The sequence below is a fragment of the Nocardia sp. NPDC057272 genome (assembly GCF_042668615.1).
Lineage (GTDB): Bacteria > Actinomycetota > Actinomycetes > Mycobacteriales > Mycobacteriaceae > Nocardia.
Genome location: NZ_JBHUYK010000005.1, coordinates 56,075 through 286,242 on the forward strand (window position 1 = coordinate 56,075; position 230,168 = coordinate 286,242).

The 230,168-nt window shown below is 68.5% G+C and carries 205 protein-coding genes, 1 pseudogene and 1 riboswitch (2 of these 207 running past the window's edge); of the genes and pseudogenes, 145 read left to right on the top strand and 61 right to left on the bottom strand.

The window, feature by feature from the left end:
• Window positions 1-216, bottom strand: partial view of a 2-phospho-L-lactate guanylyltransferase gene (gene cofC / locus ACFULV_RS09535; protein WP_378655023.1) — the beginning only. 456 nt of this gene lie to the left of the window's left edge; only the first 216 of its 672 coding nucleotides appear in the window; the start codon lies at window positions 214-216; the stop codon falls past the left edge of the window.
• A 31-nt stretch (window positions 217-247) separates the two neighbouring features.
• Between cofC and ACFULV_RS09540 the strand changes: the two genes are divergently transcribed.
• Both ACFULV_RS09540 and ACFULV_RS09545 read left to right on the top strand, forming a co-directional pair.
• Window positions 248-1,243, top strand: coding sequence for an NAD(P)H-dependent glycerol-3-phosphate dehydrogenase (locus ACFULV_RS09540; protein WP_378655026.1), 996 nt, complete (start codon window positions 248-250; stop codon window positions 1,241-1,243).
• A 44-nt stretch (window positions 1,244-1,287) separates the two neighbouring features.
• The gene (locus ACFULV_RS09545) at window positions 1,288-2,379 is read left to right on the top strand and encodes a D-alanine--D-alanine ligase family protein (protein WP_378626309.1); all 1,092 of its coding nucleotides are present in this window, start codon (window positions 1,288-1,290) and stop codon (window positions 2,377-2,379) included.
• A gap of 65 nt (window positions 2,380-2,444) precedes the next feature.
• On the opposite strand, the gene ACFULV_RS09550 is transcribed toward ACFULV_RS09545, so the two are convergent.
• Entirely contained in the window at window positions 2,445-3,182 is a 738-nt protein-coding gene (locus tag ACFULV_RS09550) for a DUF3515 domain-containing protein (protein ID WP_378655029.1), read from the bottom strand.
• Window positions 3,183-3,301: 119 nt separating this feature from the next.
• Here ACFULV_RS09550 and ACFULV_RS09555 point away from each other — a divergent pair, with 119 nt between their 5' ends.
• From ACFULV_RS09555 to ACFULV_RS09565, 3 genes are read left to right on the top strand one after another with little or no spacing between them, the layout of a single operon-like run.
• Window positions 3,302-4,306, top strand: coding sequence for a thiamine-phosphate kinase (locus ACFULV_RS09555; RefSeq protein WP_378655457.1), 1,005 nt, complete (start codon window positions 3,302-3,304; stop codon window positions 4,304-4,306).
• 11 nt (window positions 4,307-4,317) lie between these two features.
• A complete protein-coding gene (locus ACFULV_RS09560) occupies window positions 4,318-5,001 on the top strand; it encodes a uracil-DNA glycosylase (RefSeq protein ID WP_378626311.1) in 684 nt (227 codons plus the stop codon).
• Window positions 5,002-5,050: 49 nt separating this feature from the next.
• Complete coding sequence (locus ACFULV_RS09565) at window positions 5,051-5,302, top strand: hypothetical protein (RefSeq protein WP_266291645.1); 252 nt, start codon at window positions 5,051-5,053, stop codon at window positions 5,300-5,302.
• Window positions 5,303-5,502: 200 nt separating this feature from the next.
• On the opposite strand, the gene ACFULV_RS09570 is transcribed toward ACFULV_RS09565, so the two are convergent.
• The 3 genes from ACFULV_RS09570 to rpmB all read right to left on the bottom strand — a co-directional run bounded on the left by ACFULV_RS09570 (window position 5,503) and on the right by rpmB (window position 7,098).
• Entirely contained in the window at window positions 5,503-6,291 is a 789-nt protein-coding gene (locus ACFULV_RS09570) for an enoyl-CoA hydratase/isomerase family protein (protein ID WP_378626314.1), read from the bottom strand.
• 9 nt (window positions 6,292-6,300) lie between these two features.
• Window positions 6,301-6,807 (bottom strand): GNAT family N-acetyltransferase, encoded by a 507-nt coding sequence (locus ACFULV_RS09575; protein WP_378655032.1) that lies wholly within the window; start codon window positions 6,805-6,807, stop codon window positions 6,301-6,303.
• A 99-nt stretch (window positions 6,808-6,906) separates the two neighbouring features.
• The gene (rpmB, locus tag ACFULV_RS09580) at window positions 6,907-7,098 is read right to left on the bottom strand and encodes a 50S ribosomal protein L28 (protein WP_011210730.1); all 192 of its coding nucleotides are present in this window, start codon (window positions 7,096-7,098) and stop codon (window positions 6,907-6,909) included.
• Window positions 7,099-7,411: 313 nt separating this feature from the next.
• Between rpmB and ACFULV_RS09585 the strand changes: the two genes are divergently transcribed.
• Window positions 7,412-9,340 carry a DAK2 domain-containing protein gene (locus tag ACFULV_RS09585; RefSeq protein WP_378655035.1) on the top strand — a complete coding sequence of 643 codons (1,929 nt, stop codon included), beginning with the start codon at window positions 7,412-7,414 and terminating at the stop codon, window positions 9,338-9,340.
• Window positions 9,341-11,599 (top strand): ATP-dependent DNA helicase RecG, encoded by a 2,259-nt coding sequence (recG, locus tag ACFULV_RS09590; protein WP_378655038.1) that lies wholly within the window; start codon window positions 9,341-9,343, stop codon window positions 11,597-11,599.
• 13 nt (window positions 11,600-11,612) lie between these two features.
• On the opposite strand, the gene ACFULV_RS09595 is transcribed toward recG, so the two are convergent.
• Complete coding sequence (locus ACFULV_RS09595; protein WP_378655041.1) at window positions 11,613-13,037, bottom strand: short-chain fatty acyl-CoA regulator family protein; 1,425 nt, start codon at window positions 13,035-13,037, stop codon at window positions 11,613-11,615.
• 353 nt (window positions 13,038-13,390) lie between these two features.
• Here ACFULV_RS09595 and ACFULV_RS09600 point away from each other — a divergent pair, with 353 nt between their 5' ends.
• From ACFULV_RS09600 to ACFULV_RS09610, 3 genes are read left to right on the top strand one after another with little or no spacing between them, the layout of a single operon-like run.
• Window positions 13,391-14,914 carry an MmgE/PrpD family protein gene (locus ACFULV_RS09600; protein WP_378655460.1) on the top strand — a complete coding sequence of 508 codons (1,524 nt, stop codon included), beginning with the start codon at window positions 13,391-13,393 and terminating at the stop codon, window positions 14,912-14,914.
• On the top strand, window positions 14,914-15,828 hold the full coding sequence (gene prpB / locus ACFULV_RS09605; protein WP_378655043.1) for a methylisocitrate lyase: 915 nt from the start codon (window positions 14,914-14,916) through the stop codon (window positions 15,826-15,828). Before ACFULV_RS09600 ends, prpB begins: the two co-directional genes overlap by 1 nt.
• Before the next feature lie 4 nt (window positions 15,829-15,832).
• On the top strand, window positions 15,833-16,975 hold the full coding sequence (locus ACFULV_RS09610; RefSeq protein WP_378655045.1) for a bifunctional 2-methylcitrate synthase/citrate synthase: 1,143 nt from the start codon (window positions 15,833-15,835) through the stop codon (window positions 16,973-16,975).
• 85 nt (window positions 16,976-17,060) lie between these two features.
• Here ACFULV_RS09610 and metE read toward each other — a convergent pair whose 3' ends face one another.
• Window positions 17,061-19,331: a 5-methyltetrahydropteroyltriglutamate--homocysteine S-methyltransferase gene (gene metE / locus ACFULV_RS09615; protein ID WP_378655463.1), complete on the bottom strand. Its 2,271-nt coding sequence runs from the start codon at window positions 19,329-19,331 to the stop codon at window positions 17,061-17,063.
• A 135-nt stretch (window positions 19,332-19,466) separates the two neighbouring features.
• A riboswitch (cobalamin riboswitch) is annotated at window positions 19,467-19,664 on the bottom strand.
• Between the two features lie 290 nt (window positions 19,665-19,954).
• Between metE and ACFULV_RS09620 the strand changes: the two genes are divergently transcribed.
• From ACFULV_RS09620 to coaD, 3 genes are read left to right on the top strand one after another with little or no spacing between them, the layout of a single operon-like run.
• Window positions 19,955-23,353, top strand: coding sequence for a pyruvate carboxylase (locus ACFULV_RS09620; protein ID WP_378655048.1), 3,399 nt, complete (start codon window positions 19,955-19,957; stop codon window positions 23,351-23,353).
• Complete coding sequence (gene rsmD / locus ACFULV_RS09625) at window positions 23,350-23,913, top strand: 16S rRNA (guanine(966)-N(2))-methyltransferase RsmD (protein WP_378655050.1); 564 nt, start codon at window positions 23,350-23,352, stop codon at window positions 23,911-23,913. Before ACFULV_RS09620 ends, rsmD begins: the two co-directional genes overlap by 4 nt.
• 3 nt (window positions 23,914-23,916) lie before the next feature.
• Complete coding sequence (gene coaD / locus ACFULV_RS09630) at window positions 23,917-24,402, top strand: pantetheine-phosphate adenylyltransferase (RefSeq protein ID WP_056811926.1); 486 nt, start codon at window positions 23,917-23,919, stop codon at window positions 24,400-24,402.
• On the opposite strand, the gene ACFULV_RS09635 is transcribed toward coaD, so the two are convergent.
• A complete protein-coding gene (locus ACFULV_RS09635; protein WP_378626326.1) occupies window positions 24,399-24,944 on the bottom strand; it encodes a GtrA family protein in 546 nt (181 codons plus the stop codon). The two genes, coaD and ACFULV_RS09635, sit on opposite strands and share 4 nt — an antisense overlap.
• 252 nt (window positions 24,945-25,196) lie before the next feature.
• Between ACFULV_RS09635 and ACFULV_RS09640 the strand changes: the two genes are divergently transcribed.
• From ACFULV_RS09640 to ACFULV_RS09685, 10 genes are all read left to right on the top strand, one after another.
• The gene (locus ACFULV_RS09640) at window positions 25,197-25,970 is read left to right on the top strand and encodes a DivIVA domain-containing protein (protein WP_378655053.1); all 774 of its coding nucleotides are present in this window, start codon (window positions 25,197-25,199) and stop codon (window positions 25,968-25,970) included.
• A 98-nt stretch (window positions 25,971-26,068) separates the two neighbouring features.
• Window positions 26,069-26,674: a DUF177 domain-containing protein gene (locus tag ACFULV_RS09645; RefSeq protein WP_364401610.1), complete on the top strand. Its 606-nt coding sequence runs from the start codon at window positions 26,069-26,071 to the stop codon at window positions 26,672-26,674.
• 80 nt (window positions 26,675-26,754) lie between these two features.
• Window positions 26,755-26,937, top strand: coding sequence for a 50S ribosomal protein L32 (rpmF, locus tag ACFULV_RS09650; protein ID WP_040708879.1), 183 nt, complete (start codon window positions 26,755-26,757; stop codon window positions 26,935-26,937).
• A 24-nt stretch (window positions 26,938-26,961) separates the two neighbouring features.
• Window positions 26,962-27,693: a ribonuclease III gene (gene rnc / locus ACFULV_RS09655; RefSeq protein WP_378655056.1), complete on the top strand. Its 732-nt coding sequence runs from the start codon at window positions 26,962-26,964 to the stop codon at window positions 27,691-27,693.
• Between the two features lie 3 nt (window positions 27,694-27,696).
• The gene (mutM, locus tag ACFULV_RS09660) at window positions 27,697-28,557 is read left to right on the top strand and encodes a bifunctional DNA-formamidopyrimidine glycosylase/DNA-(apurinic or apyrimidinic site) lyase (RefSeq protein ID WP_378626331.1); all 861 of its coding nucleotides are present in this window, start codon (window positions 27,697-27,699) and stop codon (window positions 28,555-28,557) included.
• Window positions 28,558-28,621: 64 nt separating this feature from the next.
• Complete coding sequence (locus ACFULV_RS09665) at window positions 28,622-29,203, top strand: dihydrofolate reductase family protein (protein WP_378626333.1); 582 nt, start codon at window positions 28,622-28,624, stop codon at window positions 29,201-29,203.
• Between the two features lie 5 nt (window positions 29,204-29,208).
• A complete protein-coding gene (locus ACFULV_RS09670) occupies window positions 29,209-30,246 on the top strand; it encodes a PHP domain-containing protein (protein WP_378655059.1) in 1,038 nt (345 codons plus the stop codon).
• 93 nt (window positions 30,247-30,339) lie between these two features.
• On the top strand, window positions 30,340-31,848 hold the full coding sequence (locus tag ACFULV_RS09675) for a PstS family phosphate ABC transporter substrate-binding protein (RefSeq protein WP_378655061.1): 1,509 nt from the start codon (window positions 30,340-30,342) through the stop codon (window positions 31,846-31,848).
• A 285-nt stretch (window positions 31,849-32,133) separates the two neighbouring features.
• On the top strand, window positions 32,134-33,303 hold the full coding sequence (locus tag ACFULV_RS09680; RefSeq protein WP_378628243.1) for a glycosyltransferase family 4 protein: 1,170 nt from the start codon (window positions 32,134-32,136) through the stop codon (window positions 33,301-33,303).
• Window positions 33,300-35,444 carry a glycogen debranching N-terminal domain-containing protein gene (locus ACFULV_RS09685; RefSeq protein ID WP_378626337.1) on the top strand — a complete coding sequence of 715 codons (2,145 nt, stop codon included), beginning with the start codon at window positions 33,300-33,302 and terminating at the stop codon, window positions 35,442-35,444. The genes ACFULV_RS09680 and ACFULV_RS09685 overlap by 4 nt, the downstream gene beginning before the upstream one ends.
• 53 nt (window positions 35,445-35,497) lie before the next feature.
• Here the strand turns inward: ACFULV_RS09685 and ACFULV_RS09690 are convergent, their stop codons facing one another.
• The 4 genes from ACFULV_RS09690 to ACFULV_RS09705 all read right to left on the bottom strand — a co-directional run bounded on the left by ACFULV_RS09690 (window position 35,498) and on the right by ACFULV_RS09705 (window position 40,343).
• Window positions 35,498-36,367 carry a potassium-transporting ATPase subunit C gene (locus ACFULV_RS09690; RefSeq protein ID WP_378655064.1) on the bottom strand — a complete coding sequence of 290 codons (870 nt, stop codon included), beginning with the start codon at window positions 36,365-36,367 and terminating at the stop codon, window positions 35,498-35,500.
• 1 nt (window position 36,368) lies between these two features.
• On the bottom strand, window positions 36,369-38,504 hold the full coding sequence (gene kdpB, locus ACFULV_RS09695) for a potassium-transporting ATPase subunit KdpB (protein WP_378655066.1): 2,136 nt from the start codon (window positions 38,502-38,504) through the stop codon (window positions 36,369-36,371).
• Window position 38,505: 1 nt separating this feature from the next.
• A complete protein-coding gene (kdpA, locus tag ACFULV_RS09700; RefSeq protein WP_378655068.1) occupies window positions 38,506-40,176 on the bottom strand; it encodes a potassium-transporting ATPase subunit KdpA in 1,671 nt (556 codons plus the stop codon).
• Between the two features lie 83 nt (window positions 40,177-40,259).
• Window positions 40,260-40,343 (bottom strand): potassium-transporting ATPase, encoded by an 84-nt coding sequence (locus ACFULV_RS09705; protein WP_067449012.1) that lies wholly within the window; start codon window positions 40,341-40,343, stop codon window positions 40,260-40,262.
• 273 nt (window positions 40,344-40,616) lie between these two features.
• On the opposite strand from ACFULV_RS09705, the gene ACFULV_RS09710 reads away from it, so the two are divergent.
• The 10 genes from ACFULV_RS09710 (at window position 40,617) to smc (ending at window position 51,734) form a co-directional block, all read left to right on the top strand.
• The gene (locus ACFULV_RS09710; RefSeq protein ID WP_378626342.1) at window positions 40,617-40,781 is read left to right on the top strand and encodes a hypothetical protein; all 165 of its coding nucleotides are present in this window, start codon (window positions 40,617-40,619) and stop codon (window positions 40,779-40,781) included.
• On the top strand, window positions 40,778-43,300 hold the full coding sequence (locus ACFULV_RS09715; protein WP_378655071.1) for an ATP-binding protein: 2,523 nt from the start codon (window positions 40,778-40,780) through the stop codon (window positions 43,298-43,300). The genes ACFULV_RS09710 and ACFULV_RS09715 overlap by 4 nt, the downstream gene beginning before the upstream one ends.
• Before the next feature lie 121 nt (window positions 43,301-43,421).
• On the top strand, window positions 43,422-44,093 hold the full coding sequence (locus tag ACFULV_RS09720; protein ID WP_378628245.1) for a response regulator: 672 nt from the start codon (window positions 43,422-43,424) through the stop codon (window positions 44,091-44,093).
• A gap of 90 nt (window positions 44,094-44,183) precedes the next feature.
• Window positions 44,184-44,627, top strand: coding sequence for an OsmC family protein (locus tag ACFULV_RS09725; RefSeq protein WP_378626344.1), 444 nt, complete (start codon window positions 44,184-44,186; stop codon window positions 44,625-44,627).
• Window positions 44,624-44,959, top strand: a complete 336-nt coding sequence (locus tag ACFULV_RS09730) for an acylphosphatase (RefSeq protein WP_378626346.1) — start codon at window positions 44,624-44,626, stop codon at window positions 44,957-44,959. The genes ACFULV_RS09725 and ACFULV_RS09730 overlap by 4 nt, the downstream gene beginning before the upstream one ends.
• A 31-nt stretch (window positions 44,960-44,990) precedes the next feature.
• On the top strand, window positions 44,991-45,737 hold the full coding sequence (locus ACFULV_RS09735) for a hypothetical protein (protein WP_378655074.1): 747 nt from the start codon (window positions 44,991-44,993) through the stop codon (window positions 45,735-45,737).
• Window positions 45,738-46,901, top strand: coding sequence for a glutathionylspermidine synthase family protein (locus tag ACFULV_RS09740; protein ID WP_378655077.1), 1,164 nt, complete (start codon window positions 45,738-45,740; stop codon window positions 46,899-46,901).
• Between the two features lie 35 nt (window positions 46,902-46,936).
• The gene (locus ACFULV_RS09745) at window positions 46,937-47,392 is read left to right on the top strand and encodes a DUF350 domain-containing protein (protein WP_378626349.1); all 456 of its coding nucleotides are present in this window, start codon (window positions 46,937-46,939) and stop codon (window positions 47,390-47,392) included.
• Between the two features lie 87 nt (window positions 47,393-47,479).
• On the top strand, window positions 47,480-47,977 hold the full coding sequence (locus tag ACFULV_RS09750; RefSeq protein WP_378655080.1) for a DUF1707 domain-containing protein: 498 nt from the start codon (window positions 47,480-47,482) through the stop codon (window positions 47,975-47,977).
• Window positions 47,978-48,107: 130 nt separating this feature from the next.
• Window positions 48,108-51,734 carry a chromosome segregation protein SMC gene (gene smc, locus ACFULV_RS09755; RefSeq protein ID WP_378655083.1) on the top strand — a complete coding sequence of 1,209 codons (3,627 nt, stop codon included), beginning with the start codon at window positions 48,108-48,110 and terminating at the stop codon, window positions 51,732-51,734.
• 29 nt (window positions 51,735-51,763) lie between these two features.
• Here smc and ACFULV_RS09760 read toward each other — a convergent pair whose 3' ends face one another.
• Window positions 51,764-52,684, bottom strand: a complete 921-nt coding sequence (locus ACFULV_RS09760) for an NmrA family NAD(P)-binding protein (protein WP_378655086.1) — start codon at window positions 52,682-52,684, stop codon at window positions 51,764-51,766.
• Between the two features lie 123 nt (window positions 52,685-52,807).
• Between ACFULV_RS09760 and ACFULV_RS09765 the strand changes: the two genes are divergently transcribed.
• The gene (locus ACFULV_RS09765) at window positions 52,808-53,581 is read left to right on the top strand and encodes a TetR/AcrR family transcriptional regulator (protein ID WP_378655089.1); all 774 of its coding nucleotides are present in this window, start codon (window positions 52,808-52,810) and stop codon (window positions 53,579-53,581) included.
• Here the strand turns inward: ACFULV_RS09765 and ACFULV_RS09770 are convergent.
• Window positions 53,565-53,954 carry a DUF2237 family protein gene (locus ACFULV_RS09770; protein ID WP_019048221.1) on the bottom strand — a complete coding sequence of 130 codons (390 nt, stop codon included), beginning with the start codon at window positions 53,952-53,954 and terminating at the stop codon, window positions 53,565-53,567. The two genes, ACFULV_RS09765 and ACFULV_RS09770, sit on opposite strands and share 17 nt — an antisense overlap.
• Before the next feature lie 154 nt (window positions 53,955-54,108).
• Here ACFULV_RS09770 and ftsY point away from each other — a divergent pair, with 154 nt between their 5' ends.
• From ftsY to ffh, 6 genes are all read left to right on the top strand, one after another.
• Window positions 54,109-55,623, top strand: a complete 1,515-nt coding sequence (gene ftsY, locus ACFULV_RS09775) for a signal recognition particle-docking protein FtsY (protein WP_378655093.1) — start codon at window positions 54,109-54,111, stop codon at window positions 55,621-55,623.
• A 314-nt stretch (window positions 55,624-55,937) separates the two neighbouring features.
• Window positions 55,938-57,284 carry an ammonium transporter gene (locus tag ACFULV_RS09780; protein WP_378655096.1) on the top strand — a complete coding sequence of 449 codons (1,347 nt, stop codon included), beginning with the start codon at window positions 55,938-55,940 and terminating at the stop codon, window positions 57,282-57,284.
• Between the two features lie 5 nt (window positions 57,285-57,289).
• A complete protein-coding gene (locus ACFULV_RS09785) occupies window positions 57,290-57,628 on the top strand; it encodes a P-II family nitrogen regulator (protein ID WP_067449485.1) in 339 nt (112 codons plus the stop codon).
• Window positions 57,629-57,719: 91 nt separating this feature from the next.
• The gene (locus ACFULV_RS09790) at window positions 57,720-60,164 is read left to right on the top strand and encodes a [protein-PII] uridylyltransferase (RefSeq protein ID WP_378655099.1); all 2,445 of its coding nucleotides are present in this window, start codon (window positions 57,720-57,722) and stop codon (window positions 60,162-60,164) included.
• Window positions 60,165-60,296: 132 nt separating this feature from the next.
• Window positions 60,297-60,611: a hypothetical protein gene (locus ACFULV_RS09795; RefSeq protein ID WP_245914691.1), complete on the top strand. Its 315-nt coding sequence runs from the start codon at window positions 60,297-60,299 to the stop codon at window positions 60,609-60,611.
• Between the two features lie 80 nt (window positions 60,612-60,691).
• The gene (ffh, locus tag ACFULV_RS09800; RefSeq protein ID WP_378626362.1) at window positions 60,692-62,257 is read left to right on the top strand and encodes a signal recognition particle protein; all 1,566 of its coding nucleotides are present in this window, start codon (window positions 60,692-60,694) and stop codon (window positions 62,255-62,257) included.
• Window positions 62,258-62,360: 103 nt separating this feature from the next.
• On the opposite strand, the gene ACFULV_RS09805 is transcribed toward ffh, so the two are convergent.
• Window positions 62,361-63,152, bottom strand: a complete 792-nt coding sequence (locus tag ACFULV_RS09805) for a 3-oxo-5-alpha-steroid 4-dehydrogenase (protein ID WP_378626363.1) — start codon at window positions 63,150-63,152, stop codon at window positions 62,361-62,363.
• A 104-nt stretch (window positions 63,153-63,256) separates the two neighbouring features.
• Between ACFULV_RS09805 and ACFULV_RS09810 the strand changes: the two genes are divergently transcribed.
• The 7 genes from ACFULV_RS09810 to trmD all read left to right on the top strand — a co-directional run bounded on the left by ACFULV_RS09810 (window position 63,257) and on the right by trmD (window position 68,137).
• Window positions 63,257-64,075 (top strand): nuclear transport factor 2 family protein, encoded by an 819-nt coding sequence (locus ACFULV_RS09810; protein WP_378655102.1) that lies wholly within the window; start codon window positions 63,257-63,259, stop codon window positions 64,073-64,075.
• Window positions 64,076-64,199: 124 nt separating this feature from the next.
• Entirely contained in the window at window positions 64,200-65,294 is a 1,095-nt protein-coding gene (locus ACFULV_RS09815) for an amidohydrolase family protein (protein ID WP_378655104.1), read from the top strand.
• Between the two features lie 168 nt (window positions 65,295-65,462).
• Complete coding sequence (locus ACFULV_RS09820; RefSeq protein WP_378655105.1) at window positions 65,463-66,047, top strand: Uma2 family endonuclease; 585 nt, start codon at window positions 65,463-65,465, stop codon at window positions 66,045-66,047.
• Between the two features lie 204 nt (window positions 66,048-66,251).
• Window positions 66,252-66,689 carry a 30S ribosomal protein S16 gene (gene rpsP, locus ACFULV_RS09825; RefSeq protein ID WP_378626367.1) on the top strand — a complete coding sequence of 146 codons (438 nt, stop codon included), beginning with the start codon at window positions 66,252-66,254 and terminating at the stop codon, window positions 66,687-66,689.
• Window positions 66,689-66,931 carry an RNA-binding protein gene (locus ACFULV_RS09830; protein ID WP_056811833.1) on the top strand — a complete coding sequence of 81 codons (243 nt, stop codon included), beginning with the start codon at window positions 66,689-66,691 and terminating at the stop codon, window positions 66,929-66,931. Before rpsP ends, ACFULV_RS09830 begins: the two co-directional genes overlap by 1 nt.
• Window positions 66,932-67,456: a ribosome maturation factor RimM gene (rimM, locus tag ACFULV_RS09835; protein WP_378626368.1), complete on the top strand. Its 525-nt coding sequence runs from the start codon at window positions 66,932-66,934 to the stop codon at window positions 67,454-67,456.
• A 3-nt stretch (window positions 67,457-67,459) separates the two neighbouring features.
• Window positions 67,460-68,137 (top strand): tRNA (guanosine(37)-N1)-methyltransferase TrmD, encoded by a 678-nt coding sequence (gene trmD, locus ACFULV_RS09840; RefSeq protein ID WP_378626369.1) that lies wholly within the window; start codon window positions 67,460-67,462, stop codon window positions 68,135-68,137.
• Window position 68,138: 1 nt separating this feature from the next.
• On the opposite strand, the gene ACFULV_RS09845 is transcribed toward trmD, so the two are convergent.
• A complete protein-coding gene (locus tag ACFULV_RS09845) occupies window positions 68,139-68,507 on the bottom strand; it encodes a VOC family protein (protein WP_378626370.1) in 369 nt (122 codons plus the stop codon).
• 396 nt (window positions 68,508-68,903) lie between these two features.
• Window positions 68,904-69,749, bottom strand: a complete 846-nt coding sequence (locus ACFULV_RS09850; protein WP_378626371.1) for a LuxR C-terminal-related transcriptional regulator — start codon at window positions 69,747-69,749, stop codon at window positions 68,904-68,906.
• 96 nt (window positions 69,750-69,845) lie between these two features.
• Between ACFULV_RS09850 and ACFULV_RS09855 the strand changes: the two genes are divergently transcribed.
• The 16 genes from ACFULV_RS09855 to ACFULV_RS09930 all read left to right on the top strand — a co-directional run bounded on the left by ACFULV_RS09855 (window position 69,846) and on the right by ACFULV_RS09930 (window position 85,991).
• On the top strand, window positions 69,846-71,459 hold the full coding sequence (locus ACFULV_RS09855) for an AMP-binding protein (protein ID WP_378655107.1): 1,614 nt from the start codon (window positions 69,846-69,848) through the stop codon (window positions 71,457-71,459).
• Window positions 71,459-73,072: an AMP-binding protein gene (locus ACFULV_RS09860; protein WP_378655108.1), complete on the top strand. Its 1,614-nt coding sequence runs from the start codon at window positions 71,459-71,461 to the stop codon at window positions 73,070-73,072. The genes ACFULV_RS09855 and ACFULV_RS09860 overlap by 1 nt, the downstream gene beginning before the upstream one ends.
• 98 nt (window positions 73,073-73,170) lie before the next feature.
• Window positions 73,171-74,352 carry an alpha/beta hydrolase family protein gene (locus ACFULV_RS09865; protein WP_378655109.1) on the top strand — a complete coding sequence of 394 codons (1,182 nt, stop codon included), beginning with the start codon at window positions 73,171-73,173 and terminating at the stop codon, window positions 74,350-74,352.
• A gap of 47 nt (window positions 74,353-74,399) precedes the next feature.
• A complete protein-coding gene (locus ACFULV_RS09870; protein WP_378655110.1) occupies window positions 74,400-76,781 on the top strand; it encodes a Tex family protein in 2,382 nt (793 codons plus the stop codon).
• A gap of 28 nt (window positions 76,782-76,809) precedes the next feature.
• Entirely contained in the window at window positions 76,810-77,688 is an 879-nt protein-coding gene (locus ACFULV_RS09875; RefSeq protein WP_378626376.1) for a hypothetical protein, read from the top strand.
• Between the two features lie 156 nt (window positions 77,689-77,844).
• Window positions 77,845-78,186: a 50S ribosomal protein L19 gene (rplS, locus tag ACFULV_RS09880; protein WP_062986944.1), complete on the top strand. Its 342-nt coding sequence runs from the start codon at window positions 77,845-77,847 to the stop codon at window positions 78,184-78,186.
• An 86-nt stretch (window positions 78,187-78,272) separates the two neighbouring features.
• Entirely contained in the window at window positions 78,273-79,037 is a 765-nt protein-coding gene (lepB, locus tag ACFULV_RS09885; protein ID WP_378626377.1) for a signal peptidase I, read from the top strand.
• A 136-nt stretch (window positions 79,038-79,173) separates the two neighbouring features.
• Entirely contained in the window at window positions 79,174-79,878 is a 705-nt protein-coding gene (locus ACFULV_RS09890) for a ribonuclease HII (RefSeq protein WP_378655112.1), read from the top strand.
• Between the two features lie 46 nt (window positions 79,879-79,924).
• A complete protein-coding gene (locus ACFULV_RS09895) occupies window positions 79,925-80,230 on the top strand; it encodes a DUF2469 domain-containing protein (protein WP_011210678.1) in 306 nt (101 codons plus the stop codon).
• Window positions 80,231-80,320: 90 nt separating this feature from the next.
• On the top strand, window positions 80,321-80,677 hold the full coding sequence (locus ACFULV_RS09900; protein ID WP_378626379.1) for a YraN family protein: 357 nt from the start codon (window positions 80,321-80,323) through the stop codon (window positions 80,675-80,677).
• Entirely contained in the window at window positions 80,677-82,185 is a 1,509-nt protein-coding gene (locus ACFULV_RS09905) for a YifB family Mg chelatase-like AAA ATPase (RefSeq protein ID WP_378626380.1), read from the top strand. Before ACFULV_RS09900 ends, ACFULV_RS09905 begins: the two co-directional genes overlap by 1 nt.
• Window positions 82,182-83,363, top strand: a complete 1,182-nt coding sequence (dprA, locus tag ACFULV_RS09910; protein WP_378655114.1) for a DNA-processing protein DprA — start codon at window positions 82,182-82,184, stop codon at window positions 83,361-83,363. The genes ACFULV_RS09905 and dprA overlap by 4 nt, the downstream gene beginning before the upstream one ends.
• A 225-nt stretch (window positions 83,364-83,588) precedes the next feature.
• Window positions 83,589-84,512, top strand: a complete 924-nt coding sequence (locus ACFULV_RS09915) for a tyrosine recombinase XerC (RefSeq protein ID WP_378626382.1) — start codon at window positions 83,589-83,591, stop codon at window positions 84,510-84,512.
• 413 nt (window positions 84,513-84,925) lie between these two features.
• The gene (locus tag ACFULV_RS09920; protein ID WP_378626383.1) at window positions 84,926-85,291 is read left to right on the top strand and encodes a YidH family protein; all 366 of its coding nucleotides are present in this window, start codon (window positions 84,926-84,928) and stop codon (window positions 85,289-85,291) included.
• Window positions 85,288-85,587: a DUF202 domain-containing protein gene (locus tag ACFULV_RS09925; protein WP_378626384.1), complete on the top strand. Its 300-nt coding sequence runs from the start codon at window positions 85,288-85,290 to the stop codon at window positions 85,585-85,587. The genes ACFULV_RS09920 and ACFULV_RS09925 overlap by 4 nt, the downstream gene beginning before the upstream one ends.
• A gap of 62 nt (window positions 85,588-85,649) precedes the next feature.
• Window positions 85,650-85,991: a hypothetical protein gene (locus ACFULV_RS09930; RefSeq protein ID WP_378655116.1), complete on the top strand. Its 342-nt coding sequence runs from the start codon at window positions 85,650-85,652 to the stop codon at window positions 85,989-85,991.
• A 31-nt stretch (window positions 85,992-86,022) separates the two neighbouring features.
• On the opposite strand, the gene ACFULV_RS09935 is transcribed toward ACFULV_RS09930, so the two are convergent.
• The 3 genes from ACFULV_RS09935 to ACFULV_RS09945 form a co-directional block, all read right to left on the bottom strand.
• Entirely contained in the window at window positions 86,023-86,535 is a 513-nt protein-coding gene (locus tag ACFULV_RS09935) for a DUF1990 family protein (RefSeq protein WP_378655119.1), read from the bottom strand.
• Between the two features lie 61 nt (window positions 86,536-86,596).
• Entirely contained in the window at window positions 86,597-87,139 is a 543-nt protein-coding gene (locus ACFULV_RS09940; protein WP_378655121.1) for a M23 family metallopeptidase, read from the bottom strand.
• Window positions 87,140-87,242: 103 nt separating this feature from the next.
• A complete protein-coding gene (locus tag ACFULV_RS09945; RefSeq protein ID WP_378655124.1) occupies window positions 87,243-87,962 on the bottom strand; it encodes a hypothetical protein in 720 nt (239 codons plus the stop codon).
• Window positions 87,963-88,378: 416 nt separating this feature from the next.
• Between ACFULV_RS09945 and rpsB the strand changes: the two genes are divergently transcribed.
• The 5 genes from rpsB to ACFULV_RS09970 all read left to right on the top strand — a co-directional run bounded on the left by rpsB (window position 88,379) and on the right by ACFULV_RS09970 (window position 92,840).
• The gene (gene rpsB / locus ACFULV_RS09950; protein ID WP_062989975.1) at window positions 88,379-89,269 is read left to right on the top strand and encodes a 30S ribosomal protein S2; all 891 of its coding nucleotides are present in this window, start codon (window positions 88,379-88,381) and stop codon (window positions 89,267-89,269) included.
• A gap of 252 nt (window positions 89,270-89,521) precedes the next feature.
• Window positions 89,522-90,346, top strand: coding sequence for a translation elongation factor Ts (tsf, locus tag ACFULV_RS09955; protein ID WP_358105503.1), 825 nt, complete (start codon window positions 89,522-89,524; stop codon window positions 90,344-90,346).
• 168 nt (window positions 90,347-90,514) lie between these two features.
• Window positions 90,515-91,243: a UMP kinase gene (gene pyrH, locus ACFULV_RS09960; RefSeq protein ID WP_378655126.1), complete on the top strand. Its 729-nt coding sequence runs from the start codon at window positions 90,515-90,517 to the stop codon at window positions 91,241-91,243.
• Between the two features lie 49 nt (window positions 91,244-91,292).
• On the top strand, window positions 91,293-91,850 hold the full coding sequence (gene frr, locus ACFULV_RS09965) for a ribosome recycling factor (RefSeq protein WP_101468579.1): 558 nt from the start codon (window positions 91,293-91,295) through the stop codon (window positions 91,848-91,850).
• 111 nt (window positions 91,851-91,961) lie between these two features.
• Window positions 91,962-92,840, top strand: coding sequence for a phosphatidate cytidylyltransferase (locus ACFULV_RS09970; RefSeq protein ID WP_378628247.1), 879 nt, complete (start codon window positions 91,962-91,964; stop codon window positions 92,838-92,840).
• Between the two features lie 3 nt (window positions 92,841-92,843).
• On the opposite strand, the gene ACFULV_RS09975 is transcribed toward ACFULV_RS09970, so the two are convergent.
• Entirely contained in the window at window positions 92,844-93,221 is a 378-nt protein-coding gene (locus ACFULV_RS09975; RefSeq protein ID WP_378655129.1) for a lipopolysaccharide assembly LapA domain-containing protein, read from the bottom strand.
• A 101-nt stretch (window positions 93,222-93,322) separates the two neighbouring features.
• Between ACFULV_RS09975 and rlmN the strand changes: the two genes are divergently transcribed.
• On the top strand, window positions 93,323-94,432 hold the full coding sequence (rlmN, locus tag ACFULV_RS09980) for a 23S rRNA (adenine(2503)-C(2))-methyltransferase RlmN (protein WP_378626392.1): 1,110 nt from the start codon (window positions 93,323-93,325) through the stop codon (window positions 94,430-94,432).
• Window positions 94,433-94,476: 44 nt separating this feature from the next.
• On the opposite strand, the gene ACFULV_RS09985 is transcribed toward rlmN, so the two are convergent.
• Window positions 94,477-95,280, bottom strand: a complete 804-nt coding sequence (locus ACFULV_RS09985) for a transglutaminase family protein (RefSeq protein WP_378626393.1) — start codon at window positions 95,278-95,280, stop codon at window positions 94,477-94,479.
• A gap of 115 nt (window positions 95,281-95,395) precedes the next feature.
• Here ACFULV_RS09985 and ACFULV_RS09990 point away from each other — a divergent pair, with 115 nt between their 5' ends.
• From ACFULV_RS09990 to ACFULV_RS10005, 4 genes are all read left to right on the top strand, one after another.
• Complete coding sequence (locus ACFULV_RS09990; protein ID WP_378655132.1) at window positions 95,396-95,818, top strand: uL11 family ribosomal protein; 423 nt, start codon at window positions 95,396-95,398, stop codon at window positions 95,816-95,818.
• A 2-nt stretch (window positions 95,819-95,820) separates the two neighbouring features.
• The gene (locus tag ACFULV_RS09995) at window positions 95,821-96,453 is read left to right on the top strand and encodes a hypothetical protein (RefSeq protein ID WP_378655135.1); all 633 of its coding nucleotides are present in this window, start codon (window positions 95,821-95,823) and stop codon (window positions 96,451-96,453) included.
• Window positions 96,454-96,546: 93 nt separating this feature from the next.
• On the top strand, window positions 96,547-97,686 hold the full coding sequence (locus ACFULV_RS10000; protein WP_378626396.1) for a serine/threonine-protein kinase: 1,140 nt from the start codon (window positions 96,547-96,549) through the stop codon (window positions 97,684-97,686).
• A 43-nt stretch (window positions 97,687-97,729) separates the two neighbouring features.
• Window positions 97,730-98,692, top strand: a complete 963-nt coding sequence (locus tag ACFULV_RS10005; RefSeq protein WP_378655137.1) for a LysR family transcriptional regulator — start codon at window positions 97,730-97,732, stop codon at window positions 98,690-98,692.
• Between the two features lie 64 nt (window positions 98,693-98,756).
• On the opposite strand, the gene ACFULV_RS10010 is transcribed toward ACFULV_RS10005, so the two are convergent.
• Window positions 98,757-99,026, bottom strand: coding sequence for a DUF2631 domain-containing protein (locus ACFULV_RS10010; protein ID WP_378655140.1), 270 nt, complete (start codon window positions 99,024-99,026; stop codon window positions 98,757-98,759).
• Between the two features lie 95 nt (window positions 99,027-99,121).
• Here ACFULV_RS10010 and dxr point away from each other — a divergent pair, with 95 nt between their 5' ends.
• The 5 genes from dxr to ACFULV_RS10035 all read left to right on the top strand — a co-directional run bounded on the left by dxr (window position 99,122) and on the right by ACFULV_RS10035 (window position 105,717).
• Entirely contained in the window at window positions 99,122-100,315 is a 1,194-nt protein-coding gene (dxr, locus tag ACFULV_RS10015; RefSeq protein WP_378655142.1) for a 1-deoxy-D-xylulose-5-phosphate reductoisomerase, read from the top strand.
• 147 nt (window positions 100,316-100,462) lie between these two features.
• On the top strand, window positions 100,463-101,659 hold the full coding sequence (locus ACFULV_RS10020; RefSeq protein WP_378655144.1) for a M50 family metallopeptidase: 1,197 nt from the start codon (window positions 100,463-100,465) through the stop codon (window positions 101,657-101,659).
• A gap of 114 nt (window positions 101,660-101,773) precedes the next feature.
• The gene (ispG, locus tag ACFULV_RS10025) at window positions 101,774-102,928 is read left to right on the top strand and encodes a flavodoxin-dependent (E)-4-hydroxy-3-methylbut-2-enyl-diphosphate synthase (protein WP_378626402.1); all 1,155 of its coding nucleotides are present in this window, start codon (window positions 101,774-101,776) and stop codon (window positions 102,926-102,928) included.
• Window positions 102,929-103,015: 87 nt separating this feature from the next.
• The gene (locus tag ACFULV_RS10030) at window positions 103,016-103,870 is read left to right on the top strand and encodes a GNAT family N-acetyltransferase (protein WP_378628249.1); all 855 of its coding nucleotides are present in this window, start codon (window positions 103,016-103,018) and stop codon (window positions 103,868-103,870) included.
• Between the two features lie 56 nt (window positions 103,871-103,926).
• A complete protein-coding gene (locus ACFULV_RS10035; protein WP_378626403.1) occupies window positions 103,927-105,717 on the top strand; it encodes a penicillin-binding transpeptidase domain-containing protein in 1,791 nt (596 codons plus the stop codon).
• 52 nt (window positions 105,718-105,769) lie between these two features.
• Here the strand turns inward: ACFULV_RS10035 and ACFULV_RS10040 are convergent, their stop codons facing one another.
• On the bottom strand, window positions 105,770-105,973 hold the full coding sequence (locus tag ACFULV_RS10040; RefSeq protein ID WP_378626405.1) for a hypothetical protein: 204 nt from the start codon (window positions 105,971-105,973) through the stop codon (window positions 105,770-105,772).
• A 266-nt stretch (window positions 105,974-106,239) separates the two neighbouring features.
• Window positions 106,240-106,737 carry a peroxynitrite isomerase gene (locus tag ACFULV_RS10045; protein WP_378655147.1) on the bottom strand — a complete coding sequence of 166 codons (498 nt, stop codon included), beginning with the start codon at window positions 106,735-106,737 and terminating at the stop codon, window positions 106,240-106,242.
• Between the two features lie 115 nt (window positions 106,738-106,852).
• Between ACFULV_RS10045 and ACFULV_RS10050 the strand changes: the two genes are divergently transcribed.
• The 5 genes from ACFULV_RS10050 (at window position 106,853) to ACFULV_RS10070 (ending at window position 111,681) form a co-directional block, all read left to right on the top strand.
• The gene (locus ACFULV_RS10050) at window positions 106,853-108,199 is read left to right on the top strand and encodes a TIGR03118 family protein (protein ID WP_378655150.1); all 1,347 of its coding nucleotides are present in this window, start codon (window positions 106,853-106,855) and stop codon (window positions 108,197-108,199) included.
• A 256-nt stretch (window positions 108,200-108,455) separates the two neighbouring features.
• Complete coding sequence (locus ACFULV_RS10055) at window positions 108,456-108,899, top strand: hypothetical protein (protein WP_378655153.1); 444 nt, start codon at window positions 108,456-108,458, stop codon at window positions 108,897-108,899.
• 201 nt (window positions 108,900-109,100) lie between these two features.
• Window positions 109,101-110,009 carry a thioesterase domain-containing protein gene (locus ACFULV_RS10060; protein ID WP_378655156.1) on the top strand — a complete coding sequence of 303 codons (909 nt, stop codon included), beginning with the start codon at window positions 109,101-109,103 and terminating at the stop codon, window positions 110,007-110,009.
• On the top strand, window positions 110,003-110,875 hold the full coding sequence (locus tag ACFULV_RS10065; RefSeq protein ID WP_378655159.1) for an ABC transporter permease: 873 nt from the start codon (window positions 110,003-110,005) through the stop codon (window positions 110,873-110,875). Before ACFULV_RS10060 ends, ACFULV_RS10065 begins: the two co-directional genes overlap by 7 nt.
• Window positions 110,872-111,681 (top strand): ABC transporter permease, encoded by an 810-nt coding sequence (locus ACFULV_RS10070; RefSeq protein ID WP_378655162.1) that lies wholly within the window; start codon window positions 110,872-110,874, stop codon window positions 111,679-111,681. The genes ACFULV_RS10065 and ACFULV_RS10070 overlap by 4 nt, the downstream gene beginning before the upstream one ends.
• Here ACFULV_RS10070 and ACFULV_RS10075 read toward each other — a convergent pair.
• On the bottom strand, window positions 111,675-112,553 hold the full coding sequence (locus ACFULV_RS10075; protein WP_378655165.1) for a helix-turn-helix domain-containing protein: 879 nt from the start codon (window positions 112,551-112,553) through the stop codon (window positions 111,675-111,677). The two genes, ACFULV_RS10070 and ACFULV_RS10075, sit on opposite strands and share 7 nt — an antisense overlap.
• Window positions 112,554-112,951: 398 nt before the next feature.
• On the opposite strand from ACFULV_RS10075, the gene ACFULV_RS10080 reads away from it, so the two are divergent.
• Window positions 112,952-113,311: a DUF4254 domain-containing protein gene (locus ACFULV_RS10080; RefSeq protein ID WP_101468584.1), complete on the top strand. Its 360-nt coding sequence runs from the start codon at window positions 112,952-112,954 to the stop codon at window positions 113,309-113,311.
• A 3-nt stretch (window positions 113,312-113,314) separates the two neighbouring features.
• Here the strand turns inward: ACFULV_RS10080 and ACFULV_RS10085 are convergent, their stop codons facing one another.
• Window positions 113,315-114,037: a GntR family transcriptional regulator gene (locus ACFULV_RS10085; protein WP_378626415.1), complete on the bottom strand. Its 723-nt coding sequence runs from the start codon at window positions 114,035-114,037 to the stop codon at window positions 113,315-113,317.
• A 97-nt stretch (window positions 114,038-114,134) separates the two neighbouring features.
• Between ACFULV_RS10085 and ACFULV_RS10090 the strand changes: the two genes are divergently transcribed.
• The 6 genes from ACFULV_RS10090 to ACFULV_RS10115 all read left to right on the top strand — a co-directional run bounded on the left by ACFULV_RS10090 (window position 114,135) and on the right by ACFULV_RS10115 (window position 120,082).
• On the top strand, window positions 114,135-115,262 hold the full coding sequence (locus ACFULV_RS10090; protein ID WP_378655167.1) for a TIGR03364 family FAD-dependent oxidoreductase: 1,128 nt from the start codon (window positions 114,135-114,137) through the stop codon (window positions 115,260-115,262).
• 9 nt (window positions 115,263-115,271) lie between these two features.
• Entirely contained in the window at window positions 115,272-115,958 is a 687-nt protein-coding gene (locus tag ACFULV_RS10095) for a phosphonatase-like hydrolase (RefSeq protein ID WP_378655170.1), read from the top strand.
• A 109-nt stretch (window positions 115,959-116,067) separates the two neighbouring features.
• Window positions 116,068-117,114, top strand: coding sequence for a 2-aminoethylphosphonate ABC transporter substrate-binding protein (locus ACFULV_RS10100; protein ID WP_378655173.1), 1,047 nt, complete (start codon window positions 116,068-116,070; stop codon window positions 117,112-117,114).
• Between the two features lie 28 nt (window positions 117,115-117,142).
• Complete coding sequence (locus ACFULV_RS10105) at window positions 117,143-118,345, top strand: ABC transporter ATP-binding protein (protein ID WP_378655176.1); 1,203 nt, start codon at window positions 117,143-117,145, stop codon at window positions 118,343-118,345.
• 40 nt (window positions 118,346-118,385) lie between these two features.
• Complete coding sequence (locus tag ACFULV_RS10110; protein WP_378626421.1) at window positions 118,386-119,282, top strand: 2-aminoethylphosphonate ABC transporter permease subunit; 897 nt, start codon at window positions 118,386-118,388, stop codon at window positions 119,280-119,282.
• A 2-nt stretch (window positions 119,283-119,284) separates the two neighbouring features.
• Window positions 119,285-120,082 (top strand): ABC transporter permease, encoded by a 798-nt coding sequence (locus ACFULV_RS10115; protein WP_378655467.1) that lies wholly within the window; start codon window positions 119,285-119,287, stop codon window positions 120,080-120,082.
• Window positions 120,083-120,088: 6 nt separating this feature from the next.
• Here the strand turns inward: ACFULV_RS10115 and ACFULV_RS10120 are convergent, their stop codons facing one another.
• From ACFULV_RS10120 to ACFULV_RS10140, 5 genes are all read right to left on the bottom strand, one after another.
• Window positions 120,089-120,853: a glucose 1-dehydrogenase gene (locus tag ACFULV_RS10120; RefSeq protein ID WP_378655179.1), complete on the bottom strand. Its 765-nt coding sequence runs from the start codon at window positions 120,851-120,853 to the stop codon at window positions 120,089-120,091.
• 136 nt (window positions 120,854-120,989) lie between these two features.
• Window positions 120,990-121,832: a helix-turn-helix transcriptional regulator gene (locus ACFULV_RS10125; protein ID WP_378655182.1), complete on the bottom strand. Its 843-nt coding sequence runs from the start codon at window positions 121,830-121,832 to the stop codon at window positions 120,990-120,992.
• 54 nt (window positions 121,833-121,886) lie between these two features.
• Window positions 121,887-122,204 carry a hypothetical protein gene (locus tag ACFULV_RS10130; protein WP_378655185.1) on the bottom strand — a complete coding sequence of 106 codons (318 nt, stop codon included), beginning with the start codon at window positions 122,202-122,204 and terminating at the stop codon, window positions 121,887-121,889.
• 136 nt (window positions 122,205-122,340) lie between these two features.
• A complete protein-coding gene (locus ACFULV_RS10135) occupies window positions 122,341-122,739 on the bottom strand; it encodes a PPOX class F420-dependent oxidoreductase (RefSeq protein WP_378655188.1) in 399 nt (132 codons plus the stop codon).
• 27 nt (window positions 122,740-122,766) lie between these two features.
• Window positions 122,767-123,243, bottom strand: a complete 477-nt coding sequence (locus tag ACFULV_RS10140) for a DUF1772 domain-containing protein (protein ID WP_378626429.1) — start codon at window positions 123,241-123,243, stop codon at window positions 122,767-122,769.
• A gap of 143 nt (window positions 123,244-123,386) precedes the next feature.
• On the opposite strand from ACFULV_RS10140, the gene ACFULV_RS10145 reads away from it, so the two are divergent.
• Complete coding sequence (locus ACFULV_RS10145) at window positions 123,387-123,995, top strand: DUF4126 domain-containing protein (protein WP_378655191.1); 609 nt, start codon at window positions 123,387-123,389, stop codon at window positions 123,993-123,995.
• Window positions 123,996-124,002: 7 nt separating this feature from the next.
• Here ACFULV_RS10145 and ACFULV_RS10150 read toward each other — a convergent pair whose 3' ends face one another.
• Window positions 124,003-125,013, bottom strand: a complete 1,011-nt coding sequence (locus ACFULV_RS10150; RefSeq protein ID WP_378655194.1) for an LLM class flavin-dependent oxidoreductase — start codon at window positions 125,011-125,013, stop codon at window positions 124,003-124,005.
• 109 nt (window positions 125,014-125,122) lie between these two features.
• On the opposite strand from ACFULV_RS10150, the gene ACFULV_RS10155 reads away from it, so the two are divergent.
• From ACFULV_RS10155 to ACFULV_RS10170, 4 genes are all read left to right on the top strand, one after another.
• Window positions 125,123-125,599, top strand: coding sequence for a MarR family winged helix-turn-helix transcriptional regulator (locus ACFULV_RS10155; RefSeq protein WP_378655197.1), 477 nt, complete (start codon window positions 125,123-125,125; stop codon window positions 125,597-125,599).
• Window positions 125,600-125,671: 72 nt separating this feature from the next.
• Entirely contained in the window at window positions 125,672-127,102 is a 1,431-nt protein-coding gene (locus ACFULV_RS10160; protein ID WP_378655200.1) for a DHA2 family efflux MFS transporter permease subunit, read from the top strand.
• Between the two features lie 82 nt (window positions 127,103-127,184).
• Window positions 127,185-128,261 (top strand): class 1 fructose-bisphosphatase, encoded by a 1,077-nt coding sequence (locus ACFULV_RS10165; protein ID WP_378626436.1) that lies wholly within the window; start codon window positions 127,185-127,187, stop codon window positions 128,259-128,261.
• Between the two features lie 11 nt (window positions 128,262-128,272).
• Window positions 128,273-129,148 carry a phosphoribulokinase gene (locus ACFULV_RS10170; RefSeq protein WP_378626438.1) on the top strand — a complete coding sequence of 292 codons (876 nt, stop codon included), beginning with the start codon at window positions 128,273-128,275 and terminating at the stop codon, window positions 129,146-129,148.
• 19 nt (window positions 129,149-129,167) lie between these two features.
• Here the strand turns inward: ACFULV_RS10170 and ACFULV_RS10175 are convergent, their stop codons facing one another.
• The 3 genes from ACFULV_RS10175 to rpe are packed head-to-tail and all read right to left on the bottom strand — an operon-like array spanning window position 129,168 to window position 132,576.
• Entirely contained in the window at window positions 129,168-129,857 is a 690-nt protein-coding gene (locus tag ACFULV_RS10175) for an HAD family hydrolase (protein ID WP_378655203.1), read from the bottom strand.
• Window positions 129,854-131,851: a transketolase gene (tkt, locus tag ACFULV_RS10180; protein ID WP_378655206.1), complete on the bottom strand. Its 1,998-nt coding sequence runs from the start codon at window positions 131,849-131,851 to the stop codon at window positions 129,854-129,856. The genes ACFULV_RS10175 and tkt overlap by 4 nt, the downstream gene beginning before the upstream one ends.
• Window positions 131,851-132,576: a ribulose-phosphate 3-epimerase gene (gene rpe / locus ACFULV_RS10185; protein WP_378655209.1), complete on the bottom strand. Its 726-nt coding sequence runs from the start codon at window positions 132,574-132,576 to the stop codon at window positions 131,851-131,853. The genes tkt and rpe overlap by 1 nt, the downstream gene beginning before the upstream one ends.
• Before the next feature lie 105 nt (window positions 132,577-132,681).
• On the opposite strand from rpe, the gene ACFULV_RS10190 reads away from it, so the two are divergent.
• Window positions 132,682-133,350 (top strand): response regulator, encoded by a 669-nt coding sequence (locus ACFULV_RS10190; RefSeq protein WP_378626446.1) that lies wholly within the window; start codon window positions 132,682-132,684, stop codon window positions 133,348-133,350.
• Window positions 133,347-134,519 carry a GAF domain-containing sensor histidine kinase gene (locus ACFULV_RS10195; RefSeq protein WP_378626448.1) on the top strand — a complete coding sequence of 391 codons (1,173 nt, stop codon included), beginning with the start codon at window positions 133,347-133,349 and terminating at the stop codon, window positions 134,517-134,519. Before ACFULV_RS10190 ends, ACFULV_RS10195 begins: the two co-directional genes overlap by 4 nt.
• A gap of 99 nt (window positions 134,520-134,618) precedes the next feature.
• Here ACFULV_RS10195 and ACFULV_RS10200 read toward each other — a convergent pair whose 3' ends face one another.
• Both ACFULV_RS10200 and ACFULV_RS10205 read right to left on the bottom strand, forming a co-directional pair.
• Window positions 134,619-135,614 carry a class I fructose-bisphosphate aldolase gene (locus ACFULV_RS10200; RefSeq protein WP_378626450.1) on the bottom strand — a complete coding sequence of 332 codons (996 nt, stop codon included), beginning with the start codon at window positions 135,612-135,614 and terminating at the stop codon, window positions 134,619-134,621.
• A 36-nt stretch (window positions 135,615-135,650) separates the two neighbouring features.
• A complete protein-coding gene (locus ACFULV_RS10205) occupies window positions 135,651-136,562 on the bottom strand; it encodes a LysR family transcriptional regulator (RefSeq protein WP_378655212.1) in 912 nt (303 codons plus the stop codon).
• A 105-nt stretch (window positions 136,563-136,667) separates the two neighbouring features.
• Here ACFULV_RS10205 and ACFULV_RS10210 point away from each other — a divergent pair, with 105 nt between their 5' ends.
• From ACFULV_RS10210 to ACFULV_RS10245, 8 genes are all read left to right on the top strand, one after another.
• Window positions 136,668-138,131, top strand: a complete 1,464-nt coding sequence (locus ACFULV_RS10210; protein WP_378626454.1) for a form I ribulose bisphosphate carboxylase large subunit — start codon at window positions 136,668-136,670, stop codon at window positions 138,129-138,131.
• A 13-nt stretch (window positions 138,132-138,144) separates the two neighbouring features.
• Entirely contained in the window at window positions 138,145-138,570 is a 426-nt protein-coding gene (locus ACFULV_RS10215; RefSeq protein ID WP_378626456.1) for a ribulose bisphosphate carboxylase small subunit, read from the top strand.
• Window positions 138,571-138,574: 4 nt separating this feature from the next.
• Window positions 138,575-139,552 (top strand): AAA family ATPase, encoded by a 978-nt coding sequence (locus ACFULV_RS10220; protein WP_378655215.1) that lies wholly within the window; start codon window positions 138,575-138,577, stop codon window positions 139,550-139,552.
• Window positions 139,553-139,694: 142 nt separating this feature from the next.
• Window positions 139,695-142,004 carry an FdhF/YdeP family oxidoreductase gene (locus tag ACFULV_RS10225; RefSeq protein WP_378655218.1) on the top strand — a complete coding sequence of 770 codons (2,310 nt, stop codon included), beginning with the start codon at window positions 139,695-139,697 and terminating at the stop codon, window positions 142,002-142,004.
• A 13-nt stretch (window positions 142,005-142,017) separates the two neighbouring features.
• Window positions 142,018-142,881 carry a type I methionyl aminopeptidase gene (map, locus tag ACFULV_RS10230; protein ID WP_378626462.1) on the top strand — a complete coding sequence of 288 codons (864 nt, stop codon included), beginning with the start codon at window positions 142,018-142,020 and terminating at the stop codon, window positions 142,879-142,881.
• Between the two features lie 68 nt (window positions 142,882-142,949).
• The gene (locus ACFULV_RS10235) at window positions 142,950-144,521 is read left to right on the top strand and encodes a cobyric acid synthase (protein ID WP_378655221.1); all 1,572 of its coding nucleotides are present in this window, start codon (window positions 142,950-142,952) and stop codon (window positions 144,519-144,521) included.
• A 245-nt stretch (window positions 144,522-144,766) separates the two neighbouring features.
• Entirely contained in the window at window positions 144,767-146,374 is a 1,608-nt protein-coding gene (locus ACFULV_RS10240) for an AMP-binding protein (RefSeq protein ID WP_378655224.1), read from the top strand.
• 227 nt (window positions 146,375-146,601) lie between these two features.
• A complete protein-coding gene (locus tag ACFULV_RS10245) occupies window positions 146,602-147,165 on the top strand; it encodes an alpha/beta hydrolase (protein WP_378655227.1) in 564 nt (187 codons plus the stop codon).
• 72 nt (window positions 147,166-147,237) lie between these two features.
• Here the strand turns inward: ACFULV_RS10245 and ACFULV_RS10250 are convergent, their stop codons facing one another.
• Window positions 147,238-148,260, bottom strand: a complete 1,023-nt coding sequence (locus tag ACFULV_RS10250; protein WP_378655230.1) for an alpha/beta hydrolase — start codon at window positions 148,258-148,260, stop codon at window positions 147,238-147,240.
• 153 nt (window positions 148,261-148,413) lie between these two features.
• Between ACFULV_RS10250 and mqo the strand changes: the two genes are divergently transcribed.
• From mqo to ACFULV_RS10285, 7 genes are all read left to right on the top strand, one after another.
• On the top strand, window positions 148,414-150,024 hold the full coding sequence (mqo, locus tag ACFULV_RS10255) for a malate dehydrogenase (quinone) (RefSeq protein ID WP_378655232.1): 1,611 nt from the start codon (window positions 148,414-148,416) through the stop codon (window positions 150,022-150,024).
• Complete coding sequence (locus tag ACFULV_RS10260) at window positions 150,021-150,461, top strand: GNAT family N-acetyltransferase (RefSeq protein WP_378655235.1); 441 nt, start codon at window positions 150,021-150,023, stop codon at window positions 150,459-150,461. The genes mqo and ACFULV_RS10260 overlap by 4 nt, the downstream gene beginning before the upstream one ends.
• Window positions 150,462-150,681: 220 nt before the next feature.
• Window positions 150,682-152,772 carry a VWA domain-containing protein gene (locus ACFULV_RS10265; protein ID WP_378655469.1) on the top strand — a complete coding sequence of 697 codons (2,091 nt, stop codon included), beginning with the start codon at window positions 150,682-150,684 and terminating at the stop codon, window positions 152,770-152,772.
• Between the two features lie 211 nt (window positions 152,773-152,983).
• On the top strand, window positions 152,984-153,598 hold the full coding sequence (gene cobO / locus ACFULV_RS10270) for a cob(I)yrinic acid a,c-diamide adenosyltransferase (RefSeq protein ID WP_378626475.1): 615 nt from the start codon (window positions 152,984-152,986) through the stop codon (window positions 153,596-153,598).
• Window positions 153,599-153,641: 43 nt separating this feature from the next.
• Window positions 153,642-155,135, top strand: coding sequence for a cobyrinate a,c-diamide synthase (locus ACFULV_RS10275; RefSeq protein ID WP_378655238.1), 1,494 nt, complete (start codon window positions 153,642-153,644; stop codon window positions 155,133-155,135).
• Between the two features lie 25 nt (window positions 155,136-155,160).
• Window positions 155,161-155,592 carry a cobalamin biosynthesis protein gene (locus ACFULV_RS10280; protein ID WP_378655241.1) on the top strand — a complete coding sequence of 144 codons (432 nt, stop codon included), beginning with the start codon at window positions 155,161-155,163 and terminating at the stop codon, window positions 155,590-155,592.
• Between the two features lie 393 nt (window positions 155,593-155,985).
• Window positions 155,986-157,584 carry a TROVE domain-containing protein gene (locus tag ACFULV_RS10285; protein WP_378655243.1) on the top strand — a complete coding sequence of 533 codons (1,599 nt, stop codon included), beginning with the start codon at window positions 155,986-155,988 and terminating at the stop codon, window positions 157,582-157,584.
• Between the two features lie 64 nt (window positions 157,585-157,648).
• Here the strand turns inward: ACFULV_RS10285 and ACFULV_RS10290 are convergent, their stop codons facing one another.
• Window positions 157,649-158,740 (bottom strand): hypothetical protein, encoded by a 1,092-nt coding sequence (locus ACFULV_RS10290; RefSeq protein WP_378655246.1) that lies wholly within the window; start codon window positions 158,738-158,740, stop codon window positions 157,649-157,651.
• Between the two features lie 14 nt (window positions 158,741-158,754).
• Complete coding sequence (locus ACFULV_RS10295; protein WP_378655249.1) at window positions 158,755-159,879, bottom strand: phosphotransferase family protein; 1,125 nt, start codon at window positions 159,877-159,879, stop codon at window positions 158,755-158,757.
• 258 nt (window positions 159,880-160,137) lie between these two features.
• Here ACFULV_RS10295 and ACFULV_RS10300 point away from each other — a divergent pair, with 258 nt between their 5' ends.
• Window positions 160,138-161,430 carry a DoxX family protein gene (locus ACFULV_RS10300; protein WP_378655472.1) on the top strand — a complete coding sequence of 431 codons (1,293 nt, stop codon included), beginning with the start codon at window positions 160,138-160,140 and terminating at the stop codon, window positions 161,428-161,430.
• Between the two features lie 16 nt (window positions 161,431-161,446).
• Here the strand turns inward: ACFULV_RS10300 and ACFULV_RS10305 are convergent, their stop codons facing one another.
• On the bottom strand, window positions 161,447-162,406 hold the full coding sequence (locus tag ACFULV_RS10305) for an isopenicillin N synthase family dioxygenase (RefSeq protein ID WP_378626482.1): 960 nt from the start codon (window positions 162,404-162,406) through the stop codon (window positions 161,447-161,449).
• A complete protein-coding gene (locus ACFULV_RS10310) occupies window positions 162,403-162,870 on the bottom strand; it encodes a nucleoside deaminase (RefSeq protein WP_378655252.1) in 468 nt (155 codons plus the stop codon). Before ACFULV_RS10310 ends, ACFULV_RS10305 begins: the two co-directional genes overlap by 4 nt.
• Window positions 162,871-162,955: 85 nt before the next feature.
• Here ACFULV_RS10310 and ACFULV_RS10315 point away from each other — a divergent pair, with 85 nt between their 5' ends.
• Window positions 162,956-164,488, top strand: coding sequence for a PucR family transcriptional regulator (locus tag ACFULV_RS10315; RefSeq protein ID WP_378655255.1), 1,533 nt, complete (start codon window positions 162,956-162,958; stop codon window positions 164,486-164,488).
• Here the strand turns inward: ACFULV_RS10315 and ACFULV_RS10320 are convergent.
• Window positions 164,463-165,860, bottom strand: a complete 1,398-nt coding sequence (locus ACFULV_RS10320; RefSeq protein ID WP_378655258.1) for a purine-cytosine permease family protein — start codon at window positions 165,858-165,860, stop codon at window positions 164,463-164,465. The two genes, ACFULV_RS10315 and ACFULV_RS10320, sit on opposite strands and share 26 nt — an antisense overlap.
• A 148-nt stretch (window positions 165,861-166,008) precedes the next feature.
• Here ACFULV_RS10320 and cobA point away from each other — a divergent pair, with 148 nt between their 5' ends.
• Both cobA and ACFULV_RS10330 read left to right on the top strand, forming a co-directional pair.
• Complete coding sequence (cobA, locus tag ACFULV_RS10325; RefSeq protein WP_378655261.1) at window positions 166,009-167,250, top strand: uroporphyrinogen-III C-methyltransferase; 1,242 nt, start codon at window positions 166,009-166,011, stop codon at window positions 167,248-167,250.
• Window positions 167,251-167,328: 78 nt separating this feature from the next.
• The gene (locus ACFULV_RS10330; protein ID WP_378628251.1) at window positions 167,329-168,789 is read left to right on the top strand and encodes an MFS transporter; all 1,461 of its coding nucleotides are present in this window, start codon (window positions 167,329-167,331) and stop codon (window positions 168,787-168,789) included.
• Window positions 168,790-168,807: 18 nt separating this feature from the next.
• Here ACFULV_RS10330 and ACFULV_RS10335 read toward each other — a convergent pair whose 3' ends face one another.
• The gene (locus ACFULV_RS10335) at window positions 168,808-169,221 is read right to left on the bottom strand and encodes a PPOX class F420-dependent oxidoreductase (RefSeq protein ID WP_378655263.1); all 414 of its coding nucleotides are present in this window, start codon (window positions 169,219-169,221) and stop codon (window positions 168,808-168,810) included.
• Window positions 169,222-169,371: 150 nt separating this feature from the next.
• Here ACFULV_RS10335 and ACFULV_RS10340 point away from each other — a divergent pair, with 150 nt between their 5' ends.
• The gene (locus tag ACFULV_RS10340) at window positions 169,372-169,956 is read left to right on the top strand and encodes a DUF1345 domain-containing protein (protein ID WP_378655265.1); all 585 of its coding nucleotides are present in this window, start codon (window positions 169,372-169,374) and stop codon (window positions 169,954-169,956) included.
• Here ACFULV_RS10340 and ACFULV_RS10345 read toward each other — a convergent pair.
• On the bottom strand, window positions 169,946-171,292 hold the full coding sequence (locus tag ACFULV_RS10345; RefSeq protein WP_378655268.1) for an aspartate aminotransferase family protein: 1,347 nt from the start codon (window positions 171,290-171,292) through the stop codon (window positions 169,946-169,948). The two genes, ACFULV_RS10340 and ACFULV_RS10345, sit on opposite strands and share 11 nt — an antisense overlap.
• A 17-nt stretch (window positions 171,293-171,309) precedes the next feature.
• Window positions 171,310-172,800 carry a CoA-acylating methylmalonate-semialdehyde dehydrogenase gene (locus ACFULV_RS10350; protein WP_378655271.1) on the bottom strand — a complete coding sequence of 497 codons (1,491 nt, stop codon included), beginning with the start codon at window positions 172,798-172,800 and terminating at the stop codon, window positions 171,310-171,312.
• Window positions 172,801-172,908: 108 nt separating this feature from the next.
• Between ACFULV_RS10350 and ACFULV_RS10355 the strand changes: the two genes are divergently transcribed.
• Complete coding sequence (locus ACFULV_RS10355; RefSeq protein WP_378655273.1) at window positions 172,909-174,531, top strand: PucR family transcriptional regulator; 1,623 nt, start codon at window positions 172,909-172,911, stop codon at window positions 174,529-174,531.
• Window positions 174,532-174,541: 10 nt separating this feature from the next.
• Here the strand turns inward: ACFULV_RS10355 and ACFULV_RS10360 are convergent, their stop codons facing one another.
• Together ACFULV_RS10360 and ACFULV_RS10365 are read right to left on the bottom strand one after the other, a co-directional pair.
• Window positions 174,542-175,390 (bottom strand): SGNH/GDSL hydrolase family protein, encoded by an 849-nt coding sequence (locus ACFULV_RS10360; protein WP_378655275.1) that lies wholly within the window; start codon window positions 175,388-175,390, stop codon window positions 174,542-174,544.
• A 22-nt stretch (window positions 175,391-175,412) separates the two neighbouring features.
• A complete protein-coding gene (locus tag ACFULV_RS10365; protein WP_378655278.1) occupies window positions 175,413-176,057 on the bottom strand; it encodes a LysE family translocator in 645 nt (214 codons plus the stop codon).
• 76 nt (window positions 176,058-176,133) lie between these two features.
• Here ACFULV_RS10365 and ACFULV_RS10370 point away from each other — a divergent pair, with 76 nt between their 5' ends.
• Window positions 176,134-176,817 (top strand): NADPH-dependent F420 reductase, encoded by a 684-nt coding sequence (locus tag ACFULV_RS10370; RefSeq protein ID WP_378655474.1) that lies wholly within the window; start codon window positions 176,134-176,136, stop codon window positions 176,815-176,817.
• Between the two features lie 67 nt (window positions 176,818-176,884).
• Window positions 176,885-177,517, top strand: coding sequence for a metal-dependent phosphohydrolase (locus tag ACFULV_RS10375; protein ID WP_378655281.1), 633 nt, complete (start codon window positions 176,885-176,887; stop codon window positions 177,515-177,517).
• A gap of 3 nt (window positions 177,518-177,520) precedes the next feature.
• Here the strand turns inward: ACFULV_RS10375 and ACFULV_RS10380 are convergent, their stop codons facing one another.
• On the bottom strand, window positions 177,521-178,210 hold the full coding sequence (locus tag ACFULV_RS10380) for a type 1 glutamine amidotransferase domain-containing protein (protein ID WP_378655284.1): 690 nt from the start codon (window positions 178,208-178,210) through the stop codon (window positions 177,521-177,523).
• Between the two features lie 50 nt (window positions 178,211-178,260).
• On the opposite strand from ACFULV_RS10380, the gene ACFULV_RS10385 reads away from it, so the two are divergent.
• From ACFULV_RS10385 to ACFULV_RS10395, 3 genes are all read left to right on the top strand, one after another.
• The gene (locus ACFULV_RS10385) at window positions 178,261-179,205 is read left to right on the top strand and encodes a LysR family transcriptional regulator (RefSeq protein WP_378626500.1); all 945 of its coding nucleotides are present in this window, start codon (window positions 178,261-178,263) and stop codon (window positions 179,203-179,205) included.
• 76 nt (window positions 179,206-179,281) lie between these two features.
• Window positions 179,282-179,563, top strand: a complete 282-nt coding sequence (locus ACFULV_RS10390; protein ID WP_378655287.1) for an ArsR/SmtB family transcription factor — start codon at window positions 179,282-179,284, stop codon at window positions 179,561-179,563.
• A complete protein-coding gene (locus tag ACFULV_RS10395) occupies window positions 179,563-179,955 on the top strand; it encodes a VOC family protein (protein ID WP_378655476.1) in 393 nt (130 codons plus the stop codon). Before ACFULV_RS10390 ends, ACFULV_RS10395 begins: the two co-directional genes overlap by 1 nt.
• Here ACFULV_RS10395 and yaaA read toward each other — a convergent pair.
• The 5 genes from yaaA to ehuB all read right to left on the bottom strand — a co-directional run bounded on the left by yaaA (window position 179,945) and on the right by ehuB (window position 183,801).
• Complete coding sequence (yaaA, locus tag ACFULV_RS10400) at window positions 179,945-180,691, bottom strand: peroxide stress protein YaaA (protein WP_378655289.1); 747 nt, start codon at window positions 180,689-180,691, stop codon at window positions 179,945-179,947. The two genes, ACFULV_RS10395 and yaaA, sit on opposite strands and share 11 nt — an antisense overlap.
• Before the next feature lie 112 nt (window positions 180,692-180,803).
• Entirely contained in the window at window positions 180,804-181,559 is a 756-nt protein-coding gene (gene ehuA, locus ACFULV_RS10405; protein WP_378626505.1) for an ectoine/hydroxyectoine ABC transporter ATP-binding protein EhuA, read from the bottom strand.
• Between the two features lie 4 nt (window positions 181,560-181,563).
• On the bottom strand, window positions 181,564-182,211 hold the full coding sequence (gene ehuD / locus ACFULV_RS10410; protein ID WP_378655292.1) for an ectoine/hydroxyectoine ABC transporter permease subunit EhuD: 648 nt from the start codon (window positions 182,209-182,211) through the stop codon (window positions 181,564-181,566).
• Window positions 182,208-182,924 carry an ectoine/hydroxyectoine ABC transporter permease subunit EhuC gene (gene ehuC / locus ACFULV_RS10415; protein ID WP_378655295.1) on the bottom strand — a complete coding sequence of 239 codons (717 nt, stop codon included), beginning with the start codon at window positions 182,922-182,924 and terminating at the stop codon, window positions 182,208-182,210. Before ehuC ends, ehuD begins: the two co-directional genes overlap by 4 nt.
• Before the next feature lie 7 nt (window positions 182,925-182,931).
• Window positions 182,932-183,801 carry an ectoine/hydroxyectoine ABC transporter substrate-binding protein EhuB gene (gene ehuB, locus ACFULV_RS10420; RefSeq protein ID WP_378628257.1) on the bottom strand — a complete coding sequence of 290 codons (870 nt, stop codon included), beginning with the start codon at window positions 183,799-183,801 and terminating at the stop codon, window positions 182,932-182,934.
• A gap of 276 nt (window positions 183,802-184,077) precedes the next feature.
• On the opposite strand from ehuB, the gene ACFULV_RS10425 reads away from it, so the two are divergent.
• Together ACFULV_RS10425 and ACFULV_RS10430 are read left to right on the top strand one after the other, a co-directional pair.
• Window positions 184,078-185,826 (top strand): proline--tRNA ligase, encoded by a 1,749-nt coding sequence (locus ACFULV_RS10425; RefSeq protein WP_378655298.1) that lies wholly within the window; start codon window positions 184,078-184,080, stop codon window positions 185,824-185,826.
• Between the two features lie 267 nt (window positions 185,827-186,093).
• Window positions 186,094-187,845 carry an acyl-CoA dehydrogenase family protein gene (locus ACFULV_RS10430; protein WP_378655301.1) on the top strand — a complete coding sequence of 584 codons (1,752 nt, stop codon included), beginning with the start codon at window positions 186,094-186,096 and terminating at the stop codon, window positions 187,843-187,845.
• Between the two features lie 57 nt (window positions 187,846-187,902).
• On the opposite strand, the gene ACFULV_RS10435 is transcribed toward ACFULV_RS10430, so the two are convergent.
• Complete coding sequence (locus tag ACFULV_RS10435; protein WP_378626513.1) at window positions 187,903-188,334, bottom strand: ferritin-like domain-containing protein; 432 nt, start codon at window positions 188,332-188,334, stop codon at window positions 187,903-187,905.
• Window positions 188,331-189,038 (bottom strand): hypothetical protein, encoded by a 708-nt coding sequence (locus ACFULV_RS10440; RefSeq protein WP_378626514.1) that lies wholly within the window; start codon window positions 189,036-189,038, stop codon window positions 188,331-188,333. The genes ACFULV_RS10435 and ACFULV_RS10440 overlap by 4 nt, the downstream gene beginning before the upstream one ends.
• A gap of 231 nt (window positions 189,039-189,269) precedes the next feature.
• Here ACFULV_RS10440 and rimP point away from each other — a divergent pair, with 231 nt between their 5' ends.
• The 7 genes from rimP to ACFULV_RS10475 all read left to right on the top strand — a co-directional run bounded on the left by rimP (window position 189,270) and on the right by ACFULV_RS10475 (window position 196,398).
• Window positions 189,270-189,899, top strand: a complete 630-nt coding sequence (gene rimP, locus ACFULV_RS10445) for a ribosome maturation factor RimP (RefSeq protein ID WP_378626515.1) — start codon at window positions 189,270-189,272, stop codon at window positions 189,897-189,899.
• Window positions 189,896-190,924 (top strand): transcription termination factor NusA, encoded by a 1,029-nt coding sequence (nusA, locus tag ACFULV_RS10450; protein WP_378626517.1) that lies wholly within the window; start codon window positions 189,896-189,898, stop codon window positions 190,922-190,924. Before rimP ends, nusA begins: the two co-directional genes overlap by 4 nt.
• Window positions 190,925-190,993: 69 nt before the next feature.
• Entirely contained in the window at window positions 190,994-191,305 is a 312-nt protein-coding gene (locus ACFULV_RS10455; protein WP_101468594.1) for a YlxR family protein, read from the top strand.
• Window positions 191,306-191,413: 108 nt separating this feature from the next.
• Window positions 191,414-194,434: a translation initiation factor IF-2 gene (gene infB / locus ACFULV_RS10460; RefSeq protein ID WP_378655304.1), complete on the top strand. Its 3,021-nt coding sequence runs from the start codon at window positions 191,414-191,416 to the stop codon at window positions 194,432-194,434.
• Between the two features lie 92 nt (window positions 194,435-194,526).
• Window positions 194,527-194,820, top strand: coding sequence for a DUF503 domain-containing protein (locus tag ACFULV_RS10465; RefSeq protein ID WP_378628258.1), 294 nt, complete (start codon window positions 194,527-194,529; stop codon window positions 194,818-194,820).
• 13 nt (window positions 194,821-194,833) lie between these two features.
• Entirely contained in the window at window positions 194,834-195,280 is a 447-nt protein-coding gene (gene rbfA, locus ACFULV_RS10470; RefSeq protein ID WP_378655307.1) for a 30S ribosome-binding factor RbfA, read from the top strand.
• Between the two features lie 119 nt (window positions 195,281-195,399).
• The gene (locus tag ACFULV_RS10475; protein WP_378626521.1) at window positions 195,400-196,398 is read left to right on the top strand and encodes a bifunctional oligoribonuclease/PAP phosphatase NrnA; all 999 of its coding nucleotides are present in this window, start codon (window positions 195,400-195,402) and stop codon (window positions 196,396-196,398) included.
• Between the two features lies 1 nt (window position 196,399).
• Here ACFULV_RS10475 and ACFULV_RS10480 read toward each other — a convergent pair whose 3' ends face one another.
• The gene (locus tag ACFULV_RS10480; RefSeq protein ID WP_378655310.1) at window positions 196,400-197,566 is read right to left on the bottom strand and encodes an MFS transporter; all 1,167 of its coding nucleotides are present in this window, start codon (window positions 197,564-197,566) and stop codon (window positions 196,400-196,402) included.
• 349 nt (window positions 197,567-197,915) lie between these two features.
• On the opposite strand from ACFULV_RS10480, the gene ACFULV_RS10485 reads away from it, so the two are divergent.
• Together ACFULV_RS10485 and ACFULV_RS10490 are read left to right on the top strand one after the other, a co-directional pair.
• Window positions 197,916-199,256, top strand: coding sequence for an MATE family efflux transporter (locus ACFULV_RS10485; protein ID WP_378655313.1), 1,341 nt, complete (start codon window positions 197,916-197,918; stop codon window positions 199,254-199,256).
• A 168-nt stretch (window positions 199,257-199,424) separates the two neighbouring features.
• Window positions 199,425-200,570, top strand: a complete 1,146-nt coding sequence (locus tag ACFULV_RS10490; protein ID WP_378655315.1) for a lipase family protein — start codon at window positions 199,425-199,427, stop codon at window positions 200,568-200,570.
• 17 nt (window positions 200,571-200,587) lie between these two features.
• On the opposite strand, the gene ACFULV_RS10495 is transcribed toward ACFULV_RS10490, so the two are convergent.
• Window positions 200,588-200,896, bottom strand: a complete 309-nt coding sequence (locus ACFULV_RS10495; RefSeq protein WP_378626526.1) for a putative quinol monooxygenase — start codon at window positions 200,894-200,896, stop codon at window positions 200,588-200,590.
• An 89-nt stretch (window positions 200,897-200,985) separates the two neighbouring features.
• Here ACFULV_RS10495 and ACFULV_RS10500 point away from each other — a divergent pair, with 89 nt between their 5' ends.
• The 4 genes and pseudogenes from ACFULV_RS10500 to truB all read left to right on the top strand — a co-directional run bounded on the left by ACFULV_RS10500 (window position 200,986) and on the right by truB (window position 204,047).
• A complete protein-coding gene (locus ACFULV_RS10500) occupies window positions 200,986-201,288 on the top strand; it encodes an ArsR/SmtB family transcription factor (RefSeq protein ID WP_378626527.1) in 303 nt (100 codons plus the stop codon).
• Between the two features lie 57 nt (window positions 201,289-201,345).
• Window positions 201,346-201,999, top strand: a pseudogene (locus ACFULV_RS10505) (metallophosphoesterase family protein); the annotation flags it as partial.
• Between the two features lie 444 nt (window positions 202,000-202,443).
• Complete coding sequence (gene npt, locus ACFULV_RS10510; RefSeq protein ID WP_378626529.1) at window positions 202,444-203,115, top strand: 4'-phosphopantetheinyl transferase Npt; 672 nt, start codon at window positions 202,444-202,446, stop codon at window positions 203,113-203,115.
• Window positions 203,115-204,047, top strand: coding sequence for a tRNA pseudouridine(55) synthase TruB (gene truB, locus ACFULV_RS10515; protein WP_378655318.1), 933 nt, complete (start codon window positions 203,115-203,117; stop codon window positions 204,045-204,047). The genes npt and truB overlap by 1 nt, the downstream gene beginning before the upstream one ends.
• An 82-nt stretch (window positions 204,048-204,129) precedes the next feature.
• Here truB and ACFULV_RS10520 read toward each other — a convergent pair whose 3' ends face one another.
• Complete coding sequence (locus tag ACFULV_RS10520; RefSeq protein WP_378655321.1) at window positions 204,130-205,614, bottom strand: FAD/NAD(P)-binding protein; 1,485 nt, start codon at window positions 205,612-205,614, stop codon at window positions 204,130-204,132.
• Window positions 205,615-205,773: 159 nt separating this feature from the next.
• Between ACFULV_RS10520 and ACFULV_RS10525 the strand changes: the two genes are divergently transcribed.
• The 3 genes from ACFULV_RS10525 to ACFULV_RS10535 all read left to right on the top strand — a co-directional run bounded on the left by ACFULV_RS10525 (window position 205,774) and on the right by ACFULV_RS10535 (window position 208,362).
• Window positions 205,774-206,889: a LuxR C-terminal-related transcriptional regulator gene (locus ACFULV_RS10525; RefSeq protein ID WP_378655324.1), complete on the top strand. Its 1,116-nt coding sequence runs from the start codon at window positions 205,774-205,776 to the stop codon at window positions 206,887-206,889.
• A gap of 92 nt (window positions 206,890-206,981) precedes the next feature.
• On the top strand, window positions 206,982-207,404 hold the full coding sequence (locus ACFULV_RS10530; protein ID WP_378655327.1) for an EF-hand domain-containing protein: 423 nt from the start codon (window positions 206,982-206,984) through the stop codon (window positions 207,402-207,404).
• A 115-nt stretch (window positions 207,405-207,519) separates the two neighbouring features.
• On the top strand, window positions 207,520-208,362 hold the full coding sequence (locus ACFULV_RS10535; protein ID WP_378655330.1) for a hypothetical protein: 843 nt from the start codon (window positions 207,520-207,522) through the stop codon (window positions 208,360-208,362).
• A 19-nt stretch (window positions 208,363-208,381) separates the two neighbouring features.
• On the opposite strand, the gene ACFULV_RS10540 is transcribed toward ACFULV_RS10535, so the two are convergent.
• Window positions 208,382-209,143, bottom strand: a complete 762-nt coding sequence (locus tag ACFULV_RS10540; protein WP_378626537.1) for a metal-dependent transcriptional regulator — start codon at window positions 209,141-209,143, stop codon at window positions 208,382-208,384.
• A gap of 102 nt (window positions 209,144-209,245) precedes the next feature.
• On the opposite strand from ACFULV_RS10540, the gene ACFULV_RS10545 reads away from it, so the two are divergent.
• From ACFULV_RS10545 to ACFULV_RS10560, 4 genes are all read left to right on the top strand, one after another.
• On the top strand, window positions 209,246-210,214 hold the full coding sequence (locus ACFULV_RS10545) for a bifunctional riboflavin kinase/FAD synthetase (protein WP_378655333.1): 969 nt from the start codon (window positions 209,246-209,248) through the stop codon (window positions 210,212-210,214).
• 126 nt (window positions 210,215-210,340) lie between these two features.
• Window positions 210,341-210,610 carry a 30S ribosomal protein S15 gene (gene rpsO / locus ACFULV_RS10550; RefSeq protein ID WP_056811493.1) on the top strand — a complete coding sequence of 90 codons (270 nt, stop codon included), beginning with the start codon at window positions 210,341-210,343 and terminating at the stop codon, window positions 210,608-210,610.
• A 414-nt stretch (window positions 210,611-211,024) separates the two neighbouring features.
• Complete coding sequence (locus ACFULV_RS10555) at window positions 211,025-213,298, top strand: polyribonucleotide nucleotidyltransferase (RefSeq protein WP_378626541.1); 2,274 nt, start codon at window positions 211,025-211,027, stop codon at window positions 213,296-213,298.
• Window positions 213,299-213,891: 593 nt separating this feature from the next.
• Window positions 213,892-230,168 carry the 5' portion of a non-ribosomal peptide synthase/polyketide synthase gene (locus tag ACFULV_RS10560; RefSeq protein ID WP_378655336.1) on the top strand. It continues 6,832 nt past the right edge of the window, so 16,277 of the gene's 23,109 nt are visible here — the first part of the coding sequence; the start codon lies at window positions 213,892-213,894; the stop codon falls past the right edge of the window.

A 230,168-nucleotide genomic window follows, 5' to 3' on the forward strand; every position in this document is an offset into this window, starting at 1 on the left:
GTGCGCGCCGAGCTCGTGCGCGCGGGCGGCGACCAGCGGATCGGGAGTGACCACGGTCAGCGACAACAGCTCGGGCACCGCGGTGGCGGCAACGGCGGTGTCGGTGAACATGGCGAGCACGAGCTGGGCCCGCTGCTCGGTGCTCAGCACGTTCGCCAGCCTGCTCTTGGCCCGGCCGATGTGTTTGACCGCCATCACGGCGTGCACGGTGTGCATGGTTCCGATCCTTGCATGGCATATTGGGCTGATGACGAGGGCGGCGGTTATGGGTGCGGGGTCGTGGGGTACGGCGTTCGCGAAGGTGTTGGCCGAGGCGGGGACAGACGTGACGATCTGGGCCAGGCGGCCCGAGGTGGCGCAGGCGCTCGACACCGAGCACCGCAATCCGTTCTACCTGCCCGGCGTGCAGTTGCCGCCGGTGCGGGGGACCGATGACCATCGGGTCGCGCTGGACGGGGCGGATCTGGTGGTGCTGGCGGTGCCGTCGCAATCGTTGCGGGCGAATCTGGATCTGTGGAAGGGCGATATCGGGTCCGACGCCACGCTGTTGAGTCTGGCCAAGGGGATCGAGACCGGCACGCTGCTGCGGATGAGTCAGGTGATCGCGGAGGTCACCGGGGCCGAGCCGGGGCGCATCGCGGTGTTGTCGGGTCCGAATCTGGCGCACGAGATCGTCGAACGTCAGCCCGCGGCGACGGTGATCGCCTGCTCCGACACCGAGCGGGCCGGGGTCGCGCAGCGCGCGTGTGCCACCGGGTACTTCCGGCCGTACACCAATACCGATGTGATCGGCTGCGAGATCGGCGGTGCGTGCAAGAACGTCATCGCGCTCGCCTGCGGCATCGCGTCGGGAATGGGATTGGGCGACAACACGGTGGCCAGCCTGATCACGCGCGGGCTCGCCGAGGTGATCCGGCTCGGGGTGGCGCTGGGCGCGCAGCCGGTGACGCTGGCCGGGCTGGCGGGTGTCGGCGATCTGGTGGCTACCTGTACCTCGCCGCTGTCGCGCAACCGGTCCTTCGGGTACGCCCTCGGTGCGGGCGGCACGATGAGCGCCGCGCAGGAAGCGACCAATGGGCAGGTGGCCGAAGGTGTGAAGTCGTGCACATCGGTGCGGGCGCTGGCCGCCGAGCACGGGGTGGAGATGCCGCTGACCGACGCGGTGCACAGGGTGTGTCATGAGGGGCTATCGGTGAGCGAGGCGGTCGGCAGCCTGCTCGGCAGGCGGATCAAGCCCGAGTAAGGGCGATAGCGCCATGGCGGCGAGAACCTACTACGGTGACGTTCATGACGGAACGGATCAGGGTGGCTGTGGTGTTCGGCGGGCGCAGCAGCGAGCACGCCGTCTCGTGCGTGTCGGCGAGCAGTGTGCTGCGCAACCTCGATCCCACCCGCTACGAGGTGGTGCCGATCGGCATCACCCCGACCGGCGGCTGGGTACTGGCCGACGGGATCGGCGAGCTGGCGCTGAGCCACGGCGTGCAACCACAGGTCGACGCGTCGGGAACCGCCCTCACGCTCGCCGCTGACCCCGGCCGTTCCGGTGCGCTGGTCGCTCTCGACTCGAGCGACGTCCTCGGCAATGTCGATGTCGTGTTCCCGATCCTGCACGGGCCCTTCGGTGAGGACGGCACGTTGCAGGGCATGCTCGAGCTGGCCGGGATTCCCTATGTCGGCGCGGGCGTGCTGGCCAGCGCGGCGGGCATGGACAAGGAGTTCACCAAGAAATTGCTGGCCGCCGAGTCGTTGCCCGTCGGCGTGCAGGTCGTGCTGCGGCCGGGCACCGAGACCCTGTCCGAGGCCGACCGGGCCCGGATCGGCCTGCCCGCCTTCGTGAAGCCCGCGCGCGGCGGCTCCTCGATCGGCATCACCAAGATCACCGATTGGGCCGATCTCGCCGCGGCCATCGCCGCCGCCCGCGCGCACGACCCCAAGGTGATCATCGAAGCGGGCATCGTCGGACGCGAAGTCGAGTGTGGCGTACTGGAATTCGCCGACGGTGAGGTGCGCGGCAGCGTCGTCTCCGAGATTCGCATGCCCGATGCCGACGCGGCCGCGCCCGAGTTCTACGACTTCGCCACCAAATACCTCGACGACGTGTGCGAATTCGATGTGCCCGCCAAGCTCGACGACGACGTCGCCGACGAGATCCGGGAGCTGTCGGTGCGTGCGTTCCGCGCGCTGGACTGCCAGGGGCTGGCGCGGGTCGACTTCTTCGTCACCGAGAACGGCCCGGTGATCAACGAGATCAACACGATGCCCGGCTTCACGCCGATCTCGCAGTACCCGCGGATGTGGGAAGCGACCGGTATCGACTACCCGACGCTGGTGTCGACGCTGATCGAAACGGCGCTCGCGCGCGGAACCGGGCTGCGGTAGTTCTGCTCGGCCGCAGGGCTTCGGCGGGGTCGTGCACGAAAGCCCTACGGCGCCCGTCGATTAGCTCAGAGTTCGCCCGGAGTCGGTTCGCGGGCGGGCAGATTCGCGGTGATGATGTCGGACACGGTCTGGACCCCGCTGGTGCCGGAGCCGTCGGGGACGGTCAGTGCGATGTAGGTCTCGCGGTCGACGGCGAACCAGGTGCCGGTCTTGCCGACCTCGTCGCGGACCTGGAACCACTTCACGCCGTCGATCACCGTCAACGGTGACGCGCGGTTGAACTCGAGGGGGCGGTCGAGGCCGCAGCGCAGCGTGATGGGGTCGCCGCCGTCGGGGAGCTGCCAGGCGCGGGTGGCCGGCGGGGCGGGTTCGACGAGGGTCGACTTGGTGTAGTCGCCGAGCTCGGCGGGCAGGGCCGGGAGCAGTGTTTGACAGGCGGGGCCGTCGGCCGCGGGGGCCGGGACCGGGCCGAGGGCGAGGGGTTCGCGTTGGACCGGGGCGCGCAGGGCGATGAAGGCGGCGACCAGGACGGCGACGATCAAGACGACGGGCAGGGCGACCGCGGTGGCGATCAGCGCGGGGGAGTGGTGTGACTCGAAGTCGGCATCGTCGGAGTCCTCGTCGCCGGAATCCGAATCGTCCGCGGCGCTGTCTGTGTCGGCGGCGAGGCCGGGCTCGACGGCGGGTTCCGGGTGGGCGCCTTCGCCGGACGACGGTGAGCCGTCGGACGATGTCGCGTCGGCAGCGGCGGTGTCGTCGGGAGCGGTCGCCTCGTCGCGATCCTCCGGTGTCGAGTCCGCCATAGCTGTGTGGTCCTTCCGTTCGCTGGTTCGCCTGCACCGTCGGTGGTGCCCGATCGCCTCCGAAAGGGTACCGTCGGGGCGATTTCGTCGGTCAGCAGCACAGCGGGAAGGGGTCGGTCATCAGCGAGGACAGCCGTCCGCAGACGGTGCGTGAGCTGGGCGAGTTCGCCTTGATCGACCGGATCAACGCCGGTCGGGAGCAGGCCGCGCACGTGCTGCTCGGCCCCGGTGACGACGCCGCGCTGGTCGCGGCGCCCGATGGGCGGTTCGTGGTGAGCACCGACATGCTCGTCGAAGGCAGACACTTCCGCCTCGACTGGTCCTCGCCCGTCGACATCGGCCGCAAGGCGATCGCCCAGAACGCCGCCGATGTGGTGGCGATGGGCGCGCGGCCTACCGCGTTCGTGGTCGCGCTCGGCTGCCCGGCCGACACCCCCGTGTCCGTGGTCGAAGGGATCGCCGACGGAATGTGGATCGAGGCCGGCCGCGCCGGGGGTTCCATCGCGGGCGGCGACCTGGTGCGCAGCGATCAGCTGGTCGTCTCGGTGACCGCGTTCGGCGACCTCGGCGGACAGCCCGCCATCACCCGCTCGGGCGCGGTGGCCGGTGACATCGTCGCCGTGGCAGGCGAACTCGGCTGGTCCGGCGCCGGGCTGGCCGTGTTGACCGGCGACGCGGACCTCACCGATCCCGAGTTCACCTACGCCCTTGCGACACATCGTGTTCCGCAGCCGCCGTACGCGGCGGTGATCGACGCGTTCGGGGCGCACCCCCCGACCGCCCTCACCGATGTCTCCGACGGACTGCTCGCCGACCTCGGGCATCTCGCCGCCGCCTCGCACGTCGCGATCGACGTGCACAGCGCGGCACTGACCGACCCCGAACTGTCGGCCCTCGCGAAATTGCTCGATGCCGATGCCGCGCAATGGATTCTGGCCGGCGGTGAAGACCACGCCTTCGCCGGAACCTGGTCGGCCGAGGTGGCGCTCCCCGCGGGCTGGCGGCCGATCGGCATAGTAACCGCAGGCAGTGGCGTCACGGTCGACGGCGTGGCACCCACCGGCGGCACCGGCTGGGAATCGTTCCGTGGGGCGGACGCCACGCCCACCGGCGACGAACGATAGGTTGTGCGGTCATGGGTGCCAAACCACTGTCGGAGATCATCGATCCGGGCTGGGCCCGGGCACTGGAGCCGGTCACCGACCGCATCAGCGAAATGGGCGAGTTCCTCCGAGAAGAGAACGCGGCGGGCCGCGGCTATCTTCCCGAAGGGGAGAACGTGCTGCGCGCGTTCCAGCGCCCGTTCGACGCGGTGCGCGTGCTGATCGTCGGCCAGGATCCGTACCCGACACCGGGCCACGCGATGGGACTGAGTTTCTCTGTCACACCGCAGGTTTCGCCGGTTCCACGCAGCTTGTCCAACATCTTCGCCGAATACAGCAAGGACCTCGGCTTCGATACGCCGACCTGTGGAGACCTGAGCCCCTGGTCGGATCAGGGTGTGCTGCTGCTGAACCGGGTACTTACCGTCACCCCCGGCGCGCCCGCCTCGCACCGTGGCAAAGGCTGGGAAGCGGTCACCGAGCAGGCGATCCGGGCGCTGGTCGACCGCGACGAGCCGCTCGTGGCCGTGCTGTGGGGCAACGACGCCCGCTCACTGAAGCCCACACTCGTCGCCGCCGAGGTGCCCTACGTCGAATCGGCGCACCCCTCACCGCTTTCCGCCTCGCGCGGGTTCTTCGGTTCACGACCGTTCTCCCGGGTCAACGAACTGCTCGACGAACTCGGCGCCGACCCCGTCGACTGGCGGCTGCCCTGACCCGGGGCGTCGCCCGCACCAGAAGAGAATGATGAAGGAGCACAACCCGATGCACATCTCCACCGTTCGCGCTGCCCTCGCGACCGCCGCCGTCGCCGCCGCCATCACCGCGGGCGCGGGCTCGGCCACCGCCGCAGGCCTGCAGCTCGAGCCCTACAACGAGCAGGCCGCACCAGTGGCCACCACCCAGGTCGGCGAGGAATGGACCTCTACCGGCACCTCGACCATCTCCTCGGGCGTGAACGCGAAGGTGACCTGCCTGCTGCAGAACACCTTCAGCGCCCTCGGCGCTGCTTGCTAGAGCGGCTGGCGCCGCGGGGTTTTCGGCCCTGAGGGCCTCGCATCCGAAGGGCGATACTGCGCCTTCGGCGTACCGTCTCGCCCTTCGGATGCGAGGCGGCCGAAAACCCGTGGTGGCTGACATCCGGCGTGGCGTTGGTCGCGCCGGATCGTCAGTTCAGTCGCGGCAGTTGGTGACTTCTACGTCGGAGTTGGTGGCTTCTAGGTGAGGCCGACGTAGTTCGGCTTGCGCTTGCCTACGAAGGCGTCGACGCCTTCGCGGCCGGTGTCGCTGTTCGCGGCGGCCGAGATGCTGTCGCGTTCGGCGTCCAGCTGCTGGTCCAGAATCGCTGTGGGCGACTGGGCCAGCAGTTTTTTCATGGCCGAGTAGGTGGCGCGGGGGCCGTTGACGAAGGTCTGTGCCAGGCGGAGGGCTTCGGCGCGGATGTCGTCGTCGGCGACCGTGCGGCTCAGGATGCCGAGGCGGACGGCTTCGTCGGCGTCGAGGACGGCGTCGGTGAGCAGGATCTCGCTGGCGCGGCCCAGGCCGACGATGCGGGGGAGCAGCCAGGACATGCCGCCGTCGGGGGACAGGCCGATGCCGGGGTAGGCGGGGCGCAGTTTCGTCGAGGGCCCACCGATCGCGATGTCGGCGGCGCAGACCAGGCTCATGCCCGCACCCGCCGCCCAACCCTGCACCGCGGCGATCACGGGAACGGGGGCGGCCGCGAGCGCGCGGACGAACTCGTGGAGTTCGTCGGCCAGCTGGTGCAGATAGGCGCCGCGGTCATCGGCCCCGGCGAAATTGCGGACATTGCCGCCCGCGCAGAAGTTCGCGCCCGCGCCGGTGAGCAGGATCGCGCCGACCGAGGGGTCGAGGGCGCGCAGGGCCGCGGTGCCCGCGTTGATCAGGTCGAAATCCATCGAGGTGCCCGCGGCGGAGGTGGCGATGGTCAGCTGGAGCACGCCGTCGATGATCTCGGCGGCGGCGACCGGTTCGGTGGTACTCATGGCGTCACATTAACCCGGCTCGCGTCGCCACAATTGTTCGGGCAGCAGGGTGAACGGGTCGGTGCGGCGGTTGCCGGTGTCGGTGAAGCCGTGCCTGCGGTAGAAGGCGTGGGCACGCGGATAGTCGGCGAAGACCCAGAGGGTGCACGGCGATCCGGGGGCGGCCGCGTCGATCAGGGCGTCGGCGATGCCGGTGCCGTGCCAGGCGCTGCGGACGTAGAGCGCTTCGAGTTCGGCCTCGGTGGACGGGCACCGGTCCGCCGGTCGGCCGGGTACGGGGCGATCCCGCCCGGCGGCGAAACCGACCAGGCGGTCGCCGGCCAGCGCGACCGGCAATCGGTGGGTGCCCGCGGCACGACGACGTTCCCAATTGATCGCGGAGCGTTCGAGGTCGAAGCCGTCGAGGATGTGGCGGGGGACGAGCGCACCGTAGGCCTCACGCCAGCTGGCGATGTGGCACGCGGCGAGTTCGGTGACCCGGTTCGCCGTGAGCGGCGCGATCCGCCAGTCAGACACGGCGCGCTCGTCCGGCGGCGCGGGCCCGTTGCACGACAATGCCCCGGATCACCCACGAGGGGTGCCGGGGCATTGTCGGCAGAATGTACGGGCTGAAAATCAGCCGCGGACGACCTTGCCCGCCTTGAGGCAGGAGGTGCACACGTTCATCCGGCGGGTGTTGCCAGGGGCAACCTGCGCACGCACGGTCTGGATGTTCGGGTTCCAGCGACGGTTGGTGCGCCGGTGCGAGTGCGAGACCGACTTCCCGAAACCGGGGCCCTTGGCGCAGACGTCGCAAACGGCAGCCATGTCGCGAGCTCCTTCATGTCATAAGCGGACAGCGGCGCACGTATGCCCGCTGAACCGGAAACTGATGTCGTCAAATGCCTTGCCGACTGTCGTCGGCCAGCGCAGACCCACGTGGGCCGCACAAAGCAACCCTGCAAGACTAGCGGGCCGGGCCTCGAAGTTCCAAACCGGGTATCCCGGTCGACCTGCCGAGCACAGCCCGGCTGAGGGCCCGTCCGAGGTCAGCGTACCCCGGTCGGTAGCTGCCGCTAACCTGGCGTGCGTGCTCGGCGCGCGGGTACGCAGAACGGGGAGCGAGGTGGCGGTGGCGCACGTGCGGGAGTCTCTCGACGGCCCCGATCTGCTGGTCTGGGCCCGCGGTTGCCGCACCGACCTGGAGCTACGCCGCGCGGAGATCGACGCGCTCAACGTGTTCCCCATCGCCGACGCCGACACCGGGACCAACCTCCTCGCCACCATGCGAGCCGCGGTCGCGACGGCCGAGCGGGCCGTGCTCGACGCGGAGGACGCCACGTCCCACCTCGTCGCCCAGGCCTTGGCCCGCGGGGCCACCACGGGCGCGCGCGGAAACTCGGGCATCATCCTGTCGCAGGTCCTGCGCGGGATCGCGGAGGCCGTTGTCGCTGGTCCGTTGACCGGTGTGCGGCTGCAGGAGGCATTGCGGCGGTCGGCCGTGCTGGTGCGCACGGGACTGAGTGCCCCGGTCGAGGGCACGATCCTGACGGTTCTCGACCGCGCCGCCGCCGCGGCCGCCGAGGTCGCCGAACCCTCCCTGGAAGAGGTGGCCCGCGCCGCCGCCGAAGGTGCCGCGCGGGCACTGAGCCGGACTCCGACCCAGCTGGGCGTGCTGCGCGCGGCGGGAGTCGTCGACGCGGGGGCGCGCGGGCTGCTGGTGTTGCTGGACTGCCTCGTGACCGAAGTCTGTGGCGAGGCACCCGCGCGAGTCAGGTACACGCGGGGCGAGCGGGCGGACCAGGGGCCGCATCGGCGGCCGGACGACGGCAACGAGCAGGCAGTGACTCTGCCCGGCGGGTCCGGTGACATCGATCACGGACATGCGCGCGACGGCGCGGGGGAGGCCGATTCCGACGGCCGGGAGCGCCGGATACTCGACACCCGCGACGACCACGATCATCGTGATCGGGACGCTGATCCACACTTCGAGGTCATGTACGTGATCTCCGGCACCGACGAGACCGCCGCGGGTGGGCTGCGCGATCGACTCGCCGTTCTCGGTGATTCGGTGGTGGTGGTCGGCGACGGTGACAGCACCTGGTCGGCCCATGTGCACTGCCGCGACGCGGGGGCGGCGATCGAGGCCGGGCTCGCGGTGGGCACGGTGACGAGCATTCGGATCGAGAGTTTCGCGGTGACCGCGCCCCACAGCGGCCACCACGAGCACGGCACCGACTGGCTCGCCACTCAGCACGCGCGGGGCAGCAACAGCGCGCGCGACGCCTCCGCGCTGTGTGAGGCGGTTGCGAGTGGTACTGGCAATCGACTGTCTCGTCCGGTGGGCCGAGACGTCGTACCCGCCACCGGAGATGGCCGCGCCGTCGGCGACCCCACCGCCGGCGATGTCCTCGCGGACCGCGGCGTCCTGGCGGTGGTCGCCGGCGCTGCCGCCACGCGCCTGTTCGAAGACGCCGGCGCGGTGGTGTTGCGCGGGGATCGGCAGGTCGATACGAGCACTCTGCTGACCGCGATTCGGCGGATGCCACATCGTGAGGTGCTCGTGTTGCCCAACGGCGCCCTGCCCGCGCAGGAACTCGTCGCCGTCGGTGTGGCCGCCCGTGACGGGTCGCGTGATGTGTTGTTGCTGCCGAGCGCGTCGATGGTGCAGGGCCTCGCGGCGCTGGCGGTGCACGATCGCGGACGGATCGCGGTGGATGACGCGTTCGCGATGTCGGAGGCGGCGGCGACCATGCGGTGGGGTGCCCTGCGGGCTGCGCGGGTGCGGGCCCTGACGATGGTCGGAATGTGTTCTCCCGGTGACGGACTCGGGCTCGTCGGCCAGGATGTGGTGGTGATCGACCCCGATGTGGTCGGCGCGGGACGCATCCTGCTCGACCGGATGCTCGGTCTCGGTGGGGAATTGGTGACGCTGCTGATGGGCGCCGATACGGGGCCCGAGCTGGCGCAGGTGCTCGCCGATCATGTGACGGCCGGTTTCCCCGGCGTCGAGGTGGTCGTGTATTCCGGTGGACAGCAAGCGGATCTGGTGCAGATAGGGGTCGAGTAGATGGCGACGTTGAGTGACCGGCTCGACCATGTGCTGGGCGTCAAGGCGGCCGACCGGCTGACCGAGGCGTTCGACATGACCACCGTCGAGGATCTGTTGCGCCACTATCCGGTGCGCTACGCCACGCAGGGGCAGCCCCTCACCGAGGAGGAGCCGGAGGAGGGTGCGCACATCACCGTCATCGGTCGCATCACGAAAACCGAACTGCGCCCGATGAAGAACCGGCGCGGCTCCCTGTTGAAGGTGCAGCTCGACACCGGCGCCCAGCGTCCACTGGAAGCCACCTTCTTCAACGGCGACAAGGTGCGGTATCTGGTGAAAGAAGGTGTGCGAGCGATGATGTCGGGCACCGTGCACTGGTGGCGTCCCGACCGCTGGAACCTCTCGCACCCCGACTACCTGATCCTGCCCGACAAGGCCGAAGCCGGCGTGGAGGAACTCACCTCCGTGCGCGGTAGCGGCGCGCTGCGCGGGCTGGCGCAGAGCGCGAAAGGCGCGGGCGGAGTGGATGCCTCGTTCTTCGAGCGCGAATTCGTCCCCGTGTATCCGGCGACCGCGAAGGTCCAGAGCTGGGACCTGCTCGCCTGCATTCGCCAGGTACTCGACCAGCTCGGCCCCATCGACGACCCGCTGCCCGCCGACCTGCGCGAGGAGCGCCGACTGCTTCCGCTCTCGGAAGCGCTGCGCCTGATCCACCTCCCTGAGCACAAGCTCGATATCGAGAAGGCCAGGGACAGGCTTCGTTTCGATGAGGCGCTCGCCTTGCAGCTCGTGCTGGCCGAACGCCGCCACGAGGTGGAGGGCCGCACCGCCCCCGCCTGCCCGCCCTCGGCCGACGGCATCGCCGCCACCTTCGACGAGCGCTTGCCGTTCGAGCTCACCGAAGGCCAGCAGCAGGTGCTCGCGGAGATCTCCGAAGACCTCTCCCGCACCCGCCCGATGCACCGCCTGCTGCAGGGTGAGGTGGGTTCGGGCAAAACGATCGTGGCGCTGAACGCCATGCTCCAAGTCGTGGACTCGGGGCGTCAATGCGCCCTGCTCGCGCCGACCGAAGTCCTCGCCGCCCAGCATTATCGGTCGCTGCGGTCGATGCTCGGCGACCTCGGCAACGCCGGCGAACTCGGCGCCGCGGAGAACTCGACGAAGGTCGTGCTGCTCACCGGATCGATGTCGACGGCCGCGAAGAAGGCGGCCTTGCTGGACGCGATGACCGGCGAGGCGGGCATCGTCATCGGTACCCACGCGCTGATCCAGGATGCCGTCGAGTTCTACGACCTCGGCCTCGTGGTGGTCGACGAACAACACCGCTTCGGAGTCGAACAGCGAGACGCGTTGCGTGCCAAGGCGAAAGACGGCATCAGCCCGCACCTGCTGGTGATGACCGCGACCCCGATCCCGCGCACCATCGCGATGACGACACTCGGCGATCTCGAAACCTCCACGCTCACCCAGCTGCCCAAGGGCCGTTCACCGATCGTGTCGAAAGTTGTTCCGCGCAAACTGCACCCGGGCTGGGTGGATCGTGCCTGGGAGCGCATCGTCGAGGAGGTCGGCCAGGGCAGGCAGGCCTATGTCGTCTGTTCGCGCATCGGCGAGGATCCCGACGCGCCACCGGCCAAGGGGAAGAAGGCGGAGAAGGAAGGGCCGACCACCGCGGCCGCCGTGGAGATGTACGAGACGCTGAGCGCCGGCCCGCTCGCCGGTGTGCGCGTCGGCCTGCTGCACGGCAGGCTACCGTCCGACGAAAAAGACCACGTGATGCGCCAATTCAACGACGGCGCCATCGACGTGCTGGTCTGCACCACGGTCGTCGAGGTCGGTGTCGACGTGCCGAACGCGACCGTCATGGTGATCGTCGACGCCGACCGGTTCGGGGTGAGTCAGCTGCACCAGCTGCGCGGTCGCATCGGCCGAGGCAAGCATCCGGGCCTGTGCCTGCTGGTCACCGATGCCGCGCCGGGCGGGACCGCGATGGCGCGGCTGGAGGCGGTGGCGGCGACGACCGACGGCTTCGAACTCTCGGTGCTCGACCTGCGGCAGCGTCGCGAAGGTGACGTCCTCGGCTCGGCGCAGTCCGGTACCGCCCGGTCGTTGCGGTTGCTCTCGCTGCTCGACGACCTCGAGGTGATCACCGCCGCACAGGAACTCGCCCGCCAGGTCGTCGCCGAGGACCCGGGTCTGGTGAATCATCCGGGCTTGGCGGGCATGATGCACGCCGCCGTTGACGGCGAACGCATCGAATACCTCGCCAAGTCCTGACGCCCGCGCGGTGTCAGCGAGGTAGGCGCGGGTACGGCAGGTCTGTGCTGGTGTGTTCGGTCACCGACAGCGGCCGCCCGATCTGCGGGAACGCGCGTTGCGGGCACGACGGTCGCTCGCACACCTTGCACCCGGCCCCGATCGGCACCGCGACCTGCGGATCGTCCAACTGCAGCCCCTGTGAATACACCAGCCGGTCGGCGTATTCGATGTCGCAGCCGAGTCCGATGACGAAGTTCTTCGACGCCGCCCCGAATCCCTGCGCGGCGGCGGGGGTGGTGCGCGCGATCCACAGGTACCGGCGGCCGTCGGGCATCTCCGAGATCTGGGTGAGGATGCGTCCGGGGTGCGCGAACGCCTCGTGGGTGACCCACAGCGGGCAACTGCCGCCCACGCGGGAGAAGTGGAACGCGGTGGCGGACTGGCGTTTCGAGATATTGCCCGCCCGATCGGTGCGCACCAGGAAGAACGGCACGCCGCGCTGACCCTGCCGCTGCAGTGTGCTGAGCCGATGGCAGACCGTCTCGAAGCCGACTTCGAACCGCAGTGCGAGCAGGTCAACGTCGTAGCGCAATTCCTCGGCCGAGCGCAGGAACCGGCCATAGGGCAGGATCAGCGCGCCGGCGAAGTAGTTGGCCAGCCCGACCCTGGCCAGGGTGCGGGATTCGCCGGTGAGCGCCCGGGATTCGGCGAGCACGTTGTCGATCTCGCGGCCGTAGAGCAGCAGGCCCAGGGTGGTCGCGATCTGGAAGGCACGCTGCCCGGGGCGCAGTCGCCTGGCCAGGGTGAGGGTTCGGGTGTCGGGGTCGTAGTGGCGTTTCGGGATGGCCGGGTCGGCGCCGTCGCCGCGGACCAGCACCGTGACGCCTGCGCGTTCCTCGGCGATCCTGGCCAGCTGACGATCCAGCGAGCCGATGCTCAGACCGGATTCCTCGAACAGCTGCTCGGCGGCATGGTCGAGGGTCGAGATGTGGTTGCGGTGGTCGTAGAAGAAATCGCGTACGTCCTCGTACGGCATGGGGGTGCCCGGCGTGCCGGCCGGTGTGTCGACGCGTGAGGACAGCAGGTCGAGCTGGTCGGTCGCCGCGCGCAACCGCCGGTGCATCGCGATGACGATGCGCGCCACCTCGGGCAGCCGGGTCGCCAGTTCCTCGACCTCGGTGATCGGGGCAGTGTCGCCGCCGCCCGCGGCTTCCACCAGTACCTCGTGCAGGTCCGAGACCAGCCGCGCGTCGGAGTCGGCGGCGAAGAACTGCACGTCCAGGTCGAAGGTCGAGTTGAGCTTCAGCAGAACAGGAATGGTCAGCGGGCGCTGATCACGCTCGAGCTGATTGAGATAGCTGGGTGAGAGGTCCAGCGACTTCGCGAGCGCTGCCTGGGTCATCCGCCGTTCTTCGCGCAGCCTTCGTAGCCTGGCCCCCGCGTACATCTTCCGCACGTCGCAGATCCTAACGCGAGCTGTTCGCAATGTTTGCTCAAAGTGGCGAATGCCTCGGGAGAAGTCCAGTCCCGCAAGGGATTTTACCTGTGTCTACCCGTGCGTAACATGCGAAGTCACGGTCGGCGGCAGGTGCGACCTCGGGCTGCGGTGACCGAATTGCCGCCGAGGGCGCCCGCGCGTTCTCTGCGTGGTTGCCAGGAGAATCAACCATAGCGCTTCGGTATCACCGTTCCGGCGGTGATCGCCAATCTTCGCAATAGTTGCTGATCTTTCGCCCATCGCACGCAAAAATACGCTTGTTCAGCCCATATCCAGCGATAGATCCAGTGCGTAGCGTGCGAACCATGGCAATGAAAACCCATATCGTTCGCAGCGTCGGGGCCGCCGAGGACTTTCCGCGGTCACAGCATCTGGCCACGCTGATCGCCGAGGTGGCCACCGATCCGGTGGCGGTGACCGGCGAGGTCACCGACATGATCGTCAACCGCATCATCGACAACGCCGCGGTGGCCGCGGCGTCGGTCCTGCGCGGTCCGGTCCGCACCGCCCGCGCGCAGGCGTCGGCCCATCCACTGTCCGCCGCCTCGTCACGCCACGGCGCCACCGTCTTCGGACTGCCCGGCGCGCAGCGCGTTTCACCCGAGTGGGCGGCGTGGGCGAACGGGGTCGCGGTGCGCGAGCTCGACTTCCATGACACGTTCCTCGCGGCGGAGTACTCGCATCCGGGCGACAACATCGCGCCGATTCTGGCTGTCGCCCAGCACACGGGCCGGCCCGGCGCCGAGCTGATCCGCGGGCTCGCCACCGGCTATGAGATCCAGATCGACCTGGTGCGCGCGATCTGCCTGCACGAACACAAGATCGACCACGTCGCTCACCTCGGCCCGTCGGCCGCCGCGGGCATCGGCACGCTGCTCGGCCTCGATACCGAGACCATCTATCAGGCCGTCGGCCAAGCAGTGCACACCACGACCGCCACCCGGCAGTCCCGTAAGGGCGAGATCTCCAGCTGGAAGGCCTATGCCCCGGCGTTCGCCGGAAAGATGGCCGTCGAGGCGGTCGACCGGGCGATGCGTGGTGAAGGTGCGCCGGCGCCCATCTGGGAGGGTGCCGACGGCGTGATCGCCTGGTTGCTCGGCGGCACCGATGCCGAATACCAGGTGCCGCTGCCGACTCCGGGCACGGCCAAGCGCGCCATCCTCGACAGCTACACCAAGGAACACTCCGCCGAATACCAGAGCCAGGCCCCGATCGACCTCGCCCGCCGACTGCGCGAGCGGATCACCGACACCGCCCGCATCGCCTCGATCGTGCTGCACACCAGCCACCACACGCACTACGTGATCGGCACCGGATCCGGCGACCCGCAGAAGTTCGATCCGCACGCCAGCCGCGAGACCCTCGACCACTCGCTCCCCTATATCTTCGCGGTCGCCCTCCAGGACGGGACCTGGCATCACGAGCGCTCCTACGCGCCCGAGCGCGTCCAGCGACCCGACACGGTGGCGCTGTGGCGCAAGATCTCCACGGTCGAGGATCCTGAGTGGACGCGCCGCTATCACGCGACCGACCCGGCCGAGAAGGCCTTCGGCGCCCGTGCCGTGGTGACTCTCGACAACGGCGAGGTGATCGTCGACGAACTCGCGGTCGCCGACGCGCATCCACTGGGCGCGCGGCCGTTCGCGCGCGAGCAGTACGTCGAGAAGTTCCGCGTCCTCGCCGACGGTGTCGTGACGCCCGCCGAACAGGACCGTTTCCTCGATGCCGCCCAGCGCACACCGGAACTCGGCGCGGAGGAGCTCGATCAACTGAGCTTCACCGTCGACCCCGCGCTGTTCGACCGGCTGCCCACCGCACGGGAAGGACTGTTCTGATGACTGTTGCCGGATTGCTCGCCGCGCACACCACTGCCGCGCAGAAGCGCGCGAGTTTGCGCGCCGGGCTGGCCTCCGGGCGCCTGCAACGACTGCCGGGAGCGGTGAACCCGCTGGTGGCCAAGCTGATCCAGGAGATCGGATTCGACGGCGTCTACGTATCGGGCGCGGTGATCTCGGCCGAGCTGGCACTGCCCGATATCGGCCTGACCACGCTCACCGAGGTCGTCGAGCGTGGCCGCCAGATCGCCCGCGCCACCGATCTGCCCGTCCTCATCGACGCCGACACCGGCTTCGGTGAACCGATGAACGCCGCCCGCACCGTGGCCCTGCTGGAGGACGCGGGCCTGGCAGGTTGCCATCTGGAGGACCAGGTCAACCCGAAACGATGCGGCCATCTCGACGGCAAGGCAGTCGTCGACACCGCCGAGATGGTGCGCCGCATCCGGGCCGCCGTGGCGGTGCGCCGTGATCCTGACTTCGTGATCTGCGCCCGCACCGACGCGCGCGCGATCGAGGGTCTCGACGCGGCGATCGAGCGGGCGAGAGCCTACGTCGACGCGGGCGCGGACCTGATCTTCACCGAGGCGCTGGCCGAGGAGGCCGAGTTCGCGAAGTTCCGTGCCGCCGTTGATGTCCCGCTGCTCGCGAACATGACCGAATTCGGCAAGACGCCGTTGCTGAGCGCGCGGACACTGACCGACCTCGGCTACAACGCGGTGATCTACCCGGTCACCACGCTGCGCCTGGCGATGGGCGCGATCGAAGACGGTCTGCGCGAGATAGCCACGGCTGGAACGCAATCAGCACTACTGGACCGGATGCAGCACCGGTCTCGGCTCTACGAACTGCTCGGCTACCGGCACTACAACGCATTCGACTCCGGCATCTTCGACTTCACGGTGAGTGAGTGACGCCATGACCAGTGGACAGACAACGCAACCCGCCATCGCCAAGGGTTTGGCCGGGGTGGTGGTCGATACGACGAGCATCTCCAAGGTCGTCGCCGAGACCAACTCGCTGACCTACCGTGGCTACCCGGTACAGGACCTGGCCGCGCGCTGCGGTTTCGAGGAGGTCGCCTACCTGCTGTGGTACGGCGAACTCCCCGACGACGGTCAGCTGCAACTGCTCTGCCAGCGAGAACGGGCCCAGCGCCGGATCGATCGGTCGGTGCTCGCCCTGCTGGAGAAGATGCCGCAGACCTGCCACCCGATGGACGCCGTCCGCACGGTCGTGAGCTACCTCGGCACCGAGGACTCGGCCTCCGAGAGCACGAGTGAGCGCGAAAGGCTGGACTCCGCACTGCGATTGACCGCGCTGCTGCCGACGGTGATCGCGACGGCGATGCGCAGGCGCCGGGGGCTCGACCCGATCGCACCGCACTCCCAGCTCGGTTTCGCGGAGAATTTCCTGTACATGTGTTTCGGCGCGGTACCGGATCCGCGGATCGTGCGCGCGTTCGAGATCTCGCTGATCCTCTACGCCGAGCACGGTTTCAACGCCTCGACCTTCGCCGCTCGCGTGGTGACCTCCACCGGCTCGGACTCCTACAGCGCCATCACGGCGGCGATCGGCGCCCTGAAGGGGCGGCTGCACGGCGGCGCCAACGAGGCGGTGATGCACACGATGCTGGAGATCGCCGACCCCGCGCACGCGAAGGCGTGGATCGCCGAAACCCTCGACGCCAAGCGCAAGGTGATGGGCTTCGGGCATCGTGTGTACCGCAACGGCGATTCCAGGGTGCCGACGATGAAGGCGGCCCTCGACGAGGTCGCGGCGGTGACCGGGGGACAGCACTGGGTCCGCATGTACGACGAACTCGCCGCCGCGATGGCCGAGAAGACCGGCATAGCGCCGAATCTCGACTTTCCGGCAGGGCCCGCCTACTACCTGATGGGCTTCGACATCGAGATGTTCACGCCGATCTTCGTGATGAGCCGGATCACCGGCTGGACCGCGCACATCGCCGAGCAGTCGGCCGCCAACGCGCTGATCCGGCCGCTGTCGGAGTATCACGGCGTGGCACAGCGTGCGGTTCCGGTCGCCAGGGCGAGCTGAACCGAACCACTGCCCCGGACGGAAATCTCCGTCCGGGGCAGTGGTCTGTGTGCCGCTCACCGTCGCGGTGGTCAGCTCCCGTCGGTCAGCGCAGTGCCGCGGCGGCCGTCACCAGATTGCGCAGCGACGCCTCGACCTCCACCGGTCCGCGGGTCTTCAGGCCGCAGTCCGGATTCACCCAGAGCCGTTCGGCTGGAACGGCTTTCAGCGCCGCGGACAGGGAGATCGTGATCTCCTCGACCGACGGCACCCGCGGCGAGTGGATGTCGTAGACGCCAGGCCCGACACCGAGCGCGAAACCGGCCGCGTTCAGATCGTCGAGGACCTCCATGTGCGAGCGCGCCGCCTCGATCGAGGTGACATCGGCGTCCAGGCCCGCGATCGCCGAGATGACCTCGCCGAACTCCGAGTAGCACAGGTGCGTGTGCACCTGGGTGGTGTCGGCGACGCCCGCGGTGGCGAGACGGAACGAGTCCACCGACCACCGCAGGTAGGCAGGCTGTTCGGCCGCGCGCAGCGGCAGCAGCTCGCGCAGGGCGGGCTCGTCGACCTGGATGATCCGCGCGCCCTGGGCTTCCAGGTCGACGGTCTCGTCCCGGATGGCGAGCGCGACCTGGCGGGCCGAGTCATCCAGCGGCTGGTCGTCGCGGACGAACGACCACGCCAGAATGGTCACCGGGCCGGTGAGCATGCCCTTGACCGGCTTGGTGGTCAGCGACTGGGCGTACCCGATCCACGACAGCGTCATCGCCTCGGGCCGGGTGACATCGCCGAACAGGATCGGCGGACGCACGCAGCGGGTGCCGTAGGACTGCACCCAGCCCGCCTCGGTGACGGCGAAACCGTCGAGCAGTTCGGCGAAGTACTGCACCATGTCGTTGCGTTCGGGTTCACCGTGCACCAGCACGTCGAGACCGAGCTTCTCCTGCAGGGTGATCACGTCGGCGATCTCGGCCCGCATCCGCCGCACGTACTCGGCGTGGTCGATCTCGCCCTTGCGCAGCGCGGCACGGGCCAGCCGGATGGTCGAGGTCTGCGGGTAGGAGCCGATGGTGGTGGTCGGCAGCACCGGCAGGTCGAGGTGATCACGCTGCAGGGCGCGACGCTCGTCGGCGGGGGAGCGGGTCAGGTCGTTCTCGTCGAGCGCGGCCAGCCGGCCGCGGACCTCGTCGTTGTGCAGACGCGGATCGGTCCGGCGTGAGTCGGCGGCGGCGCGGGCCGCGGCCAGCTCGTCGGCGACGGCGTCGGCACCCGCGGTGAGGGCGGTGGCCAGGACGCGCACCTCGCCGACCTTCTCGGTGCCGAAGGCCAGCCACGAGCGCAGCCGTTCGTCCAGCCCGGTCTCCGGGGTCAGCGAATACGGCACGTGCAGCAGCGAGCACGAACTCGACACCGCCACCGCGTCGGCGCTGCCGAGCAGGTCGCCCAGGGTGCCGAGGGCGGCGTCGAGGTCGGCGCGCCAGATATTGCGGCCGTCGACCACACCCGCCACCACGAGCTTGCGGGACAGCGCGGGCAGTGCCGCGACCGCCGAGACGCCGGCGCCCGCCGTGAAATCGAGAGCGACACCCTCGATTTCGGTGTCGGCCAGCGCCGCCAGTGCGGCATCGGGGTGCCCGAAGTAGGTGGCGACCAGGATCGCGGGGCGGTTCTGCGCGGCCGACAACGCACTGTAGGTCTGGCCGACCAGAGCGAGCTCCGCCTCGGTCAGGTCGGTGACCAGCACCGGCTCATCGATCTGTACCCACTGCGCGCCCGCGTCCGCCAGCTGGGCCAGCAGGTCGAGGTACAGCGGCACGAGCTCGGGCAGCCGCTCCAGCGCGGCGCCGTCGACGGCCTTGGCGAGCTTCAGGAAGGTGATCGGACCGATCACCACCGGCCGTGCGGGGACCCCGAGCTCGATCGCCTCGTCGAGTTCGGTCAGCAGCTTGCCCGGGTGCAGGGAAAAGGTGGTGGCCGCGTCGATTTCGGGCACCAGGTAGTGGTAGTTGGTGTCGAACCACTTGGTCATCTCCAGCGGAGCGACCGCGTCGGTGCCGCGCGCGGCCGCGAAATAGCGGTCGAGCGGATCGGCGATTGCGGCGACCCGCGCCGGCAGTGCGCCCAGCAGCTCCGCGGTGTCGAGCATCTGGTCGTAGTAGGAGAAGGTGCCCACCGGCACCGAATCCAATCCGGCCGCGGCGAGTTCGGTGAGCTGGGCGCGACGGAGCTGACGGCCGACCGCGTGCAGATGCGCGGCATCGGCGCGGCCCGCCCAGTAGGACTCGGTGGCGCGCTTGAGTTCCCGGTTCGGGCCCACTCGCGGTAGACCGAGAACCGTTGCGGTGAACGGGGTGTGCGAAACAGTCACGGAGATTCTCCAGTGTCGTGCAGGGAGAGCCGCCGCCTTTCGCGGGCACACGCCACACAGCCGACAGAGTCGCGAGAAGATACGACAGGTCGGCATCGGTGGTCCGCGCGCCCGATCCACGAGGCGGTGGCCGCCGGATACGGCGTATCCGGCACAGTCGGCAGGTCTTCGGACTCGCGGGCACCGGTCGTGTGATCGACCGACCTACTGGCCGTCGCTTCCCAGGCGTGCAGCCCAGTGCTGATGACGGCGGTCGTTCCTGCTCACCGCTGCGGGACAGTCCCGGATTCTCACCGGGTTCCCTCTCACCCGATGCGGAACATGATCCGCACCCGGGTTTCGACGCCTGCGCGGGAGGTCGGGGCTCCGACTCTTCCACCGCGCACGCGAACCAGCTGCCCGCTCAGCATAGGCCCTCAGCGGGGCCACGGGTCACCGCCCCATCCCGAACACGGCCGTGACCTGCGGTTGCGCCCACGCCGTCCGTGCGCACCGCGCACCGCTGCGCACGGTGAGATGTGACGGCCCGATGAACGCAACTTCGCAGGTAGGCAGGTGTGCGGTGTGAAGATTGCTGCGAAGCCACCTTGCGTGTCCGGCCCCGGCTCGTGGCCGGGTACCGTAGGCCAATGTTCTCGAAAGTCTTGGTCGCAAATCGTGGTGAGATCGCTATCCGTGCCTTCCGCGCGGCCTACGAACTCGGCATCGGAACGGTCGCGGTGTTCCCGTACGAGGATCGCAATTCCGTGCATCGCCTGAAGGCGGCCGAGTCCTATCAGATCGGCGAAGAGGGTCATCCCGTTCGCGCGTATCTGTCGATCGAGGCCATCATCGACGCAGCGGTGGCCGCCGGCGCCGACGCGATCTACCCCGGCTACGGCTTCCTGTCGGAGAACCCCGACCTCGCCGCGGCCTGTGCCGCCGCGGGCATCACCTTCATCGGCCCCACCGCCGAGATCCTGGAGATGGCGGGCAACAAGGCCACGGCCATCGCGGCGGCGAAGGCGGCCGGACTGCCGACCCTGAAGTCCAGCGAGCCCTCGGCCGACATTGACGAATTGCTCACCGCCTCGGCCGAACTCGAATACCCGATCTTCGTCAAGGCCGTCGCCGGTGGCGGTGGTCGTGGTATGCGCCGGGTGGCCGCACCCGAGCAGCTGCGTGAGTCGATCGAAGCCGCGTCGCGCGAAGCGGAGTCGGCGTTCGGCGATCCGACGGTGTTCCTCGAGCAGGCGGTGGTGAACCCGCGCCACATCGAGGTGCAGATCCTGGCCGACCAGCACGGCAATGTCATGCACCTGTTCGAGCGGGACTGTTCGCTGCAGCGTCGCCACCAGAAGGTGATCGAGCTCGCGCCCGCCCCGAACCTGTCACCGGAACTGCGCGAGCGTATCTGCGCCGACGCGGTGGCCTTCGCCCGTCAGATCGGCTACATCAACGCGGGCACCGTGGAGTTCCTCCTGGACGAGCGCGGCAACCACGTGTTCATCGAGATGAACCCGCGCATCCAGGTGGAGCACACGGTCACCGAGGAGATCACCGACGTCGACCTGGTGCAGTCGCAGCTGCGCATCGCGGCGGGCGAATCCCTCGCCGACCTGGGGCTGAGCCAGGAGACGGTGCAGATTCGCGGCGCCGCCCTGCAGTGCCGCATCACCACCGAGGACCCGGCCAACGGCTTCCGCCCCGACACCGGCCGCATCACCGCCTACCGCACCCCCGGCGGCGCGGGCATCCGCCTCGACGGCGGCGCGAACCTCGGCGCCGAGATCGGCGCCTACTTCGACTCGATGCTGGTGAAGCTCACCTGCCGTGGTCGTGACCTGCCCGCCGCCGCCGCGCGTGCCCAACGCGCGCTGGCCGAATTCCGCATTCGCGGCGTGACGACCAACATCCCGTTCCTGCTGTCGGTGCTCGACGACCCCGATTTCCAGGCGGGCCGGGTGACCACCTCGTTCATCGACGAGCGTCCCGAACTGCTCACCTCGCGTGGGTCGGCCGACCGTGGCACCAAGATCCTGACCTATCTGGCCGACGTCACCGTCAACAAGCCCAACGGTGACCGCCCGACCACGGTGTACCCCTACGACAAGCTGCCCGCTGTCGACCTCACGCTGCCGCCGCCGGACGGTTCGCGCCAGCGTCTGCTCACTCTCGGACCGGACGGCTTCGCGAAGGCCCTGCGCGAGCAGAAGGCGCTCGGCGTCACCGACACGACCTTCCGTGACGCACACCAGTCGCTGCTGGCCACCCGTGTCCGCACCAACGGTCTGCTCGGTGTGGCGGGTCATGTCGCGCGGCTGACCCCCGAACTGCTCTCGATCGAAGCCTGGGGCGGCGCGACTTACGATGTGGCACTGCGGTTCCTGCACGAGGACCCCTGGGAGCGCCTGGCCGCGCTGCGCGAAGCCGTGCCGAACATCTGCTTGCAGATGCTGCTGCGCGGTCGCAACACCGTCGGCTACACGCCCTACCCCGAACAGGTCACGCGCGCTTTCGTGTCCGAGGCCGCCACCACCGGTATCGATATCTTCCGCATCTTCGACGCGCTCAACAACGTCGACCAGATGCGCCCGGCGATCGACGCGGTTCGCGAAACCGGTACCGCCATAGCCGAAGTGGCGCTCAGCTACACCGGCGACCTGCTCGACCCGAACGAATCGCTCTACACCCTCGACTACTACCTGAAGCTGGCCGAACAGATCGTCGACGCGGGCGCGCACGTCCTCGCGATCAAGGACATGGCCGGCCTGCTGCGCGCCCCCGCCGCCGCGAAACTCGTGACCGCACTGCGCAGTAACTTCGATCTGCCGGTGCACGTGCACACCCACGACACCCCCGGCGGCCAGCTGGCCACCTACCTGGCGGCCTGGCAGGCCGGGGCCGACGCGGTCGACGGCGCGTCCGCGGCCATGGCGGGCACCACCTCACAGCCCGCGCTGTCGGCGATCGTGGCCGCCACCGCGCACACCGATCGCGACACCGGTCTGAACCTGCAGAACGTGTGCGATCTCGAGCCGTACTGGGAGGCGTTGCGCAAGGTCTACGCGCCGTTCGAGTCGGGTCTGCCCGCGCCGACCGGTCGTGTGTACACCCATGAGATCCCGGGTGGTCAGCTGTCGAACCTGCGTCAGCAGGCGATCGCGCTCGGCCTCGGTGACCGGTTCGAAGAGGTCGAGGCCAAGTACGCGGCCGCCGACCGGCTGCTGGGTCGCCTGATCAAGGTGACTCCGTCGTCGAAGGTCGTCGGTGACCTCGCGCTCGCCCTGGTCGGCACCGGTGTCGACATCGAGGACTTCGCCGCCGATCCGGGCCGCTACGACATCCCCGATTCGGTGATCGGCTTCCTGCGCGGCGAGCTCGGGACCCCGGCCGGTGGCTGGCCGGAGCCGTTCCGCAGCAAGGCGCTGGCCGGGCGTAACGAGCCCAAGCCCGAGACCCCGCTGAGCCCGGCGGATCAGAAGGCCCTCGACGGCTCGTCCGCCGAGCGTCGCGCCACGCTGAACCGGCTGCTGTTCCCCGGCCCGACCGCCGAGTTCAACGCCCACCGTGAGAAGTACGGCGACACCACCGGGCTGTCGGAGAACCAGTTCTTCTACGGCCTGCGCCGCGGCGAAGAGCACCGCGTGCAGCTGGAGAAGGGCGTCACCCTGCTCATCGGCCTCGAGGCGATCTCCGAGCCCGACGAGAAGGGCATGCGCACGGTGATGTGCATCATGAACGGGCAGTTGCGCCCGGTCGCGGTGCGTGACCGGTCCGTCGCGTCCGAGGTGCCCGCGGCGGAGAAGGCGGACAAGAACAACGCGGGCCACATCGCGGCACCGTTCGCCGGTGTGGTCACCCTGGCGGTGTCCGAGGGCGACGAGATCCACGCCGGCGACACGGTCGGCACCATCGAGGCGATGAAGATGGAAGCGGCCATCACCGCGCCGCGCGGTGGCGTGGTGGGCCGGATCGCGACCACCAAGGTGGCCCAGGTCGAGGGCGGCGACCTGCTGGTGGAACTGGTCGCACGCGAGTCGGAATGACACGCATCGTCGCGGGTGTGGCGGGCGGGCGGCGCTTGAAGGTGCCGCCCGCCGGTACCCGGCCCACCTCCGATCGGGTGCGTGAAGCGCTGTTCAGCGCGATCGACGCCCGCCTCGATCTGGACGGGACGCTGGTCCTGGACCTGTACGCGGGCTCGGGGGCGCTGGGATTGGAAGCGCTGTCGCGCGGGGCGCAGCGGGCGCTGCTCGTCGAGTCCGATCGCAAGGCGGGCGAGGTGGTGCGCGCCAATATCGCCGAGCTCGGTCTGCCCGGTGCCGAACTGCGGCTCGGCAGCGTGTCCTCGGTGCTGAAGCAGGCCGCGCCGAGGGCCTACGACGTGGTGTTCTCGGATCCGCCCTACGACGTGAGCACCGAGGATGTGATCGCCGACCTCGCCGCGCTCGCGAACAACGGCTGGCTCGCGCCGGAAGCGCTGGTGGTGGTGGAACGGTCGAGTCGCTCACCCGAGATCACCTGGCCCGCAGGCTATGTGGCGTTGAAGACACGCAAATACGGGGAGACCAGAGTCGAGCTGGCCGAATTCGGTGCTAGCGTCTGAGGTATGGCTGCAGCACTGTGCCCCGGCTCCTTCGACCCGGTCACCAACGGTCACCTCGACGTGTTCGCTCGCGCGGCCGCCCAGTTCGACGAGGTGATCGTCACCGTCAACGTGAACCCCAAGAAGCAGGGCATGTTCACCGTCGAGGAGCGCATGGAACTGCTGCGCGAATCCGTCGCCCACCTGCCGAATGTGCGCGTCGCCTCCTGGCAGGGCCTCACGGTGGACTTCGCCAAGCAGGAGGGGATCAGCGCGATCGTCAAGGGCCTGCGTGACGCGGGCGACTTCGGCTACGAGCTCCAGATGGCCCAGATGAACCACAAACTGGCCGGCGTGGACACCTTCTTCATCGCCACCAACCCGTCGCTGAGCTTCCTGTCCAGCTCGCTGGTCAAGGAAGTGGCGGCCTACGGCGGCGACGTGAGCGACATGCTCCCGCCCGCTGTCCACAAGCGTCTGCTGGACCGCCTGGCCGAGCGCAAGGGCTAGGAAGTCGCGGGCAGGCGGAACAGTCCACGCAGGGCGAGGAATCGCATGCCGCCGACCGCGGCGGTGATGGCCAGGACCGTCAGTGCCTGCGTGATGTCACCCAGTCCGGGTGCCCAGAAATCCAGTCCGGCCAAACACGCGGTGGTGATCGCGAGTCCGATCAACGCGATCCCGCCACCTTCCCACTGCGCCGTGAACCAGGTGACCCGGTCGGTGGCGTGGAACGTGAGCTGACGGTGGAATTCGTTGGCGATGACCGTGCTGACCACCGATCCGGCCACATTGGCGATCAGCGGGCCGATGCCGTGCATCGCGAAGAACAGCAGCACATAGGCGATGTTGCTCGAGCCGCCGACGAGGGCGAAGCGGAAGAGCTGGGGAAGCGCGCGATCGCCGCGCAGGTACGTGAGCGCACCCTCGAACTGCGGGCGCAGCGCGGGTGCGACTTCACTCGGCGTCACCACGGGGAACGGACCGGTCCAGGGAGTGAACATGCCCGCGACGTGCGACACCGGACTCCTAGGAGTTTCCAGGAGGGTCATGTTCGACTCCGATCCCAAATGAACAGACGTCGAGGAGTACAACAGCGAATAAGTTGCGGTGCTTCCCGGCGGACGGCGTTGTCGTGCTTACCGATGGTAGCCGAAGTGGAGGGCTGCACTCCACTTGATATCTGTGCGATCTTGGACACTGTCGCGACACACCGCGACGACATTCGGCACAGCCGCCCCGGACGGGCACACTGGGCGTCGGCGGTAGTGGTTTCGCCGTGAGTCCGCAGGAGGGTAGTGAGCATGTATCGCGTATTCGAAGCACTCGACGAACTGGTCGCCATCGTCGAAGAGGCGCGTGGCATCCCGCCGACCCGCAGTTGCATCGTGCCGCGCGGCGATGTCCTCGAGCTGCTCGACGACGTCCGCGACGCGCTGCCCGGTGAACTCGACGACGCCCAGGACGTGCTCGATCACCGCGACAAGATTGTCGGCGACGCCCGCAGCGGTGCCGAAACGACGGTCACCACGGCTAACGAGCAGGCACGCACCACCATCGAGAAGGCGCGCGCCGAGGCCGATCGCATCCTCGCCGACGCCAAGGACCACGCCGACCGGATGGTCGCCGAGGCCACCGCCCACGCCGACCGCCTGGTGACGTCGGCCCAGGCCGAGGCCGATCAGGTCGTCGCCGACGGCAACGCCGAGTACGACGAGCTCACCGCTCGCGCCCAGATCGACGCCGACCGGGCCATCGAAGCGGGTAAGGCCTCCTACGAGCGTTCGGTCGCCGACGGGAAGGCCGAGCAGGCCCGCCTCGTCGCGCAGACCGAGGTCGTACGGGTCGCGCACGCCGAATCCGCCCGTCTGATCGACGAGGCCCAGGCCGAGTCCGATCGGGTGCGCACCGAATGCGACGACTACGTCGACGAGCAGATGGCCGATTTCGGCAACAGGCTCGCATCCATGGAAGAGACGCTCAACACCACCCGGCGCTCGATCACCCGCGGCCGCCAGCAGATGCGCGGCGCACCGGCCGCCGAATACCCGGAATACGCTGCCGAGCACCGGCGCTGACCTGTCCTGGCGCCCAGCGCGCGTTTTGAGTTCCGGCGGGGTCCTGCCGTACTGTGGAGTGGTTGCCCATTATCCCCTCGACGGTAAGTGAGTCCGTGATGTCCGCCGGTTCCGGTTCGTCCGCGCGTCCACGCAAGACCAGTGGTCCTGTGTCGGAGGCGGGCTTTGTGCTGGATGTCCGCAATCTCGGCCGTCGGCCGGGAACCATGCGGGAGCTGCGTCGCACGGTCACCGACCATGAGCGGCTGGGTCTCGACCTGATCGCCATCCCGGCCGATGCCGAGGTGGAACTCGATCTGCAATTGCAGGCGGTCTCGGAGGGTGTGCTGGTCACCGGCACGGCGTCCGGGCCGACGGCCGGGGAGTGCTCGCGCTGCCTCGAACCGTTCGAGGACCAGGTGGAGATTCGTCTGACGGAGTTGTTCGCGTATCCGGACAGCACCACCGAGCAGACGACCGAGGATGCCGAGGTCTACCGCATGGAAGACGACCTCGTCGACCTCGAGCCGGTGATCCTCGACGCCATCGGGCTGGAGCTTCCGCTGCAGCCGCTGTGCTCGCCGGACTGCGCGGGCCTGTGCCCCGAGTGCGGTGTGCGGATGGCGATTGCGGGTCCTGATCATGGGCATGAGATACTGGACCCTCGCTGGGCGAAGTTGGCGAATTTTGCCACTGACGAGCCCGGTACCGGCGACCCCGCCTGAGGGTTCCACCACCAAGACCAAACCGCTGCCGCGGCATCTGATGCCGGTGTAGTCAGCGAAAACCAAGAGGAGAAGTAGCCGTGGCTGTTCCCAAGCGTCGGATGTCGCGTTCCAACACCCGGTCGCGGCGCAGCCAGTGGAAGGCCACCGCGCCGACCCTGGTCACCTGCCCGAACCGCGCGTGTGGTGAGAAGACCCTCCCGCACATCGCGTGCCCGTCCTGCGGCACCTACAAGGGCCGCCAGGTCACCTCTGCAGTCTGATCGTTGTAGATCATTCCTAGCAACGTGACAGCCAGTAAAGACAATGTAGGCGCGGCGGATCACGCCAGCCTTCTCACCGCCCTCGGTGTCGACGTACGACCGGAGCTTCTGCGCCTAGCGCTGACGCACCGGTCGTACGCGTACGAGAACGGCGGTTTGCCGACCAACGAGCGCCTGGAATTCCTCGGCGACTCGGTACTCGGCCTCAGCATCACCGAGCGCCTGTATACCGAGCATCCGGAGAAGTCCGAGGGTGAACTCGCGAAACTGCGCGCCAGCGTGGTGAACATGCACGCGCTCGCCGAGGTGGCGCGTGGTCTCGGCGACGGCGGACTCGGCCAGTATCTGTTGCTCGGTAAGGGCGAAGAGCTCACCGGCGGCCGCGACAAGCCGAGCATCCTCGCCGACGGCATGGAGTCGTTGCTCGGTGCGGTGCACCTCGAGCACGGCATCGAAACCGCGCGCGGTGTGGTGCTGCGGCTGTTCGCCGATCTGCTCGAGCGCGGCCCCCGCATGGGCGCCGGCCTCGACTGGAAGACCAGCCTGCAGGAGCTCACCGCCGAACGTGGTCTCGGTGTGCCCGCCTACGAGATCACCTCCACCGGACCGGACCACAACAAGGAGTTCACCGCCACCACGGTGATCGCCGGTCATCCGTACGGTTCGGGCATCGGCCGGTCCAAGAAAGAAGCCGAGCAGAAGGCTGCCGGTACGGCCTACAAGGCGTTGACCGCCGAATCCACAGACAACACCTGACCCGTGCCCGAACTGCCCGAGGTCGAGGTTGTCCGGCGTGGTCTCGCCGATCACGCCGTCGGCCGGGCGATCGATACCGTCACCGTCACCCACCCGCGGGCCGTGCGCAGGCACGCCGCGGGTGGTGCTGATCTGGCGGCCAGGCTCACCGGGTTGCGGATCGACTCCGCGCAGCGCCGCGGGAAATATCTCTGGCTCACCTTCGACGAGCCCGATACCGCACTGGTCGTGCATCTGGGCATGAGCGGTCAGATGCTGGTGCAGCCCGCCGACGCTCCCGTCGAGAAGCACGCGCACATCCGGGCCGTGCTCGGTGACGGCGCCGAATTGCGCTTCGTCGATCAGCGTACGTTCGGCGGCTGGGCGCTGGCCGACCTCGTCGAGGTGAACGGGACCGTGGTGCCCGACTCCGTGGCCCATATCGCCCGCGATCCGCTCGACCCACTGTTCGATCGCGAGGCCGTGGTCGCGGCCATCCGCGCCAAGAACACCGAGATCAAACGAGTGCTGCTCGACCAGACGGTCATCTCGGGCATCGGCAATATCTACGCCGACGAAGCACTGTGGCGGGCCGGATTGCACGGCACCCGCGTCGCCGCCGAACTAACCCGCCCGGTCGTGCGTACCCTGCTCGACGGGGTCAGCGCGGTCATGACCGAAGCGCTGGCCGTCGGTGGCACCTCCTTCGACGCCCTGTACGTGAATGTGAACGGCGAATCCGGCTATTTCTCCCGGTCACTGGCCGCTTACGGGCGCGAGGACGAACCGTGCGATCGGTGTGCGACGCTGCTGGTGCGGGAACAGTTCATGAATCGGTCGTCGTTTTCCTGTCCGAAGTGTCAACGGAAGCCGCGCCGCCGCTGATCCGGGCACGCTAACGTTTCCTCTGACAGGTCGTGACAGACCGGGTCCGTGCAGGGAGGACGTTATGCGCAAGCTGACCTATTTCGTGGCATCGACAATCGACGGTTTCATCGCCGCCGAGGACGGAACGCTGGACTTCTTCCCGGTAGGCGGTGATCACGGGCCCGCGATCATCTCGCAATACCCGGAAACCCTGCCCACCAAGGTGCGCGAGGCGCGCGGGATCGCGGCGGGCAACATCTACTTCGACACCGTGATCATGGGCCGCAAGACCCACGACTTCGGGGTACGCACCGGCACCGCCAGCCCATACGAGCACCTGCGCCAGTACGTGGTGTCCACGACGCTGCCCGAATCGCCCGCGCCCGGGGTGGAATTGATCGCCGAGGATCCGGTCGCCGCGGTGCGTGAGCTCAAACGCGAAGACGGACTGGGGATCTGGCTCTGCGGTGGCGGTGAACTGGCACAGGCGCTGCTGCCCGAGATCGACCAGGTGTTCCTGAAGCTGCACCCGGTGGTCCTCGGCACCGGCAGGCCGCTGTTCGGCGGCGGGGCGAAACTGCCCGCGCCGGAGAAGTTCCGGGTGATCACCAGCCGGGTGTACGCCGACGGCGTCGCGTTCCTCAAGTACGGCCGGATCAAGTAGCCGCGATGACATCGGCGGCGAGTCCGGGTCCGGTGGCGGCACTGCGCGAGGTCGGGTTCTGGCTCGAACGCGGTCGTGCCGAAACGCACCGGGTGAAGGCTTACCGCCGGGCCGCCGATGTCGTCGCCGGGCTCGCCGACGACGAGGTGGCCACGCGCGCACGCGAACACAGTTGGCGTGAGCTCGCCGGAATCGGGCCCAAGACGGCGGCCATCATCGAACAGGCCTGTGCCGGTGAGGTTCCCGGCTATCTTGCCGAGCTCCGCGCACAGGCGAAGCCGATCGCGCCCGCGGGCGAGGAGCTGCGCAAGGCGCTGCGCGGTGATCTGCACACCCACTCGGACTGGTCCGACGGGGGAAGCCCGATCGCCGAGATGATGGGCGTCGCGGCCGCGCTCGGCCACGAATACTGTGCGCTGACAGACCATTCGCCGCGTCTCAAGGTCGCCAACGGCCTGTCCGCCGACCGGCTGCTGCGCCAACTCGACGTGATCGCCGAACTCAACGAGCAGATGGCGCCGTTTCGAATCCTCACCGGTATCGAGGTCGACATCCTCGACGACGGCACCCTCGACCAGCGAGCAGATCTGCTCGAACGCCTAGATGTCGTTGTCGCCAGCGTGCACTGGCACCTGCGCGACGACAGCGACACCATGACCAAGCGCATGGTCTACGCCGTCGCGAACCCCCACGTCGATATCCTGGGCCACTGCACCGGTCGCCTGGTGGAAGGGTCTCGCGGCACCCGTCCGGAGTCGTCGTTCGACGCCGAACTCGTCTTCGAAGCCTGTCGTCGCTACGGCACCGCCGTCGAGATCAACAGCCGCCCCGAACGCCGTGATCCACCCGGGCGTTTGATCGAGCTGGCCGTCGAGATGGACTGCCTGTTCTCCATCGACACCGACGCGCACGCGCCGGGCCAGCTGGCCTGGCAGGGGTACGGATGCGAGCGCGCGCTGGCGCACGGAGTGACGGCCGAGAAGGTGATCGATACCTGGCCGGTCGAGGAGCTGCTCGCCTGGTGTTCGGAATCGAATGGGTGAAGTCTTGCCCAACAACTGATTTCGATCTCCGATCGGCCGAATCCCGCCTGGTACACATCAACTCGCTGATCGAACTTGTTTAGTGGGGGATTGATGGATATTCCGGTGGAGCTCATCCTGTCCGCGATCGGCCTCGTAGTGGCCTCGGCGGCGTTCGTCCGCGAATTCGTCCTGGTCGGGCGGCGTCGGCTGGGGTACCGCTTCCAGATGGACACGCCGGTGACAGGCGAGACGGACACCGCGTCGCTGGTCGGCGCCTTGGCCAATCTGAGCACCCCGGAAGCCGGTGGGCCACAGTTGGACCTGTCCAAGCTGTCGGTCGTGCTGGTCCGCATCGAGAACAGCGGCACGCTCGCCATCGACCCCGACGACTACACGATGAGTGGAACCGATCCACGTGTCGGACTTCATGTCACGTTCCCCGGCCGTGAGGTCATCGGTCTGGCGGTGACCGAGCTGGACGGGCCGCTCTCCGACAATCTCGGCCCCGGATCGGGCATCGGCAAGCGGGCCAGAGGCGAGGGCGAGAACTTCGCCGGCATCATCGATCTGCCGAAGGTGCAGCTCGAACGACGCCAGCACTACAAGATTCTCGCGGTGCTGAAGCGGGTACACGGTGACGGGGAGCCGGCGGAACCGGTGCTGACCGGGCGGGTCAAGCGGGGCAAGGTCGTCGAGACCACGAGTCACTCCGGCCCGTCGAAGAAACTGATGGCGCTGACGGGATTCCTGGTCGCGCTGATCGCGGTGCAAGCGGTACTCGCCCTGCAGCCGGACCCGCCACCGCGCGACTGCGCGGAGGGTGAGCTCACCCTGGTCGGTTCCACCGCGATGGCGCCGATGATTCGCACGGCCGCGCAGAACTACGCAAAGACCTGCACCGGAGCGAAATTCACCTTCGACTTCGCGGGAACCTCCGACGGGCTCGTCGAGCTGGTCCAGACCGGCCCGACGCAGGAGATGCTCGCGATCAGTGACGGTCCCAAGGGCAACGGCTTCGACAAACTGATCGAGTATCAATTGGCTCTCAGTTCCTTCTCGATCGTGACCCACCCGGGTGTCGAGCTGCCGAATCTCACGACGCAGCAGGTCCGTGATCTGTACCGGGGAAACATCAAGAACTGGAACCAGATCGGTGGGCCCGATCAGCCGGTGGTGCTGATCGACCGGGAGGCGGGTTCCGGCACCCGAACGGCGCTCGAGAATCGGTTGCTCGAAGGTAACCGCAAGGTGTTCCCGTTCATCCCGTGCGCCGGAAGGCCATCGGAGGGCGAACAATGCGAGGTCAAGACCACCGAGGGGGTGGCATCGTTCGTCGCCCGGACCCCAGGCGCGGTGGGGTACATGGAGACTTCGGCGGTCAGCGGTGAGGTGAAACTCGTCGCGCTGGACGGGGTCAGCGCGTCGGAGGACACCATGAAGATGCGGACGTACCCGCTCACAGTGGTGGAGTACGCCGATACGCACGGGCAGGTGGCCGGTGATTCGCTAGCGGCTCAGTTCATCGACTACCTGATGCACGGTCAGGGCAGGGCCACTATTCGGGAGTTCGGCAATATTCCGTGCCTCGATTCGGTTGGACAGGAAATCTGTACGCCGTAGACCGCCTCTGACCGCGTAATCTCCTGCCGTGGTAGGGAATCGATATAGAACATTTCCAGCAACACGCTGGTTTACTCTGCGGTAGCGGGGTACGTTCCTTGACGGCCCCTCTGTTCAGACGGGCACCCGAAACGGTGCGCATCGCGTCTGGCCAGGCCAACCATGCCCCATGGACGGCGGTGAAGCTCTCGTCTCCACCTCCGCCGAGGCGGCCATCTCTTGTTCGCGCAAGTGTTGCGAGGTTGCGTCCCTGGAAGGAAGGTCATGAGTACAGACACGTCGGCAATGTCGCCGACCGGTTTGTCCGCGTCCGATCTCTATTCGATCGATCACCACGGTGGTCCCCTGCGGATCGCGATGGTTGTTCCACCGTATTTCGACGTTCCACCCAAGGCCTACGGCGGCGTCGAGGCCGTAGTCGCCGATCTGGTCGACTCCCTGTGTGAGCGGGGCCATCACGTCACCCTGTTCGGTGCGGGTGTCGACGGTACCCAGGCGGATTTCGTTCCGCTGTGGGACCGGATCCAGCCCGAACGGCTGGGCGACCCGTTCCCGGAAATCGTGCACGCGCTGCGGGTGCGCCGCGCCATCGAGCGGCTGGCCGATACCGAAGGCATCGACCTGGTTCACGACCACACGTTCGCAGGCCCGCTGAACGCGCCCGCCTACGCCAATCTCGGGCTGCCGACAGTGGTCACCGTGCACGGCCCGGTGCAGGACGACTGCTACCGCTATTACAAGGAACTGGGCGAGGAGTGCTCGCTCGTCGCGATCAGCGACCGTCAGCGCGCGCTGGCGCCCGATCTGCCGTGGGCGGGCCGGGTCCACAACGCGCTGCGTCCTGATCAGTGGCCGTTCCAGACCGAGAAGCAGGACTACGCGCTGTTCCTCGGCCGGTTCAGCGACGACAAGGGCCCGCATCTGGCGCTGGACGCCGCCCACGCCGCCGGCATGCCGCTGATCCTGGCGGGCAAGTGCAGTGAGCCGCCGGAGAAGGCCTATTTCGAGAAGTTCGTGCAGCCGCGGATGACCGATCAGGATCAGATGTTCGGTCTCGCCGACGCGGCCGCCAAGCGTAAGCTGCTCTCCGGAGCTAAGTGTCTGCTGTTCCCCATTCGATGGGAGGAGCCGTTCGGCATGGTGATGATCGAGGCGATGATCTGCGGTACGCCGGTGGTCGCGTTGCGTGGCGGTGCGGTGAGCGAAGTGGTGGTCGACGGGGTGACCGGGCGGATCTGTGACGATCCGGCCGAGCTGCCCGAGGCCATCGCCGAAGTTCAGACCTACGATCCTGCGGTCTGCCGCAAGCACGTGGTCGACAACTTCAGCGCCGACACCCTCGGCCGCGGCTACGAGCAGGTGTACCGGGAACTGCTCGCCCGCACCACGATCGGGTACGACACCGCGTATGCGATGCCGATGCCCGTCGGGGTGGCGGCCAACGGGCGCGCATGAGCACCGACAGCGCCTCGGCGCCGAGCCCCCTCAACGCGGGGGAACCCGCGGGGCTCGGTGGCGGCGGCGGCAACATCACCCTTGTCGAAGGCGGCACGTTCTGCCTGTCCGACCGGCTCGGCGATATCGAGCCGGGTAAGCCGCAGGGCCTGTTCTTCCGTGACGCCAGGGTGATCTCGCGCTGGGAGCTGATGATCGACGGCAAACGGCCCGAGGCGCTGTCGGTGTTGAGCCCGGAGGCCTTCGCGGCACGGTTCGTGCTGCGCAGGCCGCCGCAACAGGGTCGGGCCGACAGCACCCTGCTCGTGGTGCGCGATCGGCTCGTTGCCGAGGGCATGCACGAGCTGATCACGCTGGAGAACATGAGCCGTGAGGCGACAGCGGTGGTGCTCGAACTGCACGTCGACGCCGATTTCGTCGACCTGTTCGCGGTCAAGGAAGGCCGGACCCACGGCCGCCGGGCGGAGATGACCACCACCGACGGTGAATTGCTGCTGCACGACCGCGCCGATCTGTCGCGTGGGCTCGCGCTCACCTCGACCGTCGAGCCGATGGTGTTGCCCGGCACCATGATCTGGCGGGTCGTGGTCCCCGCGGGCGGACGCTGGCAGACCGAGATCACCGCCCAGCCTGCGGGCGCCGCGCAACGCCCGCAGATCGCGGGGACACCAGGCGAGCGATATCGGGCCAGCGAGCCCGTGCGCAAGATTCAGGCCTGGCGAGCCACCGCCACCGATATCTCCGCGGATTCGGGCCTGCTCAACCAGATCCTGCGGCGCACCGAAAGCGATCTCGGCGCCTTGCAGATCCACACCGATTCGGGTACCAACCGGCCCTTCGTGGCCGCGGGTGCGCCGTGGTTCATGACGCTGTTCGGCCGGGACTCCCTGCTCACGGCGTGGATGTCGCTGCCGCTGGAAACCGATCTGGCACTGGGCACTTTGCAGCAGCTGGCCGAATTGCAAGGGCAGACGATCGATCCTCTCGTCGAGGAGGAGCCGGGCCGGATCATGCACGAGATGCGGCGCGGTCCCTCGGTCGGGCAGGTGCTGGGCGGACAGATCTATTACGGAACCGTCGACGCCACACCGCTTTTTGTGATGCTGCTCGCCGAATGTCTGCGATGGGGCGCCGATCCCGCGTCGATCGCCACCCTGCTGCCCGCGGCCGACGCCGCGATCAGCTGGATCACCGATTTCGGTGACCGCGACGACGACGGTTTCGTCGAATATGTGCGCGCCACCGATCGCGGCCTGATCAATCAGGGCTGGAAGGACAGTTTCGACGGAATCAACGACGCCGCGGGACATATCGCCGAGGCCCCGATCGCGCTGGCCGAGGTCCAGGGATATGTGTACGCAGCGTTCCTGGCCCGTGCGGAGCTCGCCGACCAGTTCGACGACCCCGAGCTGGCCGTGCGAATGCGGGAGCGGGCCGACGAGTTGCGAACCAAGTTCGCCGAACAGTTCTGGCTACCCCATTACGGGTGGTACGCGGTGGCCTTGGACGGACGTAAACGGCAGGTCGACGCGCTGACCAGCAATGCGGCGCACTGTCTGTGGTCGGGCATCGCGACCGACGAGCACGCCGAGATCCTCATCCGGAACCTGTCCCGGGCGGAGATGGATTCGGGCTTCGGGCTGCGGACGTTGGCTTCCGATATGGGCGCCTACAACCCGATGAGTTACCACTGTGGGTCGATCTGGCCGCACGACACGGCGATCGCTGTCGCCGGGTTGATGCGATACCAGCATGTGCCGGGCGCGGTGGAACTGGCGACGAAGCTGTCGGGTGGTCTGCTCGATGCCGCCGCGGCGTTCGACGGCCGGTTGCCCGAGCTGTTCTGTGGCTTCCCGCGTGCGAGATTCGCCGCGCCCGTGCCGTATCCGACGTCGTGTTCGCCCCAGGCCTGGGCCAGTGCGGCACCGTTGCTGCTGGTTCGGTCGTTCCTCGGGCTCGATCCCGATGTGCCGGCCAGGACGTTGACGCTGCGGCCGCAGATTCCCCCGGCCTGGGGGTGTGTGCGGATGTCGGAGTTCCGGCTCGGCGACGGAGTGACGGTGGATCTCGAGGTGTGCGGCTCGGCGGTGACCGTGACGGGCTTGCCCGAGGGCTGGGCTCTGATCACCGACGAGGAGTAGAGCGCGGAATCGGGGCCGCAACCTGCGATGGTTGCGGCCCCGATTGCTGTGCTTCAGCCCGCGAACGGGTAGCGGGCGTCGAGATCGAGGTTGAGTTCGACGACGTTCACCCGTGGCTCACCGAGGAATCCGAGCGTGCGCCCGTCGGTGTGCGCGGCGAGTAGTTCGCGCACCTGGTCGGCGGTGAGGCCGCGCGCCTTCGCGACCCGCTCGACCTGGATGGCCGCGTACTCGGGAGAGATGTGCGGGTCGAGTCCGCTGCCGCTCGCAGTGACCGCGTCGGCGGGGACCGTGGCCTCGGCCGGTGCGTCGCCGAGGATCGGGATGATCCGGCCGACGGCGTAGTCTTCGCCCTCCTTCGCGCACTCCACGGGGACACCGCGGAAGGTGGTCAGGAACGGTCGCGCGGGGCAGAGTTCGTTGACACTGACCACCTGCACCGGCTGCGACACATCACCGTCCGCGTCACGCGGCCCGATCACCGAGAGCACGGCGCCCACACCATTTTTCGTGCAGAACCGGCGGGCGCCGTCGACCCCCTCACGGTCGCCGACCTCCTTCGACCGGGTGCACACGGTGGTGAGCAGGCTGGTGCGGTCGGCGGTGTCGACGATGTCCTCCGGGCCGAGATTGCTCGCGGCGGTGGACAGCGGGTCGTAGCCCTCGCCCGCGGCCGAGGGACGGCTCTGGAAATACTGCGCCATCGCCTTGCCGTCGGCATCGGTGAAGGACTGCCCGATCAGGCTGGAGCCGACCAGTTCTCCGTCCCGCTCGAGGAGCGAGCCTTCGGCGTTCTCGTTGAGCCCCGGCAGCTGGGCGATCGCGAAAACAGCGACGGGATAGACGATTCCGGTGATCACGGTCAGCACGAGCAGGGCGCGCAGCGCGGCCAGGTGCTGCCGGATCCAGGTCGACATGCGCATTTCAGGCCATCCCGGGGAGAAGTTGGACGAGCAGATCGATGAGCTTGATCCCGGCGAACGGCGCGATGATGCCGCCGAGGCCGTAGATCGTCAGGTTGCGGCTCAACAGTGCCGAGGCATTGCTCGCCCGGTAGTTGACACCGCGCAGCGCCAGCGGGATGAGCGCCACGATGATGATCGCGTTGAAGATGACCGCGGACAGGATCGCCGACTGGGGGCTGGCCAGGCGCATGATGTTGAGTGCGTCCAGACCGGGGAACAGCGCCACGAACAGCGCGGGAATGATCGCGAAGTACTTGGCGATGTCGTTGGCGATGGAGAACGTGGTGAGCGCGCCACGGGTGATCAGCAACTGCTTGCCGATCTCCACGATCTCGATCAACTTGGTCGGATCCGAGTCCAGATCGACCATGTTGCCCGCCTCTTTGGCGGCCGAGGTGCCGGTGTTCATCGCGACGCCGACATCGGCCTGAGCCAGGGCCGGGGCGTCGTTGGTGCCGTCGCCGGTCATCGCGACCAGGCGGCCGCCGTCCTGTTCGGACTTGATCAGGGCGAGTTTGTCCTCCGGCGTGGCTTCGGCGAGGAAGTCGTCCACACCCGCCTCGTCGGCGATCGCCTTGGCGGTCAACGGGTTGTCGCCGGTGATCATCACGGTGCGGATGCCCATGCGGCGCATCTCGTCGAAGCGTTCCCGCATGCCGTGTTTGACAACGTCTTTGAGGTGGATCACCCCGAGCAGCCGCGGTGTTCCGTCGCGGAGCTCACCGACCATCAGCGGGGTGCCCCCGGAGGCGGAGACGCCGTCGACGATCGCGGCCGCCTCGCTCGGCACCGAACCGCCCTGGGCGCGAACCCATTCGGTGACAGCGCCGGCGGCGCCCTTGCGCAGCTGGTGCCCGTCGGCGAGGTCGACACCGGACATGCGGGTCTGTGCGGTGAACTCGACCCACGTCGCGCCCGGCAGTTCTCCCGCGCTGCGTTCGCGCTTGTTGAACACCTCCTTGGCGAACACGACGATCGAGCGGCCCTCCGGTGTTTCGTCGGCGAGGCTCGACAGTTGTGCCGCATCGGCCAGTTCGTCGTCGAGAACGCCGGGCACCGGGATGAATTCGGCGGCTTGCCGGTTGCCGAGGGTGATGGTGCCGGTCTTGTCGAGCAGCAGGGTGTTCACATCGCCCGCCGCTTCGACCGCGCGACCGGACATGGCCAGCACATTGCGCTGCACGAGGCGGTCCATGCCCGCGATGCCGATGGCCGAGAGCAGCGCGCCGATGGTGGTCGGGATGAGGCAGACCAGCAGCGAGACCATCACGATGCCGGTGATCCCGTGCGCATCCAGCGCCGACGTGTCCGGCACGCCGGGGTTGTTCGACTTGGCGAAGATCGCCAAGGGTTGCAGGGTCGCCACCGCGAATACGAAAATGATCGTGAGCGCGGCCAGCAGGATGTTGAGCGCGATCTCGTTGGGCGTCTTCTGCCTGCTCGCGCCTTCGACGAGCGCGATCATCTTGTCGATGAAGCTGGCGCCCGGCTCCTGGGTGATCTCGACGACGATCCGGTCCGAGAGCACCGTGGTGCCGCCGGTGACCGCGCAGCGATCGCCGCCGGATTCGCGGATGACCGGTGCGGATTCACCCGTGATGGCCGATTCGTCCACGGACGCGATGCCTTCGACGACGTCACCGTCGCCGGGGACGACCTGACCGGCCTCCACGACCACGAAGTCACCGCGCCGCAGTTCCGTGGCGGCGACGCGCTCTTCGATGATCCGGCCGCCGGGTGTCCAGTCCGCCAGACGACGAGCGACGGTGTCGGTCTTGGCTTTTCGCAGGGTGTCGGCCTGCGCTTTGCCGCGCCCTTCGGCGACGGCCTCGGCCAGATTGGCGAACACGACGGTGAGCCACAGCCAGACGACGATGGCCCAGGCGAAGAAGGTCGGGTCGCCGATCGCCAGGATCGTCGACCACACCGCGCCGATCTCCACGATCAGCATGACCGGGTTCTTCCACAGGGTGCGTGGGTCGAGCTTGCGGACCGCGTCGGGCAATGAGGTGAGCAGCAGCTTCGGGTCGAGGACGCCCTTGCGCACGCCCTTGGTCCGCGGCGTGACCGTGGATTGGAGTGTGGGAGTTGTCATGTCAGTGGATTCCTTCGGCGAGCGGCCCGAGCGCGAGAGCGGGCAGGAAGGTGAGCGCGACCAGGATCACCGTGACGCCGACGACCATGCCGACGAACTGCGGCCGGTGCGTCGGCAGCGTGCCGATCGACGCGGGAGTGGTGCCCTGGCGTGCCAGCGATCCGGCCAACGCCAGCACGAAGATGATCGGCAGGAACCGCCCGAACACCATCGCCAGACCGAGCGCGGTGTTGAACCACTCGGTGTTGCCGGTGAGGCCGGCGAAGGCCGAACCATTGTTGTTGGCCGCGGAGGTGAAGGCGTACAGCACTTCCGAGAGTCCGTGCGGGCCGCTGTTGAGCATGCTCGCCCGCTGTCCCGGCAGTGCCATCGCAACGGACGTGCCGATCAGCACGATCAGCGGGCTCACCAGGAAATAGGAAGCGGCCAGCTTGATTTCGCGCGGAGTGATCTTCTTGCCGAGGTACTCGGGCGTGCGACCGACCATCAGACCGGCCACGAACACCGTGATCACCGCCAGGATCAGCATGCCGTACAGACCGGAGCCGACACCGCCGGGCGCCACCTCGCCCAGCTGCATGTTGAACATCGTCATCATGCCGCCGAGGCTGGTGTAGGAATCGTGGAACGAGTTCACCGCGCCGGTCGAGGTGAGGGTGGTCGCGCCGGCGAAGGTGGCCGAATCGGCAACGCCGAACCGGGTTTCCACGCCTTCCATCGACGCGCCGATCGCGGTCGGCACCGTGCCATGGGCCCGCAGCTGGAAGAAGTTGGTCAGCGTGATGCTGGTCAGGGCGATCGTTCCCATCACCGCCACGATCGCGTAGCCCTGCTTGGTGCTGCCGACCATCCGGCCGAACGTGCGCGGCAACGAGAACGCGATCACCAGGAGCAGGAAGATCTCCAGGAAGTTCGTCCAGGTGCTCGCGTTCTCGAACGGGTGCGCGGAGTTGGCGTTGTAGAAGCCGCCACCGTTGGTGCCCAGCTCCTTGATGACCTCCTGGCTCGCGACCGGACCACCGGTCAGGGTCTGCTGCGCGCCGCCGACGGTCTGGGCGACCTGATCGTGCAGGTGGAAGTTCTGGATGACGCCACCGGCGACCAGCACGATCGCGAAGACGAACGCGATCGGCAGCAGGATGCGCAGGGTGCCGCGCACCAGGTCGACCCAGAAATTGCCCAGCTCACCGGTGTACCGGCGGGCGAAACCGCGCACAAGGGCCACCGCCACCGCCATGCCCACGGCCGCGGAGACGAAATTCTGCACCGCCAGACCGGCCATCTGCACCAGGTGTCCCTGGGTGGACTCGCCGGAGTAGTTCTGCCAGTTGGTGTTGGTGACGAAGCTGACCGCGGTGTTCCACGCCAGCGCCGGGGTCATCTCGGTGCCGGGATCGTTCAGATGCAGCGGCAACGCGCCCTGGACCAGCTGGAAGAAGAACAGGAACAGGATGCCCACGGCCGAGAACGCCAGCACGCTGCGCGCGTAGATCGGCCAGGTCTGCTCGACCTCGGGCTTCGCGCCGATGGCACGGTAGATCAGCCGCTCGACGCGAGAGTGCTTGCCGGCGTTGTACACCCGGAACATGTAGTCGCCGAGCGGCACGTGCACCAGGGCCAACGTGATCACCAGGCCCGCCACGAAGGCGATGCCCGCGGTTGTCGTGTTCACCTAGAACCTCTCGGGGAAGAGCAACGCCGCGACCATGAAGACGGCGACGAGAACGGCCAGGACCAGACCGACAAGGTTCGCGATCACAGCTTCTCCACCCCCCGCTGGATCAGGCCCAGCAGCGCGAAGATCGCCACGGTGAGCACCGTGAACACCACGACAGACATTTCCAACCTCCTCGACGCCCCGAGGTGAAGCGCCGAGGTGAGTGAAACGCCGATTTCGGGCTCGGCGCGGTTTCCTTACGACTCCTTAGCGCCCTGCGGCGCCGCCTTTGCGGAATGTTGACGCACGCGGCCGTGCGGATGCCGTCAAAGCGGGGCCGATAGCCGTCAACACTCCGTAAAGATCGAGATCAGGCGAATTCCGGCGCGGTAGACAGTGATGTACCGGCAGGCGAAAGGCGCCGCCGGACCCAGTTCGCGGAAAGTGAGATCGCGGTGTCTGTTGTGACCCTTGCGGTGATCGGAGGTTTCGTCGGATCGCTGCTGTTGATCCGGGTGCTCGGTCGGCACAGCAGCGCGCACGCACCGATGGTGAGCGTCGGTGTGTTGCCGGTGCGACCGCCGGTTCCGGCGCGCAGGCACGCGATGATGGACCGGTGAAACGCGGACAACTGCGCATCTACCTCGGTGCGGCGCCGGGCGTGGGCAAGACCTACGCCATGCTCGGCGAAGCGCATCGGCGGTCCGAACGCGGCCGCGATGTGGTGGCGGCCGTCGTGGAGACGCACGGGCGCAAGAAGACCGCCGAACTGCTGGACGGCATCGAGCGCATTCCGCCCAAGACGGTCTCCTATCGAGGGACCGAGCTACCCGAACTCGATGTCGACGCGGTGCTCGCGCGCAAGCCCGCGGTGGTGCTGGTCGACGAGCTGGCGCACACGAACGCACCGGGCAGCGTGCACGAGAAGCGCTGGCAGGACGTGGAGCAACTCCTGGCCGCGGGTATCGACGTGATCTCCACGGTGAACGTGCAGCACCTCGAGAGCCTCAACGATGTGGTCCAGCAGATCACCGGCATCGAGCAGCGCGAGACGGTGCCCGACGCGGTGGTGCGCGGCGCCGATCAGGTGGAACTGGTCGACCTGACACCGGAGGCGTTGCGGCGCAGGCTTTCCCACGGCAATGTCTACGCCGCCGACAAGGTCGACGCGGCGCTGCGTAACTATTTCCGCCCCGGCAATCTCACGGCGCTGCGCGAACTCGCGCTGCTGTGGCTGGCCGACCAGGTCGACGCGGCGCTGGCCAGATACCGGGCCGACCACAAGATCACCGAGTTGTGGGAGGCGCGCGAGCGCGTCGTCGTCGCGGTCACCGGTGGTCCCGAATCGGAGACGGTGGTGCGCCGGGCCGGGCGGATAGCGTCCAAGTCCAGTGCCGACCTGGTCGTCTTGCACGTGGTGCGCGGCGACGGGCTGGTCGGGGTGTCGACCGAGCGGATGACCAAGCTGCGCGATCTCGCCGCCGGTCTCGGCGCCTCGCTGCACACGGTGACCGGTGACGACGTGCCTTCCGCGCTGCTCGATTTCGCGCGTGAGGTCAACGCCACCCAGCTGGTGCTCGGCACCTCGCGACGCTCGCGCTGGGCGCGAATGCTCGACGAGGGCATCGGCTCCACCGTGGTGCAGCGCTCGGGCAAGATCGATGTGCACATGGTGACCCACGAGGAGGCCGGCCGCGGGGTGCGCAGGCATTGGCTGCGTCCGCGGCGGCCGGTGAGCGCGTGGCTCGCGGCCGTGGTCGTGCCGGTGCTGGTGAGCGTGATCTGCGGGGTGTTCCTCGACGGGTGGTTGCAGCTGGGCGGGCTCAGCGCGATGTTCTTCGTCGGGGTGGTCGCGGTCGCGCTGTTCGGCGGTGTCGTCCCCGCCGGTTTGTCGGCGTTGCTGTCGGGGTTGCTGCTGAACTGGTACTTCACCGACCCGCGCTTCAGCTTCACCATCGCCGAGCCGGACAACTTCGTCACCGTGGTCGTGCTGCTCATCGTCGCGGTGGCTGTGGCGGCGCTGGTCGACGTCGCGGCCAAGCGAACACTGCAGGCGCGCAAGGCATCGCGGGAAGCGGAGCTGCTGACGATGTTCGCCGGATCCGTGCTGCACGGCGCCGACCTGCCCAACCTGCTCGAGCAGGTTCGCGAAACCTATGGCCAGCGCGCGGTGAGCGTGCGGTGCGGGGATCAGATCGTCGCCGCGGTCGGTACAGACCCACCGACGCGTCCGGCCGACGCCGAGACCGTCATCGAAGCCGGAGACGCGCAGAGCCATTTGCTGCTGGCCGGGCGGTCGATCGACTCCACCGACCGGCCGGTGCTCAACGCCGTCGCCAACCAGGCGGTCGGGCTGGTGCGTCAGGCTCGGTTGGCCGAGGAAGCCAGTGCCGCGGCGGCGCTCCTGGAAGCCGACCGGCTGCGCCGCGCGCTGCTGTCGGCGGTCAGCCACGATCTGCGCACCCCGCTGGCCGGTGCGAAAGCGGCCGTGTCCAGCCTGCGCAGCGACGACATCGAATTCTCGGCCGAGGACACCGGCGAATTGCTGGAAGCGATCGAGGAGTCTGTCGACCAGCTGACCGCGCTGGTGGGTAATCTGCTCGACTCCTCGCGACTGGCGGTCGGCGTCGTGACGCCGCAGTTGCGACAGGTGTACATGGACGAGGCGGTGCATCGCGCGCTGGTCAGCGTCGGCATGGGCACCCGCGGCCTGCGCCGGGCGGCGATGGACCGGGTGAAGGTCGAGGTCGGTGAGGTGTCCGTGCTCGCCGACAGCGGCCTGCTCGAACGCGTGCTGGCCAACCTGATCGACAACGCCCTGCGGCATTCCGGTCGCGAATCGCCCGTGCGGGTCACCGCCGAACACGACGGCGAGCGAGTGTCGATCGCGGTCGTCGACATCGGCCCCGGCGTCCCGTCGGGCACCGAGGAGCAACTGTTCGAACCCTTCCAACGCCTCGGCGATCGCGACAACACCACCGGCGTCGGCCTCGGCCTGTCAGTCGTCCGCGGCTTCGTCGAAGCGATGAGCGGCACCGTGCACGCCGAGCCGACCCCAGGCGGTGGTCTGACGATGCTCGTCGACCTACCGTCCGGCACACCCGCAGCGGCGCCAGATGTCGACTCCCGAGGAAAGTGAGCACATGGGTAACTCATCGGGGACGGGCGAACCAGTCGACGCGCAGGACGGTCGGCCGCCGACGCTGCGTGACGACGCGCGTGAGTCCGGCTCGAAGACGCGGGGAGGCGGCACAGTCAAGGTGCTGGTGGTCGATGACGAGCCGCAGATCGTGCGAGCTCTGCGCATCAACCTGTCCGTACGCGGGTACGAGGTGATCACCGCGGGCAACGGGGCCGCCGCCTTGCGCGCCGCCGCCGAGAAGCATCCCGACGTCGTCATTCTCGATCTGGGCCTGCCGGATCTGGACGGGATCGAGGTGCTGGCCGGACTGCGCGGGTGGACATCCGCGCCGGTGATCGTGCTGTCGGCGCGCACGGATTCCGCCGACAAGGTCGAGGCGCTCGACGCGGGCGCCGACGACTATGTCACCAAACCGTTCGGGATGGACGAACTGCTGGCTCGGCTGCGGGCGGCGGTTCGGCGTGGGGCCAGCGCGACCGACGCCGCCGAACCGGTGGTGGTCACCGACTCGTTCACCGTCGACCTCGTCGCCAAGAAGGTCACCAAGCAGGGTGCGCCGGTGCATCTGACGCCCACCGAGTGGGGCATGCTCGAGATGCTGGTGCGCAATCGCGGAAAGCTGGTGGGGCGCAAGGAATTACTGCGTGAGGTGTGGGGGCCTGCCTATGCGACCGAGACCCACTACCTGCGCGTCTACCTCGCGCAGTTGCGGCGCAAGCTCGAGGACGATCCGGCCAACCCGCGCCATCTGCTCACCGAGGCGGGGATGGGGTACCGCTTCCAGGAATGAGCGTGCGCCCGGTCACGTGCCCGGAATGCCGGGAGTGGCGTGGACGTTCCCAGGCGTGGATCGTCCTCGAGCGAATGGCAGGATCAAGGCATGGCTGAGCAGACCGCACCCGTGAACAATGCCCCCACCGAACTGTGGGTCGAGCGCACCGGAACCCGTGCCTACACCGGGCGCAGCAACCGCGGCGCGGAGGTCTTGATCGCCTCCCAGGGTGTTCCCGGTGCCTTCACTCCCGGTGAGCTGCTCAAGATCGCCCTCGCCGGGTGCACCGGGCTCAGCTCCGACCTGCCGTTGTCGCGTCGTCTCGGCGACGAGTTCGACGCCACCATCCGCGTCTCCGGTGACGCCGACCGGGAGAACGAGCTCTACCCGCAGCTCGACGAGGTCCTCGAACTGGATCTGTCCGAACTCGACGAGGCCGCCCGCGAACGACTACTGGTCACCGTGCAGCGTGCCGTCGACAAGGTGTGCACCGTGGGTCGCACGCTCAAAGCGGGCACGAAGGTGACGTTGACGTTCAACATCGACGCATGAGCGAGGAGCCGGTTCGGCTGAGCGCGTGGGTGCACGGGTACGTGCAGGGCGTGGGATTCCGGTGGTGGACGCGGTCGCGCGCACTGGAACTCGGCCTGGTCGGTTACGCGCGCAACCATCGCGACGGTCGCGTCCACGTTGTCGCCGAAGGGCCACGAACGGCGGGCGAGAAATTGCTGGAACTGCTACGGTCCGGCGAAGCGCCCGATAGCTCTCGCGCCATCGGGCACGCGACACATGGTCTGTCCGGGCGTGCTCCTGGGCGGGTGGACCTGGTTGTGGAAAGCTGGGAGCCCGCGCGGGGCGACCTGACCGGATTCGAGGAGCGCTAGTGGTGACTTCGGGGGCTAGGGGGCGGCAGCGGTGAGCACACAGAACCCCGGACCGCCCGATCGACCGGAACAACCCTCGAACGGCGAGCCGGGCAGGTCCCCGTGGACACCACCCGATCCCGGCGCGGGATGGTCCGCACCGGAAGCGGGTTCGACCCCGTCCGAGCCCGGCGCAGGGGCGACGCCGCCTGCTTTCGGCACTGGCGGGCATCCCGTCGGCCAGCCGCAACCCGGCCGGATGTCGCGGCAGGAACCCGGCGTCACCCAGCCGCGTCCGCCGACGGTCGGCGAGGCGCGCGCCAGGGACAAGGCCCGCAGGCAAGCCGAAGCGGCCGAGCGCGCAGCAGCCGCGGCGGCCGAGGAGAAGCGGCGCAACCGCAAACGCGTGATGATCGGCGGTGTCGCCATCGTGGGCGTCGCCGCGCTCGTCGGCGGCGGTTACCTCGCCTACCGGGCGATCACCGCACCCGACCAAGTGACGGCCTCGTGCGTGCAGATCGACGAGAACGGGCAGGAAGTCGTTGTCCCCGACGACAAGTGCGGCGACGGCAAGACCAATTTCCGCAGTGACAGCTCCAGCGGCGGCCACGGCGGCGGACTGCTGATTCTGGGCTGGCCGCAGTACCGCTACCACTACGGCGGCACACCGACGATCGGTAAGCCACCCACGGGCGGCACCTCGGTGAAGCCGCGCAATGCCCAGATCACGACCAAGAGCGGCACCACGGTGCAGCGCGGCGGACTCGGCAGCAAGTCGACCGGCGGGAGTGGGTCGTAGATGCGGCGCAACAAGAGCACGCCACGCCGGGACTGGCAGCAGATCATCGAGAAGCAGGGACTCGTCTACGGCGCGCCGGGGCGCGATGCCAGCGGTCAGCCGCGCCCGTACTGGGACGAGTCGGTGCACTACGAGTTCTCGATGGACGAGATCCTCGCGCTGGAAGCCGACGTGGAACTGCTGCAATCGATGTGCCTGCACGCCGTCGAGCACGTGGTACTCACCGAGCGCTTCGCCGATTTCGGTCTGCCGGAATGGACGTGGGGCCCGATCGCCGAATCATGGCGTCGCAGTGACCCTTACGTGTACGGCCGCTTCGACCTGCGCTACGACGCGCGCCGCCCGGCCAAACTGCTGGAATACAACGCCGACACCCCCACCTCGCTGCTCGAGGCCGCGATCATCCAGTGGCACTGGTTGCAGCAGGTGTATCCCGGTGGCGACCAATGGAATTCGCTGCACGAGAAGCTGGTGGAGCGCTGGACCGAACTGCGCGGCGTGCTGCCCGGTGCCGAACTGCACTTCACCTGGTCGGGCGCCGACGCGACCGGCGAGGACAACGTCACCACCGCCTACATGCAGGAGACGGCGGCCGAAGCCGGTTTCGACACGGTCGCGCTGCCGATCGAGGAAGTCGGTTTCGATACCGAGCTGAACCGGTTCGTCGATCTGGCCGAGGCGCCGATCGAGGCGATCTTCAAGCTGTATCCGTGGGAGTGGATCCTCGACGACGACTTCGGCAAGCGCGTGGTCGGCAGCCTGCCCGCGACCGCGTGGATCGAACCGCTGTGGACCACGTTGCTGAGCAACAAGGCGATCCTGGCGATCCTGTGGGAGATGTATCCCGGCCACCCCAATCTGTTGCCCGCCTACCTCGACGACCCGCACGAGCTCACCGAATACATTCGCAAACCCAAGCTCGGCCGCGAGGGCGCGAACATGACCATCGTCGGCCCCGGTATGGAGACCGCGACCGGCGGCGTCTACGGCGCCGAGGGTTTCGTCTACCAATTGCTCGACCCGCTACCGGAATTCGACGGGATGCGTCCGGTGCTCGGCGCCTGGGTCGTGGGTGACACCGCGGCGGGGCTCGGCATTCGGGAGACCGCCGGCCTGATCACCGATGACGGCGCCGCGTTCGTGCCGCACCGCATCGTCGACTGACACCTGACCTCACAACATTGTTCGAAAGGACCACGATGACCGCCCTCGCCCTGGAATCGGGTTATTGGAGTGCGCTCGGTGAAGGCGTCGGCGCCATCATCCTGTACTGCCTGATCGGCCTCGTCCTCATGCTGATCGGCTTCTTCGCCATCGACCTGACCACGCCCGGCAAGCTGCGCGACCTGGTGGTGGCGGGTAAGCCGAACGCGATCATCGTCTCGGCCGCCGGGATGATCAGCATGGCGTTCATCGTCGTGTTCGCGGTGCTGGCCACCGGCGGCAGCGGCAAGCTGTCGGAAGGGCTGATCGCGGCCATCGTGTACGGCCTGGTCGGCATCATCGCGCAGGTGATCTCGGTCCGGGTGATCGAGAAGGTCACCGGCATCGACATCGGCCGCACGCTGCACGCCGAGACCTACACCCCCGAGGTTCTCGTCGTCGCCGCCGCGCACTTCGCGCTGGGTCTCGTGGTGGCCTTCGCCATTCTCTGAGCGAGTGTGAGCGGTTGACATCGCACTGTGGAGGGTGGACGCTGGAAACCAGCACTCCACCGTGGATGTGACCGAGAGGACGTCGGCATGGATATCACCCCGGGTACGCGCGCGTCCGACGCCGAACGCAACGCGATCGTCGCCCAGCTGGGCACGCATCTGGCCGACGGCAGGCTCGACCTGGGCGAATACGATCTGCGCGTGGCCAAGGTCTACGCGACCACCACGCGCGACGAACTCGCCGTCGTCCTGTCCGACCTGCCCGCGCTGACGAAACAGCAGCAAGCGGACGCACCGGTCGAACGCGCGCCCGGGACGCGCTTCCCGATCTGGCAGCGCATCGAGGCGGGCAGCTGGCTCGGCGTCAGCGTGATCGTGCTGGTCATCTGGGGTCTGATCTCGCTCACCGCGGGCGAGCTCACCTACTTCTGGCCGATGTGGGTGATCGGCCCGTGGGGCGCCGTCCTGGTCTTCCGCGTCATCACCGGCTGGGAAGCGACTCCCGGCACCCAGACTCATCTCCGTCAGCTACAGAAACAGATGAAGCACCTCGACCCGCACGCGAAGCCCATCGATCCGCACTGACGCGGAGTCGGTGACCGGCTGACTCATCGGCAATCGGCACTCGCCGAAATCCTCGCGCACCCCAGGTCCCGCGTGAATCGCGCACGGGCGGGTTAGCATGGTTGCTCGCGCGCAGGAAGGGTCCTTTGTAGTGCATTTGAAGAGCTTGACGTTGAAGGGTTTCAAGTCCTTCGCGTCTGCGACCACTTTGCGCTTCGAACCGGGCATCACCTGCGTAGTCGGGCCGAACGGGTCCGGCAAATCCAATGTCGTGGACGCGCTGTCGTGGGTGATGGGCGAGCAGGGTGCCAAAGCGTTGCGGGGCGGGAAGATGCAGGACGTCATCTTCGCCGGGACCGTCGGGCGGGCGCCGCTCGGGCGTGCCGAGGTGACGCTGACCATCGACAACTCCGACGGCGCGCTGCCCATCGACTACGCCGAGGTGTCGATCACCCGGCGGATGTTCCGCGACGGCGCGGGCGAGTACGAGATCAACGGCAGTACGTGCCGGCTGATGGATGTGCAGGAACTGCTGTCGGACTCGGGTATCGGGCGCGAGATGCACGTCATCGTGGGTCAGGGCAGGCTGTCGGCGATCCTGGAATCGCGACCGGAGGATCGGCGCGCGTTCGTCGAAGAGGCCGCGGGCGTGCTCAAGCACCGCAGGCGCAAGGAGAAGGCGGTCCGCAAGCTCGACGCGATGCAGGCCAACCTCGCCCGGCTCACCGATCTCACCACCGAACTGCGCCGCCAGCTCAAGCCGCTCAGCCGCCAGGCCGAGGTCGCCCGCCGCGCGCAGACCGTGCAGGCCGACCTGCGCGACGCCCGGCTGCGATTGGCCGCCGACGACCTGGTCACCCGCCGCGGCGAGCTGGAATCCCAGCTCAGCAAAGAGGCCTACGCCCGCGAACAGCAGATCAACGTGCAGACCGAACTCGACGCCGCCAACGCCGCACTGGCACAGCAGGAGTTCCAGCTGTCGCGGCTGAGCCCCAGCGCCGAGGCCGCCGCGCAGACCTGGTTCCAGCTCTCGGCGCTGACCGAACGAGTCAACGCCACCATCCGCATCGCCAGCGACCGGGCCCGGCATCTGCACACCGAGGCGCCGGTCGGCACCGGACGCGACCCGGACCAGCTCGAAGCCGAGGCCGACCGGATCGAAGCCGAAGAGGCCGAACTGCGGTACGCGGTCGAGATGGCCACCGAGACCCTGGAAGCCGCCCGCGAAGCCCTCGCCGAGCGGGAACACGCCGCCAAGGCCGCCGAGCAGGCGCACCTGGCCGCCGTGCGCGCGATCGCCGACCGGCGCGAAGGGCTGGCCCGGCTGTCGGGCCAGGTCGACACGTTGCGCACCCGCGCCCAGTCCGTGGACGCCGAGATCGCGCGGCTGTCCGTGGCCATCGCCGACGCCCGGCACCGTGGTGAGACCGCGCAGGTCGAATACGATTCGGTGCAGGACGAACTCGGTGAACTCGACGCGGGCGAGAAGGGTCTGGACGCCCAGCACGAACACGCCGTCGCCGCCCAGGAACTGGCCGACGAGCGCGTGCGGGAACTGCGGGAACTCGACCGGGAGGCGAGCAAGCTGGTCGCCCGGCTCGGTGCCCGCATCGAAGCGCTCGGGATGAACCTGGCCCGCAAGGACGGCGCGGCCTGGCTGCTCGAACACGGGGTGAGCGGGCTGGGCGGACGGCTGTCGGGCCTGTTGCGCGTGCAGTCCGGGTTCGAGGCCGCAGTGGCCGCGCTGCTCGGTCCGCTCGCCGATGCCATCACCGCCGATACCGCGACCACCGCCGACTCGGCGGTGCGGGAACTGCGCAGCGGTGACGGTGGCCGGGTGGCGTTCGTCTTCGCCACCGACGGGGCGATATCGGCCGAGCGTTCCGCGTTGCCCGCCGGTGCGCAGTGGCTCGCCGACGTGCTCGAAGGCGACGAGCAGGTACGCCCCGCGCTGGCTGCGCTCACTGCCGACGTGGTGGTCGTCGACGATCTGGCGACCGCCACCGAGCTCGTCGCCCTGCGCCCGGAACTGCGGGTGGTCACCCGCGACGGCGATCTGGCCGGTGCGGGCTGGATCGTCGGCGGTTCGGAACGGATGCCGAGCCAGCTCGAGGTCCAGGCCGATATCGACACCGCCACCGCGGAATTGGCGGCCGCGCAACGGCGGGCCGAGGAACTGGAGGCCGCGCTGGCCGGCGCGCTGGCCGAACAGACCGACCGCAAGGACGCCGCCGACCACGCGCTGATGGCGCTGCACGAATCCGATCAGGCGCTGCTGGCGATCTACGACCGGCTCGCCCGGGTCGGGCAGAACGCCCGCGCGGCGCAGACCGAGGGGGAGCGGCTTTCCACCCAGCGCGCGGAAGCCGAAGCGGCGCGGGAGAAGTCGCTCGCCTCGCTCGCCGAACTCGAGGACCGACTGCGGCACGCCGAGATCGAACACGACGGCAGCGACGACAGTTTCGGCGCCGCGAGCACCGAGACCGCGGGCTATGCCCGTGAGGAAGCCGCCGCCGCGCTCGCCGAGGCCCGGACCATGGAGGTCGAGGCCCGACTGTCGGTGCGCACCTCGGAGGAGCGCGCGGAATCTGTTCGCGGCAAAGCGGATGCGCTGCGCAGGGCGGCCCGTGGGGAGCGGGAGGCCAGGGCTCGCGCCGAACGCGCGCAGGCCGCTCGGCGCCAGGCTGCCGCTGTCGCCGCCGCCGTCGCCGAATCGGGTACCGAGATCAAGAACGAGCTCGAGCAGGTCGTGGCCGCCGCCGCGGCACGGCGTGACGAATTGGTCCGTCGCCGTGGCGAATGCGCGGCCGCGCTGGAACAGGTGAAGGAACGCGCACGCGCGCTGAACACCCAGCTGACCCAGCTCACCGACGCCGTGCACCGCGACGAAGTCGCCAAAGCCCAAGCGGCACTGCGCATCGAACAACTGGAGACGACGATCTCCGAACAGTTCGGCATCGCGCTCGCCGACCTGGTCGCCGAATACGGGCCGGACGTGCCGTTGCCGCCCTCGGCGCTGGAGTTGCACGAGTACGAGGAGGCCAAGGAGCGCGGCGAGCAGGTCAGCGTGCCGCAGCCGATGCCCTACGACCGGCCGACCCAGGAGCGCCGCGCCAAACGCGCCGAGAAGGACCTCACCACTCTCGGCAAGGTCAATCCCCTTGCGCTGGAAGAGTTCGCGGCCCTGGAAGAGCGCTACACCTTCCTGGCCACCCAACTGGAGGACGTCAAGAACGCGCGCAAGGACCTGCTCGACGTGGTCGCCGAAGTCGACGCCCGCATCCTCCAGGTGTTCACCGAGGCCTACGCCGATGTGGAACGCGAATTCGTCGGCGTCTTCGGGAAACTGTTCCCCGGCGGTGAGGGCAGGCTGGTGCTCACCGACCCGTCGGACATGCTCACCACCGGCATCGAGGTCGAGGCGCGCCCGCCCGGCAAGAAGGTGAAGCGCCTCTCGCTGCTCTCCGGTGGCGAGAAGTCGCTCACCGCGGTCGCGTTGCTGGTCGCCATCTTCCGCGCTCGCCCCTCCCCGTTCTATGTGATGGACGAGGTCGAGGCGGCCCTGGACGACACCAACCTGCGCCGCCTCATCGGCCTGTTCGAGCAGCTGCGGGAGAAGAGCCAGCTGATCGTCATCACCCACCAGAAGCCGACCATGGAGATCGCCGACGCCCTCTACGGCGTGAGCATGCGCGGCGACGGCATCACCCAGGTCATCTCCCAGCGGCTGAACCGAGCCGAGGTCACCGACCCCGACCCGGTCCCGGCCTCTGCCTGAGGTCGGCGCTCGCGCGGCCGGACGGATTCTCAGCCGAACCGGGTGGCCGGGACCGCGGAGTCGATCCGGTCGATGATCCGCGCTGTGCCGCCGCGGGCGAGCCAATCCCGCAGGGAAGTCAGCTCTGGGTACAGGGCGCGCAAGGCGGGGATGTCGGCGTGCCAGCCGCCGGTGTCGCGGATCAGCCGCCAGGTGTTGCCGAGCTGGGGGCCGATCGCGTCGGCTTCCTCCTCGGTGACCTCGCGGTAGTGGACGGGGCGACCGATCGCGGAGCCGATGGTGGCGGCCGCGTCTACCGGAGTGACGGCATCGCCCGCGAGTTCGAGGATACGGGCGTGCCAGCCCGCGGGGTCGGCGAAGGCCAGGGCGGCGAACGCGGCGATGTCATCGATCGCGATCATCTGGAGCGGGCGATCGGCGGGGAACAGGTGCGGGTGTTCGCCGCCGTCGCGGATACCGTCGACAGGGGAGCCGTGCAGAAGGTAGTTCTCCATGAACCGCACAGGGCGCAACACCGTGTAGCGCAGACCGGACGCGGCGAGAGCCTCTTCGATCTGCCGTTTGCCCTGCTGGCCCCATGATTTCGCATCGCCCATCGTCGCGACGCCGGTGAACACGATCTGTTCGGCACCGGCGGCGCGGGCCGCGTCGATCATGGCGATACCGCGGCGGGCCTCGGTGTCCTCGCCCCAGCCCTCGACGCGGTAATCGGCTGGGGGAACGAGAAATACGGCTCGGGTTCCGGTCGCCGCCACCCGCAGGGACGCCGCGTCGTCGAAGTCGCCGATCGTCAGTTCGGCGCCGGCATCGGCCAGTGCGCGGGCGGCGGGGGAGTCGGGGTCGCGCACCAGCGCGCGAACCGGGTGGCCTTCGGCGAGCAATCTGTGGGCGGTGGCGCCACCCTGCTTGCCCGTCGCGCCGGTGATCAGAACGGGAAGTGCTGACGTCATTGCGGAGGAGCTCCGTTTCGTGATCGATCGTGTGCCTACAATCGGGTCGGTCGACCCGTATTCCGGACGGTACGGGTGGTCGCACCCGGTTGGCCAGGTCCGGAGCAGGGAAGGCGTAACGAAATGACGGATGAGGACGGCGTGGAACCGGCGATCCGGTCCGACGCGCGCCGCAATCGCGCGCTGATCCTGGCTGCCGCGCAGCGTGCGCTCGCCGAACGCGGCGCCACCGTATCGCTGGCCGAGGTGGCCCGCCGCGCCGGTGTCGGCGCGGGCACCGTCCACCGGCATTTCCCCACGAAAACCGATCTGCTGGAAGCGGTTATGCAACAGCGCGTCGACCGGCTGGCGGCGCTGGCCGCCGACCACCTCACCGATCCGGATCCGGGCGCGGCCTTCTTCGCCGTGTGCACCCACGTCATCGTGACCACACCCGGCAACAAGGACCTCTGTGACCTGGTGCAATCCGACGACGGCTGGCCGCGTGCCCTGCTGCGCGGAGCGGGCAACCGCTTCCATCGCGCACTGGGCGCGCTGCTGGCCTCGGCTCAACGTCAGGGCGCGGTCCGGCGCGACGTGGTCGTCACCGATGTGCTGGACATCTTCACCGGATGCGTTGCGATCCAACGACATCGCCGCGCCCGGGACCCACTCGCCCCGGCCGTCGCGCTCATCCTCGACGCCCTGCGCGCCCACCCGTCACCCGTAACGGAACATCCGACAATCAACCGTAACGAAACGGCGGAAGGTAACGAAACCTCCGCACCCTGCGCCGTCTGCGGCGCACCCGTCCGGAAACCGGCCACCGGCAGGCCGGCCCGCTACTGCTCCCCGGCCTGCCGCCAGAAGGCCCACCGCCTCCGCAACGGGTCGCGGCCCCTTACAGCAGGTCGCTGACGTCGTCGGGGACGTCTACGGCGTATTTACGCAGGATGTCCATGGAAATGACCTCCAGCGCGTTCTCATGGGTCGCGGCCAGCACCACGGGTGCGGCTACGCCGTCCTCGTGGGCGTGCAACCAGCGGACCGCCACCACACACCAGCGGTCGCCCGGTTGCAGCCCGGGGAAGTTGTTCTCTGGGCGTGGGGTGCTGAGGTCGTTGCCGATGGAGGCCTGATGCTCCAGGAATTCCGCCGTCACGACGGTGCACACGGTGTGGCTGCCGAGATCCTCCGGACCGGTGCTGCAGCAGCCGTCCCGGTAGAAGCCCGTGAGAGGATCGGTGCCGCACTCTTCCAGCGGCCCCCCAAGCACGTTTCGATCGGTCACTCCGACGATCCTATGGGGCAACCGCCAGAAGTTCCGCAGGACAACGAATCTGTAGTGTTTCCGCCATACGGCGACAGGCCCGCGATCAGGCCGCCGACCCGCCGCGCAGACGCCGCCGACGTGCGGCAACTCCCCGCCCGAATAGACTCGCCGGGTGAGTTCGCAAGCGTGGATCCTGATCGCCGCGATCGCCGCCGTCCTGTTGGTGGCGCTCGTCGCGGGTTTCGTCCTGTACAAGCGACGCCAGATTTCGCTGGCCCCGCCCGAGCCGGACAAGGAGTTGACGGACCGCTCCGGTGGTTACACCGCGTCCGGTGGATTCAGCTTCAGCCAGGGCGGCTCGACGGCGACCGTGCCGAAGCCCGAACCCGTCCCTGAACGCACCGATACCGATGGTCAACCGCACGTCGGCGACGACGCCGCGATCCCGCGTGACGCCCCGCGCCGCGGGATCACCGATGTTCCGCTGCCCGAGGGCGATGTCGCCGTCGACGAGCCCGTGGTCGTCCCCGACGACGCGTCCGCCCTCGACACGGTCGCACCGGCCGAGCCCGACACCGAGACCGCGGACACGGCCCCCGCGAAGACCGCGCCGATCGACCCGGCTGTTACCGAAGTCGAGCCCGCGGATACGTCCTCGACCGAGGCTCCCGCCGCACCGGCCACCGAGACCGCACCTGCCCCGGCCGAGACCGCCCCGGCCGAAGTCGACGCCACCACCACCGCGATCGACGAGATCGACCCCACCACCGGCCGCCTCGTCCGCCTGCGCGGTCGCCTAGCCCGTTCCCAGAACGCGGTCGGCAAGAGCCTGCTCGGCCTGCTCGGCGGCGGCGACCTCGACGAGGACTCCTGGGAAGAGATCGAAGACACCCTGGTGCTGGCCGATATCGGCACCGCGAGCACCGCCAAGATCGTCGAACGCCTGCGCGAGGAGATGGCCTCGCGCAGCGTGCGCACTCCCGAACAGGCTCGTGCCGCCCTGCGTGACGTGCTCATCGAGGCGCTGCGTCCCGAGCTCGACCGCTCCATCCACGCCCTCCCGCACGGCGACAAGCCCGCGATCCTGCTCGTGGTCGGCGTCAACGGCACCGGTAAGACCACCACCACCGGCAAACTGGCCCGCGTGCTCGTCGCCGACGGACGCCGGGTGCTGCTCGGCGCCGCCGACACCTTCCGCGCCGCCGCCGCCGATCAGCTACAGACCTGGGGCGAACGGGTGGGCGCCGAGACCGTGCGCGGTAAAGAGGCCGCTGACCCGGCCGCCGTCGCCTTCGACGCGGTCACCGCGGGCATCGACCGGGGAGTCGACGCGGTCCTCGTCGACACCGCGGGCCGCCTGCACACCAAGACCGGCCTGATGGACGAGCTGGGCAAGGTCAAGCGGGTCGTGGAGAAGAAGGGCGAGGTCGACGAGGTGCTGCTGGTCCTCGACGCGACCGTCGGCCAGAACGGCCTGATGCAGGCCCGGGTGTTCGCCGACGTCGTCGACATCACCGGCGTGGTCCTCACCAAGCTCGACGGCACCGCCAAGGGCGGCATCGTGTTCCAGGTGCAGCACGAACTGGGTGTGCCGGTGAAACTCGTCGGCCTCGGCGAGGGCGCCGACGACCTGGCGCCGTTCGAGCCGGGCGCGTTCGTCGACGCGCTGCTCGGGGGTACCGCGTAACGGTCCCGCCGATGCCCGCCCGATCCAGCGATCGGGCGGGCATCGCTGTTTGCCCGGGCTGACATCACTGTTTCCGGACAGCGGTGGTGTGGGGAATCGCCGCGCGAACTCGCGGCGAATCGCACATCCGTACCAACCTCACCGTGAGCTGACAGGCTCGTGCCAACCACGCGAAACGTGGATGCAACACAACAGCGCTATCCGTTCACTCAGGTGAAACACCACAGCTCAACGGATGAAACACCGAGTGGCGACCCTTCTGTACAGGTCCTTTTGCCGTCATCGGCAGGGCCCGAGATGAGGAGGAACACAAGGTGGCATTTCCACTGATCGGCGCACCGGACGCCGGTGACACCGCCTGGATGCTGGCGTCAGCGGCCCTCGTGCTGTTGATGACGCCGGGTCTGGCGTTCTTCTACGGCGGTATGGTCCGTGGCAAGAACGTGCTGAACATGATCATGATGAGCGTCTCCGCGATGGGCCTGATCACCATCCTGTGGTGTCTATACGGCTTCTCGATGGCGTTCGGCGAGGACAAGGGCAAGCTGGTCGGTGACCCGCTCCAGTACTTCGGCCTCAAGGGCGTCCTGGGCGGCGACTATCTAGCGACTACCGACCCCGCGGCCCCCGCCGCCATCCCGCTGTTCGGCACGATCCCGCTCTCGGTGTTCGTCGCCTTCCAGCTCATGTTCGCGATCATCACGGTCGCACTCATCTCGGGCGCGGTCGCCGACCGCTTGAAGTTCGGGTCGTGGCTCGTATTTGCCGGAATCTGGGCCACGGTCGTCTACTTCCCCGTCGCGCACTGGGTGTTCGCCTTCAGCGGCTACACCGGTGAGAACGGCGGCTGGATCGCCAACAACCTCAAGGCGATCGACTTCGCCGGTGGTACCGCGGTCCACATCAACGCCGGTGCCGCCGGTCTGGTGCTCTGCCTGATCCTGGGCAAGCGCAAGGGCTGGCCGAAGACGCCGTTCCGCCCGCACAACCTGCCGTTCGTGATGCTCGGCGCCGGTCTGCTGTGGTTCGGCTGGTACGGCTTCAACGCGGGTTCGGCGCTGAGCGCCAACGGTGTCGCGGGTGCCACCTTCCTCACCACCACGATCGCCACCGCCGCCGCCATGATGGCCTGGCTGCTCGTGGAGAAGATCCGCGACGGTCACCCGACCTCGCTCGGCGCTGCCTCGGGCATCGTCGCCGGTCTGGTCGCGATCACCCCGGCCTGTTCCTCGGTCAACGTGGTCGGCGCCCTGGCTGTCGGTGTCGTCTCCGGTGCGCTGTGCGCCCTGGCCGTCGGCCTGAAGTTCCGCTTCGGCTTCGACGACTCGCTCGACGTCGTCGGTGTGCACCTCGTCGGTGGTCTGGTCGGCACGCTGATCGTCGGACTCGTCGCTACCAGCGAAGCTCCCGCGGGTGTCGATGGACTGTTCTACGGTGGTGGGGTCGAGCAGTTGAAGCTGCAGGCCGTCGGTGCCTTCGCCGTTCTCGCCTACTCGCTGGTCGCCACGGCCGTCATCGCGTACGCGATCAAGTTCACGATCGGCCTGCGCGCCAGTGAAGAATCCGAGTCTGCGGGCCTGGATGAGTCCGAGCACGCGGAAACCGCTTACGATTTCGCTGCTGTGGGTGGCACGGCACGCACGCTCGTCAAGGAGGCATGACGAACATGAAACTGGTTACGGCAATCGTCAAACCGTTCACGCTCGAAGATGTGAAGTCCGGGCTGGAACAGGCAGGCGTGCTCGGCATGACCGTCAGCGAAGTCCAGGGATACGGCCGGCAGAAGGGCCACACCGAGGTTTACCGCGGTGCCGAGTATTCGGTGGACTTCGTGCCCAAGGTCCGGGTCGAGGTCGTCGTGGACGATGCGTCGGTCGAGAAGGTCGTCGAGGTGATCGTCGAAGCCTCGCGCACCGGCAAGATCGGTGACGGCAAGGTGTGGGTGACCCCGGTGGACACCATCATCCGCGTCCGTACCGGCGAACGCGGAAGCGACGCACTGTAATTCGGTAGGGCACGCACGATAAATCGATCGAGCGGCGGCCCCGCTCCCACCGGTGAGACTGATCCGGTCGGGGCGGGGCCGCCCGCATGAAATGGTGGTGTGGGCTGTGGCACAGCGGAACGGTGGTATTCAGAACAACGGAGCGGCGGACCTGGTCAAGGCCAGGGCGCAACTGCTCGACGGAGCGGGCACCCGCAATCCGCGGCTCGATCCGGAATCGCTGCGCGAGGCCTTGGTCGACCTGTTCGAACTGTGGCTCACCAGCAAGGGAAACGAACTCGGCATCACCGCCGACAGCGGCCTCTCGCTCGTCGCGGTGGGTGGACTCGGCCGCCGCGAGATGCTGCCCTACTCCGATCTCGACCTCGTGCTGCTGCACGACGACGTCGACCCCAAGGTGGTCTCGGAGGTCGCCGATCAACTCTGGTATCCGCTGTGGGACGCCCACATCAAGCTCGACCACAGCGTGCGCACCGTGCCGCAGGCGCTGCGGGTGGCCGCCGACGACATGATCGCCGCGCTCGGCCTGCTGGAGGCGCGCCACATCGTCGGCGATCAAGACCTGAGCAATCTGCTCATCGGTGGCGTGCGCCGGGAATGGCGCACCGGTATCCGGTCCCGCTTCGACGATCTGATCGCCCAAACCACCGCGCGCTGGCAGCGCAGCGGCGAGATCGCCCATCGCGCCGAACCCGATCTCAAGAACGGTCGCGGCGGGCTGCGCGATATCCAGCTGCTCGACGCGCTCTCGATCGCCCAATTGACCGACGCCATGCCGGGATTGGGTCCCGAGGTCCCCGGCGGCGGCCTGAAACAGGCACACCGCAGGCTCCTCGATGTGCGCACCGAACTGCACCGCGTCGCAGGCCGGGCCCGCGATCAGCTGCGCGCCCAGGATGCCGACGAGATCGGTGCCGCGCTGCGCATCGGCGACCGCTTCGATCTCGCCCGGACATTGACCGATTCGGCGCGTACGGTGAGCTATTCGTGCGACGTCGGTCTGCGCACGGCCGCCAACGCGTTACCGCGGCGCGGCCTGGCCAGACTGCGCCGCATGCCGGTGCGCCGACCACTCGATGAGGGGGTGGTCGAGCACTCCGGCGAGGTCGTGCTCGCCAGAGACGCCCGCCCGCAGCGTGATCCCGGGCTGATCCTGCGCGTCGCGGCGGCGTCGGCGCAGACCGGGCTGCCGATGTCGGCGACCACGCTCAACCGGTTGTCCGAGGACGCGCCCGAACTGCGCGAACCGTGGCCCAAGGACGCGCTCAACGATCTGCTCGTCCTGCTCGGCGCGGGCCGCGGCAGCATCGACGCGGTCGAGGCGCTCGATCGAACCGGATTGTGGGGCAGGCTCTTTCCCGAATGGGGTGCGGTCCGCGATCTGCCGCCGCGCGATGCGATGCACACCTGGACCGTCGATCGGCACCTGATGGAGACGGTCGCCTACGCGAGCAGCCTGAGCACCAGGGTCGCCCGGCCCGACCTGCTCGCGCTCGGCGCGCTGCTCCACGACATCGGCAAGGGACGGCAGGGCGACCACAGCATCGTCGGCGCCGAGCTGGCCACCCATATCGGCCGCAGGCTCGGAATGTGGCCTTCGGATGTGCGCACCCTCAGCGCGATCGTGCGCCACCACCTGCTTCTGCCCGACACCGCGACCCGGCGCGACCTCGACGACCCGGCGATCGTGCAGCACGTCGCCGACGCGCTCGGTGGTGACGTCGGCCTGCTCGAACTGCTGCACGCGCTCGCCGAGGCCGACTCGATGGCGACCGGCCCCGGAGTATGGGGCGATTGGAAGGCCTCGCTGATCGGCGAGCTGGTGCGCCGCTGCCGGCTCGTCATGGCGGGCGAGCCGCTGCCACAACCGGAACCGATCGACCCGGAGCTCCTGGACAAGGCCAGGGCAGGCGGCGTGCACGTCACCCTCGCGCCCGGTGACGGCAAGCACACCTTCGTGGTGACGGTGATCGCCCCCGATGAGCCCGGCCTGCTCTCCGACGCCGCCGGTGTCCTGGCACTGCACTCGTTGCGGGTGCTCTCGGCCGCACTGGGCAGCGCGGGGGACTCGGCGATCAACACCTTCGTGGTGATGCCGAAATTCGGCGATCCGCCGGACGCGGGTCTGCTGCGTCAGGAACTCATCCGGGCCTCCACCGGCGCGCTCGACCTACCCGCGGTGCTGGCCAAACGCGAAACCGACGCTGTCGGGACCGGGCCCGGCCGGTACGCGCGCGCCGCGCCGCGCCTGATCTGGTCACCGAGCAGCACACCCGGACAGGTGATCCTGGAGCTGCGCGCCGACGACCGGATCGGTTTGCTGAGCAGGCTGGCCGGTGCGTTCGCCGCGACGGGAGCCAATGTCCGATGGGCCAAGGTGGTCACGATGGGCTCGGCTGTGGTCGACGCCTTCTGCCTCGATCTGGGCGACACCGACAGCCCAGCCCTGCGCGATCGGATCGAAAAGGCTGTCCTGGACGTGGTTCCGCGGCCCGCGCCCACCCCGCCGCCGACCGAAACAGCCGGCGCCGACTGATACCGCAAGGACACGGTTTACTCACTGATTGCTATCAGGTTGCTACACAGCGTCCTCGCGGCCCGATAAGTCGATATGGGACCTATAGCATTCCCCTGGTCCGGCTGTCACTCGTACGAGGGGAGCTGATCCGTGGCTATCGAAGTCGTTTCCGCGTCGATGATGACCAGCGACGCGACCGCGCACATCGCGCGGTGCGTCGGTGGTGACCTGTGGGTGGTTTCGTGGTTGCCGGGTCGCACCCTCAGTGGTGCGCAGGCGCTGGCCGCGATGACCATCGCCTCGACCGCCGCCCACCACGCCGACAGTGCCGATTCCGAATGGCTTCGCATCGAGGCGCTCTCGCGGGAACTCGGCCTCACCGGCAGAGAAGCGGTGTATCTGGTGGACATCGAATCCCACGAGTTGCGCCGCACGGCGCCACCGCACGTGCAACATACCGAATAACCTCCATTACCCTGGGAGGGCAAGAGACGTCCGGCTTCGGTCAGACGACCTGAGACCCTTTCAGATCAGGAGCGCGATCGGTGTTCGAATCCCTGTCCGACCGGCTTACCGGTGCACTGCAGGATCTGCGCGGTAAGGGGCGTCTGTCACCGGCCGACATCGACGCCACCGCGCGCGAGATCCGCCTCGCACTTCTCGAGGCCGACGTCGCGCTGCCCGTGGTGCGCGGCTTCATCGCCAACGTCAAAGAACGCGCCAAGGGCGCGGAGGTCTCCGGCGCGCTCAATCCCGCGCAGCAGGTCGTCAAGATCGTCAACGAGGAACTCGTCGCGATCCTGGGTGGCGAGACCCGTCGCCTCAATCTCGCCAAGAACCCGCCGACAGTCATCATGCTGGCCGGTCTGCAGGGTGCGGGTAAGACCACTCTCGCGGGCAAGCTGGCCAAATGGCTCAAGGGGCAGGGGCACCAGCCGTTGCTGGTGGCCTGTGACCTCCAGCGTCCCGGCGCGGTCACCCAGCTGCAGGTCGTCGGTGAGCGCGCGGGTGTGCCCGTGTTCGCCCCGCACGGCGGCACCTCCATCGGTGGCGGCGAGAACCCGCTCGGGATCACCGCGGCCGACCCGGTCGCCGTCGCCGCGGCCGGTATCGAAGAAGCCAAGGCCAAGCAGTACGACGTGGTCATCGTCGATACCGCCGGTCGCCTCGGTATCGACGCCGAGCTGATGCGCCAGGCCGCGGGCATCCGCGATGCCGTACAGCCCGACGAGACGCTGTTCGTGCTCGACGCGATGATCGGTCAGGACGCGGTCAGCACCGCCGAGGCCTTCCGCGACGGCGTCGGGTTCACCGGTGTCGTGCTCACCAAGCTCGACGGTGACGCCCGCGGTGGTGCCGCTCTGTCAGTGCGCAACGTCACCGGCGCGCCGATCATGTTCGCCTCCACCGGTGAGAAGCTCGAGGACTTCGACGTCTTCCATCCCGACCGGATGGCCTCGCGCATCCTCGGCATGGGCGATGTGCTCACCCTCATCGAGCAGGCCGAACAGGTCTACGACGCCCAGCAGGCCGAGGAGACCGCGCGCAAGATCGGCAGCGGCGAGCTCACCCTCGAGGACTTCCTCGACCAGATGCTGGCCATCCGCAAGATGGGCCCGATCGGCAACCTGCTCGGCATGCTGCCGGGTGCGGGCCAGATGAAGGACGCGCTGGCCGCGGTCGACGACAAGCAGCTCGACCGGGTGCAGGCGATCATCCGCGGCATGACCCGTGCCGAGCGGGACAACCCGAAGATCATCAACGCCTCGCGCCGCCTGCGCATCGCCAACGGTTCCGGCGTGCAGGTGTCCGAGGTCAACCAGCTCGTCGACCGGTTCTTCGAAGCCAAGAAGATGATGGCGATGATGGGCAGGCAGATGGGCATGCCGGGAGCTCGCCGCGGCAACAACAAAAAGGGCGGCAAGAAGGGCAAGAAGGGCGGGCGTGGGCCCACGCCGCCGAAGGTGCGCGGCGGGTTCCCCGGCATGCCCGCCGGGATGCCGGGCCTGCCGCCGGGCATGGATCTGTCGAACATGCCGCCCGGCCTCGATCAGCTGCCGCCCGGCCTGGACGGCATCGATCTGTCCCAGCTGAAGTTCCCCAAGAACTGAGTTGTCGGCGCGCTGGCGCGCGCGTGTCCGCGGCCCTGAGGGGCCGCGGACCGGCCACTTCGTGGCCGCCGCTCCCTCAGGGTCGCGGGTGGTGGTCGGTGTGTCAGATCACGCCGGGGATCAGCGCTTTCCGGTTCGCTGGGTAGTCGGCGAACTTCTCCCGGTACCAGCGGTGGGTGGCGAAGGCGCGCGGCACCAGGTTTCCCGCGGTGATCAAGAAGATCGCGACACCGGCCAGCGACCAGGTGAGCAGGGCGAACCCGGCCCAGGCGATCAGCTCGCCCAGGTAGGCCGGGCTGCTGACGAAGCGGAAGCCCGCGCCGTGTGGGATGCGGTATTCGGCGGCGCCGGGGTTGTTCTTGTCCCGCAGATTGCGCACGATCGCCTCGGATCGCACCAGCAGCCCGAAGCCGCACAGGTACACGACCAGTCCGATCAGGAAGCGCGGATCGGTGAGCCAGGCGGTGCCGTACTGGTTCTTGTAGTCGTTGCTGAAGAACGCGCCGTTGAGATAGCCGTGCAAGGCCGTCACGAACACGCCCGCCGCGACCACCGAGACATTGAAACTGCTCGTCTTACCCGGCACCTGCCGGATGGAGAGCGGGAAGAACCAGCCGCGATTGCCGTAGTGCAGCAACCAGATGGCGGCCAGCACCAGCGGCACCGGCTCGAAACGATCGGGGCCGCTGAGGTAGAACACCGCGAACACGACGGTCGCGGGCAGCTCCATCAGCCACCAGCCCAGCTTGGGGTTGAGATTGAAGCCGACCTTGTTCGACGCGAAGCGGCCGTAGGGGCTCTGCGCGAACAGCCCGCCGACGATCACGAACGCGGCGAAGGCGAAGGCGATGGTCAGCACGGTGTCGTAGGTGGTGTTCCCGGTGTACCAGTCCATCGAGATCCTCTTGTCCAACAGGCGCCGCGCACGATCGCCGACGCAAAACTAGAACACGTTCTATCATGGATCGCGGAGGGGGAGCGTGACTATGGAGGACCTACATGTCGTTGGATCGGACCGCCGAGGACCTGCTGGCGGCGGTGCGGGAGTCACCGCGCGCGGTGGCCGCGCACGACAAGACCGCGTGGGTCGGGTTGTTCGCCGAGCAAGCCGCGGTGCAAGACCCGTACGGCTCGCGCGAGCACATCGGCCCGGACGCGATCTCGCGTTTCTACAACGTCTTCATCGCGCCGAACTCCATCGCCTTCCGCGTCGACCGCGACATCGTCGCCGGCTACACGGTGGTGCGTGACCTGCAGATCGAGACCACGATGTCGACGGGCGCCACCGTCACCGTGCCGATGCATCTGCGCTACGACCTGGTCGACACCGACGGCGGCTGGCGGATCGCCCGGCTCGCCGCGCACTGGGAGCTGGGGGTGATGATCGCGCGCCTGCTGCGCACCGGCCCGTCCGGACTGCTCGCGGGAGCGAAGCTCGGGCCGCAACTCGTGGGCGAGCTCGGCATGGGCGGTGCGATGGGCATGATGCGGGCGCTGCGTGGCATCGGTGGGTCCGGCAAACGCGTCGTCGGCCGGCTCTTCGCCGCTGTCGCCTCGGGCGACACAGGGGGCGTGCGAGCGCTGCTCGATGAGCGGACGGTGGTCGAGCTGCCCGCCGGACATCCGGTCTCGGTGGCGGAGTTCGCCGACCGTGCGCGAGACATGGAGTGGGACAAGATGATCGCCGCGGGTCGCACCGTCAGCGTGAGCGTGCGGGTCGGTGCGTCGCGCGGCGTGGCCTTCGTCGACTTCGCTCCGGACCAGCCGCGGATCACCGCTGTGCGGGTCTTTCTCGACGGCGATCCGTCGGGCGACTGACCGCTCGCCCGACGGCGGCCGACCCGGCCACCCCGGTGCTACCGGGGTGGCCGGGCCTCGGAGCGTGTGCGTGCGCCGATCCTGCGAGGTAGGTTCGGTTTCAGGCCGACGACTGGAGGTTCGTGTGCATCTGCGTGGTGTGGTTCTCCCCGGCGACCGGGAGCGCGACCTCTGGGTTGTCGACGGCGCCGTGACGTTCGAGCCCGTGCGCGGTGCCGAAACCCTGTGCAGCACAGGCTGGATCGTGCCGGGCCTGGTCGACGCGCACTGCCATGTCGGCATCCGCTACGGCGGCGGGGACGAGACCCACGACGGCGCGATCGAGCAGGCCGAGATCGAACGCGACGCGGGGGCGCTGCTCCTGCGCGACGCGGGCTCGCCGATCGACACCCGCTTCATCGACGAGCACGCGGAGCTGCCGCGGATCATCCGCGCGGGTCGTCACATCGCCCGCCCCAAGCGCTACATCCGCGAACTCGGCATCGAACTCGACGACGAGCGCGACCTGCCCGAGATCGTCGCCGAGCAGGCCCGCTTCGGTGACGGCTGGGTGAAGATCGTGGGGGATTGGATCGACCGCTCCGTCGGCGACCTGCGCCCGCTGTGGAGTGACGACATCCTGAAGCGAGCCATCGACGCCGCCCACGCGAACGGGGCAAGGGTCACCGCCCACGTGTTCGGTGAGGACGCCCTGCCGGGCCTGATCAACGCGGGTATCGACTGCCTCGAACACGGCACCGGCATCACCGACGACACCATCGAACTGATGGTGGCCAACGGCACCGCGCTCGTCCCCACCCTGATCAACATCGACACCTTCCCCGGCATCGCCGACAGTGCCACGAAGTTCCCGGTCTACGCCGCCCACATGCGCGACCTGCACCGCCGCGTCCGCGACACCGTCGGCAAAGCCCACGAGGCGGGCGTCCCGATCTACGCGGGCACCGACGCGGGCGGCTCCATCCGCCACGGCCGCATCGCCGACGAGATCACCGCCCTGTCCGGCGCGGGCCTGTCACCTCACGAGGCTCTCGGCGCCGCCTCATGGAACGCCCGCACCTGGCTCGGCCGCCCCAGCATCGACGAAGGCGCCCCCGCCGACTTCGTCGTCTATGCCGAAGATCCCCGCACGAACCCTCAGTCGCTCACCGAGCCACAATGGGTGGTGCTGCGTGGCGCGGTTGTCAGGACGCCCGACCCGGTCACCGGACATCGGTGAATCGCGTAGTCGCCCCTTGGCTGACACCGTCCATCGGCTGGCGATTTGTAACCCCTGGGGTTTACAAATCGGTACACTTGACTTGCCCCATTGTGGCAAGTCAAGTGCGTGCCCGTCTGGGCCGAGTCCGAGTGGTCCATCGCTGGTACGCGGGGAGGTTGGCTGGAGATGACCCTGAGCGCCGAGGTTTCGATGATCCACCCGTTGGGCCCGAAGACTGTGGAAGACTGGCTCGCCGAAGAGCAGCCGGTCGATGGATCTCGACTCGAACTCATCTGGGGGTACCTGCACATGACGCCGCCGCCGGGTGGTCCGCATCAGTACGCCGCAGGTGAGTTGTTCGTGGTTCTACGGGCCGCTGTTCGTGCTGCTGATCGCTCAGATCTCACGGCGCTTCCCGCTGTCGGCGTCCGGATCAGTACTCCGTTTCGGATTGGCATAATCCCAGACGTCGCGGTGGTCAGTGTTCCGCCCGACCGCGTCAACTTCGCTGCGGATGACCTGGTGTTGGCTGTGGAAGTTTGGTCACCCGGCAACAGCCGTGAGGAACGAGACACAAAAATCGCGGCCTATGCCTCGGCGCGGGTTCCGTATCTGTGGATCGTCGAACTCCCCGCTGGCAAGCCCGCACGGTTCTGGGGCTACACGCTGGGCGAGTCCGGCTACCGCCAGGAAGTGTTCGCCACCGATGGCGAGACGGTGAAGGCGCCTGGCCCGGTGCCGGTGGTGGTCGACACTTCGCAGTTGCGGTGAGATAGCGCGCGACTGGCGGAGGCGATTTCCGGCCGCGGCGGGTCGTCTGGCAGAATAAGCCCTCGTCCTTCCTGGACAGTGTCAGCCCGTCTCCGGTTACGTACCGCGCGGCGGTCACGCACGCATGCGCGAAACCGGACCCGCAGACCATGCGGGTCGCCGAATCGCGTGGTGACCAAAACTACTGAAAGAAGACTGAACAGCATGGCTGTCAAGATCAAGCTCACTCGTCTCGGCAAGATCCGCAACCCGCAGTACCGCGTCGTCGTCGCCGACGCCCGCACCCGTCGTGACGGCCGGGCCATCGAGTCCATCGGCCTGTACCACCCGAAGGAAGAGCCTTCGCTGATCCAGATCGACGCCGAGCGCGTCGCGTACTGGCTGTCGGTCGGCGCGCAGCCCACCGAGTCGGTGCAGCGTCTGCTGGAGATCACCGGCGACTGGCAGAAGTTCAAGGGCCTGCCGGGCACCGAGGGCACCCTGAAGGTGAAGGCCGCGAAGACCTCCAAGCTGGACCTGTTCAACGCCGCGCTGGCCGCCGCCGACAACGCGCCCACCACCGAGGCCGTCACCCCGAAGAAGAAGGCAGCCAAGAAGGACGAGGCTGCCGCTGAGGAAGCCGCCACCGAGGCTGCCGAGTAATGACTGCTGTTGTTGCCGATGCCGTCGAACATCTGGTTCGCGGCATCGTCGCCAACCCTGACGACGTCCGTGTCGAGCTGCTCACCGGACGTCGTGGACGCACCGTCGAGGTCCACGTCCATCCTGAAGACCTGGGCAAGGTGATCGGGCGCGGTGGTCGTACCGCGACCGCGCTGCGCACCCTGGTCGCCGGCATCGGCGGCCGTGGGATCCGGGTCGACGTGGTCGATACCGACGCCTAGATGGAACTCGTCGTAGGTCGGGTCGCCAAGTCGCACGGTGTGCGCGGCGAACTCGTCGTCGATGTTCGCACCGACGAACCGGACGTCCGGTTCGCGCCGGGCGTCACACTGCGCGGCAGGATGCCGAAGTCCTCGGCGACCCGTGACTACACCGTGAAGTCGGCCCGAGAGCACTCGGGCCGGCTTCTGGTGTTCGTCGACGGGATCGACGATCGCACCGCCGCCGACGCCCTGCGTGGCACGTTGTTCGTCGTCGACAGCGATTCGCTGCCGCCGTCGGAGGATGACGACGCCTTCTACGACCACGAACTCGAAGGCCTCCGGGTCGAGTTCACCGACGGCACCCTCGTCGGTACGGTTACCGAGGTGCTGCATTCGGCCGCGGGCGAACTGCTGTCGGTGCGCGCCGCCGACGACGGTCGCGAGATTCTCATTCCCTTTGTCACCGCCATCGTGCCGACGGTTTCGCTCGCCGATGGACTGGTTGTCATCACGCCGCCCGAGGGCCTGCTCGATCCGGAGTAATTCGTGCAACTCGACGTCGTCACGATCTTCCCGGAGTACCTCGAGCCGCTGCGGACCGCGCTGCTCGGCAAGGCTGTCGACAAGGGCCTGATCTCGATCGGTGTGCACGATCTGCGCCACTGGACGCACGACGTGCACAAATCGGTCGACGATTCGCCCTACGGTGGCGGTCCCGGCATGGTCATGAAGCCCACCGTCTGGGGCGACGCCCTGGACGAGGTGTGCCCGGACGACGCATTGCTCGTCGTCCCCACACCGGCCGGTGTGCCGTTCACCCAGGCCACCGCGCAGCGCTGGGCCACCGAGAAACACCTCGTCTTCGCCTGCGGGCGCTACGAGGGCATCGATCAGCGTGTGTTCGACGATGCCGCCCGCCGCGTCCGCGTCGAAGAGGTGAGCATCGGCGACTACGTCCTCATCGGCGGCGAGGCCGCGGTGCTCGTGATGACCGAGGCCGTCGTGCGTCTGATCCCCGGCGTGCTCGGCAATCAGCAGTCCCACCAGGAGGATTCGTTCTCCGACGGACTCCTCGAAGGTCCCAGCTACACCCGGCCGGTGTCGTGGCGTGGCCTCGAGGTGCCCCCGATCCTGCTGTCGGGCGACCATGCCAAGGTCGCCGCGTGGCGGCACGAACAGTCATTGGAACGCACGGCGCAGCGCCGTCCCGACCTGCTGCCCTGACCTATCCCGCGATCACGCGGGTGGTGATGCAGAACGGGTGGCCAGCGGGGTCGAGCAATACCCGCCAGCGCGGATCCGGTTGTACCGGTGCGGGTTTCGCGCCGATCGCGAGGGCGTGCTGTTCGCACAGATCCAGGTCGGCGTCGGCGGCGAGGTCCAGGTGCACCGCGGCGGTGCCGGGCCACTGCGGCGGGTAGTAGTCCTCGACGCGTTGCGCGGCGACCGTCAGTCCCGACGGGATACGGATCCCGACGCTGTGCGCGTCGTTCCACAGGACACGGCCACCGAGCAGCCCGAGGTAGAAGCGGGCGAGGGACTCGGGGTCGTCACAGTCCAGTGAGAGGCCGGCCAGTTGAAAAGGCTCCGTCATCGAAGCGACGCTACCGGGCCCGACGGGGACCGAGATTGTTTTGCCCTAAAGACATTTGGGTATCCATCCCGGTCGTTCTTTGTGCGATCGTCCATAGTGAGGGTTGCTGGTTCCATCCGGAATGGGTTCGGTCTCGGCGTCCGTCGGAGGGGCCGGGTCGGACGCGACAAGGTTGAGCGGACTGTGCGCCGATGTTCCCAGTACAGGCACTGCGTCCCTTGATGATTGGGCGCTGCCCGAGTGAGCGCTCGGCGACATTCGGTGTGGGGTGTCGCGCCCGCCGTGTGAGACCTTGCCGGTCCGCTCGGCCGGGCCGGAGACATTCCGGCAGATCCGGCGGCCGAATGACGGTGATATATCCCACATCTGGCGTGGGGGGTGAAGGGGTCGCGGCAGTCAGGGCAGCAGGCCGTGCCGCCGCGCCCGAGCCACCGCCTCGTGCCTGGTGCCGGCATCCAGCTTGCTCATCGCCTGCCGCAGGTAACTCTTGACGGTCTCGGCGCCGAGCGAGAGTCGAAGCGCGGCTTCCTGATTCGTGCAGCCGAGGGCGATTTGGGCGAGAACGTCGAGTTCGCGCCGCGACAGCCGCGGCGCATCGCCGACGGACTCGCCGGTCAACACTCCGGTCAGCCGTTCGCACACCCCGGAAAGCCGGTCGCGCAGGGCGAGATCGCCCGTGGTGGTCGCGAGGGCGCGAAGCTCGGCGTGGATCTCGCGCAACTCCTCGGTCGCCGCGGGCGTGGTAGCCGTCGGCGGTGTCGCGAGCTCGAGCAGCCGGACCCGCCGGTCCACCTCGTCGCGGACGGCGATCTCCGCGGCCAGTCGCTTACCCGCCTGCAGGATCACCTCGGCGGTGCGGTCCCCGAGGGGGCCCGTGCCGCGAGTGGCGGCGTACAGCACGGCGCGAGGTCGGTCGGCGACCAGCACCGGCACGGCCATCACCGACCGCAACCCTTCGCCGACGACCGCGGCGTCGTAGTGGTGGGTGATCGCGGACGAGCCCCGATAGTCGGCCACCGACGCGGGCCTGCGGTACTCCATGGCCTGCCCGCCGAGCCCGGAGGTGCGCAGCACCGACAGCCCGCGCAGACCGGTGGTGACGGTGCCGACGAACTCGGTGAGCAGCAGGGTGTCCTCGTCCACCGCGCCGCCGAACACCACCGGGACGCTCGCCCGTCCCGCCACCCAGCGGATCTCGGCGCGCAGCGCGTCACCGTCGCGCGGGCGCAACAGGGAAGTCATGGATCACCCCTTTTCGGGGGTAGTGGGGCACGTGAGCTATGCCACATTCTAGGACAGACCCGGTGGCCGATACCCGGGTGATGAGGAGAAGCTGCGATGACTACCGATCTGGACGCGCGGGTGCGCGACCTGCTCGACCACTACGACCGACCAGAGTCCTGTGGTGCCGATCTGCTCTGCGATCGGCACCCGGCCGGGCAGATCGCGTTCACGGTGATCGAGTCCGATCTGCGCGCCTACGACTTGACCTACGGTGAGCTGCGGGAGCGCTCGGCCCGGTTCGCCGCCGCGCTGGCCGAACTCGGCGTCGAACCCGGCGATCGGGTGGCGACGTTGATGGCGAAATCCGTCGAGCTCGTGGTGGCGCTGCTGGGTATCTGGCGCCGCGGCGCGGTGCACGTGCCCTTGTTCACCGCGTTCGCGCCACCCGCGGTCGAGTTCCGGCTGAGGGCGAGCCACGCGAAAGTCGTTGTCGCCGACGCCGACCAGGCGCCGAAACTCGCGGCGACCGACTACCGAACAATTGTCGTCGGCGGCGCCGAGATACCTGGCACGCTGCGCTTCGGCGATCTGCTCGACGGGTACGGATCCGACGATCCGCGCGCGCGGCCGGTGGCGGTCGGTGGTGACGGCCTGCTGGTCCAGCTGTTCACCAGCGGCACCACCGGCACCCCCAAGGGGGTGCCGATCCCCGTGCGCGCGCTCGCGTCCTTCCACGCGTATCAGGAGTTCGCCCTGGACGTGCGCCCCGAGGACATCTTCTGGAACGCGGCCGATCCAGGCTGGGCGTACGGCCTCTACTACGCGATCCTGGGGCCGCTGGCCACCGGCGTGCGCAGCCTGCTGCTGCACGCGGGGTTCTCGGCGCCACTCACCTGGGACGTGTTGCAGCGCTTCGGCGTCACCAACTTCGCCGCCGCGCCGACCGTCTATCGGGCGTTGCGCGCCGACAGCGCCGCGGCTCCGGAGAGCTTCGCCCTGCGCCGGGCGTCGTCGGCGGGCGAGCCGTTGACCCCGGACGTGGTGGCCTGGTCGCAGCGGACACTCGGGGTCGCGGTGCGTGACCACTACGGCCAGACCGAGCACGGCATGGTGATCTGCCACGCGTGGCACCCCGCCCTCGATATGGCCGTCCCGCCCGGTTCGATGGGCAGGCAGCTCCCCGGGTGGTCCTGTGCGGTCCTCGCCGAGGACGTCGACACCAAGGCGGCACCCGGTGAGATCGGCCGGGTCGCCATCGACACCCACCACAGCCCGCTGCTCTGGTTCCTCGGCTACCTCGACGATCCGGAGCGCACCGCGAGCCGATTCACCGCCGACGGGCGCTGGTATCTGACCGGTGACGTCGGCTCCCGCGATACCGACGGCTGTTTCCGCTTCAGCTCCCGCGACGACGACGTGATCATCATGGCGGGCTACCGGATCGGCCCGTTCGAGGTCGAGAGTGTGCTGGTCCTGCACGAGCAGGTCGCCGAGGCCGCCGTGGTCGGGATGCCCGACGAACTGCGCGGGGAGGTGCTGGAAGCCTTCGTGGTGACCCGCACCGGCGCCGAGGGCAGCGCCGAGCTGGCAGCCGAACTGCAGCAGCTGGTCAAGGACAAGTTCGCCGCCCACGCCTATCCGAGAAGGGTTCATTTCGTGGACAGCCTGCCCAAGACGCCGAGTGGCAAAGTGCAGCGATTCCTGCTGCGCGGCAAGGAGATCGGCTGATGTCCGAACTCAGCTACAGCTGCGGTCCCGCCGAGGTCGCGCTGCTCGGTGACACCATCGGCGCGAATCTGGACCGCGCCGTCGCGGCCCACCCCGCGCGTGACGCGCTCGTCGACTGCCCGGCGGGGCGTCGCTGGACCTACCTCGAGGTGGGTGCGGCGGTCGACGCCGTCGCGACCGGTCTCGCCGCACACGGCATCGAACCCGGTGACCGGGTCGGCATCTGGGCACCCAACTGCGCGGAATGGTTCCTTGTGCAATACGCCACCGCGAAGATCGGTGCCATCCTGGTCAACATCAACCCCGCCTACCGCACCAGCGAACTCGAATACGTTCTCGTCCAGGCCGGGGTACGCACGCTGATCGCCGCACCGGAGTTCAAGAGCTCGGACTACGTCGCGATGATCGAGCAGGTCCGGCCGAATTGTCCCGCCCTGGAGCAGGTGCTGATTCTCGGCACCGAGCCGTGGCGGCAGGTGGCCGAGACCGTGCCGGACAGGCAGCGGCTGGGTGCGATCGCCGAGACGCTGTCGGCCGACGACCCGATCAACATCCAATACACCTCGGGAACAACGGGTTTCCCGAAGGGCGCGACGCTGAGCCACCACAACATCCTCAACAACGGATTCTTCGTCGGCGAACTGTGCGGATACACCGAAGCCGACCGGGTCTGCATCCCGGTTCCGTACTACCACTGCTTCGGCATGGTGATGGGCAATCTCGCGGTCACCTCCCACGGTGCTACCGCGGTGATTCCGTCGCCGTCGTTCGACCCGGCCGCAGCGCTGGCCGCCGTCGCCGCGGAACGCTGTACCTCGCTCTACGGTGTGCCGACGATGTTCATCGCGATGCTGGCCGAACTCGATTCCGGCGCCGACTACGACCTGTCGAGCCTGCGTACCGGCATCATGGCGGGCTCACCGTGCCCGGTCGAGGTGATGAAACGGGTGATCGATCGGCTGGGGATGAGCGAGGTCTCCATCTGCTACGGCATGACCGAGACCTCGCCGGTGTCCACGCAGACCCGTCGCGACGACAGCATCGACCGGCGCACCGCCACGGTTGGCCGGGTCGGCCCGCATCTCGAGGTGAAGGTGGTCGATCCGGAGACCGGGCGCACCGTGGCGCGCGGAGAACCGGGCGAACTGTGCACCCGCGGCTACTCGGTGATGCTCGGGTACTGGGAACAGCCCGACAAGACCGCCGAGGCGATCGACGCCGCCCGCTGGATGCACACCGGCGACATCGGCGTCATGGACGCCGACGGCTACCTCGCGGTCACCGGCCGGATCAAGGACATGGTGATCCGCGGCGGCGAGAACATCTATCCCCGCGAGATCGAGGAGTTCCTCTACACCCACCCCGATATCGTCGACGCCCAGGTCATCGGTGTCCCGGACGCCAAATACGGTGAGGAGCTGATGGTCTGGCTCCGGCTCCGTGAGGGCGCGACACCCCTCGACGCCGACGCCGTCCGCACCTTCTGCGCCGGACGCCTGGCTCACTACAAGATTCCCCGCTATGTGCACGTGGTCGACGAGTTCCCGATGACGGTCACCGGCAAGGTTCGCAAGGCCGAGATGCGCGAAATGGTCAGGGATATCCTCGGCTGAGCGGCTGGGGCGCACCATGACTCGATCCGTCGCGGGCACCGGCGCTTCTTGCTAGCGTGTTCGCGACGGTCGGGCGTTCGGGCTGGTGCCGAATAGTGATGGGGGAGACGGTGTTCCGTCGTGTGGTGATGGTGTCGATGTCGGTCTGCGCGCTGGTCGCGTCGAGTGTGGGTGGTGCCGACGCCGGGCCGGGTGGGGTCGGCGTTCTCCCGAGTCCCAGCGCGACCCTGCCGGTCGGCGCCACGACGCTGCACCTGGTCGACGACGCACGGCCGGATCCGTTCCAGCCCGACCGGTCGAGAGAACTGATGGTTTCGGTGTTCTACCCGGCGACCGAGGTGGATCGCTACCCGCGTGCGCATTACGCGTCGACCGAACTGATCCCCGGACTGGAGGACGAACTCGGCATCGAGCTGCCCGGCGCCCTGACTCACGCCCACCGGGAGGCGCCCGCGCAGGCGGCGAGCGCCTACCCGGTCGTGCTGTACACCCCCGGCGCCGGTGTCTCGCGGATTCTGGGCACCGGGCTCGCCGAGGACCTGGCATCGCGCGGCTACGTGGTGGTGACCGTCGATCACACCTATGAAACCGGTCCGGCCGTCGAGTTCCCCGGCGGCCGGCTCGTGCGGCCCGCCCCGGCGCCCAACGGCTTCGACACCGCGATCCGCGAGAAGTACATCGCCGCACGGCTGCTCGATCTCCGGTTCGTTCTCGACTCCCTCGCCGGGCTGGCCGCGGGGACCAACCCCGATGCCGAATCCGACCCCCTACCCACCGATCTGGGGCGGGTGCTCGACCTGAACCGGGTCGGCGCCGTCGGACATTCGTCGGGTGGATACACCGCCGTCGAGGCCATGCACGGGGACCGTCGCATCGACGCGGCCGTCGACATGGACGGGCAGATCGGGGTGGACGAGGCATTCGGCCGCGCGGTGACCGAGGGCGTCGACCGGCCCACCCTGGTTTTGACCAGCGAGCAGATCGAGGAAGTCGGTGACGCGAATCCGTCCCTCGACGCGTTCTGGCAGGGGGCCACCGGCTGGAAACGTCATCTGGCCATAGCGGATTCGGCGCACTACGACTTCACCGACATGCCGTCGCTGGTACCCGCCGTCGCCCGGCCCGCCGCGTCGACCTATATCGGCGCCATCGATCCGGATCGCATGGCATCGCTCGTGCGGGGCTACGTCGCGGCGATGTTCGACAAATTCCTGCGCGAGCGCACCGACACCGTGCTGGATCGTCCGATCACCGAACCCGAGGTGCGGACAGTTCGCTGACCTGGGTGCCAGCGGGGTGTCGGTCATGAGCTGTAGTCTCTGCGGCTGTGACGACAGCGCCCGAGATCGCCGACAGCACGACCACCATCGCCAGCGTAGGCAGGCGGATCGCCGATGAACTGGGGGTGCGCGAGACCCAGGTCCGCGCCGCCGTCGAACTGCTCGACGGTGGTTCGACGGTTCCGTTCATCGCGCGCTACCGCAAGGAGGTCACCGACGGCCTCGACGATGCCCAGTTGCGCCAGCTCGAGGAACGGCTCGGGTATCTGCGTGAGCTCGACGAGCGCCGCGGCGCGATCATCGAATCCATCCGCGGCCAGGGCAAACTCGATCCCGCGCTGCACTCGCAGCTCATGCTCGCCGAGACCAAGGCGCGCCTGGAAGACATCTACCTGCCGTACAAGCCCAAGCGCCGCACCAAGGCGCAGATCGCGCGCGAAGCCGGACACGAGCCGGTGGCCGACGCGCTGATCGGCGACCCGAGCACCGATCCGGCCGCCTACACCGCCGAACAGCTCGACGGCGCCCGCTCGATCCTGGTCGAGCGCTTCGCCGAAGACGCCGACCTGGTCGGTGAGCTGCGTGAGCTGATGTGGAACCGCGGCCAGATCACCTCCACGGTGCGCGCGGGCAAGGAGGAGGCGGGAGCCAAGTTCTCCGACTACTTCGAGTTCAGCGAGCCCTTCCACAAGCTGCCCTCGCACCGGATCCTGGCGCTGCTGCGCGGGGAGAAGGAAGAGATGCTCACACTGCATCTCGAAGCCGACACCGAAGAACCGGCACCCGGCGAGCGCACCCTCTACGAGGGCCGCATCGCGGTCGCCTTCGGCATCGCCGACAAGGGCCGTCCGGCCGATTCCTGGCTGCTCGACACCGTCCGCTGGGCCTGGCGCACCAAGCTCGCCGTGAGCCTGGGTATCGACACCAGGATGCGGTTGCGCCAGGCGGCCGAGAAGGACGCGGTCGACGTGTTCGCCGCGAACCTGCGCGACCTGCTGCTCGCCGCACCCGCGGGCACCCGCACCACCATGGGCCTCGACCCCGGTTACCGCACCGGCGTGAAGGTCGCCGTCGTCGACGCCACGGGCAAGGCCGTCGCGACCGAGGTGATCTACCCGCACAAGCCGCAGGGGCAGACCGAGAAGTCCCTCGCGGTGCTGGCCGCGCTCGTCGCCCGCTTCGGCGTGGAGCTCATCGCCATCGGCAACGGCACCGCCTCGCGCGAGACCGATGCCCTCGCGGTGGAACTGATCTCGCGGATTCCGGAGAACAAGCCGACCAAGATCGTGGTGTCGGAGGCGGGCGCCTCGGTGTATTCCGCGTCGGCCTACGCCTCGGCCGAATTGCCCGACATGGACGTGTCGCTGCGCGGCGCGGTCTCCATCGCCCGGCGTCTGCAGGACCCGCTCGCCGAACTGGTGAAGATCGATCCGAAGTCGATCGGCGTGGGCCAGTACCAGCACGACGTGTCCGAGACGCTGCTCGCGCGCTCGCTGGGCGCGGTCGTCGAAGACGCGGTGAACGCCGTCGGTGTCGACGTGAACACGGCTTCGGTGCCGCTGCTCTCGCGGGTGTCGGGTGTTTCCTCGTCGGTGGCGGAAAGCATTGTGGCCCACCGCGATCAGAACGGGCCTTTCGCCAGCCGCAAGGCCCTGCTCGAGGTTCCGCGCCTGGGGCCGAAGGCTTTCGAACAGTGCGCGGGCTTCCTGCGTATCCGCGGCGGTGTCGACCCGCTCGACACCTCCGCCGTGCACCCCGAGGCCTATCCGGTGGTGCGCCGCATTCTCGAGCACACCGGCCGGGAGATGGCCGAGGTCATCGGCAACACCAGCACTCTGCGCGCGTTGAAGCCCGGCGACTTCACCGACGAGAAGTTCGGCGTGCCCACCGTCAGCGACATCATCGCCGAGCTGGAGAAGCCAGGTCTGGACCCGCGTCCGGAATTCAAGACCGCCGAGTTCGCCGCGGGCATCGAGAAAGTCGCCGATCTGAAGCCCGGGATGGTGCTCGAGGGCGTCGTGACGAATGTGGCCGCGTTCGGCGCGTTCGTCGATGTCGGCGTCCATCAGGACGGTCTCGTGCACGTGTCGGCGCTGTCGCACACCTTCGTCAAGGATCCCCGCGAAGTGGTGAAGTCCGGTGACGTGGTGAAGGTGAAGGTTCTCGAGGTCGACGTCGCCCGTCAGCGGATCGGGCTCACCCTGCGGCTCGATGACGAGCCGGGCAAGCCCGCGCAGGGGGACAATCGTGGGGGTGGCGCGCCGCGCGGGCAGGGTCGTGGACAGCAAGGCGGTCGTGGTCCGGCACCTGCCCGCAACCAGGGACAGGGGCGTCAGGGCAACGGCGGCGGTAACCAGCGCAAGCAGGCTGCGCCACCGAGCGGTTCGATGGCAGACGCCCTGCGCGCGGCTGGTTTCGGCAACAAGTAGGTAGCGACTCGACGACAGGGCGGGCGGCATGCGACGGTGGCTCGAAGAAGAGGTGATCGCGCACGGCCGCCTGCCCCTGCTCTGTTTTCTGCTGGGGTTCATCCTCGGCTTCGTGGTGATCCGGGTGAGTGTGCGGATGATCCGGGCCAATGTGCGCTGGTGGCCGGGCAATGTGAAAGCCGGCGACACCCACATCCACCACATGGTGTTCGGCGTGATCACCGTGCTGCTGTCCGGCATCGGGCTGATCGCCACCGCCGAGGACTCCACCCAGGTCACCTCGAGCGTGCTGGCCGCGATCTTCGGGATCGGCGCCGCGCTGGTACTCGACGAATTCGCGCTGATCTTCTATCTGCGTGACGTCTACTGGTCCGAGCAGGGCCGAACCTCGGTGGACGCCGTCTTCGTCGCCTTCGCCGTGACCGGTCTGCTCCTGCTCGGCGTCCAACCGGCGACGTTTCTGGACTACGACGACTTCCGGGCATCGCGCGGTGTCGGGGTGCGGGTCGGGGTGGTGATCACGATCACGGTGAATCTGGTGCTCGCCGCGATCGTGATCGCCAAGGGCAAGATCTGGACCGGGCTGTTCGGCATGTTCTTCACGCCGCTGCTGCTGGTCGGCGCGGTGCGGTTGAGCAGGCCTGGCGCCCCGTGGGCGCGCTGGCGCTACGGCCACCGGCCCAAGACCATGAACCGGGCGGTCGCGCGGGAGCGGCGCTATCGTCGCCCGGTCATCCGCGCGAAGATCTTCATCCAGGACCTCATCGCGGGCAAGCCCGACGTCGAGCACGCGCGCACGGCAGCCGAGGCGGAGTTGGCGCGGACCGTCGTCCCGGCGCCCTCGGCACCGCCGCCGCATCCGCACCTGCTGCCGCGCCGCCGGGCCGACCAGACCGACGAGCAGTGAGGCCGATTTCGATCAGGGCTACCCGGTCTGGCACAATGAACCGGTTGCCTTGGACGAGTCATGTCCGAGAGCACTCCTGTTCTGAGCATGAACCGGTCGAGCGCGCGAGTGCCGCCAGGTTCCTCTGTTCACGCAAAGAATCCGAAAAGGTGGAAAATGAACACCCTTGATTTCGTCGACGAGAAGTCGCTGCGTAGCGATGTCCCCAACTTCCGTCCGGGCGACACCCTGAACGTGCACGTGAAGGTCATCGAAGGCTCGAAGGAGCGCATCCAGGTCTTCAAGGGCGTCGTGATCCGGCGTCACGGCGGCGGCATCGGCGAGACCTTCACGGTCCGCAAGGTGTCCTTCGGCGTCGGTGTCGAGCGCACCTTCCCCGTGCACAGCCCCAACATCGACCACATCGATGTCGTGACCCGCGGTGACGTGCGTCGCGCCAAGCTGTACTACCTGCGCGACCTGCGCGGCAAGGCTGCCAAGATCAAGGAAAAGCGCTGATCTCGCAGTAGCACTTCGCAGTACCAGAATTCTTCAGGTAGCCCGGTACCCGACTCACGTCGGGGTGCCGGGCTACTCTGTTCGGCGTGGCAGACGAAAGTGGGTCGGTGTCGGTGTCCGATTCGGGCGACGAAGGCGGGCGGCGCAGAAAAAAGCGCGGCGACAAGAAGCAGCGCCCGTTCTGGCAGGAGCTGCCGATACTCGTCGTGATCGCGGCTGTGATCGCCGCGCTGATGGTGACTTTCGTCGGTCGGCCGTATGTGATCCCCTCGCAGTCGATGGAGAACACGCTGCTGATCGGGGATCGCATCTACGTCCAGAAGATCAGTTATTACGGCTCCGAACCCGGACCGGGCGACGTGGTGGTGTTCGTCGGGCCGCCGTCGTGGAACGGGCACTACAAGTCGGTGCGTTCGGACAACACTGTCGTGCGCGGTCTGCAGAACTTCCTGTCCTATTTCGGGCTGGTCCCGCCGGACGAGAACGATCTGGTCAAGCGCGTGATCGCGGTCGGCGGGCAAACCGTGCAGTGCTGCGATCCGCAGGGTCGCGTCATGGTCGACGGCAAACCGCTCGACGAGCCGTACATCAAGAAGGACTACCCCTGGTACACCGACCGTCCCAACGCCGTGTACCCGGCAGGCCGGGTGTTCGGCCCGGTGAAGGTGCCGGAGGGCAATCTGTGGGTGATGGGCGACAACCGCAACGAGTCGGCTGATTCGCGCGCACACGTCAGCGACGATCTCCAGGGCACCGTGCCGGTGGACAACGTCCGGGGCAAAACGGTGTTCAAGATCTGGCCGCCGAACCGGATGGGCCCAGTGAAGACTCAGAACGCGCAAGAGAACTGACACGATGAGGACGAGTGTTCTGTGCCCAGTGAAGACCCAGAACGCGCAAGAGAACTGACACGTTGAGGAGGGGTGTTCCGGGGCGAACACGCACCCGGAACACTCGGTCGAACTGACGCGACGGGACAATCGAACTGTGGGGCAGGATCGGACCAGCTGGCCGCCGCGGATGGTGATGCGCCGGGCGGCGGGACTACGCACGCTCGAGGCCGCGCTCGTGCGCGGTGGCCTCGCGCCGGTGGCCGGTGTCGACGAGGCGGGGCGCGGACCCTGCGCGGGTCCGCTGGTGGTGGCCGCGTGCCTGCTGGCGCCCAAGGCCTACGACAAGCTCGCCGGGCTCGACGACTCCAAGAAACTCACGGAGGCGGCTCGTGAGGAGCTGTTCCCGGTGGTTCAGCGGTTGTCGCTGGCCTGGAGCGTCGTGGTGGTACCTGCGTGGGAGATCGACTCGATCGGGATCCACGTCGCCAATATCGAGGGCATGCGCCGAGCCGTGGTCGGTCTCGAACGCACCCCCGGCTACGTCCTGACCGACGGATTCAAGGTCCCCGGCCTGCCCGCACCGTCACTGCCGGTGATCGGCGGCGACGGCACCGCGGCCTGCATCGCGGCCGCGAGCATCCTGGCGAAGGTGACCAGGGACCGGATGATGGTCGAGCTCGACGCGCAGCTGCCCGGCTACGGTTTCGCCGCGCACAAGGGCTACAACACGCCCGAGCACACCGCCGCCCTGCGGCAGCTCGGACCGAGCACAGAACACCGCCGTTCCTGGCGGAATGTGCGCGAGCTCGAGGTGCCCGGAGGTAGCCGAGTGGCTACTCGCGCGGCACATGCGCGATGATGTCACCAATGAACGCGGCGCTGCTAGCAGGAGGACGTCCCACCCGATGAGTGCTGAGGACCTCGAGAAGTACGAAACCGAGATGGAACTGTCGTTGTACCGCGAGTACAAGGACATCGTCGGCCAGTTCTCGTACGTCGTGGAGACCGAACGGCGCTTCTACCTGGCCAATTCGGTCGAGCTGCGTCCGCAGAACGCCGACGGCGAGGTGTATTTCGAAGTGCGGATGAGCGATGCGTGGGTGTGGGATATGTACCGCCCGGCACGGTTCGTCAAGCACGTTCGGGTGATCACGTTCAAGGACGTGAACATCGAGGAGCTGGAGAAGCCGGACCTGCGCCTGCCGGAGTAGTTGTCCACAGGGGCGCGGTTATCCACAGGATTTCTTTTGCCCAGGTCGCGGGGGACAGCCACGTGAGCGTCTGTGGCCATGCTTTCGCTCATGGCACACAAACAGGCGCTCGGGGCGTACGGGGAGAAGCTGGCCGCGCAGTATCTGTGCGAGTCGGGGATGGAGATCGTCGCCCGCAATTGGCGGTGTCGATACGGTGAGCTGGACCTGATCGCCCAGGACCCGTCGATCACCGCGTTCGTCGAGGTGAAGACGCGGTCGGGCCTGGGGTTCGGAACTCCGGCCGAGTCGGTCACCTTCAGCAAGCAGCAGCGCATCCGCCGGCTGGCGCTGCTGTGGCTGGCCGAACAGGACGGGCCGTGGCGGCGGATCCGCTTCGACGTCGTGTCGGTCCTGATGCCGCGGGGGCGCGGGCCGGTCATCGAACATCTGACCGGCGCGTTCTGATGGCGCTCGGACGGGCGCTGTCGGTCGCTGTGACGGGGGTCGACGGGCAGCTCGTGGAGATCGAGGCCGATATAGGTCAGGGTCTGCCCTCGGTGAATCTGGTCGGTCTGCCCGATACCGCCCTCCAGGAATCGCGCAATCGGGTGCGTTCGGCGGTGGCCAATACGGGGGAGAAGTGGCCGGACGGCCGGGTGATCCTGGCCCTCTCGCCTGCGACACTGCCGAAAGTGGGCAGCGTCTACGACCTCGCACTGGCGGTTTCCGTGCTCGACGCCTCCGGGGCGGTGCCCGGCGAGCGGCTGGTGAAAACGGTGCTGCTGGGGGAATTGGCGCTCGACGGGCGGGTTCGGCGGGTGCGCGGGGTGCTGCCCGCGGTGATCGCGGCCCGTCGGGCCGGGCTGCCCACGGTGGTCGTGCCCGCCGAGGCGGTGGCCGAAGCGGGGCTGGTCGAGGGAATCGAGGTGCTCGGGGCGACGAGCCTGCGGGCAGTGGTGGCGTGGCTGCGCGGGGAGGGCCGGCTGCTCGAACCCGACGGCGTCGTGCCGGGGACACAGGTCCCGTGCGGTGACCTCAGCGATGTCGTCGGGCAGGACGAGGCCCGCTGGGCGCTGGAGGTCGCTGCGGCAGGCGGGCACCATCTGCTGCTCACCGGGCCGCCCGGGATCGGCAAAACGATGTTGGCACAACGTCTTCCGGGGCTGCTGCCGCCGCTGTCGGAAGCGGAGTCGCTGGAGGTGACCGCGATCCATTCGATGGCGGGATCGCTGTCGGCCGAGCAGCCGTTGCTCACGGTGGCTCCCTTTGTCGCGCCGCATCATTCGACGTCGGTCACCGCCATGATCGGCGGTGGTTCCGGCATGGCCGGTCCCGGCGCGGTCAGCCGGGCCCATCGCGGGGTCCTGTTCCTCGACGAATGCGCCGAGATCGGCACGAAAGTCCTGGAGGCACTGCGGACTCCGCTCGAAGAGGGGGAAGTGCGCATCGCCCGGCGCGACGGCGTTGCCCGGTACCCGGCCCGCTTCCAGCTCGTCTTGGCGGCCAATCCCTGTCCGTGTGCTCCGGCACGCGATGTGGACTGCATCTGCGCGCCACTGGCACGGCGCCGCTACCTGGGCAAACTGTCGGGGCCGTTGCTCGACCGCATCGATATCTGGGTCCAGATGCACGGGCACGCCGGTGCGACGTTCGGCGACGAACAGGCCGAGAGCAGCAGCACGGTGGCCGAACGCGTGGCCCGGGCGCGAGCCCGCGCGGCGCAGCGGTGGAGCGAGGACGGGTGGGCGACCAATGCCGAAGTGCCGGGCCACATTCTGCGGAAGCGATTCACGTTGCCGCGGGAAGCGATCGCGCCGATCGAGACGGCCTTACGGCTGGGGCGCATGTCGGCCCGTGGCGCCGACCGGGCCATCCGGGTCGCCTGGACGGTCTGCGATCTGCGCGAAGGGGAGCGGCCCACCGTGCAGGATGTGATGTCGTCGTTGAACTTCCGGCAGCGAGGCGCGCAATGAGCGAATCGTGTGCGGTCGGCGAGGTGGTGGACCTCGACGGTGATCCGGACGAGCGCCGACTCGCCTGGGTGTACCTGTCGCGGGTGGTGCAGGGGCCGTGTGCGCCACTGTCGGCCTTGATCGCCTCGGTCGGGGTGTGCGAGGCCGCGCGTGCTGTCCGTGAGCACGAGTTGCCCGCGGCACTGCGTGGTCCCACCGCGATGCGGCGTGAGATCGACTCGGCAGCAGCGGATCTGGAGACGATCGCGCGTCTGGGCGGGCGGGTGATCACTCCCGACGACGAGGAATGGCCGGGCTGGCGGATGCTCGGACTCGATCAGCTCGACAGCGAGCGTGATCGCGAGGCGGCTGTGCCGCTGGTGCTGTGGGCGCGGGGTCCCCTCTCGCTCCACAGCGCGTCCGAACGTGCTGTCGCGGTGGTCGGTTCGCGGTGTAGCAGTGGATACGGGTTGCAGGTGGCGAGCGAGATCGCGTGCGACCTGGCAGGCCGGGGCTGGACGATCGTCTCCGGAGCGGCCTTCGGCATCGACGCGGCGGCACACCGGGCGGTCCTCGCCGTCGGTGGAACCACCGTCGCGGTCCTCGCCTGCGGTGTCGATCGTCCCTATCCGGCGCAGCACGACCGCCTGCTCGCCGCCATCGCCGAAAGTGGTCTGGTCGTCAGCGAATACCCGCCGGGCATCTCGGCGCAGAAACATCAGTTCCTGGCGAGGAACCGGTTGATCGCAACGCTCGGGGACGGGGTTCTGGTGGTCGAGGCAGGGTTACGCAGTGGCGCTCGCAACACCGTGAAATGGGCCCGCAGACTGGGCCGGCCGGCCATGGCTGTGCCGGGACCGGTCGGGTCGGCCTCCTCGGCAGGCTGTCATCGCATGATCAGAGACGGCGAGGCGCTGCTGGTAACCCGAGCCGACGACATCATCGACGAAGCGGGTCCCCTCCGTCTCCCCGTCAGCGCAGGTGGCACGGCGGACCCCGCCGGCCACCTGCGCGGTGCTGAAGCTGAGATCTACGCGGCGCTACCCACCATCGGCTCGCGTCTACCTCGCGAACTGTCGCAGCAGTCCGGCTTGGACCTGGCCACGGTTCGAGCGGTCCTGCCGAGCCTGGAGCTCGCCGAACTGGTCGGCTGCGATTCCGGTGGGTGGTTTCGGACCTCCGGTCGGCGAGCCAGCTGACGTCGTGAGCGCCCAGCAGGGTGTTGTCGTGTGAACATCGGTGGGCCGGGCGAGCGCAGGGTCTGTCCCGGCTGCGCGGCGCTCGTCGAGTGGTAGGGCGACTGAGTGCTTCGCCGGCAGGGCGGCGACGGGTGCGCAGACGGGCAGTTCGGCGCAGCGGACCGTTCGGTCGGCTCGGCGGCGTGGTGGGTTGCGTGGGGGACCGGGAAGGGTGACGGTTGGGTCATGGATGTGTTGCCCGATGACCTGACCGCGTTGCTTACCGAGTTCGGACGGCATCTGCGGTTGGGCCGGAATCGGTCAGCACATACGGTGCGCGCGTATCTGGGGGATGTTCGGTCGCTGCTCGAGCATCTGTACGCGCGGTCGGCGGATTCGGCGGTGCGGGAGCTGGATCTGCCGTTACTGCGGTCGTGGCTGGCCGAGCTGGCGGCGGCGGGGGTGGCCCGGACGACCCTGGCTCGGCGGGCATCGGCGGCAAGGACTTTCACCGCGTGGCTGACCGAGACCGGGCGGCTCGGTGTCGACCCGGGGCTGCGCCTGCAAGCTCCGAAAGCCCATCGCGTGTTGCCCGCGGTGCTCGGCCGCGGTCAGGCCGAACAGGCCATGGTCGCGGCGGAATCCGGGGCGGCGCAGCAGGATCCGATGGCGCTGCGGGATCGGCTGGTCGTGGAGTTGTTGTACGCCACCGGGATTCGTGTCAGCGAGCTGTGCGGTCTCGATCTCGACGACATCGACCGGGAGCGCCGTCTGGTGCGGGTGCTCGGCAAGGGCAACAAGGAGCGCTCGGTACCGTTCGGTGGTCCGGCCGACACGGCGCTCGAGGCCTGGCTCCGGGCCGGCCGGCCCTCGCTGGTCAACAGCAACTCGGGCCGCGCCTTGTTCCTCGGCCAGCGTGGTCGCCGCCTCGACCAGCGCCAAGCGCGCGCCGTCGTCCACGACGTCATCGCCGCGATCCCCGGCGCTCCCGACATGGGCCCGCACGGCCTGCGCCACAGCGCCGCCACCCACCTCCTCGAGGGCGGCGCCGACCTGCGCGTCGTCCAGGAACTCCTCGGTCACGCCAGCATGGCGACCACCCAGCTCTACACCCACGTCTCCGTAGAACGCCTCAAACGAGTCCACGACCAGGCCCACCCCCGCGCCTGACCGCGTCGAGTCGGTCTTCGGCCCGGCCGCCTTCGATGGCTGATCGTGCCGAGTGGGTTCTCGGCCAGGCCCCGTGCGCGGCCGATTGGCTAGAGCGGTCTGGGGCCGCCCCCTGCGACTGGTCGCCTTGAAACGGGTTCACACCTTCCCCGCGTCGGCGGGTGACCTTGGTCGACCCGCAGCGTGCCGATCCTCGTGTCCGGTCTGGGGAAGTTGGCTCCCCGGAACAGTGCCGCTCCGGGAGTTCCTCGGACGGCCGGGAACCCTCGCACGTCCCTGTCATGGAGTGCGCACGATCGGCGCCGCGCTGTCACCGCACAGATCAGCGGCGACAACACGATCGACGCCGCGCTCATACGGATCATCGGTGGGTGGATCGGGGTAGCGCATGATGGGGGCAGGAGGTGGTGGTCGTGACGTTGCCCGAGGTCGGGGCCGAATCGGACGACGGCGAGGAAGAGGTCGACTATCGGTTCACCCTCGCTAACGAGCGGACGTTTCTGGCGTGGATCAGGACCGCGATCGGTCTGCTCGCCGGCGGCGTCGCGGTGCACACCCTCGTGCAGCCGACTCGGCTGGCCGGATTCGCCGGTGCCATCTCGATGATCTGCCTGATCATGGCGCTGGCCGTGGCCCTCGCCGCCTTCCGGCACTGGCGCCGGGTCGATCTCGCGATGCGTTCCGGGCGACCGTTGCCCGGAACGGTCCTGGTTCCCGTGTTGTCGGCCGGTGTCGCGATCGTCGCCGTGCTCGCCTGCGTGGCGGTCGTGCTGTCGTGACCGCACCGACCCTGGCGATGGAGCGCACCGCCCTGGCTTGGCGGCGCACCGCTCTCGGAGCGGCCGGCTGCGCCCTGCTCTTCGTGCACGAGGCGACTGTCGACGGTTGGCCGACATGGCCGGTCCCTTTCGCCGCTGCTGCGGTCGCCCTGCTCGTGTCCGGAGTCGGCTGGTCGCGTGGCCGCGCACTCGATCGCGGACGCTCTGGCACCGCGCACCGATTCGTCGCGACCACCACCCTCGCTGTCGCGGCCGTCTCCCTCATCGCGGCGGTCACCGTACTGCTCAACGGGTAGCTCGCGCTCGCCCTGCGACGTACTCGGCACCGGGGGCGTTGTCAGAAAATAGTGTGGTGGACGTGACTTCCCTGCGTGAGCGGCTGCGCGCCGCGTTGAAACCTGCGATGAAGGCCCGCGACCTCGGCGCGGTCACGGCGCTGCGTTCGGCGCTGGCGGCGATCGACAACGCGGAGGCGATCGATGCCGCTGACGTACGAGCCGGCGCCATGGAGGAAAGCCCAGTCGGCCTCGGTGCGGCCGAGGCTGTTCGCCGCGACCTCACCGAGGTCGAGATCGAAGCGATCGTCCGTCGAGAGATCGACGAAAGACGTTGTGCCGCAGCTGAATATGACCGACTCGGCGCGATCGATCGCCGCGATCGGTTGAGCGCCGAAGCCGACACGCTGGCCGCGCTGCTCTGATGGCCGTACCCGTGCCGACCGGGCCGCGACGTCAGTTGCTGGTGGGCAAGGTGTTCAGGTAGCGATGGGTGAACCAGCGCTGGATCAGCCGGGCGACGGGTCCGCCGAGACGGACGTACCAGGCGCCCGGCCGGGAGAAGGCGGTGATCAGGCCGTAGACGGTGTCGTCGGTCGGGTCGTATTCGACGGCGAACAGTTCCTCGCCGACCTCGGGGTGTCCCGGCAGGGTGCCGTAGGCGAAACCTCGGCGGTCGGGTTCGTCGAGGACGTAGACGACGCGGCAGGGCGCGCTGATGTTCAGTGGCCCGATGCGGAGAACGACCGTCAACTCGGTTCCGGGCTGCGCGGTTTCGGTGTCGGCGCCGCGAAAGGTGCCGACGCCCTTCTGAATTCCGAAGTCGAGAATGTAGGTGGCCGCGCGCTCGAACAGATCGCGGCCGTGGCCGATCGGCCGTCGATTCCGGAACCGGTGGTACCCGTCGGGCATCGTGGCGCGGGTGGCGCCCACGTCGGGATAGGTGAAAGGCGCTGAATTCTCGGACACGCCTCGATTCTCGTCCGCGACCGGCTGCCGCGGGGGCGGGGTGGCGGAGCGTTTCGTCACATCACGGTTCCAACGGTTTCAGCCGGACCGGCACCTCGTGCAGGAGTCCCAGCGGGTCGACGTATTCGCGCCGGTTGTGGGCGCCGGATTCACGGCGGGCTCCCCAGTGCAGGCACACGGCGGCCGGACACCCCTCGTGTCCGGCCACCAGCGTGCCGATCGCCGTGCCCCTGACCACCCGGCTCCCCACCGCGGCCTTCGCCGTCACCGGTTCATAGGTGGTGCGCAAGCCGCCCGGATGATCGATGGACACCACCGGCTTGCCCCCCACTTCCCCCGCGAACACCACGATGCCGTCCCCCGCCGCCAGCACCGTCTGCCCGGCGCTACCCGCCAGATCCACCCCCCGATGTCCCGGCAGCCAATTCCGCTCCGGCTTGTCGAACCGGCGCTCCACCGTCGGCCGCGGCCGCAACGGCCAACCGAACGGCCCCGATTCCGCCGCCTCGGCGGGCACCGCCCCACTGAGCACAATCGCCACCAGGCAGACGACACCCAGCACCCGCCCGAGAATCGTCCACGTCCGGAGCGCCGCTCGCCGCATCGTCGAGGATGTGCGCGGCCGCCGACCGCGACCGGTCCTGCCCGGCCACGCCGTGTTGTCGGGCCGCGAGCGATCGGCAGGGAACCTTTCGAACATCGAGGCCTCAGCGGTGAGGTCGTGGTGTCGGCACACGCTGCTGCCCGGCCAGCGACCGCAGCATCTCCCGCAGGACTGCGGGGAGTTCGGCCGCTGATCCACTTCCGCCGCCCGCCCGCACCACGATCTCGATCTCCGACCGAGCCCCCGCACTCTGATCGATCCCCTGCGGCCGCGCCGGGGCGGAGCCGGGATCGTGGACCGTCACCTGAACCGGAACCGGTGCGGGAACGAGTTCGCGTCGAGGCACGGTCACCGGAACCATGGTCGATTCCCGGCCGCACGAGACAGGGCCGGACGGGCGCTCCCGCGGCTGCACAGGCGCGGCGCCCCTGCGCACACCTTCCGGCGTCGGCCTCGGCGGGAGTTCCACAGCCACCGCTGCTCTCAGGTTGATTTCGACGGCTACGTCCGCCGCCGGTCTGCCCGGCGAGGTCGGCGCGCTCTGAGGATTCGGCACGGGCGGTGCTATCGGCACAGCGCCGGGCGCGGCCGCGCGCTGCGCCGGGCGAATCACCTGGCCGACGTCCTCGGGTGGGTGGGCCAGGACGACAGCCCCGCGCACTCCGGCGCATACGGACGATGATCCACTGTGATGGGAGAGCGTCGGCGCGACGTCTGCGTCCGGAGCGCCGCTCTCGGGGTGTGCCGCGGCCGGTGCGGCAGCGATTCCCGCCGCGCAGAGCAGCGGAAACGTCGTGATCAAGGTGCGTGTCAAAGTGTTCATGCCCCAACTCTGGGCGCCGGACAACCCCACCGGGACAACGACTTCGGGAATGTGGACAACTTGCCCGCATGTGGATATCGCGTACTTCATCCGCGAAATGGGCGGTCGTTGCGCAGGGGCGATTTCGGACCTGGCCCTGCTCCGCGTAGACTGAACAAGCGGTTTGTGCTCAGCAGCCAATGCGTGTGCACAGCACGGACCGACTTCGCGCGCCACCCGTGCTCGTCCATCCGGTCGTCGCTCGCAATGCAGACGGTCCGCGAGGGCATGTCAGCGCGAGTTCTCCAGCGGATGAACAGGGAAATCGTCGGCTGGTCCCGGATTCTTCGAATCGGGTCCGGCGGTTTCGGTGGCGCCAGGGCAGTCGATCGCCGATCGACCGCGACAACCGGCAACGAAAGAGAGATACGAAGGCTATGCCTGTCGTAACTATGAAGCAGCTGCTCGACAGCGGCGCGCACTTCGGCCACCAGACTCGTCGGTGGAACCCGAAGATGAAGCGGTTCATCTTCACCGACCGCAACGGCATCTACATCATCGACCTGCAGCAGACGCTGACCTTCATCGACAAGGCCTACGAGTTCGTCAAGGAGACTGTCGCCCACGGTGGCACCGTCCTCTTCGTCGGTACCAAGAAGCAGGCCCAGGAGTCGATCGCTTCCGAGGCGCTGCGCGTCGGGATGCCCTACGTCAACCAGCGTTGGCTGGGTGGCATGCTCACCAACTTCTCCACCGTGCACAAGCGCCTGCAGCGCCTCAAAGAACTCGAGGCGATGGAGCAGACCGGTGGCTTCGAGGGTCGTACCAAGAAGGAAATTCTCATGCTCACGCGTGAGATGACCAAGCTGGACCGCACCCTCGGCGGTATCCGTGACATGGCCAAGGTTCCCTCGGCCATCTGGATCGTCGATACCAACAAGGAGCACATCGCCGTCGGCGAGGCGCGCAAGCTGAACATCCCGGTCATCGCGATCCTGGATACCAACTGCGACCCCGACCTGGTCGACTACCCGATCCCGGGTAACGACGACGCGATCCGTTCCGCCGCACTGCTCACCAAGGTCGTCGCTTCCGCGGTGGCCGAGGGCGTGCAGGCCCGCGCGGGCCAGGCTTCCGGCGACGCGAAGCCCGAAGCCGGCGCAGGCGAGCCGCTGGCCGAATGGGAGCAGGAGCTCCTGTCCTCGGCGACCCCGGCTGCCGAAGCCGATGTCGCTGCCGCGACCGAGGCCCCGGCCGTCGAGACCCCGGCCGAGGCCGAGGCCGAGGTCAAGGCCGACCCGGCACAGCACACCCCGGCCGACTTCTGAGCTGACCGGTAGCGCACTGTTCACCTTGCCGACCCGTCTGAATTCAGATGTGGTCGGCAAGGTGGCGTAATACCCGAACAAGTAAGTGCATGGCCTCGGCCGAGATGTCTTTTCCGTGGTTTCTCGGCCGCCTCGATCTGGACTGACCAGAGGGTGCGACGAAGGAGTGCCCGCCGGGAGGGAAGATCGAGGCCCACAGGGCCGAGAAACCTGCGGCGCCAGCCGCCAAAAATTACAGGAGGCTCGCCCCCGATGGCGAACTACACCGCTGCTGATGTGAAGCGGCTCCGGGAGCTCACCGGCTCCGGCATGATGGACTGCAAGAACGCGCTGGCCGACTCCGACGGCGATTTCGACAAGGCCGTCGAGGTGCTGCGTATCAAGGGCGCCAAGGACGTCGGCAAGCGCGCCGAGCGTGCGACCGCCGAAGGTCTGGTCATCGCCAAGGACGGCGTCATGGTCGAGATCAACTGCGAGACCGACTTCGTCGCCAAGAACGCCGAGTTCCAGCAGCTGGCCGACACCATCGTGACCGCGGCCGCCGCGGCCAAGCCGGCCGACCTGGACGCCCTCAAGGCGCTCAAGCTGACCGACGGCACCGTTGACGACGCCGTGCAGGCGCTGTCGGCCAAGATCGGCGAGAAGCTGGAACTGCGTCGCGTCGTGTCCTTCGACGGCCCCGTCGCCACCTACCTGCACAAGCGCGCTTCGGACCTGCCGCCCGCCGTCGGCGTGCTGGTGGAGTACGAAGGCACCGGCGACGCCGCTGCCGACGCCGCGCGTGCCGCGGGCATGCAGGTCGCCGCGCTCAAGGCCAAGTACCTGACCCGCGAGGAGGTGCCCGCCGATGTCGTCGACAACGAGCGTCGCATCGCCGAGGAGACCGCGCGCGAAGAGGGCAAGCCCGAAGCCGCGCTGGCGAAGATCACCGAAGGCCGCGTCAACGGCTTCTTCAAGGACGTCGTGCTGCTCGAGCAGTCCGCCGTCACCGACTCCAAGAAGACCGTCAAGGCGCTTCTGGAAGAGGCGGGCGTGAACGTGAAGCGTTTCGCTCGTTTCGAGGTCGGCCAGGCCTGATCCGCCTGAACTTCACGCATAGCCTCTTCGGCGCGGTGTGATACCGCGCCGGAGGGGCTTTCCTCATGGATCGACCGACCCCACTTCCGGGTGACCGCAACCTGATAGGGCAGGATGGATGCCGCCTGCTCGCCCCGCTCTCGACCTCGCCGAAGGAGACCGACACCCATGACCGACCCGGGTAACGACCGCCCTGGATACAACCGGGTGCTGCTCAAGCTGGGTGGGGAGATGTTCGGTGGTGGCGGGGTGGGCCTCGATCCCGACGTCGTGCAGACCGTGGCCGAGCAGATCGCCGAGATCGTCGAGACCGGCGTGCAGGTGGCCGTGGTGATCGGCGGCGGCAACTTCTTCCGCGGCGCCGAACTGGAGGAGCGCGGCATGGAGCGGGCGCGCTCCGACTATATGGGCATGCTCGGCACCGTGATGAACAGCCTTGCCCTCCAGGATTTCCTTCAGCAGCAGGGTGTGGACACCCGCGTGCAGACCGCCATCACCATGGGCCAGGTCGCCGAGCCCTACCTGCCGCTGCGCGCCAAGCGCCACCTCGAGAAGGGCCGCGTCGTGATCTTCGGCGCGGGAATGGGCATGCCCTACTTCTCCACCGACACCACCGCCGCTCAGCGCGCGCTGGAAATCGGCGCCGACGTGGTGCTGATGGCGAAAGCGGTCGACGGTGTGTTCGACGCCGATCCGCGCGTCGACCCGGATGCGAGCATGTTCACCGAGATCACCCACAAGGAAGTGATCGAAAAGGGCCTGAAGGTGGCCGATGCCACCGCTTTCAGTCTCTGCATGGACAACCAGATGCCGATGCTGGTGTTCAATCTGTTGATCAAGGGCAATATTGCCCGCGCGGTCGCCGGTGAACCCATCGGCACCCTGGTTCGGTCGTGACCCCGCACCCGCGGACGATGACGATGACGACGCTGTGGAGGATTCGGTCGTGATTGATGAAGCGCTCTTCGATGCCGAAGAGAAGATGGACAAGGCCGTCACGGTGGCGAAGGACGACCTGGGCAGCATCCGTACCGGTCGCGCCAACCCGGGCATGTTCACCCGTGTGCTGATCGAGTACTACGGCTCGCTCACCCCGATCACCCAGGTCTCGAGCATCACCGTGCCCGAGCCGCGCATGGTCGTGATCAAGCCCTACGAGCAGAGCTCGCTGGGCCTGATCGAGAACGCCATCCGCAACTCCGACCTGGGCGTGAACCCGACCAACAACGGCGACATCCTGCGCATCTCGGTGCCGCAGCTCACCGAGGAACGCCGCCGCGAGATGGTCAAGATGGCCAAGAGCAAGGGCGAGGACGCCAAGGTCTCGATTCGCAACGTCCGCCGCAAGGCGATGGACGAACTCGGTCGCATCCAGAAGGATGGCGAAGCGGGTGAGGACGAGGTCGGGCGCGCCGAGAAGGAACTCGACAAGACCACCGCCAAGTACGTGGCCCAGGTCGACGAGCTGGTCAAGCACAAGGAAGCCGAACTGCTCGAGGTCTGAGCGCCAGATCTCGCCAGTCCCGCTCGTGCGGGGGATGAACGGAACGACGAGTTGAGCGACGGGACAATCGTGGCCGAAGACGCCGCCGCCACCGGGGCGGCACCGGATCCCATGCCGGACAAGGTCGAGGAGACCGCGGCCGCGCCGCAGGACGAGCAGCCGCCCGCCCCGACCTCACGGGCCGGGCGGAATCTGCCCGCGGCACTGGCAGTCGGGCTGACGCTCGGGCTGTCGTTGATCGCGATCCTGTTGTTCGTCCCGAAGGTGTTCATCGCGGTCGCGGGCATCGGCGTCGGCGTGGCGACCTGGGAGGTCACCAAGCGGCTGCGCGAAGCCGATGTGCTGGTGCCGCGGATTCCGCTGCTGGTGGGCGGTCAGGCGGTGTTCTGGCTGGGCTGGCCGTGGGGGGCGAGCGGGGTGCTCGGGGCGTTCGCCGCCACCGCGCTGGTGTGCATGGTGTGGCGTCTGTTCGACCACGGCCTCAGTACCGCGCCGAAGAACTTCCTGCGTGACACCGCGATCGCGGTGTTCACCCTCACCTGGATCCCGCTGCTGGCCGCGTTCTCGACGCTGCTGCTGCTCGAACCCGACGGCAATCTACGGGTGCTCACCTTCATGATCCTGGTGGTGTGCTCCGATGTCGGCGGCTACGTCGCCGGTGTGCTGTTCGGCAGGCATCCGATGGTGCCCGCGATCAGCCCGAAGAAGTCGTGGGAGGGGTTCTGCGGGTCGCTGGTGTTCAGCGTGATCGGCGGTCTGCTGACCGTCACGCTGCTGCTCGAGGCGAACTCGATGATCGGTGTGGTGCTCGGTGTCGGCCTGGTGGCCGTGGCGACCATCGGTGATCTGATCGAGTCGCAGATCAAGCGGGAGCTCGGCATCAAGGACATGGGGACGCTCCTGCCGGGGCACGGGGGAATCATGGATCGCCTGGACTCGATGCTGCCCTCGGCGTTCGTCTCCTGGCTGGTACTCAGCGCGCTGATCTGATCGTCAGGGCCTCTTGGCGGCGTGCCGCAGTTGCAGGATGCGGACTCCGCCGACCAGGCCCATCACCAGCGCCCCCGCGATCACCGACAGCAACACGGTGACGCCGAGCGGCAGTTCGAAGTGCCAGAACAGCAGGTTGGTCCGGACCTTGTCGAGATTCTGGATGATGAAGATCAGCAAGACGATGCCGAGCAGGGCCGCGGCCAGCAACGCGATCCAGGTGTAGCCGGTGCGCGATCCGTGCACGGCGTCGCGCGGAGCCGGTGCCGGTGTGGTAGCAGGCTTCGCCGGTTCGGTCGGCTTGTTGTGCTTGCCGGTGAGATCGGTCGGCGGCGGGTCGTGTTCGGCCGGTGACGCACCGGATTCTGCGTGTGTACTCATAGTTCGATCATTGCCGACTGCTATGGCTCGTGCACGCATCTTGTCGATAACGTTGCCCGGCGTGGTGACCACGACGGTGCGTTTGGGACAATGGTGAAACTATGGCCATCTCCCTGCCCCTCGTGTTCGATGCTCCGCGCCGCGGCATGCCGCCGCGCCACCTCGCCGATCTCGATTCGGACGAACGCAAGGCCGCGGTGCAGGAGCTGGGATTGCCGAAGTTCCGGGCCGACCAGCTGGCCCGTCAGTACTACGGCCGCCTGCAATCCGATCCCGCCCTGATGACCGACCTACCCGCCGATGTGCGCGCGAAGGTCGGCGAGACGCTGTTCCCGCCGCTGCTGTCAGTGGTGCGCAATATCGCGTGCGACGAGGGCGACACCCGCAAAACGCTGTGGAAGGCGCACGACGGGACGCTGCTGGAGAGCGTGCTCATGCGTTACCCCGACCGCAACACGCTGTGCATTTCCAGTCAGGCCGGGTGCGGGATGGCGTGTCCGTTCTGCGCGACCGGGCAGGCGGGGCTCACCCGCAACCTGTCGACCGCGGAGATCGTCGACCAGGTGCGTGCCGCCGCGGCGTCCTTGCGCGACGGCGAGGTGCACGGCGGTCCGGGCCGGCTGTCCAACATCGTGTTCATGGGGATGGGCGAGCCGCTGGCCAACTACAAGCGGGTGGTGAACGCGGTTCGCCGGATCACTTCGCCTGCTCCCGACGGGCTCGGCATTTCGCAGCGGTCGGTGACGGTGTCGACCGTCGGCCTGGCGCCCGCGATCCGCAAACTGGCCGACGAGAACATGTCGGTGCGCCTGGCGGTGTCGCTGCACACCCCCGACGACGAACTGCGCGACACCCTGGTGCCGGTGAACAATCGCTGGTCGATCGCCGAAGTGCTCGACGCCGCACGGTATTACGCCGACAAGTCCGGGCGTCGCGTGTCGATCGAGTACGCGTTGATCCGCGATATCAACGACCAGCCGTGGCGTGCGGACCTGCTCGGCAAGAAACTGCACAAGGCGCTCGGGCCGCTCGTGCACGTGAACCTGATCCCGCTCAACCCGACACCGGGCAGCGAGTGGGATGCCAGCCCCAAGCCGGTCGAGAAGGAATTCGTGCGCCGCGTGATCGCCCAGGGCGTGTCGTGCACCGTGCGCGACACCCGCGGCCAGGAGATCGCCGCCGCCTGCGGTCAGCTCGCCGCCGAGGGTTAGAAGGCGCTCGTCGCCGTTGACGGGTTCGGAGGACGTGCCCGAGCTCAGACGATGCTGCTCGGTGCGATGAAGTCGTCGTAGGGGAGTGGGCCCGCGACGAAGGCGTTGACCGACATGAAGTTCAGGGTGATGTCGCCGCCGTGGTTGTCCAGGAAGGCGATATCGGAGGCGTCGCGGCCGGTGGCGATGCGTACCAGGCTCGAGCGCGGCGCGAGGCCGGTCGGGTCGTAGGTGCGCCACTCGCCGTCGATGTAGGCCTCGCAGACGGCGTGGAAGTCCATCGGCACACAGCCCGGCGCGTAGACCGCGGCGACCCGGGCGGGGACGCCGACGGCGCGCAACAGCGCGACCATCAGATGCGAGAAGTCGCGGCAGACGCCGGTGCCGGAGAGCAGCGTCTCCACCGCGCCGTCGATGGGTGTGCTGCTGCCCGAGACATAGGTGATCCGTCTGCCGATCCACGACGAGACGCGGTTGGCCACCTCGGGATCGGCGATGCCGTAACCGAATTCGGCCGCCGCGAAGCCCAGCAGCTTGTCCGACTCCGCGTAGCGGCTCGGCCGCCGGTACAGCGCGAGGTCGTAGTCGGAGGGCGGCGCGAGGACGGCGGTGCCCAGCACGGTCGCCTGATAGTCGATCCGGAGGGTGCCCGCGCGCACGTCGAGCACGTGGATCCGGGAACCGTGCGGACCGACCACTTCGCGTGGCGTGCAGAACTCGCCGTCGAGCGAGCATGTCATGGACTCGATGAGATCGAGTCCTGGCTGGCGGGCGACAGCGATCTGACACTGCAGCACCGAATCGGCATGGACCGCGACCTCCAGGCGAGCGGAAACGTCCCGTTTCACGCCCACAGACTGACAGGCGAATCGGGATCAGGCGAACCGAACCGCGCGAGCGGGTTGCGGCCCAGGCGTTATCGTCGTGGGACCGGTTCGACGCGTGCGTCCGAGATCGTTGACTATGGCGCGCGAAACAGCCTCTGTCACAGTCACTCTCGAGCTCGAAGCGGGCAATGCCTCGCTGATGGTCCTCGGCAAGATGCTCGGTCCGACCGGCGTTGCGCCCTTCGAGGTCAAACGGCGCTACGACGCCGCCACCGCGGATCGACGTGGCGAGATCATTCCGGCCGTCATCACGATCGACGCCCGCAAACGCTGGACGATGCGGCTCAAGACCCCGCCGACCGCGTCCTTGATCCGCAAGGCTCTCGGCCACCCCGGCTCCCCGCAGCCCGGGCACAAGCCGGTCGGCGCGATCAGCCGGGACCAGTTGCGCCGCATCGCGATCCGCAAACTTCCCGACTTGAACACCACCGATGTGGAGGCGGCGATGCGCATCGTCGCGGGCACGGCGCGATCGATGGGTGTGCGCGTGGAGGAGTGAGCTTGGGATGTAGTGCCCTGTACTCGCGCCCATTTGGCCGGGTAGCTGTCGCGGTGTTGCTGACCTTCACACTGATCATCGGCGGCGCCGTCACCTGGGTGTGGCAGGACGAGAGCACCTGGATATCGGACATGCTGGAACGGTCGCGTGCGCACAAAGATCTGGCCGCGATGTCGCAGGCATTTCCCCAGATGGTGCCGACCGGATTCGCGGACGGCCCTGGATTCGAAGGCCGCGAGTGTTCGGCGTACGCGAACACGAAGATTCGGAACGAACTCTTGTGGGAGCTGACGTTTCAGCAGGCAGACGCGAAATGGTCGTGCGGCAGCCTGGAAAGTGCCGATACCGACTACTTCTTCTACGCCTTCGCGACCGCGGCAGACGCGGTCGAGGCCGTGAATCGGTTTCGTGGTGAGACCGGTGACAAAGGAAACGCGTCGTCGGGGTCGCGGACCGACCACCATCGTGAACAGACCTACAACGGTGGATACAGTGGTTCCGCCGTGGTGTCCACCTTCAGCGATCCCGCGCGAGAACGGTGGGTGCTGGTATTCCAGCGCGGCTCGGCTTTCACCACAGTCGAGGCCGACATGCCTGTTCTCCTCGCCGACATCGCCCGCTTCCCACTGGGTTGAACCCGCCACCCGGCGGTGTACTGCACCGATTCGCGGGTCCTGCGTTTGGTAGGGTCCAGGCCGTCGGACGAAGAGCGAGATTCGGGGGTCAGAGTGGTTTCTGACGGGACGGTGTTCGCCGGCTACACGATCGACCGGCAGCTGGGTCAGGGCGGGATGGGGTCGGTGTATCTGGCCAGGCACCCGCGTCTGCCCCGATGGACGGCACTCAAGCTGCTGAATCGGGAGTTGTTCTCCGACAAGGAGATCCGGGCCAGGTTCGAGCGCGAAGCCGACCTGGTCGCCCAGCTCGACCACCCCAATATCGTCACCGTGTTCGACCGCGGCGTCGAGGGCGATCAGCTGTGGATCAGCATGCAGTACATCGACGGGATCGATGCCTCCTCGCTGGATCCGCATTCCCTGCCGCCGGACCGGGCGCTGCAGATCATCGGTGAGACCGCCGCCGCGCTCGACTACGCGCATCGCGCGGGGGTACTGCACCGCGACGTCAAGCCCGCCAACATCCTGCTGGCGCGTTCCAGCAGCCAGGAGCGGGTGTATCTCACCGACTTCGGCATCGCACGGCTGCGCGACGATTCGGGTCATCTCACCGAGACCGGATCGTTCACCGCCACGCTGGCCTACGCCGCACCCGAGCAGCTCACCGGCGCAGCACTGGATCACCGCGCCGACCAGTACTCCCTCGCGTGCACCCTCTATACATTGCTGACCGGCAGCGCACCGTACGAATCGACCAGCCCGGCCGCGGTCATCACCGGGCATCTGCAAGCGCCGCCACCCCCGATCAGCCCGCGTCGCGCCGGCCTGCCGCCGGTGCTCGACGCTGTGATGGCACGTGCGCTGGCCAAGCGACCCGCTGACCGGTTCACCTCGTGCGAGGAGTTCGTCGACGCCGCCCGACGGGCGGTGCGCACCGGAACCACCGGCGCCCGCCCGATCGCCCGGCCCACCTCGGGGGCGCACGCGCAGCCGTTCGTCGGCATGCAGCCCATGCGCCCGGTGAGTTCGACGGGCACTCCCATCCCGCAGTACAACCCCGCTCCGATGCCCCCACGGATGCCGCAGCCGCAGTACGCGCCCACGCCGCAGTATTGGCAGCCGCAACCGGCGCCGATACCGAATCCGCCGCCGCAACGGGGCGGCTGGGGATCGGCGCTGGGCACCTACGCGGTCCTGTTGGTCGTCGTCATCGTGATCGCCGGCGTGATCGCGCTGCTGGCCAACCTCTGATCGGCTCGTCGACCCGATCGGCGGGTGCCATATTCTGGTCAGAATGAGCGACTTCGACGTCACCGCCGCCGACTCCATCGACCTCGACCGGTTGCGTCGTTTCGTCGCAGTCGCCGAGGAGTTGCACTTCGCCCGCGCGGCCAAGGCGCTGCGGATCCCACGGCAGGCGCTGAGCGCCACCGTGATCGAGCTGGAAGAAGAACTCGGCACCCGCGTCTTCGTGCCGGGCGCTTCGCCCACCCAGCTCACCGACGACGGCACCGCGCTGCTCGCGCGTGCCAGGGACCTGATCCGGGTGCGCGAGCAGGCCGAACGGGAGCAGAAGCCCGACGCGCCCGCGAGCCTGCGAGTGGGGTTCGTGCCGGGGGTCACGGTGTCGAAGTGGGCGCGGATCTGGGGCGAACGGCTACCCGACCACCCGCTCGAGGTCGTCGGCGTCGCGCAGGGCGAGCAGGAGGCGGTGCTGCGCGAGGGGCGCGTCGACCTGTGCTTCGTCCGCCTGCCCATCGACCGGACCGCGACCAACGCGATCGCGCTGTGGCAGGAGACGCCGGTCGCGGTCGTGCAGAAAGACGACGCGCTGTCCCTGCTCGAGACGATCAGCCCGGCGGATCTGGCCGACGAGACGATCCAGGCCGGCGCCGACCTCGATCAGGCCGTCGACACTCTCGCCCTGGTCGCCGCCGTGGGTGGCGCGGCGATCATGCCGCAGTCGATCGCGCGCCTGCATCACCGCCGCGACCTGGTCTACCGCCCGATCAGCGACACCGAGTTCACCGAGATCGCGCTGGCATGGCCTGCCGGGACCGACAGTGATCTGCTCGAGGAGTTCGTCGGCATCGTGCGCGGCCGCTCGGCCAACAGCTCGCGCGGCGGGGTCGCGGAACCGGAGCAGCGCGCCGCGGCGCCCGCGCGCAAACCCGCGGCGAAGAAGCCCGCGGCCAAGAAACCGGCGCCGAAGAAGCCGGTCGCGCGTGGCCGCAAACCGGCCCGGCGCGGCCGCTGACACACGAAAACGCCTGCGGCGCATCGTGATTGCCGCAGGCGTGGACGTGCTTGTCGTCGAAGAACTACTTCGGCATCCGCCGGGTGAGCGAATCGACGACCAGGATGAGCGCCATCGCGCCGGCCAGGCCGACGAGGAAGATGTCCTCGACATGACCCTGGTGGTTGCCGATGGTCATCCCGAGCAGGGCCACGACGACGACCCAACCCGCGATGCGGAAGGTCTTGCGCGACTCACCGCTCCAGCCCCATGCTGCCGAGGGCACCTCGGCGGGGTCGACGCTGGTGGCGACGGCACGCTCGGTGCTGGCTTTATCGAGGTCCGTGGCTGCCACGATCGCTCCTAAGGGCTCGAGTTCTGGTTGGGCGAGTGAGCATATCGTGGCATACGACCGTCCGTCGTAGCCAGCAGCCCTGCCACAATGGGCCCGTGTCCCACCCCGCAACGCGTGCCGCGCACGCCAGTTCCCCGTCCACCGATCGGGTGAAGGTGCTGCTTCTCGGCAGTACCGGTTCGATCGGTACCCAGGCGCTCGAGGTGATCGCCGCCAACCCCGACCGCTTCGAGGTGGTCGGGCTGGCGGCACGCGGCGGCAACACCGCCCTGCTCGCCGAGCAGATGACCGCCACCGGCACCCGCAATGTCGCCGTCGCCGATCCCGCCGCCGCCCAGGCGCTCGGGCTGGAACTCGGCGGCCCCGACGCCGTGACCGAACTGGTCCGCCGCACCGCCGCCGATGTCGTGCTCAATGCCCTGGTGGGTTCGCTGGGTCTGGAACCCACGCTGGCCACCCTGCACGCGGGCACCCGCCTGGCGCTGGCGAACAAGGAATCCCTGGTCGCGGGCGGCTCCCTGGTGACGCGGGCGGCCGCGCCAGGCCAGATCGTGCCCGTCGACTCCGAGCACTCGGCGCTGGCCCAGTGCCTGCGCGGCGGTCGTGCGGAAGAGGTCGACCGGCTCGTGCTCACCGCGTCGGGTGGACCGTTCCGCGGCTGGAGCACCGAGATGCTCGAATCGGTGAACCCCGCGGAGGCCAAGACCCACCCGACCTGGTCGATGGGCCCGATGAACACCCTGAACTCGGCCTCGCTGGTGAACAAGGGCCTGGAACTGATCGAGACCCACCTGCTCTTCGGTGTGCCCTACGACCGCATCGACGTCACCGTCCACCCCCAGTCGATCGTCCACTCGATGGTCACCTTCACCGACGGCTCGACCCTGGCCCAGGCCAGCCCCCCTGACATGAAACTCCCCATCGCCCTGGCGCTGGGCTGGCCCGACCGCATCCCCGGCGCAGCCGCCGCCTGCGATTTCGGCACCGCCTCCACCTGGACCTTCGAACCGGTCGACGACGAGGTCTTCCCCGCCGTCCGGCTGGCCCGACAGGCAGGCGAAGCGGGCGGCAGCGTCACCGCGGTCTACAACGCCGCCAACGAGGTCGCCGTCCAAGCATTCCTCGACGGCAAGATCACCTTCCCCGCCATTGTGCGCACCGTCACCCGCGCGGTAGAGGCCGCCGACCGCTGGCATGCCGAACCCGATACCCTGGACGACGTCCTCGCGGCCGACCGCTGGGCACGGGAGTACGCCGCGAAGACCATCGACGGTGAAACAACGTCCTGACCTGACGACCACAACGAGACCACCACGTTTTCGGCCGCCCCGGATCCGAGGGGCGAGACGGAACGCCGCAGGCGCAGTATCGCCCCTCGGATTCGGGGTTACGAGGCCGAAAACACGCGGCGCCAGCCGCCAAAGAGAAGGGCCCACATGGTTTTCGCGCTGGGGTTCGCACTGTTCGCGCTCGGCATCACGATTTCGATCGCGCTGCACGAGTGCGGGCACATGTGGGCCGCGCAGGCCACCGGCATGAAGGTGCGCCGCTACTTCATCGGCTTCGGGCCGAAGGTGTTCTCGTTCCGTCGCGGTGAGACCGAGTACGGGCTCAAGGCGCTGCCGCTGGGCGGCTTCTGCGACATCGCGGGCATGACGGCGCTCGACGAGCTCGAACCGGAGGAGGTCGACCGGGCGATGTATCGCCAGTCGACCTGGAAGCGCCTCGTCGTGATGTTCGGCGGCATCGGCATGAACTTCCTGCTCGGGTTCGTCTTGCTGATGGTCCTCGCGATCGGCTGGGGCCTGCCCCAGCTCGAGCAGCCGCCCGCCACCGCGCTGGGCACCATGAGCTGTGTCGCGCAGGAGACCCCGCAGAAGACCCTCGCCCCCTGCACCGGCGACGGACCCGCCCAGCGCGCCGGTTTGCGGCGTGGTGACGTGGTGAAGGCCGTGAACGGTGTCGAGGTGAGCACCTGGGCGCAGTTCCAGGCCGAAACCCAGAAGCAGACCGGCACTTTCACCTACACGATCGAACGCGACGGCACCACGCTGACGGTCCCGGTCACCCCGGAACGGGTCGTGCGCTCGCCCAAGGAAGGCGCGAGTCGTGAGGTGAGCGCGGTCGGCGTCGGCCCCGACTACGCCGAGCCGAAGCAGTACGGCCCGATCGCGGCGATCCCGGCCACCATCTCGTTCACCGGTGATTTCTTCGTCGAGACGGTGAAGTCGCTCGCCAAGATGCCGCAGAAGGTGTCGGCGCTGTGGGAAGCGGTCACCGGCGGCGAGCGCGATCCGGAGACCCCGGTCAGCGTCTACGGTGCCAGCCGCATCGGTGGCGAGACCGCCGAGCGTGGCCTGTGGGGCATGTTCATTATGGTGCTGGCCAGCTTGAACTTCTTCCTGGGAGCATTCAACCTGCTGCCCCTGCTGCCGCTGGACGGCGGGCATATCGCGGTGGTGCTCTACGAGAAGATCCGCAACACGATCCGCGGCTGGCTCGGCAAGGCCCCTGCCGGTCCGGTCGACTATCTGAAGCTGCTCCCGGTGACCTATGTGGCGGTAGTGATCGGTGGTGCGTTCATGGTGCTGACCTTGGCCGCCGATATCGTCAACCCGATCCGTCTGCCCTGAGGTGAGACGGCCGGTGTCGTGCCCCTCACAGGGCGCCCCGTTACCCTGCGCGACTAAGCTCGGCAACAACAACCCAGGTCGATCCGCGAAACGTACGAAAGAAGGCAGCCGAACGTGACCAGCACAATCGGATTGGGGATGCCCGCCGCCCCCGCTGCTGTTCTCGCACCCCGGCGCAAGACCCGCCAGCTGATGGTCGGCAATGTCGGCGTCGGTAGCGATTCGCCGATCTCGGTGCAGTCGATGACCACCACCAAGACCCACGACATCAACGCCACGCTGCAGCAGATCGCCGAGCTCACCGCCTCGGGCTGCGACATCGTGCGGGTGGCCTGTCCGCGCCAGGAAGACGCCGACGCGCTCGCCACGATCGCGAAGAAGTCGCAGATCCCGGTGATCGCCGACATCCACTTCCAGCCGCGCTACATCTTCGCCGCCATCGACGCGGGCTGCGCGGCGGTGCGCGTCAACCCGGGCAACATCAAGGAATTCGACGGCCGCGTCGGCGAGGTGGCCAAGGCCGCGGGCGCCGCGGGCATCCCGATCCGCATCGGCGTCAACGCCGGTTCTCTGGACAAGCGGATGCTGGAGAAGTACGGCAAGGCCACCCCCGAAGCGCTGGTCGAGTCGGCGCTGTGGGAGGCGAGCCTGTTCGAGGAGCACGGCTTCGGCGACATCAAGATCTCGGTCAAGCACAACGACCCGGTGATCATGGTCGAGGCCTACCGCCAGCTCGCCGCGCAGAGCGACTACCCGCTGCACCTCGGTGTCACCGAAGCGGGCCCGGCGTTCCAGGGCACGATCAAGTCCGCGGTGGCCTTCGGCGCGCTGCTCAGCGAGGGCATCGGCGACACGATCCGCGTGTCGCTCTCGGCCCCGCCCGCCGAGGAGATCAAGGTCGGCGGCCAGATCCTGCAGTCGCTGAACCTGCGCCCGCGCAAGCTCGAGATCGTGTCCTGCCCGTCGTGTGGACGCGCCCAGGTGGACGTGTACACCCTGGCCGACGCGGTCGCCGCCGGTCTGGACGGCCTAGAGGTGCCGCTGCGCGTCGCGGTGATGGGCTGCGTCGTGAACGGGCCCGGCGAGGCACGCGAGGCCGACCTCGGTGTCGCCTCCGGTAACGGCAAGGGGCAGATCTTCGTCAAGGGTGAGGTCATCAAGACCGTGCCCGAGCATCTGATCGTGGAGACCCTGATCGAAGAGGCGATGCGCATCGCCGAACAGATGGACGCGGAGCCGGGTGCGGAGCCCGTTGTCTCTGTGAGCTGAACCGACCTCCGCACACGGTCATCCGGCGGATTCGGCGGACCCGTACCGCTCGGCGTGCTTTCGTGGCAGGCTTGTGCCGTGCGGAGTCTGCTGGAGCCGACGCGACGGTCCAAAACCGCTCCCGCGCGCCCGGTGGCCGTGCGAGATCTCGGTGAGGTGCTGCGCGTCCTCGACGCCGACCCGGTGGCGTCGTGCATGATCGCGGCCCGGGTGCAGGAATTCGGGATCGACTCCCGGACCGGTGCCGGTGAGCTGTGGAGCCGCGGCGGACCGGCCGACTCCCTGTGTTTCTCCGGCGCCAATCTGGTGCCGCTGCGCGGTGACCAGCAGGCATTGCGCGCATTCGCCGATCGGGCAGGCCGCTGGCCGCGGGTGTGTTCCTCGGTGGTCGGCAGGCAGGAACTCGCACTCCCGCTGTGGGAGATGCTGCTCCCGAGCTGGGGCCCGGCCAGGGAACTGCGCGCCGATCAGCCCCTGCTGGCACTGGCCAGGCCGGCCGCCGCGCGCGCCGACGGGGGAGTGCGCCGCGTGCGGCCCGACGAGATCGACCGCTATCTGACCGCCGCGATCGCGATGTTCATCGAAGAGGTCGGCATCGACCCGCGCACGGGCGACGGTGGGCGCGGCTATCGGCGGCGGATCAAGAATCTCATCGAATCCGGCAGGGCCTGGGCACGTTTCGAGGACGGTGAGGTCGTCTACAAGGCCGAGATCGGCGCGCTGTCGCGGCGCACCGGCCAGATCCAAGGCGTGTGGGTGCATCCCGAATTCCGGGGTGCGGGTGTGGGGACCGCCGGGACCGCCTCGGTCGCCAATGCTGTTGTGGCAACAGGCCGTACGGCGAGTCTCTACGTCAACGACTACAACCGCGTCGCCCGCCGCGCCTACAGCCGGGTGGGGTTCCGTCAGATCGCTACCTTCGCAACCGTCTTGCTGGACTGAAACTTTGGCGCGTGGCGCCGAGGTCGGGGGGCTTTTCGCCGCTACCATCGGTGCCGATGAGGACACGGATGCTCACCACGTGCGCGGTGGCCGCCCTCGCTGTCGCGGCGACGGCCTGTTCTTCCGGTGCCCAGGGGCCGGTGCCCGCTGCCGACGCCTTCGCCGAGGCATTCGCCGAACACGATCTCCCCGCGGCCGCGGCGCTCACCACCGCACCCGAGAAGGCCGCGGCGGCACTGACTTCGACGTGGCAGGCGTTGCAGGCGGAGAAGTTGTCGATCCGCACCGGCGACGCGCGCGTCAACGGTGACACCGCGACGGTCGACTACACCTACGAGTGGACCCTGCCGAAGGGTCGTCAGTGGACCTATTCCGGCGAATTGCAGATGGGCCGCAGTGACGGGCGCTGGCTGGTCCGCTGGAGCTCCGCCGACATCCATCCCAAACTCGGCGACACCCAGAGCATGGAGTTGCGCACCCGCCCCGCGCCGCGTGCCAGGGTGAACGAGGCCGCGGGCAGCGACGTGCTGGTCCCCGGCAAGGTCTCGCGGGTGAAGTTCACCGTGGCCGACGCTCCCGACCCCGGCCGCGTCGCCGGTGCGCTTGCCGCGGCGCTGAGCCGCATCGACCCCGTCGCCTACACCCCGCAGTCCATCCTCACCGCGGCGCGCAAGACCGACGGCGCGCACACCGTGATCCTGCTCAACGAGTACGAGGCCGAGACCATCGGCGGCGAACTGATCGGCCTGCCCGGCGTGACCCTGACCCAGGAGTGGGACATGGTGCCCACCGACCGCAAATTCGCGCCCGACCTGCTCACCCAGGTCCGCAAGACGGTGATCGCCGAGGTCGACGGCAAGGCGGGCTGGAGCGTGGTCACCCGCAATGCCGACGGCGCCGATCTCGATGTGCTGCACGAGGAAGCGGCCGAACCGGCGCCGTCGTTCGCGCTGAGCATTGACCGGTTCGTGCAGAATTCCGCCCAGCACGCGGTCGACCTGCGCACCGAGCAGGCGATGATGGTGGTGCTGCGCCCGTCGACCGGTGCGATCCTCGCGGTGGCCCAGAACAAGTTCGCCGACCGCGACGGTCCGGTGGCCACCAGTGGCCAGTACCCGCCGGGCTCGATCTTCAAGACGGTCACGGCGTCGGCGGCGATGGCCTCCGGGCTGGCCACGCCCGACACCGTGCTGGCCTGTCCGAGCAGCACCATCATCGGCGAGCGCACCATCCCCAACTACAACATGTTCACCGTCGGTGAAGTGCCGATGGCCACCGCCTATGAACGCTCGTGCAACACCACCTTCGCCAGGCTGGCCAGCAAGCTCGAACCCGACGCGCTCACCGAGGCCGCGGCGCGTCTCGGCGTCGGCCAGGACTACAAGGTCGAAGGTCTACCGACCGTGTCCGGGTCGGTGCCGAAGGCCGAGGGGCTCGTCCAGCGCGCCGAAGACGGCATCGGCCAGGGCCGGGTGGTGGTGAGCCCGTTCGGGATGGCCGTGATGGCCGCGACGGTCGCGCACGGTGCCGCGCCGGTGCCGTATCTGATCGCGGGCAGGCCCACCGAGATCACCGGCGATCGGCCCGCGATCGCCCCGGAGGTGGTCGAGGGGCTGCGTTCGATGATGCGCATGGTGGTCACGGGTGGCACGGCCGAACGCATCAGGGATCAGGGTGAGGTCTACGGCAAGACGGGCGAGGCCGAGGTCGACGGTGGATCGCACTCGTGGTTCGTCGGCTACCGCGGGGATATCGCGTTCGCGACACTGCTGGTGAAGGGTGGCAGTTCCGACAACGCGGTGGCCGTCACCCGGGACATGTTCGCCGCACTACCCGCCGGCTACTGAGTACGCCGGTCGAACGGGTAGCGGGCACTACGGGACTCGTGATGGTGTCGGGTCAGTCGGCGTTCTCGGTCGCCAGCAGACCCCGCACCACCGCGAGCGATGTGCTGTCGGTGTGGGATGACGCCGTGTCGTGCAGCACGTTGTAGCTGACAACGGGCTCGGGTGCGGCGGTGGCCGCGCTGTCGAGGACGTCGATGGCGGCCGCGCCGCCGAGGATCATCCCCGCTGTGGTCAAGATCAAAGTAGAACGCCTCATGGTTCGTCTCCCTCATTCAGGGTTTCGACGTGTTCGCGGGGCAGGTCGTTCGATTGTCTGAGGATTAGCTGATGCACCACCGTAGAACGGCGGTTACTTGGGCAACAGGCGACGGCAGCAAGCGACACACAATTGTTGCCCTATGTGCGGGCGTGTTCGAACGCAACTGCTACCGGGCCGTGATGAAAAGGTGAATTATCGGTTTCGATCCGGCAAACGTGCTGATCAAAGGTCATGTTCGGGTAACTCGCCGAATTACGCGTGACTCAGCCGCGTTGCAGAGTCGCCGCTAGATGATGCTGCAAAGATTCGCCGACCGCCGCCATCCGCAGCGTGTACTCGATGGTGTCGCCGGTGACATGGAATGAGCGTCCGACGGCGGTAACCGGCTTTGCCGATTCGCTCAGACCGATATTCGTGGAGTTCAATTCCAGACGAATTCCGTCCACCGTTTCGGTGATCGTGCCCTCGCAGATCTCGGTGATTCCGGTCGGATGGGCGAGTATCAGTTCGACCCGGCCCGGCGCCGGACTGCGCAGGTAGCCGGTCTCCGCGTGCAGCGGCCTGCCGTCGGAGCCCGCCTTGGTCCGCTGCTTGTAGGTGAGGAACGGCCGGCCCAGGTGCCCGAAGGTGATCTCCTCGACGTAGTCGAAGGATTCGATGGTCGGGTATTCGCCCCTGCCCCGACCGCGCCAGGTGCCGAGTAGTGGTGCCAGGGCGGCGATGTCGGGGTGCGGGGCGATGTTGGGGGAAGGTTCGACCACGGCCGACAGCGTAGCCCTGTGCTTCCTGCGACGGTCACGGCACACCGCCGCATCAGCCACGATAAGGTCAGCCTCGCCTGAACGCCGTCCGGCGGAAGGTTGAAAGGACAAGAACGTGAACGGACATGTGAGGGGCGCCCGCGGGGTGCGGTCCGGGCTGGTGCGCGGTGCGGTACTCGGCGCGGCAGTGTTGCTCGCCGTGTCGTGCTCGAACACCGAGCCCTCGAACGACGATGTGGCCGCGCTGGACGGTAACCGCTACGGCCAGACCAACCTGGCCGCCGACAAGGACTCCTATCACGCCCAGTTCACGCTGCCCGGCATGGTCAACGCCTGGGGGCTGGCAGATCGGCCGAAGGGCGCCGGTGGGCATTTCTGGGTCGGCGCGGGCGGCAAGTCGTTCCAGTTCCTCGGTGACGTGCAGTCGTCTTCGGATCCCAAGCTGCAGAAGCTGACCCAGGACCAGCTCAAGCTCGTCGGCGTCCCCGGCGCCGATGCCGACACCTCCGACAAGAGCATCGGCAAGGTCACCGGCGTCGTGTTCAACCCGGCGCCGATCACCTCGGATCTGTTCGCGGTGCGCGACCAGTGGGTCGATGTGGACGGTGTGCCGATCCCGCTCGGCGGTTCCTCGCGCTTCATCTTCGCCACCGACTCGGGCAAGATCTCGGCCTGGACCGAGCAGGCCCCCGACGGCGCGATCGTGCGCCGCGACGGCGGCGCGAACCAGGTGTTCGACGGTTCCGCGCAGGGCATGGCCTTCTTCGGAATCGCGCTGGCGCCCTCGGGTGACAAACTGCTGGCCGCCGATTTCGGTGCCGACCCGCAGGTTCGCACCTTCGACAAGTTCTGGCAGCCGGTCGCGACCACCGGTTTCGCCAACCCGTTCGCCACCGGCGAGGTGATCGACGCGTCCTCGCCCGAAAAGGGCAAGAAGGCCGAGCCCGGCGATCCCGCGCCGTTCAACATCACCACCCTGGGCAGCCGGGTGTTCGTGTCCTACGCCGTGACGCAGCCCGACGAGAACGACCCGAAGGCCTTCGACAAGGCCGAGGAAGCCTCGCTCGACGCCGACCAGGACAAGGATTCCCACGGCAAGCCCGACAGGGGCAAGGTCGCCGAGTTCGACGGCGCGGGCAAGCTGGTTCGCATCATCGACGACGGCGGCAGGCTCAACGCGCCGTGGGGTGTGGCGATCGCGCCGTCGAACTTCGGCGCGCTGTCGGGCAAGCTGCTGATCGGCAACTTCGGTGGCCTCGGCCGGGTCCTCGCCTACGACGACACCACCGGCACCTTCGTCGACTATCTGCGCGACGGTGAGGCGAAGCCGGTCGAGATCGCGGGCCTGTGGGCGTTGATGTTCGGCAACGGCGAAAGCCTGGGCGACGCGAACGCCCTCTACTTCACGGCAGGTCCCGAAGACGAGAAAGACGGTCTCTTCGGCAGCCTGCGCGTGCAGTAGGCAAGCTCGGGGGCGGGGCGGACAAGGGGCGGCGAAGCGGACAATGTGGATGTCCGTGCCGATTCGCTTCCGCCGACGGGCCGTTGTAGGGGACAGTGGTGGCGGAATGGTTGCCGGGTGGATGCGATCGGTGTCCACCCGGCCTGTTCCTTCCGCACGCGATGGCACCTCCACCGGGGTGCCGTGCCCGAGCCGGAGGAGTGCCAGATGAAGGTTTCGCGCGTTGACGTCGGCGGTTCGGCGGGGGAGCGGTGAAATGCGGCACGCGGCACGAGAGTCGATGCTGCCCGGCAAGGATGTGCTCCTCGCGGCGTTCCGTGGTTTGCCACACGATGACCACCCCATCCTCGATGCCGCCGGGGAGCTGGCGCTGCTGCACCAGTTGCGCGAGCACTCCCCGCTGAGCGAGTCCGAGCGCATCGACCGACGCCGGGCCCAGTTGATGCGCGCGATCGACCGCTGGGTGATCCTCGCCGCCCCCGTTCCGCACGCCGCGGCGGACGAACACTGCGAAACTCTCGGCGGCCTGGTCGATCGTCTGGCCATGCACTGTTCCCAGGCGTTCGTCGCCCTGGCCGGCGCCCCCGAGTCGGTCTGCTACGACGAATGGGTCCGCCTCGACGACCTCGCCGACAGCTATGAGCGCTTGATCGACGATCTGTGGTCCGGTGCGCGCAGCCTGCCCGCGAACACGTATTGACACCAAGGGTGGATTCACCGCCACCTGGGTGGGCGAGACCGGGCCCCGGGGATGGTTGGGGTCGGGGCCGTCCCGCGCGACAGTGGAACTCACACCCTCTGTGGTCGGGTCGGCGAAGGAGTTCGGATGCGCGGTCGGTCTGCGGCGGAAGCCCCCGAAAGTATTGGGCTGCTGGGGGTTTCGCGCGACGTATCATTTGTTGTGAGCACTGTTGACGATCCGGCCGATCTGCCGTCCGCCTGCGGGTGGACAGCAGGTCGGCCCGATTCCTGTTCGGCGGAGTCGGCCGTCGGCGAGCGTGCCGATTCCGCGGCCACGGCGTTGGTGCTGCCGATCCGCCCGCGCACCACCTACGTCGACGGCGCACCGCTGTTCTGCCTGGCCGGAGAAGCGGTCCTGGCCTGGAACTATGTGGGCCTGGTCGCCCACCTCGATCCTCGCGTCCCGATCTACGGCCTGCAGGCGAGCGCCGAACCGCGCACGATCCGCGACTACGCCACCCGCTGTCTCGCCGAGATCCGCCGCATCGCCCCGCACGGCCCGTACCAGCTACTCGGTTGGTCCGCAGGGGGTTTCGTCGCCCACGAAGTCGCGGTTCGGCTCCGCGCGGCAGGCGAGCGAGTTCGCGTCGTCGTTCTCGCCACCGACCCCGAGGCCCCCGCCCCGGCGCCGCTGCCGGCTGACCGTATCGCCTCGCTGCTCGGCGCCGACGGCCCGGCCTTCGACGCAGCTGCGGAAGGCGCGATAACCACGACCTCCGACGACAACGCCGCGGCGATCAACGCCGCGACGGCGGGAACGATCGACATCACCGGCGACGATCTCGACTGCCTGGCCGGCCTGAGCGCCACTGCCGCACGCATGGTGTCCGGACACCGACCCTCGTGGCTCCTCGGCGACCTCACCGTGTGCATCCCGGGCCGGGAACCCGGCGGCACCGATCGCCTCGACCCCGGTGCCACGGTTCGCCGGTGGCGCCCCTACGTCGAGGGTGCGGTCACCGGCTTCGTCCTCGACGCCACCCCGGACGAACTCACCGCACCCGACGTCCTCCCCGAGATCGCCCGCATCCTCGCGACCGCCCCGCCCTCCGCGCGCACGACATGCTGACCGGGTTCCCCGGCACCACCGCGCGCGTCGACCACGATGGGGGCGTGCCGACCGCCGACGAGCTCACTTCCGACCGCGCGCCGACAGTGGCGTTCACCCAGTGGTGGGTGCTCGCGCGACGGCTGATCCGCCCGGCATGGCGCACCGGTGAGATCCTCACCGCCCTGCTCGCTCCCGCGGTGTTCACTCTCGGCTTCTACGTCCCGCTCGACCTCGTGATGACCGTCTACGGGCACGGCCTGAGCAGCTACGCCCAGTTCCTGATGCCGATGATCGTCATGCAGGCCGTGGCGTTCTGCGCCATCTCGGCCGCGTTCCGTGCCGCCACCGATGCCCGTGACGGCCTCGACGTCCGGTTCGCGACTTTGCCGATGCCACGCTGGGTCCCGTTCGCGGCCAGGATCACCGTGGCCGCCCACCGTGCGGTGATCGCGGTCGGCGCCGCGCTCGTCTGCGGCGCCGTCATCGGGTTCCGCTTCTACGGAAGCTGGTGGCACACAGTCGGTTTTCTCGCGTTCTCGCTGCTGATCGCGACGGCCCTGTGCTGCGGTGCCGATCTGCTCGGCAGTGTGTCCGCCAGTCCCGAGGCCACCACCCAGATCCTCGTCCTGCCCCAGCTGATCTTCGGCATGGTGTCCACCGGCTTCGCGCCCGCGAGCCAATTTCCTGGCTGGATCCAGGGTTTCGCCCGCAATCAGCCCGTCTCCCAGTTCGTCGACGGCCTGCGCGCGCTGGCGGGCGATTCCACCGGCGACGCGGGCACCGTCGACCTCGCGACGCTGGGCCCCGGCCTGGCCTGGGCGCTCGGCATCCTGGTGGTCTGCGGCGGTCTGTCCTGGCGTCATGCCGCCCGGCGGGCCGCATGACGACCCTTCCCCTGCCCGCTCTCGCACGGCACAGCGAGTCGCTGCGAATGCTGCTACCGCAGACGGTGATCCAGACCCGGCGCCTGCTGACTCGCTGGACTCGAGACCCGTTGACCGTGATGCAGGCCCTGCTCTTCCCGGCGCTGCTACTGGTGATGCTCAATGCCGTACTGGGCAAGCAGGTGTCGTCGTTCGCGGGCGCCGACGCCCTTTACGGTTCGGTCCCGATGGTCGCACTGGTCGGGGTGATGTCGGGTTCCCTGGCCGGAGCCGTCACCCTAGGCCGCGAGCGCGACGAGGGACTGCTCTCCCGATTCTGGGTGCTGCCGGTCCATCGCGCCTCGGGTCTGCTGTCGCGCGTGCTGGCCGAAGGCGTCCGGATCCTGGTGTGCACCATCGTGATCTTCGCGGTCGGCATCGCACTCGGATTCCGCTTCACCCAGGGCCTGCCTGCCGCGATCGCCCTGTTCGCCATCCCGGTGCTGTACGGACTCGGCTTCGCGACGATGGTCACCGCACTGGCGGTGTACACCGCTAAAGCCGCACTGGTGGAGGTAGTTTCGCTGGGCTCGTCGTTGCTGATGTTCTTCAGCACCGGATTCGTCCCGCTCGCCGCCTATCCCGGTTGGGCGCGCCCGATCGTGGAGCACAACCCACTCACGCACGCCATCGACACCATGCGCGGACTCTCGCTCGGCGGGCCGGTGCGTGGCCCACTGCTGGCCACTCTGGCGTGGTCGCTCGGCGCGATCGCGATCTTCGCCCTACCGGCCGCGATCGGTTTCCGCCGGGCCAGCCGCTACTGAGCGGACGCGGACCGGGTGATCGCGTCCCGTGCCTCGGTGATCAGCTTCGCCGAATCGCGAGGACTCAACGCCATCGCCCGCAGCTGGTCGAAGATCACGCCGAACCGGCGGATCTCCGAGTGCCCCTCGACCAGATCGTGCACGGACATACTCTCCACGTACACCAGTTCGGGGTCGACGGGATTGCGGAAGTCGAGCAGCGTGAACGAGCCCGCCATGCCGGGGTGCGCGCCCGCGTCGAACGGAAGTACCTGCAGGATCACGTTCTTGCGCTTGGTCTCGTCGAGCAGCCGGTCGAGCTGGCCCGCCATCGTCGCGGGTCCACCGACCACCCTGCGGATCGCCGCCTCGTCCATCACCACCCACAATTCCAGCGGGTCGTCCTTGGTCAGGTTGATGGCGCGATCCATGCGCGCCTGCGCCCGGCTCTCCATCACCGAGGCATCCAGGCGCGGCATCGAGGTGTCGATCACGGCGGCGGCGTACTCGAAGGTCTGCAGCAGGCCGGGCACCGTCGAGGTCTGGTACTGCCTGGCCGACAACGCTTCCGCCTCGAAGTTGATGTAATTCGCGTACACCTCCGATACCGCGCCTTCGTAAGGTCGCGACATGCCGGGTTTCAACGCATCGGTGAGCAGGCTGAGTGCTTCCTCGCGCATTTTGTCGTCGACCTGATACAGGTCGAGCATGGCGCCGAGAGTGCGACGTTGTGGGCGCGCCTGCGCCATTTCGATCCGGTACAGCGTGGTGACGTTGATTCCGGTTCGCGCGCTGACGTCTTCCTTGCTCAGCTGGGCACTTTCGCGCAACTCGCGCAACATGGCTGCGAGCCTGCGGAGCCGGACGGTCAGGGTCGTGCGCTTGCCTGCCATGAAACGCATTATTGCGCTGCAAGGCCGCTATGTCACGCGTTCGGCGAAGACCGAGGCATAGGGCCTGCCATGGTGTTCGGCGAGTCCGCGAGGCACGCCGGAAGACCGTGCGGCGCTGCGCATGTGACTCCCGGTTCTGTCAGGGCGGCTTTACTGCAGGAGTGATAACGCAATCTTGCGTTTCGCCTTCTGAGCGAGCATGATCCAGTTAGCCTGGTTGCGAACAATCCAAACAGATGACCGGGATAACCGAATCGAGAGCCAATCATGTTGGTAGACAAATCTTGGGTGTCGGGTGAATTCGGGGCCGTGCGATGAGCGCGCCGGTGATGGGCATACTGCCCACCGCTCCGCAATTGTTGTGCGCATTTCAGGGGCGGCGATTTCAAGATCGCGAATTGTTGCGGTCGGCGCACGCACTCGCTGAACTGCACGAACGGCGGGGGCAGGTGCGTGATACGGCATTGATCGCCGAGATCGATTGCCGTCGAAGTGAACTCGTCGACGATATCAACGACTGGTGTGTCCAGGAGATCCCGTTGCATCGCAACGGCGCCTCGCTGCACACCGAAAGTCTCGGTGCGGTCGTCGACCGGATGGCGCGTAGCTGGGTGGATGCCAATCAGGCGATCGACATCGACGGCGCGCGAAGCGACAACACCCACAAGCACTGGTACCACCTCGCCGAGCTTGTGGATGGTTACACAGATCTGGTCACCGATGTGGCCGGTGGGCGGCGGCGGCTGCCCGAGCAGTAAGGGCTACGCCGGCTCCGGTGACAGTCTCGCCTCGAAGGCGATGCGGTCGCCACGGTAGAGCGAGCGCACCCGTTCGATGGGTGCGCCGTCGGCGTCGACACTGCGCCGGTGCAGCAGCAACATCGGTAGTGCGGTGGTGCATTCGAGTAGACCCGCCTCTCTCGGGGCGGCGAGTACGGTTTCGATGCGTTCGCGCGCACCGGCGAGTTCGACGCCGGTGGCGCGGATCGCGGCGTACAGCGAAGTGGTGGGGTCATAGCTGCCGCGCAGGGCGGCGAAGCGGTGCAGTGGCAGGTAGGTGCTCTCCAGCCCGACACGTTCACCGTCGGCGAGCAGTACCCGCTCGAGGTGCATCACCTCGGTGCCCGGCTCCACCTCGAGGTCGGTGGCCGTCGCCGCGTCCGCGGCGACGTCTTCCCAGGCCACCAGGATGCGGCCGGGGGTGCGGCCGAGGCTGATCGCGCCCTCGGTATAGGAGCGCAGCGACAGTGGCTGCGTGAGTTTGGGGCGGGAGATCACCGTGCCGCGGCCTTGACGGCGAATCCTGCCTTCCACCAGCAATTCTCGCAGCGCCTGTCGCACGGTCTCGCGGGCGACGCCGAAGCGGGTGGCGAGGTCGCGTTCGGAGGGCACCGGGTCGCCCTCGGTGAGATCGGCCAGCAGCAGATCGATTTCGGTGCGAACCAGGAACACCTTCGGAACTCGGGTCGTCTGCGGCGAATCCATGGTGCCCACCCTACCCGGATTGGTCTATACCAAAAATTAACTTGCCGTTCTCGCGGCCCACACCTATCGGTCTAGACCATTTGCCACTATCGGTGGCATGCGATTGGTCATCATCGGTGGAGGGATCCTCGGCACCGCCCACGCCTGGGCGGCGATAGCCCGCGGACACGAGGTCGTGCACCTCGAACGCGAACGCGAAGCCCGCGGCGCGACGGTCCGCAACTTCGGCCTGGTCTGGGTCTCGGGCCGGTCGGCGAACGAGCTGGAACTGACACTGCGTTCGCGTGAGCTGTGGGAGGAGATCGGCGGCCGGGTGGCCGGCGTCGGCTTCCGGCCCGCCGGTTCGATCACGCTGGTGCGTACCCCCGCCGAACTCGCTGTCGCCGAGGCTGCGGCTGCCGGCGACTCCGCCGATGCCCGCGGGTTCACCCTGCTCGACCCCGACCAGGTACGCGCGATCAACCCGGCGGTGCGCGGCAAATACCTTGCGGGCCTGCACTGCTCGACCGATGCCGCCGTGGAGTCGCGGCAAGCGCTGCCCCCGCTGCGCGCCCACATGGCCGCCTCCGATCGCTACACCTTTCACGAGGGCACCGAGGCTCGTGCGGTCCTCGACACCGGCTCCGGCGCGGTGGTCGTCGACGATCACGGTCGCCGCCACGAGGCCGACCTCGTCATCCACTGCCCGGGCGCTGCCCACTCCGGGCTCACCCGTGAGCTGGCGGGCGAACTGCCGGTGCGCCGCGTGCGGCTGCAGATGATGCAGACCGCCCCGCTGGGCGAACCGCTCACCACCGCGATCGCCGACGGCGACAGCTTCCGCTACTACCCGGGTTTCGCGGGCCCGCAGGTGGATTCGCTGGCCGCCGAGCAATCGCAGACCGCGACCGCCGCCGAGCACAAGATGCAGCTGCTGTGCGTGCAGCGCCTGCACGGTGGCCTGACCATCGGCGACACCCACGAATACGTCGAGCCGTTCGCCTTCGACGTCGACGAAGCGCCCTATGACCACCTCACCGAGGTGACCGAGGAATTGCTCGGCCGCAAGCTGCCGCCGATCGTGCGGCGCTGGGCGGGCGTCTACAGCCAGAGCGTCGACCCCGGAGTCGTCGTCACCCGGGTGCGGGCCGATACCAACGTCTGGGTCGTCACCGGCCCCGGCGGTCGCGGTATGACGCTCGGCCCCGCCATCGGCGAACAGACCGCCGACCAGATCGGACTGTGAGGAACAACTGTGTCGAACAACAAGATTCAGCTCGCCGCCCTCGACATGGCAGGCACCACCGTCGCCGACGGCGGACTGGTGTTGCGCGCCTTCGAGAGTGCCGCCACCACCGCCGGGATCGAGCCCGAGGGCCCGCGCCGGGAACAGGCTCGCCGCTACGTGGTCGACACCATGGGCCAGTCCAAGATCGAGGTGTTCCGCGCGCTGCTCGACGGCGACGAGGCCGCCGCCCACCACGCCAACCGCGCCTTCGAAACCGCCTACGAGGCACTGGTCGAGGAGGCCGATATCGCGCCGATTCCCGGTGCGGTGGAAGCGATCACCGCACTGCGTGAGGCCGGTGTCCGGGTCGCGCTGACCACCGGATTCAGCCGGAGCACGCAGGACAAACTCCTCGCCGCGCTGGGCTGGGCCGACCTGGTCGATCTCACCCTCGCGCCGTCCGACGCCGGACGCGGCCGCCCCTACCCCGACATGGTGCTGGCCGCCGCGCTGCGCCTCGGCGTCGACGCCGTCGACCGGATCGCCGTGCTCGGTGACACCACCAGCGATATCGCCACCGGCCTGGCCGCGGGCGCGGGCATCGTCGCGGCCACCCTGACCGGCGCGCACACCGCCGAGCAGCTGCGCGCCGCCGGCGCCACCCACGTCGTGGCGTCGGTCGCCGACTTCCCGGCGCTGGTGCTCGCGCACTGAGAGCTGGTGCGCTGCCGAACCTGCCGTCGCGGTATTCGCCGCGGTGTCGCCCTCCGATCCATCCACCCCTGCGATTCCCCCGACATCTGAAACGAAAGTTGCTGTCATCGTGCGTACTTCCCTCACCGCGCGCCGCCTGTCCAAGGCCGCGCTGCTGCTGGCCGGCATCACCGCCGTCGCGTTCACCGGCGCCTGCGGTGGCACCGGTACCGAATCCGCGGACGGCAAGACCGTCACCGTGTACTCCGCCGACGGTGTCGGTGGCTGGTACAAGAACCAATTCGAGGCGTTCACCAAGGAGACCGGCATCGCGGTCAACCTGGTCGAGGCGGGCTCCGGCGAGGTCGTGAACCGGGTCGACAAGGAGCAGTCCAACCCGCAGGCCGACGTCGTCGTCACGCTGCCGCCGTTCATCCAGAAGGCCAAGCAGTCAGGTCTGCTGCAGCCCAGCGGTATCGACACCGCCGCTGTTCCCGCCGCGGCCAAGGACGCCGAGGGCAGCTATGTAACCCTCGCCAACAACTTCCTGTGCTTCATCGCCAACCCCGCGGTCGACGCCTCGGCGCTCACCTGGGAAGACCTGCTGAAGCCGGAGTACAAGGGCAAGCTGCAGTACTCCACTCCCGGCCAGGCCGGTGACGGCACCGCGGTACTGGTGCTGCTGCAGCAGCTGCGTGGCAAGCAGGCCGCCCTCGACTACCTGGCCGCGTTGCAGGCCAACAACGTCGGCCCGTCGTCCTCGACCGGCAAGCTGCAAGCCAAGGTCGACAAGGGTGAGCTGCTCATCGCCAACGGCGACGTGCAGATGAACCTGACCACGGTGAAGGAGAAGGGCTCCAAGTTCAACGTCTTCTTCCCGGCCGCCGCAGGCAAGCGTTCCACCGTGGCCGTCCCGTACATGATGGGTCTGGCCAAGGGCGCGCCGCACAAGGACGACGCCACCAAGCTGATGAGCTTCCTGATGGCCCCGGCCGCGCAGGCGAAACTGGGCCCCGAGGCGTTCGCCGTGTCGCCCCGCACCGATGTGCCCGCCCCGGCCGACGGTGGTCCGGCCGCCGCCATGACGGGTGTCGAGGTGGTCCCGGTCGACTGGAACAAGGTGCTGACCGAGCTGGACGCCGATGTCGCGGCGTACCAGAAGGCAACCGGCAGCTGACTGCGGCTGTGACACAAGGGAGTTGACGATGTCCGACGGTGACCTCCAGATGAGATCCGCCATTTCCGTGGCGGCCACCACCGAACCCGCGATCGTGTTCGACCGGGTCGGGGTCAGCTACGGCCGCGGCCGCAAGGCCGCCGTCGCGCTGGCCGATTTCACCCTGCGCGTCGCCGTCGGTGAGACCGTCGCGCTCCTGGGCCCGAGTGGTTCGGGCAAGTCGACCGCGCTCAAGGCCCTGGCCGGTTTTGTCCGGCCCACCTCGGGCGCGGTCCGCCTGGCGGGCCGCGACGTCACCGATCTCTCGCCCGCCAAGCGGGGGATCGGTGTCGTCGTGCAGTCCTACGCGTTGTTCCCGCACATGACCGTGCACAGCAATGTCGCGTTCGGCCTGAAATCGCATCGGGTGCCGCGGGCGGAGATCGCCGCACGGGTCGCCGAGGCGCTCGACATGGTCGGCATGGGCAGCTACGCGCAGCGGCTTCCGCGTGAGTTGTCCGGTGGCCAGCAGCAGCGGGTGGCGATCGCCCGTGCGCTGGCCATCAAGCCCAGCGTCCTGCTGCTGGACGAGCCGCTCGCCGCGCTCGACGCGCAATTGCGTCATTCGATGCTCGGCGAGTTGCAGGCGCTGCGAAAAGCGCTGCCCGACACCGCGATGCTGTACGTGACCCACGATCAGGCCGAGGCGCTGGCACTGGCGGATCGGATCGCGGTGATGCGCGATTCCCGCCTCGTCGACATCGACACGGCCGAAAGCCTGTGGCAGCGCCCGCCCACCGACTTCACCGCGGGGTTCCTCGGCGGCGCGAACCTGGTGCCCTGCACCGTCAACCACGTCACCGGCACCGCGGCCCTGGTCACCGCTGGTGCCAACACCCTGCGCGCCCACGCGCCGCAACCCGGTGTGGGACTGGCGGAGTGGGCGCCCGACGACGACGCGCTGCTGTGTATCCGCCCGCACACGATCACCGTCGGCAAACCGGGCGAGCGGGACGCTCTGCGCGCCACCGTGTCGACCTCGGTATGGCGTGGTGCCACGACCAGGGTCGAGCTGTCGGTCGACGGGCTACCCGGCACGCTCGCGGCTGACGTGTCGGGGCACTTCTCGACCGAGGCCGGTGCCGTTGTCGGGGTGAAGCTTCCGGACCCGGCGGGTGTGCTCATCCCTCGCGCGATCGGCGAGACAGCCACTACGGCAGGAAGTTCCGTGTCCGCAGAGGATCAGTCATGACAGCGATCGTGCGTGAACCGGGTATCAGCGAGGTGCTGTCGTGAGCGCTGTCGTTCTCGATCGGCCCGACGCGTCGCCGCCGTCGAAAGATCGCGCGCCTCGCCGGTCGTGGTTGCCGATCCTGTGGACCTTGCCGCCCGTGCTCGTGGTGCTCGGGATCGCGGGGTATCCGATTCTGCGGGTGCTCACCGAGTCCACCCAGACGCCGACCGGGCGCGGCACCGAGGTGTGGACGTCGGTACTCGGCTCCGAAGCGTTTCGTGAAGCGTTGTGGCGCACCGTTTCCATCGCCGTGTGTGCCACGGCGGGGTGTCTGGTGCTCGGCACGTTCCTGGCGATCGTGCTGGCCTTCGTGCCGTTCCCCGGATCGGGTCTGGTCGGCAGGCTCATCGACACGATCCTGACGTTGCCCTCGTTCCTGATCACCCTCGCCTTCACCTTCCTCTACGGGACGGCGGGCGCGGTGAATGCCCTGATCGCCGAATTGACCGGCGCCACCACACCGGTCATCGACTTTCTGACGACCCCGCTCGGCGTGATCCTGGCCGAGATCACCTACTTCACCCCGTTCGTGGTGCGCCCCGTGCTGGCCGCGTTCGCGCAGCTGCCCCGGGAACAGCTCGATGTGGCAGCGAGTCTCGGCGCTTCGCCGTGGCGGGTGCTGCGGCAGGTGGTGCTGCCCGAGGCGTGGCCCGCGCTCGCGGCGGGCGGGTCGCTGGTGCTGCTGCTCACGCTCAACGAGTTCGGCATCGTGTTGTTCACCGGCGCCAAGGGCGTCATCACGCTGCCCGCGCTGATCTACACCCGGGGCATCGTCACCTTCGACCTGCCCGGTGCGGCGGTGCTGGCCTCGGTGCAGGTGCTGCTCTCGCTGGGCCTCTACCTCGTCTACCGGTTCGTGTTCGCCCGGTTCATCGCCCGCCCGAAGGAGCAATGATCGTGCTCGTCTGGACCCCTCGCGGAAAAGCGCTGGTACTCGGCGTGTTCGGGCTGGTGGTTGCGGTGGTCTTCGTCGCCCCGATCGCCACCGTGATCGCCGCCGCCCTGGCAGGCAGCTGGACCGGCCCACTGCCGTCGGACCTCGGCTTCACCAATATCGGCAACGCGCTCAGCGGTGAGCAGGCGGCCAGCCTCTCGGTGAGCCTGCAAACCGCCCTGCTCGCCGGCGCGATCTCCCTCGTCCTCGGCACCTGGGCGGCCCTGGCCTCCCGAGAGGCGCCCAGCTGGTTGCGCCGTATCACCGACGCCGTCTTCCACCTCCCGGTCGCCGTCCCGTCGGTAGCGGTCGGTCTCGGCGTCCTCATCGCCTTCAACGAACGCCCGGTGCTCCTGGGCGGGACCAAATGGATCGTCATCGTCGCCCACGCGGTCCTGGTTCTGGCCTACGCCTTCAGCGCCGTCTCCGCCGCCCTCGATCGGCTCGACCCCGCCTACCGGCAGGCCGCGGAATCCCTTGGCGCGGGTCCTGTTCGCGTCCTCTGCCAGATCACCTTGCCGCTGCTGCTGCCCGCTCTGGGCGCGGCAGCGGGCCTGGCGGTCGCCCTGTCCATGGGCGAGCTCGGCGCGACCATCATGGTCTACCCCGCCACCTGGAAGACGTTGCCCGTCAGCATCTTCGCGCAGACCGACCGCGGCGAAGTCTTCGACGCCGCGGCCGGAACCACGGTCCTGGTCGTGGTCACGCTGGTGGTGCTGGTGGTGCTCGGCCGCATACGCGGACGCGCCGCGCTGCGCTGAGCCGGCTTACCGCAGCGCCGATGCGCCGACCGCGGTGAGGCCGCCGTCGACGCGCAGGTCGTGGCCGTTGACGAAGGCGGCGTCGGCCGAGGCCAAGAACGCGACGGCGGCGGCGACGTCTTCCGCGGTGCCGACGCGACCCGCGGGGGACAGGGCCGCGACCCCCTGCCGAGCGGCTTCGGAGAGCTCCGCGCGGAAGGCCGGGGTGTCGATGTAGCCGGGGCTGACCGCGTTCACCCGGATTCGCCGTGGCGCCAATTCCGCTGCGAGAGCGCGGGTCAGGTTGTGGACAGCGGCTTTGCTCGCGGAGTAGAGGGCAGAGCCCGGCACACCGAGGTGCAGGCCGAAGGAGGCATTGATGACGATCGAAGCGTGGTCGGGGAGTAGCGGCAGGATCTTCTGGATGGTGAAGAAGGCGCCCTTGAGGTTGCTGCCGATCACCTGATCGAAGAGCTCGCCGGTGACCTGCTCGATCGTCTGGAACGAGCCGATGCCCGCGTTGGCGAACAGCAGATCGAGGTGTCCGAAGCGGTCTGCCGCCGCCGCGGCGAGATTGTCGAGATCATCGAGATCGGTGGCATCACCGACGATTCCGTGTGCCTGCCCGCCGAGCTCGGCGACAGACGCGTCGAGCCGCTTCTTGTCCCGGCCGGTCACCACGACCCGAGCCCCCTCCGCGATCAGGCGATGCGCGGTAGCCAACCCCATCCCACTACTACCGCCCGTGATCAGCGCGGTCTTGCCATCGAATCGAGAACCGTTGTGCGTCATGAATTCAGCCTGGCGGGTGACAGCCCGAGCAGGCAGTGCGCGGTTATCAGGGGTGTGTCACCACCAGGATCGACGGTACCGCGGGACGGTCGGCAACTGTCGCGCCGATCCGGCTCCGCATGCGTGCGATGGGTCGCTACGCGGATTCGGAGAGACGCAGTCGGGGGAGGGCGGCCAGGCGCTCGGCGGTGTCGGTATTCGGTTTCGGGTTGTAGAGCACCAGTGACCAGTGAGGGTGGTCGGCGACGGTGAGCGTGGTGGCGTCGAAGTAGAGATCCCCGGCTTCCGGGTGGTGCAGGGCGTTCACGGCTTGCAGCGGCGCACCGACATCGTGTCGCTCCCAGAGTTCGGCGAACTCCGGCTCGGCAGCGGCGAGTTCGCCTGCTACGCGCTGGAATTCGTCGTCCTGTGGGACGAGGGCCGCGTCCGCGCGATAGGCGGCGACCACGCCCGGTGCGGCATCGGCCCACAGGTCGGGCAGCCCGCGATAGCGCGGGCTCGTGAAGAAGGTGACCAGGCAATTGTGCGGCTCGCCGTCGTCACACCCGAACACCCGACCCGCAAGCACGTTGAACGCCAAGATGTTCCAGTACCGATCCCGCACCACCGCGGGTCCACGCACCCACCCATCGATGAGCGCCCGAATCTCCGCGGTCACCTCCACCGCGGACCCCCGCGCCACCGGCGGATTGAGCCCGGCCAGCACATACAGATGCGTTCGCTCCGGCGCACTCAACCGCAACACCCCCGCGACCGCGTCGAGCACCTCCCCGGACACCGTGATGTCACGCCCCTGCTCCAACCAGGTGTACCAAGACACCCCGACCCCGGCCAGCATCGCGACTTCTTCGCGCCGTAGGCCGGGGGTTCGCCGTCGCCCCGCTACCGGCAGACCCACCTCGCCCGGTCCGATCCGCTCCCGCCGCGATCGCAGGAAGTCACGGAGCTGTTCGCGCCGGGTTGATGCCGCACTGACCATGAATCCACGGTAACAACGGGGCGAGTGGGGTGCTGCTCGATCGCGGTGCGTGGCCTACGCCTGAATGACCTCGATGCCCACCAGGGCGTTGAGCGAGTCGCAGCTGGCCCACGACTGGTTCTGTCCGTACTGCGCGGGGCCGTACTTCCAGTAGACGAACGGGACCGGCCACGCGACACAGGTGAGTTTCACCTGGTGCCAGGTCGGCAGTTCGCAATTGGCCATTCCGCCGGTGTTGAAGATGTTGTACACGTGACAGTTGGCCTGCCACACCGGAACGTCGGCCTGGGCCACACCGCCACCGACGATGACGGCGGAAGCGGTGGCGGTGGCGACGAGGGCGCCGGCGGCGAGTCTCTTCACAGAAAGCATTTCGAACCTCCTGAATTGATGTTGTCTGAGAAATCGCCAGGTGATCGAAAACGTTACTCGGATGATTTCCGTGCGGGCTGATCTTCCTGTGCTTCGACTTGTCGCGGTGAGTTGCTGATGATGAGCCGAGCCGCGGCTATTCGGCGGCGCGACTGGTGAAGTCGAAGGATCCGCCGTCGATGCCCCAGGAGATGATCCGTTCGGGGTGAATTCGGATGATCGCGCGTTCCTGGTGTTCGAACGGTGGCTGCTCGTCGTCGAGCGCTTCGGCGGTGCCGCGTACCTCGATGCCGCGAATCACGTACGGCTCCCAGGAAACCTGTTGGTCGATGACGAACGAGACCCGGCTGCCCGCTTCGACATTGCGGTATTTCCGGCTGCCGCGCATCCGCATGCCCCCGATGTCGATCGTGTGGTCGGGATTCACTCGATAAGCGGTCGGGTTGTTCTGCACAATGCCGTCGGGCGAGACCGTGGCCAGCCGACCGATCCCTGCCTCCGCGAGGAACTGCTGTTCATTGCTGGTGAAACTCATGACGGATTCTCCTCGGTGAATTCGAGATCAGAACAGGATCAGCGCGGCGCACAGGCCGGCGATGGCGACGAACTGGAGGGTGACGCGGTACTTCAGGATGCTGTCCCACTTGTCCTGCAGCGCACGGGCATCGGCCGGAATGACGCCGCTCTGGGCGGCGGCGGTCTGCCTGGCATTGATCGGCTTGGCGATGCGGACGTAGAGGGCGAGCCAGGTGAGCAGCGCGGCCACCGCGATCCCCGCCGCGACCGCGGCGCCGATCTGTCCGGCCAGCAGCGCGATGAGCAGGGTGAGTACCGCGGTGATCACGCCGCCCGCACCGACCACCGGCATGCGCCGGTCGCCGTAGTAGTGGCCCCACCCCGCGCTGATGGTGACTGTCGCGTCGTCGAGCTTGCGGTACACCGACCGCATGATCACGGCCGCGCAGACATCGGTGCCGTAGACGACGGCATTGGCGAGCACGGCGGCGGTGGCGATGATCTGGCCGGTGACGATGAGCATTTCGGGTTTCCTTCCTCAATATCTAGCATCGCTAGATGATGGAGCAAAGGTAACAGTCGCTCGCTAGCTTGTCTAGCGATGCTAGATTTCGCCGCTCTACGTCCTTGCCGCGCGGTGTCGGCAGGCGGGCTTAGGCTGAGCGGGTGTCGGTGCTCCCTCTGATCTTCACCGCGGGCTGGGCCAGCGGTATCAACGCGTACGCGGTGGTGTTTCTGCTGGGGTTGTTCGGTCGGATCGGGTGGGCCGGCGATGTGCCGCCGGGGCTGCAGCGCACCGATGTGCTCGTCGCCGCCGGGGTGCTGTTCCTGATCGAGGCGGTCGCGGACAAGATCCCGTACCTCGACTCGTTCTGGGACGCGGTGCACACGGTGGTGCGGCCCGCGTCGGGCGCGGTCGTCTCGGCGCTGATCGCGGGGCAGGACGATTCGCTGCCCACGATGTTCGCCGCGGCGGTGGGTGGGACAACCGCCCTGCTCAGCCATATCGTCAAAGCCGGTACCCGGATGGCGATCAACACCTCGCCGGAACCGGTCACCAATATCGCGGTGAGCACTGCCGAGGACCTCACGGTCGGTGGCGTCCTCACCCTCGCGGTGTTCTTCCCGGTGCTGGCCGCCGTGGTCGCCGTGGCCCTGTTGGCCATCGGTTTGTGGGTGGTCTACCTGTGTGCCAGCCGAATCAGCCGTTACCGCCGACGAAGGCGGGAACGCCGGGCCGCCCGGACCACCGGCGTCGACCCAGCGCTCGAATAGACCCTTCTCACCGCACCTGCGGGGCCACCTTCGTGCCCAGCAGTTCGATGCTGTGCAGCACCTGCTCGGGCGGCAACGTCCCCACGCTGGTGTGCAGCATGAAGCGGTCGAGGCCGAGGGTGTCGCGGACCTCGGCGATCTTGCCGGCCACGTAGTCGGGGGTGCCGACGAACAGGGAACCGCTCTGCGAGCGCAGCGCGTCGAACTGTTCGCGCGTCATCGGTCCCCAGCCACGCTCCCGGCCGATGACCGACATCGCCCCGGCGTAGGGCTCGTAGAAATCGGCGACGGCGCGTGCGTCGGTGTCGGCCACATAGCCGTGCGCGTGCACTGCCACCGGTTGCTTCTCGTGACCGCCTTCGGCGAGTGCCCGGTGATACAGCTCCACCAGCGGCTTGAACCGCGCGGGCTGACCGCCGATGATCGCGAGGGCGAGCGGCAGGCCGAGCAGCCCGGCGCGGATCACCGATTCGGGACTGCCGCCGACCGCGATCCACACCGGCAGCGGTCGATCATCGGTGCGCGGATACACGGTGGCGTCGTGCAGCGGCGCCCGGAATCGGCCCGTCCACGTGACCGGTCCTTCCTCGCGCACCCGCAGCAGCAGTGCCAGCTTCTCTTCGAACAGCGCGTCGTAATCGGACAGGTCGTAGCCGAACAGCGGGAACGACTCCGTGAACGACCCGCGCCCCGCCATCAACTCCGCGCGCCCGTTCGACAGCCCGTCGAGTGTCGCGAAGTCTTGGTATACGCGCACCGGATCGTCGGAGCTGAGCACCGTTACCGCGCTGGTCAACTGGATGCGCTCGGTCCGCGCGGCCGCGGCGGCCAGGACGACGGCGGGGGAGGATGCGGCGAAATCCCGGCGATGATGTTCACCCACGCCGTACACATCGAGCCCGGCGGCCTCGGTCGCGACGGCCTCGTCGACCACCTGGCGCAGCCGCTCGGCGGCGGTCGGCGCGGGACGGTCGCCGGTCGGGTACAGCTCGGCGAAGGTGGTGAGCCCCAGTTCCATGTGAACCTCTCTTCGGGATGTAGTCCTCGTCTAAACGGACCGCAGTCCGATAACATTCCCGACTTATGGAAGTATGCGGATTATCTATGACAAAACTATAGTGAGCGGTATGACCGCTCTGGCGACGACGCGCACCGAACCCGACCTGTCCTTCCTGCTCGACCGCACCAGTCATGTCCTGCGCACGCAGATGGCGGCGGCGCTGGCCGACATAGGGCTGACGGCTCGCATGCACTGCGTGCTGGTCCACGCACTGGAGGCCGAGCGCACCCAGGCTCAGCTCGCCGAGCTCGGCGACATGGACAAGACGACCATGGTCGTCACCGTCGACGCGCTGGAGAAGGCGGGGCTGGCCGAACGGAAGCCGTCGAGTACCGACCGTCGCGCTCGCATCATCTCGGTGACTCCGGCTGGCGCGGAACTCGCCGCGCGCAGTACCGAGATCGTCGATGGTGTCCATCAGGGGGCGCTCGGTTCGCTGCCGAAGGCGGAGCGCGAATCCCTGCTGAGCGCACTGAATCACCTGGTGGAAGGGCATCTGTCGACTGTGGTGGAAGCCGCGCCCGCGCGTCGTGCGAGGCAATAGTCCGTTATAGATTGTCTATTACGAAACTATCTAGTACGGTCTCTCTTGTTCGCTTCCAGCAGGAGATGACCCATGACCAAGTCCCAGCGCACCGCCCTCGCGGTGCTGTCGGCCGCGATGCTGATGACCATCCTCGACGGCAGTATCGTGACCGTCGCCATGCCGGCGATCCAGGAGGACCTCGGCTTCTCGCCGGCCGGTCTGAGCTGGACCGTGAACGCCTACCTGATCGCTTTCGGCGGTCTCCTCCTGCTGGCGGGACGCCTCGGCGACCTGATCGGCCGCAAGACGATGTTCGTCACCGGCACCGTCGTCTTCACCGTGGCCTCGGTGCTGGCGGGTGTGGCATCCACCCCCGCCGTGCTGGTCGGGGCCCGATTCCTGCAGGGCGTCGGTAGCGCGATCGCCGCCTCGGTGGTCCTCGGCATCCTGGTGACGATCTTCATCGAACCCCACCAACGGGCTACGGCCATCGGCGTTTTCAGTTTCACGGGCGCCGCGGGCGCCTCGATCGGACAGGTCCTCGGCGGCGTACTCACCGACGCGCTGAACTGGCACTGGATCTTCCTGATCAACGTGCCGATCGGCGCGCTGACGGTGCTGGTGGCGGTGCGGGCGCTGCCCGCCGACCGCGGCCTCGGCTGGTCCGCCGGCGCCGACGTGCTGGGTGCGGCCCTGGTCACCGTCGGTCTGATGCTCGGCATCTACACCGTCGTCGAAGTCGAACGCTACGGCTGGGTCTCGGCGCACACTCTCGGCCTCGGCGCGCTCGCCGCCGCACTGCTCGCAGCCTTCGTCCTCCGTCAGGCCACCGCCGCGAACCCGCTGCTGCCGTTGCGAATCTTTCGCTCCCGCACGGTCTCCGGCGCCAATGTGGTCCAGATGCTCACTCTCGCGGCCATGTTCGCCTTCCAGATCATCGTCGCGCTCTACCTGCAGAAGGTGCTGGGCTACAACGCCTTGCAGACCGGCCTGGCCATGCTGCCCGCCGCCGTCGCCATCGGCGGAGTGTCGCTGTTCGCCTCGGCCCGCCTGATCACCCGCTTCGGTGAGCGGGCCGTGCTCATCGCCGGTCTGTCCCTGTTGCTGGCCGGGATGTCGTGGCTGACGCGGCTTCCGGTCGACGCCGGCTATCTCACCGACGTGCTGCCGGTGATGGTGGCCGTCTCCGGTGGCGGGCTGGTGCTGCCCGCGCTCACCGCGCTGGGCATGTCGGGCGCCGACGCCGACGACGCCGGCCTGGCCTCGGGGCTGTTCAACACCACCCAGCAGGTCGGCATGGCGATCGGTGTCGCGGTGTTGTCCACCCTCGCCGCCGCACGGACCGGCACCGAACTGGTGGCAGGAGCGTCCGACGCTGCCGCGCTGACCAGCGGTTACCGGCTGGCGTTCACGGTCGCGGCCGGCCTGCTCGCCGCGGCCATGATCGTCAGCGTTCTGGTGCTGCGCAAGCGGCACACGTCCGAGGAGGCAACGGCCGCGCAAGCGGTCCCGGCCTTCTGACGCGGCGAATCGCGGTAACCACCCCCGCGATTCACCCCCCGGGTGGATGTCCGCCCGGGGGGTTCGGTGGTGTCCTCGAAGGATGCTGACCGATCGCACGACGTTGACCCAATTCCTCATCGAAGAGCGCAGGCGCCATCCCGGTTCCAGCGGTGAGCTCAATTCCCTGATCCTCGACGTCGCGCTGGCCTGCAAGGCGATCTCCAAGCGCATCGCCTCCGGTGCGCTCACCGGCGTCCTCGGCGGCGCCGGCGTGGTGAATGTGCAGGGTGAGCAGCAGCAGAAGCTCGACGTGGTCGCCAACGACCTGTTCCTGCGCGCCAACGAATGGGGCGGCCAGCTGGCGGGAATGGTGTCGGAGGAGCTCGACGACCCGTATACGATCCCGCCCGATTATCCGCGCGGCAAATACCTGCTGGCGTTCGATCCGCTCGACGGCTCGTCCAATATCGACGTGAATGTCGCTGTGGGCAGCATCTTTTCGATTCTGCGCGCCCCGAATCCCGGCATCGACGCGACGACGGCGGACTTCCTGCAGCCCGGCACCGAGCAGGTCGCCGCGGGCTACGCGATCTACGGCCCCGCGACCCAACTCGTGCTCACCGTCGGCACCGGCGTGCACGCCTTCACCCTCGACCCCGAACTGGGCGAGTTCTTCCTGACCGGGCAGAACCTGCGGCTGTCGGAGTCCACCTCGGAGTACGCGGTGAACAGTTCCAACCGCCGATTCTGGGAACCGGCCGTGCGCCGCTACATCGACGAATGCCTGGCGGGCGCGACGGGCCCGCGCGAGAAGGACTTCAACATGCGCTGGGTGGCGTCGCTGGTGGTCGAAACCCACCGCATCCTGACCCGGGGCGGGGTGTTCCTGTATCCGCGCGACTCGAAGGATCCGGCCAAGGAGGGCAGGCTGCGGCTGCTCTACGAGGCCAACCCCATCGCCTTCTTGATCGAGCAGGCCGGCGGCCTCGCCTCGACCGGTCGCGAGCGCATCCTCGACGTCGCCCCCACCGAACTGCACCAGCGGATCGCGTTCATTTTCGGTTCCCGCGACGAGGTAGCGCGCATCGTGAGGTACCACGCCGACGCGGCCGAGGAGCCCGACGGCCAGTGGAGTCCGCTGTTCGGTCTCCGCGGTCTCTACCGTTCCACCACCTGAGGAGGAGATTCATGTCCGCCAAGCACCCTGTCGTCGCCATCACCGGGTCATCCGGTGCCGGAACAACGTCGGTGATGCGCACGTTCGATTCGATCTTCCGCAGGGAAGGCATCGACGCCGCGTACGTCGAGGGCGACAGCTTCCACAAGTACGACCGGGCCGGCATGAAGCAGGAGCTGGCGCGAGCGCTGTCGGACGGTGACCACACCTTCAGCCATTTCGGTGCGGAGGCCAACCTGTTCGAAGACCTCGAGAAGCTGTTCCGCGGCTACGGCGAGACCGGTACGGGCCGGGTGCGAAAGTACCTGCACGACAAGGAGGAAGCCGCGCCCTACGACCAGGAACCCGGCACCTTCACACCGTGGGAGGACCTGCGCCCCGGCACCGACCTGCTGTTCTACGAGGGTCTGCACGGGGCGGTCGCCAACGAACAGGTCGACGTGGCACAGTACGCGGACCTGCTCATCGGGGTGGTGCCGGTGATCAACCTCGAGTGGACCCAGAAGCTGCACCGCGACAAGGACAAGCGCGGCTACTCCACCGAGGCGGTGACCGAGACGATCCTGCGCCGCATGCACGACTACGTGAATTTCATGTGCCCGCAGTTCTCCCGCACCCATGTGAACTTCCAGCGGGTTCCCGTGGTCGATACGTCGAATCCCTTTGTCGCCCGCACTATTCCGACACCGGATGAGTCGATGCTGGTGATCCGGTTCGCCGACCCGCACGGCATCGACTTCCCGTATCTGCTGTCGATGCTGCACGACTCGTTCATGTCCCGCCCGAACACGATCGTGTGTCCGGGCGGGAAGATGGACCTGGCGATGCAGCTGATCTTCACGCCGATGCTGTTGCGGCTCATGGAACGTCGCGGCCGCACGCGCTGAGCCCGATTCGACGACCACCTCACCCGAGGTGGTCGTCGAACCATGTCACCAGCTCCGGGTCGTCGAGCCCGTCGGCGACCAGCACTGCCGCCGAGAGGTCGTCGGTGCGCGTGTAGGCGTTCTGGGCGGCCACGCACCGCAGTCCCGCGGCCACCGCCGACCGCACGCCGTTGGACGAGTCCTCCACGGCCACCGCTTGATCGGGGGACAATCCGGTCTGGATCAGGACATCCAGATACACCGCGGGGCTCGGCTTCAGGACGGGCACTTCGGTTCCGGTGGTCACGGTGTCGAACGGCTCACCGAAAGCGTGCTTCAGCAAGGGTTCGACCCACGCGCGGGTACCGGTGGTCGCCACGTGCAACCGGACGCCGTGCGAGCGGAGCCGTTCGATCAGTTCCCGCGCGCCCGGTCGGGCACGGATGTGCCCGTCGGCTGCCATCTGCCGCATGATGCGGGTCTTGGTGCGGTGCACCTGATGCGCGAGCGCCCGCGCCTGCTCGACGGGCCTGCCCTGCTGTTCGAACCAGAACGCCAGCCGTTGCGCGCCCCCGGCCACCTTCAGCAGCTTCCCGTATTCCTCGACCTCCCAGCGATCAGGAAGACCCGTCTCGGCGAAGGCCGCGTTGAAGGCCACCCGATGGCCGTCGCGCTCGCTGTCGACCAGGGTGCCGTCGACGTCGAAGATCACTGCCCGCAGTCGAGTCACGGCGCACCGTCGAGGTAGTCGCGAATCCGGTCGAGTACGGCGCGCACGGTGAATCCGTGACGGGCCATGACCTCGTCGCCGGGGCCGCTGTGCCCGAACTCGTCGATACCGATCGCCAGGTCGACCAGCCCGGTCCAGCCCGCCGTGCTTCCCGCCTCGATGCTGATGGTGTGCGCCGCGGCGCCGGGGGTGAAGCGCGTCCGATCCATCACCGACACCACCCGCACGGCGAACCCGTCCGCCCGTAGCTGCTCGGCGGCGGCGACCGCCAGTACGACTTCCGAACCGGTAGCGACGATGTCGATGCTGGGATTCGCTGCTGTGGATGACCTGCCGGCCATCGCGTCGGCTGTCGAGGGCGCACAATCGGCGGCCGGAATGCGTGGCGGGGTAACGCTCTGCGCGGGTTCCAGCTGGGGCAGTGACTGGCGGGACAGGATCAGCGCGGTCGGTCCGTCAACCTGGCTCAGCGCGAGTTCCCAAGCGAGGGCGGTCTCCGCGTCGTCGGCCGGTCGCAACACCTGCAGCCCCGGAATCAGCCGGAGCGACTCGACGTGCTCGACGGGTTGATGTGTCGGCCCGTCCTCGCCGACCGCGATGGAATCGTGGGTGAGCACATAGATCACCGGCTGCCTCATCAACGCCGACAGCCGCACGGCGGGACGCAGATAGTCGGCGAACACCAGGAACGTACTGCCGAAGACCCGGAACCCGCCGTGCAAGCTCATCCCGTTCAGGATCGCGGCCATGCCGAACTCGCGAATGCCGAAAGCGACAGCGCTGGACCTGAAGTCGTCGCGATGCACCACCTCGCCACACACCGTGCCGGTCGACCCGGCCAGATCGGCCGACCCGCCCACCAATTCCGGCATCACCGACAGCGCGGCGTGTAGACACGCCTGCGAGGACTGGCGGGTGGCGCGTGGTGCCTGCGCGGCGACGGCCTCCAGCGCGTCCGGCAAACTCGCGGGCAGCAGTCGCGCACGGGCGCGCCGGAACTCGGCGGCGCGCACCGGGTCGACGGCGTCGAACGTCGCGAACTCCTCGAGCCAGGTCGCATGCTCCGCACCACCGAGCGCGGCCAGCACCGCGCACGTCGCCTCGACCTGCTCGGGCACGGTGAACGGCGGAAGAGCCCATCCCACCAGCTCTTTGGCCTGTGCGAGTCGTTGGGCACCCAGCGGCGACCCGTGCGCCTTCGGCGTGCCGGCCACGTCGGGCGCACCGTGACCGATCACCGTACGTACCGCGAGAAAGCTCGGCCGGGGATCACCCTTCGCCCGGGTCAGCGCGGCGTCGATCGCCTCGATATCGGTCCCGTCCGGCACTACTTCGGTATGCCACCCATAGGCCGCGAACCGCGCCACCTGATCGTCACCGCACGAGCGCCCGACCGCGCCGTCGATGGTGATCTCGTTGTCGTCCCAGAGCACGATCAACCCGCCGAGCCCCAAATGCCCTGCGAACGAGGACACTTCGTGACTGACGCCTTCCATCAGACAGCCGTCGCCGACGATCGCGTAGGTGCGATGACCGGTGATCTCCGGATACCGGGCGGCGGTCATCCGCTCGGCGAGGGCCATTCCCACCGCCATCGCCAGCCCCTGACCCAACGGGCCGGTGGTGCACTCCACGCCGGGCGTCTCCCCGAACTCGGGATGCCCCGGCGTCCGCGACCCGAGTTGCCGGAAGCGCCGCAGTTCCTCGACGGGCAGGTCGTAGCCGAACAGGTGCAACAGCCCGTACAGCAGGGCCGACCCGTGCCCGGCCGAGAGCACGAACCGATCCCGATCGGCCCACTCGGGATCGGCCGGGTCATGGCGCAGGTGCCGACTCCACAGCGTCCACGCCATCGGCGCCGCCCCCATCGGCATGCCGGGGTGACCCGACTGCGCGGCCTCCACCATGTCGGCCGCGAGCAAGCGCAGGGTGTCGACGGCGAGCTGGTCGGTCTCCACCGACGGCGCGAAAGTCGTCGGCGCGATATCGGTCATCAGGCTGCCTCTCCCGCAACGGTGGCGGCATCGCGAAGCCGCTTGACCGCGGCCGCTTTGCCTTCGGGACAGCCGTACATCCACGATCCCGAGATGAACACGTCGGCGCCGGCCGCGGCCGCCCCGCCGATCGTGTCGCCGGTGATCCCGCCGTCCACTTCGAGCTCGATGGAGTGCCCGGACTCGTCGATCATCCGGCGCAACCGCGCGATCTTCGATTCGACGGCCGGAATGTAGGCCTGCCCACCGAAACCCGGATTCACGGTCATGGCCAGGACCAGATCGGTCTCGGCCAGCACGTGCGCGACGACCTCGGCGGGCGTGTGTGGATTCAGCGCGACACCGCTGCGCGCGCCCAGTTCGCGGATCCTGGCGAGCGTGCGATGCAGATGCGTACAGGCTTCGGCGTGCACGATGATCAGCTCACAACCCGCGTCGACGTACGTGCCGAGCAGTCCATCGGGATTCACCACCATGAGGTGCGCCTCGAACCCCACGGTGCTGTGCGAACGCGCCGACGCGATGACATCGGGACCGAAGGTGAGGTTGGGGACGAACACGCCGTCCATCACGTCCCATTGGATCCGGTCGACGCCCGCCGCGCACAGATCGCGCACTTCTGCACCGAGGCAGGCGAAATCGGCGGGCAAGACCGACGGCACTATGAGCGGCCGACGAACTGAGGACTCCGGCATGGCGCGGCCTTTCTGATCGGGTCCGTTCATCGGACCGCACCGGCGTACCCGCCGCACTCCCCCTCGGGGGTGGCGGCCCGGGTGAGATCTCGTCAATGCCCGTAGCCGCGCTGCCGCTCGCCGTAGGGTGGAGTCATGCCGGAGTTACCTCCGACCCCGTTGAAGCTGGTGCTCGTCGACGATCACGAAATGGTGCTGCACGGGCTCGACGCCATGCTCGGACACTTTCCCGACGACGTGGTGATCGTCGGCCAGTCCACCACCGACACCGCCGCGCTGCGGATGGTCGCCGAACATCGGCCCGATATCGTGCTGTGCGATGTTCGCATCGGCAAGGCCAGCGGCTTGGATCTGTGCCGTCAGATCACCCTGCAATATCCTGAGACCAAGGTCGTGTTGCTGACCGTCTACGACGACGAGCACTACCTGTACCAGGCGCTGCGCGTCGGGGCGTCGGGCTACATTCTCAAGCGGGTCGACGGGCGCGAACTCGTCGCCCAGCTGTGCCGCGTCCGCGAAGGCGAGACGGTGGTCGACGCGGCACTGGCCGGTCGGGTGGCGCTGGCCGCGGCTCGGCTCAGCGCGGGCCAGTTCTGGTCCGGCGCGCACCTCGGACTGACCCAGCGCGAGTCGGAAGTGCTGGGGCTGTTGGTCTCCGGCCACTCCAATCGCGCGGTCGCGAGCAAGCTGGTGGTCAGCGAGGACACCGTGAAAACCCATATTCGCGGGCTGTATCGCAAGCTGGGGGTGTCCGATCGCAGCGGGGCGATCGCGGTCGCGTTGCGGGAGGGGCTGTTCCGGTGAGCTTCGCGAGCGGCGCGGTGCCGACAGCGGCGGAGCTGGCGCCACTGCTCGGCGCCGAAGGCGTGCTGCTCTACGCCGTCGACGGCCAGGATCTGAGCATCGTCGATCTGTGGCCTTCGCATCCCTCGGCGGGGTCGTTGCGGTTGCAGGTCGGATTCGGGGTGACCGGGCTGGTGGCCCGCACTCGTACGCCGGTGCTGCTCGACAACGACTCGCCACGTAATGCCCTGCACCGCAGGCTTTTACGACTGGAGCCGCAGCAGACGGTCGCGCGGATGTGCCTGCCGCTGCCGGGGCTGGAAGGCGATGTGGTCGGCGTGCTCGCCGTGCATCGCCGCGCCCGTGATCCGTTCGGGCAGCACGACCTCGACCTCGCACAGCAGTACGCGGGCGTGCTCGGCCTGTGGTTGCACGCGCAGCGGCTGTTCCGCACCGTCAACCGGCAGCGCACCGAGCGCGACCGCCTGGTCGAACAGGCGATCACCGCCCAGGAGGCCGAACGCAGGCGCATCGCCTTCGATCTCCACGACGGCGTCACCACCGCCCTGGCCTCGATGTCGTTCCACCTGTCCGCCGCCGACCTCACCGTCTCCGAACTCGCCGCCCACGTCGACGTCACCGACGAGGCCAGCCTGCGCGACCTCGCCAGGGCCCGCGCCGAACTCGTCAGCGCCCGCGAGCTGGCCGATTTCGCCTACAACGCGACCAGGGCGGCGATCTCGGGCCTGCACAGCCTCGTCCTCGACGATCTCGGCCTGGTCGCCGCGATCGAATCGCTGGTGCGCACGGTGAGCGGCGAAGGGCCGCCGACGATCGAATTCCTCGTCGATCACGCCGCCGCCATCGACGACATCCCCGACCATGCCGCCGCCACCCTGTACCGGATCGCCCAGGAAGCGCTGGCGAACGCGGTGAAACACGCTGATGCGCAACGGATCGTGCTCTCCCTGCGCCGGGTCGGTGACTCGGCCATCTTCGGATGTTCCGACGACGGTGCGGGTTTCGACCCGGCGGCGCAGCGTGCCCATCGCGCCGCCGACGCCGACGGCGAACAACATTTCGGCCTGAGCTCGATCGCGGAACGCTGTGCCCTGATCGAAGCCTCGCTGCGCGTGGAATCGATGCGGGGACGCGGAACCACCGTGCTGGTGGAACTACCGCTGAAATAGCGGCGGGCCCCGGCCAACGAACGCAGCAGCGGTGCCCGAGGGGTAGCGCCGCTGCTGCGCGTTGCCGCCGCGCTCAGCACGGCTGCCGAGCGGACCCGCCTACGCGGCGCGCTCGGCGGCAGCAGAGGCGTTGCGGCAGTTCTGGAGCAGAACACGGTGTGCTGCGGGAACTTCGGAGTTCGTTCCACCCCAAGTGTGCAGGGCCGCGCTCACGAGCGCGCGCCCGAAGGAGAATGTCACAGGCCACGGCCGCTCGTCGACGGCGGCGAGCTCGCTCAGAAAGGCGCACGCCCGCGAGGTGGGGTGTCCACCGGACAGGAACGCGATGCCCGCCACCTCGGCGGGCACCAGCTCACGCAGCACGGCGAAGGTCGCGGCCGCGACGTCGGCGGGCGGGACAGCCGCGGCGTCCAGACCGGGGGTGACGAAGTTGGGCTTGAGCACGATGCCGGTGAGATCCACCGCGGCGTCGACGAGTTCGGTGAACACCGCGCTCAGAGCCAGGCGTGTCGCCCTCGCAGAGGCCGCGAGGTCGTGGTCACCGGTGCACAGCACCTCGGGCTCGACGATGGGGACGATGCCGTGCTGCTGACACAGCGCGGCGTAGCGGGCCAGCGCGTGCCCGTTGGCGCCGGCGGAGTAGGGGGTGATGGTGTGCACGTCGAACACCGCCCGCCACTTGGCGAACGCGGCCCCTCGATCGGCATAGGAGGCCAGCCGTGCGCCGAGCCCGTCGAGCCCCTCGGTGATCAGCGCACCGCCCTGGCCGGGGAGCGCGGTGGTGCCGGTGTCGACCTTGATGCCGGGCAGGACGCCGAGTTCGCGCGCCGCGATCGGGAACGGGCGCCCGTCGGCGAGATCCTGGCCGAAGGTCTCGTCGCACAGAATGATTCCGCTGATCCATTCCGGCAGACCGTCGGCGGTGAGCAGCAGTTCGCGGTAGTCGCGCCGGGCCGTCGCGCTCGCGGGAACCCCTTCCTGTTCCAGGCGCGATGACATGGTCTTGATCGACTCGTCGGCGGCGAGAATGCCGCGGCCGCCGCTGGTCAGCTGCTGGGCGATGTCGGCGAGGGCGGTGGCGGGGAGTGTCGTCATGACGACCAGCATGCGAGCATCCCGTCGCCGCCGTCCTCACCCCTTCGGGCGAACCCGGGTGTGAAATGCGGCCGCGCCCACCTGGTCCGGATCGCACAGGTGCGCCACGAACATTCGGGTCGCCGCGGTCGGTTCCTGGGTCGCGCAGACGTGCCACGGCCGGTCCAGAGGTGTGCCCGGCACGCTGTAGGAGACCAGTTCCCCCGAGGCGAGTTGCTCGCGCGCGGCCTCCTCGTGCACGAGCGTGACGCCGAGCCCCTCGCGGGCGGCGGCCACGGCGGCGCCCGAGGTACCGAGGGTTAACAGCGGTGGCGCGGCCTGCAACCGGCTCAGCAACGACAGCGTGGTGTCGCGGGTGCCGGAGCCGATCCCGGTGAGCAGCCAGGGCGTGGTGAGCGGATCGTCGACCAGCCCGGGCCGCCCGACCAGCAACAGCCGGTTGGCCCGCTGGGCGGCGGTGACCAGCCCGGAGCCCCGCGGCGGTCGACCCGCCAGGGCGATATCGAAGACGTGATCGGCGGCGCGGGCGAACAGCTCGCCACGGGTCAGCACCGACAGCGACAGTTCCACGTGCGGATGGGCTCGAGCGAAGGTGGCCATCAGCGCCGGAAGGACGTACTCACTGGCCGTCGCGACCGCGCCGATCCGCACCCGTCCGCGATCGGCGTCGTGCACCGCCCCGGCCGCCTCCGCGAGCAGCCCCAGCAGCTTGCGCACGTAGCCGGCGAAGATCTCACCCGAGTCGGTCGCCACGATGCCCCGGCCGGACTTGCCGAAAAGTGTTGTGCCCAGTGCGTCTTCGAGCGCGGCGATCGCGGCCGACACCGCGGGCGGCGTCACATGCAACGTCTGCGCGGCGGCGCGCACACTCCCGGTGTCGTACACGGCGAGAAAGGTGCGCAGCCGACCCCAGGTAACGGCCGCGGGCAGGTCGGGGCTGGCGAACATCGTTCAATGATGCCTTAACAGTGCACAGGAAACATTCCATTGTCGCTGAACTGTCGCGCCCACACACTGAAAGTGCTTCATAGGCGTGACCCGAAAGGAACGGCGATGACGACGATCGACAACGACGGCGCGGCGACCAAAGAGCGTTGGGATCCGGGTGTCCAGAGCTATGCCGGAATGGGTTACTGGAACCCCGATTACATCCCCAAGGACACCGACGTGCTCGCCGTCTTCCGGGTCACCCCCCAGGACGGCGTCGACCCGATCGAGGCCGCGGCCGCCGTCGCGGGCGAATCGTCCACCGCCACCTGGACTGTCGTGTGGACCGACCGGCTCACCGCCAACAGCCACTACCAGGCCAAGGCGTACCAGGTCGACGAGGTGCCGGGCAGGCCAGGCGAGTACTTCGCCTACATCGCCTACGACATCGATCTCTTCGAGGAAGGCTCCATCGCGAACCTGACCTCCTCGATCATCGGCAACGTCTTCGGTTTCAAGCCGCTCAAGGCGCTGCGCCTGGAGGACATGCGCATCCCCGTCGCCTACACCAAGACGTTTCAGGGCCCCGCCCACGGCATCGTCATGGAACGGGAGATGCTCAACAAGTACGGCCGCCCGCTGCTCGGCGCCACCATCAAGCCCAAGCTCGGCCTGTCGGCCCGCAATTACGGGCGCGTGGTCTACGAGGCCTGTCGCGGTGGCCTCGACTTCACCAAGGACGACGAGAACATCAACTCCCAGCCCTTCATGCGCTGGCGCGACCGCTTCCTCTACGCGATGGAGGGGGTGAACCGGGCGATGGCCGAAACCGGCGAGATCAAGGGCCATTACCTCAATGTCACCGCGGGCACGATGGAGGAGATGTACCGGCGGGCGAACTTCGCCAAGGAGCTCGGCAGCGTGGTGGTGATGATCGACCTCACCATCGGCTACACCGCCATCCAGTCGATGGCGCACTGGGCCCGCGAGAACGGGCTGCTGCTGCATCTGCACCGGGCCGGGCATTCCACCTACACGCGGCAGAAGACGCACGGCGTGAGCTTCCGGGTGATCGCGAAGTGGTCGCGGCTGATGGGTGTCGACCACGTGCACGCGGGCACCGTCGTCGGCAAGCTCGAGGGCGACCCGGCCACCACCCGTGGCTTCTACGACACGTTGCGCGACAACAACGTTCCCCGCAATCTCGGCAACGGCATCTTCTTCGATCAGGACTGGATCTCGATGCCCGGCGTCATGCCGGTGGCCTCCGGCGGCATCCACGCCGGCCAGATGCACCAGCTCCTCGATCTTTTCGGCGACGACGTGATCCTGCAGTTCGGCGGCGGCACCATCGGGCACCCGTACGGCATCGCCGCGGGCGCCGAGGCCAACCGGGTGGCGCTCGAGGCAATGGTCAAGGCGCGCAACGAAGGTCGCGATCTGCTGTTCGAAGGACCCGACGTGCTGCGCAGGGCGGCCAAGCTCTGCACCCCGCTGCAGGCGGCCCTGGACACCTGGGGCGACATCACCTTCGACTACACCAGCACCGACGCCCCCGACGTGGTGGCGACTCCGGTGCCCTCGATCTGACCAGGAGCACCCGATGAAACTGCGTTACGGAACCTTCTCCTACCTGCCCGACCTCACCGACGACGAGATCGCGGCCCAGGTGAAGTTCGCCCTCGATCACGGCTGGCCGGTCTCGCTGGAGTACACCGACGACCCGCACCCACGCAACGTCTACTGGGAGATGTGGGGGCTGCCGATGTTCGACCTGGCCGAACCCGACGGCGTGCTCGCCCAGCTCGCGGATTGCCGGGCCACCTTCCCACAGCACTACATCCGGCTGCTGGCCTACGACGCGGCGCTGGGCAGGCAGTCCACCGCGATGTCGTTCCTCGTCCAGCGACCCGCGCACGAGCCCGGCTTCCTGCTCGAACGCGTCGAGGGCCCCGACCGCACCCAGCGGTACTCGGTGAAGTCCTACGCCACCGCCCGTCCGACCGGCGATCGGTACGCGGGCGAGTGAACTGATGGACACACCAAAGGGATTCGGGTTCCACCGCCCGTCGGCAGGCGGCACGGCGCAGACCACGGCAGTCGAGGAGCAGATGCCCGAGCCCGCGATTCTGGGTGACGACGAGGTGCTCGATCTCTCGGCCGACGAGGCCGCGGCCAGGGTGAGCGACACCCTGGCCGCGCTCGACGCCGAGCTGGTGGGCTTGGCCTCGGTCAAGCGCCGGGTCCGCGAGATCGCCTCGCTGCTCCAGGTCGACCGGGCGCGGCGCCGGTTCGGGCTCACCACCACGCGACCCACGTTGCACATGAGCTTCACCGGCGGTCCCGGCACCGGCAAGACCACGGTCGCGCTGCGGATGGCGGCCATCCTGCACGCGCTCGACTACATCAGGGCCCCGCGCGTGCACACCGTCACCCGCGACGACCTGGTCGGCCAGTTCATCGGCCACACCGCGCCCAAGACCAAGGAGGCGATCGCCCGCGCGGCCGGGGGAGTGCTGTTCATCGACGAGGCCTACTACCTGTTCCGGCCCGAGAACGAGCGGGACTACGGGCAGGAGGTCATCGAGATCCTGCTCACCGAGATGGAGAACGAGCGCGGTGATCTGGTGGTGATCTTCGCCGGCTACCCCGACCGGATGGCGACCTTCTTCGCCGCCAATCCGGGCCTGAGTTCCCGGGTGCCGCACCATCTCACGTTCGCCGACTACGACCATGCGGAGCTGACCCAGATCGCGGGACTGATGGTGGAGTCGGAAGGGTTCGCCTTCGACGACGACGCGCACAAGGCGTTCGCCGAGTACCTGACGCTGCGCATGGAGCAGCCCAGGTTCTCCAACGCGCGCAGCGTGCGCAACGCGATCGAACGCTGCAGGCTGCGGCAGGCCCGCAGGCTGGTCGCGCTCGACCGGCCACTGGGCAAGTCCGACCTCATCACGCTCACCGCCGAGGACGTCTACGGCAGCAGCGTCTTCGAGCCGGCCCAGGACTGAGTCACGCGCGCGGCGGAAAGTCCGATAACCGGCACCTATCAGGTGATCGGGCTTTCCGCTTTGACAAGGGTGGACAATGTGAGAAGCCTTTTGTCAGATATGCCGACCGCGCGGTGCCGCAGAACTGAAGAGAAGCTGACACATGACCTCGATCGAGGACCCGCAAGATGATCTGAGCGTGACCCCGCCCAAGACCTGGGCGGTCGGCGTTCCCGCGGTGGCGCACGCGATCGAGTACTCGCTCTCGCAGAACTCCCCGGCCCGCACCGCGCTCACCTTGCTCAACATCAATCAGACCAAGGGCTTCGACTGCCCCGGCTGCGCATGGCCCGAGCCCACGCGCCGCCACCTCAACGAGTACTGCGAAAACGGCGCCAAGCACATCAACGACGAGGCCACCACCCGCCGCGTCACCCGGCAGTTCTTCGCCGAGCATCCGGTCGCCGAGCTCGACACCATGTCGGATTACTGGCTCAACCAGCAGGGCAGGCTCACCGAGCCGATGGTGAAGCGGCCCGGCGCCACGCACTACGAGCCCATCGGCTGGGACGACGCCTTCGACCTGATGGCACGCGAGCTGCGCGGCCTCCCCACCCCCGACGAGGCCCTGTTCTACACCTCGGGGCGGCTCAACAACGAGGCCGCGTTCCTGCTGCAACTGTTCGCCCGCGCCTACGGCACCAACAACCTGCCCGACTGCTCGAACCTGTGCCACGAGTCGAGTGGTTCCGCGTTGGCGCAGACCATCGGCGTCGGCAAGGGCAGTGTGTCCCTCGACGACATCTACGAAGCCGATCTGGTCTTCGTCGTCGGCCAGAACCCCGGCACGAACCATCCGCGCATGCTGTCGGCGCTCGAGGAGACCAAACGCAACGGCGGCAAGATCGTGGCGGTGAACCCGCTGCCCGAGGCCGGGCTGATCCGGTTCAAGAACCCGCAGAAGGCGCGCGGCGTGATCGGGCGCGGCACCGAGATCGCCGATATCTTCCTCAAGATCCGCCCCGGCGGCGACCTGGCCCTGTTCCAGATGCTGAACAAGCTGCTCCTCGACGCCGAGGACGCGGCGCCCGGCACGGTGCTCGACCACGCGTTCATCGCCGCGCACACCAGTGGTTTCGATGCCTTCGCCGAGCACGCCAGGACGGTGAGCTGGGAGCACGCGCTCACTGCCACCGGGCTGACGCGCGCGGAGATCGAGGCCGTGCACCAGCAAGTGCTGGCCAGCGGGAAGGTCATCGTGTGCTGGGCGATGGGTTTGACCCAGCACAAGCACGGCGTGCCCACGATCCGCGAGATCGTCGACTTCCTGCTGCTGCGCGGCAACCTCGGCCGCCCCGGCGCCGGGGTGTGCCCGGTGCGCGGGCACAGCAATGTCCAGGGCGACCGCACCATGGGCATCTGGGAGCGGATGCCGCAGTCGTTCCTGGACGCGCTCGGCACCGAGTTCGGTTTCACCCCGCCCGCGGCCCACGGGCTGGACGCGGTCGGTTCCATCCGTGCCATGCGCGACGGCAAGGCGAAGGTATTCGTCGGGGTCGCAGGCAATTTCGTGCGGGCCACGCCCGACAGCGAGGTCACCGAGGCGGCCCTGCGGCAGTGTTCGCTGACCGTACAGATCTCCACCAAACTCAACCGCTCCCACACGGTCTGCGGCGAGACGGCACTGATCCTGCCCACGCTGGGCCGCAGCGATCGCGATATCCAGGCCACCGGCGAGCAGTTCTACACGGTCGAGGATTCGATGAGCCAGGTCCGCACATCGCGGGGGCGCCTCGACCCGGCCTCGCCCGAACTGCTCAGCGAGATCGCGATCATCTCCCGGCTGGCGCGCAGCACGCTGGGGGCGGAGTCCACGATTCCGTGGGAGGAATTCGTCGCCGATTACAGCACCGTGCGCGACCGTATCTCCCGGGTCGTGCCCGGCTTCGAGAACTTCAACGAACGGGTCACCGCGCCGGGCGGGATGCTGCTGGTGAATCCGGTCAACAAGGGCATCTATCGCACCGCGAGCGGGAAGGCCGAGTTCACCCGCAACGACTTCGACATGATCGACGCGCCGCCGGGCTACCTTGTGCTGCAATCACTGCGGTCCCACGATCAGTGGAACACCATTCCCTACGCGAGCAACGACCGCTACCGCGGCATCCACCACGCCCGCCGGGTGGTGATGGTCAACCCCGACGACCTGGCCGAGCGGGGGATCGCCGACGGGGAAGTGGTCGACATCGTCAGCATCTGGCACGACGGCACCGAGCGGCGGGCGGAGAAGTTCGTCGCCGTCGGGTACCCGGCCAGCCGTGGTTCGGCCGCCGCGTACTACCCGGAGACCAACGTCCTGGTTCCGCTCGACAGCGTCGCCGACATCAGCAACACGCCGACCTCGAAAGGCATCATCGTCCGTTTGGAGCCGGTGGTCCGACGGGCTGGGACCGACGGCTACGTGCGCGCATAGATACACTGCTCTCATGTCCGTGCGCACCCGTCAGCCACTAGTTCCCGGTACCCAGTCGCCGATCCGGGAAGTTCCCCGCTCCATCGAGCGGCCCGAATACGTGTGGAAGAAGACCGCGAACGAGGGCAACGAGCCCTGGGTACAGACCACCGAGACCATCGAGAAGATGCGGATCGCGGGCAGGATCGCGGCGCGGGCGCTCGAAGAGGCGGGGAAGGCCGTGGTGCCCGGTGTCACCACCGACGAGCTCGACCGGATCGCCCACGAGTACATGTGCGACCACGGCGCCTACCCGTCGACGTTGGGCTACAAGGGTTTTCCCAAGTCGTGCTGCACCTCGCTCAACGAGGTCATCTGCCACGGCATCCCCGACTCGACGGTGGTCGAAGACGGTGACATCGTCAACATCGACGTCACCGCCTTCATCCACGGCGTGCACGGCGACACCAACAAGACCTTCCTCGCCGGCGATGTCGACGAGGAGGTGCGTCTGCTCGTCGAGCGCACCGAAGAGGCCACCAACCGGGCCATCAAGGCGGTCAAGCCGGGTCGCGCCCTGAACGTGGTCGGCCGTGTCATCGAGGCCTACGCCAACCGCTTCGGCTACGGCGTGGTGCGCGACTTCACCGGCCACGGCGTCGGCCCCACGTTCCACAGCGGCCTGGTGGTGCTGCACTACGACCAGCCCAGCATCGAGTCGGTGATCGAGCCCGGCATGACCTTCACGATCGAGCCGATGATCAACCTCGGCGGTATCGACTACGACATCTGGGACGACGGCTGGACCGTGGTCACCCAGGACCGCAAGTGGACCGCGCAGTTCGAGCACACACTGGTCGTCACCGACACGGGTGCGGAAGTTCTGACCTTGCCGTGAATCGGCGCAGGTCGAGGCTCGCGCCTTTGGGTCGTCACCGACACGGGCGCGGAAATTCTCACGCTGCCGTGAGCGCGCCCCTGCGCGGCGCGCTGTTGATCGCGGGTACCACCTCCGACGCCGGGAAGAGTGTCGTGGTGGCGGGTATCTGCCGGATGCTGGCGCGGCGCGGGGTGCGGGTGGCGCCGTTCAAGGCGCAGAACATGTCGAACAACTCGGTCGTCACCCTCGACGGCGGGGAGATCGGGCGTGCCCAGGCGCTGCAAGCTCGAGCCTGTGGGCTGGAGCCGAGCGTGCGGTTCAACCCGGTGCTGTTGAAGCCGGGCAGCGATCGCCGCTCGCAGCTGGTCGTTCGGGGCACAGCGGTCGGAACTGTCGGCGCGCGTGACTATTTCACTCGGCGGCAGGAGCTGCACGCGGTCGTCGCGGACGAATTGGCCTCGTTACGTGACGAATTCGACGTCGTGATCTGTGAGGGGGCGGGCTCGCCGGCCGAAATCAACCTCAGGGCAACCGATCTCGCGAACATGGGTTTGGCCCGCGCCGCCGACATTCCGGTCCTGGTGGTGGGCGACATCGACCGCGGCGGCGTCCTCGCCCACCTGTTCGGCACCGTCGCCGTGCTGGAACCCGAAGATCAGCAGCTCATCGCGGGCTTCCTCGTCAACAAATTCCGCGGTGACGTGTCCCTGCTGCAACCCGGCCTCGACCAGCTGGTCGCGCTGACCGGCCGCCCCACCCTCGGCGTTCTTCCCTTCGCCGAAGAGCTCTGGCTCGATGCCGAAGACTCCCTCGGCACCATCTCCGGCGCCCCCGTAGGTCGCCCCGGCCCGCCGCACGGCGCCGACTGGCTCACCGTGGCCGCCGTCCGCCTCCCACGAATCTCCAACTCCACCGATATCGAGGCTCTCGCCTGCGAACCCGGCATCTCGGTCCGCTGGGCCGACAGCCCCCACCAGCTGGCCACCGCCGACCTCGTGATCGTCCCCGGCAGCAAGGCGACCATTTCCGACCTGAACTGGTTGCGCGCCAACGGAATCGCCGATGCTCTGCGAACCCGCGCCGCCGCTGGGCGCCCTGTTCTCGGCATCTGTGGCGGCTACCAGATGCTCGGCGCCCGCATCGTCGACGGCGTCGAGCACACAGCGGCGGTGGGTCGAGCCGATGCCCCCGAATCGGTGACCGCGCGGCCCTGCGTGGTGGAGGGCCTCGGTCTATTCGATCTCGATATCGAATTCGCGAACCCGAAGATCGCCCGGCAAGTATCCGGCATCGCGGGCCCGGATCCCCTGCACGGCTACGAGATCCACCACGGCAGGGTCACCCGCACCGACGACCCCTCCTGGCTGACAGTCGAGGGCAACCCGGAAGGCAGTGCGCGAGAAGCGGTCTGGGGCACCCACGTCCACGGACTGCTCGAATCCGACGAGTTCCGCCGCACCTGGCTCACCGAAGTAGCCGCCAGAGCCGGGCGCACCGGCTTCACCGTCGCCCCCGACACTTCGGTCGCGGCCGTCCGATCCGCGCAACTCGACCTTCTCGCCGACCTCGTCGAGCAACACGTCGACCTCGCGGCGCTGGAACACCTGATCCGCGACGGCGCCCCGGCCGATAACCCCGTCATCCGAACCTCCCGGTGATCCTGGCGCCGGCAGCTGCGGACGCGGTGGTGTACGGCCCGTCCGGCCGCACCGTCCACGCGGCGCCGTTGTGGCGAGTACGCCGATCCGGCACCGCAGTTTTGTAACCTGTTCTACTATTGGCGGCACTGATTGCTGGAGTCCAGGCCGAGCTCATCAAGGCCTGATTGCGTCAGTGTCGACAGGGAAGTAGAACGTGTTCACGGCGGTGTGTAGTCGATGCCGGTGGTCTACGAGGAGTGATTGTGCAGTTCAATCTGGCGGACGTCTTCGAAACGGTGGCTGCGGCCGTTCCCGACCGTGTCGCGCTGACCTATGAGGGTGAGAACGTCACCTACGCCCAGCTCGACAGCGAGGCGAACAAGGTGGCGGCGATGCTGTCGCAGGCGGGCATCGGGGAGGGTGACCATGTCTCGTTGTTCCTCAAGAACAGCGTCGAACACGTCCATGCTCTCCTCGGCCTGATCAAGATCCGCGCGGTGCCGATCAACGTCAACTACCGCTACACGCCCGCCGAACTCGAGTACATCTTCACGAATTCGGACTCGGTCGCCGTCATCGTCGAACTGCCGGAGCACCAGCGAACGCTGGCGGAGCTCCTCTCGGCATGCCCGCTGGTCCGCACGGTGATCGTGATCGGTGCGCTCGACGACGAGCTGCGCACCGCCGCGGCCGCTCGATCGGTCGCCGTGGTCTCCTTCGCCGAGTCCGAAACGCACTCTGCCACAGTGGAGTTCGCACCTCGTACCGGAGACGAGCTGTACGTGCTCTACACCGGTGGCACCACCGGATACCCGAAGGGTGTGATGTGGCGCCACGACGACTTCTTCCGCAAGCCGCTCTCGGGCGGAAATCCCTACGGCACCGACCCACGCACCGACCTCGCCGAGATCGCCGCCGCCGCAAAGGAATTTCCGGAGCTGTCCTTCTTGATCGCCGCGCCGCTCATGCACGGCGCGGCCCTGTATTCGCTGTTCACGTTCTTCACTCTCGGCGCCCGCGTGGTGCTCATGCGCGACTTCGACTCGCAACGCGTTGTCGAGGCGATCGAGCGGGAGCGGATCCAAGTGATCCTCATCGTCGGCGATGGCATGGGGCTACCTCTGGTCGACGAGATGGAACGCCGTCAGGGCCAGATCGACCTGAGCTCACTGTTCTCGATCACCTCCGGTGGCGCGATCTGGTCGGTCGGAGTGCGCGAACGGATGCTGGCGGTCAAGCCGGATCTGCTGCTGCGGGACAACTTCGGGGCCTCCGAGTCCGGCAACGACGGCGCCTTCACCGTCGACGAGCAGGGCAATCTGCGCATGCCGTCGTCATCGACGATGCTGCTCGTCGACGAGGAGCTCGCCGACATCGCGCCGGGCAGCGACCAGATCGGGTACATCGCCCGCGTCGGCAATGTTCCGCTCGGCTACTACAAGGACGAGGACAAGTCCGCCCGCACCTTCCGCACCCGCGTCGACGGCACGCGGATGTCGATCCTGGGTGACATGGGGCGCGTCGAAGCCGACGGCACCATCGTGTTCCTCGGGCGTGGTTCGCAATGCATCAATACCGGCGGCGAGAAGGTGTTCGCCGAAGAGGTCGAGGCCGTGCTGCACGCCCACCCGTCGATCGCTGACGCGCTCGTCGTCCCGGTACCCGACGAGCGCATGGGGCAGAAGGTGGCCGCTGTCATCGCCACCTACCCGGACGCGCCGGCACTGACGCTCGACGAAGTCCAGCAGCACTGCCGAACGTCGTTGGCGGGATACAAAGTACCGCGTTCGATGAGTACCGTCGTCGAGATCAAGCGAACCCCTGCCGGCAAAGCCGACTATCGGTGGGCGACCGAGGTCGCGCGCGGTTAGCGCACATCGGAGCGAGGCGTCCGAGCCGGGTGGGAGCCGTGACCCGTGCTTCAGTGGATCACCCGCTGTGCGGCCGGTCTCCTCACAGCGGTGGGGTCGGCGCTGTGACAGGTTTGGCAATTCCGGCATCGCAGGCAGTGAATGCCCAGTACACGGGGGTGTGGAGATCGGCAGGGCGCGCCGGAACAGGCCGCGTTGTTCAGGCTGGACGTGTACCGTAACCCGGCATGAAATCTCGGCAGATCACGGTCGGTGACCAGGCCTGGACGGTGCGGGTCGACGGACCTTCTTCGCGGCACAATGTGCTGCTGCTTCCCGATGCGGACGACCCTGCCGACGTGTTCGACAAGGTGTGCGCACGGCTGCACGAGTCCGACTTACAGACCATCGTCGTGGAGTCTGTCGAGGGACTCGATCCGGCGGGCGTGCGCGCGATTCTCGACGAACTCGAACTGCCCTACGTCAACGTCGCGGGGCGTGGGTCGGGCGCGGAGCTGGCGTGGCGGGTGTGCGCGGGCCGGTTCGGCCGGTTCATGAGCCTGGTCGTCGCCGACCACGGGCACCCGGCGGTTCCCGACGCCGACGGCCGAGTCCCCGACGCGTCCTGTCCGCCGCTGGAACTGCCCGTCACGATGCTGGTCACCAAGGGCCTGCCCCGCGCCACCGCCGAGGCCTCCGGTCGCTATGTCTACGGCGAATTCCGGGTCGTCCCACTGGAAGTCGACAACATCGCCACCGAGGCAGGCCACGAATTCGCCACCGAGATCGTCCTGCGCACCAGCCTCTGGTAGACGCGGCCGAGCTCACCAGGCACTGACGCGGATCGCTGTTCGCGGCAGAGCCTGGTGAGCGGTGTGCCCGGATCAGGACTTGCGGTAGGTCGCCAACCAGTCGAGCCAGTTGTCGGTTTCCTGGAACGCGTTGGCGCGCACGGCTTCCGAGGACAGGAACACGTCGTGGCGGGCGCCGTCGATCGGGACGATCGAGGTGCGCTCGCCCAGGCAGCCCGCCCAGCGCTGGATCTGCTTCACATCGAGCACGGCATCGGCCACGTCGACGGCGGGGGAGTGCTCACGGGCGAACTTGGTGAGCCGCGAGCGCAGGATCAGCGCGGGCACGCCGATGGTCAGGCCCTGGTGCAGGCGCGCGTGGCCCTGGCGGATGGCGCGCAGCCAGCCCAGCCGCACCGGTTCACCGCTGAGCGGCTTCCAGTCCAGGTTGTAATCCCACTCACCCGAGCGGCTGGTGTGCAGGCTGTCGCCGTAGGCGGTGCTGACGCCGCCGGGCAACTGGGCGAAGGCGCGGAACCGGCCCACCGCGTTGATCACGGGGGTGCCGACGGTGCGGTAGAAGGACGGTCCCTGCAGGTCGAACCAGGGACTGTTGAGGACGACCCCGGCCACGCCCGCCGCCGCGCTGCCACCGGCCGCCTCTAGCCGGTCCAACCACAGCGGCACGATCAGGCCGCCGGTCGAATGCGCGACGATCAGCACATCGTTGCCGGTCTCCTCGCGCGCGATCCGCAGCGCCTCGGTCAGCTCGTCGTCGTAGAGCGCCAGGTCGCTCACGTAGTGCGCGCTCTGTCCTTCTCGCCGCGACCGCCCGCATTTGCGCAGGTCGAGCGCGTAGAACCGGTGCCCGCGCGCCGCGAAATGCTCGGCCAGGTGCTCCTGGAAGAAGTAGTCGGTGAACCCGTGCACGTAGAGCACGGTCGGCTCGATCGCCGACGCCGTGGCATCGGGCAGATAGCGCACGAGCGTGGCCACCACCTCACCCTCACCGTCGGGGTCGATACCGAGCGGGAGGGTCCGCTGTTGATAGGCGGTGCCGAGAACATCGGGTTGCCACTGCTCGTCGGTTCGATCAGCGAGGGTTTCTTTCGTCACACTGCTCAATCTATCGCGCGGTCATGGTGACGTGCAGGCTTGCTTTTCATCACATTCGGGAGGTCCGTTGCAGAACTGTGCTCAGCTGAGGTGCACAATTGGCATCAGGTGAACGACGGGTAGCCTACCTCCCGGCGATTCACCGCGAGTCGCATGAACACCGCCAAAGCGCCCGCGCCAAGCGAACTCACCCGCCGGTGGGTAGCTGAGAAGGACAAGGAAGTCGATCTACCCGTGCCGAACGCTGCGAAGAGTGAAAAGACCGATGTAGTTCTCATCGGCGCTGGCATCATGAGTGCCACGCTGGGCGCGCTGCTGCGGCAGCTGCAGCCGGATTGGACGATCTCGGTGTTCGAGCGGCTCGACGCCGCCGCCGCGGAGAGCAGCGACCCGTGGAACAACGCGGGTACCGGCCACTCGGCGCTGTGTGAGCTCAACTACAGCCCGCAGAACGCCGACGGCTCGGTCGACGTGAGCAAGGCCGTCGACATCAACGAGCGCTTCCAGGTCTCGCGCCAGTTCTGGGCCTCCGCCGTCGACACCGGCGTGCTGGACGACCCCGCCGGCTTCATCAACCCCATCCCGCATGTGAGCTTCGTGCACGGCGCCGACAACGTCGACTACCTGCGCAAGCGCTACGAGGCGCTGTCGCCGCACCCGCTGTTTCGCGGTATGGAGTACATCGACACCCCCGACGAGTTCGCCGCGCGCCTGCCGCTGATGGCCAAGGGCCGTGACTTCAGCGACCCGATCGCGCTGAACTGGTCCGACGGCGGCACCGATATCGACTTCGGCGCGCTCACCAAGCAGCTGCTCGCCTACATCGGCTACTCCGGCGGCGAGATCGCCTTCGGCACCGAGGTCCGCGACCTCGACAAGCAGTCCGACGGGTCGTGGAACGTCACCGTCCGCAACCTGCGCACCTACCAGTCGCGCACCATCAACGCGAAGTTCGTGTTCGTCGGCGCCGGTGGTGGCGCGCTGCCGCTGTTGCAGAAGGCAGGCATCAAGGAAGCCAAGGGCTTCGGCGGCTTCCCGATCAGCGGCCAGTTCCTGCGCTCCACCAACCCGGAGCTGATCGCCGCGCACGAGGCCAAGGTCTACGGCAAGGCCGCCGTCGGCGCGCCGCCCATGTCGGTGCCGCACCTCGACACCCGCGTCATCAACGGCCAGAAGGGCCTGCTGTTCGGCCCCTACGCCGGCTGGACCCCCAAGTTCCTCAAGGACGGCTCCAACGCCGACCTGTTCAAGTCGATCAAGCCGAACAACATCGGCTCGCTCGTCGGCGTCGGCCTCACCGAGCTCGGCCTGACCAAGTACCTGGTCGAAGAGCTGCTCAAGTCGCAGAACGGCAAGGTGGGCGTGCTCGGGGAGTTCCTGCCGCGCGCGCAGGGCCGCGACTGGGAGCTCATCACCGCCGGTCAGCGCGTGCAGGTCATCCGCCGCAAGGGTGTGGGTGGGGTGCTCGAGTTCGGTACCGCGGTCATCTCCGCGCAGGACGGCTCCATCGCCGGTCTGCTCGGTGCGTCGCCGGGTGCGTCGACCTGCGTCACCGCCATGCTCGACGTGATGCAGCAATGCTTCCCGGAGCAGTACACCGGCTGGACGCCGCAGCTGCAGCAGATGATCCCCTCCCTCGGCCAGAAGCTGTCGGAGAACCAGGCCCTGTTCCAGGAAGTGTGGGACTGGACCAGCAAGTCGCTGAAGCTGGACGCCGCCACCGCGCCTGCGAACGAGCAGGTCCCCAGCTACGCGCAGGTGTGAGCGTCGAACTGAGACGGGCGTGGGCGGCGGATCTGGACGCCGCCACCCTCTACCGGCTGTTGTGCCTGCGCGTCGAGGTGTTCGTCGTCGAGCAGGAATGCGCCTATCCCGAGCTGGACGGGCGCGACCTGCTGGCGACGACGCGGCACCTGTGGCTCGACGACGGTTCCGTGCTCGCCACGTTGCGCCTGCTCGACGAGTCCGCCGACGGGGTCACCAGCTATCGCATCGGCCGGGTCTGCGTCGCGCAGTCCGCTCGCAAACACGGGTACACCACCCGGCTGATGCAGGCGGCGCTGGCCGAAACCGGTTCGGCCACTGTGCGATTGGATGCCCAGTCGCACCTGGTCGGCATGTACGCGAAGTTCGGTTTCGACATCGACGGACCCGAGTACGACGACGACGGGATCATGCACGTGCCGATGCGGCGCGGCTGACGCGGTACACCGGGAAGCCTCGGGCTTCGCCGACGTGACGGCGCGGGTTCGAGCAGGTCGACGGTGGCGTCAGACTTCGGTTGCCGGCCTGTCGATGCCCGGGGGGCTGCCGGGATCGGGCCGCGCATAGAGTTGGGGCGTGCCTGGTTTTGCTGATGTCGCCGCTGGTCCGCATACCGCCGCACGTGCGGCGGGTGAGGCGGGGTTCCCGTTCTCCGCTGTGGTGGGGCAGGAGCGGCTGCAGCTGGCGTTGATCTTGTCGGCCGTGCACCCCGGGATCGGCGGGGTGCTGGTGCGTGGCGAGAAGGGCACGGCGAAGTCGACCGTGGTGCGCGCGCTCGCGCAGTTGCTGCCGCCCGTGGTCGACGAGACCGGAGCCCGGCCCGCTCGGCTGGTGGAGTTGCCGGTCGGCGCCACCGAGGACCGCGTTGTCGGCTCGCTCGATCTCGAGCGGGTACTGCGCGACGGGGAACAGGCGTTCCGTCCCGGGCTGCTGGCCGCGGCCCACCACGGCGTGCTCTACGTGGACGAAGTGAACCTGCTGCACGACCACCTGGTGGACGTGCTGCTCGACGCGGCGGCGATGGGGCGCGTGCACGTCGAGCGCGACGGTGTCTCGCACTCGCATCCGGCGCGGTTCGTGCTGGTCGGCACGATGAACCCCGAAGAAGGCGAGTTGCGCCCGCAGCTGCTCGACCGGTTCGGGCTCACCGTCGACGTAGCGGCCTCGCGCGAGGTCGACGTCCGGATGGCGGTGGTGCGCCGTCGTCTCGACTACGAGGCCGACCCGGCCGCGTTCGCCGCCCGCTACGTCGACGCCGATCAGGTGGTGGCCGAACGCATTCTGACCGCACGCGACCGGTTGCCCGAGGTCGCGCTGGACAATGCGGAGCTGCGCCGGATCGCGGCGCTGTGCGCGTCGTTCGATGTCGACGGGATGCGCGCCGACCTCGTCGTCGCCCGGACCGCGACCGCGCATGCCGCGTGGCGTGGACGGGATCGGGTCACCGAGGACGACGTGCGGATCGCGGCGGAACTCGCGCTGCCGCACCGTCGTCGACGGGATCCGTTCGACGAGCCGGGGATCAGCGAGCAGCAGCTCGACGAAGCGATGGATGCCGCGGCCGCTGAGGTCGACAAGGCTTCGGGGGATGAGGAATTCGACGGTTCGCGCGCACCGGGTGACGAGGGGAACGGCCACCGGGACGAGCTCGACGCCGAGGGCGGTGACTCCGCGTGCCCGGATGATGTCGACCCCGGTGGCCGCGCGGACGAGCGGTCGCGGGGCAGCGGTCGCGAAAGCGGTCCGGACGGCCTGGGTCCCGACGATGGTCCCGATGATGACGGGGGCTCCGATGGCGGCGGCCCGGACGATCGAGGACCTGACGATGGCGGACCGGGCGGCGGCGGTTCCGGTGGCGACCGCTCGGACAGCTCCAACCAGGACAATGCGGGCAACGGTTCGCGACCCGGTCCCGAAAAGCTGTCGGGCACACCGACTTCGGCGGGCAAGCCCGCCCCGCGATGGGAGGTTCCCGGTATCGGCGAAGGCGCCCCCGGCCGCCGTTCGCGCGCCCGGACCAGGACCGGCCGCACGGTCCGCCCCGACGCCGACCCGTCGACCGGCCTGCACCTGCTCGGCACAGTCTTCGCGGCCGCGCCGAAGCAATTCGAGCGTGGCAGGATCAGCGGCCCACTCGCCCTGGAGACCGAAGACCTGCGCGGGGCGTATCGCGAAGGCCGAGAAGGCAATCTGGTCGTTTTCGTGGTCGACGCGTCCGGCTCGATGGCCGCGCGCGACCGGCTCACCGCCGTGACCGGCGCGATTGTCACGCTGCTGCGCGATGCGTATCAGCGCCGCGACAAGGTGGCCGTGATCAGCGTTCGCGGCAGTGCGGCCGAACTCGTTCTGCCGCCCACCTCCTCGGTCGACATCGCGGTCCGCCGCCTGGCCGGGATGCGCACCGGCGGCAAAACGCCACTCGCCGCGGGCTTGCAGAAGGCTCGCGAGGTGATCGCCCGCGAACACGTCCGCGACCCCCGCCGCCGCCCGATGCTGGTCCTGCTCACCGACGGCCGTGCTACCGGCGGCACCGACCCGTTGCCACGAGCGCGCACCGCCGCCAGGTTGCTGGCCGCGCAAGGGCACACCGCCATGGTGATCGACTGCGAGCGCGGCATGATCCGTCTCGGCCTCGCCGCCGAACTCGCTCGCGACCTGCGCGCCCGCTACCTGCGCTTGACCGAACTCACCGGCGAGACAGTCGCCGACGTGGTCCGAGCCACGGGTCTGCCCGCTCGAGCGGCGTAAAGGTTCCAGCCCGTCCGGCGTAGGGGTCGAGCCCTGTGAGCGCGCCGGGCGCACCCTGATAGAAAGGGTGACGAACCGGCACGCGCGGCCGGCCCGAGAGGTACGGGTCGCGGGGCGGGCTTCGACATTCGAGCGCGCCGGCGTGCGACAGATATCGACCGCGAGGTCGTGCAGAACGCGCACTTCGCGTGCGTCGAGAAGAGGAGTTTCCGTGCCCAAAGGTGTTCCGGAGACCGTCCCCGAGGACGGTCTGACCACCCGGCAGCGGCGCAATCAGCCGGTGCTCGCCGTGCACACCGGGCCGGGCAAGGGCAAGTCCACCGCGGCGTTCGGGATGGCGTTGCGGGCCTGGAACCAGGGCTTCGACGTGGCGGTCTTCCAGTTCGTGAAGAGCGCGAAGTGGAAGGTCGGCGAGGAAGCCGCCTTCCGGACCCTCGGCACCCTGCACGAGGAGACCGGCGCGGGTGGCGCGGTCGAGTGGCACAAGATGGGCGAAGGCTGGTCCTGGACCCGCAAGCACGGCACCGAGGAAGACCACGCGGCCGCCGCCCTGTCCGGCTGGCAGGAGATCGCCCGCCGCCTCGCCGCCGAACAGCACCGCTTCTACGTCCTCGACGAGTTCACCTACCCGCTCAAATGGGGCTGGGTCGACATCGACGAGGTCGTCGACACCCTCACCCACCGCCCCGGCAACCAGCACGTCGTCATTACCGGCCGTGACGCGCCCCCGGCCCTGATCGAGGCCGCCGACCTGGTCACCGAGATGACGAAGGTCAAGCACCCGATGGACGCGGGTCGCAAGGGCCAACGCGGTATCGAATGGTGAGCGTGCACGTCGTCGGCCGAACACGCGCGGCGGAGCGCGGGCGGTGAGCGCTCCCGCGGTGGTGATCGCGGCCCCGGCGTCGGGCAGCGGGAAGACCACGCTGGCCACCGGGCTGATCGGTGCGCTGCGCCGGGCCGGGCACCGGGTGGCGCCGTTCAAGGTGGGGCCCGACTACATCGACCCCGGCTACCACGGGCTCGCGGCCGGGCGGCCGGGGCGCAATCTGGATCCCGTTCTGGTGGGCGAGGATCGGGTGGTGCCGCTGTATCGGCACGGCGCGCAGGGCTGCGATATCGCCGTCGTCGAAGGCGTGATGGGCCTGTTCGACGGCCGGATCGACGAAAACCGCAGCGACGCGATCGCCGAGGGTTCCACCGCGCAGGTGGCCGGGCTGCTCGGGGCGCCGGCGGTCCTGGTGGTCGACGCCCGCGGTCATTCCCAGAGTCTCGCGGCGCTCCTGCACGGTTTCGCCACCTACGACTCCTCGGTCCGCCTCGGCGGTGTGATTCTCAATCGCGTCGGCAGCGAGCGCCACGAACAGGTTCTGCGCGCGGCCTGCGACCGCGTCGGCCTGCCCGTTCTCGGCGCGCTGCCCCGCATGGCCGAACTGGAAGTCCCCTCCCGCCATCTCGGCCTCATCCCCGCCGTCGAACACGGCTCCGCCGCCACCGCCGCTGTCGACGCCATGACCGAACTCGTCGCGGCACACGTGGACCTGCGTGCGATCGTGGCCCTGGCAGGCGGGTCGGTGCTGGGCGCCGCGTGGGATCCACACGTCGAGTTGATCTCAGCTGCTGAACACGGCACGGGCGGAACAATTTCCGATGGCGACGGAACGGACGCGGCGATGGTCCGCCGGCAGCCGACCTCGGTCGATCCCACCTCGGAATCCGCGTCCTCGGCCGCGGGGTCCGGCGTCGTCTCGGGCAGAGATCCGTTGATCGCGATGGCGGGCGGTCCGGCCTTCACGTTCGGCTATGCCGAGCATCGGGAACTACTGGTCGCCGCCGGTGCCCGGGTAGAGGTGTTCGATCCGCTGTCCGATGTACTCCCGGTCGGCACAGCGGGATTGGTCCTTCCCGGTGGCTTTCCTGAGGAGCACGCCGGTCAGCTGTCGGCCAACGAGCGCCTGCGCACCGCAGTGGCCGACGGCGCCGCGCGGGGCCTGCCGATCCACGCCGAGTGCGCGGGCCTGCTCTACCTCACACGCTCCCTCGACGGCCATCGGATGGCAGGCGTCATCGACGCCGACGCCGAATTCGGCCCGCGCCTGACCCTCGGCTACCGCGATGCCGTCGCGCTGCACGACTCGGCGCTGTGGCGAGCGGGGTCGCGGGTGCGCGGCCACGAGTTCCACCGCACCCGTCTGGTCCGCACCGGCGCGGAGAACCCCGCCTGGGGTTGGCGCGCGACGGGTTCCGTCGCCGAAGGCGCTGTGGTCCGTCAGGTCCACGCCTCCTACCTGCACACCCATCCGGCGGGAAATCCTGATGCGATCTCCCGATTCGTCACCGCCGCAAGACGATTCGACCACTGATGGCGCGCAGCGGCACACGGCGACGATGACGACTTCCGACGGTGAGCAGCAACCGGCGACCGGTGATACGCCATCGGGTCCGGCGCTGGCCGTCGGCATCGGCATACGGCCGGGCACCGATGCGGGGCGGATCGTTCGCGCGGTGCGGGCGGTAGTCGGCGATACCACCATCAGCTGCTTGGCGACCCTCGATCGGCGTGCGACCGAACCCGGTGTCCTGACCGCCGCGGCGACCCTCGGTGTGTCCGTGGTGGCATTCACCGCCGAACAACTGGCCGAAGTCGACGTGTGGCACCGTTCAGGCCACGCCTCGGCGGCGGTCGGCACCCCCAGCGTCGCGGAAGCCGCGGCATTGCTCGCGGGCAGTGGCGAACTCATCTGCGACAGAACAATTGTCGACGGAATCGTGGTCGCCGCCGCGTCGGCTTCGCGGCGATCGTCGATGCCCGGAGATTAATTCGCTGGGCAAGATCGTTGGTGCGCAGTAAGTTCGTTTCAGCAGTTGCGAGGCGGACCGGATCTGATCGGTTACCACTCTGGATGGGGATGGCGCAGGTTCGAATCCTGCCCGTCATCGAAAGATGGCGGTAGCTCAGCTCGGTAGAGCACCTTACCGGTCAGGACACACACGTCCGCCGAGCAACTGTCCACCGTGAACGAGCAGGACGGACCGGATTCGGTCGGTTATCTGGCACGACCTCCGGGTCCAGCGGGTTCGAACCCCGTGGCGGAAAGCGATTTCCGTCTTCGGCCGTAACAACACGTCCGTCCGCTCGCCACGTCACCACATGCCCCGGTCGGGTCCCGGGGCCGAAACATCAACGCCGGTACACGTATCGGAGGGGGAACAATGAATATTCTGTCGCGCTTTTCTCGTCGCGCCACGCCGCAGACCGTACCCGCCGATCACCGGCAGGTTGTCAACAATGCGGGCGGCTACATTTTCGAGATCACCCCGCAGGCGCGGGTGCGTCGCTTTCTCACGCTCGGAACGGAGTCCGGAACTTTCTACGTCAATGCCAAGGCTTTGACCGCGGACAACGCCGAATTCATCATCGAATACGCCGCCGAGCACGCCGCCGATCTGGTGCGCGAGATCGTCGAGATCTCCACCTCCGGGCGCGCGCCGCGTCAGAACCCGGCCCTGTTCGCGCTGGCCGCCGCCGCGTCGCTCGGTGACGTCGACGGCCGCCGGGCCTCCTTCGCCGCGCTGCCGCTGGTCGCGCGCACCGGGACGCACCTGTTCCTGTTCGCCGGCTACGCCGAGCAGTTCCGTGGCTGGGGTCGTGGTCTGCGGCGCGCCGTCGCGAACTGGTACCTGGACAAGCCGATCGACGACCTGGCGTTCCAGGTGGTCAAGTACCGGCAGCGGGAGGGCTGGTCGAACCGCGACCTGCTGCGACTGTCGCACCCCGCGACCACCGACGACGATCGGCGCAGGCTGTTCGACTGGATCTGTGGTCGCGCACCGGAACTCGACGGATTGGCACTGCTCGACGGATTCCAGCGAGCACAGGACGCGCCGGTGGCGCAGGTGCCGGAGTTGGTGCGTGAGTACCGGCTCAGCTGGGAGATGCTGCCCGACGCCGCGCTGAACACCGCATCGGTGTGGGAAGCGTTGCTGGACAACGGTATCCCGCAGACCGCGCTGTTGCGTCAGCTGCCGCGGCTGACTCGTCTCGGCCTGCTCGATCCGCTCGGACCGCGCACCGCCGCGATCTGCGCGCAGCTCGCCGACCCGGCACGGCTGCGCAAAGCTCGGGTGCACCCGGTGTCGGTGCTGATCGCGTTGCGCACCTACGCTTCCGGGCGGTCGGCGCGTGGCGCGGGCACCTGGACGCCGTCGGCTCCGGTCGTCGACGCCCTCGACACCGCGTTCTACGCGGCCTTCGAGTCCGTGCGGCCGACCGGCCTGCGTCACCTGCTGGCGCTGGACGTCTCGGGCTCGATGACGAGTGCGATCGGGGGACTGCCGATCTCGGCGCGCGAGGCCTCGGCCGCGCTCGCCCTGGTCACCGCACGCACCGAACCGCGGCACGAGATCGTCGGGTTCACCTCCAGCGGTCAGGGGTGGCAGGGGGCGCGCGGCCTGTCCCCGCTGTCGATCTCGCCGCGGCAGCGTCTCGACGACGCGGTGCGGGCGGTATCGGGTTTGCCGTTCGGCGGCACCGACTGCTCGCTGCCCATCCTGCACGCGCTGGACAAGGGCATCGAAGTCGATGTGTTTTCGATCTACACCGACAACGAGACATGGGCGGGTTCGGTGCACCCGCACCAGGCGCTGGCCCGCTACCGCCGCGAGGTGAACCCGCGGGCCAAGCTCGTGGTGGTCGGCATGACCGCGACGAACTTCAGCATCGCCGATCCCGACGATGCGGGCATGCTCGACGTCGCCGGATTCGACGCCGCGGTGCCGTCGCTCCTGGCCGACTTCGCCACGGCCGCATAAGAAATCGGAGCCGCCGCGACCTCGTTGTCGCGGCGGCGCCTTTTCTTCTCGCGCGAGAGGTCCGTCAAGGGGCGACGGAGGACCAATCGGCGAAACCTGTGGGGTCGTGGCGGCCCATGGAGGCGTGTTCGAACAGGCCCCAGCCTTCGAGATCACCGCAGCGGGCGTAGCCGATGTGGTCGATCACGCCGTAGGGGGTACGGCCCTTGATCGCGGGGTCGGTGAGGTCGTAGGCGCTCGACAGCGACCAGTTCTCGCCCATCCAGCGGCCGTGGGTCCAGTCGGGGTCGGCGCCGTAACCGCAGCCGACATGCAAGGCGATTCCCGGGCGTGACTCGATCTCGACCTCGAGCGGCTTCCCGTCGGGGGTGGTCATGTCCAGGCGCACCGACTTCGGGTGCCGGGTGCCGGACTCGTAGGTCCAGTGCATGCGCGGCCAGCCCAGTTGTTCCTTGCGGCCGTCGTTCCAGATCCGCACCGCGTTGTTGAGGGTGCGGGTGCCGTCGGGCTCCTCCTGCACGATCACCACGATCGAGAAATCCTGGAACCGCAGCGGCGCGTACAGCCACCAGAAACCGTCCATGCTGGTGGGCCGACCGGCGGGTTCCGGCTCGCCTGACGGCCGGATGCCCCAGGATCGGTCACGGCTGCCGGTCCAGACCGCCGGGTCGACCGTGTAGTCGATGCCGTCGACAGCGAGAGTGCCCGCCCACGAACCCAGTTGGGCGAACCGGGAGGCCTCGATGATCGGGCGGGTGCCGGACAGGATCAGATGTGGCTGCTCCTGCACGGCGGGCTGCGCGCCGGTCCAGGTGAGGTCGAAACCGAGATCGTCGTGCTCGCACACCACGCGCAGCTTCTGCAACGGCTCGATCACCTCGAGCCGGTAGCCGCCGACGGCGGTGTTCAGATCGCGCGAGGTGAGCGCATCGGAGAACCGCACACTGCGCTGGCCGTCACCGTGGCGCACCGTCGCGAAGGCGTCGACCACACCGAGATTCGGGTACACGCCGAATCCGGTGATCAGCATCGTGTCCCCGGCGGGGTCGAAGGCGTTGAAGTAATAGCGGTCGTAGAAGTTCCGGTCGCTGGTAGCCACCCTGGCCAGCGAGAGCGGGGTCTGATGGACCGGGTATTCGTCCAGGGGTACGGGCATGATCGCGCTCATAGTCAGTCCCACTCGTAGGTGCCGTCGAGCAACGCCTCGAGACAGAGGCGGTGCATCACGTAGTCGTCGAGTTCGGCGGGCACGGTGTCCTCGCCGAAATGGATCATCCGGCACTTGATCCTGGCCATCACGATCGCGTGCCGCAGCGCCGCGTAGACGATATAGAAGTCCAGATTCCGGACCGAATGTCCGGTCAGTTCTTCGTATTTCGCCACCACCGCGTCGCGGCGCAGGAAGTCCGCGAGACCGGGCTGGTCGAAGCGGGTGGCGATGTCCTGGAAGAACCGGTGGATGAAGATGGTCCAGCCCAGGTCGAGCTCACGCGGCGCGAACGTCGCCATCTCCCAGTCCAGAACGGCCGCCGGGGTGAATCCCTCGAACAGGATGTTGCCCGGGCGGGCGTCGCCCCAGTTCAGCACCTCGGGGCCGGGATCGGCGGGCCAGTGGGCCTCCAGCCAATCGAACGTCCGCTCGATGAGCGGCACTTCGACACCGTGGTCGGTCAGCGCCCACTTGTACCAGGCACGCTGGGCCTCGAAATGCCTGCGCAGCGCGGTGCCCGCACCATCGAGCAGCGGGAAGCGCTCGGCCACCTTGTCGATGGCGTGCACCTGGGCGATCACCTCGACCGTCGCGTCCGCCACCAGCTCGCGCTCGGCGGCCGTCGCGTCGAACAGCCAGCCGAAGAACACGTACGGCGGATTGTCCGACGGCGCCCTGCCCTCGACCCGCTCCATCACGATGAAGGGGGAGCCGAACACCGAATCGTCGAGTTCGAGCCAGCGCAGCGTCGGCACGGCGATCTCGGAGGCCGCGGCGACGCCGGCCATCACCTGGTACTGCATCGCCAGGTCGTAGGACTCGAACACCGGGAACGAGCTGTCCTCCGGCGCCATCCGGATGACGAAGGACCCCTGTTCGGCGCCCCCGTCCGCCGCCCATTCGGCGTCGAACAGGATGGTGGTGCTCGACATGCCGCCGCTGGACGGTTTGTTCAGATTGCTGACCGTCACGTCGGCGCCGACCTTGTCGGTCAGCCAGCGCGCCAGCGTCCCGCCGAGCTCGTCCAGATCGCGCTCGCTGACGGTGAGTGACATCTGAGCGGCCGGATCCTGATCTTCGGACATCTACGGAGTACCCCTGTCAGCAAAAACTGTAACGTGTGTCACTTCTGAGTACCGGACGGCCGACCGGAATGTAAGGGCGGCATCGCTGAGTGAGACTCAGGGTTGACAGCGCAAAAGATCGGGGTTCTCCCCGACGCGCTCCACCGTATCTTCCGATTAGCTTCGGTAACAACCGAACTCGATGAGGAGGCGTGGGTGACCACAGGGACTGTTGAGCGTGCGCGCGACGATATCGCGAGCCCGCCGTCACCGCCACCGATGTGGCATCCGATCACCCGGCTCGCCTTCCGGTTCAGTGTGGCCTACCTGGGACTTTTCTGTGTGTGGATGGCTCAGATCACCTTCGTCTTCCTGGGCGTGCTCGCGCTGCGGTTGCCCGAGGAGGCCATGCTTTGGCAGATCATGGCCCTCGATCCGGTGAGTAGCTGGATCGGTGAGCACGTGTTCGGGGTGGAGGCCGAGCTGGCGATGAACGGCAGCGGCGACCAGGCCGCGATCTGGATCCAGTGCGGCCTGCTGCTGGTGGTCGCGGTGCTGATCACGGTGGTGTGGTCGGTGCTCGACCGGCGCAGGCTCGCGTATCCACGACTGCTGAGCTGGTTTCTCACCGCGCTGCGGCTGTGTGTGGGCGGACAGATGCTGTTCTACGGGTTCGCCAAGCTCATCCCGACGCAGATGCCAGAGCCCGCGCTGGTCACCCTGCTGACCCGGGTCGGTGATCTGACGCCGATGGCGATGCTCTGGACTCAGGTCGGCTCGTCCCCCGCCTACGAGATCGCTTTGGGGACAGCCGAAGTGCTCGCCGGTCTGCTGCTGTTCTGGCCGCGCACCGCCACGCTGGGCGCGATGCTGGCGGTGATCAGCATGGCGCAGGTGTTCCTGCTCAATCTGACTTTCGACGTGCCGGTGAAGATGCTGGCCGGGCACCTGCTGCTGATGGGGCTGGTGCTGCTCGCCCCGCAGGCGCGCAGGCTCGCGAATTTCCTGGTGCTGGAGCGTGATTCGGGCCCGGCCGTGCAGCCACCGCTGTTCTCCTCGTCGCGGGCGAACCGATGGGCGGCGGTGGCGCAGGTCGTGGTCGGACTGTGGATCACGGCGGGCATGATCGACGCGGGAATGCAGAGCTGGCGCGAATACGGCGGCGGTGCACCGAAACCCGAGCTGTACGGCATCTGGGAGGTCCGCGAGTTCAGCGTCGAAGCGACCCCGATCCCGCCGGTGGCCACCGATCCGGTGCGCTGGCAACGCCTCGTGATCGACGTGGGCTCGGCGGGATACCAGCGGATGGACGATTCGGTGGTGCCGGTGTCGGCCACGACCGACCTGGCGGCCGCCACGATGACGCTCGTCGCCGCGCCCACCGGCGCGGACGGAACCCCGGTGCCCTACGCCACCTTCACCGTCGAGCACCTCTCGGCCGACACGCTGACGTTGCGTGGCGAACTGGACGGTCGGCCCGCCACGGTCACTCTCGACCGCCTCGACCTCGAGCGGTTCCCGTTGCGCGGCACCGACTTCCGCTGGGTGCAGAACCAGCCGTACTTCGAATGACCTGACGCCCGGTGCGTTATCCGATAGTGATGGCATCCAACCGAATACGGAGGAAATCGGCCGACACCACCGGCGGTCCCTGCGCCACCCTGCCGATCGGCGGTGCCAGCGGAGTCACCACCGCGTCGTGGTCGAGTTCGTAGAAGTAGATGAGCGAGACCAGGTCCTCCTCGGGTGCATCGGGCTGGGGTGGCAGTACCCGATGCCGACCCGACGGCCAGCGCTCGCCGCTCCAATAGGCCAGCAGGTCACCGATGTTCACCGTCAGCGCGGCCGGATCGTAGGGTGCGTCGGCCCACCCGTCGGCCTCGGTGTACACCTGCAACCCGCCCGCACCGGGTTCTCGGTCGAGCACCGTCACCGTGCCGAAGTCGGTATGCGGGCCGATGCGGAACTGGCCGGGCTCCGGCTCGCCGACGTCGGTCATCGGCGGATAATGATTGATATTGCAGGTCCAGGTCGGCCGTGCGGCCAGGTCGGCGAACGGGTTGACCGGCAGCGCGAGGGCCGCGGCGAACAGGGCGAGCAGCTCGTCGGACAGCGTGCGCACGGCGGCGGTGTACTCGGTCAGCAGCGCGCGCAGCTCCACGACCTCGGCGGGCCATACATTCGGCAGGAACCACATCTGGTCGATCGCCGGATCACCCGTCGCCGTGTCGGCGCCCACAGCGAAGGTCTCCTTCAGGTCCGGCGGGGTTTCTGTGCCCTCGGCATAGCCGTTGGCCTCGCGGCCGGGACCGATCCAGCCGCGACCGCCGACGGCCACCGCGTACCGCTGCTTCACGTCTTCCGGCAGGGCGAAGAACCGGCGTGCGGCCGCCCGGACCGCGGCGGGCAACGCGGGGTCGATGCCGTGACCGTGCACCAGGAGGAAGCCGGCCCGGCGCAGCCCTTCGTCGACCTCGCGTTCCACGGTGCGGGCCGCCTCGCCGCCGGTGCGCCAGCGGGCCAGATCGACCGAGGCGATGCTGCTCATGCGGGTGTCTCCTTCGTCGGCGCGACGCCGATGTCCTCGAACCACAGGTCGGGGCGCTCGGCGATGAAGTCGGTCATCAGCGACACACAGCGCGGGTCGTCGAGCACGATCACCTTCACCCCGTGTTCGGCCAGCCAGTCGTGGCCGCCGTGGAAGGTCTCGGCCTCGCCGATGATCACGGTGCCGATCCCGAACTGGCGGACCAGGCCGCTGCAGTACCAGCACGGGGACAGCGTGGTGACCATGATCGTCGGCCCGTAGTCGCGGCGGCGGCCCGCGGCGCGGAAGGCGTCGGTTTCGGCGTGCACGCTCGGATCGTCGTTCTGTACGCGGCGGTTGTGGCCGCGCCCGAGCACAGTGCCGTCGGCGTCGAACAGGGCGGCGCCGATGGGGACACCGCCTTCGGCCAGGCCGCGCAGGGCTTCGTCGTAGGCCACGTCCAGGAGTGCGTCCGGCGGTGTCATGGACTCCACTGTCCTGCCTGCTCGCCCGGTCGGCAACGTACATTTCGTCCATACCCGTGCGGTCGATCGATGACAGGATGACCGCATGTTGCCCACCGTCCGACAACTGCTCGCCGACCAGTTCCTGGCGGCCGATCCGCTGGTGCTGTCGGGGCGCTCGTCGCTGGACCGGGCCGTGCGGTGGGTGCACTCCAGTGAGATCTTCGAGATCAGCCCCCTGCTCTCGGGCGGTGAGCTGCTGCTGACGACGGGGCTGGGGTTGGCCGGCGTCGATGCCGGAACCCGGCGTCACTACCTGCGTGAGATCGCCGATCGCGAGGTGGCCGGGGTGGCGATCGAGCTGGGCCGCACGTTCGACACCGTCCCGCCGGACATGGTGGCGGAGGCCTCGCGGGCCGGGCTGCCGCTGATCGCCCTGCGCCGCGTGGTGCCGTTCATCGATCTGTGCCGGGCGGCCAATACGGTGATCGTCTCGCGTGAGGTGGGGATGCTGCGGGTGGTCGACGGGTTGACCCGCGAGCTGCTGGTCGAGCTCGGTGCAGGCCACGGCCCGGCGCGGTTGCTGTCGAAGGTCGGCGCGGTGACCGGGTGCCCGGTGGTGCTCACCGCGGGCAGTGGCGCGTTGGTCGCGGCGCACGGTGTGGACGATGATCGATCGGCCTGGGCCGCCGTGGAATCCGCCGGAGCTACCGCGAAGATCACGGTGCGCGAGAGTTTCTGGGGCACCCTCACCGCCGGTCCCGGTTCACCGCTGGATCCGACGACGCTGGGCGAAGTCCTCGACCGCGCCGCCGCCGTGCTGGGACCGGCGCTCGCGCGGTCCGCCGACCCCACCGGCCGACCGCGCCGGGTGGCCACCCGGTTGCTCGCGGATCTGCTGGCGGACAAGCAGATCCGCCCCGCCGATCTCCGCGCGCGGCTGGCCGCGGCCGGTGCCGGTGCGACGGCCGGGCTACGGCTGGTCCCGGTGGCGGTCGACGCGCCGGACACGCGGATCGCCGCCAGGCTGCTCGACAGCGCGGTCAAGGAACTCGGGCGCCCCGGGGTGATCGGTGAGGTGCACGCGACGGTGTACGGGGTGCTCGCACCCGACCCCGGGGCGACCGATCCCGTCGCCGAGATCGCGGACCTGATGCGAAAAGCATGTGCCACCAACAGCATCGACGGCGTCACCCTGGTGGTAGGGGACCCGGCCGAGTCGACGGCGGCGAGTCTGTCCGCCGCACTCGTCGCGACGGGACCGGCACTGCGACTGGCCGTCCGTCAGCGCCGCGACCGCGCCGGGCAGAACGGCCCCGTCACCACCCGGCGCGCACTGGCCGGTGATCTGCTGGTCGACACGCTGCCCGCCGCCGACCGCGCTCGTCTCGTCGAGACGACCCTGGCACCGCTGATCGCGTGGGACACAGCCCATCACAGCGCTCTCACTCACACGCTCGAAGCGTTCCTGCGTCACGGTGGCAGCGCCACCCGATGCGCGGCCGCCCTCCACATCGGCAGGCAATCGCTCTACCAACGTCTGGACCGGATCAAGGCGCTCCTCGGCTTCGATCCCGCCGCACCGGAAATCACCCCCACCGTGCTGCTGGCGCTCAGCGCGCACCGGGTCTCGAACTGACGCGTCCCCGGGTGAGGAACAGGTACAACCCACCCGCCAGCGCGAATCCGACGAAAACGGTGATGTCGCCCAGGCTCGGGAACTCGCGCACCAGGTATCCGGTGAACTTCGCCTGGTTGGAGAACAGCAGCACCGACACCACCAGGCCGGTCGCGAAGGCCACGACTCCACCCCAGTTGGTGTAGGCGCGGTCGTAGAGCAGTGGGCGGATGTCGGTGCCGCGCCGCAGGTACTGGTCGGCGAACACGACACCGAGCCACGGCCCGATCCAGTAGGCCACGATCAGCAAGAACGCCTCATAGCCGGCCGCCGCGTCGGGCAGCGCCCACCACGCCACCAGGAAGCCGACCACGCCGAACACCGCTGAAACGAGCGCCCGCTGGGTGCGTACCGGCAGCTTCACCCCGATCGTCACGAACGCCATCGCACCCGAGTACACATTGAGCGCGTTCGCCGCGATCGCGCCGAGGGTGATGGCCAGCAGCGTCAGATTCGCCAGCGCGCCGGGCAGATTCGCGGTGAACACGTCCGTGGGGCTCCCGGTTGCCGCGCTCGCAATGGTCGCCGACGCGGCACCGAGCGCCGACAGCCACAGGCAGGAGACGAACAGCCCGGTCGCCGCATATCCGCCGGTCGCGACCTTCGACACCGCGGTCGGCAGGTAGCGGGAATAGTCCGCCGCGTACGGGTTCCAGCCGCCCGCGTAGCCGAAGGCGGTGCCGACGGTGAGCAGGAATCCGGCGATCCCACCCACACCGCCCTCGGGCGCGGCGCCGGTCAGCTCGGCCTTGCTGACGATCACGACGGTCACCAGCACGAAAACCACCGCCAGCAACGGGAAGACGAACCGCTCGAAGGCGTGCACCAGGTTGTGCCCGAAGACCGCGAAACCGGTTTGCAACACCACGATCAGCACCAGCGACGGAACCTTCGGCAGACCGGTCAGCGTGTTCAACGCGAACGCACCCGACACGCTGTTGGTGGCGAACCAGCCGACACCGCACATGATCGCCATGAACGTGGCGGGCAGCGCATTTCCGCGATACCCGAAAGCCGCGCGGCCCAGCACCATCTGCGGCACGCCGTACACCGGACCACGCGCGGACAACACGTAGTGCGCCGCGGCACCGAGACCGATACCGACCGCCAGCCCGAGCGCCGCCTGCCAGAAACTCATGCCGAAGACGGTCACCGACAGCACCCCGATGAAGATCGTGGCGAACTCGAGGTTGGGCGAGGTCCACGTCCACAGCAGCCCGCGCGGACTGCCGTGCCGGGCGGACTCGGGGATGGTTTCGTTGCCGCCGGGCTCCACCGCGATCACGCGATCGGTGTAGTCCGCGGCGGGCGCGTTGTCTTCGGTCGTAGCCATTCTTGAACATTCGTCGGGTCCTGTGTCGTGGACAACCGACGGATCGTCCGTCAAGACGGGTCCGCCGACGGACAGATCGTCGATCGGCGCCGAGTCTGTCGGCGGGTGCGTTCGGGCCGCACCGAGCCAGGAACTAGGCTGGGACACTGTGCCGAACACCGCTGACACCGCATCGACCCCGCCCGCAGGCGACCCGAACTACCTGGTCGGGCTCGATCTGCGTGGACGCAGAGTAGTGGTGGTCGGCGGCGGAACCGTTGCCCAGCGCCGACTGGGCCTGCTCGTGGCCTCGGGTGCGGATGTGCACGTGATCAGCCGGGCGGTCACCCCGGCGGTGGAGGGCATGGCTACGGCGGGGCAACTCACCGTCGAACTGCGCGCTTACGCCGACGGCGATCTCGACGGCGCCTGGTACGCGATGGCCTGCACCGACGAACCGGAGACCAACGCCGCGGTGGTCGCCGAGGCCACCACCAAGCGCATCTTCTGCGTCCGCGCCGACATCGCGCGCGACGGCACCGCGGTCACGCCCGCGACCGCCCGCTACGACGGACTCTCCCTCGGCGTGCTCGCCGGTGGCGCGCACCGCCGCTCGGCGGCTGTGCGCAACGGTCTCCTCGAAGCGCTGCAATCGGGTGTGGTGACCGATGATTCGGAACCGGTGACCCCCGGCGTCGCGCTCGTCGGCGGCGGTCCCGGCGATCCAGACCTGATCACCGTGCGTGGTCGCCGGCTCCTCGCGCGCGCCGATCTGGTCGTCGCCGACCGGCTCGCCCCGCCGGAACTGCTCGCCGAACTGGGCCCGCACGTCGAGGTGATCGACGCCGCGAAGATCCCGTACGGCCGGTCGATGGCCCAGGAGGCGATCAACCTCGCGCTCGTCGAAGGCTTCAAAGCGGGCAAGTTCGTGGTCCGGCTCAAGGGCGGCGATCCGTACGTGTTCGGTCGCGGCTACGAGGAACTCGAGGCGTGCACCGAGGCAGGCATCCCGGTGACGGTGGTGCCCGGTGTCACGAGCCCGATCTCGGTGCCCGGCGCGGCGGGCATCCCGGTGACCCATCGCGGGGTCACCCACGAGTTCGTGGTCGTGAGCGGACACGTGGCCCCCGATCATCCCGATTCGCTCGTCGACTGGTCGGCACTGGCCAAGCTGCGCGGCACCATCGTGCTGATGATGGCGGTCGAGCGGATCGACAAGTTCGCCGCGGCCCTGCTCGCCGGTGGCCGCCCGAGCGATACCCCGGCCGCGGTCATCCAGGAAGGCACCCTGCGCACGCAGCGGGTGGTGCGCGCCGACCTCGCCACGGTCGCCGACCGGGTCAAGGAAGAGGGCATCCGCCCGCCCGCGATCATCGTCATCGGCCCCACGGCGGGCTTCGGCCTCGACTAGCTTCACCGACGGCGCGCCCACTCGTTGCCGGAGCGCCAATTACACTGCCTCACTGTGCTCGATAAACCCGCTGCGACGATGCAGTATCCGGTGAAGCAGCGGGCGTTCGGCCTGGCCATCCTCGTGCTGAGCGGTCTGCAGTTCATGGTGGTGCTCGACGGCACCGTCGTGATCTTCGCCCTGCCGCGCCTGCAGCAGGACATGGGGCTGTCCAGTTCCGGCAGCGCGTGGACGGTGACCGCCTACGGCCTCACCTTCGCGGGACTGATGCTGCTCGGTGGCAGGCTCGGCGACGCGTTCGGCCGCAAACGCATGCTGATCTACGGTGTCGGCCTGTTCACCGCCGCCTCGCTGGCGTGTGGTCTGGCCACCGGCGAGGCGATGCTGCTGATCTCGCGCGCCTTCCAGGGCGCGGGCGCCGCCATCGCGGCACCGACCGCGTTCGCACTGGTCGCGACGACTTTCGCACCCGGGCCGGCCAGGAACCAGGCGATCGCGATCGTCGGCTCGATGGCGGGCATCGGATCGGTCGGTGGTCTCATCGTCGGCGGTGCGCTGACCGAGGTCGGGTGGCGCTGGATCTTCCTGATCAACGTGCCGATCGGCGCGCTCATCGTGCTCGGCGCGGTCTACAAGCTCACCGACACCGAACACCACCGCACTCCGCTCGACATCAAGGGCGCGATCCTGGGCACCCTGGCCTGCGCGACGATCGTGTTCGGCGCCACCGAGGGCCCGGCCATGGGCTGGACGAGCCCGCTGATCCTCGGTTCGCTGATCGGCGGTTTCGTCCTGCTGGTGATCTTCGTCTTCGCCGAGCGACGCGAATCCGATCCGCTGCTGCCCTGGTCGCTGTTCGACAGCCGCGACCGGGTCGCCACCTTCGTTCTGATCTTCCTGGCCGGTGCGGTGCTCGGCGCGATGACGTTCTTCGTCGCCCAGCTGCTGCAGAACGTGCTCGGCTACAGCCCGCTGCTGGCCGGTGTCGCCTCGATCCCGTTCACCATCGGCATCGGGGTCGGCGGTGCCGTGGCCTCCAAGGCCGCGCTGGTGATCGCGCCGCGCTGGTTGCTCGCTACCGCGGGTGTGGTGCTCGCCGTCGGCCTGTTCTTCGGGTCGACACTGGACCGGCACGTGCAGTACCTGCCGACGCTGCTGGCCCTGCTGCTGGTGATCGGCTTCGGCGTCGGGATGGCGATCGTGCTCGCTCCGCTGTGCGTGCTGGTCGGGGTTCCGCCGTCGAACATCGGCCCGCTCTCGGCGGTCGGCCAGATGTTCATGAGCTTGGCGACACCGATCGCCATCGGTCTGCTCAGCCCGATCGCGGCGTCGCGCACGCTGTCGCTCGGCGGCAGTGATACCCCCGGCGCGAACACGACGCCCGCCGAGATCGACGCGCTCAACAGCGGCTACACCCTGGTGCTGTTCATCTGCGCGATCATCGCCGCCGTCGCCGCGCTCGTCGCGCTGACCGTGCGCTACACCCCGCAACAGCTCGTGCAGGCACAGCACGCGCAGGAAGAGGCCCAGCGGAGCTGACTCCGCCGGGCCCGCTGGTCAGAAGCGTCCGGCGACCTTGGTGGGGGTGACGCGGATGACGACGCGTTCGGCGTCGTCCACCGAGGCCGGGTTGAACTCGCGATACGGCTTGCCGGTGTATTTGAGCGACATCTCGTCCGGCAGCGCCCGCTCGGGATCCGGTGTGATGGTGGCGGTTCCGCGTACCTCGGCGTATAGGAACGGCCGCTCCGGCGGGTTCACCATCACGGTGATCCGCGGGTCACGCACCAGGTTCTTGGCCTGCTGTCGTGAGACGGTGGTGGAGAACAGCAGTTCGTCACCCTCGCGTTTGATCCAGACCACGGTCAGATGCGGATGCCCGGTGGGCCCGACGGTGGCGACGGTCGCGTAGACCTTCTCCTCGTCGAGGTACGACTTCAGTTCATCGGAAAGCACTGCGGTATCGGTCACCCTCCTGGACAACGCGCTGCCCGGCCGGGTCATTCCGGCCAGGATTCGAGGGGTGGACAGGCGTTGCCCGAGCGTCGCGCAGCGCGGAAAACGCAACCACCGGGCGCGGTGTCGGTGTGTCCACGCGGGGGCGTGGTAGACGTTGCGGCCATGAGTCGCACGCTGGTGTGGGTACTGGAGCTCGGGCTGACCGTCCTCGGCGTGGTCTGGTTGTCGCTCTTCTCGTGGACAACCGGCGGGATCGGCCTGTTGCTGGTCTGGAATCTCCTGGCCGTCGCCTACGTCGCGACGGGCTGGCTGCTGTTGCGCCGCGACCTGCCCGACGACTCCATCGACTGGATCGGTCCACGCTGGTACACCACCACTTTCGCGGTGGTGGCCAGTGGCGCCGGGCTGGCGGCCGGGATGATCATGATCGGTGCCCGCGACAGCGAGGCCGACAACGCCGTCGCGGCGGCGACGGTGCTGATGTCGTGGTTGCTCCTGCACACCGCGTTCGCGCAGATCTACACGCGGGCCCAGTTCGCCGACGGGGGACTGCGTTTCCCGGAGTGCCCGGTGCCGCAGCTGTCGGAGTTCGTGTACTTCTCGTTCACCATCGGCACCTCGTTCGCGGTATCGGATGTGAAGGTGGTGCAGCGGTCGATGCGCCGGCGCGTCACCGCCCACAGCGTGCTGAGCTTCTTCTTCAACGCCGCCGTCGTCGCCATCGCGATCGACTGGATCAAGGGGTAGCGACCGTGTGCGCGTCGGCGACGGTGAGGGCTTGGTCGAGGATGGCGAGCCCCTCCTTGGCCTCGGCCTCGGTGATCACGCACGGCGGGACCACGTGCAAGCGGTTGAAATTGACGAACGGCAGCATCCCGCCGGTGCGGCAGGCGGCCACCAGTTCGTTCATCGCGGGGCTGGTGCCGCCATAGGGGGCCAGCGGCTCGCGGGTTGCCCGGTTCCGGACCAGCTCGACGGCCCAGAAGACACCGAGCCCGCGGACTTCGCCGATGCTCGGATGCCGTTGCGCCAGTTCACGAAGGCCGGGCCCGATGACCTTCGCGCCGATGTCGGCGGCGTTCTCGACAATGCCTTCCTCGGCCATCGCGGTGATCGTCGCGACGGCAGCGGCGGTCGCCAGCGGATGACCGGAATAGGTGAGGCCGCCGGGATACGGACGGTGGGCGAAGGTCGCCGCGACGGCCGCGTTGATCGCCACGCCACCGAGCGGGACATACCCGGAGTTCACGCCCTTGGCGAAGGTGATCAGATCGGGTACGACATCGAAATTGTCGATGGCGAACCACTTTCCGGTGCGGCCGAAGCCGGCCATCACCTCGTCGGCGATGAAGACGATGCCGTGCTTGTCGCACAGTGCGCGCACTCCACGCATGTACTCCGTGGTCGGCACCATGATGCCCGCGGTGCCCGGGACCGACTCCAGGACGATCGCGGCGATGGTGGCCGGACCCTCCATCTCGATCGTGCGTTCGAGATGGGCCAGCGCGCGTTCGGTTTCCTGCGCCTCGTCGGTGGCGTGGAACTCCGAGCGATACAGGAACGGGCCGAAGAAGTGCACGGTGCCGGTGTTGCCGTGGTCGTTGGGCCAGCGGCGCGGGTCGCCGGTGAGGTTCACCGCGGTCTCGGTGCCGCCGTGGTAGGAGCGGTAGCGCGAGAGCACCTTGTAGCGGCCGGTGTGCAGTCGTGCCATCCGGACGGCGTGCTCGACGGCGTCGGCGCCGCCGTTGGTGAAGAAGATCGTGTCGAGGTCACCGGGCGTGCGTTCGCTGATGAGGCGGGCCGCTTCCGAGCGGGCGTCGTTGGCGAACGACGGCGCGACAGTGCAGAGTTTCGCCGCCTGCTCCTGGATCGCGGCGACGACCTTCGGATGCTGGTGGCCGATATTGGTGTTCACCATCATCGAGGAGAAGTCGAGCAGGCGGTTGCCCTCGCCGTCCCACACGTAGCACCCCTCGGCGGCGGTGAGCACCATCGGCGTGAGAGTCGCTTGCGCGGACCAGGAATGGAAGACGTGGCGGCGGTCGAGCTCGTAGGCGCGAGCGGCCTCTTCGGAAAGCGTCATGGCGAAGTCTCCTGAAGTCACTTGTTCTGTGGGAAACCGAGTTCCAGCCCACCGTGGCTCGGGTCGAGCCATCGGGTGGTGACCGCTTTGGTGCGGGTGAAGAAGTGCACGCCGTCGGTGCCGTGCGCGTGCGAGTCACCGAAGAGGGAATTCTTCCAGCCGCCGAAGCTGAAATAGGCCATCGGCACCGGGATCGGGACGTTGATGCCGACCATACCCACCTCCACCTCGTGCTGGAACCGTCGTCCCGCGCCGCCGTCGTTGGTGAAGATGGCGGTGCCGTTGCCGTAGCGGTTCGCGTTGATCAGCGCCACCGCCTCCTCATAGGTGCCGACCCGCACGACCGACAGCACCGGGCCGAAGATCTCGTCGGTGTAGACGCTCATGGTCGGGGTGACCTCGTCGAGAATCGTGGGGCCCAGCCAGAATCCGTCCGGTGCGCCGTCGACGGTGAGGTTGCGCCCGTCGAGCACCACCCGGGCACCGGACGTCTCGCCCGCGTCGATGTACTCGGCCACCCGGTCGCGGTGCGCCCGGGTGATCAGCGGGCCCATCTCGGCGCCGCCGGTGCCGTCACCGGTGACGATGTCCGCGGCTCGTGCACTGATCTTGGTGACCAGTTCGTCGGCCACCCCGCCGACGGCGACGACCACGCTGATCGCCATGCACCGCTCGCCCGCCGACCCGAAACCGGCGTTCACGGCGGCGTCGGCGGCCAGGTCCAGATCGGCGTCGGGCAGTACCACCATGTGGTTCTTCGCGCCGCCGAGCGCCTGCACCCGCTTGCCCGCCGCGGTACCGCGCTGGTACACGTACTTGGCGATCGGGGTCGAGCCGACGAACGAGACGGCCTTGACGGCCGGGTTGTCCAGGAGCTCGTCGACCGCGATCTTGTCGCCCTGCACGACATTGAACACACCGTCGGGCAGGCCTGCCTCCTGCCACAGTCGCGCCAGCCACAGCGCCGCCGACGGGTCCTTCTCGCTCGGCTTGAGCACCACCGTGTTGCCCGCGCCGATCGCCAGCGGGAAGAACCACATCGGCACCATCGCGGGGAAGTTGAACGGCGCGATGATCGCGACCGGACCCAGCGGCTGCCGGATCGAGTAGATGTCGACATCGGTCGAGGCGTTCTCGGTGAAGCCGCCCTTGAGCAGATGCGGGACACCACAGGCGAATTCGACGACTTCGAGCCCACGGGTCACCTCGCCGAGCGCATCGGCGGCCACCTTGCCGTGTTCGGCGGTGATCACCGCGGCCAGTTCGGTCTTCCGCTCGGACAGGAGCTCGCGGAAGCGGAACAGCACCTGGGTGCGGCGGGTGAGTGAGGCATCACGCCAGGAGGCGAAGGCCACCGTCGCGGCGTCGATCGCGGCGCGGGTGTCGGCCACATTGGCCAGCGCCAGCTCCCCGGTGACGGCGCCGGTGACGGGATTGGTCACCGGCGCGGTGGTCTCGCTGCTGCCGCTGACCGATTTGCCGTCGATCCAATGCCCGATGGACTGCATGAATGCCTCGTTTCGCCGGTGGTGTGGTGCTTCCACCCTGGTCCATCCGGAGCCTCCGGCGGGCCGACGATATGTACACAATCACGGCTTTCGTATTACGATTTGTCAGTGCTGCTGACGGTGGCCGATGTCCTCGCGACGCCGGTGATGCAGGCCGGGCAACCCGAGGTCATCTGTGCCGCGAACCTAGACCGGCCGGTGCGCTGGGTGCATGTCAGCGACCAGGCCGAGGTGGCCGACCTCCTGGTCGGCTCGGAGCTGATCCTGACCACCGGGCAGGCGCTCGCCGCGCCCGAGCAGGCGCGGATCGTCTACCTGAGATCGCTGTCGGCCGCCGGCGTCGCGGGACTGGTCGTGGAGCTGGGCAGCTATGTGAGCGAGCTCGGGCCCGTGGTCGCCGCCACGGCCGCCGAACTCGGGTTGCCGGTGATCGTGCTGCACCGGGTGACCCGCTTCGTGGAGATCACCGAAGCCGTCCATCGGGCGATCGTCGCCGACCAGTACGCCGAACTCGAATTCGCGCGCACCGTGCACGAGACCTTCACCGAGCTGAGCGTGCGCCGCGCCGCGCTGGCCGAGATCGTGCAAACTGCCGCGAGCATGCTCGACGCGTCGGTGGTGCTGGAAGACCTGTCGCATCGGGTGCTGACGGCCACCGCCCGCCACACCAGTTCGGCCGCGCTGCTCGATGATTGGGAATCGGTGTCGCGGATGCTGCCCGACGGGTCCGGTGTGGTCGGGGTCGGACCGCACACGCAGCGCTGGGGCAGGCTGATCCTGCGCACCGAGCGGGCCCACACCGCACGGGTGGGCATGGTCCTCGAACGCGCCGCGCAGACCATCACCCTGCACCGGATGATCGACAAGGACCGTTTCGGCCTGCACCGGCAGGCCCAGACCGGCCTGATCGCCGATTTGGTGGAGGGCCGGGTGACCGACGAGCGCGACGCGCAGGCGCGCGCGGCCGCCCTCGGTCTGCACCGCCGGGCCCGTTATGTGCCGCTGGCGATCGAGATCGACACCGAGCCGGCCCTGGATCCGGTGGCGGCGCAACGACGGAGCGAGGCCATCGTCGAAGCGGTGACGCATGCCCTCGGCCTGGTCGACGCGTCGGCGCTCAGTGCGGCGGAACACCGGCGAACGCGCGGTGGCGCCGATGGGGAGCAGGTCACCGTGATCCTCGCGGTGACGCGGGGCGGCGACGTCGACGGCAGGCTGGCGACGGTGTGTTCGGCGGTGCTGGCCGAGGTCCGCCGGGTCGACGGCGTGCGTCGTGCGGTCGTCGGCGTCGGCGCCGACTCCGATTCCCTCCTCGACACCGCGGGCAGGCTCGCGCATGCCGCGGGCGTCGCCGAGGTGGCCCTGTCGATGACCGCGGCGACGAATCGAATGTTCTTCCGCAGCGCGGATATTCGCCTGCGAGGTCTGCTGTCGCTGATCCGCGACGAGCCCGGCGTGCAGAGTTTCGCCGAGGCCGAACTCGGGGCACTGCTGCGCTACGACATCCGCCACACCGCCGACCTCACCGGCACGCTGCGCCGCTTCCTCGACCTGGCGGGCAACAAGACCGAGCTCGCCAAGGCGCTCGCGATCAGCCGGCCCACTCTCTACGACCGCCTCGCCCGCATCGAACGCGTCCTCGCCGTCGACCTCGACGACGGTGAATCGCGCACGTCCCTGCACGCCGCGCTGCTCGTGCGCGACCTCACCGCGGGTGGCCAGAAGCTCTAGGCCGTAGGGGTCACCGGGGGAGGATTCCGCTCGACTCGACGGCGGCGACGATCAGGTCCGCGACGCCCCGTTGGCCCGCGAGGGTGGGGTGATAGGGGAGCAGCGTCCGATCGGCGAGAATCGGATCGAACCAGCGGACGCCAGGGTCGGCGCACATCCCGAATTCGCGGGAGGCGGTGACGGTATCGATGTACACGGCGCCGTGGTCGGCGGCCGCCCGCGCGACGACGGTGTTGAGGCGTTCGAACTTGGACTGGATGTAGGCGGCGTCGGCGGGGAGCAGGCCGAGCATGGCCGGGCAGCTGGTGTTCGTGAGATAGGTGGGCCAGCCGTCGACGAAGACGGTCGCCTCGGGAGCGCGCCGGGTGATATCGGCCAGCGCAGCGGCGTAGGCGGGCGCGATCGCGTCTATCTTGGTGTCCCACTCCGGATCTGCCTCGGCGGCACAACCACCGCTGAGTGCTCCGGCGTGACAGTGGCCGAGGATGAACTCGGTCATGCCCGCGTCGTTGGCGCCCATGTGCAGGGTGACGATCTGGGTGGCGGGACCGAGTGCGTCGAACTGCGGGTCGATCCCGGCGCCTTGCGACCCGTACAGATCCGGGATCTTCGCCGAGCTGCAGGTCCGGTCGTCCAGCGCCAGCCCGAGTCTTCCGGCGACCAGCTTCGGCGCGTTGGAGGCGGATCGCACGCAGCGCAGCGGAGCCGTCACGTCGAGATCGACCGCACCCGTGGTGGCCGCCCCGGAATCACCGAGCGCGACGTAGGTGGCGCCCGGGCGCACCTCGGCCTGCGCCACCGCGTACGTCGACACCGAGACCATCAGCGCCACAGCGCCGGTGAGCAGCAAGCTCTTCATCGAACATCCTGATGGTTGTAGTTCAGTCTTTGCGGCCGGTGAGAGCAAGTGAGGTGCCGAGCCCGATCATCACCAGGCCACCGGTACCGCCGATGGCGGCGAGACGACGGGGCGACCGCGCGAACCAGGACCGTGCCGACCCGGCCGCGAACGCCCAGAGCGAGTCGAAGATCAGGCCGAACACGGGGATGCAGAGCCCGAGGATCAACATCTGCTGAGGGACCGCACCGCGCGAGGTATCCACGAACTGTGGCAGCAGCGCCGCCAGGAAGACGATGGTCTTAGGGTTGGCGGCTCCGACGATCACGCCGTCGCGTAGCGCCGCCATCGGACTGTGCGCGGCCACGTCCTGCTCGGCGTGAAAGGCGGTCCGTAGCGCGTCACGATGGCGGATCGCCTGCACGCCGAGATAGACCAGATAGGCGGCGCCGACCAGTTTGATCGCGGTGAACACCGCCGCCGACGCCGCCACCACCGCGCCCAACCCGAACGCGACCGCCACGACTTGGCCGTATACCCCGACCGCATTGCCCAGCACGGTCATCAGCGCCGATCGCCGCCCGACGGTGAGTGCCCGGCCGATCGTGAACAGGACGCTGGGTCCGGGCACGATCACCAGCAGAAACGCCAAACCCGCGAACGAGACCAGATGAGCCGAGGACACCATCGCCCCACGCTATCCGGCGGTGGGAGCGGTGACAACGGCCGCAGTGCGAGGGAACAACGATGCGGTGGCGGAGGTTGTGCTGCGCATGACGACACTCGGATTGATCGGTAGCGGACATATCGGATCCACCGTCGCGCGGCTGGCGGTGGACGCGGGCTATGACGTGGTGCTGAGCAACTCACGCGGACCGCAGACCCTGGCGGAGCTGGTCACCGAGCTGGGTCCGCGGGCACGGGCGGCTACCCCGGCCGAGGCGGCCGAAGCAGGCGACTATGTGGTGGTCACGGTGCCGTTGAAGGCGTATCGGGACGTACCGGTCGCACCGCTCGCGGGCAAGGTCGTGTTCGACACCAACAACTACTATCCCGACCGCGATGGCGCCTTCCCCGAACTCGACGCCGACCAGACCACCACCAGCGAACTGCTGCAACGCCACCTGCCGGAATCGAAGGTGGTCAAGGCGTTCAACAACATCGCCTACGCCAACCTCGCCGAACTCGCCCGCCCGGCCGGTGCCACGGACCGGTCTGCCCTGCCCGTGTTCGGCGACGACCCCGCCGCCAAGAAGCTCGCTACCGACCTCATCGACGCCATCGGCTATGACGTGGTCGACGGTGGTTCCCTGGCCGAAAGCCGCCGCTCCCAACGGGATACCCCCGTTTACGTGCGCCCCTATGCCGCCGACGACAACTGGCCTCCCGCCTCGAAGCCCGCCGGCGCCGAGGAGGTGCGTGCGGCCCTCGCCGCCGCCGAGGTCTGAGCGCTGAGCGTCGTCCGGGTGGTATCGGGGGGTTGTGGGTGTCGGTACCGACGACGAAACTTGTTGCATGAGTGCGTTGTCACAGAACCTGATGGACCGGTGGATCGCATTGGCCGGGATCGAGGCCGAACAGATCGGTGCCGGAGTGGTAGGGCGCTACAGCGAACCGCACCGCCGCTACCACACCGGCACGCACCTGGCGGTGATGCTCGCGGCCATCGACGAATTGGCCGATGCCGCAGCCGATATCGACGCCGTGCGCTACGCGGCGTTCTTCCACGACGCGATCTACGCCGTCGCCCGGGCCGACAACGAGGAGCGCAGCGCCGACCTGGGTCGAGACATCCTCGAATCGCTCGGTGCCGCAACGGAATTGGTCGAGGAGGTGGTGCGGCTCGTGGTGCTGACCCGCGGGCACCGTCCGCAGCCGGGCGATGCGAACGGCGCGGTGCTCTGTGATGCCGACCTCGTTGTCCTCGGCGGTACTCCGGAGGAATACGCCGCCTACACCACCGCGATCCGCGCCGAATACGCCCACGTGCCCGATGATCTGTTCCGGGTCGGGCGCGCCTCGGTGCTCCGCAATCTGGCCGACCAGCCCCGCCTTTTCCGCACCGACCTCGCCCACGACCGGTACGAGGCGATCGCCCGCGCCAACCTCGCCGCGGAACTCGCCGAACTCACCGCGGAGATCGGCTGACCGTCAGAGGGCGGTGAGCATTTCGGCAGCCAGCGGGCCCGCGGAGGCGGGGTTCTGGCCGGTGTAGAGATTGCGGTCCACCTCGATGTGCGGTGCCCACGGGTCGCCTTCGCGGTAGTCGGCACCGAGTGCGACCAGGCGATCCTGGAGCAGCCACTTCGCCTTGTCGGCGAAGCCCGCCTGGGTTTCCTCGGCATTGCTGAACGCGGTGAGGCGGTAGCCCGCGAAGGGGGAGCTGCCCGACTCCGCGATGGCGAGGAGCGCGGCGGGGGCGTGGCAGACGATGCCGAGCGGTTTGCCGGAGGCAAGGGCGTGGTCGAGGAGAGCGCCCGAGACCGGGTCGACGGCGAGATCTTGCATCGGGCCGTGACCGCCGGGGTAGAAGACGGCGTCGTAGTCGGCGAGGTCGACCTTGTCGAGAGCGAGCGGATTCCGCAATGCGTCGGCGCCGGACAGGACTTCGGCGACCGCCGCCGCACCGTCGGTGCCACCGTTGACCTCGGGGGCCAGGCTGGCCTGGTCGACGGTGGCGACAACGCCGTCCGGTGTCGCCACCGTGACGGTGTGGCCCGCCGCGGTGAAGGCCGTATAGGGCGCCGTGAATTCCTCGGCCCAGTAGCCGGTGGGATGTTCGGTGCCGTCGGCCAGTGTCCAATGATCAGTGCCGGTGAGAACGAACAGGATGTGTGCCATGGGAACAACGCTAGGGTTGACGGCATCTCCTGACCAATAGGATCGTCTATATGAGACATAGGTCAGCCGATGGGTCGATGGATCTGGTGCAGCTGCGGACCTTCCTCGCCGTGTTCCGCACCGGCTCGCTCACCGCGGGCGCCGCCCAGGTCGGGCTGTCCCAGCCGACCGTGACCACGCAGATCCAGGCGCTCGAACGGCACCTCGGCAGGCCGCTGTTCGAACGCCTGCCGCGCGGGGTGACGCCGACCGCCGCCGGTCACGAGCTCGCGGCGCGGGTCGGCGGTCCACTCGAGGAGCTGGAGGCGGTCGTCAGCGGTGCGGCGACCGCTCGGGCTGCCCCGCCCGAGCCGCCGGTGCTGCTCGGCGGACCGGCGGAGATGCTCGCCGCCAAGATCGTGCCCGCGTTGTCGCCGTTGGTCGCCGACGGTGTGCGGCTCACGGTCAGCACCGGTATGACCGACGAGTTGCTCGCTCGATTGCATTCGGGGGCACTGGACCTGGTCTTCGCCACCACCCGCCCGCGCGGCCGGACCGTGCTGGCGGAACCGCTCGTCGACGAGGAATTCCTTCTCGTCGCAGCCCCGTCGATCGCCGACCGGATCGACGCCGACCGTCTGCGGGCCGAGGGGCCGATCGCGCTCGACGGCATCCCGCTCGTCAGCTACGCCGCCGATCTGCCGATCCTGCGTCGTTACTGGCGCCACGTCTTCGAGACCCGTCTGGAAGCCGAGCCCGCCCTGATCGTCGGCGATCTGCGCGCGGTACTGGCCGCTGTCACCTCGGGGGCGGGGATCAGCGTGCTTCCGCACTACCTGTGCGGTCGGGAACGGGCCGACGGAACGCTGGTCACGCTGCTCGATCCCGCCGACCCGCCGATCAACACCGGCTTCCTGGCCCGCCGGATCGGCGCACCGTCGCGACCACACGTCGACTTGGTTCGCGCCCGGTTGGTGGAGGCGGCCCGAGGTTGGCGGGCGGGGTGCGGCACATGACAGGCAAGCGAACGCTTGCACTTGACAGGCAAGTGCGCACTTGCCTATGGTTCGAGGGGAGTGAACGGAGCGTGCAGTGACCGATATCTTCACCGCCTTGGCGGATTCGACACGCCGCGCGCTTCTCGACGAACTGGCTGATCGCGACGGGCAAACCCTGTTCGAATTGTGCGCCCGGATCGTGAACAAGCACGGCATCAGCTCGTCACGTCAGGCGATCACCCAGCACCTGGGCGTACTCGAAGAAGCCGGTCTCGTCCATACCCGTCGGCACGGCCGATACAAGTTCCATCACGCCGATTTCACGCCGCTACAGGCGATTTCGGTGCGTTGGCCCATCCCCCAGGAGGACACATGATCCGCATCGGAGTGACCAGCGTTTTCGTCGACGACCAGGCCAAGGCCGAGGCCTTCTACACCGACGTGCTCGGCTTCCAGGTCAAGGACAAGGTTTCGCTCGGCGAATTCGACTGGCTCACCCTCGTCTCGCCCGCCGATGTCGACGGTATCCAGTTGCTGCTCGAGCCCGACCAGCATCCGGCCGCCAAGGCCTACAAAACGGCACTGAGCGCCGAAGGTATCCCCGTCATCGTCTTCACCGTCGACGATCTCGACGCCGAATACCGCCGCCTGCTCGACCGCGATGTCTTCTTCACGCAGGCCCCCGCCCCGATGGGCGCGTTCAGCACCGCGGTGTTCGACGACACCTGCGGCAACCTCATCCAGCTGATGGCGCCCGTCACCGAGTGATGATCAGAAGTTCGGTGGGGGAGGCGATTTCGGCACGCAGGCCTGCCTTGGTGGCTACCCGGGCAACGGCGCGGATGTCGGTGGGGTCGGCGCGGGTGAGCACCAGCGCGCGGGCGAGCAGACCCTTGTGATGTTTGTTGAAGTGGCTGACCACCGTGCGTGAGCCGTCCGGGTGCTCGGTGAGCACATTGGCGGTGACGGCGTCGGGGACTCGGCCGAGTTGCTGGTAGGTACCCGACCGCAGGTCGATGACGAGCTCGCCCGCGGCCTCCGCGTAGAGAGCGTCGGGCAGCACGTCGCGCCAGAGGGCCGAAAGTGTCGGCAGCCCTGGCAGTTTGGTGCCGCCGGAGAGGCGGTAGGCGGGGATGGGGTCGGCCGCGCGAACCGCGCCGAACAGGGCCGATCCGATCCCCAGGCGGGCATGTGCCTTGGCCCGCTGCACCGTGGTGAACGACTTCGCGTCCAGGGCGTCGTAGAGGACCCCGGTGTAGCGCTCCAGGGCGGGGCGGGTCGCCGACGTGCGCAGGCTCGCGTTGCGGGCGATCTCCGCGTCGGCGCCTTTACCCAGCCCGAGCACCGCGGCCGAGGCCGCGGGGTCGGCCGCCAGCTGGACGACCTCGGTGATCAACTTGTCGCGAACCGCGCTGAGCTGCGGCATCGCGAGATCGGCGAGGTCCAGCGGCGCGCCCGATCCGCCGTCGGACTTGGTTTCGGAGGGAGGCAGCAGCACCAGCACGATCGACAACGGTAATCGTCGCCGAAACCGGCACCGCGCCCCGCCCCGCCGCGGACCGGTCGTCCGTGGTCAGCGGCGGGGCCGGACCGCCCCGATCCGCTGTCCGCGTGGTTCAGCGCACGGCCTCGAGGAACTTGCGCGTCCGCTCGTTGGCCGGTGCTTCGAAGATCTGCTCCGGCGGGCCCTGCTCGACGATGCGACCGGAGTCGAACATCAGTACCCGATCCGACACCTCGCGCGCGAAACGCATCTCATGGGTGACGATCAGCATGGTGATGTCGGTGGTTTCGGCGATGGTGCGCAGCACGTCGAGGACGTCGCCGACCAGCTCCGGATCCAAGGCCGACGTCACCTCGTCGAGCAGCATGACCTTCGGATCCATCGCACAGCACCGCGCGATCGCGACCCGCTGTTGCTGCCCACCCGACAACTGCGAGGGATGCGCGTCGGCCTTGTCCGACAGGCCGACGACGTCGAGCAGATGGCGAGCACGTTCGCGCGCTTCATCTTTCGACTTGCCGAGCACGTGGATCGGCGCCTCGGTGATGTTCTCCAGCACCGTCATGTTCGGGAACAGGTTGAACTGCTGGAACACCATGCCGATCTTGGTCCGCACCGCGCGCAGGTGTTTCTCCTTGGCGGGCACCAGCTTTCCGCCGCGCTCGGTGTGGGTGAGTGGTGCACCGTCGACCCAGATCACGCCGTCGCTGATCGTCTCCAGGGTCATCAGCAGCCGCAGAATGGTGGTCTTGCCCGACCCCGACGGCCCGATCAGGGTGACCTTCTCCCCGCGGCGCACGCTGAAATCGAGGTGATCGAGCACGGTGAGGTCGCCGAAGCGTTTGACCACCTGATCGAATCGGATCATTTCGTCAGTAGTAGGCAAGTCGCTTCTCCAGTCTTCTGATCAGCACAGACGTCGGGTAGCTGGCGACGAGAAAGAACACCCCGGCCATCGTGATCGACTCCAGGTACGCGAAATTGCGGGCCCCGAATTGCTGTGCGGCGGTCACCAATTCGACGACCGAGATGGCGAACAGGAACGGTGTGTCCTTGAACATCGAGACGGCGTTGGTGCCGAGCGCGGGCAGACTCGCCCGGATCGCCTGCGGCAGGACCACCGCACCCCAGGTGCGGGCAGGCGGCAACGACAGTGCGCGCGCTGCCTCCCACTGTCCCTTCGGCACCGCCTCGATCCCGGCTCGATACACCTCGGCCAGGTAACTCGAATAGTGGATGCCCAGCACCACGATGCCGATCTGCAACGCCGAGAACTGCGTGAACAGGGTGTAGGCGAACAGCAGCTGCACGACCAGCGGGGTGAGCCGGACGAACTCGCTCACCGCGTGCACCGGCGCGGCGATCGGGCGCGGCATCGTGCGACGGATGATCGCGATCGCCAGCCCGAGCGCCGCGGCCAGCGCGAAGCCGAGCACCGTGGCCAGCAGCGTGATCTGGAAGCCGTCCCACAGCACCGGCAGTGCCTCGCGGGCGCGCTCCCAACTCCATTCGGCTCTCATGGCGCCACCTTCGTCTCGTCGGGCGCCAGGCTGAGGACCTCTTTGAGCGATGCCCCACGACCCAGCTTGGTCTTGGCGCGGGTTTCGAGGAGATTCATGCCCAGGGTGAGTACGTAGCCGAGGACGAAGTAGATGACCAGGCCGACACCGAAGGAGAACAGCGTGTCGCTGGTGGTCTTGCGCAGGTCACCGATCTCGTAGGTCAGGTCGTGCAGGGTGATGTAAGACGCCACGGCGGTGCCTTTGAGCAGGTGGACCAGCAGATTGGTCAGCGAGGGCAGCATCAGCGCCCACGCTTGCGGGAACAGCACCCTGCGCATCCGCTGCCACGGACTGAAGTTCAGCGCGACCGCCGCTTCGAACTGCGCGCGCGGCACCGCGTTGAGCGCGCCGCGCACCACCTCGGCGCCGTAGGCGCCGTAGTTGAGGCCGAGCGCCAGGATGCCGCAGAACAGCGGGTCGAGTTTGTAGCCGAGCAACGGCAGTACATAGAACAGCCAGAAGATCTGCACCAGCAGGGAGGTACCGCGGAAGAATTCGATCATGACCCTGGCACTGCCCCGTGCCGCGAGATTGCGCACGCGGGCGGTGGTGCCGAGGGCGAGGGCGAGGACGAACGCGAGCAGCGCGCCGCCGATGGTCAGCTCCAGCGTGACCGCGATGCCCTGCCACAACGAGGGCAGGGCATCGCGGACCGCATCGACATTGCTCATGCCTGGATCAGATTTCGCCCTTGCACAGCTTGGCCGTCGTGTACTTCGGATCGGGCAGCTCGCGCTCGGTGAACCCGAATTTCCCGACGATCGACAAGTACTTGTCCTTGTCGCCGGTGATCTTGGCCAGCTCGGCGTTGTAGGCGGCGAGCAGATCGGGATCGGTGGTGCGGAACACGGTGCCACCGGCGCCGACCTGCGGCTTGCCGTCGATGACGGCCACGAACGACGGTGTCACGTCGACCGCGGCGTTGGGGGTGTGACTCTTGAGCCAGTTCAGCGAGATCGCGGTGAGCGCGAATACGTCGGCGCGCCCGGAGGTGACCGCGTCCATGCCGTCCTGCGGGGTGCCGACCTGGGTGGCGTCGATGCCCAGCGAGCTGGCGTAATCGGATTCGATGGCGCCGGTCATCGCGGCCATCTTCGCGCCACTGGCCTTGATCGACTGCATATCCGTCAAATTCATCGGATTACCGGGTTTCACCATCAGTGCGGTGGTGTACATGAATTCCGGTTCGCTGAAAGATGCCTGTTCACAGCGTTTCGGCAAGATCGACATACCGGCGCTGACCGCGTCGAATCGATTGGCCTGCAGACCGGGGATCAGTGCGCCGAACTCGGTTTGCACACCGTCGACGGTCTTGATGCCGAGGTTGGCGAAGATCTCCTTGTGCAGGGCCACCGTGGCACCGGTGAGCTGGCCTCCCTCTTCGAACGAATAGGGCGCCTCACCGGCGAAACCCACGGTGATCGTGCCCTTGTCCTTCAGTGACTGCAGGAGCTGACCGCTCTCGGTGGTCTCGGTCTTGGTGCATCCGGCGAGGGCCGCGGCCACCAACGCGGCTCCGGTGAACACCGCTGTACAGCGCTTCGACATGGATTTCGTCTCAGCCATTGTGACCTCTCGCAAGGGTGGCGTCGCCGCCACCAATTTTCTGTTGTAAGTGCGTAATTGACTTAGAGAGAAAATCTAGTCACGTAAGAATTGCCAGATGCGGTTACGTTATCAGGTTGTTATCTGATGATTGAAATAGATTTGTAATGGGTAACCTGATATGCGGTCTTTTGTCGGAACCGGTTTTCGGCGGCTGGCGGGCGCCCAGGTGGTATTCGGCTGTCGTCCTGCCCGGACCAGGGACTACCCTGTGCATCCGTGATCACCCGCCTCTCCCGCCTGTTCCTGCGCACCCTGCGAGACGATCCCGCCGACGCCGAGGTGCCCAGCCACAAACTGCTCGTTCGCGCCGGCTACGTCCGTCGGGTCGCCCCCGGTGTGTACTCGTGGCTGCCGCTCGGTCTGCGCACGCTGCGCAAGATCGAGGACGTGGTGCGCCAGGAGATGGACGCCACCGGCGCCCAGGAGATCTCGCTGCCGGCGCTGCTGCCGCGCGAGCCCTACGAGACCACCAACCGGTGGACCGAGTACGGGCCGGGCCTGTTCCGGCTCAAGGACCGCAAGGGCGGTGACTACCTGCTCGGGCCCACCCACGAGGAGCTGTTCGCGCTCACGGTCAAGGGTGAGTACAACTCCTACAAGGATCTGCCGGTCACGCTCTACCAGATCCAGACCAAGTACCGCGACGAGGAACGTCCCCGTGCGGGCATCCTGCGCGGCCGCGAGTTCGTGATGAAGGACTCCTACTCCTTCGACATCGACGACGACGGTCTGACCAACAGCTACGCCACCCATCGCAAGGCCTACCAGTCGATCTTCGAACGGCTCGGCGTCGAGTACGTGATCGTGGCCGCCACCTCCGGCGCCATGGGCGGCAGCGCGTCCGAGGAGTTCCTCGCCGCCAGCCCCGTCGGTGAGGACACCTACGTGCGCTGCGTCGAGTCCGGCTACGCGGCGAACGTGGAAGCCGTGGTCACGCCCGCGCCCGCGCCGCTGCCCATCGAGGGTCAGGCCGACGCGGTCGAATACGACACCCCGAACACCCCCACCATCGCGACGCTGGTCGACTGGGCCAACGAGGCGAAGGTCCTCGACCGCACCGTGACCGCCGCCGACACGTTGAAGAACGTGATGGTGAAGCTGCGCCACCCCGACGGCAAGACCGAGATCCTCGGCATCGGCGTCCCCGGTGACCGCGAGGTCGACGACAAGCGTCTGGGCGCCGCCGTCGAACCCGCCGAGGTGGAACTGCTCACCGAGGCCGACTTCGCGGCCAACCCGTTCCTGGTGAAGGGCTACATCGGTCCGAAGGGTCTGGCCGCCAACGGTGTTCGCTACCTCGTCGACCCCCGCGTCGTCGACGGCACCGCCTGGATCACCGGCGCCGACGTCAAGGGTAAGCACGTTGTCGGCCTGGTCGCCGGCCGCGACTTCACCCCCGACGGCACCATCGAGGCCGCCGAGGTCCGCGACGGCGATCCCTCGCCCGACGGCGCGGGCCCGCTGGTGTCCGCCCGCGGCATCGAGATCGGCCACATCTTCCAGCTCGGCCGCAAGTACACCGACGCCTTCGACGTGGACGTGCTCGGCGAGAACGGCAAGCCGGTCCGCCTCACCATGGGCTCCTACGGCATCGGCGTCTCCCGCATGGTCGCGGTGATCGCCGAACAGCAGCACGACGAGAAGGGCCTGCGCTGGCCCGCCGAAGTCGCCCCCTTCGACGTGCACGTGGTCATCGCCAACAAGGACGCCGCCGCCCGTGACGGCGCCGAACACGTCGTCGCGGGCCTGGACGCCGAAGGCCTCGAGGTCCTCTTCGACGACCGCACCGCCTCGCCCGGCGTGAAGTTCAAGGACGCCGAACTGCTCGGCATGCCCTGGATCCTGGTCATCGGCCGCGGCTGGGCCGAAGGCAAGGTCGAACTGCGCAACCGCTTCACCGGCGAAGCCGAGGAGATCCCGGCCGAAGACGCCGTCAGCGCGGTCACCGCCAAGATCCGCGGCTGAGTTCGTCTCACGAATCGCGCTGTCCCACTCGATGCGGGACAGCGCGATTCGCTGTCTGTGGCACCGCGACGCGGACCGTTCGTACGCGCCGGCGCATCGTCTCGGCGAGAGTTGCCCGGTATCTGGGCGAGTTCGGAAACCTGCTCGGTGTTCGATTGGGCACGGCGACAACAAGCCGTTCGAACTTACGGCTACGTAGGCGAAAGTGCTGGTAGCGGAGCCGCGGGGTCGGCGTGGCGGGTGGGCGGCGCTGCTAAGTTATCGGGCATGACGAGTTCGCCCAGCCTGCTGTTCAACCCGGCCACCTACGACCCCCAGCATTTCGACGCGGAGACGCGGCGGCTGTTGAAGGCCACCATCGAGTGGTTCGAGTCCAAGGGCAAGGCGCAGCTGCTGGTCGAGGACCGCGACGCGGTGTGGACGTCGGAGTTCCTCGAGTTCGTCGGCAAGGAAAAACTGTTCGCGACCTTCCTGACCCCGGCCGCCTACGCCGACGGTGACCCGAACAAGCGCTGGGATGCGGCACGCAACGCGGCACTGGCGGAGATCTTCGGGTTCTACGGGCTGGCGTACTGGTACGCCGAGCAGGTCACCATCCTGGGTCTGGGCCCGATCTGGCAGAGCGACAACGAGATCGCCAAGCGCAAGGCCGCCGCTGACCTCGACGACGGTCAGGTGATGGCGTTCGCGCTGTCCGAGCGTGACCACGGCGCCGATATCTACAACACCGACCTGATCCTCACCCCGAGCGAGCCGGGCAGCGCCGACGCCGAGGCGGGCATCCTGTTCCGGGCCAGCGGCGAGAAGTACTACATCGGCAACGGCAACGTCGCCTCGATGGTGTCGGTGTTCTCGCGCCGCGCCGACGTCGAGGGTCCGGCGGGCTACATCTGGTTCGCCGCTGACAGCCGCCACGACGACTACCACCTGATCGAGAGCGTCATCCACGGTCAGATGTATGTCAGCCACTTCCGGCTGGAGAACTACCCGGTGACCGCGGCCGACCTGCTGCACGAGGGGCCGGAGGCCTTCTCGGCCGCGCTCAACACCGTCAACGTCGGCAAGTTCAATCTCTGCCACGGCGGCATCGGCATGGTCGAGCACTCGTTCTTCGAGGCCATCACCCACGCCAACAACCGCATCCTCTACGGCAACCCCGTCACCGACTTCGCCCATGTGCGTGGCAATTTCGTCGACGCCTACGCGCGGTTGATCGCGATGAAGCTGTTCAGCGACCGTGCCGTCGACTACTTCCGCAGCGCCTCGCTCGAGGATCGCCGGTACCTGCTGTTCAACCCGATGACCAAGTCCAAGGTCACCTCCGAGGCCGAGGTCGCGATGACCCTGCTGCTGGATGTGCTGGCGGCCAAGGGATTCGAGAAGGCCACCTACTTCGCGCAGGCCTCGCGCTACATCAACCACCTGCCGCGCCTCGAGGGCACCGTGCACGTGAACGTGGGCCAGATCCTGAAGTTCATGCCGAACTACCTGCTCAACCCGAAGGAATACCCGGCGATCGGCACCGACCTCGCCCCCGGCGACCAGCCGTTCTTCTGGCAGCAGGGTCCGGCGCGCGGCGCGGGCAAGGTGCAGTTCGCCGACTGGACTCCCGCCTACGAGCAGGCATCCGAGGTCCCGAATGTCGGCCGGTTCTACGAGCAGGCCCAGGCGCTGCGCAGCCTGCTGCTCACCGCGGCTCCCGATGCGGACCAGCAGAAGGACCTGGATTTCATGCTGACCATCGGCCACCTGTTCTCCACGGTGGTCTACGGGCAGCTGATTCTCGAGCAGGCCGAGCTCACCGGGCTCGACCGCGATGTGCTCGATCAGATCTTCGACTTCCAGATCCGCGACTTCAACGCCCAGGCGGCGGCGCTGCTCGGCAAGCCGTCGGTCACCGAAGCCCAGCGTGCCTGGGCGATCGGTGCCCTGCGCAGCCCGGTTGCCGACGCCGAGCGCTTCGGCCGGGTGTGGCAGCAGGTCGAGGCCTACGACGGCGCGTACGCGATGCGCCCGTAGTCGGGCCCTCGGTTCCGGGTAGATCGCCGATCTGCCCGGAACCGCCGACTCGGTTCGCTACGCCCGTCCCGGGAAGGTGACGGTGACCGGGACCGAACCCAGAATCGTCTGCCAGCGAGCGCGGCGAACGGCGGCCTCGGTGAGAGCTTCCGTCGCGGTGGCGCGCACCACTTCGTCGGTCGCGTTCTCCACGACCGTGTACCACGCTGCCGCGCAATCGGTTTCGACGCTCACCGCGAGATGCGCCGCGGGGATCGGATCGTCGACCGGGGCGGGCGGGGTGTAGGCGGCACGGGGAGCGTCGGGTGCGGTGCCTTCCGCTTCTAGTAGTTCGACCGTGCTGTCCCGACGTGCTCGATGCGCGGCGCTGAACTCGGCGACCAGACGGGACCGGTCGGCATTGGCGTACGCGGCGATCAGGCCGTAGGAGTAGACGGCCGCGTACTCGGCATCGAGTGCGCTCTGCAAGGCCGTTCGCTGTTCGGTCATGTCAGCAGGACTCCTGCCTGGGTGGCGCAGGCCGCGCTGATCGACGCGAGAAGACCTGCGCGATAGCCGGATTCGGTGCGGGCCAGGGCGGCGGCGGACTGTTGGGAGCGGACCAGCTGATCACGCACTTGCGCGACGGTGGCCGGCTGCGCGGACGCGGTCTCGACCTCCGAGGCCGGGACCGGCGATCCACCGGGACCGGGCACGGTCACGGCGCCCGTGCGATGAACGGGCGTGGTGCCGTCGCCGTACACGCCGATCACCCGGTCGATTTCGGTGCGGAGCGCGTCGGCGTGCGCGGTGCGCTCGGTGGCGATCGTGCTCAGCGCGGCATTCGACTGGGGCGCCAGCGCGATCGCCGCGGTCGCGGCCGCGGCATCGGCGCGAGCCAGAACTTCTTGCGTGGCAAGAGGATCCGGCGCGTGCACGGTATCGTCCTCGGCGCAGGCGGCCAGCGTGGCCACCACGGGAAGGCCGATCGCGCTCGCGCCGACGAGTCGGAGCACGGTGCGGCGGCGCCAGGCAGGCCGGGTGTCGACCCGTACGGTCGCCGACGGCGAAAGCTGCTGTACCGGTGTGGGATGCGGCACTACGGCGGGGGGCGGCGACGCGGTCGCGCCGGTGGGAGCCGGCGTCGGCCCGGCGAGGTGCGCGGCGGCAGGCTCGACCCGTAACCGAGAGGGTTCGTGCCGGTCGGAACGCATGCCGGAAGGTCGCCCGGCTCTCGGCGGGACGGAATGGCGGTGGGGCACGTTGACCATGGTGCCAGATCTCACGCGGGCAGCTCGCACGCGTGCTGACAGGTCTCGGGCACGCCGAGTCGGACCGGTGCGTGGCGCTCAGCGCCTGGTCCTTTACACTCTCTGAGCGCGTTACGCTAGACCTTCGGCGTAGATATTTCCGATCGCGTCACAACTGAACCAGGAGCCGCCCATATGCCGATGCCCACCGAGGAAAGGGTGAGCCAGCTAGTCGCTGAGCTCGTCGCACGCCGGGGATTCGACCTCGAGGGCGTCGCGATCGCAGCCGCGGGCAACGGCGAGCTGGCTCCGGTTCGAGTGAAGGTCACCGTCGACAGCGACGGCCCCGCCGACCTGGACGCCATCGCCTCGCTCAGCCGCGAGATGTCCGAACTTCTCGATGCCGCAGGCGATTTCGGCGAAGCCGCCTATCTGCTCGAAGTGACGACTCCCGGCGTGGAGCGCCCGCTCACCACCGAACGGCATTGGCGGCGCGCACAGGGCCGCAAGGTCCGCGTGAAGCTGGCCGACGGCGCCGAGCGGATCGAGGGCAAGGCCCGTTTCGACGCGCGCGTGGGCCGGCTCGCCGACGACGCCACCATCGCGCTCGTCATCGGCGGCAAGGTGAAGCCACACCGCGTTCACGTTCCGGTCGCCGATATCGCCGAGGCTGTCGTCCAGGTCGAGTTCAACGCACCGGGCGCCGCCGAACTCGAGCTCGCGGGCGGTATCGCACCGGGCCGCCCGGTACCGGGCGAAGAACCCGCCGACCTCGCCGCACCAGGACAACACAGTGACACTCCCACCGAAGGGGTTGCGGAATGAATATTGAAATCGAAGCCTTGCGGGCGATCGTCGCCGACAAAGGTATCTCGATCGAGACCGTGATCTCGGCGATCGAGTCGGCACTGCTCACCGCCTACCGGCACACCGACGGCCACGAGGCCAACGCGCGCATCGACATCAACCAGAAGACCGGTGTGGTGCGGGTGATGGCGCGTGAGCTCGACGCCGACGGCAACCTCGTCTCCGAATGGGACGACACCCCGGAGGGTTTCGGCCGCATCGCCGCGACCACCGCCCGCCAGGTGGTGCTGCAGCGGCTGCGCGACGCCGAGAACGAGAAGTCCTTCGGCGACTTCGCCACCCATGAGGGTGAGATCGTCGGCGGTGTGGTCCAGCGCGACGCCAGGGCCAATGCCCGCGGCATCGTGGTGGTACGCATCGGCAGCGAGGCCAACGGCGCCGAGGGGCTGATCCCGCCCGCCGAGCAGGTACCGGGGGAGACCTACGAGCACGGCGACCGGATCAAGTGCTACGTCTACGGTGTCTCGCGTGGCCCGCGTGGTCCGCAGATCCAGCTCTCGCGCACCCACCCGAACCTGGTGCGGCGGCTGTTCTCGCTCGAGGTGCCCGAGATCGCCGACGGCTCCGTCGAGATCGTCGCGGTGGCGCGCGAGTCGGGACACCGCTCCAAGATCGCTGTCCAGTCCACCGTGCCGGGCGTGAACGCCAAGGGCGCGTGCATCGGCCCGATGGGTCAGCGCGTGCGCAACGTGATGAGTGAACTGGCGGGCGAGAAGATCGATATCATCGACTACGCCGAGGATCCGGCGACGTTCGTCGGCAATGCGCTCTCGCCGTCGAAGGTGGTTTCGGTCACCGTCGTCGATCCCGACGCCAGGGCGGCACGCGTGATCGTGCCCGACTTCCAGCTCTCCCTTGCCATCGGCAAGGAGGGCCAGAATGCCCGCCTGGCTGCCCGTCTGACGGGCTGGCGCATCGATATCCGCAGCGACGCGGCTCCGCAACCGGACGACTCCGCCCGGCCGGAAGCGCACCGTAGCTGATCCGAACACGTCGAATCCCGACCGGCGGATGACATGTTCGTAACTTCCGGAGGGGAGGGGTTCGTCGTTATGACCGGGTCACCGGTAGAGTGGGTACAGGACCGGCCCGCGCAATCCGTTCGCACCTGTATCGGATGCCGTCAGCGCGAGCCGTCTGCCGACCTGTTGCGGATCGTGGCGCAGCATCGGAACACCGATGTCGCGATTGTTCCCGATCCGCGGCGCAGACAGCCCGGACGGGGTGCATGGCTGCACCCCGTTTCAGTTTGTTTGCGTTCCGCAGAGCGGCGCCGAGCATTCGGCAGAGCCCTACGAGTGTCCGGAAATCTGGATATCTCAGCCCTGGAGCAGTACCTCGAGAACAGGCACGAGCACTCATGAGCACACCGTGAAGCACCAACGATGAACGTCCGTCGGAGATAACCCGAGGTCGTGCGGGCCCGCCTTACCTAGGCGGCGTCACTGCTCGGCCTCTCAGTGAGGAGAGCAGTGGCAGGCAAGGCCCGCGTGCACGAGTTGGCTAAAGAGCTCGGTGTCACAAGCAAGGAACTACTCGCGAAGCTCAAGGAGCAAGGCGAGTTCGTGAAGTCGGCGTCTTCGACGGTGGAAGCACCCGTCGCACGTCGTCTGCGCGAATCTCTGGCGTCGAAGTCCGCTCCGGCGGCCGATGCCAAGTCGGCGGCCCGTCCCGGCCCGTCGTCGGCAGCAGCAGCCCGTCCGGCTGCCAAGCCCACCCCCGGTGGCCCTCGCCCCGGTCCGCGTCCGGCTCCGGCCGCTCCCGCCCCGGCAGCCGCTGCCGCGCCGGCTGCGCCGAAGCCCGAACAGGCCGCTCCGGTCGAGGCCAAGCCCGCTACGCCGGCACCCGCGAGCCCCGCTCCGGCCGCCGCGCAGTCGGCTCCGGCCACCAAGCCCGCAGGCGCTCCCGCGCCCGGCCCGCGTCCGGCTCCCGCCGCGCCGCGTCCGGCACAGGCTCCCGCCGCAGGTCAGGCCCGTCCGGGTCAGGCGACTCCGGGTGCTGCCGCACCCGGCCCGCGTCCGGCCGGTCCCGGCCCGAAGCCGGGGCCCAAGGCTCCGCGCGTCGGCAACAACCCGTTCAGCTCGGCGCCCGATCGTGAGCGTCCGGCACCGCGTCCCGCCCCGCAGGGTGGCCCGCGTCCCACTCCGGGTCAGGGCGGTCCCCGTCCGGCTCCCGGTCAGGGTGGCCCGCGTCCCGCTCCCGGTCAGGGCGGTCCCCGCCCCGGTCAGGGTGGTCAGGGTCAGCGTCCGGCCGCCGCGCAGGGCGGCGCCCCGCGTCCCGGTGGTCCCCGTCCCAACCCGGGTTCGATGCCTCCGCGTCCGAACCCCGGTGCCATGCCCGCACGCTCCGCACGTCCCGGCCCCGCGGCCGGTGGCCGTCCGGGTCGTCCCGGCGGCGCTCCCGGCGGTGGCGGCGCAGGCCGTCCCGGTGGTGGCGGTGGCGGCGGTGGCGGTTACCGCGGTGGCGGTGGCGGTGCCCCCGGCGCTCCCGGTGCCGGTGCTCCCGCGGCCGGTGGTTTCCGTGGTCGTCCCGGTGGCGGCGGCGGTCGTCCCGGTGGTCCCGGTGGCCGCGGTGGTGCCGCAGGCGCCTTCGGTCGTCCCGGTGGCGCGGTTCGCCGTGGCCGTAAGTCGAAGCGGGCGAAGCGCGCCGAGTACGAGAACATGCAGGCTCCCGCCGTCGGTGGCGTGCGTCTGCCCCGCGGCAACGGCGAGATCATCCGTCTCGCCCGCGGCGCATCGCTGTCGGACTTCGCCGAGAAGATCGACGCGAACCCCGCAGCTCTCGTGCAGGCTCTGTTCAACCTCGGCGAGATGGTCACCGCGACCCAGTCGGTGAACGACGAGACCCTCGAGCTGCTCGGCGGCGAGATGAACTACGTCGTCCACGTGGTCAGCCCCGAGGACGAAGATCGCGAACTGCTGTCGTCGTTCGACCTCACCTACGGCGAAGACGCCGGCGGCGAGGACGACCTCGAGCACCGTCCGCCGGTCGTGACCGTCATGGGTCACGTCGACCACGGTAAGACCCGACTGCTCGACACGATCCGTAAGGCCAACGTCGCCGAGGGCGAGGCCGGTGGCATCACCCAGCACATCGGTGCCTACCAGGTGCTCACCAACCTCAACGACGAAGAGCGCCTGATCACCTTCATCGACACCCCGGGTCACGAGGCGTTCACCGCCATGCGTGCGCGTGGTGCGAAGGCCACCGATATCGCGATCCTCGTGGTCGCGGCCGACGACGGCGTCATGCCGCAGACGGTGGAAGCGATCAACCACGCGCAGGCCGCTGACGTGCCGATCGTTGTCGCGATCAACAAGATCGACAAAGAGGGTGCGAACCCGGACAAGATCAAGCAGCAGCTCACCGAGTACGGCCTGGTCACCGAGGAGTACGGCGGCGACACCATGTTCGTCAACATCTCGGCCAAGCAGGGCACCAACATCGACGCGCTGCTCGAAGCAGTGCTGCTGACCGCGGATGCCTCGCTCGACCTGCGGGCCAACCCGGACATGGACGCCCAGGGTGTCGCCATCGAGGCGCACCTCGACCGCGGCCGTGGCCCCGTGGCCACCGTGCTCATCCAGCGCGGCACCCTGCACGTCGGTGACTCGATCGTGGCGGGCGACGCCTACGGTCGCGTCCGTCGCATGGTCGACGAGCACGGCGCGGACGTCCACGCGGCGACTCCGTCGCGCCCGGTCCAGGTCATCGGTTTCACCTCCGTCCCCGGCGCTGGTGACAACCTGATCGTGGTCGAGGAAGACCGCATCGCCCGTCAGATCGCCGATCGCCGCAATGCGCGCAAGCGCAACGCACTGGCCGCTCGCAGCCGCAAGCGGATCAGCCTGGAAGATCTGGATGCCGCACTGAAGGAGACTTCGGAGCTCAACCTGATCCTCAAGGGCGACAACTCCGGTACCGTCGAGGCCCTCGAAGAGGCCCTGCTCGGGATCGAGATCGACGACGAGGTGCGTCTGCGCGTCATCGACCGCGGTGTCGGTGGCGTCACCGAGACCAACGTCAACCTGGCGTCGGCCTCGAACGCGATCATCATCGGCTTCAACGTCCGCGCGGAGGGCAAGGCCACTGAGCTGGCCAACCGCGAAGGCGTCGACATCCGGTACTACTCGGTGATCTACCAGGCGATCGACGAGATCGAGAAGGCCCTCAAGGGCATGCTCAAGCCGATCTACGAAGAGGTCGAGCTGGGCCGCGCCGAGATCCGCGCGATCTTCCGTTCGTCCAAGATCGGCAACATCGCCGGTTGCATGGTCACCTCGGGCTCGGTCAAGCGCAACGCCAAGGCGCGCCTGATCCGTGACGGTCGAGTGATCGCGGAGACGATGACCATCTCCTCGCTCAAGCGGGAGAAGGACGACGCTCCTGAGGTTCGCGAAGGTTTCGAGTGCGGTATGACCGTCACCTACAGCGACATCAAGGACGGCGACATCATCGAGGCTTACGAGCTTCGTGAAAAGCCGCGCGACTGATCAACGCAATACCGCTCGATCCACGCCGCATCCGATTCTTCGGGTGCGGCGTGGAGTCTTGCGGGAACCCATCTACCAGGAGGTGAGCACCGCTGTTCATCGGTGCGCTCGAATTCGATCTACTGCTCGGTGACGTGCATTCGCTCAAGGAGAAGCGGTCGGTGATCCGGCCGATCCTCGCCGAGCTGGGAAAGCGCTTCGGCGTGAATGCCGCCGAAGCCGGAGATCAGGACCTGCACCGCCGGGCACTGCTCGGCGTGGCCATGGTCAGTGCGGAAACGGGACACCTGAACGAGGTGCTCGACAAGTGTGAGCGGCACGTTGCCGCGCGTCCGGAGATAGAGTTGCTGGCAGTACGCCGCCGGATCTTCGGACCCGAAGACTAAGGGAGGTACCGCCATGGTTGATCAAGCCAGGGCACGCCGGCTCGCCAAGCGGATTTCCGCGGTCGTGGCCACCGCGATCGAATACGAGATCAAGGATCCGCGGTTGCGGTTCGTCACCGTCACCGATGCCAAGGTGTCCGGGGATCTGCGCGAGGCGAACGTCTATTACACGGTGATGGGCGAGACCATCGACGCCGAACCCGACTACGCTGAGGCCGCCGCCGGGCTCGACGCGGCCAAGGGTGTGTTGCGGTCCAAGGTGGGCGCGGGTACCGGAGTGAAGTTCACCCCGATCCTGTCTTTCACTCTCGATAAGGTGCCCGAGGTGGCCCGCGAGATGGAAGAGTTGCTCGCGAGAGCTCGCGCCATCGACGACGAGGTGGCCAAGGTCGCCGCCAACGCCAAGCACGCGGGTGAGGCCGACCCGTACAAGGCCGATCGCGACGACGAAGACGAGTAGGCAGGCATGTCCGGTCAGCGCCCGCAGGCGGTAGCCCGAGTGACCACGCAGGGTGCGTCATCCTGCCCGGTGGCCACCGCCTTGTCGGGCCGACGACCGGTCCCCGTCGTGGACGCCGGATGACCAGCGTCCGCGACGGGACCGAACTGGGTACAGCCGTCGCCGCCTTGGCGGCGGCGCGCTCGGTGACGATCCTGTGCCACGTGCAGCCCGATGCCGACACCGTGGGAAGCGGGCTGGCGCTGGCGTTGGCGCTGCACCGGCGCGAGGTACCGGTGTGTGTGTCCTTCGCCGAGCCCGCTGAGCTGCCCGCTTCGTTGCGCACGCTGCCCGGTGTGCAGCTGGTGGTGCCGCCCGCGCAGGTCCCGGCCGAGGTGGACCTGCTCATCGTCGTCGACTGCGGCGCGCGCAGCCGTCTCGGCGCTCTCGCCGACCGATTACCCGGTGCGACAATGACATTGGTGATCGATCATCACCGGGCCAACGACGGCTTCGGCACCGTCGACCTGATCGACGAATCCGCGGCCTCGACCACCGAATTGGTGACCCGGCTCCTCGATGCGTGGGGCGTGGAGATCGACGCCCCCATCGCGCACTGCCTGTTCGCGGGCCTGGTCACCGATACCGGCTCGTTTCGCTGGGCCCGGTCCGGCAGCCACGCGATGGCCGAGCGCCTGCTCGCCACCGGCATCGACGGCACCGAGATCACCCGTGTCCTGCTCGACACCCACCCCTACGCCTGGCTCCCGATGTTGTCGAAGGTGCTGTCCACCGCTGTGGTCGTGCCCGCCGCCGCCGGTGTCGGCCTGGTCTACGCGCTCGTGCGCGCCGCCGATACCCACGACGTGGGCCCCGAAGAGGTCGAGAGCGTCATCGACGTCATCCGCACCACCGCCGAAGCGGGCATCGCCGCCGTCTTCAAGGAAGCCCGCGGCCAGAACGACCGCTGGACGGTCTCCCTACGATCGCGTGACTCCGCCCCCGGCCGCACCGACGGCATCGATGTCGCCGCGGTCGCCGGGGTTTTCGGCGGCGGCGGCCACCGCTTCGCCGCCGGCTACACCACCTACGGCAACGCCGAGGATGTCGTCCGCGCCCTGATCGCCGCCCTGGGCTGACCTAGGTCGCGGCGACGGTCTTCTCGCGGCGCAAGCGCAGGGCCAGGGGGACGCCGAGGACGGTGGTGGTGGCGCAGAGGGTGAAGGCCAGGGCGGGCTGGTCTACGAGGAGGCCGGTCAGGCCCGCTACGACGAGACCGCCGAGATTGCCGGTCATCCAGATCAGGCCCGCGGCGGTGCCTTCCGCGGCGCCGGTGTGGCGTTCGGCCATGGCCAGCACGATCGGGAGGGCGGGGAGCAGGGTCAGGCCGATGAGGACGAAGGCCAGGAAGCCGGTGGCAAGGCCGGGGGCGAGGGCGACGAGCAGGCAGGCGGCGGCGCTGGCGGTGAGACCGACCATCACGGCGGGGAGTTCGATACCGCGGCGCAGGACCGCGACCGGGATCACCGCGCAGCCGACGACACCGGCGAGGACGTTCACCAGCAGCACGATGCTGGCCGCGTCAGCGCTCACGCCGGACGGTTCCAGCAGTGCTTGGCCATAGGTCGCCAGCGCGACGAACGTGCCGAAGGGGAAGAACACGGTGACGCAGAGCCGGCGCACATACCGGTCGCCGAGGGTCGCTCGGAGCGCGACGAGCGAGGTCGAAGTGCTCGCGGCAGGTCCGGTGCCCGCGCGCATCAGTTCGACGGTCAGTGCGACCGCGGCCAGGGCGGCGAAGATCGTGCCGATCGCGGTGAGGGTGGTGAGCTGGCTTTGCGCGGGCAGCGCCGCGCCGAGGACGAACGCGGCGGCCATCCCGGCGAAGGTGCTGGCGGTGCCCACCGCGATACCTGTCGGCCGGTCCTTCTCGTCGAGGTAGTGCCCCGCGATGCCGGTGATCGCGTTGAGCACCAGTGGTTGCGCGATGGCGACGACGGTCTGACCGATGAGCACGATCGCGAACCCGCCGTCGAGCAGGCGCAGGGCAGCACCGATCGCGGTGAGGACCGCGCCGGCGATCAGGCTGGGGCGGAACCAGCGATCGAGGGCGATTCCGGCGGGCACGGCGAGCACGACATAGAGCAGCGGGAACATGTTCGCCAGCCACCCGATCGCGGACTCGGACACACCGAAGTGCTCCGCCGCCACGGTCGTCACCGGCGCGTAGGTGAGCCACACCAGCTGGGTGGCCGCGCCGACCAGGGCGAACGCCGTGATCACCCGCCATCGCTGCACAAACACCATGGTCGATCCTGAGTTGTCCGGGCGAACCAGGCGTCCGCGGTATGTCATCGTTCCACCCGAGCTGGGCAGACGACCAGTATCGTCACTCATCCTGCCTGTCGTCCACACTTCGTACCGCGATTTCGTGCCGATGGGTACGTGTGTCCGCGATCGGCGGTGTGGGTGGCGGCGTCGGTGCACGACCACCGCGACCATGATCATGCCCGGCGAACGGCGAGATCGCCGACGCACGTGATGGGCGATGTGTCGGTGGCGTGTGCCACCATCGGCAGGTCGGCGGCGCGTCCGATGAGTTCGTGGTGACCGGTGGGAGGTCGGTGTGGGGTCCGCTGAACCGAGGGACGAAGCCATGACCGGCGATGAGGTCGACCAGGTCGGGCCGCGGCGAATTCTCGGCATCGCCGTGCCCACCCTGGGTGTGCTGGTCGCCGAGCCGCTGTATCTGCTCTTCGACATCGCGGTGGTCGGCAGGCTGGGGGCGCTGGCACTGGCCGGGCTGGCCGTCGGCGCGGTGATCCTCGGGTCGGTGAGCACCCAGCTGACGTTCCTGTCCTATGGGACGACCGCGCGTGCGGCCCGCAGACACGGTGCGGGGGATCGGACAGGTGCTGTCGAGGAGGGCGTGCAGGCCAGCTGGGTGGGTGTGGCGATCGGTCTGGTGATCGTCGCGGTGATCCAGTTGTTCGCGGTGCCACTGTGTTCGGTGCTCTCCGGCGGTGGGGAGATCGCCGACGAGGCATTGATCTGGGTGCGGATCGCGCTGTTCGGCGTGCCGTTGATCCTGCTGTCGATGGCGGGCAACGGGTGGATGCGCGGCGTGCAGGATGTGCGACGACCACTGACCTACGTGGTGGTGGGCCTGGCGTTGTCGGCGGTGCTGTGTCCGGTTCTGGTGTACGGACTGCTCGGCGCGCCGAGCATGGAACTGGCCGGTTCGGCGGTGGCGAATCTCGTCGGCCAATCGGTCTCCGGCGTCCTGTTCGCCTATGCCCTGCTGCGCGAACGTGTTTCGCTGCGACCGCGCGTCGCGGTGATGCGCGCTCAACTCGTCCTCGGGCGCGACCTCATCATCCGCAGTCTGTCGTTCCAGATCTGCTTCGTCTCCGCCGCCGCGGTGGCCGCTCGTTTCGGCGCCGCGTCCGTGGCCGCCCACCAGGTGGTCCTGCAACTCTGGAATTTCCTCGCCCTGACCTTGGACTCGCTCGCCATCGCCGCCCAGACCCTGGTCGGCGCGGCCCTCGGTGCCGGTAATGCCCACGGCGCCAAGGCGATCGCGCGCCGGGTGACGGTCTGGTCCGAGATCTTCGCGCTGCTCCTCGCCGCCGTCTTCGCCGCGGGCGTGACCGCGATCCCGCTGCTGTTCACCGACGACCCCCAGGTCCTCGAACGCACCCATGTCATCTGGTGGTTCTTCGTCGCCATGATCCCGGTGGCCGGTGCGGTGTTCGCCCTCGACGGTGTCCTGCTCGGCGCGGGCGACGCCGCCTTCCTGCGCACCGCGACCCTCGTCGCCGCCCTGACCGGCTTCCTGCCGCTGATCTGGCTGTCGCTGATCTTCGACTGGGGTGTGGCGGGAATCTGGACCGGTTTGGTCGTCTTCATGTTGGCTCGGCTGCTGGCCGTCATCGCCCGCGCACGATCCGGTCGCTGGGCCAAGGTGGGCGCCGAGATCCCGCACGGCGCCGCATAGTGCCGTGGAAACATAGTGCCGTGGAAACACAGTGTCGTGGAAACACAGTGTCGTGGAAACCTGTGTGACACAGCAGATTCGGCTCCGGTGACGGGTACGAAGGTGCTTCTCGGCAGTCGATCGCCTACCGTCGCTAGTGCGGACAGTGGGATCGACGATGGAGGCGCAATGGCCGTGCACGACGTGATTGCCCAGGGCGGCCGGGTGGCGGTGGCCGCGGCACTGGTGCTGATCGGCGCGGTGGGCGCGGGGCCCGCGGCGCAGGCGGCGCCCGTCGCGCCGGGGCAGCTGATTGCCCATACCGCCCAGCCTGCCGGCTGGGGTGACTGGTCGCGGGCAGCCATCGTCGAATACCGCACGGAGGGCGCGACGCACGGCATCGCGAACGCGGCCGGGCTGTTGCTGCTCCCGGATACGCCCGCCCCGGCAGGTGGTTATCCGGTGGTGGCGTGGGATCACGGGACCAGTGGGCTCGGGCCCCGGTGCGGCCTCACCACCGACAAGGCGCGGCACGAACGCCCGCTGCTGCGAGCGTTCCTCGATCGTGGCTGGGCGGTGGTCGCACCGGATTACCTCGGCCTGTCGCCCGGCTCCGACACCGTGCACCCGTACCTGCACACTCGCACCGAGGCCACGGCCACGATCGACCTGGTTCGTGCCGCGCGGGCCGCGGAGCCGAGTCTGGCGCGGACGTGGGCCGTGGTCGGCGGTTCGCAGGGCGGACATGCCGCACTGGGGACCGGCAACCTCGCCGACGACTACGCGCCCGAACTGGACTTCCGCGGCACCGTGGCGCTGGCGCCGGCATCCAACTACGAGCAGATTCTGACCCGGCTCGGTCCCGAGGTCCCGAACCTCCCCGTGGTGGACCGGCTCGTCGGCCCGTTCGCGGGCATGCTCGCCGGGCTGCGCGCCACCCGTCCCGACCTGGATGTCAACGGTCTGCTCAGCGCTCGTGGACGCGAAGTGGTCGACGCGATCGCCACCAGTTGTGTCGACGATTTCGACCGGGCCGTCGGCGGTGCGTCGATCGGCGCGCTGCTGGCGAAGCCCGTGGCGGCCGACGGCATCGGCGCGGCGCTGCGTGACTACATGGTGGTCCCCACAGTCGGTTATCGCCAACCGGTGCTGATCGCCCACGGCGCGGCCGACACGGTGGTTCCGCTGCCGCTGACCTTCGCGCTGCTCGCGCAGATGCGATCGGCGGGCACCCAGGTCGAGTTCGCGCAGTACCCGGGCGGACACGAACAGGTCGGCGTCGAATCGCAGGACCGGGTCCTGGCTTTCGTCGACGGCTTACTCGCCACCGCCTGACCCGGGAGCGGGACGGCTCAGCGGGGATAGGGGCTGAGCATGTCGATCCAGCGGATGTCCAGGTCGCGGGTCAGGTAGTCCAGGCGGGAATTCCAGAAGTCCCGCATGTGCGGCAGGGCGAGGTGGCGGTCGAGGTCGGCTTTGCTGCGCCATACCTCGTAGAAGACGAAGACCGAGGGGTCGTCGCTGTCGACGTGGAAGTGGTATTCGAGGCAGCCTTCTTCGGCGCGGGTCGGTTCGACGAACGAGAGCAGCAGCTCGCGCAGGTCGTCGCGGCGTTCGGGTTTCGGGTGGGCGAACCCCACCAGCGCGTAGGTGCTCGACATGATGCTCCTTAGGTACGATGTTCTACGTACCTAAGGACGCTAGGCGGCAGCTAGGTATGATGCAAGCCGTACCTATGTGGAGGTGGTGGGTGGACCAGGAACTCGAGCTGGGAGCGGTACTCGGCGCGCTGGCCGATCCGCTGCGGCGTCGCGTGATCACCCTGCTCGCGCTGGATCCCGCCGATGGCGACCGCAGCTGCTCGTCGTTCGACCTACCGGTGACGAAGGCGACCCGCACCCACCACTTCCGGGTGCTGCGCGAGGCGGGGCTGGTCCGGCAGGTGAATTACGGCAATCGCAGCACCGTCGTCCTGCGGCGGGCCGACCTCGACGCGCGTTTTCCCGGCTTGCTCGATCTGCTGGTGGCCGAGGCAGCCGACGCGCAGGGGTGAACCCGCAGGCGCCGCGTGCCCGGGGTGTGCCACTGTGGACAGGTGATTCCGAAGTTGATGGCGGTCAGCGATGTGCACGTGGGGCATCAGGGCAACAAGCCTGTGGTGGAGCAGATCGTTCCCGATTCGCCCGAGGACTGGCTGATCGTCGCCGGTGACGTGGGGGAGAAGGCCGAGGAGGTGCGGTGGGCGCTGGAGTTGCTGCGCGGCCGCTTCGCCAAGGTGATCTGGGTACCGGGCAACCACGAGCTGTGGACCACGCCGAAGGACCCGGTGCAGATGCACGGCGCCGCCCGCTACGACTATCTCGTCGCGATGTGTCGTGACCTCGATGTCGTCACCCCCGAGGACCCGTTCCCGGTGTGGACGGGTCCGGGCGCCGAGAAGTACGGCGGCCGGGTCACCCTGGCGCCGATGTTCCTGCTCTACGACTACTCGTGGCGACCGGCGGGCACGAAGACCAAGGCGGAGGGTCTGGCGCTGGCGCGCGAACGCAATGTCGTGGCGACCGACGAGTTCCTGCTGACCCCCGACCCGTACCTCACCCGCGACGCCTGGTGCCACGCCCGTGTCCAGTACACCCAGCGCCGCCTCGACGCGCTGCCCACCGACACCCCGCTGGTGATGATCAACCACTTCCCCCTGGTCCGCCAGCCCACCGACATCCTGTTCTACCCGGAGTTCTCGCTGTGGTGCGGCACCGACCTGACCGCCGACTGGCACACCAGCTACAACGTGGTCTGCTCGGTCTACGGCCACCTCCACATCCCGCGCACCACCTACTACGACGGCGTCCGCTTCGAAGAGGTCTCCCTCGGCTATCCCCGTGAATGGAAACGTCGAGGCATGCCGGAACCGCTGCTGCGCCAGATCCTTCCCGACCCGGTCTACGCCGAAGGCGACCTGAACTCCTGGGGCGGCCACTTCAAGGTCACCCCGGAGATGGAAGCCGCGGCCGCCGAGATGCGCGAGAAGGCCGAGCGCAGGCGAGGCATCTGACAGCGAATTTGCACGAGAACCCCACGCCTGATTTCGTAAGAACATCGGCAACTCACCGGGCACGAGCAAACCCGCCCACCCGGTACCGCCAGACGCCGGCGCTGACCCAACCAGCGCCGAGGTCTGGCCACAAGACGCGGAGAGGCGGACAAGTCAGTGCTGGAGAGGATTTTGCCGAGGAGTGTGGCTTCGGCGGAGTTGCTGGTGTTCCCGGAGGATCTCACGGCGCATCCCGCCGAGGAGCACCTGATCGCCAAGTCCGTGGAGAAGCGTCGCCGGGATTTCATCGGTGCCCGGCACTGTGCTCGCCTCGCCCTCGAACAGCTCGGTGAGCAGCCTGTCGCGATCGGCAAGGGCGAACGCGGCATGCCGCTGTTCCCGCGCGGCATCGTCGGCAGCCTCACCCATTGCGACGGTTACCGTGCCGCCGCGATGGCGCACTCGCTGCGTTTCCGCTCCGTCGGTATCGACGCCGAACCGCACGACACCCTGCCCGAGGGAGTGCTCGATTCGGTCAGCCTGCCCGCCGAACGCGAGTGGCTGTCGGATACGCCCGGTGAGGGCCTGCACCTGGATCGGCTGCTGTTCTGTGCCAAAGAGGCCACCTACAAAGCCTGGTTCCCGCTCACGCTGCGCTGGCTCGGTTTCGAGGACGCGCACATCACCTTCGAGATCGACTCCCGCACAGACGATGCGGGATCGGGCACTTTTCACACGAAGCTGCTCGTGCCCGGCCGGACGAACGACGGCGGCGCCGCGCTCACCGAGTTCGACGGCAACTGGCTGATCGCCGACGGGCTGATCCTGACCGCGATCGCACACGGCTGATGGCCGCGCGAGTGTCGCGGGTGGGCGAGCTGGGCGGTCTCGTGATCGTCGACAAGGACAGCGGCCTCACCAGCCACGACGTGGTGGCGCGCAGCCGAAAGCTGTTGCAGACCAAGAAGGTCGGCCACGCGGGCACCCTCGACCCGATGGCCACCGGGGTGCTGGTGCTCGGGGTGGAGCGGGCCACGAAACTACTCGGCCAGCTGCTGCTCACCACCAAGGCCTACACCGCGACGATCCGCCTCGGTCAGGCCACGAACACCGACGACGCCGAGGGGGAGGTCACCGCGACCACACCCGCGCTGCACGTCACCGACGACGAGATCGCGGCCGGCGTCGCGGCCCTGACCGGTGACATCGAGCAGGTCCCCGCCACGGTGAGCGCCATCAAGGTCGACGGCGAACGGGCGTACGCGCGCGTGCGCGCCGGCGAGGAGGTGCAGCTGGCCGCCCGCCCGGTCACAGTGTCGCGCTTCGACATCCTGGCCCGACGCGATGTCGCCGACGGTGAATTCGTGGATCTCGACGTCGCGGTCGAATGCAGCTCCGGTACCTATATTCGCGCCCTGGCCCGCGACCTCGGCACGGCCCTCGGTGTGGGCGGACACCTGACAGCCTTGCGCCGCACCAGGGTCGGTCCCTTCACGCTCGAACACGCCCGCACGCTCGAACAACTCGCGACCGCGGCCGAAGCCGAACAGCCCCTGCTCAGCCTCGATATCGACGCCGCGGTCCGCACCGCCTTCCCGCTCCGTGACATCGACGAATCGCAGGCCACCGACCTGCGGACCGGCCGCTGGCTCGAGCCTGTCGGCATCAAGGGCGTCTACGCCGCGATCGACCCACGGGGCCGGGCCATCGCACTCCTGGAGGAGAGCGGCAAACGCGCCGGCTCGGTGATGGTGGTGCGCCCGAGGGGAATCGGCGACTGACGAGCTCGTTGTCGTTCGATGCCAGCCTCGTGGCCGGGTGAGGCCGGCACCCGCGCCGCCGAAATCGCCTGCGGGGCAGAGGTCAGCTGCTCACGGGCAATGCCTCGCGCCGGAATTCCGGTAGGCCGGATTCCTTCGTCAGGTGCTCGGCCAGCAGTGCCGCTTCCGCGGCGAGGCCGGGTGGGTTGGTGGCGATGAACATCGAATCCGCCGCCAGGTTGCCGAGGACGTGCCAGGTGCCGCCACGCAGCGCACGGGTGCGTGGTTCGGCGCGGAGACCACCGGTGGGCGCGACTTGCGCTGTGCCGCTGTCGAGCAGGTGTGTCATCAGCGTCTCGGTGTCCTGCGGGGTGACATGGGCGGGTGGGTTGACGGCGTTGATCACGATGTCGGCCGTCCCGGTGGATTCGCCGGTCAGCGTGAACCCGGTGTCGTCCGCCGCGATCGCGGTGAGTCCGGTGCGCAACCGCACCTGACCCGAATCCAGCAGGCGCAGCAGGATTTCCGCGTTGTGCGGGACCATCGGCGAGCTGAGGCTGCTGATCGTGCGGTAGTGATCGGTCCGCAACATCATCCGGTCGGCGTCGGTCAGGGCAGGCCACAGGATCGGGCCCATCGTGCGGATCGCCATCGTGAGCAGGCGTCGACCCAGCAGGCTGGAGTCGACATCGGCGAGCTGACGGCGCAGGCGAAGCACCGGGTCCTCGGAGCCGGTCGCCCGGATATCGGCGGCGAACGCGTCGAAATCCTCACCCAGGTCGGCCAATTCGGCACGCAGGAGCGCGACCACCGCGGTGAACTCGACCGCCCCGCCCGCCGCGAGGTCCAGCGCGGCGGCCGGGGTGAGGTGGCGCGGCGACAGCGGTCGTGGACGTTGCTGGACGAACGGCAGGATCCCGCTGCGCGACAGCAGGGTGATCGGACCTCGATGACCGTTCTCGGTCAACGCGGCCGTGATGTCGACGGCGGTCAGGCCGCTACCGATCACGGCTACCCGAGCCTCGGGATCCACCTCGGTGAGCGTGCGCGCCAGCGGATACGGCTCGTCGAAATAGCCGGGGGCGCCGGTCAGTCCGTACTGGTCGCGGGGGCGGCCGCTGCCGACGCAGAGCACCACGCGATCCACCGGATACGTGACACCGCCCTCGGTGCGCAGTACCACCGGCTGTTGCTGTGCGACGCCGGTGACCCGGTCGTTCACCACGTCGACCCGCCATCCGTCGTGGCGCAACCGGTCGATCGACGCGCGCGCCGACTGTTCCAGGTACTCGCCGTACACCGCGCGCGGCACGATCGGCTGCCCCAACCCGGGGTCGAGGAAGCGCACCGCGTCCGGTCGCTGGGCGAGCCAGTCCTGGAAATGCCCATGATCGCTGGCCCGCGCGGACATCAACGCGGGCGGGGCGTTCACTCGCACCGCGGGCACATCGCGCTGATAGGCCCGCCCGCGCCACAGCGCCGCGGACCCCTCGAACACGGTGATCGTGCCCGGTGCCCCGTCGGCTCCCGCGAGCGCGTCGAGCAACCCGACCGCGGCCACTCCCGCACCGATGATCCCGATTCGCATATCGACTCCTGTCGTCGGAGGGCGTTGCCGCGCACTCTCATTCGATGGCGGGCACGACGTCGTGCCCGCTCGGTGATCAGCGTGGTCGCGCCGGAGTCGCTGCGAAATCCCGCGTTTGCGGGATGGTCGGCGAGCACTGAACGCGACGACAATGGGCACATGACCACCCCGGCTTCGCCTTCCCTGTCCGCTCTGCTCAGCGGGATCGCCGCGGCGCCGGATGCGCACGAGTTGTTCGAGCGGACGTCCACCCGATTGCGCCGATCCGTGGGGTTCGATGCCGCGGTGTGGGTAGCCACCGATCCGGTCAACGGGCTGACCACCGCGCCGGTGCGGGTGGAGAACCTGCACGAGGGCGGCTGCGGAACCTACTGGGAGTCAGAAATTTTCGCTGAGCACGTCAACCTGTTCCGCGATCTGGCGGTGGCACAGGTGCCGGTGGCCGGTTTGCGCGCGGTCACGGGCGACCGGCCGACGCTGAGCCCGCTGTATCGAAGTTTTCTGCGACCCCGCGGATTCAGCGACGAATTGCGGGCTGTGCTGCGCGTCGACGGCCAGGGCTGGGGACAGGTGAGCTTGTTCCGGGACCGTGGCAGGCAGGCCTTCGCCGCCGCCGATATCGCGGTGCTGCAAGCGTTGTCGGCCCCGATGGCACGGCGCTTGCGCGGCTTCGCGCGACCGGCGACCACGGGCTCGGACGGCGTCCACGCGCCCGGCCTGCTGCTGTTCGGCGCCGACGGCGCCCTGCTCTCGGTGAACGACGAAGCCCGTGAGCTGCTCGCGCAGATGCCGCCCGGCCCGTCCACGACCACCGACTCCGGCCTCGAATTACCGCTGCCCGTCTGGATTCTCAGCACGGCGGGGCGTGCGCGTCTCACCGGCGACAGCGCCCGCATCCGTATTCGCACGCTGACCGGCCGGTGGCTCGTCTGCCACGCCTCGTGTCTGCGTGATGTGAACGGCGACCCGACTACGACAGCACTGGTGATCGAACACGCGACGCCGTCGGAGGTGGCCGCACTCGTGGCCGCGGCCTATGAACTGACCCGCCGCGAACTCGAAGTCACCGAACTCGTCGCGGCGGGACTGTCCACCGCCGCCATCGCCCGGTACCTGCGGGTATCGGCCCACACGGTGCGCGACCACGTGAAGTCCGTCTTCGACAAGACAGGCGTCACCAGTCGCGGTGAACTCGTCGCGGCCCTGTTCACCGAATACCGGCAACCGGCCGCCGAATCGATCACACTGCGCGTGCTCGACGGCCAGGCGAGCTGAGAGTCGCCCACTCGTGTGCGCCGCACCCACTCCCCGGAATCCGTAGAGTGGCGTGACCGGCCGGTAGTGGCCGCGGAAGAGGGATTCGTGAGATGAGTGCAGAGTCGGTCGACACGTTCACGCTGTGGGATCGCGACGGTGACGGGCTGGTGTCGGTGGATGACATCGCCGACGGAATCCGTTCGGCGGGAATCGACGTCGACCGGGAAGCCATCGAGCGGATGGTCGCCGCCGCAGACACCAACGGCGATTTCCTCGTCTCCCGCGCCGAATTCGATGCCGCCGTCGTCGCGGGGCGCATCGAGGTCACCGACGCCGACGCGGCGTTCCGGGTCTTCGACATCAACGGCGACGGCCGGATCTCGGTCACCGAGCTCGAATCGCTGATTCGCCACGTCGGCGCGGGCCACATCGACGAACCGGCCGCCGACCTGCTCGCGGCCGCCGACCAGGACGGCGACGGATACCTCTCGCTCGCCGAATTCCGCGTGCTCCTGGATTTCCTGTCGCGCTGACAGTGCCGGATCATTCGGCGGCTTCGGCTGTCAGTGACACTGGACGTGTCGCTAACGTCCTGTCCGATACCGGCGATAGCGAGGAGGAATAGCTTTCGCGGCGGAGGGGCAGACCATGACTGCGATCGGAAAGACCTGGATCGGCGTTCTCGCCGGCGTGACGGTGTTGCTCACGGCCTGTGGGAGTGGTGATCCGCAGGTGCCGGGATCGACCTCGGCGCGCTCGACGACCACGGTCACCGCGTCGATACCGATCGCCACTCCCAGTGCTGCTCCCGCCGTGACTCCCGGCGGGCCCGCGCCTACGGCCAGAGAGGGCGGCCCATCGAAGTCTGTGGGCGCGCCCACCGCTCCGGCGATGACCGCCACGCCGCCCGCAGTCGCGACCGGCACTGTCGTCCTGCGCACCGTGACTCTGTCCGGCGTCCCTGTTCCCGGTGTGCCGGTGCATCTTTCGCTGCAGCAGCCGTGTGATCCGGCGAACAACGACATCCCCCTCGGTGAGACGGCCGAAACAGTGCGCCGCGACGGTGTCACCGACGAACAGGGCCGGGCGGCGTTCACCACCGAGATCGGTTGCTATTACTTCGGGATGACCGCGCCGTCGGGAACGAACCCGGTCCCCGAAGGCATGCACACGCTGTTCCTGGTCGCCCCGGGCGGCACGGCCACCGGCGAACTGCGCTTCCAGGACGCCGCGCCCGAACCCGCCTCCGCCTGCGCCGAATCCACCATCGAAGCCGAACTCGGCGTCGATCCGGGACCCGCCGCGACCATCCCCGACTGCGACGGACAGTGGGGTGTCATCCGCTGGGATACCCCCGGCGACAACCAGCGCCTCATCACCCGCGCTTCGGGAACCTGGACCACCTATGTCCGGTTCCCGCACGACACGTGCTGGACCGCCGCCACGGCCGACGGCGTACCGGCCCGCCTCCGCACCTATTTCAACTGCTGATCCGGCGCGCCCCGACAGCTCAGGCGGTGAGCCAGATCGCTTCGGCGGCAAGGGTTCCCAGCTCGGTGGGATTCTCGGACGAGGCGATGCGGACGGCGATGGTGCCGGCGAAATCGCGGCGTTCGGCGACTTCGATGGTGGTGTCGAGAGCGATGCCGACGGAGTCGAAATAGCGCAGCATCGCGGGGTCGGAGTCGGAGATGCGGGCCACCCGGCCGGATTCGCCCGCGGCGAAGTCGCTGAGCTGACGGGCGGGGGGAGTGGGGACGGCGCCGTCGGTGGAGGGGATGGGGTCGCCGTGCGGGTCGCGGTCGGGGTGGCCGAGTTTCGCGTCGATGCGCGACATGAGCAGGTCGGAGACGGCGTGTTCGAGTACCTCGGCCTCGTCGTGCACTTCGTCCCAGCCGTAGCCGAGCTCGTTCACCAGGAAGGTCTCGATCAGCCGATGACGGCGCACCATCGCGACCGCGGCGCGACGGCCGTGTTCGGTCAGGGTGATCGCGCCGTAGCGGGCGTGTTCGACCAGGCCCTGATCGGTGAGCTTGCGTACCGCCTCCGACACCGTCGAGGCCGACACGCCGATCCGCTCGGCCAGTAACTTGGTCGACACCTTCTCCTGTGACCACTCCTGGGCGGTCCAGATGACCTTCAGATAATCCTGTGCCACCGCCGACAGTTCGGGGGCGATCGTGGGGCTGAGTTCGGCCTGCTCGGCGGGTTGCGTCAGCGCGCTGCGGGTCGCGACATCTCGTTTAGCTGGCACATCACCAATGTTAGGCATCCCTGGCCCGAATGACACATCGGCGAACCGGCACGCCGCGCACCGGCGATCCGCCGCACACCGGAATTCTGTTCGGGCACCGCTTTGCGTAGGCTTCGCTCTGTGCAGAGATGGCGAAGTCTCGACGACGTGCCCGCGGACTGGGGGCGTTGCGTTCTCACGATCGGCGTGTTCGACGGGGTACATCGGGGGCACGCGCAGCTGATCAGCCGCGCGGTCGCCGCGGCGGGTAAGCGTGGCGTGCGCTCGGTTCTGATGACCTTCGATCCGCATCCGATGGAAGTGGTGCGACCCGGTTCGCATCCCGCACAGCTGACCACGCTGACCCGCCGCGCGGAGCTGGCCGAGGAGCTCGGGATCGACGTGTTCTGCGTGATGCCGTTCACCCAGGAATTCATGAAGCTCACCCCGTCCGAATACGTGCACGACCTGCTGGTCGAACGTCTGCACGTCACCGAGGTCGTGGTCGGCGACAATTTCACCTTCGGTAAGAAGGCCGCGGGCACCGTCGACACGATGCGCGAACTCGGCGAGCGGTTCGGCTTCGAGGTCGACGGGGTGACCCTGCTCGGCGAACACGCTGTCACTTTCTCCTCCACCTACATCCGGGCCTGTGTCGACGCGGGCGACATGGCCGCGGCCGCCGAGGCGCTGGGGCGCCCACATCGCGTCGAGGGCGTCGTCGTGCACGGCGACGGGCGCGGGCGCGGGCTGGGTTTCCCGACCGCCAATGTCGCCCCGCCGATGCACGCCGCGATCCCGGCCGACGGGGTGTACGCGGGATGGTTCACCGTGCTCGGGGCAGGCCCAGCCATCGGTAACGCCGCACCCGGCGAGCGCGCGATGGCCGCGATCTCGGTCGGCACCAACCCCACGTTCTCGGGCCGCTCACGGACCGTCGAAGCGTTCGTCCTCGACGGCGAGGCCGATCTCTACGGCCAGCACGTCGGTGTCGATTTCGTCGAACAACTACGCGGAATGCGCAAGTTCGACTCCATCGACGATCTGGTCGAGGCCATGGGTCGCGACGTCGAGACCGCGCGCAAGATTCTCACCGCCGCCGACGCCTGAGCCCGAATTACCCCGGCCGTTACGTGTCAAGTAGAGTGGCTCCTCGGGTTTGCTGCGGTCCGCGGTGGCGCCCATCCCGGGTAACCGGACCTTCGAGCGCGGAACTGAAAATAGGAGTCGAGCCACATGGCGCTGACCACTGAGCAGAAGTCGGCAATTCTCGCCGAATACGGCCTGCACCCCACCGACACCGGCTCGCCGGAGGCGCAGATCGCGCTGCTGTCGAAGCGGATCTCGGACCTGACCGAGCACCTGAAGCAGCACAAGCACGATCACCACACCCGTCACGGCCTGCTGGCCCTGATCGGTCGTCGTCGCCGCCTGTCGAAGTACCTGCAGGCCAACGACATCAACCGCTACCGTTCGCTCATCGAGCGTCTGGGTCTGCGTCGCTGATCTGAATCAGACACGCCTCCTCGTCGAGGCGGTCGACACCTGGCCAACGGGAAGAAGTACACTTCTTCTCGTTGGCTATTCGTGTATTCGGGGACCATCGGGTTCCCGGCTGCATTACAACATGTGACAGCCGTGTGCATCCGTCCGCGTGGCGTCGGTCTTCGGTAGTGGCCTTTCGGCAGGCGTTGTTCTCGCCGCCGTCGGGCTTCGATCGATGATCGCCTCCGCGTTGCCCCTTTTGTGGAATGTTCCAGCCAAGGGGATACGGCCGGGTGCTGCGCGTGGCAGCCAGGAGGGTTTCCACGTGTCCGTGTCCGGTACGGCTGACGACAGCTGGGTTCGCGCCCACCAGGGGAAATGTACGCCTGGAAACGGCAGCGCGACCAGCGAGACGAGAGGTCGAGAGAAGAAAATATGACGCAGACAACTGAACGCCCTTCGACTGCGGTCGAGGTCGAGCCCGGAGTTTTCGAATCGGTCGCGCTGATCGACAACGGCAGCTTCGGCACCCGCACCATCCGCTTCGAGACCGGCCGTCTGGCCAAGCAGGCCGCGGGTTCCGTCGCCGCCTACCTGGACGACGAGACCATGCTGCTGTCGGCGACCACCGCCGGCAAGTACCCCAAGGACCAGTTCGACTTCTTCCCGCTGACGGTCGATGTCGAAGAGCGCATGTACGCCGCGGGTCGCATCCCCGGCTCGTTCTTCCGTCGCGAGGGCCGCCCCTCCACCGACGCGATCCTGACCTGCCGCCTGATCGACCGGCCGCTGCGCCCGACCTTCATCGACGGTCTGCGCAACGAGATCCAGGTCGTCGTCACGGTCCTGAGCCTGAACCCGGCCGACCTCTACGACGTGGTGGCCATCAACGCCGCCTCGGCGTCGACTCAGCTCTCGGGCATTCCGTTCTCCGGCCCGATCGGTGGCGTCCGCGTCGCCCTCATCGGTGGCCAGTGGGTCGCGTTCCCGACGGTCGAGCAGCTCGAAGGCGCCGTGTTCGACATGGTCGTCGCGGGCCGCGTCACCGACACCGGCGACGTCGCCATCATGATGGTCGAGGCCGAGGCCACCGACAAGGTCATCGCGCTGATCGAAGACGGTGCGCAGGCCCCGACCGAGGCTGTGGTGGCCGAGGGTCTGGAAGCCGCCAAGCCGTTCATCGCGCGCCTGGTCCGCGCCCAGGCCGACCTGGCCGCGCTGGCTGCCAAGCCGACCCAGGAGTTCCCGCTCTTCCCGCCGTACGGTCCCGACGTGTTCGAGGCTGTCGAAGGCACCTCGAAGGTCGAGCTGAACCAGGCGCTGAGCATTGCCGACAAGCAGGCCCGCGAAGCCAAGATCGACGAGATCAAGGCCGAGGTGCTCTCCCGTCTGGGTGAGGACTTCACCGGTCGCGAGAAGGAACTGGGCGCCGCGTTCCGCTCGGTCACCAAGAAGCTGGTGCGCCAGCGCATCCTCACCGACGGTTTCCGCATCGACGGCCGTGGCCTGGCGGACATCCGTCAGCTGTCGGCCGAGGTCGACGTGATCCCGCGCGCCCACGGTTCGGCGATCTTCGAGCGTGGCGAGACCCAGATCATGGGTGTCACCACTCTCGACATGGTGAAGATGGCGCAGCAGGTCGACTCGCTCGGCCCGGAGACCTCCAAGCGCTACATGCACCACTACAACTTCCCGCCGTTCTCCACCGGCGAGACCGGTCGCGTCGGTTCGCCGAAGCGTCGCGAGATCGGCCACGGTGCGCTCGCCGAGCGTGCGCTGATGCCGGTGCTGCCCTCGCAGGAGGAGTTCCCCTACGCCATCCGTCAGGTGTCCGAGGCTCTGTCCTCGAACGGCTCGACCTCGATGGGTTCGGTCTGTGCCTCGACGCTGTCGCTGCTCAACGCCGGTGTGCCGCTGAAGGCGCCGGTCGCGGGTATCGCCATGGGCCTGGTCTCCGACACCATCACCAACGACAAAGGTGAGGACGAGGTCCGCTACGTCGCGCTCACCGACATCCTCGGCGCCGAGGATGCCTTCGGCGACATGGACTTCAAGGTCGCGGGCACCCGTGACTTCGTCACCGCCCTGCAGCTCGACACCAAGCTCGACGGTATCCCCTCGCAGGTGCTGGCCGGTGCGCTGAACCAGGCGCACGACGCCCGCACCACGATCCTGGACGTGATGGCCGAGGCCATCACCGACCCCGACGAGATGAGCCCCTACGCCCCGCGCGTGACGGCCATCAAGATCCCGGTCGACAAGATCGGCGAGGTCATCGGGCCCAAGGGCAAGATGATCAACCAGATCACCGAGGAAACCGGCGCCAACATCTCCATCGAAGATGACGGCACCGTGTTCGTCGGTGCGACCGATGGGCCGTCGGCCCAGGCCGCGATCGACATGATCAACGCCATCGCCAACCCGCAGCTGCCCAAGGTCGGCGAGCGCTTCCTGGGCACGGTCGTCAAGACCACCGCCTTCGGTGCGTTCGTGTCGCTCCTGCCGGGCCGCGACGGCCTGGTGCACATCTCCAAGCTGGGCAACGGCAAGCGCGTCGCCAAGGTCGAAGACGTGGTCAACGTCGGCGACAAGCTGCGCGTGGAGATCGCCGATATCGACAACCGCGGCAAGATCTCGCTCGTCCCGGTCGAGGACGAGGCCGCTGCCGCTGAGCCGGCCGCCGTCGAGGAGAACACCGACGCCGAGTAGTCGTCGCTGCTGCTGACTGCCGAAACCCCCGCCGTTGTACGGCGGGGGTTTTGTCGTTTCCGGCCTCGGACAGGTTCGTGACCTGGATCACGAAGATGCAACGGTGATGCAACGTTGCGTCGCCTAGTGTGGCTGGACACAGTAAGAATCTGTGCCGACAGCCGTGCTGCCGCCCACTCGGAGCGCAGTGCCGACCGCTGTCGGCTCGGCGTACGCGGTCGGATCGCTGGACCGTTTCTCAGCGCCGGAAAGTGTGTCGCCCCGCCGTGATTTTGACTGAATCTGGTCCGGTTTATTATTGAAACGAATACGCTTCTCCTCGTGTTCGGACGCGTGTTTCAGGTGTCGGGGTTGACGATGGAGGTCGGGAGATAACCGAGTCATTGCTGGTTGCGTGGCGGCGAGCCGGATTGCCGCGATCGTGTCATAGCCGATCGCACTGAATCCGGTGTGCGCGGGCGGATTTCGGGCAGGGTGCCCGAGGTTGGCCGCCCCCGCGCCGATCCACCCCACCCCGGTTCGAGCCGGGGAGTTCCGAGAGTTTGTGCGGCCGCGTGGCGTTACCCGCGGCCGGTAATGGAAGGCAGTGTGCGATGACCAACCCCACTCCGGCGCGCGCGGAAACAGAACAGCTGGCAGCGCTGGTGGCGACGGTCGCGGCGATGGATCCGGCGCGGATCGCGGTCGAGTTCGACGGCACCGCGGTGTCCTATGCCGATCTCGACGCCCAGCTCACGCTGATGGCCGAGCTCACCGGTGGGGCGCTGGACGCGGACACGCTCGTGCAGGTGGTGCTCGCCGAGCTGTTCCCCGGCGTGGTCGATGCCGCCGAGGGGACGTTCGGTGTGCTGCTGGATTCGCTCGCGGGCGATGCGATGGCGACGCTGGGGATGGAGGTGGTGGCCGCGGCGACGCTGGTCGATCGGTTCGCCGCGCAGGTGGCGCGGACGCCGGATGCTGTCGCGGTGCAGTGCGGTGACGTCACGCTGACCTATGCGGCATTCGATGCCAGAGTGCGGGTGCTGGCGGCGCGGTTGGTCGAGGCGGGCGTCGGGCCGGAGACGCTGGTCGGGTTGGCGCTGCGGCGCAGTGTCGAGCTGATCGTCGCGGTGCACGCGATCGTGCGGGCCGGCGGTGCGTACGTGCCGCTGGACCCCGATCATCCGGTGGACCGGTTGCACTATGTGCTCGAGGTGGCGCGGCCGGTGGTGGTCGTGACACGGGCAGGCGACGAACCGGATCTGAACGGCGCGGCGGTGCTGCGCACCGATGACATCGACTGGGACGCGGCGCCCGGCGAGGTGGTGTCCGGGGTGCGGGCAGCCAACACGGCCTACGTCATCTTCACGTCCGGCTCCACGGGCAGGCCGAAGGGTGTGGCGGTCACCCACGGGGCGATCGTGGCGAACCTGGATTGGCGGCAGCGCCGCTACGCCATGACCGAGGCCGATGTGGTGGTGCAGAAGACGCCTTACACCTTCGATGTGTCGGTGTGGGAGTTGTTCTGGCCCTTGCAGATCGGCGCCCGGCTGGTGGTCGCCGAACCGGGGCGCCACGGGGATCCGGCGTACCTGGCGGCGCTGATCGCGCAGCATCGGGTCACCGTGACGCACTTCGTGCCGTCGATGCTGGCCGCGTTCGTCGGTGACGTGGGCCCCGAGGTGGATCTGTCGTCGTTGCGGATGGTGTTCGCCTCCGGTGAGGCGCTGCCCGCTGCCACGGCCGCCCGGCTGCGCGCGTTGTCGGCGACGGCGCTGCACAACCTGTACGGGCCCACCGAGGCGGCCGTCGACGTCACCGCGCACGAGGTGACCGCTCTCGATGAGGTGTCGGTGCCGATCGGCGGTCCCGCCGACGACACCGGGCTGCTCGTGCTCGACGAGAACCTCGACCAGGTCCCCGTCGGGGTGGTCGGCGAGCTGTATCTGGCGGGTGTCCAGCTGGCGCGTGGGTACGTGGCGCGGCCGGGGCTCACTGCCGATCGGTTCGTCGCCAATCCGTACGGCGTGCCCGGTGAGCGCATGTATCGCACCGGTGACCTGGTGCGGGAGTCGCGCGGTGAGCTGGAATACCTGGGGCGCACCGACTTCCAGGTGAAGCTGCGTGGTCTGCGGATCGAGCTGGGGGAGATCGAGGCCGTGCTGGCCGCGCACCCTCGCGTCGGCAACGCGGCGGTGGTGCTGCATCGCCATGCCGCCGGTGAGGCGCTGGTCGGTTATGTGGTGAGCGTCGACGGTGCGGGGCTCGACGAGGCCGAACTCGTCGAGCACGCCAAGTCGTCGATGCCCGAGTACATGGTGCCCTCGCTGCTGGTGCAGCTGGACGCGATGCCGATCAATGCCAGCGGCAAGCTGGATCGGAAAGCGTTGCCGGAGCCGGACTTCCGGGTGTCGGCCGCCGAATTCCGGGAGCCGCGCACGGCGACCGAGCGCACCGTCGCCGCGTTGTTCGCCGAGCTGCTCGAGGTGGACGTGGTCGGCTTGGACGACGACTTCTTCCGCCTCGGGGGCAACTCACTGATCGCCACCCGCGCCATCGGCCGGTTGCAGGCGAACTTCGGTGTGCGGGTGGATGTTCGCGACTTCTTCGACAGCCCGACGGTGGCCGTACTGGCGAAGCTGGTCGAGGGTGGGGTGGTCGATGATCGACCCGCGCTCGTCGCGGGTCCGCGTCCCGATGTGTTGCCGCTCTCGCCCGCGCAGCAGCGGATGTGGTTCCTCAACCGGTTCGATCCGGAGACCGGGGCGTACAACATCCCGATCGCGGTGCGGTTGACGGGGGCGCTGGACCGGGATGCGTTGCGGGCGGCAGTGGGTGATCTGATCGCGCGGCACGAGGTGCTGCGCACGGTATACCCCGAGGTCGACGGGGTGGGGACGCAGCGGGTTCTTCCTGTCGCCGAGGCGCTCGAAGTGCTTGCGGCCGAAGTGTCTTCGAGCGACCACGCCGATGGCGTCGCGCCGGGGTCTTCGACGCTGCTCGATGCCCTCAGCATCGGCGCCGAGGACCTTCCGGACGTGTTGGCGGCCGTTGTTCTGCGCGGATTCGATGTCACGGCCGCACCGCCGGTGCGCGCGAGCCTGTTCGAGGTCGACGGTGATCACGTGTTGGTGCTGGTGGTGCATCACATCGCCTCCGACGGCTGGTCGGCCGGTCCGCTGGTGCGTGACACGATGACCGCCTACTACGCGCGTGCCGAAGGTGTGGCGCCGCAGTGGAATCCGCTGCCGGTGCAGTACGCCGACTACACCCTGTGGCAGCGTGCTGTTCTCGGCGCGGAGGACGACGCCGACTCGCAGGCCGGGCGTGAGATCGCGTTCTGGCGTGACTCGCTGGCCGGACTGCCGGACGAGTCGGGCCTGCCGACCGATCGCCCTCGCCCCGCCACCGCGTCGATGCGGGGGCGCCGGGTCTCGTTCGAGCTCGATGCCGACGTGGTCGCAGGGCTGAACGCGGTTGCCGCGGAACAGGGTGCGACCCTGTTCATGGTGCTGCACGCGGCATTGTCGGTGCTGATCGCACGCCTGTCGGGCAATGCCGATGTGGCGATCGGCACGCCGGTCGCCGGGCGCGGTGCGGCCGAACTCGACGACGTCATCGGCATGTTCGTCAATACCGCCGTGCTGCGCACTCAGGTGCGTGGCGGCGAGCCGTTCGCCGACCTGCTCGGTCGCGTCCGCACCGGGGATCTGGCCGCCTTCGACCACACCACCCTGCCGTTCGAGCGGCTCGTCGAAGTGCTCGCGCCGACCCGTTCCGCCGGTCGCCACCCGCTGTTCCAGGTGGCACTGTCGTTGCAGAACCTGCCGCCGACCTCGTTCGAGCTGCCCGGTTTACGCGCGGCCGCCGTCGACTTGCCCTATGACATCGAGAAGTTCGATCTCTCCCTGACCCTGCGTGATTCCGCGGCCATGGGTCTGTCCGGCGAATTCTCCTACGCCACAGATCTGTTCGACGAGCAGACCGTCAAGCGCACGGTGGCCCGCTTCACCGGCCTGCTCGCCGCGATCGCCGCCGCCCCGCAGACTCCCGTCGCCGACCTGCCACTGCTGATCGACACCGAACTCGCCGAGCTGACCGCCCGCACCGGCGGCCCGTCGACTCCCGCTCCGCTGTTGCCGCAGGTGCTCGCCCGCGCCGCCGCCGACCCCACCGCGATCGCCATCCGAGACGGCGCCCGCACCCTCACCTACGGCGAGCTCGACGCCGCCTCCACCTACCTGGCCGCTCGTCTCGCCGATCTCGGCGTCGGCACGGGTGACCTTGTCGCCGTGAGTATTCCGCGCTCGGCCGAGTCGATCACCGCGATCTGGTCCGTCGTGAAGTCCGGCGCGGGCTTCCTCCCGGTCGACCCGAACTACCCCGCCGACCGCATCGCCCACATGCTCTCCGATTCCGGCGCGGCGGCGGGTATCACGATCGAGGCGGTGCGGTCGGATCTGCCGGCTACCGTGAACTGGCTCGTGCTCGACGGCACAGAACCCACGCCAGACGATGCGGCGCGGGCAGACCTGGGCGCGTACGCACGTCCCGGTGACAGGACGATCAGCGCCGTCAAAGCCGAGACCGGATGCGGCGGCGTCGTGACCTCTCCAGATGCCCCCGTGGCCGATTCCCGTCCAGGCGGCGCAGCTGGTGGCCATGTGGTGAATGGCGGCGCGGGTGGTCGAGCGGTGGATCCGTTGGATCCCGCGTACGTGATCTACACCTCGGGTACCACCGGGCTGCCCAAGGGCGTGGTGATTGCGCACGGTGCGGTCGCGGCGTATCTGCCCGTACAGGCCGGGCGGTACCTGGCCAGCGCCGATGCGCGCGTGCTGCACGTGGCGTCGCCCTCGTTCGACATCTCCGTGGCCGAGCTGCTGCTGACCGTGACCGAGGGGGCGACGATGGTCATCGCGCCCGCCGGGGTGTTCGGTGGGGCGGAGCTGGGGGAGTTGCTGCGGGCCGAGCGGGTGACCCATGTGGTTATCACGCCGTCGGCGCTGGCGACGGTGCACCCGGAGGGGCTCGACGAGCTGCGGATGGTGGTGGTCGGTGGCGAGGCGTGCCCGCCGGAACTGGTGGCGCGGTGGACCGCCGCGATTCCGGGCCTGATCTTCCGTAACGGTTACGGCCCGACCGAGACGACCATCGTCACCAATATCAGCGAACCACTCAGTGCGACAACGGCGATCACGCTCGGCGCGCCGGTGGAGGGCACGACCGAACTGGTGCTCGACGAGCGGCTACGGCCGGTGCCCGCCGGGGTAGTCGGCGAGCTGTACATCGCTGGTGCGCAGCTGGCGCGCGGCTACCATCGCAGGCCCGCGCTGACCGCGGGACGGTTCGTCACCAATCCCTTCGGCGCGCCCGGCGAGCGGATGTACCGCACCGGTGACACCGTGCGCTGGGTGCGGCGCGAAGGATCGTTCGATCTGGAGTACCTGGGCCGCAACGACTTCCAGGTGAAGGTGCGCGGCTTCCGGATCGAACTCGGCGAGATCGACGCGGTCCTGGCCCGCCATCGGACGGTCGACTTCGCCGCCACCGTCGGTCACCGGACCGACGCGGGCGCCACCCTGCTGGTCTCCTATGTCGTGCCCGTCGCCGGTGCCACGGTCGACGCCGCGACCCTCATCGCGCACACCGCCGCACACCTGCCCTCGCACATGGTGCCGGCCGCGGTCGTCACTCTCGATGCCGTGCCGCTGACCCCCGTCGGCAAGCTCGATCGGGCCGCGCTGCCCGCACCGGTCTTCGACACCGCCGCCTACCGGGCACCGGAGACGGTGGCCGAGCAGGTGGTGGCCGCCGCGTTCGCCGAGGTCCTCGGACTGGACCGGGTCGGCCGCGACGACGACTTCTTCGATCTGGGCGGCAACTCGCTCCTGGCGACCCGGTTGATGGCGCGCATCGGCACCGACCTCGACATACGTATTCCCCTCCGCCAGCTCTTCGACACCACGACGGTGCTGACGCTGGCCGCGGCCGCCGACCGTCTGCGTGGCACCGGCTCCGGCCCCGTGCTGGTGGCGGGACCCCGGCCCGATCCCGTCCCGCTCTCGCCTGCCCAGCAGCGCATGTGGTTCCTCAACCGCTTCGATCCCGGCTCGGCCACCGACAACATCCCGCTGGCCGTCCGGCTCACCGGTGCGCTCGACATCGCCGCACTCCAGGCCGCGATCGTCGACGTGCTGGACCGGCACGAGGTCCTGCGCACCCGATACCCGGAACTGGACGGCAACGCCATCGCCGAGATCCTTCCGGCGACCGGTCTCGTGCCCGAGATCCACCCGCGGATCGTGGATGCGGCCGACCTGTCCGACGCCGTGCGGACCTTCGCCTCCACCGGCTTCGACCTCACCGTCGATGCTCCGATCCGCGCGACGCTGCTGCGTGTCGCCGCGGACACCGCGCTGGAGCATCGCGCATCGGGTGCGCGTGACGGGGCCGACGGGCATGCCGGAGCGGCGGACTCGACGGGGTCCGCCGGTGCTGAGTACGTGCTGGTCATCGTGTTGCATCACATCGCCGCCGATGGTTTCTCGTTCGGGCCGTTGATCCGGGACGTGCTCACCGCCTACGGCGCGCGCGCCCTCGGTGCGGCCCCGGGTTGGGTGCCGTTGCCGGTGCAGTACGCCGACTACGCCGTGTGGCAGCACGCGGTGCTCGGTGATGCGGCCGATCCGGAATCGGTGGCGGCGAAGCAGCTCTCGTTCTGGCGTGACGCGCTGGCGGGGGTGCCCGAGCAGCTGGAACTGCCCACCGACCGGACCCGTCCGGCGCTCGCCTCCCGGCGCGGTGCGATGCACGGCGTCGAGATCGATGCCGCGACCCATCGGGCACTGGCGGAATTCGCCCGTGCGCAGGGCATCACGGTGTTCATGGCCGCGCACGCGGTGTTCGCGGTGCTGCTGGCGCGGTTGTCGGCGACCACCGACATCGCGATCGGCACGCCGGTGTCGGGACGCGGTGCGCGTGCGCTCGATGATCTCGTGGGTATGTTCGTCAACACCCTCGTCCTGCGCACGGAGGTGGCACCCGCGACCCCGTTCACCGAACTGGTCGCCCAGGTCCGCGACAAGGACCTCGCCGCCTTCGGCCACGCCGACGTGCCGTTCGAGCGCTTGGTCGAGGTCCTCGACCCGGTCCGCTCCACTGCCCGCAACCCCCTGTTCCAGGTGATGCTGTCCGTCAACGAGGACACCCCGAGCGAACTCGCCCTCCCCGGCCTCACCGTCGCCGGTGTCGACCTGCCCACCGGCATCGCCAAGTTCGACCTGGAGCTCACCCTCACCGAACACCGCGACGACAGCGGCACTCCCACCGGCATCTCCGGTGCCTTCCTCTACGCCACCGACCTGTTCGACGCCACCACCATCGCCGCGTTCGCTACCCGGTTGGATCGCATCCTCACGGCCGTCCTCGCCGACCCGGCCCGCCCTGTCGGCGACCTCGACTTCCTCGACGCCGCCGAGCGGACCCGAATCCTGACCACGTGGAACGACACCGCCACCGAGAGCGACCACGCCGCGACCCTCGCCTCGCTGCTCGCCGACCGTGCCGCCGCGACGCCCCACGCGATCGCCGTCGTCGTCGACACCGACCCCACCGCGGCCGATGACGCGCCGGCAGCCGCCACAACGATGGCACGGGCGCTCGATGTATCGCCCACCGCGAGAGACGAATCGGTGCAGGAGAGCCTGGAGTCGACGGCGAAGCCGGGTCGTCTGTCGGCGCGCACAGTCGAGGCGGGCACGCCGGCCGAGAACGGCGCTCGGGTAGTTACCGATGGCGCGCCCCTCGGAATCGGGGCGTCCTCGAGCGCGATTTCCCGGCTCGAACACGCGGCAGCCGATGCCATCGCCGCACACCGCGCCGGGGGTGTGGTGCCCGAGGTGTCGCTGCGTGCTGCTGATTCCACGACCGCAGTGGAGCTTTCGTACGTGGAGTTCGGCGTGCGAGTCGCGCGACTGGCACGTCATCTGATCGGGCTGGGAGCGGGCCCTGGCTCGCTGGTCGCGGTCGCGATGCGCCGTGGTGTGGAGCAGTTGGTCGCGGTGCACGCCGTGCTCGTGGCCGGGGCGGCCTATGTGCCGGTGGACCCGGATCATCCAGCCGAGCGGACCGCGTATGTGCTGGCGCAGACGGCACCGGTCTGTGTGCTGACGCTTGCCGGAATCGGTGTGGCTGTAGGCGAGTCGGTGGTGGAGGTCGACGTGCTCGACCTGTCGGAGCTGTCCGGCGAGCCGATCACCGATACGGAGCGGGTGGCGCCGCTGCGTCCCGAGCACCTCGCGTATGTGCTGTTCACGTCGGGTTCCACCGGCAAGCCGAAAGGTGTGGCCGTGCCGCACAAGGCCGCGGTGAACCAGCTGCTGTGGTTGCAGCGGGAGTACCCGCTCGGTGCCGACGACGTGGTGCTGCAGAAGACGCCGTTCACCTTCGACGCATCGGTGTGGGAACTGCTGTGGCCGTTGCACGCCGGGGCGCGCTTGGTGCTCGCCACCGCTGACGGGCATCGCGATCCGGCCTACCTGGCGGCAGCCACCGTGCGGCATCGGGTGAGCGTCGTCCAGTACGTACCGTCGGTGCTCGCCGCGGTCGTGGCGGAACCGGCTGCCGCGCAGTCTGATTCGCTGCGACTGGTCTTCGCGGGCGGTGAAGCGCTGACGACCGACCTGGCGCGGCGGGTGCGCGCGATGACCGGCGCGACGGTGGTCAACCTGTACGGCCCGACCGAAACCGCCATCCAGGTCACCACGCACGAGGCCGGTGACGAACTCGGCGCCACGGTGCCGATCGGCGCACCGGTCGCCGATACCCGTGTGTACGTGCTGGATTCGCGCCTGCGTCCCGTCCCCGCGGGTGTTCCGGGCGAGCTGTACGTGGCGGGCGCGCAGCTCGCCGACGGCTATCACGGCCGTACCGAGCTCACCGCCGAACGTTTCGTCGCCGACCCCTTCGGCGCGGGCGAGCGCCTGTACCGCACCGGCGATCTGGTCACCTGGCGCACCGGCGCCGACGGTCCGGCGCTGCATTACCTCGGCCGCACCGACTTGCAGGTGAAACTGCGCGGTCTGCGCATCGAACCGGCCGAAATCGAAGCCGCGATCGCCTCGGTTCCCGGCGTCAGCCGCGTCGCCGTCCTGGTTCGCTCGGACGAAGGCCGGACCGATCAGCTCGTCGCCTACGTCGTCCGTGCTGCCGAGACACCCGCCGATTCCACGGGAGGCGACGCGGTCCGTGCTGTCGACGTCGCGCCGGCTGTTCCGCGACCCGACTCGTCGGCGGCGCCCACCACCGCCGACTTCGACGCAGCGATCGCGGCGACCCTGCCCTCCTACATGGTCCCGGGTGCCTACGTCTTCCTCGACGAGCTGCCCGTGAATGCTTCCGGCAAGCTCGATCGCCGGGCACTCCCCGCGCCGGAGTTGCGGCAGCTCGACTACCGCGAGCCCGCCACCGCCACCGAGCGGATCGTCGCCGCGACGTTCGCCGGGGTGCTCGACCTGGACCGGGTCGGTGCGGGCGACGACTTCTTCGCCCTCGGGGGCAACTCGCTGCTGGCGACCCAGGTGGCGGCCCGGCTCGGTGCCGCGCTGGATGCGCGGGTGCCGGTGCGCGAGCTGTTCGAGGCGAGCACCGTCGACGGACTCGCCGTGCGGCTGGACGCGCTGCGCGGCACCGGCAGCAGGCGTGGACCGGTGGCGGGCCAACGGCCGCAGCGGATCCCGCTCTCGCCCGCCCAGCAGCGGATGTGGTTCCTGCACCGCTTCGATCCGGACTCCGCCGCGTACCACATCCCGGTCGCGATCCGGCTCAGCGGCGAGCTGGATACGACCGCGCTGCGCGGCGCCCTGGGCGATCTGATCGCCCGGCACGAGACATTGCGCACCACCTATCCCGAATTCGACGGGCAGGCGACACAACTCGTCGGTCCGGCGTTCGTGCCCGAGCTCGCCGTTGTCGACGTGGCTGCCGATGACGTGCCCGCGACGGTGGTATCGGTCCTCGCCGGCGGTTTCGACATCACCCGCGAGGTGCCGGTGCGCGCCGCACTGCTGCGGGTAGCGGCGACCGAACACGTGCTGGTGCTCGTCGTGCATCACATCGCGGCCGACGGCTGGTCGATGGGGCCGCTGACCCGGGATCTGGTGGCTGCCTACGCCGCCCGTGCGGCGGGCGCGCAGCCCCGGCTGCCCGCGCTGGCTGTGCACTACGCCGACTACGCGCTGTGGCAGACCGAGGGGCTCGGCAGCGCCGACGACCCGGATGCGCCGCTGGCCCGCCAGCTCGACTACTGGACGCGCCGGCTCGCGGGATTGCCCGATGTCCTGACGCTGCCCGCCGACCGGCGCAGGCCGCTGATCGCCTCCAACCGGGGCGCCACCTTCACCACCGCCCTCGGCGCCGACCTGCATCGCGGGATCGAGGAGCTGGCTCGCGCGCACCGGGCCACTCCGTTCATGGTGCTGCACGCGGGCCTCTCGGTGCTGCTCGCGCGGCTCTCGGCCGGTGCCGACGTCGTCGTCGGCACACCCGTGGCCGGGCGCGGACATCGCGAACTCGACGACATCGTCGGCATGTTCGTCAACACGCTCGTGCTCCGTGCGCAGGTGCGCGCGGGCGCGCGTTTCAGCGACTTCCTCGACGAGGTCCGTGCCGGCGATCTCGATGCCTTCGACAATGCCGACGTGCCGTTCGAGAGCCTCGTCGACGCATTGAATCCGGCGCGCTCACAGGGGTATTCACCGCTGTACCAGGTCTCCCTGGCCTTGCAGAACCAGCGCAGGACCGCCTTCGAATTGCCGGGCCTGACGCTGTCGGGGCTGACCCTGCCGGATGCGCCGATCGAAGTGGATCTGGACTTCACCTTCGTCGACCGTTTCGCGCCCGACGGTGCGCCCGACGGTCTCGACCTCGAACTGCGCTACGCCACCGATCTGTTCGACGCCGACACCGTCGCGACCATGGTCGGGATGCTCGATCGGGTGCTGCGGGACGCGGTCAGCGCCCCCGGCACCGCGGTCGGCGACCTCTCCTTGCTCACCGACCCCGCCGCGGCCACACTGCCGGCGCGGCACCACGGAGACGTGGTGCCGCTCGACCGCGCACTCGCGGACCTGGGCCTGCGCGCCCCACTCGCCGCCCACCTGCTCGATGCCGCGGCCGCGCGAGCGCCACACGCCGTGGCGGCGATCTTCGAAGGTGCCGAGATCACCTACGGCGCGCTCGCTGCCAGGGCGAACCGGGTGGCGCGCAGGTTGATCGACTGCGGTGTCGGGCCGGAAACACCGGTGGCCGTCGCTGTTCCGCGCAGCATCGAACTGCTGGTGGTGCTGCACGGTGTACTCGCCGCCGGTGGCGTGTACGTGCCGATCGATGCGGGCCAGCCCGCCGAACGCATCGGGCAGGTGCTGGCGACCGCGACCCCGCGACTCGTCGTCGTCGCGGCGGCCGGTGACCTCGACCATGTGGACAGCGGCATCCGATCCGCCACGGCCTCGGTGCATTTCGCCGCCGCGTCGCGATCCGGGGTCCCGGTCCTCACCGTCGGCCAGCTCGAGGACGTAGCGCACGACACTGTGGCAGCCGGCCCGGTCACCGACCTCGAACGCCTGGCGCCGCTGCATCCCGAGCACCCGGCGTACGTGCTGTTCACGTCCGGCTCCACCGGTACGCCGAAGGGTGTACTGATCTCGCACCGCGCCGTGGTCAACGAGATCTGCTGGCTGCGTGGCGAATACGACATGACATCAGCGGATCGCTTCCTGCAGCGCGCGCCCCTCACCTTCGACGTCTCGCTCTGGGAACTGCTGGCCCCCGCGCTGCTCGGCGCCCCGCTGGTGCTGCTGCGCCCGGGCGGTCACCTCGACCTGCAATATCAGGCGACAGTGGTGCGCGAGCAGGGCGTCACCATCATGGAGATCGTGCCGTCGGTGCTGGCCGCCATGCTCGCCGAAGGGCTCGGCGACGCGCTGAGCGGGCTGCGCATGCTGCACGTGGGTGGCGAGGAACTGCCCGCGCCACTGGCGGCCACCGTCCTCGCTACGATCCCCGGCGAACTGCACAACACCTACGGCCCCACCGAAGTGGCGATCACCAGCACGTTCCAGCGGATCACCGCGCCGGTGGAGCAGACCGAGCTGCCCATCGGCAGGCCGACCTGGAATGTGCGCGCCTACGTCCTCGACGAGCGCCTGCACCCGGTGCCCGGCGGTGTCGCGGGCGAGCTGTATCTCGCGGGTGACCAGCTGGCCCGCGGCTACCTCGGCAGGCCAGACCTGACCGCCGACCGCTTCGTCGCCGACCCGTTCGGGGCCGACGGAACCCGCATGTACCGCACGGGTGACCTCGTCCGCCGCGATCGCGACGGTGCGCTGGTCTACTTGGGCCGCAACGATTTCCAGGTGAAGATCCGTGGACTGCGGATCGAGCTGGGCGAGATCGAGGCCGCGCTCGGCGACGCACCCGGCGTCACCCACGCGACCGTGCTGCCCGCCACCGACGATGCCGGTCGGCAGTGTCTGGTCGGGTATGTGGCGGGGGAGGTGGACAGCGTGGCGGTGCGTGCCCACGTCGCGGGCCGGGTGCCCGCGTACATGGTGCCCTCGCACCTGGTCGTGCTCGACACCGTGCCGCTCAACTCGGCGGGCAAACTGGATCGGGCCGCGCTGCCCGCCGCCGACCTGTCCGTCACCACCGAATACGTGGCGCCGCGACCGGGTGCGCAGACCGCGCTCGCCGGTGTGATCGGCGAATTGCTCGGGCTGGCGCGCATCGGCGCCAACGACGATTTCTTCGCTGTCGGCGGTAACTCGCTGCTCGCCATGCGTCTGGTCGCCCGGGCCAATGCGGCCCTCGGCAGTGCGCTGGACGTGCGCGATGTGTTCGACGCCCCGACCGTCGCCGGACTCGCCGAGCGTGCGGGCGCCGGCCACGAGCAGTCGCCGCCGCTGACCGTGGTGCGACCGCGCCCGGATCGAATCCCGTTGTCGCTGGCTCAGACTCGCCTGTGGTTGCTGAACCGGATCGATCCCGCATCGGCCGTCTACACGCTGCCGATCGCGTTGCGCCTGACCGGCGACCTCGACACCGGCGCCCTGTGGGCGGCGCTGGCCGATGTCCTCGACCGACACGAATCACTGCGCACCATTTTCCCCGAGGACGCCGACGGCCCGACCCAGGTGGTCCTTCCCACTGACGCGGTGCTGCCCGCTGCCGTCGTGCGCGAGGTGGCCGAGGGCGAGCTGGCCGCTGCGGTGCGCGCGATCATCGGCCAGGGTTACGACCTGACCACTCAGTCACCTCTGCGCGCCGCGCTGCTGCGCCGCGAAACGCGGGTCGAAACTGTGGACCGCCGACCCGTGGCCGGCGATGCCACGCCGCGTCTCGCGGCCGTGAATTCCGTGGGTTCGCGGGAGCCAGAGCACGTGCTGGTGCTCGCCGTGCATCACATCGCCGCCGATGGTGTGTCGACGACGCCGCTGGCGCGGGACCTCATCGCCGCCTATGCCGCGCGCGCCGCGGGGATCGCTCCGGTCTGGGAGCCGTTGCCGGTGCAGTATCCGGACTTCACCCTGTGGCAGCGTGCCGTGCTCGGCGACGCGGCCGACCCGCAGTCGCGGCTGGCGCGACAGTCGGCGCACTGGCGTGACGAATTGGCCGGGATCGCACCGGTTCTCGAACTGGCGACGGATCGGCCTCGGCCCACCGTCCGCACGGGTGCGGGTGGAGCCGTCGGGTTCGAGGTGCCCACCGATGTCGTGGCGGGGATCGAGGCGCTGGCCCGCCGCCACGGGGTGTCCACCTTCATGGTGGTGCACGCGGCGTTCGCGGTGCTGCTGTCTCGTCAGGGCGCCGGCGCGGATGTGCTCGTCGGCACGCCGGTCGCCGGGCGGGCCGATGCCGCGCTCGACGACCTGGTCGGCATGTTCGTCAACACCCTCGTGTTGCGGACCGCGGTCGATGCCGGTGCCGGGTTCGGTGAACTACTGGCCGAGGTGCGGGCCGCTGATCTGCGCGCCTTCGCACACGCCGACCTGCCGTTCGAGCAACTCGTCGACGAGCTGAATCCGGTTCGCTCCACGGCGTATTCGCCGATCGTGCAGGTGATGCTCGCGTTCGAGCATCGCGAGGACACCATCATCGAGCTGCCCGGGCTGCGGATCGACGAGTTCGCTCTGGACGCGGCGACCACCCAGTTCGATCTGTCGCTGGCGATCAACGAGATCATCGGCGCCACAGGGGAACCCGGAATGCGCGGGTGGTTGCGCTACGCCACCGATCTGTTCGACGCCGACACGGTGGCGTCGTTCGGTGCGCGGTTCGTGCGGGTGCTGAGCGCGGTCGTCGCCGACGACAGCATCGCGGTCGGCGAGATAGATCTGCTGGATGCCGCCGAGTCCGCTCAGCTCGCGGCGTGGAACGACACCGCCGCCCCGCTCGACGCCGACGCGACGCTGGTCTCGATGTTCGCCGCGCAGGCCGCGCGGACCCCCGACGCGATCGCCCTGGAGTTCGAGGGGCAGCGGATCACCTATGGCGAGTTCGCGATTCGTGTCGCCCGCCTGGCGCGTTGGCTGATCGCCGAGCAGGTCGGTCCCGGCGCGGTCGTCGGTGTCGGGCTGCGGCGCGGCATCGATCTCCTGGTCGCCCTCTACGCGGTCCAGGCCGCAGGCGCCGCCTATCTGCCGCTGGATCCGGACCACCCGGCCGACCGGATCGCCGACGTCCTGGCGACCGCGGCCCCGGTGTGTGTGCTGGCCGCCGCCGATTTCCCCGAAACCGGCGCTCGCACCGCCGCGCACGTCGAGCCCGACAGCCGGTCGGTCGAATCCGGTACGCAGGCGTCCGAATCCGGCACCGAGACCGGCATTCGTCTTGTCGTGCCCGGCACGCTCGATCTGTCCGGGTTCGCTGTCGACCCGGTGACCGATGCCGACCGGATCCGGCCGTTGCGTGCAGCGGACCTGGCGTATGTGCTGTTCACGTCCGGCTCGACCGGGAAGCCCAAGGGTGTCGCGGTTACCCATACCGCGATCGTGAATCGCCTGGTGTGGATGCAGGATGCCTACCGGCTCGACGCGGCCGACACCGTGCTGCAGAAGACGCCGATCACCTTCGATGTCTCGGTGTGGGAACTGTTCTGGCCCTTGCAGATCGGTGCCACCCTGGTGATCGCGCGGCCCGACGGGCACCGTGACCCCGCCTACCTGGCCGAGGTCATCACCCGCACCGGTGTCGGCGTCGCGCACTTCGTGCCGTCGATGCTGGCGGCGTTCCTCGCCGAACCGCGTGCCGCCGACTGTGTTTCGCTGCGGCAGGTGTTCGCCTCCGGTGAGGCGCTGCCCGCGGCCGACGCCCAGCGCCTGCGCGCGCTGGTTCCCGGTGTCGCCGTGCACAATCTGTACGGACCCACCGAGGCCGCGGTCGACGTGAGCTTCCACGAGGTTACCGACACCGACACGGTTACGGTGCCGATCGGTGCCCCGGTCGCCAACACCGCCCTGCACGTGCTCGATACCCGTTTGCGGCCCGTTCCCGTCGGCACACCGGGTGAGCTGTATCTAGCCGGCGTTCAACTGGCCCGCGGCTACCTCGCCCGACCGGACCTGTCCGCCGACCGCTTCGTCGCCAACCCCCTCGGCGCCCCCGGCGACCGCATGTACCGCACCGGCGACCTCGTGGTCCGCACTCGCTCGGGTGAACTGGAATACCTGGGCCGCACCGACTTCCAGGTGAAACTGCGCGGCCTGCGCATCGAACTCGGTGAAATCGAGGCAGTTCTCACCGGTCTCGACACCATCGAACGGGCGGTGGTCACCGTCCGTGACGACGGCACCGGCGACTACCTCACCGCCTACCTGCTCGGTGTCCCGGGGCTGGATCTCGACGTGGTGAAAACCGCTCTTCAACAGGCACTTCCGGCCTACATGGTGCCGAGCGCGTTCGTCGTTCTCCCTGAGTTCCCGGTCAATTCCTCGGGCAAGCTCGATCGGCGGGCGCTGCCCGCGCCCGAGCTGGTCGCTCGTGAATTCCGTGCTCCGGCCACGCCGTCGGAGCAGTTGGTGGCCGGGGTCGTCGCCGAGGTGCTCGGTGTCGAACTGGTCGGTGCCGAGGACGATTTCTTCGATCTGGGCGTCAACTCGCTGATCGCGACCCGGGTCGCGGCGCGGCTCGGGGCGGCGTTGAACCGGCAGGTGCCCGTGGCGCGGATCTTCGAGACGCCGGTGGTGGCCGCGTTGGCGGCCGCGCTCGACGCCGAGCGCGGCGCGGCGCGACTGGCGCTGGTGGCGGGGGAGCGGCCCGCTTCGATCCCACTCTCGCCCGCCCAGCAGCGCATGTGGTTCCTCAACCGGTTCGATCCGGATTCGGCCGGCTACAACGTGCCGATCGCGGTGCGACTCGGTGGCGCGCTCGATCTCGACGCGCTCGCCGCCGCGGTGGACGATCTCATCGGCCGGCACGAAGTACTGCGCACCTATTACCCCGAGACCGCCGAAGGTCCGGTACAGCAGATCCTGTCCGCCGCCGAAGCCGGTGTGGCTCTGCGGGTTCAGTACCTCGCGCCCGCGGAGGTCGTGGCTGCCGTGACGGCGCTGGCCGCCACCGCCTTCGATGTCACGGCGGGTGTGCCGTGGCGGGTGGTGCTGTATCGGATCAGCGCCGACGAGGCTGTGCTCGCCATGGTCGTGCACCACATCAGCGCCGACGGTTCGTCGATGCCGCCGCTGGTGCGCGACCTGATGACCGCCTACCTCGCACGACGCGACGGTGCGGCACCGCGGTGGACGCCGCTGCCGGTGCAGTACGCCGACTACGCGCTGTGGCAGCGCGCGCTGCTCGGCGACGAAGCCGATCCCGACTCGGTGGCCGCCCGCCA

What these genes read in the sequence shown, in the direction of transcription:
- ACFULV_RS09540 (WP_378655026.1), top strand. Translation starts at nt 248, where the DNA reads ATGACGAGGGCGGCGGTTATGGGTGCGGGGTCGTGGGGTACGGCGTTC.
- ACFULV_RS09545 (WP_378626309.1), top strand. Translation starts at nt 1,288, where the DNA reads ATGACGGAACGGATCAGGGTGGCTGTGGTGTTCGGCGGGCGCAGCAGC.
- ACFULV_RS09550 (WP_378655029.1), bottom strand. Translation starts at nt 3,182, where the DNA reads ATGGCGGACTCGACACCGGAGGATCGCGACGAGGCGACCGCTCCCGAC.
- ACFULV_RS09560 (WP_378626311.1), top strand. Translation starts at nt 4,318, where the DNA reads ATGGGTGCCAAACCACTGTCGGAGATCATCGATCCGGGCTGGGCCCGG.
- ACFULV_RS09565 (WP_266291645.1), top strand. Translation starts at nt 5,051, where the DNA reads ATGCACATCTCCACCGTTCGCGCTGCCCTCGCGACCGCCGCCGTCGCC.
- ACFULV_RS09570 (WP_378626314.1), bottom strand. Translation starts at nt 6,291, where the DNA reads ATGAGTACCACCGAACCGGTCGCCGCCGCCGAGATCATCGACGGCGTG.
- rpmB (WP_011210730.1), bottom strand. Translation starts at nt 7,098, where the DNA reads ATGGCTGCCGTTTGCGACGTCTGCGCCAAGGGCCCCGGTTTCGGGAAG.
- recG (WP_378655038.1), top strand. Translation starts at nt 9,341, where the DNA reads ATGGCGACGTTGAGTGACCGGCTCGACCATGTGCTGGGCGTCAAGGCG.
- ACFULV_RS09600 (WP_378655460.1), top strand. Translation starts at nt 13,391, where the DNA reads ATGAAAACCCATATCGTTCGCAGCGTCGGGGCCGCCGAGGACTTTCCG.
- prpB (WP_378655043.1), top strand. Translation starts at nt 14,914, where the DNA reads ATGACTGTTGCCGGATTGCTCGCCGCGCACACCACTGCCGCGCAGAAG.
- ACFULV_RS09610 (WP_378655045.1), top strand. Translation starts at nt 15,833, where the DNA reads ATGACCAGTGGACAGACAACGCAACCCGCCATCGCCAAGGGTTTGGCC.
- ACFULV_RS09620 (WP_378655048.1), top strand. Translation starts at nt 19,955, where the DNA reads ATGTTCTCGAAAGTCTTGGTCGCAAATCGTGGTGAGATCGCTATCCGT.
- rsmD (WP_378655050.1), top strand. Translation starts at nt 23,350, where the DNA reads ATGACACGCATCGTCGCGGGTGTGGCGGGCGGGCGGCGCTTGAAGGTG.
- coaD (WP_056811926.1), top strand. Translation starts at nt 23,917, where the DNA reads ATGGCTGCAGCACTGTGCCCCGGCTCCTTCGACCCGGTCACCAACGGT.
- ACFULV_RS09635 (WP_378626326.1), bottom strand. Translation starts at nt 24,944, where the DNA reads ATGACCCTCCTGGAAACTCCTAGGAGTCCGGTGTCGCACGTCGCGGGC.
- ACFULV_RS09640 (WP_378655053.1), top strand. Translation starts at nt 25,197, where the DNA reads ATGTATCGCGTATTCGAAGCACTCGACGAACTGGTCGCCATCGTCGAA.
- ACFULV_RS09645 (WP_364401610.1), top strand. Translation starts at nt 26,069, where the DNA reads ATGTCCGCCGGTTCCGGTTCGTCCGCGCGTCCACGCAAGACCAGTGGT.
- ACFULV_RS09665 (WP_378626333.1), top strand. Translation starts at nt 28,622, where the DNA reads ATGCGCAAGCTGACCTATTTCGTGGCATCGACAATCGACGGTTTCATC.
- ACFULV_RS09670 (WP_378655059.1), top strand. Translation starts at nt 29,209, where the DNA reads ATGACATCGGCGGCGAGTCCGGGTCCGGTGGCGGCACTGCGCGAGGTC.
- ACFULV_RS09675 (WP_378655061.1), top strand. Translation starts at nt 30,340, where the DNA reads ATGGATATTCCGGTGGAGCTCATCCTGTCCGCGATCGGCCTCGTAGTG.
- ACFULV_RS09680 (WP_378628243.1), top strand. Translation starts at nt 32,134, where the DNA reads ATGTCGCCGACCGGTTTGTCCGCGTCCGATCTCTATTCGATCGATCAC.
- ACFULV_RS09685 (WP_378626337.1), top strand. Translation starts at nt 33,300, where the DNA reads ATGAGCACCGACAGCGCCTCGGCGCCGAGCCCCCTCAACGCGGGGGAA.
- ACFULV_RS09690 (WP_378655064.1), bottom strand. Translation starts at nt 36,367, where the DNA reads ATGCGCATGTCGACCTGGATCCGGCAGCACCTGGCCGCGCTGCGCGCC.
- kdpB (WP_378655066.1), bottom strand. Translation starts at nt 38,504, where the DNA reads ATGACAACTCCCACACTCCAATCCACGGTCACGCCGCGGACCAAGGGC.
- ACFULV_RS09705 (WP_067449012.1), bottom strand. Translation starts at nt 40,343, where the DNA reads ATGTCTGTCGTGGTGTTCACGGTGCTCACCGTGGCGATCTTCGCGCTG.
- ACFULV_RS09725 (WP_378626344.1), top strand. Translation starts at nt 44,184, where the DNA reads ATGGCTGAGCAGACCGCACCCGTGAACAATGCCCCCACCGAACTGTGG.
- ACFULV_RS09730 (WP_378626346.1), top strand. Translation starts at nt 44,624, where the DNA reads ATGAGCGAGGAGCCGGTTCGGCTGAGCGCGTGGGTGCACGGGTACGTG.
- ACFULV_RS09740 (WP_378655077.1), top strand. Translation starts at nt 45,738, where the DNA reads ATGCGGCGCAACAAGAGCACGCCACGCCGGGACTGGCAGCAGATCATC.
- ACFULV_RS09745 (WP_378626349.1), top strand. Translation starts at nt 46,937, where the DNA reads ATGACCGCCCTCGCCCTGGAATCGGGTTATTGGAGTGCGCTCGGTGAA.
- ACFULV_RS09750 (WP_378655080.1), top strand. Translation starts at nt 47,480, where the DNA reads ATGGATATCACCCCGGGTACGCGCGCGTCCGACGCCGAACGCAACGCG.
- ACFULV_RS09760 (WP_378655086.1), bottom strand. Translation starts at nt 52,684, where the DNA reads ATGACGTCAGCACTTCCCGTTCTGATCACCGGCGCGACGGGCAAGCAG.
- ACFULV_RS09765 (WP_378655089.1), top strand. Translation starts at nt 52,808, where the DNA reads ATGACGGATGAGGACGGCGTGGAACCGGCGATCCGGTCCGACGCGCGC.
- ACFULV_RS09785 (WP_067449485.1), top strand. Translation starts at nt 57,290, where the DNA reads ATGAAACTGGTTACGGCAATCGTCAAACCGTTCACGCTCGAAGATGTG.
- ACFULV_RS09790 (WP_378655099.1), top strand. Translation starts at nt 57,720, where the DNA reads ATGGTGGTGTGGGCTGTGGCACAGCGGAACGGTGGTATTCAGAACAAC.
- ACFULV_RS09805 (WP_378626363.1), bottom strand. Translation starts at nt 63,152, where the DNA reads ATGGACTGGTACACCGGGAACACCACCTACGACACCGTGCTGACCATC.
- ACFULV_RS09810 (WP_378655102.1), top strand. Translation starts at nt 63,257, where the DNA reads ATGTCGTTGGATCGGACCGCCGAGGACCTGCTGGCGGCGGTGCGGGAG.
- ACFULV_RS09820 (WP_378655105.1), top strand. Translation starts at nt 65,463, where the DNA reads ATGACCCTGAGCGCCGAGGTTTCGATGATCCACCCGTTGGGCCCGAAG.
- rpsP (WP_378626367.1), top strand. Translation starts at nt 66,252, where the DNA reads ATGGCTGTCAAGATCAAGCTCACTCGTCTCGGCAAGATCCGCAACCCG.
- ACFULV_RS09830 (WP_056811833.1), top strand. Translation starts at nt 66,689, where the DNA reads ATGACTGCTGTTGTTGCCGATGCCGTCGAACATCTGGTTCGCGGCATC.
- rimM (WP_378626368.1), top strand. Translation starts at nt 66,932, where the DNA reads ATGGAACTCGTCGTAGGTCGGGTCGCCAAGTCGCACGGTGTGCGCGGC.
- ACFULV_RS09845 (WP_378626370.1), bottom strand. Translation starts at nt 68,507, where the DNA reads ATGACGGAGCCTTTTCAACTGGCCGGCCTCTCACTGGACTGTGACGAC.
- ACFULV_RS09850 (WP_378626371.1), bottom strand. Translation starts at nt 69,749, where the DNA reads ATGACTTCCCTGTTGCGCCCGCGCGACGGTGACGCGCTGCGCGCCGAG.
- ACFULV_RS09855 (WP_378655107.1), top strand. Translation starts at nt 69,846, where the DNA reads ATGACTACCGATCTGGACGCGCGGGTGCGCGACCTGCTCGACCACTAC.
- ACFULV_RS09860 (WP_378655108.1), top strand. Translation starts at nt 71,459, where the DNA reads ATGTCCGAACTCAGCTACAGCTGCGGTCCCGCCGAGGTCGCGCTGCTC.
- ACFULV_RS09865 (WP_378655109.1), top strand. Translation starts at nt 73,171, where the DNA reads ATGGGGGAGACGGTGTTCCGTCGTGTGGTGATGGTGTCGATGTCGGTC.
- ACFULV_RS09875 (WP_378626376.1), top strand. Translation starts at nt 76,810, where the DNA reads ATGCGACGGTGGCTCGAAGAAGAGGTGATCGCGCACGGCCGCCTGCCC.
- rplS (WP_062986944.1), top strand. Translation starts at nt 77,845, where the DNA reads ATGAACACCCTTGATTTCGTCGACGAGAAGTCGCTGCGTAGCGATGTC.
- ACFULV_RS09895 (WP_011210678.1), top strand. Translation starts at nt 79,925, where the DNA reads ATGAGTGCTGAGGACCTCGAGAAGTACGAAACCGAGATGGAACTGTCG.
- ACFULV_RS09900 (WP_378626379.1), top strand. Translation starts at nt 80,321, where the DNA reads ATGGCACACAAACAGGCGCTCGGGGCGTACGGGGAGAAGCTGGCCGCG.
- ACFULV_RS09905 (WP_378626380.1), top strand. Translation starts at nt 80,677, where the DNA reads ATGGCGCTCGGACGGGCGCTGTCGGTCGCTGTGACGGGGGTCGACGGG.
- dprA (WP_378655114.1), top strand. Translation starts at nt 82,182, where the DNA reads ATGAGCGAATCGTGTGCGGTCGGCGAGGTGGTGGACCTCGACGGTGAT.
- ACFULV_RS09915 (WP_378626382.1), top strand. Translation starts at nt 83,589, where the DNA reads ATGGATGTGTTGCCCGATGACCTGACCGCGTTGCTTACCGAGTTCGGA.
- ACFULV_RS09940 (WP_378655121.1), bottom strand. Translation starts at nt 87,139, where the DNA reads ATGCGGCGAGCGGCGCTCCGGACGTGGACGATTCTCGGGCGGGTGCTG.
- ACFULV_RS09945 (WP_378655124.1), bottom strand. Translation starts at nt 87,962, where the DNA reads ATGAACACTTTGACACGCACCTTGATCACGACGTTTCCGCTGCTCTGC.
- rpsB (WP_062989975.1), top strand. Translation starts at nt 88,379, where the DNA reads ATGCCTGTCGTAACTATGAAGCAGCTGCTCGACAGCGGCGCGCACTTC.
- tsf (WP_358105503.1), top strand. Translation starts at nt 89,522, where the DNA reads ATGGCGAACTACACCGCTGCTGATGTGAAGCGGCTCCGGGAGCTCACC.
- pyrH (WP_378655126.1), top strand. Translation starts at nt 90,515, where the DNA reads ATGACCGACCCGGGTAACGACCGCCCTGGATACAACCGGGTGCTGCTC.
- ACFULV_RS09970 (WP_378628247.1), top strand. Translation starts at nt 91,962, where the DNA reads ATGCCGGACAAGGTCGAGGAGACCGCGGCCGCGCCGCAGGACGAGCAG.
- ACFULV_RS09975 (WP_378655129.1), bottom strand. Translation starts at nt 93,221, where the DNA reads ATGAGTACACACGCAGAATCCGGTGCGTCACCGGCCGAACACGACCCG.
- rlmN (WP_378626392.1), top strand. Translation starts at nt 93,323, where the DNA reads ATGGCCATCTCCCTGCCCCTCGTGTTCGATGCTCCGCGCCGCGGCATG.
- ACFULV_RS09990 (WP_378655132.1), top strand. Translation starts at nt 95,396, where the DNA reads ATGGCGCGCGAAACAGCCTCTGTCACAGTCACTCTCGAGCTCGAAGCG.
- ACFULV_RS10005 (WP_378655137.1), top strand. Translation starts at nt 97,730, where the DNA reads ATGAGCGACTTCGACGTCACCGCCGCCGACTCCATCGACCTCGACCGG.
- ACFULV_RS10020 (WP_378655144.1), top strand. Translation starts at nt 100,463, where the DNA reads ATGGTTTTCGCGCTGGGGTTCGCACTGTTCGCGCTCGGCATCACGATT.
- ACFULV_RS10035 (WP_378626403.1), top strand. Translation starts at nt 103,927, where the DNA reads ATGAGGACACGGATGCTCACCACGTGCGCGGTGGCCGCCCTCGCTGTC.
- ACFULV_RS10040 (WP_378626405.1), bottom strand. Translation starts at nt 105,973, where the DNA reads ATGAGGCGTTCTACTTTGATCTTGACCACAGCGGGGATGATCCTCGGC.
- ACFULV_RS10055 (WP_378655153.1), top strand. Translation starts at nt 108,456, where the DNA reads ATGCGGCACGCGGCACGAGAGTCGATGCTGCCCGGCAAGGATGTGCTC.
- ACFULV_RS10065 (WP_378655159.1), top strand. Translation starts at nt 110,003, where the DNA reads ATGCTGACCGGGTTCCCCGGCACCACCGCGCGCGTCGACCACGATGGG.
- ACFULV_RS10070 (WP_378655162.1), top strand. Translation starts at nt 110,872, where the DNA reads ATGACGACCCTTCCCCTGCCCGCTCTCGCACGGCACAGCGAGTCGCTG.
- ACFULV_RS10075 (WP_378655165.1), bottom strand. Translation starts at nt 112,553, where the DNA reads ATGGCAGGCAAGCGCACGACCCTGACCGTCCGGCTCCGCAGGCTCGCA.
- ACFULV_RS10085 (WP_378626415.1), bottom strand. Translation starts at nt 114,037, where the DNA reads ATGGATTCGCCGCAGACGACCCGAGTTCCGAAGGTGTTCCTGGTTCGC.
- ACFULV_RS10090 (WP_378655167.1), top strand. Translation starts at nt 114,135, where the DNA reads ATGCGATTGGTCATCATCGGTGGAGGGATCCTCGGCACCGCCCACGCC.
- ACFULV_RS10105 (WP_378655176.1), top strand. Translation starts at nt 117,143, where the DNA reads ATGTCCGACGGTGACCTCCAGATGAGATCCGCCATTTCCGTGGCGGCC.
- ACFULV_RS10120 (WP_378655179.1), bottom strand. Translation starts at nt 120,853, where the DNA reads ATGACGCACAACGGTTCTCGATTCGATGGCAAGACCGCGCTGATCACG.
- ACFULV_RS10125 (WP_378655182.1), bottom strand. Translation starts at nt 121,832, where the DNA reads ATGGTCAGTGCGGCATCAACCCGGCGCGAACAGCTCCGTGACTTCCTG.
- ACFULV_RS10130 (WP_378655185.1), bottom strand. Translation starts at nt 122,204, where the DNA reads ATGCTTTCTGTGAAGAGACTCGCCGCCGGCGCCCTCGTCGCCACCGCC.
- ACFULV_RS10135 (WP_378655188.1), bottom strand. Translation starts at nt 122,739, where the DNA reads ATGAGTTTCACCAGCAATGAACAGCAGTTCCTCGCGGAGGCAGGGATC.
- ACFULV_RS10140 (WP_378626429.1), bottom strand. Translation starts at nt 123,243, where the DNA reads ATGCTCATCGTCACCGGCCAGATCATCGCCACCGCCGCCGTGCTCGCC.
- ACFULV_RS10150 (WP_378655194.1), bottom strand. Translation starts at nt 125,013, where the DNA reads ATGGAACTGGGGCTCACCACCTTCGCCGAGCTGTACCCGACCGGCGAC.
- ACFULV_RS10155 (WP_378655197.1), top strand. Translation starts at nt 125,123, where the DNA reads ATGACCGCTCTGGCGACGACGCGCACCGAACCCGACCTGTCCTTCCTG.
- ACFULV_RS10160 (WP_378655200.1), top strand. Translation starts at nt 125,672, where the DNA reads ATGACCAAGTCCCAGCGCACCGCCCTCGCGGTGCTGTCGGCCGCGATG.
- ACFULV_RS10165 (WP_378626436.1), top strand. Translation starts at nt 127,185, where the DNA reads ATGCTGACCGATCGCACGACGTTGACCCAATTCCTCATCGAAGAGCGC.
- ACFULV_RS10170 (WP_378626438.1), top strand. Translation starts at nt 128,273, where the DNA reads ATGTCCGCCAAGCACCCTGTCGTCGCCATCACCGGGTCATCCGGTGCC.
- tkt (WP_378655206.1), bottom strand. Translation starts at nt 131,851, where the DNA reads ATGACCGATATCGCGCCGACGACTTTCGCGCCGTCGGTGGAGACCGAC.
- rpe (WP_378655209.1), bottom strand. Translation starts at nt 132,576, where the DNA reads ATGAACGGACCCGATCAGAAAGGCCGCGCCATGCCGGAGTCCTCAGTT.
- ACFULV_RS10190 (WP_378626446.1), top strand. Translation starts at nt 132,682, where the DNA reads ATGCCGGAGTTACCTCCGACCCCGTTGAAGCTGGTGCTCGTCGACGAT.
- ACFULV_RS10200 (WP_378626450.1), bottom strand. Translation starts at nt 135,614, where the DNA reads ATGACGACACTCCCCGCCACCGCCCTCGCCGACATCGCCCAGCAGCTG.
- ACFULV_RS10205 (WP_378655212.1), bottom strand. Translation starts at nt 136,562, where the DNA reads ATGTTCGCCAGCCCCGACCTGCCCGCGGCCGTTACCTGGGGTCGGCTG.
- ACFULV_RS10210 (WP_378626454.1), top strand. Translation starts at nt 136,668, where the DNA reads ATGACGACGATCGACAACGACGGCGCGGCGACCAAAGAGCGTTGGGAT.
- ACFULV_RS10215 (WP_378626456.1), top strand. Translation starts at nt 138,145, where the DNA reads ATGAAACTGCGTTACGGAACCTTCTCCTACCTGCCCGACCTCACCGAC.
- ACFULV_RS10220 (WP_378655215.1), top strand. Translation starts at nt 138,575, where the DNA reads ATGGACACACCAAAGGGATTCGGGTTCCACCGCCCGTCGGCAGGCGGC.
- ACFULV_RS10225 (WP_378655218.1), top strand. Translation starts at nt 139,695, where the DNA reads ATGACCTCGATCGAGGACCCGCAAGATGATCTGAGCGTGACCCCGCCC.
- map (WP_378626462.1), top strand. Translation starts at nt 142,018, where the DNA reads ATGTCCGTGCGCACCCGTCAGCCACTAGTTCCCGGTACCCAGTCGCCG.
- ACFULV_RS10245 (WP_378655227.1), top strand. Translation starts at nt 146,602, where the DNA reads ATGAAATCTCGGCAGATCACGGTCGGTGACCAGGCCTGGACGGTGCGG.
- mqo (WP_378655232.1), top strand. Translation starts at nt 148,414, where the DNA reads ATGAACACCGCCAAAGCGCCCGCGCCAAGCGAACTCACCCGCCGGTGG.
- ACFULV_RS10280 (WP_378655241.1), top strand. Translation starts at nt 155,161, where the DNA reads ATGACGACTTCCGACGGTGAGCAGCAACCGGCGACCGGTGATACGCCA.
- ACFULV_RS10285 (WP_378655243.1), top strand. Translation starts at nt 155,986, where the DNA reads ATGAATATTCTGTCGCGCTTTTCTCGTCGCGCCACGCCGCAGACCGTA.
- ACFULV_RS10290 (WP_378655246.1), bottom strand. Translation starts at nt 158,740, where the DNA reads ATGCCCGTACCCCTGGACGAATACCCGGTCCATCAGACCCCGCTCTCG.
- ACFULV_RS10295 (WP_378655249.1), bottom strand. Translation starts at nt 159,879, where the DNA reads ATGTCCGAAGATCAGGATCCGGCCGCTCAGATGTCACTCACCGTCAGC.
- ACFULV_RS10300 (WP_378655472.1), top strand. Translation starts at nt 160,138, where the DNA reads ATGTGGCATCCGATCACCCGGCTCGCCTTCCGGTTCAGTGTGGCCTAC.
- ACFULV_RS10305 (WP_378626482.1), bottom strand. Translation starts at nt 162,406, where the DNA reads ATGAGCAGCATCGCCTCGGTCGATCTGGCCCGCTGGCGCACCGGCGGC.
- ACFULV_RS10310 (WP_378655252.1), bottom strand. Translation starts at nt 162,870, where the DNA reads ATGACACCGCCGGACGCACTCCTGGACGTGGCCTACGACGAAGCCCTG.
- ACFULV_RS10315 (WP_378655255.1), top strand. Translation starts at nt 162,956, where the DNA reads ATGTTGCCCACCGTCCGACAACTGCTCGCCGACCAGTTCCTGGCGGCC.
- ACFULV_RS10320 (WP_378655258.1), bottom strand. Translation starts at nt 165,860, where the DNA reads ATGGCTACGACCGAAGACAACGCGCCCGCCGCGGACTACACCGATCGC.
- ACFULV_RS10330 (WP_378628251.1), top strand. Translation starts at nt 167,329, where the DNA reads ATGCAGTATCCGGTGAAGCAGCGGGCGTTCGGCCTGGCCATCCTCGTG.
- ACFULV_RS10340 (WP_378655265.1), top strand. Translation starts at nt 169,372, where the DNA reads ATGAGTCGCACGCTGGTGTGGGTACTGGAGCTCGGGCTGACCGTCCTC.
- ACFULV_RS10345 (WP_378655268.1), bottom strand. Translation starts at nt 171,292, where the DNA reads ATGACGCTTTCCGAAGAGGCCGCTCGCGCCTACGAGCTCGACCGCCGC.
- ACFULV_RS10350 (WP_378655271.1), bottom strand. Translation starts at nt 172,800, where the DNA reads ATGCAGTCCATCGGGCATTGGATCGACGGCAAATCGGTCAGCGGCAGC.
- ACFULV_RS10360 (WP_378655275.1), bottom strand. Translation starts at nt 175,390, where the DNA reads ATGAAGAGCTTGCTGCTCACCGGCGCTGTGGCGCTGATGGTCTCGGTG.
- ACFULV_RS10365 (WP_378655278.1), bottom strand. Translation starts at nt 176,057, where the DNA reads ATGGTGTCCTCGGCTCATCTGGTCTCGTTCGCGGGTTTGGCGTTTCTG.
- ACFULV_RS10375 (WP_378655281.1), top strand. Translation starts at nt 176,885, where the DNA reads ATGAGTGCGTTGTCACAGAACCTGATGGACCGGTGGATCGCATTGGCC.
- ACFULV_RS10380 (WP_378655284.1), bottom strand. Translation starts at nt 178,210, where the DNA reads ATGGCACACATCCTGTTCGTTCTCACCGGCACTGATCATTGGACACTG.
- ACFULV_RS10385 (WP_378626500.1), top strand. Translation starts at nt 178,261, where the DNA reads ATGAGACATAGGTCAGCCGATGGGTCGATGGATCTGGTGCAGCTGCGG.
- ehuA (WP_378626505.1), bottom strand. Translation starts at nt 181,559, where the DNA reads ATGATCCGATTCGATCAGGTGGTCAAACGCTTCGGCGACCTCACCGTG.
- ehuD (WP_378655292.1), bottom strand. Translation starts at nt 182,211, where the DNA reads ATGAGAGCCGAATGGAGTTGGGAGCGCGCCCGCGAGGCACTGCCGGTG.
- ehuC (WP_378655295.1), bottom strand. Translation starts at nt 182,924, where the DNA reads ATGAGCAATGTCGATGCGGTCCGCGATGCCCTGCCCTCGTTGTGGCAG.
- ehuB (WP_378628257.1), bottom strand. Translation starts at nt 183,801, where the DNA reads ATGTCGAAGCGCTGTACAGCGGTGTTCACCGGAGCCGCGTTGGTGGCC.
- ACFULV_RS10430 (WP_378655301.1), top strand. Translation starts at nt 186,094, where the DNA reads ATGACGAGTTCGCCCAGCCTGCTGTTCAACCCGGCCACCTACGACCCC.
- ACFULV_RS10435 (WP_378626513.1), bottom strand. Translation starts at nt 188,334, where the DNA reads ATGACCGAACAGCGAACGGCCTTGCAGAGCGCACTCGATGCCGAGTAC.
- ACFULV_RS10440 (WP_378626514.1), bottom strand. Translation starts at nt 189,038, where the DNA reads ATGCGTTCCGACCGGCACGAACCCTCTCGGTTACGGGTCGAGCCTGCC.
- rimP (WP_378626515.1), top strand. Translation starts at nt 189,270, where the DNA reads ATGCCGATGCCCACCGAGGAAAGGGTGAGCCAGCTAGTCGCTGAGCTC.
- nusA (WP_378626517.1), top strand. Translation starts at nt 189,896, where the DNA reads ATGAATATTGAAATCGAAGCCTTGCGGGCGATCGTCGCCGACAAAGGT.
- ACFULV_RS10455 (WP_101468594.1), top strand. Translation starts at nt 190,994, where the DNA reads ATGACCGGGTCACCGGTAGAGTGGGTACAGGACCGGCCCGCGCAATCC.
- rbfA (WP_378655307.1), top strand. Translation starts at nt 194,834, where the DNA reads ATGGTTGATCAAGCCAGGGCACGCCGGCTCGCCAAGCGGATTTCCGCG.
- ACFULV_RS10475 (WP_378626521.1), top strand. Translation starts at nt 195,400, where the DNA reads ATGACCAGCGTCCGCGACGGGACCGAACTGGGTACAGCCGTCGCCGCC.
- ACFULV_RS10480 (WP_378655310.1), bottom strand. Translation starts at nt 197,566, where the DNA reads ATGGTGTTTGTGCAGCGATGGCGGGTGATCACGGCGTTCGCCCTGGTC.
- ACFULV_RS10485 (WP_378655313.1), top strand. Translation starts at nt 197,916, where the DNA reads ATGACCGGCGATGAGGTCGACCAGGTCGGGCCGCGGCGAATTCTCGGC.
- ACFULV_RS10490 (WP_378655315.1), top strand. Translation starts at nt 199,425, where the DNA reads ATGGCCGTGCACGACGTGATTGCCCAGGGCGGCCGGGTGGCGGTGGCC.
- ACFULV_RS10495 (WP_378626526.1), bottom strand. Translation starts at nt 200,896, where the DNA reads ATGTCGAGCACCTACGCGCTGGTGGGGTTCGCCCACCCGAAACCCGAA.
- truB (WP_378655318.1), top strand. Translation starts at nt 203,115, where the DNA reads ATGGCCGCGCGAGTGTCGCGGGTGGGCGAGCTGGGCGGTCTCGTGATC.
- ACFULV_RS10520 (WP_378655321.1), bottom strand. Translation starts at nt 205,614, where the DNA reads ATGCGAATCGGGATCATCGGTGCGGGAGTGGCCGCGGTCGGGTTGCTC.
- ACFULV_RS10525 (WP_378655324.1), top strand. Translation starts at nt 205,774, where the DNA reads ATGACCACCCCGGCTTCGCCTTCCCTGTCCGCTCTGCTCAGCGGGATC.
- ACFULV_RS10530 (WP_378655327.1), top strand. Translation starts at nt 206,982, where the DNA reads ATGAGTGCAGAGTCGGTCGACACGTTCACGCTGTGGGATCGCGACGGT.
- ACFULV_RS10535 (WP_378655330.1), top strand. Translation starts at nt 207,520, where the DNA reads ATGACTGCGATCGGAAAGACCTGGATCGGCGTTCTCGCCGGCGTGACG.
- ACFULV_RS10540 (WP_378626537.1), bottom strand. Translation starts at nt 209,143, where the DNA reads ATGCCTAACATTGGTGATGTGCCAGCTAAACGAGATGTCGCGACCCGC.
- rpsO (WP_056811493.1), top strand. Translation starts at nt 210,341, where the DNA reads ATGGCGCTGACCACTGAGCAGAAGTCGGCAATTCTCGCCGAATACGGC.
- ACFULV_RS10555 (WP_378626541.1), top strand. Translation starts at nt 211,025, where the DNA reads ATGACGCAGACAACTGAACGCCCTTCGACTGCGGTCGAGGTCGAGCCC.